Consider the following 222,034-nt stretch of genomic DNA (forward strand, 5'->3'; position numbering starts at 1 on the left):
TCGAGGACGAGGATGTGATCGCGGCCTGGGGACCTGAAGTCGGCCTGGCGCTGCTGACCTGGGTCAGTTCCACGTCCTCGCACCAGTGTGACCTGTCGGCCCTGGTGGCTCACGGGCGCAAGCAAGGCTCGCTGATCGGGGTTGATATCACCCAGGCCGCGGGCCTGATCGATTATGACTGCATGGCCGTAGCTGCGGATTTTTCGATTTCGACAAGCCTGAAATGGATGTGCGGATCACCGGGTGGCGGCATTCTGCAGGTGATGCCGGACGTGATTGCCCGGTGCCAGCCGAGCCTCAGGGGCTGGTTCAGCCAGGACAACATCTTCTCGTGGGACATCAACGCCTTTTCCTACGCTCCCGACATTCGCCGATTTGACAATGGCACCCCTTCGGTGATGGCCTGTGTGGCTTCGGTGCCGGCGCTTGAATGGCATGCGGCGCAGGACTGGAAGGCGCAGCTCGAGAAGAACCGCGCCTTGAGCGAACGGATCATTGCCGCTGCGGACGAGGCCGGGTTTGAGCTGGCTTCACCACGCGATCCGGCGCAGCGCGGCGGAAGCGTCATGGTCCGCTTGGCTGATGCAGACAGTGCGCAGGCCCTGCTGTCGAAGCTGCGGGCTGTTTCGGTGTTTGCCGATGCGCGTGGGCCGATCCTGCGGTTTTCGCCGGGTTTCATGACCTCGCAGGCCGGCCTTGACCGGCTGACTGCTGCCTTGACCGGCGCCTGAGACAACACTCTCCGCTGTAAATCGTCATTCCTGACCGGGAGTACCAGTGCGCCAACGCGTGCTGCAAAGCCTTGCCGTGCGTTCTGCAGGGCGGGGTGTATTTCGTGCTTTTCCCACTGTTTTGGCGCTCAAACTCCCTCCTGACGCGACACACATCCGGTTCGGCAGATTTATTGTGGCATAAAAATTTTATGCTTGAAATATATCGTGCGGGGCGTAGGATCGAAGACAGTCGAAATCAGTTCGGAGGTGCGCAAAATGAGAGTCGTTTGTCTGGGTGGTGGTCCTGCGGGTCTCTATTTCGCGATCTCGATGAAGCTTCGCGATCCTTCGCACGAAGTCGTCGTCATTGAACGCAACAAGCCCGATGACACGTTCGGCTGGGGCGTGGTGCTGTCCGACGAGACGCTTGACAATCTGGCGGAAAACGACGCGGTCAGCGCGGCCTCGATCCGCGAGCATTTTGCCTATTGGGACGACATCGCGGTTCTGTTCAAGGACACCAAGACCGTGTCCACCGGCCACGGATTTTGCGGCATCGGGCGCAAGCAGTTGCTGCTGCTGCTGCAGGCGCGGGCGCGGGAACTCGGCGTCGAACTCCGGTTTGAAACCAATGTGGCAAGTGCCGCCGATTACGCCAAGGAATTTGACCTGGTTGTCGCCTCTGACGGGCTCAATTCGCACACGCGCACCGAGTTCGCCGACAAGTTCCAGCCGGAAATCGACGTGCGCAAATGCGAATTCGTCTGGCTTGGCACGCACCAGAAATTCGACGACGCCTTTACCTTCATCTTCGAGGAAACCGACAAGGGCTGGATCTGGGCGCACGCCTACCAGTTCGATGACGACACCGCGACTTTCATCGTCGAGTGCAACGAAGAGACGTTCCAGGCTTACGGCTTCGGCGAAATGAGCCAGCAGGAAACCATTGCGGTCTGCGAGAAGATCTTTGCCAAGCATCTGGGCGGTCACAGCCTGATGACCAATGCCAACCACATTCGCGGATCGGCCTGGATCCGGTTCCCGCGGGTGCTGTGTGCACGCTGGAGCCACGAGAATATCGTGTTGATGGGCGATGCCGCGGCAACGGCACATTTCTCCATCGGTTCGGGCAGCAAGCTGGCGCTGGAGAGTGCGATTGCGCTTGCCAACTACCTGCATTCGGAGCCGACCATGCAGAAGGCGTTCGAAAAATACGAGGACGAGCGGCGGCTTGAGGTGCTGCGGCTGCAGTCGGCGGCGCGCAACTCGATGGAATGGTTCGAGGAAATCGAGCGTTATTTCCACCTCGATCCGGTGCAGTTCAACTATTCGCTTCTGACCCGTTCGCAGCGGATCAGCCATGAAAACCTGCGGATGCGGGATGCGAAATGGCTGGAGGATGCAGAGCGCTGGTTCCAGACCCAGGCCAAGGTGTCTGCTCAGGCCCCCGTGCGGCGGCCGATGTTTGCGCCCTACAAGCTGCGCGACATGGAGCTGAAGAACCGGGTCGTGGTTTCGCCGATGGCGCAGTACAAGGCTGTGGATGGCTGCCCGACCGACTGGCATCTGGTTCACTATGGTGAACGGGCCAAGGGTGGTGCCGGTCTCGTTTATACCGAGATGACCTGCGTGTCGCCGGAAGGCCGGATCACGCCGGGCTGCCCGGGGCTCTATGCGGCTGAACACGAAGCCGCCTGGAAGCGCATCGCCGATTTCATTCATGCCGAAAGCGAAGCCAAGGTCTGCATGCAGATCGGCCATTCCGGCGCCAAGGGATCGACCCAGCTCGGCTGGGAGACGATGGATGCGCCGCTCAAGGAGGGCAACTGGCCGCTGATGTCAGCCTCCGACGTGGCCTGGTCGTCTGCCAACCAGACACCCAAGGCGATGACGCGCGAGGACATGGACCAGGTCCGTGACCAGTTCGTCGCTGCCGCCGAGATGGCCGAGCGCGCCGGGTTCGACATGATCGAACTTCACATGGCGCATGGCTACCTGCTGTCGTCCTTCATCACGCCGCTGACCAACCGGCGCGACGATGAATACGGTGGCAGCCTTGAAAACCGCATGCGGTATCCGCTTGAAGTCTATCACGCGGTGCGGGAGGCCTGGCCGCAGCACAAGCCAATCTCGGTGCGTATCTCCGCCAATGACTGGGTCGAGGGCGATGGTGTGACGCCGCAGGAGGCGGTCGAGATCGCCCGTATGCTCAAGGAGGCCGGTGTCGATATCTGCGACGTGTCGGCGGGGCAGACCTCGAAGCTTGCCAAGCCGGTTTACGGGCGCATGTTCCAGACACCGTTTGCCGACCGGATCCGCAACGAAGCGCATATGGCAACCATGGCCGTGGGCAACATCTACGAACCGGACCATGTCAATTCGATCCTGATGGCCGGCCGTGCCGATCTGGTTTGTCTTGCCCGTCCGCATCTGGCCAATCCTTACTGGACATTGCACGCGGCCAGTTCGCTCGGTGACCATGACGAGAAATGGCCTGATCCCTACCAGCCGGGCCGCGACCAGATGTGGCGGCTGGCGGAACGGGCCGACACGATGCTCGGTAAGGTCTGAGCATGCAGGAACTGATGGGACATCATGCGATCGTTACCGGCGCCGGATCGGGCGCCGGCGAGGCGATTGCACTGGCGCTGGCGGGCAAGGGCGCCCGCGTTACCGCAATCGGCCGGCGGCTGGCGCCGCTGGAAGCGTTGAGCGCACAGGATGACCGCATCGTCGCGATTTCCGCCGATGTCACGGACGCGGAGGCCATGGCCGGCGCAATTGCGGAAGCGGTCGAGAAGAACGGGGCGCCGACCATTGTCATTGCCAATGCCGGATATTCTGAAAGCGCGCCGTTCCACCGCACCGATGCGGCTTTGTTCCAGGCAACGCTGGATGTCAATTTGACCGGCGTTTTCAATACCTTCCAGGCAGCTTTCGCGAAAATGAACCGGACGCAACCCGGCCGCATGATCGCCATTGCGTCAACCGCCGGATTGAAGGGCTACAGCTATGTCAGCGCCTATTGCGCGGCCAAGCACGGGGTTGTTGGCCTGGTGCGCAGCCTGGCGCAGGAGCTTGCCCGGACCGGAGTGACGGTCAACGCCGTGTGTCCGGGGTTCACAGACACGCCTATGTTGCATCGCTCGATTGACAACATCGTCGAAAAAACCGGACGATCACGCGAGGAAGCGGAAGCATCGCTGCGGGATGTCAATCCGCAGGGCCGGTTCATCCAGCCCGAGGAGATTGCCGAAACGGTGTTGTGGCTTTGCAGTGACGCGGCGGTTTCCGTGACCGGTCAGGCTATTTCGCTATCGGGGGGTGAGACATGAGTGACAAACTGGCAGCACAACCGGGCATGGCCGGTACCAGCATGAATGATGCCGCGGCTTCAAAGGCGAGGTTGCGGCTTTGGCTGAAGCTGCTCAAGGCGACCAAGCATGTCGAGGCCGAGTTGCGCGAGAATTTCCGCACCGGTTTTGACACCACGCTGCCGCGTTTCGATGTCATGGCGGCACTTTACCGGGCAGAGCAGGGCCTGAAGATGAGTGAGCTGTCGAGCGTGCTCAGGGTTTCCAACGGCAACGTGACCGGCATCGTCGACCGGCTGGTGGATGACGGAATCCTGGTGCGGATACCGGTGGACAATGACCGCCGTGCGACAACCGTGCGGCTTACCAATGCGGGCCGCGAACAGTTCGAGGCGATGGCGGCCAGTCATGAGGCGTGGATCGACACTCTGCTCGATGGCATCGATGTCAACGAAGTGCAGCACCTGTCTGACCAACTCGAATGCATCGCCCGCAAGAGCACCAAGGGAGAGGACTGAACCATGTCGACCGACGCACCCGTCAATTTCCGACTGACACTGACCGACGGCATCGCCGAGGTCTCGCTGGACCGGCCGGAGAAGAAGAACCCGCTGACATTTGAAAGCTATGCAGAGTTGCGTGACTGGTTTCGCGGACTGGTCTACCGGGATGACGTCAAGGTTGTGATCTTCGGCTCCAACGGCGGCAATTTCTGCTCGGGCGGTGATGTCTTCGAAATCATCGGTCCGCTTCTCGACAAGGACATGAAGGGCTTGCTCGAATTCACCCGGATGACCGGCGACCTGGTCAAGGCGATTGTCGGTTGCGGCAAGCCGGTGATTGCGGCGGTTGACGGTGTCTGCGCCGGAGCTGGCGCGATCATCGCCATGTGCAGCGATCTGCGGATTGCCACCCCGGAAGCCAAGACCGCGTTCCTGTTCAACCGTGTCGGCCTTGCGGGCTGCGACATGGGCGCTTGCGCCATCCTGCCGCGCATCATCGGGCAGGGCCGGGCGGCTGACCTGCTCTACACCGGACGCTCGATGAGCGCCGACGAAGGCGAACGCTGGGGCTTTTACAATCGCGTTGTTGCTGCCGAAGAGATTGACGCGGAAGCGCGCAAGCTCGCCAAGCGGATTGCCGACGGGCCGACATTCGCCAACATGATGACCAAGACCATGCTGGCGCAGGAATGGAACATGGGCATCGAACAGGCCATCGAGGCCGAGGCGCAGGCGCAGGCGATCTGCATGCAGACCCAGGACTTCCGCCGCGCCTATGAAGCCTTTGCCGCGAAACAGAAACCCGTATTCGAGGGCAACTGATGTCTGACCGCAGCTTCCTTCAGTGGCCGTTTTTCGATGAAACCCACCGTGATCTGGCCGATCGTGTCGATGCCTGGGCCGCGAAAGAACTGGCCGATCTCGACCATTCCAATGTCGACGAGACCTGCAAGGCGCTGGTCAAGGCGCTGGGCGATGCGGGCTGGCTGAAGCTCTCGGCGGTTGATCCGGCAAACGAGGCGTCGAAAATCGATGTTCGCAGCCTGTGCATCATGCGCGAAACCCTGGCGCGGCATGACGGGCTGGCCGACTTTGCCTTTGCCATGCAGGGGCTCGGGACCGGCTGCATTTCGCTGTTTGGCACTTCGGAGCAGAAAACCGAGTGGCTGACTAGGACCCGTGCGGGCGAGGCCCTGTCGGCCTTCGCGCTGTCGGAGCCTGCCTCCGGTTCCGATGTCGCCAACATGGCGATGACCGCGGTCCGCGACGGCGATGACTATGTTCTCAATGGCGAGAAGACCTGGATCTCGAATGGCGGCATTGCCGATGTCTACTGCGTCTTCGCGCGCACCGGTGAGGCGCCCGGCGCCAAGGGATTGTCGGTGTTCATCGTGCCCGCAGACACGCCGGGCCTGGAAATAGCCGAACGGCTGGAAGTTGTCGCACCGCATCCGCTGGCGCGGCTGGCCTTCAAGGACTGCCGCATCCCGGCCTCGGCGATGATCGGCAATCCGGGCGACGGGTTCCGCATCGCCATGTCGGTGCTTGATGTGTTTCGCTCGACCGTTGCTGCCGCGGCATTGGGCTTTGCCCGCCGCGCGCTTGACGAAAGCTTGAGCCGCGTCAGCGAGCGGCAGTTGTTCGGCGCGCCGATGAGCGATCTGCAGATGGTGCAGGGCCACATTGCCGACATGGCGCTCGACGTCGATGCGGCTGCATTGCTGGTCTATCGCGCAGCCTGGCTCAAGGACCAGGGCGCGCCGCGGGTCAGCCGCGAGGCGGCGATGGCGAAACTCTATGCCACCGACCATGCGCAGGACGTGATCGACAAGGCGGTTCAGCTGCATGGCGGCGACGGGGTGCGCAAGGGACACATTGTTGAAAGTCTCTACCGCGAGATCCGGGCGCTGAGGATCTATGAAGGCGCGTCGGACGTGCAGAAGGTCGTGATCGCACGGCAGACATTGGCCAATTCGAAAGGGGTTTAAAGTGCTGGGACCATCGGGACATATCGATACGTTCACACGGGATAATCTGCCGCCGCTCGAGCAATGGCCGGAGCTTCATCTCGAAGGTTTCGAGTACCCCGAGTGGCTCAACTGCGGCTATGAGCTGACCGATGCGATGGTGGCCAAGGGCTTTGGCGACCACACGGCACTGATCGGAAATGGCCGGATCAGGACCTACAAGGAACTGACCGACTGGACCAACCGGATCGCCCATGTTCTGGTTGAGGATTACGGCGTCAAGCCGGGCAACCGGATCCTGATCCGCTCGGCCAACAATCCGGCGATGGTGGCGGTGTGGCTCGCGGCAACCAAGGCGGGGGCGGTGGTGGTCAACACCATGCCTATGCTGCGCGCCGTCGAGCTTGGCAAGATCGCCGACAAGGCGGAGATCTCGCTTGCGCTGTGCGACACGCGGCTGATGGACGAGATGGTTGCCTGTGCCAAGGAAAACAAGTTTCTGAACAAGGTGGTGGGCTTCGATGGCACCGCCAATCATGATGCGGAACTCGACCGGTTGGCGCTGTCGAAACCGGTGCGCTTTGAAACGGTGAAGACAGGCCGTGACGATGTTGCGCTGCTGGGCTTCACCTCCGGCACGACGGGCATGCCGAAGGCGACGATGCATTTTCATCGCGACATGCTGATCATTGCCGACGGCTATGCCAGGGAAGTGCTCGGCGTGACGCCGGAGGACGTGTTCATCGGCTCGCCGCCGCTGGCCTTCACCTTCGGGCTCGGTGGTCTGGCGGTGTTCCCGCTGCGCTTTGGTGCGGCGGCAGCGCTGCTTGAGCAGGCGACGCCGGCCAACATGGTCGAAATCATCCAGAACCACAAGGCGACGGTTTGCTTTACTGCGCCAACCGCCTATCGCGCCATGCTGGCGGCGATGGAGGAGGGGGCGGACCTGTCTTCGCTGCGCGCTGCGGTGTCGGCCGGGGAAACGCTTCCGGGCCCGGTCTACGACCAGTGGATGGCCAAGACCGGCAAGCCGATGCTTGACGGTATCGGCGCCACCGAGATGCTCCACATCTTCATCTCCAACCGGTTCGAGAATTCGAAGGCTGCCTGCACCGGACTGCCGGTGACTGGCTATGAGGCGCGGATCGTCGATGAAAACATGAATGATGTGCCGCGTGGCGAAGTCGGACGGCTGGCTGTGCGCGGCCCGACCGGATGCCGCTACCTTGCCGATGCCGAGCAGCAGCAGAAATATGTCCGCAATGGCTGGAACCTGACCGGAGATTCCTTCACCCAGGATGCGGATGGGTTCTTCCACTTCGCGGCCCGTTCGGACGACATGATCATTTCCGCCGGCTACAACATAGCCGGACCGGAGGTCGAGGCGGCGCTTCTTGCGCATTCCGATGTTGCCGAATGCGCTGTCGTCGGCGTGCCCGATGAAGCGCGCGGGCAGATCGTCCAGGCGCATGTTGTGCTCAACGCCGGTGTTGCCGCAGACGAGATGACCACCAAGCGGTTGCAGGATCACGTCAAGGCGGTGATCGCGCCTTACAAGTATCCACGGTCGATCATCTTCTGTGACACGTTGCCCAAAACCCAGACCGGCAAGATCCAGCGTTTCAGGCTCCGCCCCGGCGACGACGCCTGAGCCAGGCCTTCCCAAGACTTAAACGAGGAATTTCATCATGATAGAACCAGTCAATCCACCGGATTGGGAGAAGCCGAAGGGCTACGCAAACGGCATGCTGGTCGACGGTACACGGCTTTACACCGGCGGCCAGATCGGCTGGAACAAGGATCAGGTGTTCGAGCACCTCGATTTCGTTGGTCAGCTCGAGCAGACGCTCGCCAACATTGTCTCCATCGTGCACGCGGCCGGTGGCGAGGTCAGCGACATCGTGCGGCTGACCTGGTTCATCACCGACAAGAAGGAATACATGGCCCGCCAGAAGGAAGTCGGCGCAGCCTACCGCAAGGTCATGGGCCGGCATTTCCCGTCTATGTCGGTGATCGTGGTCGCCGGCCTGATCGAGGATGAAGCAATGGTCGAGATCGAAGCGACGGCGGAAATCGGCAAGTCGGCGAAGGGCGCGTGAGATCATGAGCAGCTTCCAGACACGGCGACATTTGTTCGAGATGCCGGAAGGGATCACCTATCTCGACGGCAACTCGCTCGGGCCGATGCCCAAAACCGCCGTCGAACGGGCCAGGACGACGATGGCTGACCAGTGGGGCCCGATGCTGATCACCGGCTGGAACAAGGCCAGGTGGATGGAGCTTCCGGGACGTCTGGGAGACCGGATCGGCCGGCTGATCGGCGCACCCGCCGGTAGCACCGTTGTCGGCGACACGCTGTCGATCAAGGTTTACCAGGCCGTGGCTTCGGCGGTGGAGATGCGGCCCGGCCGCAAGATCGTGCTGTCGGACAACGGCAATTTCCCGTCTGACCTGTATATGGCCGACGGGTTGCTCAAGAGCCTGGGGCAGGGCCACGAGCTCAAGGTCGTCGATCCCGAAGCGGTCTCTGCCAACATCACCGAAGATGTGGCTGCGGTGATGCTGACCCACGTCGACTACCGCACCGGCCGGGTGCATGACATGAAGGCGATCACCGAGAAGGCGCACGCCGCGGGCGCCATCATGATCTGGGATCTGGCGCACTCCGCGGGCGCACTCCCGGTGGACCTGACCGGCTGCAATGCCGATATCGCCGTCGGCTGCACCTACAAATATCTCAATGGCGGTCCCGGCGCGCCGGGCTTCATCCATGTCCGTCCCGACCTGATCGACCAGGTCCGGCCGGCACTGTCGGGCTGGCTCGGGCATCAGGCGCCGTTTGCCTTCGATCTCGATTACCGTCCGGGCGAGGGCATCAGCCGGATGCGGGTCGGCACGCCGCCGGTGATCCAGATGGCCGTTCTCGACGCCGCGCTCGATGCCTTCGACGGTGTTGACATGGCCGATCTCCGCGCGCGCTCGATCGAACTCTCCGAGCAGTTCATTGCCGAGGTCGAAGCCGGCTGCAAGGCGGTGGAACTGGCCAGCCCGCGTGATCCGCATTCCCGGGGATCGCAGGTCTCATTCCGCTTTCACGAAGGCTATGCGGCGATGCAGGCGCTGATCGCTCGTGGCATCATCGGCGACTTCCGTGCGCCTGATATCATGCGTTTCGGTTTCTGCCCGCTCTACAACACGCGCGAAGAGGTCAGCCACGCTGCAGCGGCTGTCTGCGAAATCGTGGCGACCGGCGAGTGGGACCGGCCCGAATTCAAAGAACGGAAAGCTGTCACATGAGCGAGCCCCGGGACTACGATCCTTCCGCCGAAGGCGCGGAGATGAATTTCGACGGGCGTATGTCCTATGGCGACTATCTGTGTCTCGACCAGGTTCTGTCGGCGCAGAAGCCGCGGACCGATGCACACGACGAAATGCTGTTCATCATTCAGCACCAGACATCCGAATTGTGGATGCGGCTTGCGATCCATGAGATCATTGCAGCCCGTGCCGCAATCCGGGCGGACGAGTTGCAGCCGGCGATGAAGACGCTGGCGCGTGTGTCGCGTATTTTCGAACAGCTGAATTCTGCCTGGGACGTGCTCAGGACGATGACGCCGAGCGATTACACACATTTCCGCCGCAAGCTGGGACAATCCTCGGGGTTTCAGTCCTATCAGTACCGGATGATCGAATTTGCGCTCGGCAACCGCAATCACGCGATGATACGTCCGCATGCGCATGTTCCAGACGTGCTTGCGAAACTTGAAGCCGAGCTGAGCGAGCCGAGCCTCTACGACGAGGCCATCCGTCTGGCGGCACGGCGCGGGATTGCCATGCCCGAAGAGGTTCTCTCGCGTGATGTGCGCCACACCCACACGCTTCATGATGGCGTGACCGATGGCTGGAAAGTGATCTATGAAGCGCCCGAAACACACTGGGCGCTTTACGAGGTCGCCGAAAAACTGGTGGATCTGGAGGACTATTTCCGGCGCTGGCGGTTCAACCATGTCACCACGGTCGAGCGGGTGATCGGGCTCAAGCGCGGCACCGGCGGAACCGGCGGAACCAGCTATCTCCGGCGCATGCTCGACGTCGAGCTGTTTCCGGAATTGTGGCGGGTAAGGACCGAGCTATAGATCGGTGGGGCAGTTGTTTTAGCCTTGAAATATCCATGTGGTTCGATAGTCTTTGAAACCTGTTGAAATGCGTGGGTTTTTGCCATTTCCGGTGGGTGGCCCGTATATGAAGACAGTGAGTTTTTGATTGGGGGAAACAGGTTGGATACGCGCGCAGAAATCAGGTTGCCTACTCGTGAACTCAGGGAAGACCTGCCGTTCTACACCAAGACGCTGAAAATGCGCCTCGACATGATCTACCCGGCGGACGATCCGGAAGTTGCAGTACTTTCTGGACATGGTCTGAGGATCCGCATCCAGAAGGACGCGCCGGAAGCGCCTGGAACGTTGCGCATCCTGACAGATGATCCCGATGGCTTTGCCGACGGCAAGCGTGAACTGGTTGCACCGAATGGCACCCGCATCGAGATCGACGAACTCAACCCTCCGATGGTCCTGCCTCAGACCGAACATGCCTTCGTGGTGCGCCGTCTTGCCGACCAGGCACCGTGGGTTATCGGCCGGGCGGGCATGGAGTATCGCGACCTGATCCCGACCCGCCTCGGCGGTGCAATGATTGCCTCGCATATCCGTGTGCCCGACGGTCCGGTGCCTGATATGGTGCATTTCCACAAGGTCGGTTTTCAGCTGATTTTCTGCATCAGTGGCTGGGTTGACGTTCTGTACGAAGATCAGGGCGGAACCCGCCGGCTGACAGCCGGTGACTGCTTCATCCAGCCTCCGCAGATCCGCCACAAGGTGCTGCATGCGGCCGAGGGGATCGAGGTCATCGAGATCGGTGTTCCGGCCGAGCATGTCACCGAAATCGATCACGCGATGGAATTGCCGACACCGCACGAACGGCCTGACCGGGAATGGGATGGCCAGCGTTTCGTCCACAGCCTGGCCAAGGACGGCGTTTTCAAGCCTTTCAGGATTCCGGGCTTTGAAGCCCGTGACACGACGATCAACGAAAACACCAAGGGCGTGGCATCAGTGATGGTGGCGCGGCCGACGGGCGCGCATTCCCCGGTCTGGACCCGGCACGAAGGCGACATCCTGTTCAATTTTGTCATGTCGGGAAGCATGATGCTGGAAGGCGAGGGCAAGGAACCCTACCGCCTTGAAAAAGGCGACGCTTTTGTCATTCCACCACGGATGGCAACACGCTACAGTGAGCCGAGCAACGATCTCGAACTGCTGGAAGTCTCGCTTCCGGGTTCGTTCGAAACAAAGGTTGTCGAAGAAATCTGAGCGGTTTTCATCAACGCCCGTGAGGCGCTCAATAACGCAGGGCACACAAATTAAATGGGAGCAGTACAATGAAAAAAACAACATATGCATTGGCGATCGCGGCGTTGCTCGCGTCCAGCGCGTCTACCCTTGCCGCCGATACCAAGGTCGGCCTGCTGATGGACATCACCGGTCCGATCGCAAGCTTCATTCCGCCGCTGCAGAATGCCGCCAACCTGGCAGTCCAGCATGTCAATGAAGGCGGCGGATTGCTCGACGGTCAGGCCGTGCCGGTCTTTGGCGACACCACCGGATCATCGCAGGGCGCGGTTGACGCCGCCGGCAAGCTGATCAACGTCGAGAACGTGCCGATCATCATGGGCGCGCTGATGTCGGGAACCACGATCGCTTCGGCAGAGGCTGCGGCCATTCCTGCCGGTGTGGTGCAGATTTCGCCGACCGCGACCTCGCCAGCGATGACCGACATCAAGGACAATGACCTGCTTTACCGCATCGTGCCGTCGGACAACTTCCAGGGCAAGGTTCTGGCCAAGATGGTGATGGATGAAGGCCTGACCAAGGTTGCCGTGACCTTCGTCAACAATGACTATGGCGTCGGCATCGGCGGCACCTTCATCGAGGCCTACAAGGCGCTCGGTGGTGAAGTCGTGGCCGAAGTCAAGCATGAGGAAAAGAAGAACTCCTACCGCTCGGAGCTTGCGACACTGTCGAAGGCCGGCGGAGATGCGCTCGTGGTCGTTGCCTATGCGGGCGACTCCGGCGGCAAGATCGTCAAGCAGGCAATCGAAGGTGGCCTGTTCACCAAGTTCATCGGCACCGACGGCCTGCGTGACGAAGCGCTGATCGCCGACATTGGTGCCGAAGCGCTGGCGAGTTCGTTCTTCTCGGCGCCAACCTCGCCGGCAGACAACCCCAACCAGTCCAAGCTGCATGAGCTCTACACGGCAGTCTATAATGAGCCTGCCGACAAGCCATTCGTCGACCAGACCTATGATGCAACCTTCCTGGCGCTGCTGGCCATCGAGCAGGCAGGTTCGGCTGACCGCACCAAGATGGCCGAAGCGCTGCGGGCTGTCGCATCGGCTCCCGGTGAAAAAGTCGGCCCCGGTGAATGGGCCAAGGCCAAGGCGCTGATCGCTGAAGGCAAGGACATCGATTACGATGGTGCCGGCGGCAACTACGATTTCGATGAAAACGGCGATGTTGCCGGCTTCATCGGCAAGTTCGTCGTTGACGGCACGGTCTACAAGCAGATTGCCATCGTTGACTGATGCGGTCTGACCGGACCTGAAACCAATGCCCTCCCTGCACCTCGCGGGGAGGGAAACAACAAGGCGCGAGCCATCCTTCCGGCCCGTCCGGCGGGAAAGGCCTCGCCGGCAGCGTGAACCTGCCGCGAATGGGGAACCCATGATATCAGTTGAGCATGTGAAGGTGAGTTACGGCGGCCCGAATGTCGTCGATGACGTCAGCTTCGACATCCCGGCCGGGCGGATCACCGGTCTCATCGGGCCCAATGGCGCGGGCAAGACCACGATGTTCAACGCGATTGCCGGTCACGTACCGCTTGCGGGTGGACGGATCCTGCTCGAGGGCAAGGACATCACCAGCCTCAAGCCGCATCAGCGGGCGGCGCGCGGGCTGGCGCGAACCTTCCAGATTCCGCACGAGTTTTCGCAGCTCACCGTGATCGAGAATTTCATGGCGGCGGCTGCCACGCCGATCGGCGAGAATGTGTTCAACGTCATCTTCCGCCGCGGCCGCTTCGCCCAGGAAGAGGAAGCGACCTACCGCGCGGCACGCGACATGGTGGCCTTTCTCGAGATCGATCAGGTCAAGGACGAGAAGGCCGGCAACCTGTCAGGCGGCCAGAAGAAACTGCTGGAACTCGGCCGGGCGCTGATGCGCAAGCCCAAGATCATTCTGCTCGACGAGATCGGCGCCGGCATCAACCGCACGCTGCTGGCCAAGATTTCCGACAAGATCCTGCTTTTGAACAAGGAGCAGGGGCTGACCTTCTGCCTGATCGAGCACGATCTCGATTACGTCTCCAAGCTTTGCGACGAGGTTATCGTGATGGCGCAGGGCACGCTGCTGACCCGCGGTTCGGTGGACGATGTGCGCCAAGACGCGCGCGTCATCGAAGCCTATTTCGGCGGCGGAAAATATGAGGCTCAGACATGAACGCTTTGCTGTCCGTCAAGGGGCTGACCGCCGGTTATGGCGGAGTGCCGATCATCGAGGGGGTAAATCTCGATGTTGCCGAGCATGAAATCTCGGTGATCATTGGACCGAATGGTGCCGGCAAGTCGACATTGCTCAAGACCATCTTTGCCCTGACTGCGCGCTCGGAAGGCGAAATCGGATTTGCCGGGAAGGACATCACCGGTCTCAAGACGGCTGAGCTGGTGCCGCTGGGCATCTCGATGGTGCCGCAGAGCCGCAACGTGTTTCCGACGCTCAACGTCGACGAAAACCTCGATGTCGGCACCTATGCCGCGCCGCCCAAAGACAAGGAAAAGGTGCGCGAGAATGTGCTGTCGCTGTTTCCCGATCTCAGGGACAAGCTCGGTCAGGCCGCCGGAGAACTGTCGGGCGGGCAGCGGCAGATGGTGGCGATGGGGCGGGCGCTGATGAGCGAGCCGAAACTGCTGCTTTTGGACGAGCCGACGGCGGGCTTGTCGCCGGCCTATCTCGAGATCATCTTCGATCTGCTGCTCGATATCCGCAAGCGCGGTGTAACCATCCTGATGGTCGAGCAGAACGCCAAGCAGGCGTTGCGGATCGCCGACAATGCCCATGTGCTGGTCAGCGGCAAGAATTTCATATCGGGAACGGGGGAGGCGCTGCTCAATGACGACGCGGTGCGCCGGTCTTTCCTCGGAGGTGCAGCAGCGTGATCGATTTCATCAACCTCTATCTGGTTCCGGGACTGACCATCGGCAGCGTCTATGCGCTGGGCGCGGTGGGCATCTCGATGATCTTCGGCATCCTCAGGTTCGCGCATTTCGCCCATGGCGACCTGATGACCATCGGCGGTTACGGCGTTTTGACGGCAGTCTGGTTCATTCCGGTTCATCCGTTGCTGCTGTTGCCCTTCGGCATCGCGCTGGCGATCGTCTCTGCGCTGGCGGTGGACCAGTTCTTCTACAAGCCATTGCGTAAACTTCCGACCATCTACACGGTGATCGCCTCGTTTGGGGTGGCGCTGATCTTCCGGTCGCTGGCGCAATTGTTCTGGAGTTCGGGCAACCAGGTGTTTACCTCGGGCGTGCGGATGCCGGTGGTTCTGTTTGACACATTCCGGATTTCCGAGCTGCACATGCAGGTCATCATCCTCACCCTGATCATTGCCATTGCCCTGCACTTCTTCCTGACACGCTCGAAACTGGGCCGTGCGATGCGGGCGGTTTCGGACGAGCCGGAACTGGCGGCGGTTGCAGGCCTTGATACCGAGCGCGTGGTGCGCTGGACATGGGTGATTGGCGCCTCAATGGCTGCGACCGCGGGTGTTTTCGCCGGCATGGACACCTCGATGCATCCCAATCTTGGCTGGAACCTGCTGCTGGCGATGTTCGCAGCCGCCGTGCTCGGCGGAATCGGCAAGCCGATGGGCGCCATAGCCGGCGGCCTGATCATCGGCATCGCCGAGGAGACCGCGACCTTCACCTGGCTCAGCGACGAACCGCTGATTTCGCCTTCCTACAAGTCCGCAGTCGCCTTCTTCATCATGGTTGCGCTGCTGCTGTTCCGGCCGCAGGGCCTGTTCAAGGGGAGGCTTCTGTAATGGAACTCACCGGCCTGTTTTTCTACCTGGTCAGCGTGCTGATCGCCGGCGGCATCTATGCCGTGCTTTGCCTTGCGCTCAACGTGCAATGGGGCATGGGCGGGCTGTTCAACGCCGGTATCGCCGGCTTCTTTGCCGTTGGTGCCTATGCCTCGGCGATTGCCACCACGGCGGTTTCGTCCAAGCACCTGGGCGGTTTCGAACTGCCGATCCCGTTCGGGCTCGTCGCCGCGATGATCGTGGCCGGGGTGACCGGCTGGGTCGTCGCCAAGATCTGCGTGCGGCTGAAGAGCGATTATCTGGCTATGGCCTCTGTCGGCATCGCCGAGATCCTGCGGCTTGTCATTGTCAATGAATCCTGGCTCACCAATGGCAGCCTCGGCATTGCCGGCGTGCCGCGTCCGTTCGGCAACCTGGTGAAGGGCAGGGAAGCCGATCTTCTCTATCTCGCCATGGTGTGGCTGTGCGTGCTTGCCGTCTATATCCTGTGCCAGCGGCTTTATGTCAGCCCCTGGGGACGGACATTGAGGGCAATCCGCGACAACGAGGATTCTGCGCGCGCTGCGGGCAAGGATGTCGACTGGTTCCGGCTGCAAACCTTCGTTATCGGCTGCGCCATCATGGGGCTGGCCGGTGCCTTGTCGGCGCATTACTTCAAGTTCCTGTCGCCCTCGGCGACCGAGCCGCTGCTGGTGACATTCCTGGTCTGGGTGATGCTGATGGCAGGTGGATCGGGCAACAACAAGGGCGCCATCGTCGGTGCCCTGGTGATCTGGTTCATCTGGTCGGCAACGGAAATCTTCACCAGCCGGCTGCCGCCGGAATGGATCACGCGGTCGTCCTATATCCGGATGCTGCTGGTCGGGCTGCTGCTGCAGTTCGTGCTTCAAAAATTCCGCTCGGGCCTGATCCCGGAGAAATCACCAAAGATCAGATCCGACTGAGCGAAACAGGTTGATCCCGCGAGTTACTCTGCGGGATCGTCCGGCAGGAACGAGACCAGCTTGGCGCGGACGTCGTCGGGCCAGGGCATCGAGGTGTGCTTGTCGAGCCAGCTTGCCGCCAGCACCTGCTTGCCGGACCAGCGATGCTCGTCCCCGCACAGCACCTTGTGCTCGACCGTCATCGACGATTTGCCGACCTTTGTGACAGTGAGCTCGAATGTCAGCTTGTCACCAAAGAAGGACGGCTTTGAGAAGTCGCATGTCAGGTGCACCGTCGGTGTGCCCCAGCGTTCCTTCCAGATGATCTCGTGCCAGGGATAGCCGATCGCCGACCAGAACTCCTCGATCACGCCATTGAGCAGATTAAGATAGGACGGGTAATAGGCGGTGCCGGAAATATCGCAGTCGCCGAAATGCAGCATGCGGTCGGTGGTGTAGCTAGCGGTCATGATGCCCCCAAAACGTAAATCCACCCCGGATTTCGCATTTACGGCGAGGTGAGGCAACTCCCCAAAGGTTCCAGGCGTGTGTTCAAGCTGACCTTCATCGGTATTGAAATGGCGTATGGCCGAAAACGACCGGGTATCGAACCCGGCCGTCATGTGTCGCCCTTGGTATAATCAGAGCGCTGCCAGGATCGATTTCTCGATCTGGTCGGTGGGGCTGTTGACCAGGGTTTTGGCCAGTTCCAGCATGATCTTGTCGGTGACGCTGACATGCAGGCTCGGGCGGGTTTCGCCGAGTGTGTCGGGGTCGAGCACGAGGATCAGATTGTCGAATTTGTGCTGCTGGGCCAGGTCATAAAGGTGATTGGCCAGGATCTTGGCGAATGTGGCTTCCATCGATTCCTTTGCAGAGGTATCGGGTGGCTGCTTGCCGGCCGGACCCTGATCGGCAAGGTCGCCGGGTTCCAGATCCTTGGTGTGCTGCAGCTTGAGTTCTCCGTTCTTGCCGGAGTTGCGGTAAAATTTGGCACCTTCTCCGGTGCCGACAACGATGAGGGTCTTGTGAGGGACTGGTAGGTTGGTCATGCGATCTCCCGCGTTGGGTGAAAAGATTGGCAACCACCACTATGGCGACCAATGCGGCGGGCTGGAGGCAGCCGCAATTGCGGCCGCCCCGAAACCGGTTCAGGCAGCGTTGGCTGCATCGCGATGATGCTCGCCTTCGCGCACTTCCTCGATGATCTTGTTGACGAATGCCTCGAGATCCTTGGGCGAACGGCTGGTGATGATGCCGTTGTCGATGGCAATCTCGCTGTCCTCCCACTTGGCGCCGGCATTTTCCATGTCGGTGCGGATCGAGTGATAGGATGTCGCTTCGCGACCCTTGATCACGCCGGCTTCGATCAACAGCCAAGGGGCATGGCAGATGGCGGCGACGATCTTGTCACTGGTGACGAAGTCGCGGACGAGCTGGACGGCATTGTTCTCGACGCGCAACAGGTCCGGGTTGATCTGGCCGCCCGGAAGCACCAGCGCGATGTAGTCATCGACCTTGACGTCTGAAATCTTCAGATCGGCTTCAACCGTGCTGCCCCAGTCGTCCTTGTCCCAGCCCTTGATCGGCTTGCCGTCAAGCGTGGCGACGTGAACCGTGGCGCCAGCCTTCTTCAGCTGTTCGAGCGGATATTCGAGTTCTGACTGCTCAAAGCCGTGGGTCGACATGATGAGGATCTTGGCGTTTTCCATGTTGGGCATGTTTTGCTCCTTGATCGTGAAACTTACCGGGCCCCAACGCCTGCCCCCGGCGAGAGTTCCGAATTTTTCTCGAGAAACGGGTGCGTCCTGTCACGGAAGTTCACGAGCGTTCACAAAGCCGGTCAAACCGGCACACATAGCAATTTCTGCGTTTGTAATGGCGGAACCAGCGCCCATTTGTGGCGTTCACTTCATAGCCTGGCCGCTTGTCATGCGGCCGGTGGCCATCACAAGAGGGACAGGAAATGTTCAAATCAATCGCCATTGCCGCGCTCGCTGCGGCAAGTTTCGTTTCAATCGCCCAGGCTCAGGACAACGACACGCTGCGTGTCGGCATGTCGGGCGGCTATTTTCCCTTCACCTTTGTTCAGCAGGACAAGCTGCAGGGTTTCGAGGTTGATGTGATGAACGCGGTGGCAGCGGAGACCGGGATGAATGTCGAGTTCGTCACCATGTCATTTTCCGGACTGATCGGCGCGCTGAACTCGGGCCGCATCGATACGGTCGCCAACCAGATCACCATCACGCCGGAGCGCGAGGCGGCCTTTGTCTTCACCCAGCCCTACGTCTATGACGGCGCACAGGTGGTGGTGAAGAAGGGCAATGAAGACGTTATTGGTGGACCTGAAGACCTGAAAGGGCGCACCGTGGCGGTCAATCTCGGCTCGAATTACGAACAGTTGCTGCGCGAGCTGCCTTATGCCGACGAGATCAATATCAAGACCTACGAATCCAATATCGAGCAGGATACCGCGCTTGGCCGGGTGGATGCGTTCGTGATGGACCGGGTGTCTTCGGCGCAGGTGATCCAGAAAAGCCCACTGCCGCTGGCGCTTGCGGGGCAGCCGTTTTCCGAAATCCGCAATGCGTTGCCATTCCGCGATGACGAGACGGGCCGCGCCCAGCGCGACCGGGTCGACGCTGCACTGACAGCGTTGCGCGAAAAGGGAACGCTTGCGGAAATTTCGCAGACGTGGTTCGGAGCCGACATCACGTCGGCCGAATAGCGGCGGCTTCCACCAGGCAAGCGGGGCAGGGGCATCATGCAAGCGCTCAATTTCGATTACATGCTGGGGCTTGTGCCCGTGTTGCTGGGATACGTGCCGCTGACGCTTGGCATGGCTCTGGCATCAATGGCGTTTGCGCTGGTGCTGGCCGCCCTGCTGGCGGTGGAGCGGGTTATCCGCATCCCGGTGCTTGATCAGGCGGTGATGCTGTTCATCAGCTTTTTCCGCGGGACACCGCTGCTGGTGCAATTGTTCCTGTTCTACTACGGCCTGCCTCAGCTGGTGTCGTTTCTCTCCCAGATCAACGGCGTCACCGCGGCGATCATGGGGCTGACGCTGCATTTCTCGGCCTACATGGCGGAAAGCATCCGCGCCGCGATCATCGGCGTCGACCGCAGCCAGTGGGAAGCCTCGATGGCGGTGGGCATGACCCGCGGCCAGATGCTCAGGCGCATCGTGTTGCCACAGGCCTCGCGGGTGGCGGCTCCGACGCTGGTCAACTATTTCATCGACATGATCAAGAGCACCTCGCTGGCCTTCACCCTCGGCGTGACCGAGCTGATGGGCGCCACCCAGAAGGAGGCGGCCGGCAGCTTTCTCTATTTCGAGAGTTTCATCGTGGTGGCGATCTTCTACTGGGTCATTGTCGAAGTGCTCTCCTATGGCCAACGCAGGCTCGAGGGCCGCATGGAAGAGGCATATTCGCGATGACCGGTGTTTTGGGACTGACCAAGCGTTTCGGCGCCAATATGGTGCTCGACGGTATCGATCTCGAGGTGAAGGACGGGGAGCGGGTTGTCATCATCGGCCCTTCGGGCACGGGGAAGTCGACGCTGCTTCGCTCGATCAATTTCCTCGATCATCCGGATGCCGGCACCATCACGGTTGGTGATCTGAGCGTAGATGCGGCACGCGCCAGCCGGAAAGATATTCTTGGCCTGCGCCGCCGGACGGCGTTCGTCTTCCAGAACTATGCGCTGTTTGCCAACAAGACGGCGCGCGAGAACATCACCGAAGCGTTGGTGACGGTGCAGAAACTCTCCCGGGCCGCCGCCGAAGCGCGTGCCGACGAGGTGCTCCGCGAAACCGGGCTGAGCGAGAAGGCGGATGCCTATCCGGCGGCCCTTTCCGGAGGGCAGCAGCAGCGCGTCGGCATCGGCAGGGCAATGGCGCTAGGCGCGGAGCTGATGCTGTTTGACGAGCCAACCTCCGCGCTTGATCCCGAATGGGTCGGCGAGGTGCTTGACCTGATGCGCCGCGTGGCCGAGCAGCGCCAGACCATGCTGATCGTCACGCACGAGATGCAGTTCGCGCGCGAAATCGCCGACCGCATCGTCTTCATGGAAGCCGGGCGGATTGTCGAGCAGGGGCCGCCGGCCCAGATCTTCGATGATCCTCACGATCCGCGCACGCGAGATTTCCTGCGCCGGGTCGGACAGGTCGGCGGGAAAGCCGGAGGACCAGGCAAGAATGGCGGCTGACGCGCCGCAAGAACGAATTGACTCAAGTGGAATGAGGAATTACCACCGGCCTATTCTCAGGGCGGGGTGAAATTCCCCACCGGCGGTTACAGCCCGCGAGCGCCACCTTCGGGTGGGTCAGCAGACACTGGTGGAATTCCAGGGCCGACGGTTAGAGTCCGGATGGTAGAGAATGGGCGTGAGGCAGCAGGTTGCGAGACCTGTTCCAAGCGCTTGTGCGCTCTGGGATCTTGTCATTATTGAAAGGACCCGAGCAATGACAAAATCCCTCAAAATTGCTTTCATCAAGGCTCGCTGGCATGCCGATATCGTCGATCAGGCGCTTGTCGGCTTCAATCAGCGGCTGACTGAACTTGGACTTGATGCCGAGGTCAGGCCGTTCGATGTGCCCGGCGCATTCGAAATGCCGCTGCTGGCGCAAAAGCTGGCCAATACCGGTGAGTATGACGCGGTCGTTGCCGCCGCATTGGTGGTGGACGGTGGTATCTACAGGCATGATTTCGTGGCCCAGGCGGTTGTGACCGGGCTGATGGATGTTCAGCTCAAGACCGAGGTTCCGGTGTTTTCGGTCTCGTTGACGCCACATCATTTCCAGCCGAAGGGCGAGCATGAAGCCTTTTACTTCCAGCACTTTGTGCAGAAGGGCCGCGAAGCGGCGGATGCGGTGGCGCAGGTCGCAAGCCTCGACATCTAATTCGCGTTCCCGTCAGTCCGGTAATTGAACCCCGCCCCGGTCGGTGCGTCCTGGCGGGGTTTTTGCCAGGCTGGGGTGCGGATATGGTGATTTTCATTCTGAAATCTTCTCCCTGTTTATCAGATTGATAGACCCGGCATTTAGACAAGACGGGGTTGGTGGACGAGCTCTTGAAAATCAAGCCGGGCCGGGTCTTCTGCACGTGGCAGGCCGGGGGCGGGGCAAACGAAATTACGGGTCAAGGAACTTACATGGACCACGCTGAATTGATGAAAGCCTTCGGGGCCTTTTTTGCGATCATGAACCCGTTCGTGAATTTGCCGATGTTTCTGGCGCTTACAGCGGGTTTTACGGTGGCCCAACAGCGCAAGCTGGCTGCGAATGTCGCAATATTCTCTGCCGTCATGTGTGCCCTGATCCTATTCGCCGGTCAGCAGATCATCGATTTTTTCGGCATCACTGTCGATCAGTTCCGTATCGCAGGTGGCCTGGTGCTGGCCCATATCGCCTGGTCGATGTTGAACGGCAACAGCATTGCCTCGCATCACGGCACTGATAGCGAGCAGGAGCACATTCAGGACCTGTCCGGCCTTGCCTTCTATCCGATCACGTTTCCGATGATCGTCGGCCCGGGAACCATAGCAACACTGATCATCTATACCGGACACGCCAAGGGATTGGAGGACCTGCTTGCCATCGGCGGGGTGGTCGGCGCCATTCTGGCATTGCTGTTCATCGTGTTTTTCTTTGCGGCCTTTTTCGGCAAGGTCTTGAGCGACTCGATGCGGGTGATCATGTCACGTCTGATGGGCATGATCCTGTTGGCGATTGCTCTTGAGATGATTTTGGCGGGGACCAAGGCAGTGCTACCCGGCCTGGCCTGAGTGCTAAACCGCAGCCTTGAAGCCTGACGGTTTTAAGTTGTTCATGCAGGTGAGCCGGCACAACAAGAAAGCCCCGCACGGGAGGGGTGTCCGTGCGGGGCTTCCAGGCCTGCCTGGGCAGGCAGGCCGGGGGTATCAGTTGCTCCGGAGCGCCTCGATGAGTTCACCCTTGGTCATGCCCGAATGGCCGTCGATCCCGAGTTCCTGGGCGCGTGCGTAGAGCTCGTCCCGGGTCCACTCTTCATAGGGTGGGGCCTTACCGCCCTTGACGGATGGTTTCTGGCTGTCGTTGGCCTGTGCATTGGCAATGCGGGCAGCCTTCTGCTTGGAGGCGCCGTCCTCGCGCAATGCTTCGTAGGTGTCGTCATCCTTGACCGAGGATCCGTGGTTGCTCGTGGCCATGGCTGTGCTTGCTCCGTGTTGCGGTGATCGTGGCGTTCGTCAAAACCGTTCGGACAGCGTTGCAATCGCCGCGTCTATGTCATCGAGCAGCGGGGCCATGTCGTTGCCGAAATCGGCATGGGACCGTGCCTCGATTTCGGCACGCATGGCTTTAAGCGTCTCTAGGCGCTGGTCCATCGATTGCGGTGACATCAGCACGGCGTTGATGTCGTCTGCGGTCAGCGTCTGGGCGATGCCGTCAATGTCGGCGTCGCCGCCGATCTGGACGTCGACGGGGTCAACGATCGAACCGTTTTTCTCTATCGGCATGGAGGTCTCCGTTGCTGTTTCGCTGTCAACGCGCCAAGGGCGGAGCCGGTTCCATCCGAGCTGCGCCGATGACGCGGAAACCGGAGTTTCGCGCCGGGGCGAATTGGGCTATATGCAGGCCAGACCGCCCGGGCGGAGACCCGGCAACCGGAAACCCAGTGATAAAGACCTGATGAGCAGCTACCCGTCACATCGATTTTCAATCGCGCCCATGATGGACTGGACGGACCGGCATTGCCGTTTCCTGCATCGCCAGCTCACGCGCAAGGCGCTGCTCTACACCGAGATGGTGGTGGCCGACGGGATCATCCATGGTGACCGCCAGCGGCTGCTCGGCTATGACGAGTGCGAGCATCCGGTGGCGTTGCAGGTGGGCGGCTCGGAGCCGGACAAGCTCGCCGAGGCGGTGCGGATTGCAGGCGAGTTCGGCTACGACGAAATCAACCTCAATGTCGGTTGTCCTTCAGACCGGGTCCAGTCGGGGGCATTCGGTGCCTGCCTGATGCGCGAGCCGGACCTGGTGGCGCGCTGCGTGGCGGCGATGAAGGCGGTCTCCGATGTTCCGGTGACGGTGAAATGCCGGATCGGAGTCGACGATCAGGATCCCGAGATTGCGCTGTCTGACCTGGCCACCGCGGTGGTGGACGCAGGCGTGGATGCGCTTTGGGTGCATGCCCGCAAGGCCTGGCTCGAAGGGCTTTCGCCCAAGGAGAACCGCGATATCCCGCCGCTCGATTATCAGCGCGTGTATCGCCTCAAGCAGGATTATCCTAATCTTTTCATCGGGATAAACGGCGGCGTTACGGATCTGAATCAAGCGGTTGAGCATCTGAATCATGTCGATGGGGTCATGCTCGGCAGGGCCGCCTATCACAACGCCTCGTTGCTTGCCGGTGTGGATCGCGAGATTTACGGAGTGGACGGAGCCGAGGTCGATTGGGCTGCGATCTGTGCTGCGATGATGACCCATGCCGAAGGGCACCTGGCTTCCGGCGGACGTCTGAACCACGTCACCCGGCACATGGTCGGGCTGTTTCAGGGGGTTCGCGGCGCGCGCCGTTTCCGGCAGATCCTGTCGGCCGAGGCGGTGCGGCCGGGAGCGGGACCGGACGTGATCGCGGCCGCTTTTGAGGCAATCGATCTTGCCGATCTGACCGCGGCGGCCTGACCGTGGCGTGCTGCTGGCGGATAAATCGACAGGACCGGGCATGAACGCAATTCGCTCCTATCCGATCATCGGTGCCGTCATCGCCCAGCTTGTTGCCGGTGTGATCGTGATTGCAATCAGCATGGGACTGGCTGACCGGCTTGAACCGGGCAGCCTGTTCTGGGGCGGGTTGGCGGTTCAGAGCGTGGTGGCCGCATTGGTGACGAAGTTTATGGGGCTGCCTGTCTGGTGGGTCTGGATCAGCTTGTGCTTTCCATCCGCGCTGATACTTGCGCTCAATGCCGGTGATTTGCCGGCATGGCCGTTTGGTGTCGGCTTTGTCGTGCTTTATCTGGTCTTCTCCAACACCGCACGCGAGCGGGTGCCGCTGTATCTGACCAACCGGCCGACGACCGATGCTCTGCTGTCGCTGATGCGGCAACGTGGTGCCGTGCGGTTCACAGATCTCGGTTCAGGCCTCGGCGGTGTAGTCAGGGCGCTGGATGGCGAGGGCAGGCGGGCTGCGGGTGTCGAATCCGCGCCGATGGTCTGGCTCGTGTCTGCTGTCCTTTCGAAACTCCAGGGGCGGGGAAAGATCCTGCGGCAGGATATCTGGTCAACCGACATCTCGGATGAAGATATCGTCTACGTCTTTCTCTCGCCCGAGCCGATGCCCCAGCTTTACGAGAAGGCGCAGCGGGAGATGAAACCCGGCAGCCTGCTGGTCTCCAACAGCTTTGCAGTCCCGGGTGTCGAAGCCTCCGAGATCTGGGAGCTCGCCGACCGGCGCAAGACGCGCCTGTATCTTTATGACATGAACAAGCCGGATTGCGGGCCGGATGATGAGGCTGCAGAGCAAGCTGGCTGAATCCTGAGCAGAACCGGTTCACGGTCTTTTTCGGTTTGGAATTTATTGTTTTATTTTAATGGCTTGATGTCTGTCGCTAACGGATTGAATCCGGACGCTGACACGCCGATTCAATCGTGCGTCATGGCGTTGCGGCGCCGCTGCTGGTCACTCGGGCGGCAGCGGGGTCGGCTTGTTGTCCTGATCGAGCGCCACCATGACAAACAGGGCATTGGTCACCTTGTCCATCTGTGGCGAGAGATAGCGCTGCGCCCAGGCCTCGACCAGAAGCGTCATCGAGGTGCGGCCGACCTTGACGATGTCGGTGTAGATGCACAGCGTATCCCCGATCTTGACCGGCATGGCGAACGACATTTCGTTGACCGCCGCCGTGACCACGCGCCCCTTGGCGCGCTCTGCGGCGCGGATGCCGCAGGCAAGGTCCATCTGGGCCATCACCCATCCACCGAAAATATCTCCGGCAGCGTTGGCATCGGCCGGCATGGCCAGTGTCCGCAAAGTCAATTCACCGGTCGGGCTGATCATGGTCATCTCCTGATTGAGCATCAGGTTTAGCCCGGCGCCGGTCAGTTTTGAAGGGAGCGCAGGCGAGAATATGGGGATGAAGCGGGAATGTCCGGTCTGGCATGGCCGGCTGCATTTGCAACTGGATCGCAGTGACGCAGGATCTGTGCCGCAATATTGCCCCAGACGTTAACGCCAGGGATCAGGCTTCCTTTACTGTTGTGTGGGATTGTCATGGTTAGTTTTGCGTATCCTCGGAGAAATCCATGTTGTCTCGTGTATCCAGATGCCGCCACCACCGGCTGTCAAAGGCAGGGCTGGCGCTGTCCACCGTGCTGTTTGCCGGGGGGTGCACAGGTGATATGGCGCCTCCGGGGGATTTGCTGGCGATCGAACCGGCAGCGCCGGTGATCCTGAGCGAACCTGTTGCGCCGATGAGGATGGCCAGTGCGCCGGTTGCGCCGACCATGTTCGCCGATGCGTCCGATGCACGCATTCCCAACAGCCCGGATGCTCCGTTGCAAAACGTGCTCGCCTATCCTGTCTCGGCAGGGGTGGACGTGAACCAGACGACTTCCGCCTTGCCGGAAGGCAGGCTCGACCAGCCGATCGTGACCGGCATCGGCACCGACAATCCGCAACTGGCCAGCACGTCCGGTTACACCGTGGACAGCGGATCGGGTGGCATGGTGACCGGCTCAGAGGACCAGCTTCGGGGCAATCGCAGCGCTGACAACCCGGTTCAGGTTGCGGGGCTGATGCCACGGGTCACCAACCCGATGAGCGCACCGCAGTGGGCGGGCGGCATGCCGGCGGCGGAGAAAGCCTGCCGCAACCGTCTCAAGCGGCTTGGCGTGACCTATCGCGATCTGCCAGCGATCAGCAGCGGCAAGGGGTGCTCGATCCCGTATCCGATCGAAGTCACCGAACTTTCCGGCGGGATCAGGATCAAGCCTGCCGCCAAGCTCAATTGCCAGATCACCAATGCGTTCGCACAATGGGTGAAGAACGAACTCGCGCCCGCGGCCCGGCTTCGCTATCTCTCCGGCGTGAGCGAGATCCGTCAGCTTTCCTCCTATTCCTGCCGGACGATGAATTCCAAACGCGGCGCGCCGATGTCCGAGCATGCACGCGGCAATGCGATCGATGTCGGCAAGATCACGCTCGACAACGGGCAGGCAATCTCGGTGAGAAAGCCGGGTTTCTTTTCCTTCCGTGAGAAAAGCCTGCTCAAGACCGTCCGCAGCGACAGCTGCAAATATTTCACCACCGTACTCGGCCCCGGAAGCGACATTCATCACAAGGATCACTTCCATTTTGATCTGAGAACCCGCAAGACCGGCTACCGGCACTGCGATTGAGCAAAAAGGAAGGCTGGACAATGCCAGCCTTCAGCCCGTTGCAGGGGATGGGCGTCGACCCGGAACGGAAGGACTCATGACGCGACCGGTATGCAAGCGGGGATCCGGCCCATGGAGTCAGACGGCCTGATGTTGAGCCCCCGACCGTGACTGGATGATGCCTTAAGAATGTCTCTGTTTGATGACAGCGGGCTTCTAAGCTAAAGGCTGCAGGCGACATGTTCCGGCAAACGGCGGAACGCCGGACAAGGAATGCTTGAATGCCGCCAATGGGTGAGTTGATCTGGTTTGCGGCAGCCCTTGCCGGAGCCGGGGCTGTGGCCGGGTTCCTTGCGGGCCTTTTCGGCATTGGCGGCGGGGCAATCCTGGTGCCGGTTTTCTATCAGCTTTTCGGACTTCTTCACATCGACGATGCGGTGCGCATGCATCTCTCTGTCGGCACGTCGCTGGCCATCATCGTTCCGACATCGATACGGTCGTTTCTGGCGCACCGGAAAAGGGGAGCGGTCGATATGCAGCTGTTGCGCAGCTGGATCATACCGGTGCCGCTCGGGGTTCTCTCCGCGTCGGTGATCGCGGCTTCAGTGTCGAGTGCAGGCTTGCGCGCGATCTTCGCGCTGATCGCCATTCTGGTTGGCCTGCGGATGCTGTTGAACCGGCAGCACTGGCGGCTGGGCAGCGTGGTGCCGTCCAATCCGGTCAGGGCCATCGTCGGCTGGTCGATCGGGCTGTTGTCCGGATTGATGGGAATTGGCGGAGGCGTGCTCAACAACACCTTCATGACGTTGTACGGACGTCCGGTGCATCAGGCGGTGGCGACCTCCGCGGGCATTGGTGTGCTGATCGCCATCCCGGGGCTGTTTGGATATATATGGGCCGGGTGGGGGGCAAACGGACTGCCGCCGTTTTCGACCGGTTACATCAACTGGCTGGTGGTGGCGCTGATCATTCCGATTACGCTTGTGGTTGCGCCGCTGGGCGTGCGCTTTGCCCATGCGCTTGAAAAGCGCCAGCTGGAAACAGGCTTCGGCTGTTTCATGCTGCTGGTTGCTGCGCGATTTTTCTACAGCCTGACCTGACGCTCAACCCGAAGAGGAGCGGCTATCGCCGGGTCTTGCCGGTGCCGGTATGCGGCACCGGGTTTTGATCAGGAGCTTGCGCGCAGTTGCGCCAGTGTCGCCACGGTTTCAAAATTGATCGATGTGCTGCCGTTCATAAGCGTGAGCAGAGGGTCCTCGGCGCCATTGTCGATGTCATAGAGAGCCAGGAAGCGTTGAACCAGGGTTTCAACCTTTTCCGGATCCAGCAAATCATCAATGTCGAGGAACCGGTCCAGCATCTCTTTTTGCTTGTCGATGTCGCTGGCGGCCGTTTCTTCCGAAATCGAGAATGCGATGCGGACAAATTGCGCCAAGGCGTCATCTGCGAGAATGTCATAGGCACTGGTCAGAGTTGGCGCCATGCGCTCGAAATAGAGTGCCAGACGCGCGCCCAGGCTTTCTTCCCCGGCTTCCTCTTCGATTGCCTGGTTCAGGTAAAGACGCTGGGTTTCAACAAGTCCACGTTCGTTCTGTACGCTCTGGCTGTTGTTGGGGCGGATGAAGCCATCGGCGTCAAAATTGAACGATCCGGCGATCTTCTGGAACCCGATGTCGGTTTGCTGATTGGCAAAGCTGTCGGGATCATCGAGGTCGGAAAGCAGCACGGCCCTGAGTGTCTCGTTGCTCACGTCGACCGGTCTGAGACCTTCCGCAACGAGCAGCACGTTTTTCAGGCGCACATCGGCCAGGAGCTGGTCGACGGTCTCAAGGTTCTGAAGTTGGGTGCGGTAATATGCAACCTCATCTTCGGCTGCCGCCTTGGAGGATTCGCTCGAATCGAGCCTTGTCACCGCGGTGTAGTAGGCCTTGCCGATCCGTGTGATCTCATTTTCGGACTGCGCGTAGCGCGGTGCACCAATGCTGCCATCGGCGGCAAAGTTGAACGCCTTTGCCAGCTGCACAAAGCGGTCGTCACCCATCGTGTTCACGTAGCTTTTGGGATCATAGGGATCGCTGGTGAACACCTGTTTCAGTTTGTAGGTGGAGACTTCGTCCGGCGATATGTTGAAGGCCTTCAGCGCGAATTCGCGGATGGTCACGGCAGCCGGCTGGGCCGACAGGAAGTCGTCGAGGTTGCTGGTAAGCCCGATATAGAGCTTGTATTTGGCGATTGCCGCAGCATCGGCCTCATCATCGGCGTCGTTGTACTTGTCGATGTAATTGGCCATCGTCATGAACAGCTGGTCGCTGTCCTGAATGTCCTTGCCAGGCGTGATGGTGCCGTCGCTTTCAAAATTGAACGCCTTGGCCAGTGCGATGATCTCGTCGCTCTTGGTGTAGATCTCTCCGTTCAGATCGGAAGTGTCCTGCTCCAGCGCCCATTTGACATCGGCGCGGCTGGTGGTCAGCGGCACGCCATAGGCCGTCAGCATCATGATGGAGAGCCGGGAGTTGTCGAGAAGCTCGTCAATCGTGGTGATGCTGGAAATCGTGTTTTCGTAATACTCCTTGTTGAGCAACGCTCCGGTGGAGGTCAGCCTTGGCTGAGAAAGCACGTAAGATTCGGTGACCAGCTTCATCTGCGCCGCATTCATCGGCTCGACACCCGCGTCCAGCGTTCCATCTGCCTTGAAATTGAACGATGCGGCCAGATTGAAGAAATTGTCGGCCTTGGCGATGGACTTCGAATACTGGGTGATCAGGTAGTTTATCTTCTCTTTTTCAGCGGCGGTTTTCGACGGATCGGCCAACTGCGTGTTGAGATCGGCAACCAGTACAGTCCAGTCATCGACCTTCGGCGCGATAACGGAATTGATGTAGCTGCCCGCATCGGCGATGTCGCTGGTGAGCACGCTCCTGATGGTGTCGTAGTCAAACGTATCGGGATCGATGCCAAAGGTGGTGAAGACGTAATCGCGGGCACGTATGTCCTTGAACAGGTCATCGACATTGGTGAATGTCGGAACCACGGCGGTGAAATAATTGGTGTCCGCCCTCAACTGGCTGTCATTGTCCTGGATCGTCTGTTCATAGGTGCCGATCAGGCTGTCCATCTGGGTGGGGGTCTGGACAATCTCGGAAGTGACGGTTTTGCCAAAGTCATAGGCCGCCGCCAGCGTCTTGTACCTGGTGTCGGTCAGAAGGTTTGCGAAACTGCTGGTGTCGGTCAGGTCGCTTTCGAGAACCTTGCGGATAAAGGCCTTCGCATAGGTCATTTCTTCCAGCCCGTAGGCTTTCATCGCGTAGGCATACACCCGGTCATTGTCGAGAAACTCGTCGATGCTGGTGATCGATCCGATCGTCTCGCGGTAATATTGCAGTTCCCGGCTGATCACCGCATCCGCCGCCTTTCGGCTCAGCGTCTGGTTGATGTCTTTCGTGTAGAAAGTATAGGACTGATAGCTTGAAATCATGGTGCGACCTGTGACCGGGAAAGCAAACGAAACGACCGTTGAACTGACGGATATCCGGCTTTTGAAGACGGACTTTCGCCGACAGTGTCACAGCTCGCTTGCCTGAGGCTTTCCACTGGTAGGAACATTGCCACAGTGCTGCAGGCGGGCGTCGATTTCGAGGCTATACTAGTCGCGCAGGATGACTTCGTCCCGCCGCATCTCGAATGCGGTTAAGGAAGAGATAAAATTCATCCCCAGAAGGCTCTGGTCTAGGCGCCCCGGCTCGGCCACCATGGCGCGCAATCCATGGCGAACGACCGAGCCCACGGTCACCGTGTCGAGACGGACGGGCGCGGCGCGGGCCTGTCCGTTGGCGGTGTTGATAATCAGCGTATAACTCAGTTCGGCATCGGTAAAACCGATATGCAGGGCATCGTCATGCGACAACGCAATCGATGTGGCGCCGGTGTCGATGAGAAAATCGACCGGTTGGCCGTTGACCTCGCCAGCGGCCTGGAAATGCCCGTTTAGGGATTTGCGGATCAGGACAGCCTGGCCATTTTCGTCAGATACCGTGACCGGCCGGCCGGGCGCCAGTCCGCCGGCAACGCGCAGCACCATCTCCTTGGCCTGGTCCTGGTAAAGCCAGCCGGTGGCCAGACCGAGAATCATCACCACCCAGATCAGCAGGTTGCGGACCATTTCCCCGATATTGCGATGGGCGCCGACCACGCCTGCACCGACGACTGCTCCAATCAGCCCCAGATAGACCAGGCTGGCGAGATCGGCATTGGGCAGGCCGAAGCTGAAGCCGGTTTCATGGTTGAAGATCAGGACGGCGAGAGCGACGCCAATCAGCGCGAGAATGAAAACCATGCCTGTCAGCTGTCCTGACGTTCGCGCGCCATGCGCTGCCGCCTGGTTTCGCGGCGGGGTTTGCGTTCGACCGTTTCCAGCCGCGCCGGAAGATCGGCCATCAACTGGCGCCTGATTTCGGGCGAATAATCCATCCAGCCGGCAATTTCGTCGCGCGTGCGCCCGCAGCCGAAACAATATCCGGTCTTCATGTCTATCGAGCATACCAGGATGCAGGGCGATTCTATGCTCATGGGCGGTTTCGCTCGGTTTCGGACACTGTGGTCATTTTATATCGGTTTATATCGGTCGTTCACAGCAAAAGGGCAAGGGTGGCAAGGCAGACTGTCTCGCAGATCTGCTGGGTGGCGCCGATGGTGTCGCCGGTGTGGCCGCCGAGTTTCGAGCGCACCAGGGACGTCCAGCTGCCTGCCGCCGCTGCGAGCAGCGCCAGGCCGAGAAGCGCAGTCACCAGCCCCGACGCGAGTGTCACAAGAAGGACGAAGAGGGCTGCGCCGGAGATGAGGGCGAGGGTGCGCGCCCTGTCTTCCGGGGCGCCGACCGAGGCTGCGACGCCATCCTGCCGGGCCTGGGTTAGAACGGTCCAGTGCCAGACCATGGCAGTTCGGGAGGCCGAGCCAACGGCAAGACAGATCAGAAAGGCGCTCCAGCCGCCGATAACCGAAATGATGATGGTCAGGGCGGTGACGCGAAGCGCGAAGCTTATCACCAACGCCAGCACGCCATAGGTTCCGATGCGGCTGTCCTTCATGATTTCGAGCATCTGCTCGCGTCCGCCGCGTGCGCCCAAGGCATCGGCGCTGTCGGCCAGCCCGTCCTCGTGCAGCGCGCCGGTCACGCCTATCAGGAGCGAGAGCGCGAGGATCGCGGTCAGTGCGGCGTTGGCTTCGAATGCAGACAGGATCAGGATAGCCAAACCGGGGCAAAGCGCGATGATCAGGCCCGTGGCAGGAAACATGCCCGCAGCCCGGCTCAGGGAGCCGTCATGCCCGGAAAAATGGCGCGCCGGCATTGGCAGGCGGCTGAGAAATCCTGTGGATCGGGCGAGGTCGTCGATGTAATCGCTGAACTGCATATCGGTCTCCGGCCTGCGGCATTGTTCGGATCAAGATCCGCCGATGTCGCGAACGTTATTGTCCTTGGGCGATTTGACAATTACACCGGGCCACGTCGCGCGTCATGCGCAGAAGAGTCTTGGAGATAAAAATGAGTGCCAGCGGTTTGCCTTTTGATGATTTTCGCGAGCTCCTGCGCAATCTGCCGGGTCCGGACACCGCCGCACTTGCACAGGCGCGCGAACGTGATTCGCAATTGACCAAACCCGCAGGCGCTTTGGGCAGGCTTGAAGAGATCGCGTTCTGGCTGGCCGCCTGGAGCGGGCGCTCGCCGCAGATCACGCGGCCGCTTGTGGCGATTTTCGCCGGCAATCACGGAGTGACGGCGCAGGGTGTGACGCCATACCCGTCCTCGGTGACCGCGCAGATGGTGGAGAATTTTGCCGCCGGTGGGGCTGCCATCAACCAGATCTGCGTTGCCAATGATCTGGGTCTGAAGATCTTCGACCTGGCGCTGGAAGTGCCGACGGGTGATATTTCCACCGAGGCGGCGATGGACGAGCGCACCTGTGCGGCGACCATGGCGTTCGGCATGGAGGCAATCGCCGGCGGCACCGACCTGTTGTGCATCGGTGAGATGGGTATCGGCAATACCACGATTGCGGCTGCGATTTTCTATGGGCTTTACGGTGGCTCGGCGGTCGACTGGGTGGGCCCGGGCACCGGATCGGAAGGCGAAGTGCTGGCGCGCAAGATTGCCGCGGTCGAGACTGCCGTGGCGCTGCACAAGACCCATCTTGACGATCCGCTCGAATTGCTGCGGCGTCTGGGTGGACGCGAGATTGCCGCCATGGCCGGCGCAATCCTTGCCGCGCGGATGGAGCGGATCCCGGTGCTGATCGATGGTTACGTGGCAACCGCAGCTGCGGCCGTGCTGCATGCGGCAGATCCTTCCGCGCTTGATCATTGCCTGATCGGCCACGTCTCGGCGGAGCCGGGCCACATGGCGGCGATCGAAAAGCTCGGCAAGACACCTTTGCTGGCGCTTGGCATGCGGCTGGGCGAGGGGACCGGGGCTGCGCTCGCTGCCGGCATCGTCAAGGCCGCCGCGCAGTGTCATTCCGGCATGGCGACCTTTGCCCAGGCGGGTGTTGCCGGCAAGGAATAAGGCCCGGTCAGGTCAAACAAGGACAGCGCGGGGTCAGGCGAACGCGCGCTTTTTCTTCCTGGCCGCTGCGCCGGAAACGCCTTCGACCGGGGCCATGCTTTCGAGCACGCGGTTGCGTGGCAGGATGGCGATGCCTTCGGTGCCTTCGCGCAGTTTCGATTTGAGAACGAACTCGCCGCCATGCTTGGCCAGAATGGCCTGGACTATCGGCAAGCCAAGGCCTGTGCCCTGTTCGGCGCTCTTGATGGCGACCGAACCCTGACCGAAGGCTGACAGCACCACGGGGATTTCCTCCTCGGCGATGCCGGGGCCATTGTCCTTGATCGCCAGGTACTGTCCGCCGCCGGCGGTCCAGCCGAGCTTGATGCGGATTTCGCCGCCGGACGGGGTGAACTTGACTGCATTGGACAGCAGGTTGAGGACCACCTGACGCATCGCCTTCTCGTCGGCCCAGACCATGGGCAGGTTTTCCTCGAAAGCCTCGATGATGCGGATGTTCTTGCTGCGCGCCTTGAGTTGCACCAGTGCGATGCAATCCTCGGCGATATCGGCGAGCGACAGGGCGTTCTCGTTGAGCTCATAGCGCCCCGCCTCGATGCGGGAGAGATCGAGGATCTCGTTGATCAGGTTGAGCAGATGCTGGCCGGAGCGGTGGATGTCGCCGACATATTCCTTGTAGCTGGCATTTTCGATCGGGCCGAGCACCTCGCCGGACATGACTTCGGAAAAGCCGAGGATGGCGTTGAGCGGGGTTCTTAACTCATGGCTCATCGAGGCAAGGAACCTGGACTTGGCCAGGTTGGACTCCTCGGCGCGGCGGCGCGCCTCGTCAGACACCGAATTGGCGACCTCGAGTTCGGCGATCAGATCGTCTTTTTCGGTCTGATAGCTGAGCATCTTCAGATTGGTGGTGTAGAGCCGCCGTGACATGAAGGCAAAGAACAGGGCGGCGGCACAGATCATGGCGAACGCGGAAAAGTCCGCCACGTCGCGGCTGATGGCGGCGCGGGCCGCGAGCGCCAGAATGGCCGGAATGGCAGCGAAGTAGAAGGCATAGCGCAAGGAGAACGTCGTCATCGCCGTGGCGGCGAGGGCGATCAGCAGGACGGCCGACTTGTAGAAAATGAAGGTGTCGCCCTGACAGGTGGTGCAATGCTGGTAGGCAAACAGCGCCCAGGTCAGGCCAATCAGGGCATAGGCGGCGAGAAAACGCTTGCGCCAGCGGCCGAAGTTTTCCTCGGTGCACTGTCCACGCGAGGCGCGGCGGGCAACCAGTATCTGGCCTGCATAGACCACCAGTGTCATCAGCGCCCATGCGAGCAGCCACAGCGCATCATCGAACCACAGCCCGCCAATCGCGGTCAGGAGAACCAGGACCGCCGGCGCGGCTGCGCCCTGCAGAACCGCATTGATGTGCAAGCGGAGCATTTCATTGTCGAAAACCGGCGAAATCTCCCGCCCATGCTGCAATTGTTCGCGGGTGGCGCGCACGGCTTTCATGACCGCCGCGTTCTTGTGGGTGCGCGAACGATCGACAATATTCTTGTCGGTCATGGTTTGGGGCGTCGACACAGTGCTTCCGATTTCTCCGGTTCGGAATGAAAATCTAGCCGCCAATGTTTAAGAAGCTGTTTGCATTTTGAATTGCAGCCGGATCAATCGTCTTGAATCCAATGGGTGAATAGGATCATCTGGGCCAATGAGATTCCCGAAAAGGCGAGCGAGATCACGGCGCACCCGCTGGCGCAAATTTGTCGATATCTGTGTCGCCATCATGGTTTTTGCCGGCGCAGCTGTGGTTGCCGCCCGTATGGACCGTTTTGCTGCAACCGATATTTCCGGTCAGGTGCGGGTTGTGGACGGCGACAGCCTTGCCATGGGAAAGCGGCGTTTGCGGCTCAAGGGGATCGACGCGCCGGAACTCAAGCAGCGCTGCCGCAAGGATGGCTATGATTATGGTTGCGGAATCGAGGCCGCATCGCACTTGAGAGGCCTGATCGGCGGCACACCGGTCGATTGCAAGGGGGAAGGCATTGACCGGTATGGCCGCGACCTGGTGCGCTGTACGGCAGGCGGTGTCGATCTCAACGCGGCGATGGTGCGGTCGGGCCACGCCATTGCCTTCGGCGATTACAAATGGGCCGAGACCGAAGCCAGGATGGAGCGGGCCGGGCTCTGGGCCGGTGATTTCGAGACGCCAAAGCAATGGCGCACCGTGCACGGCGGCATGGACGAGGACCTGCATGCGGGATTATCCTCGCTGACAGCTTTCCTGCGGCGGCTGTTTGGTGTCTGATCGTTTTTTTGTTGGGGAGAGGAAATCGCATGAAACTTTATGATGGCGGACGCGCGCCGAATCCGCGCCGGGTTACCGTGTTCCTGGCCGAGAAGGGCATCGAGGTGGAAAAGGTGCCGGTGGACATGGGACAGCTGGGTCACAAGTCCGAGCAAGTCACCCGGCTCAATCCGCTGCAGCGGCTGCCTGTGCTGGAACTTGATGACGGCACGGCGATCTCGGAATCGGTGGCCATCTGCCGCTATTTCGAGGAACTGCACCCCGAACCGCCGCTGATGGGGACGGACGCCAGGGACAAGGCAATCGTGGAAATGTGGAGTCGCCGGATGGAGCTGATCTTTCTCAGCGCGGTCGCCAATGCCTTCCGGCACACCCATCCGGCGATGAAGGAATGGGAAGTGCCTCAGCTGGTCGAATGGGGCGAGATCAACCGGCCCAAGGCGCTCGGTTTTCTCGAGATGCTGGACAAGGAGCTGACGGACCGCGAGTTCATCGCCGGCGACCGCTATACCATTGCCGATATCACCGGCATGATCGGGATCGACTTCATGAAACCGGCGAAGATCGAACGTCCGGAGCATCTCAAGAATGTCATGCGCTGGTACCAGGCGGTCTCCTCGCGGCCGAGTGCGAAGGTGTGACGGTCAGATGAGCCAGACCGCCGGTGATACTCGGGATAATGATACGGCGCTGGCGCAGCTGCTGACCGATATCGCGGCCTGCCGGATTTGCCGGGATACGCCCGCCGGCGGCCCGGCCAACGCCCTGCCGCATGAGCCGCGCCCGGTCTGTGTGGCCTCGTCGAAAGCGTCGATCCTGATTGCCGGGCAGGCGCCGGGGATGCGGGTCCACCTCAGCGGCAAACCGTTCACCGATCCATCGGGAGACCGGTTGCGCGATTGGCTCGGGGTTGACGAGGCGCAGTTCTATGATCCCGACAACTTCGCCATTGTGCCGATGGGGTTCTGTTTTCCCGGCCATGACGCCAAGGGCGGGGACCTGCCGCCGCGGCGGGAATGCGCGCCGGCCTGGCGGAGCAGGGTGCTGGAGCAGATGCCGCAGCTGAAGCTCATCCTGGTGATCGGGCAATATGCGCATGCCTGGCACCTGGGGAAACTCAGGCAGAAGACTCTCACAGAAACTGTCCGTAACTGGAAATCCATTCTTGCCAGCAGCGAGACCGATTGTCCGGTGATGCCGTTGCCGCATCCGTCCTGGCGCAACAGCGGCTGGATCCGCAAGAATCCCTGGTTCGAAGCCGAGCTGCTGCCGGAACTCAAGCGGATCGTGAAACAGGAAATCTCCCGATAGTGGGAAATCACAAACTATCAATGTGACGTTTTGTGGTAAAATTTTCTTTGTGAAGGGGCCTGAGACGCGATATCAGGGAGTTCAATCCTGTTTCCGGAGATTTTCATGGATCGCCTCGACCGCAAGATACTACGCCTGCTGCAGGAAGACGCCACGCTGGCAGTGGCCGAAATCGCCAAGAAGGTGGGGCTTTCGACAACGCCGTGCTGGCGCCGTATCCAGAAGCTGGAGGAAGACGGCGTGATCAAGCGCCGCGTGGCGCTGCTCGATCCCGCTGCGGTCAATGCCAAGGTGACCGTGTTCGTCTCGATCCGGACCAATTCCCACTCGAATGAATGGCTCAAGCGGTTCTCCGAAGTGATCACCGATTTTCCGGAGGTGGTGGAATTCTACCGGATGAGCGGCGACGTCGATTATCTCCTGCGCGTGGTGGTGCCTGATATCGCCGCCTATGACGCGTTCTACAAACGGCTGATCGCCAAGATCGAAATCCGCGACGTGTCCTCATCCTTTGCCATGGAGCAGATCAAGTACACCACGCAATTGCCGCTGGATTACATCCAGCTGGCCAAGGAAAAATCGGAATCAAGCTGATCTGCTGCCATCCAGTCCCGGTTTTTCGCGGGTGATTGAAGCGTGACAGTCATCGCAGAGGCGATACGCCGCGGTGAAATCACTCACTTGCATCGCGGTTTTCGGTGTATAGTGAAATTTCGATATGTCGAGGGAATAGTCCCTTACCGGAGGATTGTGATGAAAACGCTTCTTGCTGCAACCATGGCCGTATTCCTGCTGCCCAGCGCCGCCCATGCCGCTGGCGACGATGTCAAGACCGTGGAAAGTGATGCGGCCTTTGCCGATGTCACCTCGGGCATTGAGAACGCCATCGTCAATCGCGGCTTCAAGGTGGATTACCACGGCTTCATCGGCGAGATGCTCAAGCGCACCGCCACCGATGTCGATGCCAACAAGATGCTCTACAAGGACGCGGAATTCTTCACGTTCTGCTCGGCCGTGGTGTCGCGCAAGGTGATGGAAGCCGATATCGGCGATATCGCCTATTGCCCCTATGTGGTGTTCGCCTATGAGCCGGCCGAAACACCGGGCAAGGTCACTGTCGGGTTCAGGAAGCTGCCGGCCGGAGGCGAGCGTGATGCGGTGAACGCACTGCTTTCCGACATCATCGAGGATGCCGCCGAAGGGATGTAATCCTCCGGTTCTAGCGCTGTTTTGATGCCAGTCGCTGGCGGATCTTGTCGTTGGTCAGTTCCCTGACAGCGTCGTTGCCGATCCAGCGCGTGGTCCTGTCTTGCGAGGCTGCGAGTTTTTCGGCCAGACCAAGTGCAGGCGCATGGCAGGTCAGGCTGCGCTTGCCGATCTGCCTAAGCGCCCAGTTGACTGCCTTTTTGACGAAATTGCGCGGATCGTCGGCGTAGCATTCGATCAGTGGGAGCAGGGCGATGAAATCGGTATCGTCACGCTTTTTCAGGTGCACCGCGGCCCAGGCGATCATGGCGAAAGCGGTGCGGCGGACGAATTCGCGCTCGTCCGCGGCAAATTCCGGCACAAGCTCGTCGAGGTGACCGGCATCGACGAACAGATCGGCGGCATGATCGACGATTTCCCAGCTGTTGAAATCGGCTGCCATCTCGCGTGCCTGTGTCGGGCTTACCCGGCCGGGTTCATCGGTGAACAAGGCCAGCAACCGGGCTTCGCGAAACCCGGTCTGCCAGAGCTCGAGGGCTCGCTCATGGTCGCGGCCCAGAGTTTTGCCAAAAGGCCTTAGAGCCGCGTTGCCGACGCCGAAAGCCTTGTCGGTGTTGATGCCAAAGCGCTGCATGCCGGCAATGTTGTCCGCCGACCCGCTCGCCTCCAGCCATGCCAGGATGTCCGGCACGGTGTAGTCGGCGTTTTCGGGTGGCCGGCGGGGCGCCATGCTATTTTTCCAGGCGCGCCAGCAGCGACGACGTATCCCAGCGATTGCCGCCCATGGCCTGCACGTCGGCGTAGAACTGGTCGACCAGAGCCGTCACCGGCAGGGTGGCGCCGTTTTGCCTGGCCTCGTTGAGCACAATGTCGAGATCCTTGCGCATCCAGTCGACGGCGAAGCCATAGTCGTACTTGCCGGCATTCATGGTCTTGTGGCGGTTTTCCATCTGCCAGGAACCGGCGGCGCCCTTGGAAATCACGTCGATCACCTTTTCGATGTCGAGGCCGGCCTTCTTGCCGAAATGGATGCCTTCGGCGAGGCCCTGGACCACGCCGGCAATGCAGATCTGGTTGATCATCTTGGTCAGCTGGCCGCTGCCGACCGGGCCCATCAGGCCGACCATGCGGGCATAGGCGTCGATGACCGGGCTGGCCTTTTCGAATGTCGACTGGTCGCCGCCGACCATGACGGTCAGGACGCCGTTCTCAGCGCCGGCCTGTCCGCCCGACACCGGCGCGTCGAGAAAGCCGCAACCCTTGTCCGCGCAGGCGTCGCCCAGTTGCCGGGCCACTTCGGCCGAGGCCGTGGTGTTGTCGATCAGGATCGCACCCTTGCTCATGCCGTGCAGGGCGCCGCCAGGAGCCAGCGTGACGGACCGCAAATCATCGTCGTTGCCGACGCAGGTGAAGACGAAATCAGCGCCCTTGGCGGCCTCGGCCGGGGTGTCGCAGGCAGTGCCGCCAAATTCATCGGCCCATTTGCGGGCTTTCTCGGCCGTGCGGTTGTAGACCCTGAGTTCATGACCGCCCTTGGTCTTCAGATGTCCCGCCATGGGGTAACCCATAACGCCGAGTCCGATGAAGGAAACTGTTGCCATTTCGCCTATCCTTTTGTCACAAATACGCTTTACGGCTGACCTGATTGCAAGTTACGTAAAACAAGCCGCCGGCTGCTGGGAGGGACATAGACCAATGATGCGTATCGTCAAAGGGCTTATCAAGCTCATTCTTCTTCTTGTCCCGCTGGTGGTCATGGCCGTGGGCGCGGGAATGTTGTGGGCTTCGCGTTCGCAGGCGCCGTCTGACGGGGAGATGCAGATCGCCGGGTTGAGCGGCGAGGTGACGATCACGCGGGACCAGAACGGGGTGCCGCATGTCAAGGCAGCGACCCGTGCCGATGTTGCCGCAGGTCTTGGTTTTGCCCATGCGCAGGACCGGCTGTGGCAGATGGAAGTCAGCCGCATGGCCGGGCAGGGACGGCTGTCGGAAATGTTCGGCAGCGCCACCGTCAGCACTGATATCTGGCTCAGGACCATGGCCATCCACGAGGCGGCCGAGGCGTCGCTCGCGGTGATGGATGAAGACACGATGGCGATGCTCGAGGGCTATGCCCGTGGGGTCAATGCGTGGCTCGAACGGACGCCGCAGGTGTTTTCGTCGAAGCTGCCGCCCGAATACGTGATCCTTGGCCACAAGCCGGAGCCGTGGAGGCCCGTCGACACGCTGACATCGATCAAGATGATGTCGATCTCTCTGGCGCAAAACCTGCGCGAGGAGGCGCTGCGGCTCGGGTTTCACCGGCTTGGACTGAGCGAGGCCGAAACGCTCGACCTTTTGCCCTATCTCGATGCCGACACGCCTCCGCCAATGCCGGACCTGACAGCGTTGCTCGGTCTTGATCCGGCGCCGATCGGCGAAACCATGATCACGGCCGATGCGTCGGATGTATTCACCGATATTGACGGCGTGCTGGCGACAGGAGCTTCCAACAACTGGGTGATCTCGGGGGAGCGGACCCAGTCCGGGCTGCCGGTTGTCGCCAATGATCCCCACCTGGGGTTGATGGCGCCGTCGGTCTGGTACCTGGCGCATCTGGAGGTCACCGAAGAGTTCGACGAACCGCGGCATCTGATCGGCACGTCGCTGCCAGGCACGCCCTTCGTGCTTCTGGGACGCGGCAACGACATTGCCTGGGGCTTTACCAACACGGCCACGGATGCGCAGGACGTGTTTGTCGAGCGGGTCAATCCGGACAATGCGGACGAGTATCTGACCCCGACGGGCTGGGCGCCTTTCGGCAAGAAAGATGAGGTCATCAAGGTTCGTGGCGGCGAGGATGAGACATTCACCCGCCTGTGGACCCGGCATGGACCGGTTTTCCCGGCCGGTTACAAGCATTTCGACAAGCTGCTGCCGGAGAATACCGTGGCGGCCTTGCAATGGGTGGCGCTGGCGCATGACGACACCACGGCGATGGTCGGTCCGAGACTTTACGACATGCGCACGGTCGAGGATTTCCAGAACGGGTTTGAAGCCTTCCTGACGCCGATGCAGTCGATGGTGGTGGCTGACCGGTCCGGCAATATCGGGTTTGTGGCGGCGGGCAGGGTGCCGCGGCGCGATCCCGCCAACCGGCTGATGGGACGCGCACCGGCACCGGGCTGGAATGCGATCTATGACTGGCGCGGCTATGCGCCCTACAAGGATCTGCCACGGCAGACCAATCCGGAGAGCGGGCTGATTGCCACGGCCAATACCAAGATCGTCGGCCCGGATTACCCGCTTCACCTGACATTCGACTGGGATGAACCTTACCGGCAGAACCGCATCGAGGAACTGATCAACGGCTCGAACGAGAAACATACACCGGCGATGTCGCGGCAGGTGCAGGCCGATGTGTTCTCGCCGGCCTTTGCAAGCCTGAAACCGCGCCTGCTGAAAGCGCTGGAAAGCGCACCGCTGTCGCAGGCCAACCAGGATCTCATGGCACGTCTTGCCTCCTGGGACGAGACCATGACGCGCGACAAGATGGAGCCATTGCTGATCATGGCATGGGTTCGCCAGACCATGATCATGGCGTTCGAAGACGATCTGGGCTTCATGTTCGAGGACTGGTTCAAGGTGCGGGGCAAGGTGCTGGAGCGACTGCTTGACGGCGAGACAGCGCGCAACTGGTGCGATGTCAAATCCACTGCGGATGAGGAAAGCTGCGAGCAGATCGTGGCCGAGGCATTCGAGGCGGCGGTTGCAGATCTCTCCGAACGGTATGGCGAGGATCCGAGCAAATGGCGCTGGGGGGAAGCGCATTACGCCAAGGGCGCGCATCGTCCCTTCGGCGAAGTCAGCCTGCTCAGGCGGTTCTTCAACGTCGAGGTGGAAAGCGGTGGTGGACCGTTCACGCTTGATCGTGGGCGCACCCAGATCCAGGACGAGAAGGATCCCTATGCCAACACCAATGCGTCGAGCTATCGCGGCATTTTCGACATGGCCGATCTTGACCGCGCAACCTACATCCAGACAACCGGGCAGTCGGGCAATGTGTTTTCGGGCCATTACAACGATTTCGCGCCGTTGTGGGCCGATGTGAACTCGATCGAGATTCCTGCAACGGATGTTGTCGATCCGGCCGGGGTGTGGCGGCTCGCGCCCGGATAGGCGGAGCCTTGCTCCGGCTCGACATTGTTCCAGCGGGCCGGGGCCCTTATATACCGCTTGAATACCTGAATCGGCGCCATCGCATGTCATGGCATGCGCCAGTTTACCTCAATAGAACCCGGGATGGATTGCGTGTGGCGGCATGTCCGAAATCCCGTGGGCAGGCAGAAGCGAGATTGTTATGAGCACTATGAACTCAATCCCTTTTCATGACGGACACACAATTCCACAGCTCGGTTTCGGCATCTGGCAGATCCCGCAGGACAAGACTGCTGCGGCGGTGGCAAGCGCAATCAAGACCGGCTACCGGCTGATTGACGGCGCCTTCATCTATGGCAATGAAGCCGGACTCGGCGAGGGCCTGAAGAGCTCTGGCGTGCCGCGCGACGAGATCTTCGTTACCACCAAGGTCTGGAACAATGCACATGGGCGCGACAAGGCGCGGGCCTCGGTCGAGCGCAGCCTCAAGAGCATCGGCGTCGACCAGCTCGATCTGGTGCTGATCCACTGGCCGGTGCCGAGCCAGAACCTCTATGTCGAGACCTGGAAGGCCTTGATCGAAATGCGCAACGAGGGGCTGATGCGCTCGATCGGCGTGTCGAACTTCAATGCCGACCACCTGACGAGGCTCATTGAGGAGACCGGTGAGGCTCCTGCGCTCAACCAGATCGAGATCAATCCACAGCTGCAGCAGCCCGAATTGCGGGCATTCTGCGACGCGCACAAGATCGTCGTCCAGGCGTGGACGCCGCTGGGCAATGGCAAATCGTTTGAAGCCGAGCCTGTCAAGGCCGCGGCTGCGCGCACCGGCAAGAGCCCGGCGCAGATCATCCTGCGCTGGCACATGCAGCTCGGCCATGCGGCGATTGCCCGCTCGGTCAATCCGGCCCGCCAGGCGGAGAACCTCGATGTGTTTGATTTCGCACTCACCGATGATGAGATGAAAGCCATCGCCGGCCTCGACGTGGGCCTGCGCAACGGCCCCGATCCGTCGGTGTTCAAACTGATGTAGATCGATCTGTCTCGTGACAGACAAATCAAGGCCGCCAAGGGGAGACCCCGTTTGGCGGCCTTGATGCATTTTCGCGGGGTTGATGAACACCGGTCATGTGGTGCCGCGATTTTTGCCGCATCGGCCGCTTGCGCCGGATTGTCCCTGTATCAGCCCGGTTGCTAGGCCGCTTGTTTACCGTTCTGCGCTTCGAGGATGAATTCCAGCAGCAAATTGACCAGGCTGCTGCGGCGGCTCGATGCGGGCCAGACGGCATAGATGTTGAGCGTCGGCAGCGACCATTCCGGCAGAACCCGCACCAGACGTCCGGCTGCAAGGTCTTCACCGATTTCGCTTACCGGCAACTTCTGCAAGCCAAGACCGGCCAGAACCGCGGACCGTGCGCCGCTGATCGAATTGACCAGAACCCGCGATTGGTCGGGATGGATAGTGACTTCTTCCGTGCCGCGGGTGAGGACGAACTTGTCCGGCAACATGTCGAGGAGCACAAAATCGCACCGCGCCAGATCCTGCGGAACCGACGGCTTTTCGATGGTCTCGAGATAGGAGGGCGCAGCGACAAGCCAGCGCTCGAAGGTGCCTATCTTGCGGCTTCTCAAGGTGCTCTCGGGCATGGCCCCGAGGCGGATGGCCATATCGTAACCCTCGGCCACCAGATTTATCTGCTCGTCGCTGCCATGCAGCGTGATGGCGACATGCGGGTAGCGGCGTGCAAACTGCCAGATTGCGCTCTCCTGCAGACTGTTTGTCAGGAATGCGGGCGCAGTCAGTTTCAGTGCGCCGGCGGGTTCGGCGCTGATATCGGCGATGGCGTCGAAACCTTCCTCCGCCGCCTCGACCATGCGCCTGGCCGACTGCAGAAGCCTCTGGCCGTCGGATGTCAGCGACAGTGCGCGGGTCGAGCGGTGGAGCAGGGTGACGCCGTGGCGGGTTTCAAGCGCTTTCACATGGTGGCTGACCACGGACGTCGACAGGCGAAGCGCCCGGCCGGCGGCGCTGAAACTGCCCGCTTCGGCAACCTTGGCGAAAATGGCGAGCGCGCGCAGGTCATCAATCATGGATCACAGCTTTCGGTTTGATGAGATAGTTATTCAAATTTACCCCATCAAGTCAAACAATCGGAATACCCCTATCTTGTGGAGAGAAGAAAGGGATACCCGATGACACAATCCATCAGCCGCGTCCAAACGCCAAAGGCGAGCCAGTACCTGCAACAACTCTGCAAGCATTTCGGCCACAAGGTGCCGGTTGAATTCGATCCCCTGAACGGCTCCATCAAGTTGCCATTCGGCAGTTGCACGCTTGAGGCCCGGGGCGAGGAACTGATCCTGAGCGTCGAGGGCGAGGATACCGGCAAGCTGGAGCAGGTAATCGGAAGCCACCTCGAGCGTTTCGCCTTCCGGGAATCGCTCAACGTGACCTGGGACAGTGCCGGCGGGCCGTCGCATCCGGAGACAAGACAATGAACAAGCTGAAAACCCTTCTCAATTCGCCTTATGCCTTCTGGCTGCTGCTGGCCTTGCCGGCTTTCGGCCTGATCAACGGTGCGCTGGCGGGCGGGGACCTGGAGCCGCTGCTTCATCCCACCGGGGAGTTTTCCGCCCGGTTCATGATTATCGCGATGATGCTCACCCCGTTGCGGATGCTGTTTCCGAAATCCGGCGCCGTGCTGTGGCTGATGCGCCGCCGCCGCTACCTTGGCGTGGCCGCCTTCGGCTATGCCGCGCTGCATACGCTCTATTACGTGATTGACCTGGGTACGTTGTCCGCCGTTGTCGCTGATATCACGAAATTCGGCATCTGGACCGGCTGGGTGGCCTTCGTCATTTTCGTGCCCCTGGCGCTGACATCCAACGATGCCTCCGTGCGCAAGCTTCGCCGCTCCTGGAAGACGTTGCAGCGCTTTGTCTATCCGGCGGCGGTCGCAACGCTGCTGCACTGGCTCTTTGTCCAGAACAGTTTTGGCCCGGCGCTGGTCCACTTCGTTCCGCTGGCAGCGCTGGAAGCCTACCGCATCTGGAAGGTCATGAGCGTCAATCGTCTGGCGGCAGCCGCCTCCGAAACCACTTCCTGACCTCATAGAAGGACCGTTACAATGGTTACCATTGCAGTTGCTGCCGCCAGCGGCCATCTGGGCCACGCAATCGTCAAGGCTTTGATCGCCCGTGACGGCACCGATACGGTCATTGCGCTGGCCCGGACGCCGGAAAAGGCGAAGGATCTCGGGGTCGAGGTTCGCCCGGGAGACTATGACGACCGCGCAGGTCTCGAGCGTTCGCTCAGTGGTGTGGATGTCGTGTTGCTGGTCTCGGGCATGAGTGAACCGGGTGAACGCATCGGGCAGCATCGAAATGTCATCGAGGCAGCCAAATCTGCCGGGGTGGGCAAGATTGTCTACACCAGCGTGCAGGGGCCTGCTGACGGCACCAGCTTCTCTCCGGTCGTCAAGAGCAACCGCCAGACCGAGCAGGACGTGCGCGAGAGCGGCCTTGAATGGGTCATCGGCCGCAACGGCATCTATATCGAGCCGGACATCGACTATATCGAAAGCTACAAGGCTGCCGGCGAAATCGCCAATTGTGCCGGTGACGGAAAGTGCGGCTACACCACCCGTGCCGAACTGGCCTATGCCTATGCACAAATGCTTCTCAGCGACGCCCACAACGGCCAGACCTACAATCTGCATGGCGAATGCCTGACACAGGCGCAACTGGCTGACCACCTGAACCAGGCTTTTGGCACGTCGCTGGTGTATCGCGCCATGAGCGTAGAGGACTACCGGCAGGACCGGATTGCCGAACTCGGCGAGTTCATCGGCACGGTTATCACCGGCATATATTCCGGGATCCGGCAAGGGGGCTTCGACACTATCAGCAACTACGCCGAAGCAGCAGGCCGCCCGCATCAGGCATGGAGCGACTACTTTTCCAGGATCAAGACAGGCGCCTCAGCCTGATCACCGTGGACGCTACGCGCAGCAGGCAGGAATGGCGCTCAAGGAAACTGTTGACCGTTGCCTTGAGCGATTGCAGGCTTGTTGCGCATTCCACAAACCAGGACCGGCTTACAGCTTCCTGGCAATGAACAGGTGACCGGCTATCGGCAGGCCCTGTTCGTGGCGGACGACAATGTCGCCGGCCTCCAGCGTTTCGAAGCCTGCAGCCGCAAGCGCTTCGCGTACATAGGATTGCTGGTGGGCAAAGCGCTGGAAACGGCCGACCGTATAGGGACGGCCCTCGAATTCGGTTTCCGGCAGGGTTTCGCTTGAAAAGCAGAACAGCGCGCCGGAGGTGACGTTTTTCGCCGTCGCCTCGAACAGCGGTTCGAGGGCGCCGAGATAGGGCAGCACGTCGGTTGCGGCAACCAGGTCGAACGGGTCGTCGTCATTGTCTTCGAGATAGTCGACCGCGTCGGCCACATAGAGCATGTCATAGAGGCCCTTTTCGTGGGCGATCTCGACCATGTTCTCGGCCAGATCCAAGCCCGTGGCATCATCGACCATATCTTCAAGCGCGCCACCGGTCAGCCCGGTGCCGCAGCCGAGATCGAGCATGCGGTCGAAACCGGTCAGTCCCAGCTCGATCAGCCGCTGCCTGAGCAGAAGCGGCACATGATAGCCCAGATCCTCGACCAGTACCTTGTCAAACACCTCGGCATGCTGGTCGAACAGGGTGGTGACATAGGCTTCGGGCGCGCGGGTGGGCACGTCGCCGCGCTTCATCGAGGCGAGCCTGACTGCTGCGCCGCCGTGGTCGTCGGGATCAAGCGCCAGCACTTCGGCATAGGCCGTGGCTGCGAGATCGAAATCGCCGGATTTTTCCAGCGCGAGGGCCCGGTTGTAGGCTTCCGCCAAAGCATCGTCGTCGGTCTTGGCCATGAGTGGCTCCAAATAAGGTTTCGCGCCCCTTTTATACAAAGGGGCGTTTGCAGCAAGCGGTGAATGGTCCGGTTATCGCTTGAGGTGGCGGGTGAGCCGCTGTTCGAGCTTTTCCCAGATATTGCGCAGCGCCTCGACGATGACAAGGTAGAACACCGCCGCCCAGATATAGGTCTGGAAATCGAAGGTGCGGGAATAGGCGCGGCGGGTTTCGCCCATCAGGTCGAAGACGGTGACGATGGCGACAATCGCCGAGCCCTTGATCATCAGGATGATCTCGTTGCCGTAAGGTCGCAGCGCCACGATCATCGCCTGCGGCAGGATGATGCGGTGGAAGGTCTGGAACCGGGTCAGGCCAAGGGCGGCTGCGCCTTCGTGCTGGCCTCGGGTGACGCTCTCGATGGCACCGCGCAGGATCTCGGCCTGGTAGGCGGCGGTGTTGAGCGTGAAGGCAAACAGCGCACAGTTCCAGGCGTCGCGGAAAAACACCCACAATCCGACTGCCTCGAGCTGGTCGCGGAAACTGCCGAAGCCGTAATAGATCAGAAACAGCTGTGCGATCAGCGGTGTTCCGCGGAAGAAATAGACATAGCCATAGGCAAGCGAGGACAGCACCCGGTTGGATGACATCCGCCCCAGCGCAACCGGAACCGACAGGATTGCGCCCAGGGTGACGGAGATGCCGACAAGGGTCAGCGTTGTTGCCAGGCCCGAGAGGAACTTCGGCCCGTAGGTGGTGACCTTGTCGATGTCCCAGGCGTCGATCAGCCAGGCCACCAGCGCGATGCCGGCCAGCACCCACATGCCCAGCAGGGTTGCGCCGAGGATCCGCATGCGGCTCCAGCGAAACGCCTCGACCGGCGGTGCGGGCCGCGGTTCAATCAGTTCGTCGGCGACGCTCATCGGTTCACTCCGGAGCGGCGCACGCTGGTCTCGATCTTGGAGAACACGACGGAGGAGGCCATCGCCAGGGCCAGGAACAGCAGGCAGGCGAGCCCGTAGAAGAAGAAGGCTTCCTTGGTGACCTTGGCGGCGATGCCGGTCTGGCGCAGCGTGTCGCCAAGCCCGATCACCGAAATCAGCGCGGTATCCTTGATCAGGATCATCCAGAGATTGCCAAGTCCGGGAAGTGCAATGCGGACAAGCTGCGGCAGGATGATGAGCCGCATGGTCTTGCCCGGGCGCAGGCCAAGCGCATAGCCCGCCTCGTACTGGCCCTTGGGAATGGCCTTGAACGCAGAGGAGAGCACTTCCGAGGCGTAGGCAGAGAACACAAGCGCCAGGGCGATGGTGCCTGCGACGAAGGAGTTGATATCGAAGCCGCGCTCGTAACCAAGCGCCAGCGCCGCTTCGCGCACACCGATCTGCAGGCCGAAATAGATCATGAAGATGGTCAGCAGCTCGGGCAGGCCGCGAAAGATGGTGGTGTAGATATTGGCGGAAATCCGCAGCGAGCGGACTTCGGTCTGCTGTGCCAGGGAGAGAAACAGACCGATCAGCAGCCCGATCGGCAAGGTGCAGGCAGCCAGCGTGATGGTGACAAAGAACCCGCGCGCGACCTCGTCGCCCCAGCCGGTGTCGCCGCAAGACAATAGCGAATTTTCCGGCAGCAGATTGAGAAAGCCGACCGGGCCGCAGAACGGATCAAACAGCGAGGCAAACCAGTAGAGCTGCCCTCCCAGCGTTGCTGTCGGTTCCATGCTGTCCCCTGACCCGTGCCGCCTTGTTCGCGGTCTTGGATTGCGGCGGCGGACGATGGCACGTCCGCCGCCTTTTCGTGTTTTCTACCGATACCGGACCGGTTTAGTCGCCATAGACGTCAACGTCAAAATACTTGTCGTTGATGGTCTTGTAGGTTCCGTTCTCACGGATCGCGGCGATGGCGGTGTTGAACATGTCACGCAGCTCGGTTTCGCCCTTGCGGATGGCAATGCCTGCGCCTTCGCCGTTGATCACCGGATCGGGTGTCAGCGTGCCAAGAAGCTTGCAGCAGGTGCCTGCGTCCGACTTGAGCCATTCGGAAAGCACGATGACATCGTCGATCACGGCGTCAATGCGGCCTGAATCGATGTCGAGCTTGTACTCGTCCGGCGTCGGGTAAAGCTTCAGTTCGGCTGAGGGAAGCTTTTCCTCGGCATAGTTGGAATGCGTGGTCGAGGACTGCGCACCGATCATCTTGCCGGCCAGACCGGCGTCACTGGCTTCGGTGATGTCGCTGTCCTTGGGCACGGCGATGGCCGGCGGGGTGTTGTAGTACTTGTTGGTGAAGTCGACCTTTTCCTTGCGTTCTTCGGTGATCGACATGGAAGCGATGATGGCGTCGAACTTGCCGGCGAGCAGGGCGGGAATGATGCCGTCCCAGTCCTGGGTGACAAATTCGCACTCGACCTTCATCTCGTCGCAAAGTGCCTTGGCGATGTCGATATCGAAGCCGACAAGGCTGCCGTCGCTTTCAAGGTTGTTGAAGGGCGGGTAGGCGCCTTCGGTGCCGATGATGACCTTCTTGATGCCGCCGTGGCTGGCTGCCTGGGCAGCGGTGCCCATAGTCAGGGCAAGGGCAACGGCGGAGACTGCCAATGTGAAACGGCTGGAAATACGCATGGGGGTCCTCTCTGTTTGAAGGATGGCGGCTTGTTGATCCGCCGCCTTCCATTGATCGCAGGTGATATTCACCGCGCTGGGCGGAATATTCCCATTGTTTTAGCGGGGATTGCAACAGGAAATGCCAGCTTACCCAAAGTCAATGTGGGTAAGCTTTGCCGGGTCACGGGTTGTTGCCGGCCTGGCCCGGTGGGTGATGCCCTTACGGGGGCTTCAGGAGGACTGTCCGATTTTCGCATCCTCGGCGAGGCTGTTTTCGACCCGGATCACGTAGAGCGTGGCAAAGACACTGAAAATGCAGGAAACCAGCATGACGATGACCAGCGGGTAGGGGCCGGTCTCGACGGAAAGGATCGCGCCTGCCAGTGCCGACAGCGCCGCGCCGCCGCCGATCATCATGGCGCCGCCGAGGCCCGATGCTGACCCCGCCAGATGCGGGCGGACGCTGACGATGCCTGCATTGGCGCTTGGCAGGGTGACGCCATTGCCAAGGCCGACAAACAGCATCGGTCCGAAGAAGGAAAGCGGATGCCACACGCCGGCGAGAAACAGCACCAGCGCCAGCGCCATGCCGGCCGTGGCGATCATGCAGCCGGTCACCATCATGCGGTTGATGCCGATCTGGCTGGCGAAACGGCCGGAAAAGAAGTTCCCGGTCATGTATCCCAGCGCGATGAATATGAAATACAGGCCGAGCTGCGAGGGGGGCAGGCCGAGAATGGTTGTCGCCACAAAAGGGCCGCCGCCAAGGAACGAGAAAAACGAGCCCGAGGCGAACGTCGCGGTCAGTGAATACCCCCAGAAGCGGCGCGAGCGGACAAGTTCCGGATAGGCGCCGAATTGCCTGAGCATGCTCGCAGACCGATTGAGGTTGGTTTCACCCAGGTCGGTCAGTACCAGTGCGAAGGCAACCACGCCGAAGAGGAACAGGGCTCCAAAGACCGACTGCCAGCCAAACAGTTCCTCCATGATACCGCCCAGAACGGGGCCGATCATCGGCGCCAGCGTCATGCCCATGGTGACATAGCCGATCATCGAGGCAGCCTGTTCCGGCCCGACGATGTCACGAACGATGGCGCGCGAAAGCACCATGCCGGAGACGACGCTGGCCTGAAGCATGCGGATTACGAGAAATGTCTCGATGGTCGGTGCGAAAGGCGCCAGTGCGGTGGCTACCAGGAAGATCGCCAGGCTGGCGACCATCACCGGGCGCCGACCGTAACGATCGGACAGCGGCCCGATGATAAGTTGCAGCAAGCCGGTGACGGCCAGATAGCCAGAGACCGCCAGCTGCACGAGGGCGTAATCCGCCTGGTAATAGGTGGCAATCCCCGGCAACGAGGGCAAAATGAGGTTCATGTTCAATGCGCTGAGCCCGGCGATCACCACAAGCGTGGCGATGTTCGGCGGTGTTTTGCGATTGAGGAATACTGTTTTGGTCATTGCTGGTGTTTTTTGTCCTCAAGAGCTGTGATGCATAGGGATTTGATCATGAATGATGTCTGTGCGTCACCCGCCTTCGGTGACGTGAAAGAAGTTGTCGCCTGGTTGCACGCGTGGTGAATAGGATTTACTTTGTGATTCTGAAAAGAGAACTTAAAGACAGTAGATTCCCGGGTATTTATGTTGTTGGTGGGGTTTAGTGTTGGAACTGGGTGAAGCCAAATGTCCGGCGACGGCGAATTTGACCAGTGTCCCTTCTGCAATGCAGCCTGGGGCGATTGCATGCATGTCAAGTTGCTGGCCGAACTGGACAAAGAGGCTGTCTCCCGGTTGAGCCCGGAGCCGTCTGCAAGTACGCCCTCAGGTGTCAATGTCAACACGTCAGGCAAGGACGCTTCACTCTCCGAGAAGGGGAAGGTGATTCCTTTCAAGCCGATCTCCGCTTCCGGGTGAGGCTGGTTCATGGCGAATGACGCGGGGCTGCGCGGGTGGCTGGCTTGGCTTTGCTCCTGATGCGTTCACGATAGAGTGTGTAAAGTCCCGAACCGATGACGATCACACCGCCGGTGATCATGAAGGCATCGGGGTATTCACCAAACACCACCATTCCCAGCAGCAGCGCCCAGATGAAGCTCGTGTAGCGGAACGGGGCGATGAACGAGATTTCGCCCTCGCGCATCGACATGATGATGAACTGGTAGCCGACCAGAACCAGGCAGGCAGCGAGGCTGATAAAGCCGAAATCCACCGCTGTCACCGGGCGCCAGCCCCCCATCGGCCAGACCAGTACGAAGCCGGCAACGGCCACGGCCGCCGCGGTAACGGTTGACAGGAACAGCGACGGAATTGCCGGGTTTATCTTCCGGGTGGCGATATCGCGCACGGCGGCGAAGATGACGGTTCCGACGATCATCAGCGCATAGGGCGAGAAGCCTTCAAGCCCGGGACGGACGATGATCAGGACGCCGGCGAAGCCGGCCAGAATCGCGCCCCAGCGGCGCCAGCCGACCGGCTCGGACAGGAACAGCGCCGCACCCATGGTGACCGCCAGCGGCAGTGCCTGGAGAATTGCCGAGGCATTGGCGAGGGGGATGTGGGACAGGCCGATCAGGAATGTAAGCGTACCGCCAACCTCGCCGATGAGGCGGAGACCAACCCAGGGATCGATCAGGACGCGTAACGGACGAAGCGCCCGCCTGTGCCTGGCCAGCAGAAAGATCAGCAGGGTTGCGACCACGCCGCGCAGGAACATCACCTGGGCGACGTTGAGATCATCTGTCAGCAGCTTGACGATGGAATCGTTGAAGGTGAAGCCTGCCATCGACAGGGACATGAACAACGCGCCGCGGATATTGATAGAAAGAGCCATGATTAATCCGGAACCGGCCGGCATGGAATCGCTGGCACGATGACCAAGGTACCATTGTTGCAGGTGGCAACACAGTCCGAAGGGGTTGTCCGCCCATCACGGAAATTCATCAGTCTGGCACTTCGAACCAACCGCATCGCGACGTGCTTTTGCGTTTGATCAACCGCCGGTGACGCTCATGTGGCGGGCGACTGCCGGCTGCTTGGTGGTCCGGTCGATGATGAAATCGTGGCCCTTGGGCTTGCGGGTGATGGCCTCGTCTATGGCCGCAGACAACAATTCGTTGCCTTCGGAGGCGCGCAGCGGCGAACGCAGGTCGGCGGCGTCGTTCTGGCCGAGGCACATGTAGAGGGTGCCGGTGCAGGTGAGGCGGACGCGGTTGCAGCTTTCGCAGAAATTGTGGGTCATCGGGGTGATGAAGCCAAGCTTGCCGCCGGTCTCCTTGACCGTGACGTAGCGGGCAGGGCCGCCGGTGCGGAACGGAATGTCCTCGAGCGTAAACTGCTTGGCGAGATTGCTCCGAAGCAACGACAGCGGCATGTACTGGTCTGTCCGGTCCTCGTCGATTTCGCCCATCGGCATGGTCTCGATCACCGTCATGTCCATGCCCTGGCCATGGGCCCATTTGAGCATTTCGGGGATTTCGGTGTCGTTGAAGCCCTTGAGCGCCACGGCGTTGATCTTGATTTTCAGGCCGGCGGCTTGCGCTGCGCGGACGCCGTCGAGCACCTTGCTCAATTCGCCCCAGCGGGTGATCTTGCGGAACTTGTCGGGATCGAGCGTATCAATGGAGACGTTGATACGGCGAACACCGCAATCATAAAGCTCGGAGGAGAAGCGGGCGAGCTGCGATCCGTTGGTGGTCAGCGTCAGCTCGTCCATGCGGCCGGCATCGATGTGGCGTCCGACCTGACGGACAAACTCCATGATGTTCTTTCGCACCAGCGGCTCGCCACCGGTGAGGCGGATCTTGCGCACGCCCTTTTCGACAAAAACCGTGCAGATCCGGTCAAGCTCTTCAAGTGTCAGAAGATCTTTCTTGGGAAGGAATGTCATGTTCTCCGCCATGCAATAGGTGCAGCGGAAATCACAACGGTCCGTCACCGACACCCGGAGATAGTTCACAGCCCGGCCGAACGGGTCGATCATGGTCGGAACTGCGGTGTCTTCCATGGCGGATGATCCTTCATTGATTGAGTGCAATGTCGTCAACCACCGAAGGCGCGTCAAGGGGGCGCGTCAATCGGACTTGCGCTATCACGGCTTGTTTTGACGGCTTTGGCTTGTGATGTCGCCGGATCGGTTCTAGATCAACGACAAATGCGTGGAAATTGAGGACTGCGACCGATGAGCGTTCATGAGACGGCATGGCCAAAAGAACTACGGGTTTCTCCCGATCGCCGCACGCTGACTGTCCGTTTTACCGACGACCGGTGCTACTCGATCGAGGCCGAGTTGCTGAGGGTCCGCTCACCTTCGGCGGAAGTGCAGGGGCATTCGCCGGCGCAGCGGGTCACGGTGGGCGGCAAGGCTGACGTGACCATTTCCAGGGTTCTGCCGGTTGGCAATTACGCCGTCCGGCTGGCGTTCGATGATGGCCATGACAGCGGCATCTTCACCTGGAATTTTCTGTCCGAGCTTGGCGAGGCAAAGGAAGAACGCTGGGCCGAATACATCGCCGAACTCGCGGACAAGGGGATGTCGCGAACCGCGTGAAGTGGCGGGCTAGGCCTTCTTGCGCTCGAGGTCGTCCGTTTGTGCCGCTTCGGCTGCATCCGGCTGTGTCAGCTCATGGATTATCCGGGTCATCACCTCGCCAACCAGGTTGCACTCTTCCGTGGTCGCGGTTCCCATGGTGCGGTCGATCAGCTCTGACTGGATGGCGAGTGCCTTCAGCGTGAGACTTGTTCCCTCGGGTGTCAGTTCCAGCCGCAGGACGCGGCGGTCCTGCGGGTCGCCACGCCTGACCAGAAGCCCGCGTTTTTCAAGTTGCGGCAACAGCATCGACAGGTTGGAGCGGCCAACCAGCAGCTTGTCGGCAAGATCCTGCTGGGAGATCCCCGGTGCGCGGAACAGGTTGACGAGAATATCGAGATGCGGCGGCTTGATATCGAGCGGCTGAAGCGCCCGCGCCAGGCTCAAGCCCATCACCTGGCAGGCACGGGCCACGGCAACCCAGTTGTGAAAACGCGGGTTTTCCCAGGGTAGGGCTTGATTTTTGTTCATGGTTGTACAATTCTGTTCATAGTTGAACCAATCTGGAAATCCCACTATGGCATCTCTTGTTGAAAAGGTCACCCGTGCGGTGCTCCGTCTTGTTGCCGCGCAATCGCCGCAAAAGGCCGGAGAACTGGCGTTCTTGCTGTTCACGCGCACCCGCTCGACCAAGCCGCAGAGTGAAAAGGAACGCAAGGCTTTGGCGCGCGCCGCGGCGCGCATGGCGCAGAGCGAAACCGTGCGGCTGGTGATTCCCGGCAGCGTTGTCGCCAGTCACGTTTTTCGCCCGGAGACTGCCGTTGACGGGGGGCAAAGGGTTCTGGTGGTGCATGGCTACCGGTCTCGCAGCGACCACATGATTGCGCTCGCCGACGCGCTGGTTGCCGCAGGCCACACCGCCGTCTGCCTTGATCTTCCCGGGCACGGTGCATCAACCGGCCGCACCTTGCATCTGGGCAAGGCGGTGGAGGCCATTGACGCGGCCTGGCGCCAGCACGGGCCATTCGATAGCTTCATCGGGCATTCCTTTGGCGGTCCGTCGGTGATGGCGGCTGCGGCCGGTTCCATCCTGCATGTGCCGCAGCGGCGGCCGGACCGCATCGTCACCATCGCCGCACCGTCCGACATGGCGCAGGTGTTCCGCTGGGCGGGCAAGCTGCTGGGCTTGGACGCAGCCGCGCAAAATGCGTTCGAACGGCAGGTGCTGCGGTTTGCCGGCAGACCGCTATCCGAATTCCGGGTTGACCGGATGATGCACGATATCAGTATCCGGACCTTGGTGATCCATGCCGAGGACGACAAGGAAGTGGCCTATTCCAATGCCGAGGCAATCGCCCGCACCGGTTCTCATGTCAGGCTGATGAAAGCCAATGGCTTCGGCCATCGCCGCATCGTATCTGCGGAACCGGTCACCCGCGCGGTTGTCGAATTTCTGGGCGAGGGGGCCCGGGCGGGCGGAATCGTAGGCCTGCCTCTTCCAAGTTCGCCCGAACCGAATAAGTTGCCAGCCACCGAAAGCAGGAGACCCCGGAGGCTCGCATGACCATCATTACATCGCTGGCGGAACTCGAAGCGATTTACGGAGAGGCTTCGGAGGCGTCGGTGATCAAGGTGAGCAATTGCCTTACCGAAGGCTACCGCAAGTTGATCGAAGCCTCGCCGATCATGGCGCTGGCAACCTGCGGGCCTGAGGGACTGGACTGTTCTCCGCGTGGCGATCCCGGACAGGTGATGTCGATCAGGGACGAACACACTCTCGTGCTGCCCGACCGGCGCGGCAACAACCGGATCGATTCACTGCGCAACATCGTGCGCGACGGGCGGGTGGCATTGCTGTTCCTGATCCCCGGTTCCAACAGCACGCTCAGGGTCAATGGCAGGGCGGAGATTTCCGTCGATCCGGATCTGCTGCAAAGCCTGGCGATGGAGGGCAAGCTGCCGCGCTCTGCCATCGTGATCACAATCGGCGAGATCTATTTCCAATGCGCCAGGGCGCTGATGCGGGCAAAGGTGTGGGACCAAAATGCCTGGCCCGATGTGGCTGCCCTGCCGACGCCGGGAAGCCTGATGGCTGAACTCAAGCAGGATTTCGACAGCCAGAGCTATGACCGGGAATGGCCCGAGCGGGCGAAAAACAGCATGTGGTGAGCACAAAAAAACCGGCCAGTTGGGCCGGTTTCCTGTATTTGAATCCAGACTGGTCCGGTCAGTTCCGGACAATCACCCGGGTGCCGACATTGACCTTGTCGTAGAGATGCTCGACGTCCTCGTTGGCCATGCGAATGCAACCCGAGGACATTGCCTTGCCGATGGTCCACGGCTGGTTGGTGCCGTGAATGCGGTAGATGGTCGAGCCGATATACATGGCGCGCGCGCCGAGCGGATTGTCCGGGCCGCCCTTCATGTAGGCAGGCAGAACCCGGCCTTCCTGGCGCTTGACCCGGTCGCGCATCACCTGCGGCGGGGTCCAGCCCGGCCACTCGGCCTTGCGGGTGATCTTGTTGCGGCCCTGCCAGGTGAAGCCATCACGGCCAACGCCGATGCCGTAGGCCATCGCCTTGCCCTTGCCGACGACGTGGTAGAGCCGGCGATCCGAGGTGTCGATGATGATGGTGCCTTCAGGATGGTTTTCCTTGAACCTGATCACCTTGCGCTTGATCGGTGATTTGTTCGAGCGGTGGTACTTGTTGTAATTCTTCGATGGCGGGAACAGCAGCTGCAGCAGGGTCTTCGATTCCGAGGACGTCTGGCCGGCCGGCTGGGCCTGTACCGAAGCAGGCGCCATCAGGCAGAGTGCGAGAAAGGCAAAGGAGATAAGGCGTTTCATGTCAGGATCCGGGTCTGGCGTTGAAGTATGGGGAGACGCATTGGTTCTGTCAGGCCTGCGCCAATCCGTAGATCAGTCCGTGACCCTTGTTGATTATGGGTAACTGGTTCGCCTTGGCCTGTCCAGCTTCCGGCGTGATTTGCAAGATCGCGTGATGCTGCAGAAGGTGCATCAAGCCGAACTGGATGCAGGTGTGCCACGGCAATTTCAGGTCTTGTAGATCGCCCAGTTCTTTTCGAATTCCTGGTTCAGTTCGGGCTTGTAAAGCTGCGATCTGTTGCGACCGCTATGCTTGGCTGTATAGAGCGCCACGTCGGCTTTGTTGTAGAGTTCCTCGGCACTGTCGGCGTCGCTGGCCATGCAAACTCCCAGTGACAGGGTGATCGGCCCGTAATTGACGCCGGTCTTCTGGTTTCTCAGCGGCGTTGCTTCCACGGACTTGCGCAGGCGTTCTGCAATTTCCATGGTGATTTCGAGGCTGGTTCCCTGAAGCACCACCGCGAATTCCTCACCGCCCGTACGCGAGATGAAGACGTCCTTGCGCAGCGTGCTTTTCATCACCGCCGCGACAACGCCAAGCACCCGGTCGCCGACCGGATGGCCGTAGGTGTCGTTGAATTTCTTGAAATGATCGATATCCGCCACGATCAGCGCATAATACATGGAATTGCGCTGTTCATTGTAGATATTGGCCAGAACCTCGTCGAATGCCCGGCGGTTGGCCAGGCGGGTCAACGGATCGGTGTTGGCGATGCGCTTGTACTCGTCGAGTTCGAGCTTGACCTGCTCCATCTCCCGGGCGCGTTCGACCATGTGCTCGACCACGACCTTGCCTTTTTCCATGCTATCGCCCGTGGCATTGGTCAGGACGCCGATCACATTGTTGAGAATTTCGGCGCTGGCCATGCTCTTGGTCGAGATCCGGTTGTAGGCTTCGCCGAGCAGCTTGGAGTAGCTTTCCATCGACGACTGTTCCTGCTTGAGCAGTCGAAGCATGCCGTCAAGCTCAACGGAAATCTTGTCGTGAGCGCCTTCCACCACGCCTGGGCGGTAGTGGTGGGGGAAAACCTTCTTTCCCAACGCATCCAGGTCGTCCTGCGCCGGATTGCGGCCGAGCGCCTCGAACTGTTTCGTCAATGTCGGATTGGATGAGTTGAGTGCCTCGTAAACCAGTTCATAGTTTCGCGGCAGACCAGAAATGCCACGACGGCGCATGGTGGCGAGCACCAGTGTGGCCGTGTCCATGGAATGGACCTTGTTCGCAGGCGTTACGGTCATTTTTCGTCCCCAGAGTGGCTTTCATAGCTCTAACCACCGTTATTCTTACGGGTGAAATCTTGGGGAAATGTTAATGGCAACGAGGTCTGTGACCCCGTTGCCCGATCGTGTTTGTAAAACGTCCGGCGAAAGGTTCCGGATTTTAGCCTAAATTCAATTCCTTGAAGAAGTCATTGCCCTTGTCGTCGATGACGATGAAGGCCGGAAAATTCTCGACTTCGATCCGCCAGATGGCTTCCATGCCAAGTTCGGGATACTCGACAACCTCGACTTTCCGGATGCAATCCTGGGCCAGCCGCGCGGCCGGGCCGCCGATCGAACCAAGGTAGAAGCCGCCGTGACGGGCGCAGGCTTCGCGCACCGAGCGGGAACGGTTGCCCTTGGCGAGCATGACCATCGATCCGCCAAAAGACTGGAACTGATCGACATAGGAATCCATGCGTCCGGCCGTGGTCGGTCCGAACGAGCCAGATGCATAGCCTTCGGGCGTCTTGGCGGGGCCGGCGTAATAGACCGGGTGGTTCTTGAGGTAGTCCGGCATCGGTTCGCCTGCTTCCAGCCTGGCGCGGATTTTCGAGTGTGCCAGGTCGCGGGCGACGATGATCGAGCCGGTCAATGACAATTGCGTCTTGATCGGATGTTTGGACAGCTCGGCCAGGATCTCGCTCATCGGCCGGTTGAGGTCGATCTTGACCACGTGTTCGGAGAGCTTTTCCTCGTCGATTTCGGGCAGGTACTTCGACGGATCGGTTTCCAGCTGCTCGAGGAAGATGCCGTCCCTGGTGATCTTGCCCTTGGCCTGGCGGTCGGCCGAGCAGGAGACACCGAGGCCGATCGGCAGCGAGGCACCATGGCGTGGCAGGCGGATGACACGGACGTCGTGGCAGAAATACTTGCCGCCAAACTGCGCGCCGACGCCCATCTGCTGGGTCAGCTTGTGAACTTCGGCTTCCATTTCCAGATCGCGGAAGGCGTGACCGGACTCCGAGCCCTCGGTCGGCAGTTCGTCGAGATACTTGGTCGAGGCGAGCTTGACGGTCTTGAGGTTCATTTCCGCCGAGGTGCCGCCGATGACAATGGCCAGATGATAGGGCGGGCAGGCGGCGGTGCCGAGCGTCAGGATCTTCTCGCGCAGGAACTCGATCATCCTGTCATGGGTCAGCAGTGACGGCGTGCCCTGATAGAGAAAGGTCTTGTTGGCCGATCCGCCACCCTTGGCGACGAACAGGAAGTCGTAGCTGTCTTCGCCTTCCTCGTAGATGTCGATCTGGGCGGGGAGGTTGGTCTTGGTGTTCTTCTCCTCGAACATCGACAGCGGTGCGAGCTGCGAATAGCGCAGGTTGCGGCGCTCATAGGCATCCATGACGCCGCCCGCCAGGGCTTCGTAATCGCCACCCTCGGTCCAGACCTTGCGGCCTTTCTTGGCCATGATGATCGCGGTGCCGGTGTCCTGGCACATCGGCAGCACGCCGCCGGCAGCAATATTGGCATTCTTGAGAAGGTCGAAGGCGACGAAGCGGTCGTTCTCGGTGGCTTCCGGATCATCGAGGATGGCCGCCAGCTGCTTGAGGTGGCCAGGCCGGAGCAGATGGTTGATGTCGCCGAATGCCGCTTCTGCGAGAAGACGCAATCCGTCGGTGTCCACAGTCAGGATTTCCTGGCCGCGGAATTCCTCGACGCTGACATGCTTGTCGGTGAGTTTCTTCCAGGGAGTTGTGTCTGGTCCAAGGGGGAAGAGATCGTTTGCCACGAGATACCTTTCCGGTCGCCTGTTGGTCGCCTAGCTTGAGGCCCGGTCTTAGGATGAAGGCCGGGGAATTGCAATTGCGCCGAGGGGGAGCAGCAAGGGGTTCTTGCAAGAATCCAGATATCATGATTTATCGAAATGAAAGAATCGTCTTGGCTGCGCAAAACCCTGATGCCATGACCTTGGCGCTTGCGCCCCGCCGCCGGCAACCGTGTCCAGGAGTATGACATGTCGAAATTTGAACGCTATCTGACACTCTGGGTCGCCTTGTGCATCGTTGCGGGCATTGCTCTTGGATACGTCTTTCCGTCCTTCTTCCAGGCCGTCGGGTCCGCCGAGATCGCCAATGTGAACCTGCCTGTCGCGGTGCTGATCTGGCTGATGATCATCCCGATGCTGGTCAAGATCGACTTCGCTTCGCTGGGGCAGGTCAGCAAGCACTGGCGCGGCATCTCGGTCACGCTCATCGTCAACTGGGCGATCAAGCCCTTTACCATGGCGGTGATGGCCTGGTTCTTCATCGGCTGGCTTTTCCTCCCGTATCTGCCCGGAGACCAGATCAACAGCTATATTGCCGGCCTGATCCTGCTTGGGGCTGCGCCGTGCACGGCGATGGTGTTCGTCTGGAGCAACCTGACCAAGGGTGATCCGCTGTTCACGCTGAGCCAGGTCACGGTCAACGACCTGGTGATGGTTGTCGCCTTCGCCCCGATCGTTGCGCTGCTGCTGGGCATTTCGGCAATCACGGTGCCGTGGCAGACGCTGCTTCTGTCGGTGTCGTTGTACATCGTGGTGCCTGTAATCATCGCCCAGATCCTGCGCAACCGGCTTCTGGCGTCGGGGGGAGAGGTTGCGTTGCAGCGGTTGCTGTCGAAATTGCAGCCGCTGTCCATTCTGGCGCTGCTGGCAACGCTGGTCGTGCTGTTTGCGTTTCAGGGGCAGGCGATCCTGGCCCAGCCGCTGATCATCGTCCTGCTGTCGGTGCCGATCATCATTCAGACCTACCTGATCTTCGGGATCGGCTACATCGCAAACCGCGTGGTCGGGGAAGCCCACGTGATCGCCGGACCGTCGGCGCTGATCGGGGCCAGCAATTTCTTCGAACTGGCGGTCGCCGTGGCCATCAGCCTGTTCGGGTTTGAGTCCGGTGCGGCTCTTGCCACCGTGGTCGGTGTGCTGATCGAAGTCCCGGTGATGCTGTCACTGGTGTTTATCGTCAACCGGTCGAAGGGCTGGTACGAACTCGCGCCGGCGCTGCTGCGGCGCAGTGCGGCAAAGACGCCGGATTGACTTTTTCGTGATCTTTCCCGGCTGCTGAAACCGGTTTTTCCGCAGCCATAAGATGCGCTGAGCCGCGGATTGCAGGCGTTTGCGCGGCAGTGCGGGTCTTCCGGCCAACCGCGAACGGGTAACAAATCCGCCGATTGAAAACGCCAGCCATTCTTTCCATTGGTCTCGTGATTTGGTAGGGTTGCCGCGACTTTGACAATTTCGTCTGAACGCGCAGGGCCCTCGGGCTTTGCATAACTATCTGGGTTGGGCATGAGCATCAAAATGCGTGCAGGCGTGGCGTTGGTCGCCATAGCAGTTACTTTTACCGGTGTGATCTCGGCACCGCCGCCTGTTCAAGCGCAAGGTCTGCTCGACGCGCTTTTCAAAAGCCCGGCCCAGCGCAAGCGCGAGAGGCAGGCACGCGAACAGGCAAGACAGCAAGTCGAAGCGCCAAAGCCGGTCGTAAAGGTCCGCGGGCCGAGATATCACAAGTACAAACCCGATACCCTGGTCAAGGTTGATTTCGGCAAGATCGCCGATCCGGTGGTCACCGGCGGCATCAACGACATGGGACTTTCGCCGCTTGGCATCGATCCCTTTGCGGAAGGCCGTCCTGCGCTGGCGGACCTGTCGGTCAAGGCGCTGCCGGAAGCTGCCGAGGCGGTTGTCGAGTATTATTCCAGCCATCCCGGTTACATCTGGGTCGCAGGAACCGCGATCACGGATCGTGCGCGGGCGGTGGTCGACGTGCTCAACGCGGCCGACGAGGTTGGCCTGTCTGCGGATGACTACAAGGTCGATGTGCCCGCCGATGCATTCGATGTCACCCAGGGCACCGAACGGCAGAAGGAGCTGATGGCCTTCGAGATGAAGCTGTCGGTCGCTGTCGCCAACTACATGCTTGACGCCTCGCGCGGCCGGGTCGATCCCAACCGGATCTCCGGCTACCACGATTTCAAGCGCAAGAGCCCGGATCTGGCGAGGCAGCTCGAAGCCCTGTCCAAGGCCGCCGACCCGGCCGAGGCGCTGCTTGCGCAAAACCCGCAAGGCGCACATTTCGAGGCGCTGAAGGCTGAACTCAAACGCCTGCAGGATCTTGACGAGAGCGAGCGCATCGAAATCGCGGCGGATCTGCTGCTCAAGCCGGGGCAGGCCAATCCAGAACTCGCCAATGTGATAGCCGCGATCGAAATGAAGGGCAGCGATGCGCTCAAGACCGACAATGCGCTGCTGTTTGCAAGCTATGCCGGCAAGCCCGAATATGACGAAGAACTGGTCGCGCTGGTCAAGGCTTTCCAGAAGGAAGCCGGCCTCAAGCCAGACGGCGTCGTCGGACCGGCAACCCGGCGGGCGCTGGTCGGCATTACCAATGCCGACAAGATCGAGAAGGTGCGGCTGGCCATGGAGCGGGCGCGCTGGCTTCCGGGCGTTCTGGCTTCCCGGCGGGTGTTCATCAACCAGCCGGCCTACACCGCGACCTATTACGAGGGCGGCAAGTCGGACCTGTCGATGCGCGTGGTCGTCGGCAAGAGGTCCAACCAGACCAATTTCTTCGATGATGAAATCGAACTGGTCGAGTTCAATCCCTATTGGGGCGTGCCGCAGTCGATCATCATCAACGAGATGCTGCCGAAGCTGCGGGCTGACCCGTCCTATCTCGACCGGCTCGGCTACGAGGTGACGGCCGGCGGCCGCGCGGTGTCCTCGAGCTCTGTCAACTGGAACGCGGTCGGCAAGGGCAGCGGCATCGGCGTGCGCCAGCCACCCAGCAACGGCAATGCGCTGGGCGAATTGAAGATCCTGTTCCCCAACCGCCATGCCATCTACATGCACGACACTCCGTCGAAATCGCTGTTCAAGCGCGACACGAGGGCCTTGAGCCACGGCTGTGTCCGGCTGCAGGATCCGCGCGCCATGGCCGCCAAGGTGCTGGGCACATCGGTCGCCGATATCGGCAGCCACATTGCCGGCGGCCAGAACAAGCAGGTGCAGCTGTCGACGAAAATCCCCGTCCACGTGGCCTATTTCACCGCATGGCCGGATGACAATGGCACGGTCGAGTATTTCGCCGACGTCTATAATCGCGACAGCTATCTGCGCAAGGCAATCGACGCCACCGAAGCCGCGCGGACGTCCTGATCTTTGAACACCGTGAGCCCGGCGGGCTTGCGGTGTCTTGCTGCCTGCATACATCCTTGCTGACCGGTCCGGCCCGGAACATCACTGCGCCCTGGCTGTCGCCTTGGAGCCGGGCAGGGGTGTGCCGGTTTGACCTCTGTCACAGTGCGGGAGGATGTTTCCTGCTATGGGGAGATGAGGGCGCGGTTGACGGCCACAATTGACGGGCGCAGTTGACCGGCGTTGGACAAACTTCGGAGCAAAGAGCAGATGAAGATCGGAATTGTTGGAACCGGAATGGTCGGCAGTACCGCCGGCTATGCCATGGCGCTGTTGGGTGTGGGCACCGAAATCGTGCTGGTTGACGCCAATCCGGCCCTGGCCCGCGCCCAGGCGCAGGACATCGCCCATGCCACGCCATTTGCCACCACGGTGGCCATCCGCGCCGGAGAGTATCCCGACCTCGACGGGGCGGCGGTGGTGATCATTGCCGCTGGCGTTGGCCAGAAGCCCGGCGAAAGCCGGCTGGCGCTGCTGGAACGCAATGTCGAGGTGTTCCGCTCCGTCATCGGCGGCATCATGAAAGCAGCCCCGGATGCGATCCTGCTGATTGCCACCAATCCGCTCGACGTGATGACCTATGTTGCCCAGCGCATTTCCGGCCTGCCGCCCGAACGGGTGATCGGCTCGGGCACCATTCTCGACACCGCGCGGCTCAGGAGCCTGCTCGGCGATCATCTGGGTATCGCGCCAAACTCGGTGCACGCCTATGTGCTGGGCGAGCATGGCGACAGCGAAGTGGCCGTCTGGTCGAGCGCCATGGCCGGCAGCGTGCCGATCGTCTCGTTTGCCGAGCAGATCGGTCGGCCGCTGGATGAAGCGGCGCGAACAAGGATTGCCGAACAGGTCAAAGGCGCCGCCTATACGATCATCGAGGGCAAGGGGGCGACCTGGTACGGCATCGGCGCCGGGCTTGCGCGCATTGTCGGTTCGATTGCCGACGACGAGCGCACCGTTCTGTCGGTGTCGATGGTCAACGGAGATATCGAAGGCGTGCAGAGCGTGCCGCTGTCACTGCCGCGCATCATCGGCCGCGAGGGCATCATCGCGACGCTGATGCCCGACCTGGACACGCAAGAGCGGGCGGCCCTGAAACGCAGCGCCGAAGTGATCTCGGATTATACGTCGAAGCTCAGGTTCTGAGGCCGGCCTTCAAACCTCTTTCGTCACCACCTTCTGCAAGATCTCGTCCGCTGCCGCCTTCGTGCACAGTTCTGTGGCAGGCGTCAGCACGGCGGAGCCTGCAGCGGCGACGCCGTGGCGGACGGCGTCTTTGAGGCTTGCGCCGCGGGACAGTTCGAGCGCGATGGCTGCGACCATGCTGTCGCCGGCGCCGATGGCACTGAGCGTTTCGAGCCTTGGCGGCTGGCAGAAGAACCGCTCGTCTTCCGACACGCCGACGGTGCCTGTCGCGCCCATCGACATGACCAGCTGACCGGCGACGCCTGCGCGCACCAGGTCCAGCCCGTAATCGGCGAGCTCGGCGGGGCTGGCGAAGCTGCGGCCGGAGACCTCGGTGGCTTCGGCGCCGTCCATCCGGAGCAGCGCGAATGGCGGCCCGGGATTGCCAGCGGCGGCAGTGAGGGCTGCGCCTGATGTGTCGAGGATCAAGCGCGCGCCGGCATCGGTTGCCATCTGGTTGACTGTCCTGGCGATATCGGCAGGAACGCCGTCCGGCACACTGCCTGACATGACGACTATGCTGCCGCTGGTGATCTCGGGTTTGAGCGCTGCCAGCATGGCGGCAACCTGCTCGGGCGGCCAGACCGGCCCGGGCAACTGGAAGCGGTACTGCCTGTCAGTCGAGGTTTCCAGGACGGCAAAGGATTGCCGGGTGTTGCCTGCGATCTCGAACGGCATAACCGCAATGCCTTCGGCCTGCAGCATCGTATGGAAGGTGTTGCCGGTGTCGCCGCCCAGCGCGACAAAGGCTTTTGACTGGCCGCCGAGCCGCAGGATGGCGCGCGAAACATTGACCCCGCCACCGCCGGGATCAAAGCGGGGTTCATCGCAACGCAGCTTCGGGCCGGGCTCGACCGTGCCGACGGAGGTCGACACGTCGAAGGCCGGATTGAGTGTGATGGTCAGGATGTCGGACATGGCACAGACCATCACACAGGCTGCAGGGGAAATTCAATCTCGCCCAGCGTCGCAGCCGCGATTATCGCCCGGATTTTTCTGCCTCCGCGACGTTTTCCTTGACCGCGACAAAACTGTCGGGCGTCACCGAGATGGTGTCGATGCCAGCCTGGACCAGCAGCTTGGCGAAAGCCGGGTTGTTCGACGGTGCCTGGCCGCACAAGCCGACCTTGGCGCCGGCTGCATGGGCGCGCTCGATCAGGGTCTCGATCATCCAGATCACTGCCGGATCGGCTTCGCTGAACAGGTCCGCCAGTTCGCCCGAATCCCGGTCGACGCCAAGGGTGAGCTGGGTCAGGTCGTTCGAGCCGATGGAGAAGCCGTCGAAGCGTTCTGCGAACTCGGCGGCGCGGATGACGTTGGACGGGATCTCGCCCATGACATAGACCTGCAAGCCGTTTTCGCCTCGGGCCAGACCATTCTCGGCCATCACCGCGAGCACCTTGTCGGCCTCGTCGGGTGAACGGCAGAACGGGATCATGACGATGACATTGTCAAAGCCCATCTGCTCGCGCAGCATCTTGATTGCCTTGCATTCGAGCGCAAAGCCTTCCCGGTAATTGTCGGAATAGTAGCGCGACGCGCCCCGGAAGCCGATCATCGGGTTTTCTTCCTTGGGCTCGAAAGCGCGGCCGCCCAGAAGCTCGGCATATTCATTGGTCTTGAAATCGCTCATCCGCACGATCACCGGCTTGGGGTAGGCGACGGCGGCGATGCGCGACAGGCCGCGGGCCAGGGTCTCGACGAAATAATCGCCCTTGTTGTCATAGCGCCGGGTCAGCTCGGCAATCTCGGCCTTGGCCTCCTCGTCCTTGAGCGTGTCGAAATGCACCAGCGCCATCGGGTGGACCTGAACGGCGGAGTTGACGACGAATTCCATCCGCGCAAGGCCAACGCCATCGGCGGGCAGGCGCCACCAGCGGAAAGCGGCAGACGGATCGGCGAGATTGAGCATGATCCGGGTCTTGGTCTCGGGCACATGGTCAAGCCGCACGTCCTCGACCTCGTATTCGGCGATGCCCTCGTAGACCACGCCGTCTTCGCCACCGGCGCAGGAGATGGTCACTTCCTGCTGGTCGTGCAGGACATGGGTGGCATTGCCGGTGCCAACGATGGCTGGCAGGCCCAGTTCACGGCTGACGATGGCCGCATGCGAGGTGCGTCCGCCGTGGTCGGTGACGATGGCCGCGGCGCGCTTCATGATCGGCACCCAGTCGGGGTCAGTGGTCGAGGTGACCAGAATGGAACCGTCGACAAACTTGTCGATGTCCTTGACGTTCTCGATCAGGCAGACACGTCCGGCCTTGACGGCGGCGCCGACGCTGAGGCCTGTAATCAGGGTCTTGCCGGTTTTCTTCAGCGTGTAGGTTTTCAGCGCGGTGACATCGGCGCGTGACTGCACGGTTTCAGGCCGCGCCTGAACGATATAGAGCTTGCCGGTCTCGCCATCCTTGGCCCATTCCATGTCCATCGGCTGGCCGTAGTGCTTCTCGATGGTGGCTGCCTGGCGGGCGAGATTGAGGATTTCCTCGTCGGAGAGCACGTAGGCGCCGCGTTCTGCCTTCGAGGTCGGCACGTTCCGGGTTTCGCCGCCTTCCGCGCCGGCGTAGATCATCTTGATTTCCTTGGCGCCGCAGGTCTTTTCGACAATCGGCTTGAGGCCGGGCTTGTCGAGCAGCGGCTTGAACACCTCGTATTCGTCAGGCGTCACCGCGCCCTGGACGACGTTTTCGCCCAGCCCCCAGGCGGCGTTGATCAGCACCACCTTGTCGAAACCGGATTCGGTGTCGATGGAGAACATCACGCCGGAGCCGCCGATGTCGGAACGGACCATCAGCTGCACGCCGATCGACAGCGCCACCTGGTTGTGGTCGAAGCCCTGGATCTTGCGGTAGGTGATCGCCCGGTCGGTAAACAGCGAGGCGTAACAGCGGCGGCAGGTTGACAGCAGCGCTGCCTCGCCACGGACATTGAGATAGGTCTCCTGCTGGCCGGCAAAGCTGGCGTCGGGCAGGTCTTCGGCGGTGGCGCTGGAGCGGACGGCAACGGAAAGCTCCTTGTTTCCGGTGCGTTCGGAGAGTTCGCGGTAGGCCGACAGGATGGCCTCGCGGATATCGTCGGGCCAGTCGCCGGCGGCAATCGCTGCGCGGACGGCCTTGCCGGTTTCGGCGAGCGTGCGCTTGCCGCTGTCGAGCATCTCCATCGCCTCGGCGATCACTTCATTGAGGTTGTTTGCCTTGATGAAGGCGCGGAAGGCGTCCGAAGTGGTGGCGAAGCCGGGCGGCACGTCGATGCCCTTGCTTCCGAGTTGCTGCACCATCTCGCCCAGTGACGAGTTCTTGCCGCCGACCAGCGCGACATCGCCGCGCGAGAGATCTTCAAACCAGATAACGTTCTTGTTGGCTTTCGACATGAGGCGCTCCCGAAGGCTGTTGAGACAAATCAAAACGAAGTCTCACTTTAAGGCGTGGAGCGGCGCTCGCCTTGATGTGCGTCAACACGGGGGGCAATGGATGGACGGGCGTATCCGTAGCCGGGAGCCCCGGGAGAGGGCTTCCGGCCTGATCGTCAGGCACTGATTGGCGTGAGTGTGGTTATGGCCGGTCGAGGATGAAGTCCGGCACAATGCCGCAGGCCTTGATCGGGGCTTCCGGATCGGTGCCGTCAAAAAAGCCGTAGCCCTGGATCAGCGCCGTGCGGAATCCGGCAGCCGCGCCACCGAGAATATCGGTGTGCAACGTGTCGCCGACCATCACCACGCGGTGATCCGGGGTGCCGGGCCTGATGCGTTCACGGGCCAGGTCAAAGATTGCCGGGAACGGCTTGCCGTAAAACACAGGCTCGATGCCCGCAGCTGTTGCCAGCCGGTGGGCGTAATGGCCCGGTTCGCGTGACAGGCCGGCCTCGACCGGGGCGACCAGGTCGGGATTGCCGACCAGAACGTCGCGCGGGCGATCCCTGAGTGCCTGTTCGAGCAAGGCCTGGCGGGTTTCACTCCAGGCCGAGGCGCCGAACATCAGGAAGCCTTCGGCCTCTTCATAGGCGCTGGCATCATCCTCGAGGAAGATGGCGCCTTCGGGAAGTTCTTCGCGTCCGAATTTCGGGGCTGCGACCATGCCCCATTTGCGGTGTGCGTGGTTGTCCAGGCCCTTGAGCAGCGCCATGCGGCTCGACACCACGTCCTCGGCCCCGAAGCTGTAGCCAAGCCGGTGATAGCGCTGGTGCAGAACGGAGGAGGGGTAGCCGGCAGCATTGGTGACGACGATCACCTGCTTGCCGCGCTGGCGCAAGCCCGCGACGCGGTCAACGACGCCGGGAATGGCGCTTTCGCCGATGTTGAGCACGCCGAAGGCATCCAGCAGGAACACGTCGAATTCATCGGCGATGGCATCGAGATCGCTGGCGCGGGTGAACTGTGCCGGTCCGCGCCCGTCAGGCAGGCGATGGCGGACAGATTCATACTCGGTAAAGGCGACGGAGGTGTCGGCGCCCTTCAGGATGGCAGATCCGGTGCTCACATGATTGCTCCGCGCACCTTGGCCGACACCCATTCACCAACGATCACGGCAAACAGGATGACGATCAGGATCAGCGTCACCTGCGGCCAGGCCAGCGTGTTGAGCGAGGACTGCAGCTGCAGCCCGATGCCACCGGCGCCGACAAGGCCGAGCACGGTGGATTCCCGGATATTGATGTCCCAGCGGAAGACGCTGATGCCGGCGAAGGCGGGCATGATCTGTGGGACGATGCCATAGACCATCACCTGCCAGCGGCTGGCGCCGGTGGCAGTGATCGCCTCGACCTGTTTCTCGTCGATCTCCTCGATCGCCTCGTAAAGCAGCTTGGCGCAGAAGCCGATCGAGCGGAAGGCAATCGCCATCAGGCCGGCAAAGACGCCGGGGCCGATGATGGCGACCAGCAGCAAGGCCCAGATCAGCGAGTTGATCGAACGGGTGGCAACGATGATGAACAGCGCCACCGGCCTGATGAACAGGGTGCTTGGCGTGGTGTTGCGCGCTGCCAGGAAGGCAATCGGCACAGCCATGAACAGGGCCAGCACGGTGCCGAGCGTGGCCATGTTGAGCGTGTCCCAGAGCGGACCCCAGAGCTTGTCCATGTAGGACCAGCGCGGCGGCATGGCGCGGCCGCCGATGTCGGCGGCAATGCGGGGCGCATCCCAGACGAAGAACCAGGTGGTGGCCTCGGAAATGCGCTGCCAGCACCACATGAAGATGGCGACGGCTGCGAGATAGGCTGCCCAGCGGGTGATCGTCTGGTTGCGATTGCGCAGCTGCCAGACCTTGGCGCCTTTTGCGTCAGTTGATACCGGCATTACTGTACCTTTGCCCTGATGATGCCGGAGAGATATTCCAGCCCCATGACGGTGACGATGATGATCAGCAGGATGGCTGCCGCGGTGTCGAATTCGTAGCGGTCAAACGCGGTGTTCAGCGTCGCGCCGATACCGCCGGCACCGACCAGCCCAAGCACCGCGGATTCGCGGAAATTGATGTCGAGACGGTACATCGACAGCCCGATCAACCGCGGCATCACCTGCGGCTGGACGCCGTAGTTGATCCATTGCAGCCAGGAGGATCCGGTGGCACGGATGGCTTCCGCCTGCACCTTGTTCATCTCCTCGATGTCTTCGGCTAGCAGCTTCGACATGAAGCCGATGGTGGCAAACGACAGGGTCAGGAAGCCGGCCAGCGGGCCGAAGCCGAAGATCGCCACCAGCAGGATGGCGACGATGATCTCGTTGAGGGCACGCGAGAGGGCGACGATGCCGCGGCAGACGAGATAGACCGGCAGAGGGGCTATGTTGCGCGCCGCACCGAGGCCGATCGGGATCGATATGGCGATGCCGACCACGGTCGAGGTGATGGTGATGATGATACTTTCGAGGACGCCGTCCCAGATGTCGCCGCCACGGGAGACGAAATCGGGATTGAAGAACGAGATGACGAAGGCCCAGCCCCGGCTCAGGCCTTCAGCAACGCGTGACCAGTTGACGTCGATCGAACCGACGGCCAGCACGACATAGACCAGAGCGCCGATGAACAGGCCCCAGCGCAACACCGGATTCGTGATCAGATGCGGTTTTCGCCAGTTCTGGCCAAGCCGCTCGTCAAGCGTGACCGTGGTCATAGCGCCGGCTCCACGGCGTCGGCCTCTTCATCGTCCACATCGCGTATGGTGGCGTGCCAGTCTTCTTCACCGTAGATCGTGGTCAGAACTTCGTCGCTCATTTCGGTCGGCTTGCCGTCAAAGGCCAGTTCACCTGCCTTCAGGCCGACGATACGCTCGACGAACATCTGTGCCAGTGCCACATCGTGAATGTTGATGACGGCGGCGAGATCCCGCTCGGCGCAGAGTTCGCAGATCAGGCGCATGATCTGGCGCGAGGTTTTCGGGTCGAGCGAGGCGGTGGGCTCATCGACCAGCAGCAGCCTGGGGTTCTGGATCAGAGCGCGGGCGATGCCAACGCGCTGGCGCTGGCCGCCGGAAAGTTCGTCGGCGCGCTTGTCAGCCATTGCCAGCAGGCCAACGCGGTCGAGCAGACGGAAGGCCTCGTCAATATCGGACTGCGGGTATTTGCGCAGGAACGAGCGCCAGAAGCCGACATAGCCGAGCCGTCCGGAGAGCACGTTCTCCATCACCGTGAGCCGCTCGACCAGCGCGTATTCCTGAAAGATCATGCCCATCTGGCGGCGCATCTTGCGCAGGCCGCCGGAACTCAGTGCCGTCACATCCGTGCCATCAAGGATCACCGAGCCCGATGTCGGTTCGACCAGGCGGTTGATGCAGCGGATGAGTGTCGATTTGCCGGCGCCGGAAGGGCCGATCAGGGCCAGAACCTGTCCCTTGGGAATGGTCAGGGTGACGTCCTGAAGCGCCTTGTCGCCGGTGCGATAGGTCTTGGTCAGTTTCTTGAGTTCAAGCATGGGATCCCGCAATCGGCAAGGGAGGCGCCGCGTCAGGCGCGGCGCAACTTTATGGAAGCGAAACGCCGCGCCCGTTGAGGGGCGCGGCGGAACCGGAGAGGATCAGCCGCAGGTGTACTTCACACCGTTGGCAGTATCGATCTTGCGGACCACGTCCCAGAAATCCTTGTAGTTCATTTCCAGGAACTGGCCTTCATTGGATTTCTCGAATTCCTTCTGCAGCGAAGAGCCTTCCCAAGGGAAGGTGAAGAAGGCTTCCTTGATCTTTTCCTGCAGCTCAGGCTTGAGGTTGTAGACGACGCCGAAGCCGGTGGTCGGGAAGGTCTGCGACTTGTAGATGGTCTTGACCTGATCGGCGGTGATCACTTCGCGTTCGATCATGCGGCTCATCACCGAGTTGGCGATGGCTGCTGCCGGGTAATCCTTGTTGGCCACGCCGAGGATCGAGTTGTCGTGCTTGCCGGAGAAGGCAGGCTCGAAATCGCGGCCGGATTCCATGCCGTATTCAGCCTTGAGCAACGCGGACGGCGCCTTGAAGCCCGAGTTCGAAGTCTCGGCGGTAAACGCCAGGGTCTTGCCCTTGATGTCTTCAACCTTCTCGATGCCGGAACCGGGATAGGTGATGATTTCCATCTCGTAGCCGAAACCGCCGTCAAGCGAGGCCATGATGGTGAACGGGTGGAAGCCGGCGCAGTTGACGGCAAGCGGGTTTGAGCCGGTGTTGAAGCCGGCGATGTGCAGGCGGCCCGAGCGCATGGCTTCGATCTGGGCGGCGTTGGACTGAACCGGGAAGAACACGGACTTCTTGCCGGTGACCTTTTCCAGATGGGTCAGGAAGTCGGACCATGCTTCCTTGTAGACCGCAGGATCTTCAACCGGGGTGTAGGCGAAGATCAGCGTATCGGGATCAATCAGCTCGGCTTCATCTGTCGGCGTGTCGGCCACCAGGTCGCCGTCAACGTCGCAATAGCGTTCGTCCAGCGTGCCGCGTTCGCAGTCTGCTGCGGATGCGGCCAGAGGGGCCGCCATCGTCATCGCCAAGCCGGCGATGGTGCTCAAAAGCATTGATTTCAAAGTCATGGTATTCCTCCCGATATTAAGTTCGTTTTCCCGTCGCGACTATTCTGTGTGCAGGGGCAAATAGCAAGCCTCAATGACTGCCCATCTGTTTGGATTAACAGGCGGGGAGGGATGGAACAGGTTGGCGTGAGCGGTTCGGAAGTTTCGGTTTCATGCCGGAAAACTGAAAATTGCGAAAGGAAAACGGTACCATAACGAAATGGCGCGGTTTGCCGCCGCGCCATCCGATTCCTGTGGAAAGACGTCCTGCGACGTCAGACCGTGCCGCCGAGCGAACTTTCCAGCGCCACCATTTCCTGGCCGCCTGCCATCAGGTCCTGCAACTCGTCAGGCGTGATCTGGCCGCGCTGGGCTGTTCCCAGCGTCTTGCCGCGATTGAGCACGGTGAAGCGGTCACCGACGGCCAGCGCATGGCGGACATTGTGGGTGATGAAGACCACGGCAATGCCGTCCTTGCGCACCTTGTCGATGGTTGCCAGCACGTTGGCGGTCTGGCGGACACCGAGCGCCGAGGTCGGCTCGTCGAGGATGAGCACCTTGGCGCCGAAATGCACCGCCCGGGCAATCGCCACGGTCTGCCGCTCGCCGCCGGAAAGCGTGCCCACGGCCTGGTCCGGCCCGCGCAGCGAAATGCCCATCTTCTTCATTTCTTCCATGGTCACGCGATTGGCGTGGGCATGGTCGAACAGCTTGATCGGACCGAACTTCTTTTCTGGCTCGTTGCCCATGAAGAAGTTGCGGCTCACCGACATCAGCGGGATCATGGCCAGATCCTGGTAGACGGTGGCAATGCCCGCGGTGATGGCGTCGCGCGGATCCTCGAAATGCATCGGTCTGCCTTCGAACAGGATCTCGCCGCTTGTCGGTTTGTGGACGCCGGACATGGTCTTGATGAAGGTGGACTTGCCGGCGCCGTTGTCGCCGAGCAGGCAGTGGCATTCGCCGGGGTAGATCTCCAGCGACACGCCGTTGAGCGCGATCACCGAGCCGAAATGCTTCTCGATGTTCTTCATTTCAATCAGGGGAGCGTGTTCGGTCTGCATCTTATCTCTCCCCCGTGATCATGCGTCGGATATAGGTGTTGAGCACCACGGCAAACAGCAGGATGACGCCGAGGAACACGCGGAACAGCGAGCTCTCGACATTGGCGAAGAACAGGCCTTGCTGGACGACGCCGAAGATCAGGGCGCCAAGCGCCGCGCCAATCACCGAGCCGTAGCCGCCGGTCAGCAGCGCGCCGCCGATGACCACCGCGATAATGGCCTCGAATTCCTTGAGCAGGCCGCGGTCCGCGCCGGCCGAGCCGAACTCCATGACCTGGCAGGTGGCAAACACGCAGGCGCAGAAGGCGGTGAACATGAACATCAGGATCTTGACCCGGTTGACCGGCACGCCGACATAGCGGGCGGCTTGGGCATCGCCGCCCGAGGCGAAGATCCAGTTGCCGAATTTGGTGCGGGTCAGGACAAAGTGGCCGAACGCCACCAGCACCAGCGCCCAGACGATCAGCATCGGAATGCCGTCGACCACCGGCTGTCCGGCACGATTTCCCCGTTCGAACACGGAAATGATGCCGGCGTCGCCGAGCCAGGTGAACAGGCCCTTCAGGATCTTGCCGCCAAACACGGCTGCCAGCCAGTCGCCTTCGGCTGCCTTGTCGATGCCGCCGATGATGGTTTTGCGTTCGATCAGCTGCGGCAGGTAGATGGTGAAGCCGCGCAGGATGAACAGGAAAGCCAGTGTGACGATGAAGCTCGGCAGTCCTGTGCGGACGACGATGAAGCCGTTGAGCGCGCCGATGGCCAGGCACAGCGCAAAGGTGATCAGGATTGCCTGCCATACCGGCCAGCCCAGCGTGATGGTGAAAATGGCGATCATCATGCCGGCAAAGCCGATCATCGAGCCAACCGAGAGATCGAATTCACCGGCGATCATCAGCAGGCAGGCGCCCACGGCGATGATCATGAATTGTGCCGAGACGACGGACCAGTTGAGAACGCCCTGGGAACTGAACATTCCACTGTCGCCGGCAAAGATTGCGAATAGCACGAACACGATAACCGCACCGCAGATGCCGCCAAGCTCGGGGCGGATCAGGGCTTTGCGCAAGGCCGATGTTTGCTTGATGCGTTCGTCGCTTGCAGGTGCGTCAGCCATATCGGACATGATGCCTCACAGACGTTGAAAATTCGGGAAAAAAGGGCAGCAACACCGATGTGCCACTGCCCAGTCAGGAGGAAACCTAGCGGTATTCGCCCGCGTATTTCTCAACCATTTCAAGACCGTCGGCGGTAACGAAGCCGGGGCCGGAGTTGATGTTGTTGCCCGGCAGGACGCCGTAGCGATGGTAGTTGGTCATCACCACCACCGGCAGATAGGCCTGCAGGAACGGCTGCTGGTCGATGCCCCAGTTGATGATGCCTGCCTTGATGCCCTCGACAATGTTGGCGCCCAGATCGAAGGTGCCGAAATAGATGTCGCCGGCCAGGCCGTTTTCCTGCAGCGCAAGCAGTGTCGGGTCGGCGCTGGTCGGGCCGAGCGTGAGCACGGCATCGGTGTCGGGGTTGGAATTGAGGTAGGCCAGCACGCGATTCTTGATTTCGGCCGGATCCTGTCCGGAATCGATCATCTGGTTGCCCAGTTCGACACCCAGGCCATCGGCGAAGCCCTGGCAGCGTTCGGTCGAGGCCGGCGAGGAGATGTAGTGGTTGACGCACAGGAACGAGCCGACGCCATCGCCCTTGGCGCGCAGGCCGGCGGCGTAGCCCGCATCATATTCGGGCTGGCCGACATACATCAGCGCGCCGACTTCGCGGGCCTGGTCCGGGGTGCCGGAATTCATGATGATGACGTCAATGCCGGAATCGACCGCGGCCCTGATCGGGCCGGACAGCACGTCGTAATCGGCGAGGGTGGTGATGATGCCGTTGGGGCCGGAGGCCGCTGCCTGCTCGATGATGCGGGCCATGTCGGCCAGGTCACCGGTGGGCGGATTGCGGTATTCGACTTCGACATCCATTTGCTTGCCGGCAAGCGCGATGCCGTTCTTGATGGTGTTCCACCAGCTGTCGCTGTCGGGTGCATGGCTGACGAGCACGTAGCGTTCGCCCTCGGCGGATGCGGTGGTGGCGCTCAGCACGGGTGCCGCGAACACCGCAACAGCCAATGCGAGCTTCTTTGTCAATGACATCATGATCTCCTCCCAGAGTTTTGTCGAATGCATGGAAAGGCCGGCCTCCCGCCGTCTCTCGATGTTCAGGAAACCACGAATCGCCGAATTTTGCAACCGGTTGCAAAACTGAATCCGAAATTCTTGCTTTCATTCGATTTTCTGGGCAGTAATGGGGCTGTATTGAGCCGGATGGACAGGAGACGCTGATCAATGCCGCCAACGCTGAAGGATGTCGCCGAACGGGCAGGGGTATCGCGCGCGGCCGTGTCCCGCACCTTCACCGATGGGGCATCGGTGTCTCCGAAAATGCGCCGGAAGGTGGAAAAGGCCGCCACTGAACTCGGTTACAGTCCCAATGCCCTTGCCTCGAGCCTGACCACCGGGCGGACCAAGCTGATCGGCCTGGTGTCGAACAACTTTCACAATCCGATCTTCCTCGAGGTGTTCGACCTGTTCACCCGCGGGCTGCAGGAGCGCGGGCTGCGGCCGCTGTTGGTCAATCTGTCCGATGAAACCGATCCGGCCAACTCGATCCGCATGCTCAGGCAATATTCGGTCGATGGCGTGGTGGTGGCGTCCTCGACGCTGCCGCCGGGATTTGCCAAGGCGTTCCGTGATGCCGGTGTGCCGGTGGTGCACAGTTTCGGCCGCTACGCCAGCTCCCCGGAAGTGCATGTGGTCGGCATCGACAACGCCGAATGCGGCCGGATGGCGGCGCGCGAACTGGTGCGGCGCGGCTATCGCGACGTGGCATTCCTGGGCGGGCCCGAATCCGCCACCTCGACCCAGGACCGGTTTCGCGGCTTCATGGAAGAGCTTACACATCACCCGGAGATTTCGGTGCGGCACTCCTTTGCCGAAGCCTATTCGTTCAATGCGGGACGGGCGGAGATGCTGGCCCGGCTCAGGGACAAGCCGGCCGAGGCCTATTTCTGCGGCGATGACGTCTTGTCGATCGGCGCGCTCAGCGCCGTTGCCGACAGCGGCCTCAACGTGCCAGGCGATGTCGGCATCATCGGGCTCAACGACATGGAGATGGCGGGTTGGGAGAACATCAATCTCACCACCATCCGCCAGCCTATCAGCCAGATCATCGATTCCTCGATCGAGCTGATCGTCTCGATGCTGGAAAACCCCGACCGCTATCCCGAAGCCCGGCTGTTTCCGTGCAAGGTGGTGGAGCGGGGGACGCTGAGACCGGTGGCCTGAGCGCCAGTCCGGACCGGTCGAAAATCACAGCATCAGCGCCTTGTCGACCAGCTCCTGCTTGCCCGGGTATTTCGAGGTGTCGACGCCGTTTTCTTCCAGGGCCGCGCGCAGTTCATCCTCGCCCAGCGCCTCGATCGCCTCGGCGGTCATCTTGAGGAAATTGATCTTGCGCCTGACCGGCGGATTGAGCTCGCCGAACACGCTGGTGTTCTCGAAGGCGAATTCGCGCGCATATTTGCCCATGAAATGGTCGAGGAAGGTGTTGAGTGCGGGCCTTACCCTCGGGTCACTGGTCATGTGGTTTTCACAGGCGCCGAGCGTTTCGACCATCAGCCTGGTCCAGCGCGCCGCGCCGCGCTCGTTCATCAGCTGGATGGCGTTGTGGGTGTGGTGAAAGCTCAGCCGGAAATCCGCGCCGTGATAGGCAGGGCCGCCGCCCATCACGTCGATCCACATCGAGGCCTGGGTGTTGATGTGGTGGTTGACCCCGCCGATGCGGGCAAAGACGGAGGTGAACCAGTCCTCGTCGGCAAACACGCGGGTGTAGAAATCCTCGACAATGCGGACGATCCGCTCCGGCCCGAGCACGGAAAACAGCTGCCAGAACTGGATCGGCCTCGAGAGGTCATTGGGGGCGTCGAGCGAGATGATCTGCGCCATGCGGTGCGCATCCGCGGGCAGCAGGTTCCGGGTGATGGCCGATGTGATGTAGTCCCGCTGGATTTTCTCGGACATGTAGCCATGCCGTGTCGGGAAATTCGGATAGGTGGTTCGGCTCACGCTTTGCGCCCTTGTGTTGCTTGATACCCGTATCTCATTCCCGGTCTATCTGGGGGAGCGGTTTGGTCAATGCAAATTCGAAGTGACAGTCTGTAACGGCCGGGGCAGGGAGCGGTTTGTGTTTTTTCCCGTGTACTTGCGGCGGCTGGAGGGAGTAAACCATGGGGACCGATTTCAGCGCGCAGGCGGAAGACGAGCATGGCAAAGCATCACCACCACCATCATCACATGGACCCCGATGCGGGCGACGCGCGTGTCCTGTGGGCGGTGATCGTCAATCTCGGCCTGACCGTGGCGCAGATCATTGGCGGCATCATCTCGGGCAGCCTGGCAATGATCGCCGACGCCATCCACAATCTGTCGGATGCGATGTCTCTGATCATCGCCTTCTCCGCCCGCAAGATTGCGCGGCGTCCGGCTGACGCAAGCATGACCTTCGGTTATGGACGGGCGGAAGTGGTGGCGGCGCTGATCAACTACACGACGCTGATCGTGATCGGGTTCTATCTGATCTACGAGGCGGTGATGCGCTTCATCGAACCCTCGGGCGTCGATGGCTGGCTGGTGGTGATCATCGCCGGCATCGCGCTTGCGGTCGATGTGGTGACCGCGGCCCTGACCTATTCGCTGTCAAAGGAAAGCGTCAATATCCGCGCGGCCTTCCTGCACAATGTCGCCGATGCGATGGGCTCGGTTGCGGTGATCTTCGCGGGAACCCTGATCATCCTTTACGACTGGCAGATCATCGATCCGCTGGTGACGCTTCTGATCGCCGGCTACATCCTGTGGATGTCGTTTGGCGAGATCGGCGGCGTCATCCGCATCCTGATGCTGGGCAGCCCGTCAGGGATGATCGCGGGGGAGGTGCTGAAGACCGTTGAAGCTGTCGATGGCGTCTCGGGTGTGCATCACCTGCACCTGTGGCAGATGCAGGAGCACGAGGCGGCGCTGGACGCGCATCTGGTCATCGACGCCGGCCGCTGGGGCGACGCCGACGCGATCAAGCAGGCGGTCAAAGACCGGCTCAAACAGGATTTCGGTGTCGGCCATACGACGCTGGAACTGGAATGCTCGAAGCATGCCTGCGTGGGGGCGGTTGCGATCGGGTGAGGGGGGGATGGTGGCGGTGAATGGTGCTTTCGGCCCATTGCTGCCGTTGGGCCGAGACTTGTGAAATGGCGCGCTCGCGCCCAGAGCAGTCGTTGCAGACGCTTTAAAGCTGATGTTCAACTGTCTCCGCACAATAACAAGACAACGCGCCTTAAAGCTTTGACGTCAGGAAGGTGCGAATGGTCTCGGGGGCTCGTTGCAGTATCCTGGCCAGCGTAGGATCGACCACTTCAAATTCTCCAGCACGCGCTGCCCGATAATAGCCCAGCATCACAGCGATGGAACCTTCTGGCACCCCTGCAGCGCGGGCCTTCGCTTCCATTATTTCTTCACGCACGATACTCCGCAAGATTGGCTTGCCCAGAATGTCTCCGGCAAGCTTCGCAAGGGCGGCAAGGTCCAAAGCCTCACCCCCGGTCAGGGGCGGTGTCGGGCCGTCGATCACTTCGGTGCCGGCCAGCAAGGCTGCGTCGGCGGCGGCAAGATCATCGTGGGTCGCCCAGGCGACCTTGCCGTCTTCCGGTCCCTCCAGCCTACCAGCGTCAAAACCGCGCGCGTTCAGCATCAACGCACTCTCGGCGTAAAAACCGTGGCGCATAGAAGTCCAGGCTAGCCCCGATTCTGCCAACATCTTCTCCGTAGCAGCGTGGTCTCTACCAGGCGGGAAATGTGAGGCCTCTGCGCTCGACACCTGGCTGGTGTAGAAAATGCGCTCCACGCCGACTTCACCCGCAACACGTATGGCGGTGGCATGTTGTTCCAGGGGATTGCCGCCCGTGGCGGCCGCATTCGATGAGATCATCAGAAGATTCCTGGCACCGGCCCAGGCATGGCGCAGGCTTTCGGCATCATTATAATCCCCTTGACGCACGCGCACCCCGCGTGCCGAAATGTCGGCTACTTTTGACGGGTCGCGTACGCTGACGCCGATGCTTGCGGCCGGGACATGCAGCAAAAGGTTTTCAACGATCTTGCGACCGAGTTTGCCGGACGCACCTGTAACGATGAACATGGGGTTGTCTCCTGAATTTGCTTAGCGCCAAGCGCTGGGATCAGGGGCAATCTAATTGTTATCGAATTCTTTGATAATCGATTGAAATTCGAATAGCCTGTTCTCCATGAAGAACAATGTATCTCCGAATGATCTCATGGTGTTTCTCACCGTCCTGAATGAAGGCGGTTTCCGGGCCGCAGCGAAACGGCTGGGCGTTGCGCCCTCCAAAATCAGCACGACGGTCTCGCGGGTCGAGACACAGCTCGGCTTGCCGCTTCTCCTGCGCACGACCCGAAGCGTCCGGGCCACAGAACAGGGTCGTGCGCTGGCAGCCCGCATTCAGCCGCTGTTGGCGGAAGTGGATGCAGCCTGCCTTGAAACGGCAAGTTCGACGGACCGTGTGCAGGGACATTTGAAACTCAACGTACCAGGTGCTGTCATGCCGGACATCCTGCCGCCCCTTCTCGTGGAATTTCAACGCAGACATCCGCAAGTGGAAGTCGAAATCGTGGTGGAGAACAATCTTGTCGACATCATCGCTGCCGAATGTGACGCGGGCATCCGGTATGGCACGTCCATCGAGAAAGACATGATTTCCATTCCAGTCGGTCCACGCGTCCAGGAGATCGCGCTTGCTGCGTCGCCCGCTTACATGAAGGAGTATGGCCATCCTGAGAACGCTGCTGAACTGACAGAGCATTATGCGATCCGCTACAGATTATCCGGGGGACCTCTCTTACCCTGGATTTTGCGAAACGGGGACGAAACGGTCCAGGTCAGCCCCATGACGCGACTGGTTCTAAGTGTGAATGCCTTGAACACCGGCTTGAGCTACGCGCGCGCTGGACTGGGCATCATTGCCACCTTCCGCAACTGGCTCGAAGACGATTTTGGCGCCGGAATTCTGGTCCCTGTCCTGCCTGACTGGTGGGCTGAACAAGAAGGCCCGAGGCTCTACTATCCAAGCCGCTTCACGTCGACGCCGTTACGCGCATTCATCGATGTCTGCCGGAGCCCAACTACAACTGGGTGAAGGTTTGTCTGCGTCTGCTTATGGTATTCCCCGTCATTCGCCCGATGCAGTGAACTTCCGCTTTCCGCCCAACTCAGCCATCATCGTCGCAGCGGGAAATCAGTAGCCATCCACCCAAAACATCTCCGCCCGCACGGCTATCGGGTCTGCGCGACAAGGTTCTCCCATTTACCCCGCCGCATCCCGCCACAATGCCGCAATGCGGGCTTCGAGCACGTCCGGGGCGTCCCTGAGCAGGTTGCTGACGGTCTTGCGGACCTCATCGTGCAGGCGGGTCGAACGTGTAATCATGCAGACGCGCAAGACCGCGATTTCGGCTTCGTCGCCGATGGTGTCCGGGTCGGTGGCGATCAGGGTCTTGAGCGCGTCGAGATCGTGCGCATCGCCCAGCGCCTCGCCGGCGAGGTCGGCGATTCCGGCGCGCAGGGCCATTTCGCCGGGCCAGGCACGGCTCAGCAATTGCACATGCATGCGGTGATACTTGATGCGCTTGCGCAGGTCGTGCCAGTCGGCCGCATTGCCGCTCTCGACAGCCGTCTCCAGCGCCGAAACCGCCTTGCCGTAGTTTCTTGCGGTGGCCTTGGCCAGCACAGCGACGGCCTTTTGCCGGCTACGGGGCAGGCGCAGATCGCCAAGCGCTTCGATCCCGTCCTGGCAGGTGGCGATGGCCACGGTGATCCTGGCTTCGAGATCGGTCTCTTCCGTGGCGATGCAGTCGCGGCGTGCTGCCAGACGGGCGCGGATGGCTGAGAGCGCCGGCCGGTTTTCGCCCGCAGCGCCGGAGGCGAGCAGATGGTCGAGCGCCTCGACCAGCGCCGTGGCGTCGCGCACCGCCGACAGCGTGGCGGCGACGTCGCGCAGCCGGGCATTCTCCCGGGCTGAAAATTCCGGAGCCGCACCGCGGATCAGCCGCAGCAGGCCTCGCAGCCGCTTGAAGCGCTTGCGGGCGTCGTGGATGGCCTGATAGGGACCGTCCGGCTGGCGGCGCAGAATGTCGATCGCGCTCCGGTACTGGATTTCTGCGATGCGAACGACTTCACGCTCCAGCGGCTTGCCGGGCCTGATGCGGTAGCTCATGGTTGGAAATCCGCGGGCAGGCCGTTGATGGCCAGCATGGCGTTCGACCAGGCCGCTTCACCGGTGACTTCGCGCCCGAGCCAGGCGGGCAGGGCCGGGGCGTCGCTTTCCGAGCCCATCTCGACCTCGGCGGTGACGAGGCCTGCAAGCCGGGCCTCATAGACGTCGACTTCCCAGGCGAAGCCCTCGACATTGACGATATGGCGGGTTTTCTCGACCAGCCGCCCGCGGCTGGCGTCAGCCATTTCGCGCGCATCGGCCAGCGGGACGGGATACTCGAATTCGTGCCGGGTCATCTCCGACACGCCGACCTTGACCGCCAGCCAGGCGCTTGTGCCGTCATAGATGCGCACCCGCAGCGAGGTGTCGCCATCGATGGCGACATAGGCCTGGACGATGGATCTCGATGTCTCGACAGCGTCGCGCCAGCTGTCGTTCTCGACGAGGAATTTGCGTTCGATTTCAAGGGCCATGGCCCATCTTTGACCGGATGGACCGGTTTTGCAATCGGCGTCAGGGGGCGGGGCCATAGTCGCCCCGACGCAGTGACGTTACCTGCAGCGATAGAGCCGCACCGGTTTGGCGCTGCCGCGTGCGATCACGCCCTTTGCCTCGAGATCGAGCTGGACGGCCTTGAGCCACCAGCCGGCCTTTGCTCCGCCGGGGAAGAGTTCGGGCGAGAGATGTTCCAGCAGCGCGGCTTTCGCTTCGGCCACGGTGACACCCGGGCCTGTCTCCGGCAGAACCGGGAGCAGCGCCTCGCGCATGGCCATGTATCTGGCGCGATTGACCCGCTGAACGTGGTGCGGCGAGGTAATGCTTTGGATTTCGATCCGGTCATCGGCGTCAGACATTGAGCTCTCCCTCGACGGAAAATTTCGGGTTTCGGAACCGCATCCTGATCCATGCGCCAAGGAGCAGGGCGTAAAACCGCAAGGAATGCCGCTTCAGGTTCGGCACATCATCGGGCAGGACGGAGGGGTCCTCGAGATCGCCGGTCATGGTGCGCATTTCAACCGGCGGCCGCGCTCTCTCCGGCCAGAGCCCGGTGTAGAAACTCAGCCAATGGCCGCCGGTGAACTCCAGGAACACCGGCGTGTTGCAGCAGCTGGCGACGACGCGCCGCGTTGGAGCACCGGGCGACAGGCGGAACTGGCGCAAAGATTGTGCGCCGGAGACTATCTCGACGCGGTCCTTGCGCTGTATCACCAGCGCGGTCGCGCCCTTGTCGTCGACGATCAGAGGGGAGCCTGGAAGGGTTTGGAGAATTTGTGCGGCTGCGCGGCAGCTGGTGCACAGGCATTCAACGCTGGCGACCGGCGGGCCTGCAAGGCGCATTTTCACCTGGCCACAGGCGCAGGCCAGTGTCTGGCTATCGGTCATCATGTCCTCCGGTTTTCCTATTAACTAGACTGGACAGTCCAGTTTGATTTGTCAACAGGAAGTGCTAGGTTCGGCTCTCGAAACGGCAAGGGCAGGGACATGGTGAACGGTGCTTCGACACGCGTCCGGCGCAGCCGGGAGAAAATACTCGCGGCTGCCGAACAGGTGTTTCTGCATGCGGGATTTCTCGGCGCAAACATGGATTCGATTGCGGAAAAAGCAGCTGTCTCCAAGCAGACAGTCTACGCGCATTTCCAGTCGAAGGAGGTGCTTTTTCTGGAAGTGATCGAGGCGATGACCGGCGGTGCGGCACGAACAATCGGCGAAAATGTCGAAGACCGGCTCGATGATCGCCCGGTGCGGGACTATCTCACGGCGGTGGCAATTGACCAATTGAGCGTCGTCATGACACCACGACTCATGCAGTTGCGCCGCATGGTCATCGGCGAAACCGGGCGGTTTCCGGAGCTTGGACGCTCGCTCTACGAAAACGGGCCGCTGGTCTCGATCCGGCGGGTTGCCCGGGCGCTCGCCCATTACATGGCGCTCGGCCAGATCCGCGATTGCGATCCGTTTGGCGCTGCCACCCAGTTCAACTGGATGGTGATGGGGGCTCCGACCAACGCCGCCATGCTGCTGGGCGACAGCGCGATCCCCTCCCGGTCGGAGCTTCACGCCCACGCGCATGAGGCGGTGCGGATCTTCCTGTCCGCCTACGCCATGCCGGCCGATGCCGGTGCCGGGCCTGTTGTCCCGCCAGCGGCTACCTGAACATCGGCGGCCGTGCGTCGATCCAGCTGCCGTCGGCCTTGCCCGATTCCGCCACCGCGAAGACCGCGGCCATCGAGCGCAGGCCGTCCTCGGCGCGGGGGTAGAGATTGGCGGCGGGGTCGATGGCGCGGCCGTCCTTTTCGGCGCGGATGGCCTCGGCCAGGTCGTGATAGATGTTGGCAAACGCCAGTGGCATGCCCTCGGCGTGGCCGATGGTGACGCGGGAGGTGCGGTCGGCTTCGGGGGAGAGGCCTGCCTCGCCGCGCTCGATTGTCTGCAAGCGTTCACCGAGCGGCATCCAGTAGAGCTGGTTGGGCTGCTCCTGGGCCCATCTGAGCCCACCTTTTTCGCCAAACACCTGCAGCGTCAGCCCGTGCTGGCGGCCGATGGCGATGGACGAGGTCCAGAGCCGCCCGACGGTGCCGCCTGACAAACGGAAATTGACCATGGCGTCGTCTTCGAGTTCGCGGCTTGCGATGCAGGAGACGGTGTCGGCGGAGAGTCTTGTCACTTCCTGGCCGGTGACGAAGCTCGCCATGTGCAGCGCGTGGATGCCGCAATCGGCGAACTGTGCCGAGACCCCGGCCTGGGCCGGATCATAGCGCCAGCGCACACGGGGATTGTCGGCATCTGCCGCATCGGCATGGTGGCCATGGGCGAACTCGGCCTTGACCAGCCGGATCTGGCCGAGATCGCCGCGCGCCACCATTGCCTTCATGTGGCGCACCAGCGAATAGCCGGAATAGCCGTAATTGACGGCGCAGATTTTCCCGGTCGCGCGCGCGGTGCGGACAATGTCCTCGCCTTGCTCGACGGTCATGGTCATCGGCTTTTCACAAAGCACGTGAAAACCGGCATCGAGATAGGCCTTGGTGATCTCGTAGTGGGTGGCGTTGGGGGTGGCCACCGTGACCAGATCGACACGATCGGGGCGGTTGCGTTCGCCCTCAAGCATCTCGCGCCAGTCGCCATAGGCGCGGTCCGCTGCCAAACCCAGCCGCTGACCATAGTCACGGCCCGCATCGGGGCGGTGGTCGAGTGCGCCGGCGGTGAATTCGAATTCGCCGTCAAGGCCGGCGCCCAAGCGGTGGGCCGGTCCGATCTGGCTGCCTTCGCCGCCACCGATCATTCCCCATTTGAGTTTTGTCATGTCGTGATTCCCGCTTAAAAACCGATGGATTGCAGATAGGCGCGGTTGGCCCTGGCGTCGCCCACCGGATCGGGGTCGAGCAGCGGATCGCAATCCTGCTCCACCGTGCACCAGCCTTCAAAGCCGTTGTCGATGAGGATCTGCCGCACGGCCGGAAAGTCGACGTCGCCATCGCCGAGATTGCAGAAAATGCCCTGGCCGCAGGCATCGTAGAAGCCGGTGCGGCTGGCAATCGCTGCCGCCTTCACCTTCGGGTCGATGTCCTTGAAATGCATATAGGAAATCCGGTTGATATGGCGCTTCATGAAGGCCACGGGATCGAACCCGGCATAGGAATGGTGGCCGGTGTCGAAGCAGATCTTGAGAATTTTCTCGTCGACCTCGTCAAGCAGCCGTTCGAGTTCGGGTTCGAAATCGATGAAGCCCGCGGCATGGGCGTGCATGCCGACGGTGAGGCCGTATTCCTCGGCACCGAGTTTGGCCACGGTGGCGATGCGGTCACGGAACGCCGTCCATTCGGCCTTGTCCATCTGTTCGGCCTCGCTGGCGCGTCCGGCGGTGGGGGCGCGGCGCGGCGAGATCGAATCGATCAGCACAAGGTGCTGTGCGCCGTGGGCCACCAGTGCCTTGCAGGTACGCACCGCGCCATCCATCACGTCGTCCCACTGGTTGGCATCGTGGAAGGCGCGAAACACCACGCCGCCGATCAGTTCCAGTCCGTTTTGATCAAGCGCCTCGGCGAGGATTGCCGGGTCTTCCGGCATGAAGCCAACCGGGCCGAGCTCGATGCCGGTGTAGCCGGCTTCCGCGCATTGTTTCAGCACCGTCTGCCAGGCCGGGTTGCGCGGGTCGTTTGCGAATTCCACACCCCAGGAGCAGGGCGCATTGCCGATTTGAATTGTCATGGTTTGCTGCTTTCACGCCTGCTTTGTGTTGTCGATGGATTGCCAGGTTTTGCTGCGTGACGAGGCAAATGCCGCCGCCACGACTTCATTGACCGCGAGCCCGTCGCGGAAGCTTGGCCAGACCGGTTCGCCGGTTTCGATGGCGCGAAGGAAATCCCGCGCCTCGATGATGATCTGGTCCTGGTAACCGGTGCCGTGGCCGGGGCCCTGGCAGAACGGCAGATAATCTGGATGGGACGGGCCGGTGAGGATCTTGGTAAAACCGCGCGTGGCTTCCGGCTCGTCCATCTTGTAGAGCCACAGCGCGTTCTGGTCTTCCTGGTCAAACCGGATCGCGCCTTTCGTGCCGGTGATTTCGTAGGCGTAGCCCATCTTGCGGCCTGTCGCGATGCGGCTGAAATGCATCTGTCCCATGGCGCCATTGGCAAAGCGGCACATCATCTGGCCCTGGTCGTCATTGCTGACGGTTCCGCCGGGGCGGGTGGCGTGAACGGTCTCGATCTCGGCAATCAGCGATGTGACCGGGCCGACGAGAGCCAGCGCCGCGTTGATCATGTGCGGGGCGAGGTCGCCCATGGTGCCGTTGGCGTCACCCGTGGTGCGCCAGCTGGCAGGCGTTTGCGGGTCGGCGAGGAAATCCTCGGTGTGTTCGCCGCGAAACCAGGTGATCTCGCCGATGGCACCTTCGGCGATCAATTGCCGGGCGAACTGGCTGGCAGGCGTGCGGATATAGTTGAAGCCGACCATGTTGGCGGCAGTGCCTTTCTCCGCCGCTTCGACCATGGCGCGGCTGTCTTCCAGCGTTGCGCCCATCGGTTTTTCACACAGCACCGGCTTGCCGAGCGCGAAGGCGGCTTCGGCAATGGCGCGATGGGTGGCTTGCGGCGAGGCGATGATAATGGCCTCGACCTTGGGGTCGGCGACCAGTTCCTGCCAGTCGCGCGCCGCACGGTGGAAGCCGTAGGCGGCGCGGTAGCGCTCGGCGGATTGCGGTGAACCGGCGGAGACCATTTCAAGGCGTGGCCGCAGGGCAGTGTCAAACACCGCGCCGACAGCCGCCATCGCCACCGCATGGGCCTTTCCCATATAGCCGCCGCCAACAATGCCAACGCCAATTTCACGCATAATCGGGTCCATATTGAAATTCAGTTTGCAACCGGTTGCAAATTTTGTATCTTCGGAATCCAAGTTTCGCAAGCGGCATTTTGGGAACCGGAAACAATCCGGAGAATCTGCCACTGATATCGGGAGGTTACAGCGCTCATGAGTGACGAGACCGTTCGGCTGACGACAGCGCAGGCGATTATCAAGTATCTCGCCAACCAGTTTATCGAGATCGATGGCGAGGAAATGCGGCTGTGCGGCGGCGGCTTCGGCATCTTTGGTCACGGCAACGTCACCTGCCTGGGTGAAGCGCTGTATGGCCATCGCGATGTGCTGCCGCTCTATCGCGGCCAGAACGAGCAGAGCATGGGCTTTGCCGCTGCGGCCTATTCGAAACAGTGGCTCCGCCAGCGCTTCATGTTCTGCACCGCGTCGGCCGGGCCGGGGACAGCGAACCTGCTGACGTCTGCGGCGCTTGCACATGCCAACCGCTTGCCGATGCTGATGCTGTGCGGCGACATCTTCATCACCCGTCTGCCCGACCCGGTGCTGCAGCAGCTGGAGCATTACGGCAATCCGACACTCGGGGTGAATGATGCCTTCAAGGCGGTGAGCCGGTTCTGGGACAGGATCACCCATCCGGCGCAGATCATCCAGTCGCTGCCTGCGGCAATCGCCACAATGCTTGACCCGGCCGATTGCGGCCCCGCGTTCCTGGGCTTGCCGCAGGATGTGCAGGGCTGGGCCTATGATTATCCGGTGGAGCTGTTTGCCAGGAAGGTGCACCGCATCCGACGGCAGGCGCCCGATGCGGATGAAATTGCCGACGCTGCGATGCTGATCAAGTCCGCCAGGCGGCCGGTGATCATCGCCGGGGGCGGCGTGCAGTATTCGCGCGCCACGGCGGAACTGACAGCCTTTGCCGAGGCGCACCGGATCCCGGTGATCGAGACCATCGCCGGGCGGGCCAATCTGCTCGATACGCATCCGCTCAACATCGGCCCGGTCGGTGTCACCGGCTCGGACAGCGCCAATGCGGTTGCCGAAAAGGCGGATGTGATTCTGGCGGTCGGCACACGGATGCAGGATTTTACCACCGGGTCCTGGACCGCGTTTGACAAATCCGCCCGCATCGTCTCGCTCAACGCCGCCCGGCATGATGCCGGCAAGCACCTGTCGCTGCCGGTGGTGGGCGACGCGAAACTCGGGATTGCGGCTCTGGGTGCGGCGCTTGGTGGCTACAGCGCGGCTTCGAACTGGACCGGGTTTGCGCAAGAGCAGCGCAAGGCCTGGAATGCCTACGTCGAGGGCAACGTCGCGCCGGGCAACCGGCCCAATTCCTATGCGCAGGCGATCGGCGTGGTCAACGCGCTGTGCGATCCGCGTGACCGGGTGGTCACCGCCGCCGGCGGGCTCCCGGCGGAAGTGACTGCCAACTGGCGCACACTGTCGCTCGGCACGGTCGATGTCGAGTTCGGCTTCTCCTGCATGGGCTACGAGATCGCAGGCGGCTGGGGCGCGCGGATTGCGCAGTCCGAGCGCGAACCGGACAAGGACACCATCGTGTTCGTCGGCGACGGCGCATACCTGTTGATGAATTCCGACATCTATTCCTCGGTGCTGTCGGGCAAGAAGCTGATCATTCTGGTGCTCGACAATGGCGGTTTCGCCGTCATCAACAAGCTGCAGAACAACACCGGCAACGAGAGCTTCAACAATCTGATCGCCGATTGCCCGACGGTGGCTGAGCCCTTCGCGGTGGATTTCGAGGCCCATGCGGCGTCGATGGGGGCGATTGCCGAGACCGTGTCCAATCCTGCCGAACTGGGTGAAGCGTTCAAGCGTGCCAAGGCGAGCGCAAAGACCCATGTCATCGTCATGAAGGTCGATGCCTATGACGGCTGGACCACGGAAGGCCATGCCTGGTGGGAAGTGGGCACGCCGCACGTGACCACAAATCCCAAGGTGAAGGCCGCGCATGAAGAGCAGGAAGCCACCCGCGTCAAACAGCGCAAGGGTGTCTAAGATGAACTGCACCGTCTTGCCCACATGCGCAGTCCGGACTTCCGGGAGCCCGAGATGAGCGTTCTTGATGGCATCAAGGCGCGCAACTTCCTGGTCATCGGCCGCGTCGGAATGGACCTGTCGCCCGATCCTGCCGGGACCCGCACCCGGGATGCGAGTTCGATGATGGTGGCGATGGGCGGTTCAAGCGCCAACATTGCCGCCGGCCTCGTCAAGCTGGGCTGCAAGGCGGCGCTGGTAACCAAGGTTTCGGATGACGCGGTTGGCTGGTATTGCCTGAACCAGCTTGATCACTACGGCGTCGACCGCACCCATGTGCATGCGATCAGCGGTGAATGCCGCACCTCGCTTGCCGTCTACGAAACCCGGGTGGAGGAGCATCAGAGCGTCATCTACCGAAACAATGCCGCCGATTTCCAGATGGACATCGCCGATGTCGAGGCGGTCGATTACAGGAGCTACGGCGCGCTGATCACAGCCGGCACCGTGTTTGCCGCCGAGCCCTCGCGCTCGGCCACGTTCCGGGCTTTCGAGCTGGCGCGCGCCGCGGGCCTGCCGATCATCTTCGATGTCGATTACCGGCCCTATTCCTGGCCGTCTGCGCAAGTGGCCGAAGAGGTCTTGTCGCGTGCCGGCGCCATGGCCGACGTGATTGTCGGAAATGACGAGGAATTTGGCTTCATGGCCGGCGGTATCGACAAGGGACTGGCCAAGGCACGCGAGCTCGCCAATTCCAGCGCCGGCATCGTCATCTACAAGATGGGGCCGGATGGAGCCGTGGCGTTCGCAAATGGTCGCGAACTGCGCACCGGGATCTACCCGGTCAAGGCGCTCAAGCCCACCGGCGCGGGTGACAGTTTCATGGCTGGCCTGCTGGCATCGCTTTCGGAAGGCCGGGAGCTAGAGGACGCGGTGCTGCGCGGCTCGGCCTGTGCCTCCATCGTCGTCTCCCGGCCCGGCTGTGCGCCTGCCATGCCGACACCTGACGAACTCGAGGCCTTCCTCACCACCCATCCCGGCCCGACGCCTGTCTGAGCCCCTATTGTCTGAAAGGACCAGAACCATGCATATCGCGCCCTACAACAATGAGAACAAGCCGATCGTCGATGTCGACAACGCCTGTGTTCCGCTCAATTACTTCAACATCGTCAAGCTGAAAAAGGGCGAGGCGTTCGAGTACCAGGTGCCCGGCTACGAAACCTGTATCGTGCCTGCCACCGGCACAGTCGATGTCAATGTCGAGGGCGTTTCCTATGCCAAGCTCGGCAATCGCGGCGTCGATGTCTGGGACGGCGAGCCGGAGGGGGTTTATGTTCCGGTCGGCGCCAAGGTGACGATTGTCTGCGTTTCGGACCAGACCGAGACCTTCATTGCTGGCGCGAAATACGACAAGGTGCTTGAGCCGTTCGATGTGCGCGCCGACGGGCTCGACCTCGTGCAGTACGGCTCGGACGACACCAAGACCCACCGCAAGATCAAGCATATTCTTGGCCAAAAGCATCACGGCAAGGTCGGGCGTCTGCTGGTGAGCGAGCTGTTCACGGTCGGGCAGGGCGGCTGGTCGGGGTTCCCGAGCCACAAGCACGACACCGACCGTCTGCCCGACGAGACCCGTCACGACGAGACCTACAATTTCCGCTTCCGGCCGAATTACGGCTCCGGCGTGCAGATGCTGCAGCGTGAGGACAACAAGCCGGGCAACGCCTATCACATCGTTGACGGCTCGACGATCTGCCTCGACAAGGGCTACCACCCGTGCTGCGTGCTGCCTGGCTACGAGATGTATTATTTCACCATTCTCGGCGGTCTCAGCCAGCGCTCGCTGGTGCAATATTTCCAACCCACCCATGCCTACCAGATCGAGACCATCCCGGGCATCAAGGATATGGTGGCAAAGTTCAAATGAGCATCGCCACGCTTGCCGAAGTCTTGCAGCCTGCCCTGAAGGGTGGATATGCGGTTGCCGGTCTTGTCACACTCGGCTGGGAGGACATGCGCGCCTATGTGGCCGCCGCCGAAGCAGAGGGCGCACCGGTGATCCTGCAGGCCGGGCCTTCCTGCCGGGCGCACACACCGTTGCCGGTGCTGGGCAAGATGTTTCGCCACCTTGCGGAAAATGCCGGCGTGCCGGTCGTCGCTCATCTTGACCACGGCTATACGTATGACGAGTGCAAAGAAGCGCTCGACAGCGGTTTCACCTCGCTGATGTTCGACGGCTCGCGCAAGGAGCTTTCGCAGAACATCGAGGAGACTGCGGCGATCGCCGAGATGGCGCACAAGGCGGGCATCTCGTGCGAGGGCGAGATCGGCTTTGTCGGCTATTCCGGTGGCGAGAATTCGGCCGGGACCGATCCCGAGGAAGCCGCAAAATTCGCCCGCGAGACCGGCGTTGATGCCATGGCGATCTCGGTCGGCAATGTGCATCTGCAAGAGGACAAGCAAGGCGGGCTCGACGAGCCTCGGATTCGCGCCATCGAAGCGCTGACGACTGTGCCGCTGGTCATCCATGGCGGTTCCGGCGTTCCGTTGGCGCAGCGCACGGCGCTTGCCACCGGGTCGAGTATCTGCAAGTTCAATATCGGCACCGAGCTCAGGATGGCCTTTGGCGCCGCCCTGCGCGAGGCGGTCAACCGCGATCCGGACCGGTTTGACCGGGTGACGATCCTGAAGGAAACCCACGATCCGGTGATGGCTGCCGCCCGCACCATCATCCGCGCCTTCGGCGCACCAGCAAGGAAAGCCTGAGGCATGCTCAATATCGGTATTCTGGGTTGCGGCCGCATTGGCCAGGTTCACGCCGGCAGCCTGCAGCACATCGCAACCGCGCGCGTCGCCGCTGTCGCTGACGCCTTCCCCGATGCGGCCAATGCGCTTGCCTCGAAAACCGGCGCGACGGTGATGACAGCCGGGGAGATGATCACGAGCCCTGGTATCGACGCGGTGGTGATCGGCACACCGACCGACACGCATTTCGACCTGATTCAGTCGAGCGCCAAGGCTGGCAAGGCGATCTTCTGCGAAAAGCCCGTCGACATGTCGGCTGACCGGATTCGCGAGTGCATCAAAACCGTTGAGGCCGCGGGCGTACCGTTCCTCACCGGCTTCAACCGCCGCTTCGATCCTGGCTTCGCCGGCCTCCAGGCCCGCATTGCCGCAGGCGAGATCGGCGATGTCGAACTGGTCACCATCCTGTCGCGCGACCCGTCACCGCCGCCGGTCGCCTATATCAAAAGTTCAGGCGGGCTGTTCCGTGACATGATGATCCATGATTTCGACATGGCGCGGTTTCTGCTGGGCGAGGACATCGTCCGCGTCTTTGCCACCGGTTCGGCGCTGGTCGATCCGGCCATCGGCGAGGCCGGCGATGTCGATACCGCCGTGGCGGTGCTGACCACGGCGTCGGGCCGGATCTGCCAGATTTCCAATTCGCGCCGCGCCACCTATGGCTACGACCAGCGCGCCGAAGTGCATGGATCGCTCGGTCTGCTCAAGGCCAACAATGTGCCCGAGAACAATGTCGAGATCGCCACCGGTGCGGGGGTTTGCGCGGCTCCGGCGCAGCATTTCTTCCTCGAGCGCTATGCCGGGGCCTACCGCGCCGAAATGATGCATTTCATCGAGTGCCTGACAGCGGGGACCGTGCCATCACCGGGCATTCGCGACGGCCTTGCCGCGCAGCTGATCGCCGATGCGGCAGCAACGTCGCTGGAAACCGGTATCCCTGTCGATCTGGGCTGAGCAGCCGCAGGTCGCCATTCGAGCCTTGCGGCGGCGTATAACTCAGGTTCATGGCCCTCGAACCCGGGTTTGAAAACCGCCAAATCAACCTTTGGCAGATGGTTTGGCCGGGCGGGTTGCGACATTTCTTTCTCACCGGACTGGCGAACACAACGTTGTTTGCCTGCCGGCCAACCGAGAAGGAAATTTTGCCAATGTTCAGAAAAACAACTCTTTCGGCTCTGCTTTCCGGCGTGTTCATCATGTCCACGCCAATGGCCTCCCGCGCCCAGCAGGTTGATGGCGGCTTCGTGTTCAGTGAGACGCTCCAGACATCCATCGATGCATTCCGGTCGAGCCTGGAAAACTTTCGTGCCGAAATCGGTTCGGCAGTTGAAGGGTTGGGGGCTGAAGACCGGCAGGAGGTTCTTGCCGCCCATGCCGCGGAAGCAAGAGCGTTGCAGCAAGCCGCGCGCAGCCTGAACGTCCAGGCTGCTGCCGAGATGGCGGAGGCCGGTTTCGAACCGTCGAAGGGCAGTCCGGTCGGCCTTGGCATTGGCCAGGAAGGCGGCCGCGGCGGACCTGGTGGCCGCGGTGGCGAAGGCCCTGGTGGTGAAGGCCCCGGTGGTGAAGGCCCTGGTGGCCGTTCCTGACGTCTGTATTTGAACGAAACGGCACCAGGTGCCGGAGCTTATGCCCCACACGATGCTTCGGTATCTGGTTCCTGTGCCCCGGAACGCTGTTCCGGGGTATCGAGAAAGGAAGAGAACAATGTTGCGATTTCCGAACCCGGCCCAGATGCAGTTTGCCATGGGCCTGTTCTTCCCGGTCTGCATGGTTGCGCGTGAGTTGATCGCGAACGCGGATGTGCTTCGGCACGCCCTTATCTGAACAGGTTTTACCCAGGTGGCGAAGCCCCACACTTCGGCACCTGGGCCCCTTACACCGGAATGCCGGCCTGGCTTTCCCAGACAGGAAATGAACAATGTTGCGACTTTTGAACCCTGCCTATCTGCAGCTTGCGGTGGTCCTGCTGTTCCCCAGCAGCATGATTGCCAGTCAACTGCTTTCGAACGCCTATTCGCTCTACCAGTACGCACATGATGACGCGCGAACGGTAAATCCTTTGCAGGTATCCGCTTCATGGATGCCACAGGACGTTGTTTTGTCGCATTCCTATCGTGTATGGACGGGCGAGTTGTGACAATGCCTGATCCGGCGCCTGCGATCGGGAAGAGAGAACTGATATGAACCGGTCCTTGCTTTACATGGCCATATTTACGCTGACGCTCGCAGGCCCCTTGCAGGCGCAAACGCTGAGCCCCGGGTTCTCGGAGCTGCTCGAGGAGCAGGGGTTCGTCGTGTTGTCCAAACGCTATACCTGGCTCGGACGGATCGTCGTCAATGTTTCCAATGGTCTGTATGAGCGCGAGATTCTGATTTCCCGCGGATCGAACCAGATCCTGCAGGACAACTGGACAAGGGTCGAGCCTGGCCCGGCGGAAACGGGCGGCGGGGCCTCTCGAAAAATCCTGAGAGATCCGAGACGTGGCGGTGCCGATCGTGGCCGTCCCGGCGGGCTGGCTGGGCCTGGTGGCCCGGCCGGACCAGCCGGGCCAGGCGGGCCTGCAGGCGGACCGAGCGGGCCTGGCGGACCTGGTGGCTAGTCCTGATCATGGAGAATTTGCCGCCACCTTTCGTCAGCAGTCACGCCCGGGCCGAATGAGAATGAAGCATTGAAACAATCCAACCTCTTCCTCTGGTTCTTCGTCGCAATTCAGGTCTTGTGCGCGGGAGCATTCGTGGTGAGCCTGGCGATGTCAATTCTCGGCCTGCAGCGAACCGGCGCGAGTTGGCAGTTGCGGGAAGCGCTCGAGATATCGGCAAGCCTCGGGCTGGTGATCGGATCGGTCCTGGGCATGCGGTCGGTCGTGCAGGCGCGCCGCAGCCAGATGCATGCCGAGGAGGCCCTGCGCTCGGCATCGGGCGCCTTCGCCATGGTGGTGAATGAAAAATTCGAGCGATGGGCGCTGACAAGGGCCGAGCTCGATGTCGCCTGGCTGGTGATCAAGGGGTTTTCGATCCGGGAGATCGCCGAGCTGCGCGGAACGTCTGAGGGAACCATCAAGTCCCAATGCAATGCCATATACCGAAAGGTTGGTGTCAGCGGCCGCGCGCAGCTGCTGTCGCTGATCGTCGAGGACCTGTTGCTCGATTGAATGGCTGCATCCGGCAATTTTGCCATCTGCCGAAGCCGTGCCCCTTCAAATGAAACCGCCCCCGGCAGGTTTGACTGCCGGAGGCGGGAAAGTGCTGAAACACTTTTGAACTGAATTGTCGGTCTGCCGGTTGGCCCCGATCAGGCGGCTTTTGCCGTCTTGGGAGCCTGGCCGGAAACGTTCTTGGTGATGGTATCAAGCGCCCACTGCTTGATCTGGGCCTCGAGTTCCTCGTTGCGCTTGCGCAGCGAGTCGACCTCGATATCCATCTTTTCGCGCTCGGCCTGCTGGTAGGCGTCGAGCTGTTCCTGCAGTTCCTTGTTGTGCGCCTTGAGAGTTTCGATGTCCTGGCTGCTCATTGCATCCAGGTTGTTCTGCAAGGTGAGGATCTGGGAGGTGATCTTCGATTTGAATTCGTTCAGCGCGGCGACCTGGGCCGAAAGTTCATCAAGGTCGGCGCCGGATTTGGGCGACATGAACATCGCGGCGATGGACATGAGCGCGAACAGCGGCACCAGAACGATGGCGGAGCCTGCGAGTGTGTGGATCAGGCCCATGTGTCCGACATCGAACATGGCAGCGAAAAACAACGCGCCAAGCGTGATGGCGGCGACGCCGAGAACTTTCGAAATCAAACCCATCGTGTCGCCTTTGTTGCTCTGAGTATTGGTCTTGTCTGATTTCTGGGCAGCCACGGTGAACTCCTAACGCGATAACACACAGATTGTTGATGTAGACCAGCGCAGGGATGGGGCGCGCCCCGGCAAGGGCAGGCGGTGACATGCAAGCGCGGTCTGAACCGGTATTCCAACATGCCTGGATCTGATGTGATCGAACTGGCGGGCGAGAGTGCATCATGCTTCCCCTGAGAGGGGTCTCGCACCAGCAAGCTAGCAGCATGGGTTTAAAGAAATGTGAAAACCGGCAGATAGTTAATTGTTATGAAAACCGGCTAACCGCGCCGCGCGATTGGGAGGTCACGCGGCGCATTCCGGGTCACATGCGGTCCATGTCGTCGCGGTTCTGGGATTTGCGTTGCTCGGACTCCGGCGTTTCAAAGCAGGCTTCGACTTCCATGCGTGCCATCTTGATCAGGTAGGACAGGAACTTCGTGTCCGCGCGCGATTGAGCCTTGCCGGTCTGGCGCGTGAGTTCATGCGCGCCCGCCAGAAGGGCCTGGATTTTCAACAGCGTGACTGTCTGATCAATGCTTGCCGGCTTGTCGCTCATGTAACAGCCTCGATTGCAGGGTGTTGCGATGGCTTGATGAATGGCAATTGCGTGCCGTTGCGGACCAGCAAGGGGCGGTCGATGGAGGCGTGGGCGCGGCCCTTTTTCAGTGCTGTTTCGGTGACCTCGACATAGGCGACCAGGCACCAGTCGCCCGAAAGGATGCGTGGCAGGCCGGCGGGAATGACCTTCCACCCCAGGTCAAGCCAGCGCTTGATCAGGAACTGCTGCAGCACGCCGCCGGTGTGGGTGATCCCTTCATCAAGGCAGTATTCCATCACCGCGCAGAACATCTGTCCGAGAATTCCGGTGGCGCCGACGCCGCGGTATTCGGGAAGAACATAGGTGCGGGTCCAGTCGGCCCATTCGGGACTGCACGGAAGACCGATGTTGTCGCACATGTGCGGGAACCTTTCGGACACAAGGTTCGGAATGGTCGTCGGCATCAGCCGGGCCGAGGTGACCACGCGGCCCTCCAGCATCCCGAGCAGATAGGTGGCCTGGGCTGTATCGAAAGGGTCGAGTTCCAGGCCGTCGTCGCTGATCGGGACCCAGCGATTGGCCACGGCGTAATAATCGTGGCGGCGCCTGAGAAATTCCTCAAACTCGCTTTCATAGAGATGTCTGTTCTGGGCGTTGACAACATGAGCTTCGATCATCTTTCTCCCCCTTCGGTTGCAGAGAAAAAAGACTAAGCGTCTGGGTTAGTGAAAGTCGCCTAGCGATTCCGCCAGTTGACCAAGGGTGATCTCACCTTGTTGAAGTGCGCGTACGACAGCGTGTGTCGTGTTGGTAGCGTTGAGCTTGGTGCGGATCTGGGCGGTGTGATAGCGCACCGTTTTCTCGCTGATGCCGAGGATGACCGAGACATCCCAGCAGGACTTGCCGGCCGAGGTCCACAGCAGCACCTCGCGCTCGCGGGTGCTCAGTTTGCCGCGCGCCGGCCGCTTTTGCTGGCGCCGTTCAATGGCGGAGGAGGTGTAGATCGCCATCAGGTTGAGAGCGCCACGCTCCTTCTGGCTCAGTATCAGCCTTTTCGGGGCGGCGAAGGAGATCGCCGAAAGCCATTCATCGCGCGAGAAAACCGGCACGATATAGCCATCGACCAGGCCGTGCTCGGCGGCTTCGCCGGCAATCCGTGCGGCGCCGTCACGCGAGGTAAAGCCCGGCTGCACGTCGTGCCAGACAAAGGGCGACATGGTGGAATACACCTGCTGGCAGACGGCATCTTTCTTGGCGTAGTCGAGCTCGACGTAACGGTTCCACCATTCTTGCGGAAACCGGTTGGTCTTGACCAGCGGGTCGATGGAATTGTTGCCGACCGGAAGGCCGGTGTAGATCATGTGTTCGATGCCGAAATCGCCGACAACCTGCAAAAGGTCATCAAGAAGGTGATCAATCGAAATGTGATTGTCGACCCGCTCGATGAACTCGAAAACCGTTTTTTCCTGCGCGCCCATTGAAAAATCCGAAGTCAAATAGCCTTGTGAATGACCTGAATCAGTCATTCGATGCATACAAGGTAACCCTAAAATTGTATGGCGCAAACACCTAAGCTCAACAATACAGAACAAGTAGTCATCGGACGCATCGGAAAATCGTGGATTCCAACCGGCGCCAGCGTTAAAAAATCTCTTTGCAATACTGCTGATATGTTTCCGTGTTGCGGCGTAAGGTCGCTGTTTTCCGGAAAATACATCCCGTATTGCTTGAATTTGTGGTTTTGTGTGGCTCTGGGCGTTGGTGTGCGCCGCCCGGCGTGCCCGGTTGGCTGCCTCTGTTGCCGCTTTTCGAAACTCTTCATCCGGCTTCTATGGGTAGGTGCGCTCGGCGATGGGCGTTGTCTCGATCAGCTTCTCGATCGCGGCAACAAGAACGCGTTCGGCCGGGTTCATGCTGCGGCGCGGGTTGGTGACAAAATGAATGTCGGCGACGGGCAGGCCGGAATAGGGCGGCAACGGCCACAGCAGGCCCGCATCGACATCGCGACTGGCGACATGGACCGGCAGCGCGCCCACTCCGATTCCGGCGACGATCATGCGGCGCACCTCCGGCAGGTTTGCGGAGATGCCCTTGACGACCGGATTGAGCAGCGCGCGTTCGCGCAGTTGCGCCAGCAGGAACAACGGGCCAGATTCGACCTCGGTCTGAAACGAGACCGAATTCTCGCCCTTGAGTTCGGCCAGCTTGATCTGGGTTTTGCCAAACAGCCGGTGACGCGGGCCGCAGTAAAGCGCAAACCGTTCCCGGTACAATGGCCTGGCCGAAAGCATCGGGTCGGGATCACGCATCAGGCAGATGCCCATCGTGGCCCTGTTCTGGCGCAGCCTGTTGAGCACTTCCGAGCTTTCGGCAATCGAGATCGAATAGGTCACATCGGGGTTTTCGGAATTGAAATCGTGCAGCACGCTGTCGAGGTGTTCGGAGACGACATGGCTGGTCATGACGATGTTGATGTGGCCGCTGATGTGGTGCTTGGCCTTGTTCAGGAGCCCGGGGATCTGTGAGACCACGCCGAACATGGTGTTGCACTCCTGGTAGAGCAGCTCGCCGGATTCGGTTAATGCGAAATTGCCCGGGCGGCGATCCACCAGGGATACGCCGACAGTCGTTTCCAGGCGCTTGAGCGCACTGGAGATCGTGGGTTGCGTCACTCCCAGATAATCCGCCGCACGGGTCAGGCCTTTCTGGTCGACCACGATCATGAATGTCCTGAGCAGGTTCCAGTCGAGGTTCCAGGGAAATCGTTGTTCGTAGGGCTGCATCATAAATCCAATCTATAGTCTGGATTGATATTATTTGTTTGATCCATAGTAAACCGCCATGCGAGAAAATTGGCCAGGGCTGATGCAGCACACGCGGTTTTCGGGGTGCGCGGTACCGCAGTCCGGCCATCCAATGAACCAAAAGGGGAGCGATATGAACGCTTTTGCCAGAATCATAGGGACCGTCGTTGCCGCCGGGACCATTGCCTTCATGTCTGCAGGCAGCGTTGCCGCGGACGAGCTTGAGACAATCAAGGAAAAGGGTGTCATGCGCATCGCCATGAGCGGTGCATATCCTCCGTTCAACTTCGTCAACGAGCAGAACGAAGTGGTCGGCTTCGACGCGGCGATCGGTGCGGAGATCGCCAAGCGCATGGGGCTCGAAGCCGAGATCGTCACCACGGCCTGGGACGGCATCATCGGCGGACTTCTCGCCAACAAGTACGATGCCATCGTCGGCTCGATGTCGATCACCGAGGAGCGCGCCAAGGTCGTCGATTTCGTTGGTCCTTACTACACGACCAAGCGGGCGATCTTCACCAAGGCCGGATCTCCGATCACCAGCGTCAAGCAGCTGGGCGATGTCACAGTCGGCGTGACGCTGGGCGAGACCCACGAGCAGTGGGCGCGCGAGCAGGGCTACACGGTCAAGACCTACAAGGGACTGCCGGAACTGCTGCTTGAGCTGGAAAATGGCCGTGTTGACGCCATCATCGCCGATTCCGTCGCCGTCATCCTGGCCGCCAAGGAAAGCGGCCGCGATCTGGTTGCGATCAATGATCTGGAAACCGAAGCGGTCGGTGCCGGCATTGCCATCCGCCAGGGCAACCCGGAACTCAAGGCCGAGATGCAGAAGGCGCTCGATGCGCTGCAGGCGGACGGCACGTATGTTGAAATCGCCAACAAGTGGGTCGGCGGCGACATTCGCTGAACCTGATCACACCCTGTGCCCGGACATGACCGGGCGCAGGGCCAGCCTGTGCCGTTAGCAGCTTGCGAGGAAACGTTGCGATGAAGACCAGTTACGGTCAGCTTACAGTCGAAGAAGTTCGCGATGCGGACAAGGACCGGGTGGTCATCCTCTCGGTCTCGGCGACAGAGGATCACGGCAATCACATGCCGCTCGACACCGACACGGTGCTGGGCATGGCGGTGGCGGAAGGGGCTGCGAAGCTGGCGCCGGAAGACATTCTGGTGATGCCACCGATCCCCTACGGCTTCAACGAACACCACAAGGATTTTCCGGGCGTCATCTGGATCGAGCCGGAAACGCTGATTTCCTTCATCACCGATGTGACCAAATCGCTGGCCCATCACGGCTTCCGCCGCATCCTGCTGCTCAACTCGCATGGCTCCAACCACCCGATCCTGGACCTGGCGGCGCGCAAGACCGTCATTCAATCCGAGGTTCTGTGCGTGTCGGCGTCCTACTGGAACCTGTGTTCGAAAGAGATCAACGCCATCCGCAAATCGGAACTCGGCGGGATCGCGCATGCCGGCGAGTTCGAGGCGGCGATGTACCTGTACCTGCATCCAGATCTCGTTGACCTCTCCAAGGCAACAAAGCAGATCGCCCACAATCCGGGCAGCAAGTTCTTCAATCTCGATCTGGCCGGCGGCGGCGGTTCGGCCATGCTGATGCGCTGGTGGTCCTCGGTCTCGGCTGACGGCACCATGGGCGATCCGACCGTGGCGACGGCTGAAAACGGCAAGCTGTTTCTGGACGCTGCCATCAACGCCACGGTCGAGCTGGTCAAGGAAATCCGGGCCTTGCCGCTGCTTGAGCGCAAAGATCATCACTGAAACGGGAAGGGGACGTTTTGGACACTGGCCTGATCATTCGCGTTTTCCCGTTTTTCATTGAAGCGGCCTGGGTCACCATCCAGTTGTCGGTTCTTTCCGGCTTGCTCGGCTTGAGCTGCGGTGCGCTGGGGGCTGCGGCGCGGCTGTCACGCTCGCCGGTGCTGCGCTTCATCGGCGCCACCTATGTCAGCCTCATCCGCGGCACCCCGGCGCTGATCCAGATCTTCATTCTCTACTTTGGCGGCCCGCAGGTCGGCATCCAGCTCGATGCGTTCGAGGCCGGTGTGCTGGCGCTTGGCTTCAATATCGGCGCCTACATGACCGAAACCATGCGCGGCGCCATCATCTCCGTCGACCGGGGGCAGAACGAGGCGGCGCGCACCCTGGGGCTGAGCCGGTTCGAGACCTTCCGCTCGGTGATCCTGCCGCAGGCGATGCGGCTGATGATCCGGCCGCTCGGCGTCAACATCAACGCGCTGATCAAGGGGACCGCACTGGTCGCCGCGATCTCGGTGGTGGAGCTGACCTACACCGCGCAGCGCTACATCGGTTCAACCTACAAGCCGTTCGAGATGTTCTTTCTCGCCGGGTCCATCTACATGGTGATCATCTATGTCACTGGCCTGGGCGTTTCCTGGCTCGACAGGCGGGCGGCGCTCAAATGACCGGAATTTTCCCGATCACCGGAGGCCGTCATGGGGCTTGATTTTTCGGTTGTTCCAGCCTTTGCCGGAGCGCTTTTCATGGGCGCGCTGTGGACCATTGCGATCACGCTGTCGGCGGCGGTGCTGAGCTTTTTCGGCGGCATCGTCTTTGCGGTCATCGCGCTTTATGCGCCGCTGGTGATCCGCACCCCGTTCCGGCTGTTTGCCTGGCTGTTCATGGGAACGCCGCTGCTTTTGCAGCTGTTCCTGATCTATTTCGGACTGATCCAGATCGGCATCGACCTTCCGGCCTTTGTCGCCGGTGTCATCGGGCTGGGGCTGCATTTCGCGGTCTACAATTCCGACATCATCCAGGCCGGTATCCTGGCGGTCGACAAGGGACAATACGAAGGGGCGCGCACTCTCGGGCTGAGCCAGATGCAGACCTTGCGCAAGGTGGTCGTGCCGCAGGCCGTGCGCTCGGTGGTGCCGCCGATCGGCAACAACATGATTGCGCTCCTGAAGGATTCGGCCCTGGTCTCGGTGATCGGCGTGGCCGAACTGACGCTGTCTTCGCAGATGGCGATCTCCAGGACCTTCCGGCCGTTCGAATTCTATGTCGCGGCGGCCGCCTGCTACTACGTCATCAACCTTGGCCTGGAGGCCGGATTGCGCCGCATCGAGCGCCGCATCGAGCTCGCCCGTTAAGGCCGGCAGGGAGACAGAAATGACCGACAGACCGATCATCGACATCCGGCACGCCGCCAAGAGCTACGGCTCGCTGGAAGTGCTCAAGGATATCAGCCTGCAGGTGCAGACCGGCCAGATCGTTGCGATCATCGGCCCCAGCGGCTCGGGCAAGTCGACGCTGTTGCGCGCCATAAACGATCTCGATCCGCTGACCTCGGGCGAGGTCTGGCTCGAGGACACCCAGGTCAACAAGGCGCTGCCGCCGCGCCAGTACGAGACCCACATCAACAGCGTGCGCCAGAACATCGGCATGGTGTTCCAGCACTTCAACCTGTTCCCGCACCTGACGGTGCGCGAGAACATCACGCTGGCGCCGAAAATGCTCAAAGGCATCTCCAGGACTGAAGCCGACAAACTGGCCGAAGAGCAGTTGAACAAGGTGGGGCTTCTCGACCGGATCGACTATTATCCCTCGCAGCTCTCGGGCGGCCAGAAGCAGCGTGTGGCGATTGCCCGCGCGCTGGCGATGAAGCCCAAGGTGATGCTGTTTGATGAAGCCACCTCGGCGCTCGACCCCGAACTGGTCGAGGAGGTCAACCTGGTGATGAAGCAGCTGGCCGAAGAGCACATGACCATGATCATCGTCACCCACGAGATGGGCTTTGCCCAGGATGTCTGTGACCGGGTGCTGTTCATGGATCAGGGCGTCGTCGTCGAGGAAGGCCCGCCGGAGGTGATCTTCAAGAACCCGGCCAATGAACGCACGCAGAACTTCCTCCGCAAACACCTCAAAGGACAGCATTAACGTGAAGACCAGCGGCGCAGATCTGAAATCCAATCTTTTCTACCAGTCCCGCCTGACCCGGCCGATGCTCGACCGGGCCGAGGGCATCTATCTCTACGACACCACGGGAAAACGCTATCTCGATGGCTCGAGCGGGGCGATGGTGTCCAATATCGGCCATTCCAACGCCAATGTGCTGGCGGCCATGAAAGCGCAGATGGACAAAGCCACCTTCGGCTACCGGCTGCATTTCCAGAACGAGGCGGCGGAAAAACTGGCACGCATGACCGCCGAGCGGATGCCGGAAGGTCTTGACCGGGTGTTTTTTGTCTCGGGCGGTTCAGAAGCGGTGGAAAGCACCATCAAGCTGGCGCGGCAATATGCGCTGGCGATCGGGGAGGCAAGCCGCTGGAAGGTGATCTCGCGATTTCCCTCCTATCACGGCGGCACGCTCGGGGCCGTGGCACTGACCGGCTACGATCCGCTGACCAAGCCGTTCGAGCCGATGTTCCGGCAAATGCCGAAGGTGCCGGCGCCGCTGTGCTATCTCGACCGCGATAATCTTTCCGACGAAGACCGCGGCATCAAATATGCCGACATGCTGCGCGACGAGATCATCGCGCAGGGACCTGACACCGTTCTCGCCTTCATCATGGAGCCGGTCGGCGGGGCTTCCACCGGCGCGCTGGTTGCGCCCGACAGCTATTACGGCCGCATTCGCGAAATCTGCGACGAGTTCGGCATCCTGCTGATCTATGACGAGGTGATGACCGGGGCAGGGCGCACGGGCAAGTTTGTCGCTTCCGAGCACTGGGGCGTCATCCCGGATATCGTCGCGCTGTCGAAGGGCTTTGCCGCGGGCTATTCGCCGCTCGGCGCGATGGTGGCGCAGAACCATATCGTCGACAAGGTACTCGACGCCGGCGGTTTCATGCATGGCTTCACCTATGCCGGCAATCCACTCGCCTGTGCTTCCGGTTGCGCGGTGCTGGAAGAAATGGACCGGCTCAAGCTGGTCGACAATGCCAGATGCATGGGCCGTCTGCTGAAGGCGGAACTGACCGGGTTGATGGACCGCTATCCGTTTATCGGCGATGTCCGCGGCAAGGGGCTTTTGCTGGCTTTCGAGCTTGTCTCGGACCGCGAAACCATGACGCCGCTGCCCAAGGGGCTCAACGCCTATAACCGGCTGGTCGATCTGGCCTATGAGCGCGGCCTGATCATCTATTCGCGCCGCACCCGCGGCGGGCTGGAGGGTGATCATTTCCTGGTCTGTCCGCCGCTGATCATCACGCCTGCGCAGATCAATGAAATCATCCTCACCCTGACCGATTGCCTGGATGTGATGGCCGCTGAAATGAACCTGCCGGTGACAAGGTGATGCCGGTGCTGGACAAATCCACCGCCATGGCCGATGCGGTAGCGCAAATTCCCGACGGTGCGCGCATCATGATCGGCGGTTTTGGTGTTCCCGGAACGCCGTTCCTTCTGATCGAGGAACTGGTCCGGCAGGGCCCGAAAAACCTCACCATCATCAAGAACGATGCCAATGAAGCCGACATGGGTGTCGACCGGCTGCTTGCCGCGGGAATGGTCCAGCGCCTGATTACCAGTCACATCGGTCTCAACAGCAATGCCATCCGGATGATGAATGCCGGCGAGCTTGAGGTCGAGTTTGTCGCCCAGGGCATCCTGGCCGAACGCATCCGCACTGCCGGTGCGGGCCTGAAGGGCTTTGTCTCCGACATCGGCATGGGAACATTGCTTGCCGAGGGCAAACAGCGGGTTGAGGTCGACGGTCACACCTACCTGTTCGAACCGGCGATCGAGGCCGATTTTGCGCTGGTGCATGCAGCCCGCGCCGATTTGGGCGGCAACCTTGTCTATGAGGCGACGGCACGCAATTTCAATCCGCTGATGGCGATGGCGGCGGAATGCACCATCGCCGAGGCCGAAACCATTGTGCCGATCGGCAGCATCGAGCCCGATTCCGTGCACACGCCTGCGCCGTTTGTCGATCACCTGGTTGCTCTCGCAGAACTGACGGAGGTGTATGGTGTCGTCGAACGCTAAGGACAGAATGCTGGCCCGCGCGGCCCTCGACATCATGCCGGGCATGACCGTCAATCTCGGGATCGGACTGCCGACGCAGGTGATGAACTTTGTCGCCGCCGATTGCCCGGTCTGCCTGCATTCGGAAAACGGCATAGCCGGGGTTGGCGGGCTGGCCGCAGCCGGGCAGGCCAACCGCAACCTGATCGATGCCGGTGGCGGTTACGTCACCTGTGCGCCGGGCGGCTCGTTCTTCGACAGCGCGGTGTCATTCGCGCTGGTAAGGGGAGGGCGGCTTGACCTGACCCTGCTTGGCGCATTCGAAGTGGCAGCCAATGGTGACCTCGCCAACTGGATCATTCCGGGCAAGTTCGCTGCCGGTGTCGGCGGCGCGATTGAGCTGGCGCAAAAGGCCAAACGGGTCGGGGTACTGACAACACACACCGACAAGCACGGAAACCCGAAGATCCTCGAGCGTTGCACCCTGCCGCTGACAGCGGTGGGCTGCGTCCACCGGATCTACACCGACATGGCGGTTTGCGATGTCAAACCGGACGGGCTGCATCTTGTCGAGATTGCCGAAGGCGTTACGCTTGCCCAGGTGCGGGAGGCTACCGGTGCGGCGCTGATCGTGGCCGACGGACCGATGCCGACATTCTAGGAGCGGACGAGAGCAATGACCCCGGATACCGAGACAGAAATCCTCAAAGCCGTTGATGCAGTGTTCGACCGCGAGATCGAGTTCCTGGCTGAACTCACCTCACATCCGTCCACCCGTGGCAACGAGCAATCGGCGCAGGATTTCATGGCTGGCGAACTCGGTTCACGCGGCTATGAGGTTGACCGCTGGACTATCGATGTCGCTGACATCGCGCATCTGCCGGGGTTCTCGCCGGTGATCGGCAATTACGAGGATGCAGTCAATGTCGTCGGTACGCACCGGACCCAAGGCGGCAATGGCAAGAGCCTGATCCTCAACGGCCACATCGACGTGGTGCCGGAAGGCCCGCTCGACATGTGGGACACACCGCCTTACGCACCGCGCATCGAGGATGGCTGGATGTATGGCCGCGGTGCGGGTGACATGAAGGCCGGGCTTGCCTCCAACCTGTTCGCGCTCGATGCGTTGCGCCACATGGGCTTTGCACCCGCCGGCGATGTGTTCATCCAGTCGGTGGTCGAGGAAGAATGCACCGGCAATGGCGCGCTTGCCTGCCTTCAGCGCGGTTACAGAGCAGATGCGGCGCTGATCCCGGAGCCGTTCGAGGAAAAGCTGGTCACCGCGCAGCTGGGCGTATTGTGGTTCCAGGTGCACCTCAAGGGCATCCCGGTGCATGTCGCCTATGCCGGCAGCGGCTCGAACGCCATCGAGGCGGCGATTCCGCTGATTCAGGCGCTGCACGAGATGGAGCACCGCTGGAATGAACCCGGCCGCCGTCATGGCGCCTATGCCGGGCACAACCACGCGCTCAATCTCAATATCGGGAAAATACAGGGCGGCGACTGGACCAGTTCGGTTCCGGCCTGGTGCGTGTTTGACGTGCGCATGGGGCTGTTTCCGGGCCAGAATATCGACGAGGCCAAACGCGAGATCGAGGCTGTATTGGCAGAGGCCGCGAAATCGCATCCGTTCCTGAGCAAGAATGCGCCGGAAATCGTCTATCACGGCTTTCAGGCCGAGGGATATGCGCTGTCCGAGGACGGATCCGCGGACGCCACACGGGCCATCTCGGCGCTTGAAACCGCGCACCGGACAGTGACCGGTTCGACGCTCGACAAGCTCGCCATCACAGCCACCACCGATGCTCGCTTTTTCGGGCTCTATGCCGGCATTCCGGCGCTGGTCTACGGGCCCAGGGCCGAAGCCATCCACGGCTTCAACGAACGGGTCGAGCTCGAGTCGGTCAGGCGGGTGACGCAAGCCACCGCGCTGTTCATCGCCAGCTGGTGCGGTCTGGAAAAGGTCTGAAACCAGGCACTGCTCCGGTCGCGCGCGCGTCGTGCCTACAGCCGGTTTGGAAACAGGGCTGAACCAAAGTAAAACCCTCCCGGATAAAATCGATTGCAGTTCAATTTATATCAAATAATCTGAATGTGTGAATTCGATATAATAATTGGGAGGAATGACATGAAAAATACGGGACAGATACTTGCCGCGGCAATCGCGTTTGTGCTGCTGGCTTTGCCATCCATCGCAACAGCAGCCGAGCACAAGCTGGTGCTGCAGATCAGCGACAATGATCCGCAAAAGATGAACACGGTGATGAATGTCGCCGCCAATGTTTCGCGGCTCTACTCCGAACGCGGCGAAATGGTCGACATCAAGGTCGTGGCCTTCAATGCCGGGCTGCACATGCTGCGGCCCGATACCTCGCCGGTGGCCAAGCGGATCAGCAATTTTGCCGCCAGCATGCCCAATGTCGCGTTCCAGGCCTGCAACAACACGCGGCAGGCGATGGCGAAGAAATCCGGCAAGGATGTGCCGATCTTCGAATTTGCCGAAGTCGTGCCCGCCGGTGTTGTCTCGATCATCGAGCTGGATGAACAGGGCTACACCGTCGTTCGGCCCTAGGGGCCGGATGATCAAACGAGAGCCGTCCGCCTGATCCATGCCGTGCCCCGCTGGTTGTACGGCGCGGGTCGGGGCGGGCGGCTTTTATCGGCCGCACATCATCCGCGGCCAGATCGCCGCGTCTCCGACAATGCCTGCAGGACCGCGGCCTTGACCTCTTCATCCTGCGCCAGCACGGCCTGGCTGAGCTTGTGCAGGCGCGCGCGGGTGTCGTGCAGCTGGTCGAGCAGATCGAGAACCACCGGCAGCGTTTCTTCTTCGACATCCATGTCGTAGCGCAAGGTGCAGATCAGCCGCACGCGGGCAAACTGGCTTTCCGAGAAGGTTGCCTTGCCTGCCTCTTCCGCGGCCTCGACCAGCGCATCGCGTATCCAGCGGTCCAGATCCTCGCGATGGAGTTCGGGAACCAGCGAGATCACCTCTTCCAGATTTCTCATGACAGCATCTCCTTGCGAGGATTTTGTGCATGCTTGGGTGTCCAGCTTTGAAGAAACGCGGACAGTTCCGGCTCATCGCCTTCGGGCAGCACCACCTTCAGGGTGACATAGAGATGGCCTCTGACCCCGGTTTTGCGATTCTTGATGCCACGGCCCTTGAGCCGCAGCTTGGTGCCGGTATTCGATCCCTTGGGCACAGTCAGGCTGACATGGCCGGTCAGTGTCGGAACCTCGATCTTGGCGCCGAGAACCGCTTCCTTCAGCGTCACCGGAACCTCGAGGTGGATGTTGTCGTCCTTGCGGACAAAATGCGCATCGGGCTCGATGTGCAGCTCGATATAGGCGTCACCGGCCGGGCCGCCGCCGTAACCGGGCATGCCCTGGCCTTTCAGGCGCAAGGTCTGGCGGTCTTCCGCGCCTTCGGGAATCGTCACCTTGAGGGTCTTGCCGTCGGGCAGTTGCAGTGTGTTCACCCCACCCCTGGCTGCATCGAGGAAGGGAACGTGCAAGGTGTAGCTCACATCCTGGCCGGGCACTTTCATGCCGGCCTGGCTGCGGCTTCGCCCGCCACCACCCATGCCGCCACCCATGCCGCCCCCCATGCCGCCGAATGCGCGGGCCAGAAATTCCTCGAGGTCTTCATTGCTGGCAAATCCGTCCTGGCTGGCGTGGAAGCCCGAAGACTGCGGGCCGGCATAGTCGCGATAATATTGCTGCTGATGCTTTTCAGCGCCTGAGGCGTCGATCTCGCCGGCGTCGAAGCGCTTGCGGCGGTCCTTGTCCTTGAGGAACTCATAGGCGCCTGCAATGTCCTTGAACTTGGCTTCGGCCTGCTTGTCGTCAGGATGCAGGTCTGGATGGTATTTCTTGGCAAGCTTCTTGAAGGCAAGCTTGATCTCCTGATCGCTTGCCTCCTTTTTCAGCCCGAGGACCTCGTAGGGGTTCTTCATTCGGTTCGCTCCAGCATTGGCCGTCAATCCTGTCAGTGTGGGACCGGACTGTCCTTCTCGAGAGGTAAGTTGCAAGTCATCGGATTCAAGCACACCGGGTAAGGTGTGCCGCTGTTTCCATGCTTGTTACCACTGAAAAAGGGATTACCACTAAAAAGGGGAGCTTCGCCTTGAGCCTGATCAATTCGATGTCGGGTTCTGCCGTTGTCGGGCAGGTGGCCAACCCGGTGGCTGTGCTTGGCTGGCCGAAACCCGGCGAGTGGATTATCGCCCCATCGCCAGGTTCGTGCCCGGGCCCGCTATTGCTGGCCTTGCAGCGTGGTCGGCTCCGCCGCCGGCCGGGTGAGGCCGGTCTTGCTTTCAAAACGGGAAAGGAAAACCGCAAGAAGGTGGGCCATCAGAAGTGTCATGCCGACGTGCCCGACAAACGACGACTGCGTGTAGGTGCCGAAATCCATCATGAAGCTGCGCCCGATAAAGGGGGCCAGCATGCCTTGGGCAACGAACCAGAGAATCAAACCGGAGATGAAACCGGTGAGCCAGACCCGCGCAGGCATGATCAAGCGTGTTGCATAAACGAAGAGCCCAAATCCCAACGACCCGATCAGGAAGTGAACCGGAAAGGCCACGGTCTTGGATATCTGTATGCCGGTCAGTTTTGAAGTGATTGCAATCACCAGGTTCGAGGGCTGCAAAACAACATCAAACAAGATCGGCGATACAAACCAGGCATACAGTTCGAAGACAATTTCTCCGATCAGGCCGGCAAGGACAATCGACAGAATGATCTGCGTTTTGGGAATCGTTTTCAAGGATGACATCGCGGTCTTTCTTTCGGAGAGGAAGTGTTCAGATCAGGGTCAGTACCGGCGGGCCACGGCAGGTGCAATTAACGATGGATCACAGCTGATCACTTCGCGCGGAGTGAACAGCTTGCAGACCCTGGGTCTGAATGTCTGGAAAGATCGCCAGTGTCCGGATCTGCCCGGTCGTTGACGGGGGCTGCATCTCGGTCATGGAAAATAATGGTGGGCGCGACAGGGATTGAACCTGTGACCCCTGCCGTGTGAAGGCAGTGCTCTCCCGCTGAGCTACGCGCCCGTCGCTGGTTCCGCCAGTGGCGGTCCGAACGGTCTGCGGCGGTATAAGCGGTGCGCGGTGCAGGCGTCAAGCGGCAGATCGGCGGGCAGGGCGGTTTTTGCAGGCCTTGGGCGGATTGCCTCAGCCGGTCTTGCCGCGTGCCGCGATCAGCTGGCGTACCATCTGCGCATCCAGCTCGTCGAAATGCCCGATGATGATGTCGGGATTGAAGCTGGCGACCGGCTTGTCGGAATAGCCGAAGGGCACGGCGATCGCCGGAACGGAAGCATTCTGTGCGGCCAGGATGTCATTGACGCTGTCGCCGATCATCACCGCATTGCCGGGCCGGGCGCTGGCCAGCTCGATGGTGCGGAGAATATGATCGCCATGCGGCTTTCTCACCGTAAATGTATCGCCACCGGTGATGGCGGCAAAACGCTCGGTCAGGCCAAGAGCGTCGAGCAGGCGGCGGGCCAGCGCTTCGGTCTTGTTGGTGCAGACGGCCAGTTTCATGCCGTCCGCCTCAAGCCGGTCGAGCGCGCTGATCAGGCCGGGATAGGGTTCGGACTTGCCCGGCATTTCTGCGGCGTAATGGCTGAGAAAGGCGTCAAAGGCGGCTTCCAGCTGCTCGGGCGAGCCGGGATGGCCGTGATGTGACCAGGCCCGTTCGATCATCACCTTGGCGCCCTGGCCAACCAGCCATGTCATGTCCTCGAAGGTCACCGGGGCGAGGCCGTTGAGATCCAGCACGTGATTGAGGCTCGCCATGAGGTCGGGTGCGGTGTGGATCAGGGTGCCGTCGAGGTCGAAAATAACCAGGGGGGATGTCATTACGGGCTCCGGGACAAAAGGGACGGGCGGCACCGGCTTGAGGTGCGGCGCTGACTTAACAGGGAAGCCGCAATGGCGCAATTGGCGGGCCGTTTTCCCGGGTTCGCCGCGCTCATGGAACGGGCGGCCTTGTCTGGTCTGTCGCGGCTGCGGCAGGCAAAGCCATGGATATGACGTAACGCGCGGGCTTTGCCTTGTCTGGCTTCCATGCTAACAGGCGACCAGCATCAACAACAATGGCAGACTGGCATGGACGCCCGGCAACTCAAGATCGCAGCAGCGAAGGCAGCACTCGAACATGTCGAGGACGGAATGCGGCTCGGTATCGGAACCGGTTCCACAGCGGATGAATTCGTTCGTCTGCTGGCGGAAAAGGTGGCCGAGGGCTTCAATGTCCAGGGTGTTCCGACATCCGAACGCACGGCACGGCTCTGTGTCGAGCTCGGGGTGCCGCTTTATTCTCTCGATGATTTGCCGGAACTCGACCTGACTATTGATGGCGCCGACGAAGTCGACGGCTCGCTCGGGCTGGTCAAGGGCGGCGGCGGTGCGCTGTTGCGCGAAAAGATTGTCGCCGCGGCTTCGGCCAGAATGATCGTGATTGCCGACGAGACCAAGCTGGTGGAAACGCTGGGGCAGTTCCCGCTGCCGATCGAGGTTGCCCCGTTCGGCATGATGGCGACGCGGCTGGCGGTCGAACGGCTGGCGTCCCGGCTTGGCCTGAGCGGCGAGATCGTTCAGCGACCGGACAAGGACGGGCCTTATCTCACCGATGGCGGTCATTTCATCCTTGATGCATCTTTTGGCCGCATTCCGGATGCAGAAGCCCTCGCAAACGGGCTCGTCGCTATCCCCGGCGTTGTCGAGCACGGATTGTTTCTCAATATGGCAGATGCCGCGATCATCGCTTCGCAAAGCGGGGCGCGGACATTGCTCGCGAAGAATTAAACAGGAGTGAAACCGAACATGACTATCCTCACCGGTCTCAAGCGTTTTGGCGCGGGCATGATTGTGATCTCGAGCCTCGCCGTTGCGGGGCATTCGGCCGTTGCGCAGGAGCTGAGCGAAGACCACCTGGCCGCTGCGCGGGCTGCAATCTCGGCCCTTGGTTCTACCGACCAGTTCGACGGCATCATTCCCGGCGCTGCCGAGCAGTTGAAAATCAACCTGATTCGCGCCAATGCCGACCTTCAGGAAGTCATCAGCACAACCGTTGATGACGAGGCGCTGAAGATCGTGCCGCGCCGCGGGGATCTGGAAAAGGAAGCTGCGCAGATCTATGCCAAGGCCTTTACCAAGGAAGAACTCACCGCAATTGCCGAGTTCTATTCCTCCGAGGCGGGCAGGAAGCTGATTGAAACCGGCCCGCTGGTGACGCGCGAACTGATCAAGTCGGCTGATATCTGGTCTTCCGGTGTGACCCGTGATCTTGCCGCCAACGTCAACAAGGCGCTTGAGGAAAAGGTCGGCGAACGTCCGAAACTCTCGGACGGCAACCAGTAACCAGTCCATCGAGCCGCGTTCGGCGGCTCCATGCGGCATCACATTGTCGTGTTGACGCAGTCAATTGAGAGCCCGGGGACCATCCCCGGGCTTTTCTTTTGCGCCCGCTTGGCTAAACAGGCAGCAAGCATCCGGGTATTGTCATGCCCTGTCCCGTCACCCAAAGGCCTCGAGCCTTGCGGCAAAACGCACAAAAGGATTCCCGCACATGAGCAAATTCGATTTCGACCTGTTTGTCATCGGCGGCGGTTCGGGCGGGGTTCGCGCGGCGCGGCTTGCCGCGGGGCTTGGCAAGAAGGTGGCGATTGCCGAGGAATACAGGTTCGGCGGCACCTGCGTCATCCGTGGCTGCGTGCCCAAGAAGCTGTTCGTCTATGCCTCGCAGTTCTCCGAGCATTTCGAGGATGCGCGCGGCTATGGCTGGAGCGTGGGCGAAAGTTCATTCGACTGGCCGACACTGATTGCCAACAAGGACCGGGAAATCGACCGGCTGGAAGGGCTTTACAAGCGCGGATTGGAAAACGCGGGCGCCGAGATCATCACCTCGCGCGCCGAACTGACCGGCCTCCATTCGGTGCTGATCAAGGCCACCGGGCAGGAAGTCACGGCCGAGCGGATCCTGATCGCCGTCGGCGGGCGCGCCAACCCGCATTCCGCGCTGCCCGGCCACGAGTTGTGCATCAGCTCCAACGAAGCCTTCCATCTTGAAGAGCTGCCCAAGGCGATCCTGATTGCCGGCGGCGGTTACATCGCGGTCGAATTCGCCAACATCTTCCATGGTCTTGGTGTCGAAACCACGCTGATCTACCGGGGCAAGGAAATCCTGTCGCGCTTCGATCAGGACATGCGGCGCGGGCTGCATGCGGCGATGGAAGAAAAGGGCATCCGCATTCTCTGCCACGAGGTGTTCGAGAAGATCGAGCGTGGGGCTGACGGCCGTCTGCTGGCGCACACGTCAGCGGGCAAGGCGCTCGTCGCCGACCAGGTGATGCTGGCGCTTGGCCGTGATCCCAACACCGACGGGCTGGGCCTGGACAAGGCTGGCGTGAAGACCGGCCACAAGGGCGAGATCCTGATCGACGAGTATTCGCGCACCAATGTCGAAAGCATCTATGCCGTCGGCGATGTCACCGACCGGGTGCAGCTGACGCCTGTGGCGATCCACGAGGCGATGTGCCTGATCGACACGCTCTACCATGACCGCCCGACCTCGCCGGATCACGACCTGATCGCCACGGCGGTGTTCTCGCAGCCGGAAATCGGCACAGTCGGCCTGTCAGAGGACGACGCGTCGAAGACATATGACGAGCTGGAAATCTACCGGGCCGAATTCCGGCCGATGAAGGCGACGCTGTCGGGGCGGTCGGAAAAGACCATCATGAAGATCGTCGTCAATGCCGCTGATCGCAAGGTGATCGGTGTCCATATTCTTGGCCACGAGGCCGGTGAAATGGCGCAGATCCTGGGCATCGTGCTGAAGGCCGGCTGCACCAAGGATGATTTCGACCGCACCATGGCCGTGCATCCGACCGCGTCGGAAGAGCTGGTGACGATGTACACGCCAAGCTACCGGGTCAAGAACGGCGAGCGGGTCTGAGGCTCAGGAGCGTTTCTCGCCCTTCAGCCAGGCGACCGGTTCGGGCCAGAGCGTGTCGCGGAAGCGCGAGCGGAAAAAATCGAGATGGCCGATCGGTCCGCCGGCCGCCTGCGGGTCAAGCCATCTGGTTTCCACCGGTGCGTTGATATAGTGGCGCATGATCCCGTCACGGGCGGCCGGCGTTCCCCATGGGTCGTCGGTTGCGCCTATGGCGAGAATTGGCGTTCTGACCTCCGCGAACAGGCTTTTGGCGTCAAACCGTGGCTCGGAGAAGAAGTAGTCCGGTCTGCGGCACCATTTGGTCCAGTCGGCAAAGGCGCCGCCGGGCAGGCCGGAGCCCAGTCCCAGTCCGGCGGGGACACGTCCGAGCACAGCGGCCACCGGACTGGCGATCAGGTTCATCGAGGCAAAGGCCTTCCATCCGCCGCCAATATTGCGCCAGTAGCCGGAGATCGTTGCCACCATCAGGTAGCGCTCGAAGTGGTCGGAGACGCCGCTCAATCCCAATGCCTGGCCGCCAAAGGACTGGCCGATTCCGACGACTTGATGGCCCGGAGCGGATTGCTCGAGCCGGGCGAGGGCGGCGGGAAAATCCCGCATCGCCCAGTCACTCATCGAGATATGGCGCGGTTTGAAGCGGTCGCTTTGCGACCCGCCGGTGCCGCGGTAGTCATAGGTCAGCGCCGCGCGAAAACCGTGTTCGGTGACAAGGCTCTCGGCAAATTTCTGGTAGAACCCGCGCTTGACGGCGGTGGCAGCGGAAATCAGCGCCAGCGGCCCGTCACCCGCACCGGCGGTCAGCGTGCCCTCAAGCGGATGGCCGTCGGCTGCATCGAAGGTGATGATCTCGACGGTGGCCGGCTGGGCAGTCGAAGCGGCAGTTTCGGGCGGCATGGCGAATGTCCTCCTGCGATGCGCCGACGTTAGGATAACGCTTACGTTCACGTCAATTACCGTCGTGTGGGCGAGGCTGGGTTTTGCAATCATCATCATTCGCGCGTGGTGCCCAGTGACCATGCCACTTGAGGATTGGCGGCAAACCGTCCATCGTCCGGACATGAACCGCACCGTCTTTTTCGATCATCTCACCGTCACCGATCCGCGCCTATTTGCCGATGGCATGACGGCGGCGCAGCGGGCAGGGCTGTCGGTCAAGCTGGATGTCTGGGCGAAATGGTATGCCGCCGATTATCCGGTCAGCTATCTCGCTGCGGCGCTGGGGCAGGTTTACCGGGAGACCGGCGGACGGATGGAGCCGGTGCTGGAGGCCTTCGCTCCGGACCGCAAGACTTCGGCCGAGCGGTTGCAGAAGGCGTTCGATGCGGGACGTCTGAGCTGGGTGAAATCGGCTTACTGGCTGCCTGACGAGACTGGCCGTAACCCGGTCGGCGGCGGCGATATCCAGCTTACCCACCGGCGCAACTACGTGGGCGCCGAAGAAAAACTCAAGGCCCGGTTTGGTGTCGATATCGGTCTGGCCGAGGATTATGATCTCATTCTCGATCCGGTGGTGTCCGCCCATGTGGCGTTTTCGGGCATGATCGAAGGCTGGTTCCGGCCCTGCAAACTGGAAGATTTCTGCGGCCCTGACGGGCTCGACTACGCCGCCGCGCGCGACATCGTCAATGGCGATGCGGGATTGATCGGCGACGAGATCGCCCGCAATTGCAATATCTTCGAGGCGGCGCTGATCGCTGCTGGCGCGGAAGATGATTTCGGGCCGCCCGAGAGCGATGTTGACTGGCCAGTACTGCGAAAACGAGCGGTGTGGCGGAAAATTGTCTCATGGTTTCAGTTGTTTGCAGGCAAATTCTGATGAAGTGATTCCGCGCGTTGATGCGCTGAATCATGGGCCATGCGCGATGTCTGGTGCCGTCGCTGCACAGACGTGCGCCGGCCTGACCGACTGAATTCGGTGTCGTGCCATGAAGCAGCGGAAGTCGCGTTTGAACCAGAAAGGCAGCTTCGCATGCCGGGCGCATCACCGGTTCATCGATGGACGGTGGATTGATGCTCTGCAGGCCTTCCAGGGACAGTTTTTACTACAAATCGAGGCTGACCATGCCGCGTGCGGTTGCGGAACTTTCGGGAAGGCACGTGTTCTTAATAGTTCGCGCCTATTATGCGTCAACGCTCATATGATGCCACGCTAGGAACAATAATGGCAAAACCAGCCCCGCAGTTCTCGCCGGAACTTGCCAACCACTATTCAAAGCGAATGGTTGTTGCCTTCCGGTATGGGTCGCTGGCATTTGCCGGTATCGGTGCTGCCTGGGCCGTGATCTTTGCCGCAATAGGCTGGTGGAGCGTGGTGGCGCTGGACATGGCCGTCATCGTCAGCGGGCTGACGATCTATGTGCTGATCCGGCGCGGCCATCTCGCTTCCGGCATCTTGGCCACACAAGCCTCCTGGATGGTGATAGTCATCATCATGGGGCTGCTGCTTGATGTCCCCACTGCCGAAGCGCCACGGGTCAGTCATCTCTACCTGCTGGTTGTGGCGGCGCTGGGCTATCTCAATTACCAGCGGGAAAAATCGCGTGCACAACTGGCACTGATCGGCTTGTGCCTGCTGGCTTTCATCGTGCTCGCCAGTGCGCAACTGGATTCCCCCTATGTCGTGGTCATGCCTGACTGGCTGCGCAGTGGCGGCACCTGGGCCAATACCATTCTGGCCACCATCCTGCTTGCCGTTTGCATCCACGCAATGCAGGCCGAGTTCACCCGCAAGGACAAGTTCAGCCGCGATCTAATGGCCGCCTTGTGGAACGAGGAATTCGAACTCGTCTACCAGCCGCAGGTCGATCTGTCGCAAAACACGATCGGCGCCGAAGCACTGCTGCGCTGGAACAGCTCGAAGCGGGGCCCGGTTTCCCCGCTCGATTTCATCCCGCAAGCCGAAGAGCTTGGCCTGATGACCGCGATTGGTGGCTGGGTGCTCGAAACCGGTTGCCGCACATTGGCCGAATGGGGCAAAAAGCCGCAATTCCGGCACCTGAGCCTGTCGGTCAATATCAGCGCCAGCCAGCTCATGGCCGAGGATTTCGAGGCAACCGTGCGCGACACGCTCCTCAAGACCGGCGCGAACCCGCGGCAGCTGATCCTCGAACTGACCGAAAGCGTTCTGGTGACCGACATCGAGTTGGTGATCGACAGGCTCAATGCGCTGCGGGAAATGGGCATTGTCATCGCGCTCGATGATTTCGGCACCGGGTATTCCTCGTTGTCCTATCTGCGCCGCTTGCCGATCGATCAGATCAAGATAGACCGCAGCTTCGTGCAGGACGCGGTTACCAGCCCGGCCAGCGCCACGCTGGTCAAGAATGTCGTGGTGATGAGCCGCGATCTCGGCCACACCGTTCTGGCCGAAGGGGTGGAGACGATGGAGCAGCACCTGTTGCTGGCCCGGTTCGGCTGCGTACAGTTCCAGGGCTACTTCTACGGCAAGCCGATGGCCTTGGCCGATTTCGGTCAGCGCATCGGGGACGAGGCGGAAAACACCGCGCATGCTCCCGGACAGGTTTTGTCACGCAAGTCGTGAAAACAGCCCGAAGATACTGATTTGAAAGCGGCATTCTCTGAAATCAACGGCGGAGACGGGTGAAGGCCGGAACGTGCCGGCCTCTGTTGGTCCAGTCTTGTTGCGTAACCGGATCGGCAGCGCCGGCGCGGGACGACTTCAGTCCTCCATGTGCGCCTAAACTAGCCCTTCAGGTTTTGCCGCACCCAGCTGACAATGCCTCTTGCATCCATGGCGCCGGCCTGGCGGGCTACTTCCTTGCCCTTGTCAAACAGGATGATCAGCGGAATGCCGCGGATCTGGAAGCGGTTGCCGACGGCCTGGTTCTGCTCGGTGTCGAGCTTGGCAAAGCGCACTTGCGGCGACATCTCGGTTGCGGCCTGGGCGAACATCGGCGCCATCATCCGGCACGGCCCGCACCAGGGCGCCCAGAAATCGACCAGCAGCGGCACCTCGTCGCCTTTCAGGTGCTTGTTGAGTTTCGCCTCATCAAGCTCGAACGGCGCGTCAGGGAACAGGGCTGCCTTGCAGGCACCGCAGGTGGGCCTGGCGGTGATCTTGGCCGCCGGAATGCGGTTCTTGGCCTGGCAGGCAGGGCAGACGATATGGATCGGGTCGCTCATGGCTGCCTCATTCAACGCTGGCCGCATCCACCTCGACCACATCCTCGACCGGCTGGCTGATGGTGCTGCCTGCCAGAGAGGGCAGGGTGTGGAGATGAACGCCCTCGGCATTGTGCCCGGCGAGGATGGCGAGCGCGCGTTGCTCATGGTTCTCGTCGGGGGTGCGCACCCAGAGCAGCAGGCCGCCGGCCTGGAGGTGTTTCTCGATCTCTTCGGAATGGTGCTTGCCGATCATGCCGGCCATGACCGAGCCAAGCGAGCCACCGACACCGCCGGCAATCAGCGCGGCGGTCACGGCGGCTGCCAGTGCACCGCCGGAGGCGACGACGGCTGCAGCACCGATCATTGCCGGCACATAGACAAGAACGCCGATGACGGCGCCCATGGCGTCGCCGACGGATTCGGTGGAAACGAAAGCGGTTGTGGGCACTTCGACACGGTCTTCGAGTTCCCGCGCCGGGACATAGGCCTCGCGCAGCTTGTCCTCGATGGCGGTTTCGGACGCCAGAATGCTCAGATCCATGCGGTTGAAGCCCTGGGTCAGGAGATCATCGACGGCTGCCTGCAGGTCCTTGGCGTTGTGGAAGATGCCGACGGCTTCGGTGGTGTTGGAATAGGCTGGCTGTTCGCTCATGGTCTGAACTCCGCTGATCGGTTTGTATGACCCGATCATAGCTTTGCTGTGCGCGGTGGCATTGATATGCATCAAGGCCGGTTCTTTTCAGGTGGCGCTGACTGAGGCTGGCGGTGGCTATTGAAACCATTTGAGCCAACCGAGCTTCCGTTTCGAATAGGGCGGATAGCGCAGCGGTACGTCGAAATGCTCGCTCTTTGTCAGCACCGACCTGGCGTGGCTGAAGGTGTCGAAGGAGGTGCGGCCATGATAGGCGCCCATGCCGCTGGCGCCGACGCCGCCGAAGGGCAGTTCGGGGACCGCCAGGTGCATCACCACATCATTGATGCAGGCACCGCCCGAACTGGTCCGCTCAATCACCTGATCCCGGATTTCGCCTGATTTCGCAAACAGGTACAGCGCCAGCGGCTTGGGGCGGGAGGTGATGAAGCCGATCGCCTCATCGATGCTGCGGTAGGTGACAATCGGCAGCACGGGACCGAATATCTCCTCGCGCATGACGGTAGCTTCGGGGTCCACCCCGGTCAGGACCGTCGGGGCGATGTATTTCACCGACCGGTCGGTCTCGCCGCCAACGGCAATGTCGCCGCCGGAGATCAATTCCCTGACCCGGTCGAAATGCCGCTCGTTGATTAGCCGCGGGTAGTCCGGGCTCAACTTCGGGTCGTCGCCGAAAAAGTCCCGGATCGATGCCTTCAGCCGGTCGACGAAGGCATCAGCAACGGTTTCCTGCACCAGGATGTAGTCGGGCGCGATGCAGGTCTGGCCGGCATTGAGGAACTTGCCCCAGGCCACCCGTCTGGCCGCCAGTGCCAGGTCGCTGTCATCATGGATGATGCAGGGGCTCTTGCCGCCCAGCTCCAGCGTCACCGGCGTGAGATGTTTGGCGGCCGCGGTCATGACGATCTTGCCGATCGCCTCGCTGCCGGTGAAGAAGATGTGGTCGAAACGCTGTTCGAGCAGTGCGGTCGATACCTCCGGACCACCTTCGAAGACCGCGAACGCCTCGGTGTCGAGATAGGCCGGGATCAGCCGCGCCAGCAGTGCGGATGTCCGGGCGGAGACCTCCGAGGGCTTCAACGCCGCGCAATTGCCCGCCGCGATCGCGCCGATCAGCGGCGTCAGCACCAGGTTGACCGGGTAATTCCACGGCGCCATGATCAGCACCACGCCCAGCGGTTCATGGATCACCCGGCTGTGTCCGGGCTGGTTGGACAGCGGCGTGGAGATCCTCTGCGGCCGCATCCAGGTGTTGAGGTGAGACAGCGTGTGGCTGATTTCAGACAGCACCGTGCCGATTTCGGTCATCCGGGCTTCAAAGCCGGACTTGCCGAGGTCGGCGTGCAGCGCGTCGTTGATGGCGCTTTCGTTTTCCTCCACCATGGCCCTGAGCCGCAGCAACTGCCCGCGCCGCCAGGCCTGGGGACGGGTCTTGCCGCTGTCGAAGCTGGCGCGGAGGCTGGCGATGCTGTCTGATGGCTGTGTCATGATGGTTGCCCGGGTTCGATGAAGCCGTAAAATTGGCGCAGGCCTGATATGTAGGAAGACACACGCACGATGTCCAAGAATGAAGCGCCGCAGCACGCCCGGAAACCCGAGGCAGGGGCGCTGCGCAAAGCAGGGCTGTCGAAACCGTTCGTGACCGCCGGTCCGGGCGAACTGGTCGGCTATTTCGGCTACGGCTCGCTGGTCAATCGCGCGACCCTGCGCACCGAAGTGATTGCCGCCGTTCCGGCGCGGCTTGCGGGCTGGCGGCGGACCTGGCGGCCACGGCCGGACATGGGGCCAACGCCGGGTGTGACGCTGCCGGACGGGCTGACACCATCGCTGTTGACGGCGCACCGCGCCACGGGGGCGGCGATCGATGGAATGCTGGTGATCGACAGGGCGGAAAATCTCGGCGCCATCGATGCCCGCGAATTCCGCTACCACCGCCGCGACATCAGCCTGGCCGAACTCGAGTTTCATGGCGGCGGTCTCGATTCTGCCGGCATTCCACTGGAGATCAACCTGCATGTCTACGAGGCGCGGACCGAGCATCCGCAGTCCGCTGGGCCGTCGCCGATCCTGAGATCCTATCTCGATGCGGTGATGCAGGGATTCCATCGCGAGTTCGGGGCCGAAGGGGTGCACCGTTTCGTCACTGAAACCGATGCGTTTCATCACCCGATCCACGAGGACAGGCATGCGCCGCTCTATCCGCGCGCCGTCACCCTGACCGCCGAGGAGACCGAATTGTTCGATCTGGCGCTTGGCCGCCGGGCGCATGGTCCGGGCGGCTGATTCGAATTGCCGGGTTTGCAGCGTGTCAAACTATCGCTATAAGCCCGTTGAAATCGAGCGATCAGCGGGCATGTGGCCCGCAAAACAGCCGGGCATGAGCCCGGCCAACACGGTGAACGACATGGCACAGAACTGGACCCCATCAAGCTGGCGCAACAAACCGATCCAGCAGGTCCCGGATTATCCGGATGCAGAGGCACTGAAAGTGACCGAGGCACGGCTGGCCAAGTTTCCCCCCTTGGTGTTTGCCGGTGAGGCCCGGCGGCTGACCGCGTCGCTTGCCGAGGTCGCCGAAGGCAGGGGCTTTCTGCTTCAGGGTGGCGATTGCGCCGAGAGCTTCGCCGAGCACGAAGCCGACAATATCCGCGATTTCTTCCGCGTCTTCCTGCAGATGGCGGTTGTGCTGACCTTTGGCGCACAGCAGCCGGTGGTCAAGATCGGCCGCATCGCCGGCCAGTTCGCCAAGCCGCGCTCGTCCAACATCGAGAAGAAGGACGGCATCGAGCTTCCGAGCTACCGCGGCGACATCATCAACGGCATCGAGTTCAACGAGGCCTCGCGGGTTCCCGATCCCGAGCGCCAGGTTGCGGCCTACCGGCAGTCGGCGGCAACGCTGAACCTGCTGCGCGCGTTTGCCCAGGGCGGTTACGCCAATCTCGACAACGTGCACCAGTGGATGCTCGGCTTCGTCAAGGACTCACCCCAGGCCGAGCGCTACCGGGCGCTGGCCGACCGGATCTCCGAGACCATGGATTTCATGAAGGCGATCGGGATTACCGCCGACAACCAGTCAAACCTGCGCGAGACCGATTTCTTCACCAGCCACGAGGCGCTGCTGCTTGGTTATGAAGAAGCCATGACCCGCACCGATTCGACCTCGGGTGATTTCTACGCCACCTCCGGCCACATGATCTGGATCGGCGACCGCACCCGCCAGCCCGACCATGCCCATGTCGAATATGCCCGGGGCATCAAGAACCCGATCGGCCTGAAATGCGGCCCGTCGCTGGAGCCGGACGAATTGCTCAACCTGATCGACATCCTCAACCCGGGCAATGAAGCCGGCCGGCTGACGCTGATCGCCCGCTTCGGTCACGACAAGGTGGCCGATCACCTGCCCAAGCTGATCCGCGCCGTCGAGCGCGAGGGCCGCAAGGTGGTGTGGTCGTGCGACCCGATGCATGGCAACACGATCACCATGAACAACTACAAGACGCGTCCGTTCGAGCGGATCCTGTCGGAGGTGGATTCGTTCTTCCAGATCCACCGCGCCGAGGGCACGCATCCCGGCGGCATCCACATCGAGATGACCGGCAAGAACGTCACCGAGTGCACCGGCGGCGCCCGCGCGCTCTCGGGCGAGGACCTGCAGGACCGCTACCACACCCATTGCGACCCGCGTCTCAACGCCGATCAGGCGCTGGAACTCGCCTTCCTCGTCGCCGAACGCATGAAGGGCGGCCGGGATGAGGAAAAGGCGGTTGTGAACGGGTAAGGTACTTGTTGCAACTGACTGACACGATTACGAAAAACGCCGGGGAGAACCCCGGCGTTTTTTTGTTGTGGTTGCTCGCGCGATCCTCACACTCCGCCCTCTTGTTTCGTCATCCTAGGGCCCCGACCCTAGGATCCATTCCGTAATCTTCATCCACACTCCGGGCGCGGGTGGATCACGGAATGGATTCTCGGTTCGGGGGCCGAGGGTGACGACGGAGGAATGTCGCAGATGTCAGTAGAATGGCAGCGCCGATCCGTGCTTCTATCGGCTCCAATCTGAAACCTGCGCCCTCGGAGTCTCCCATGTCAGACGATCAAACCCGCACCGGACACTGCAATTGCGGCGCGGTGTCATTCCGCACCTCTGGCCCGCTTCGCGAGGTGGTCGCCTGCCATTGCTCGCAGTGCCGCCGCCAGTCGGGGCTCTATTTCGCCGCCACCAATGTTCCCGATGAGAACATCGAGATCGAGGGCGAGGCCAACATCACCTGGTATCAGGCTTCCGATGTCGCTAAACGCGGGTTCTGCAAAACCTGCGGCTCAGCGCTGTTCTGGAAGCATCAGGCAGACCAGCACATCTCGGTGCTGGCGGGTGCCTTTGACGAGCCTTCGGGGCTGACTATGACCAAACACATCTTCTGCGCCGACAAGGGCGATTTCTACGAGATCACCGACGGCCTGCCGCAGTATGAAAAAGGCTCTGCCGGGTTGCTGGTGGCGGAGTGAGAGATTCTGGTCTCTCCCCTTGTGGGAGAGAAAACGATTTCAGCGTCTTGGCTTCAGCCAAGTGCTAGAAATCGCAAGTGAGGGGAAAATCCTGTGTTCAAAACAGCCCCCTCTCTTGCAAAATCTATGACTTGGCTCAAGCCAAGGTCATGATTTTGCTTTCTCCCCCACCGAGGAGGAGAGGGCGCGCCCCTCGTCATCGTCGCCCATTTCATCCACACCCTCCCGACTCCATGCCATGATTTTGGCGCTCCCGCTGCCGGATGGACCGCGAACGTTGTGGTCCAGGCGGGAGGAAGTCCTCCGGGGGCTTGCCGTAACGTGCGGCAGGAGAATGGAGGAGGCGGTGCACCGGCGGGTTCCGCTGGCAGCAGGATCTGTCTGAACGGGTTACCCCCGAACGGGATGATCGGCCAAGCCAGCCACCGGATAAATCCTTGCCCCTTGTGCCCGGCCAGCGCCGGCCGGCTGTCAGGGTGAGGGTGGAAACGGGCCTGTGGCGGGCCGCCTTGCGGATGCGGGGAGGGCGTTTGACGTCAAGTTTGACGCTCTGGCGTTCCTGCATTTTCAACGCAAGGCCAAGCCCGTGCCGGACGATGCCACCCGCCGCTGATCGCTGCCCATGTCCAGGCGGCAGGACGCGGCACGCAACTGCCTGTCGGATGCGGACACCATCCGGCGAAGATCGGGCCGCGCGCAAGCTGCGCCACCCCTATTATTCTACATTCCTGACGGCAAAGCCTGCGTGCGGCCCTCCGGATTTCAATTTCATCCCCCCGGTGGAAACGCTCCATGCGGGTTTTCCGGCATGGGCCATGCGGGGCTGGCGAAGTGTTGTCTACGAATAGAGAACGCAGAGTGGTCAAAATGGCGCCTTTTTTGAACGTGGGTAGATGGGCATATTGGGTGCAAGGAGACTGATCATGACCAAGACCGCATTCCCCGCCCTGTTCATCTCGCACGGTTCGCCCGACACCGCGATTGCCGACACCGGAGCCGCTGCCTGGCTCAGGCAGATGGCGGCTGATCTGCCGCGGCCGCGCGCCATCGTGGTTGCCAGCGCCCATTTCGAAATCTCGGGCGGGGTTGCCGTCTCGGCCGATCCGGATCCCGAAACCATCCATGATTTCGGCGGTTTTGCGCCGGAGCTCTATGCCATGCAGTACCCGGCGCCGGGCGAGCCGGAGCTGGCGCGGCGGATTGTAAGTGATCTGCAGGCCGCAGGTTTTGCTGCCCATGCAATGGACAAGCGCGGATTTGACCATGGCGTGTGGGTGCCGCTGATACTTGCCTATCCCGATGCCGACATTCCGGTGGTGTCGGTCTCGGTCGATCCCGGGCAGGGGCCGGAGCATCATTTCAGGCTCGGCCAGGCACTTTCCGGCTTGGGCGGCGAAGGTGTTCTGGTCATTGGCTCCGGCTCGTTCACCCACAATCTGGGCGAGGCCTTCAAGGCGCTCAGGAGCGGCCGGCGCGATATCGATGTGCCCGAATGGGTGCAGGCGTTCAGCGGCTGGATGAATGACCGGATTGCCGGCAATGATGTCGAGGCGCTGCTTGATTATCGGCGTTTGGCGCCCTATGCGGTGAAGAATCATCCGACCGATGAACATCTGCTGCCGCTTTATGTGGCGCTCGGCGCGGCAGGCGACGGCAGCACGGCGCGGATCGTCCATGACAGCGCCGAGTTCGGCGCGCTGGCCATGACCATGTGGCGGTTCGACCCGGCGTTTGCGGCAGCGCCTGCGGCCTGACACAGCAGGGAAAAACCCGCGGCATCAAAAAGTTGCCGCGATGGAGTGGCCAATCGGGATTCGATGATTTTCAAGCGGGGCGAGTTGGGGTAACACCTAGGTCATGACCCAGACAGAAGCACCATCCCCGTCCGATCCGGTCCAGTCCGGCACCATCCGCATCGCGGTGGCACAGCTCAACCCGACTGTCGGCGACATTGCCGGCAATCTTGCCAAGGCGCGGGAAGCGCGTGCTGACGCTGCTCGGCATGGCGCGGATGTGGTGCTGTTTACCGAATTGTTCATTGCCGGCTATCCGCCGGAGGACCTGGTGCTCAAGCCGGCGTTTCTGAAAAGCTGCCAGAAGGCTGTGGACGCGCTGGCCACCGATACGGCCGATGGCGGCCCGGCAGTGATTATCGGCTATCCTCGGAGCGAAGGCGGCAAGCGCTTCAACTCGGCAGCCGTGCTCGATGGCGGCAGGCTGGTGACCAGCCGCGACAAGGTGGACCTGCCCAACTACGGCGAATTCGACGAGAAGCGGGTGTTTGACGCCGGCGAGATGCCGGGGCCTGTGGCACTCCGCGGCGTTCGCTTCGGCATCCCGGTGTGCGAGGATATCTGGGGCGATCTCGGCGTCTGCGAGACACTGGCCGAAAGCGGTGCGGAAATCCTGCTGGTGCCGAACGGTTCGCCCTATTATCGCGGCAAGGTCGATATCCGTCACCAGGTGGTGCTGCGCCAGGTGATCGAAAGCGGGCTGCCGCTGGTCTATGCCAACCAGGTCGGTGGCCAGGACGAGCTGGTGTTCGATGGCGCCAGCTTTGCCATGAATGCCGACAAGAGCCTCGCCTTCCAGATGAGCCAGTTCGAGGAAACCGTTTCGATCGTCACCTTCAAGCGCCAGCCGGACGGGCAGTGGATGTGCGCCAACGGGCCGATGTCGGTGATCCCCGAACGCGAGGAGGCCGATTACCGGGCCTGCATGCTGGGGCTGCGCGATTACGTCAACAAGAACGGTTTCCGCAACGTGGTGCTGGGGCTGTCGGGCGGCATCGATTCGGCGATCTGCGCCGCTCTCGCCGTCGATGCGCTGGGCGAGGAGCGGGTGCGGACCGTGATGCTGCCCTACCGCTACACCTCGGAGAGTTCGTTCACCGACGCCGAGGCCTGCGCCAGGGCGCTTGGCTGCCGCTATGACACCGTGGCGATCGAGGAGCCGGTTCAGGGCTTTCTCTCTGCTCTTGGCGACATGTTCGACGGCACCGACGAGGGCATTACCGAGGAGAACCTGCAAAGCCGGGCGCGCGGCGTGATCCTGATGGCGATCTCCAACAAGTTCGGCTCGATGGTGGTGACCACCGGCAACAAGAGCGAGATGAGCGTCGGTTACGCCACGCTCTATGGTGACATGAACGGCGGCTTCAACCCGATCAAGGACCTGTACAAGATGCAGGTCTATGCACTGTCGCGCTGGCGCAATACCCACGTGCCGCCGGGCGCGCTGGGCCCGTCAGGGGAGGTGATCCCTGTCAACATCATCGACAAGGCGCCGTCAGCGGAACTGAGGCCGGACCAGACCGACCAGGATTCGCTGCCGCCCTATCCGGTGCTCGACGACATTCTCGAATGCCTGATCGAGCAGGAGATGGGTGTCGACGAAATCGTTGCACGCGGCCACGAGGTGAGCATCGTGCACCGGATCGAGCACCTGCTCTATCTCGCCGAATACAAGCGCCGCCAATCGGCACCGGGCGTCAAGATCACCCGCAAGAATTTCGGCCGCGACCGCCGCTACCCGATTACCAACAGATTCAGGGACAGGTGATACCAAGCCGAAGAAGAGCAGTATTCCTGCTTTCCTGCAGATAAAGACCTTGTTTTGTTGACGGTTGTCAGCAAGAAATGTGGGGTGCTGATCTTTATTTTCTAAGGAAATTGCAGGAATGGTTTTCCTTTTATCGCTCGTGTTGTTTTTTCTATTGTGGCTGGGTTTTGCTGCAATTGGCGCCGGGATGGCTCGCCGGCGCCATCGCGATGCCGCGCTGTGGGGTCTGATTTGTTTCTTTCTGCCGCTTCTGGGCATCGCGATCCTGCTGATCGCTGGTGACGCCCATGGTGAAGGCCGGGGCGAAGGCGGAGCTGGTTTTGGACATCGCGACACGAACGGGAACATGTGGATCCGCTGGCAGGCGTTGATTGATGTCGACCCGGACATCCGGGCCGCGGCCAGCCGTGTCCGTGCTTTCGGGCCTCAGTACGAGGAGCAACTGGCTGAGAAATACCTGGCGCTGAACGACAAGTCCGCCCTTCCGGCTCTGGTTGCAAGAACGCTTGAAAGTGCGGGCTATGTCGAGCCGCAGCCACCGGCACAGGTGGAGGCGCGGCCCATGCACGCTCCGCAGCCTCCGCCGCAGCACACAGAGCGGATGCAGCCGCCGCCGATGCCGCCGGAACCCGATCACCGTGCGGCGCGGTTGCGCCACGAGGCGCCTGAAAACCGGCCTGAAAACCGGCCTGTGATACGCCCCGCCAAGACGGCCGCGCCAGTGCACAGAGCCGCAGCCGCAAAGCCTGTCCAGGGCAAGATCCGGAACTCCGTCTATCAGCAGAACCCCGACGGCACCTATACGGTGGTCAAGGGCAAGCATGCCGGGCGGAGCTTCAAGACTTTCGATGAAATGCGGCGGACAATGCGCTGAAGCCATAGCCACAAGGCGCGGATTGGGTTAGGTCGAACCGGCAGCGCGGGTGCAAACAGGTTTGCAGACCCGCCGGAATTAATCCCGGGTGGACCTTTCCTTGACACAGCTCATGCTCTTCCTGCGTGACAATGGCCGCTGGATCGCCGGCGGATTTTTGCTGACGTTCTTCTCGTCCTTCGGACAGACCTATTTCATCTCGTTGTCGGCGGGGGAAATTCGCGCGGAATATGGTTTGAGCCATGGCGGCTTCGGCACGCTCTACATGGTCGCGACGCTGGCGAGTGCTGCGACGCTGCCGCAGATCGGTAAAATCGTCGACAGGATCAGCGTAGCCTCGACGGTGGCTCTTGCCGCCCCGGTGCTGGCGATTGCCTGCGTTCTGATGGCCTGGTCCCGATCACTGGCGCTGCTGGTGCTGTCGGTCTACCTGCTCAGACTGTTCGGGCAGGGCATGTTTACCCATATCGCCATGACCGCGATGGGGCGCTGGTTCGCAGCCCAGCGTGGCCGGGCGATTTCTCTGACCGCCATCGGCGTCAATTTCGGCGAGGCGCTGTTTCCGATCAGCTTTGTCGGGGTGGCGGCGCTGGTTGGCTGGCGCGGTTCCTGGCTGGTTGCAGCCGCAGTGCTGATGCTGGTGGCGCTGCCGCTGATTTACGGCCTGCTCAAGCTTGAACGGACCCCGCAATCGGTCGTTGAGGATCCGGACCGGCCGGCGGTGCGTGACTGGACCCGCGCCGAGGTCATCCGCGATCCGCTGTTCTGGGCATCGCTGTCGGGGGTGCTCGCGCCGTCATTTATCGGCACCACCATTTTCTTTCACCAGGTCTATCTGTCCGACCTGCGTGGCTGGCCGCCGAGCGTGTTCGCGACGTCGTTTGCGATCATGTCGTCGATGACCATCCTCTTCGCGCTGGTTGCCGGGCAGCTGGTCGACCGGTTTTCGGCAACACGGTTGCTGCCGGTCTTCCTGGTGCCGCTGTCGCTGTCCTGCTTCGTGCTGGCGTCGACGGATGCGCCATGGGGCGCCTATGTGTTCATGGCGCTGATGGGGGTGTCCTACGGGTTTTCATCAACCCTGTTCGGCTCGCTGTGGCCGGAACTCTATGGCTCGCGGCACCTTGGCGGGATTCGCTCGTTTATCGTCGCCTTCATGGTGTTTGCCACGGCGATGGGACCGGGCGTGACTGGTGCGCTGATCGACTGGGGTGTTTCCTACAGGGGCCAGATCGCCACGATGGGGCTCTACTGCGTGCTGATCAGCACGGTGCTGATCCAGGTCAGCCGCAAGGCACTGCAACGCCGTGCAGGGACAGCCTGAGACCGTTTGCCGGCCGACTGCAAACGGTCAGCATGGCTGCCTAGCGGATCAGCGATTTCCGGTCTGCCTTGAGATCAAGGTGATCGGACTGATCGGGCAGGAATGCGGGGCCCACCACACGGACGGACTGGTGATCCTGTGTCAGCGGGCGTTCAATGGTCGAGGCTGCGAGCACGGCTGCGACATCTTCCGAGGTCAGGCGCATTTCGGCGTTGAGGACCGATTCGGGATCTTCTCCGGGATCGGGGCGGTTGAACGGCCGCACCCAGGTCGTTACCGCTTCGTCGCCTGTGCTGGTGCCGTTGAGGATTGCCTCGCGGCGCTGCATTTCGTTGTAGAATGCCCGCATGTTGCAGCCGCAGGCCTTGCTCATCGGTGCGCTGGTGTTGCGGTAGGCGAAGGCGTTTGGCATCTCGCTATAGGGTTCGCGGGTGCGGGCGGAGATCATGTCCTCGCTCTCCTGGCCCTGCGCGGCATGAAAATACAGGGCGGTCTTGGTGCCCGGGCACATCATCTGGCAGGTTCTCTCGTCGCGGGCAAAATCGGAAGGTGCTGCGGCAGAAGAGACCGGAAAGAAGAAGCCGTCGCAACTGCGCACGCACAGCGTCCGGTAGTTGCCGCCACGCGATGCCCTGGGTTCGATGACGATGCGGGCGCCGGTCTGCCGGGCCCGCGTCGTGCTGCGGTCGCTGTTGGCGTCATCGCCGAGAACCGCCACAAGCCCCGGACTGCGTTGTGACTTTGCCTTCAGTGCAGCCACCTTGCCCTTGAGGGCTGCCGCCTGGAGGGAGGCGCGGTTGCCGCTGCAATCATTCGCCTTGAGTGCTGCCTGGATGCGCCGCCTGGCCGTCTTGTCGCCGCGGTTGGCGTAGGAATCGCGCTTGCGTTCCAGCGATTTGAGGTTGGCCTGCATCTTGGAATAAGCTGCGGAAAGCTTGGCGCAGGCCTTGGCGTTCTGGCCGCCGACCACGAGAAAACTGCCCGACGAGCATTTGAAGCGGCTCAAATCGCGCACGACCTTGTTGATCTGGATGGACTGTTTCTCCGCCGCATCGGCATAGCGCTGGTACTTGGCCGAGAAGCCTGCGCCGGAAGAGGCATTTTCAAGCTGCGTCCTTAGCCGCTCGCACACCGCGGAGGCTTCAGCAGCGCCGGTCCCGGCCAGGGCCAGCACGAGAACAGCCATGAAACTGCGAAACCGGACGCGACGCATGATCAACTCCAACACACTTGCAAAACATCGTCAGATGTCCAAGCCATAGCCCAGAGACCCTAACATTTTTATACTAGCGCTTGAGGTTGTCCGCTCCAATCACAACTGGGTGTTTACCTTAACCGGGACCGGACCCCGGTTAAGTCCTTGCGTACAAATGCGTGCCGTTCATTCCGCCGACGAGGCTTCCACCACTGCCAGTGTCGCCATGTTGACGACGCCGCGCGATGTCACCGATGGCGAGAGGATATGGGCGGGCAGGGCCGGGCCGAGCAGGATCGGCCCGACATGCAGCGCTTCGGTCATGGTCTTGACCACGCCAAGGGCGATGTTGGCTGCATCGAGATTGGGGAAGACCAGCAGATTGGCTTCGCCGCTCAGAGTGCTGTCGGGCATCACCCGGCGGCGCAGCACGTCGGAAATCGCGGAATCTCCGTGCATTTCGCCATCGACTTCGAGATCCGGAGCAAGCGAGCGGATGATCTTGAGCGCCCGGCGCATCTTGTCGGCGCTGTCGGAATCGCGCGATCCGAAGTTCGAATGCGAGAGCAGGGCGGCCTTCGGCGTGATGCCGAACCGGCGGATTTCCTCGGCCGCCATGATCGTGGTCTCGGCAATTTCCTCGGCGCTTGGATCGAAGGACACATAGGTGTCGGTAAAGAAGGTGGCGCCGCGCTGCGAGATCAGCAGGCTCAGTGCAGAGAAGTCGATGACGCCGTCACGCTTGCCGATGATCTGCGAAACATCGCGCAGATGCCGCGTGTAGCGGCCCTCGAGTCCGCAGATCAGCGCGTCTGCCTCACCGCGGCGCACCGACAAAGCGCCAATCACCGTGGAATTTGTGCGGACGATGGTGCGTGCGGCTTCGGGGATGACGCCCTTGCGGCCGACAATCGAGAAATACTCATCCACATAGTCGCGAAACCGTGGATCCTCTTCCGGATTGGTGACGGCGAAATCGACACCGGGCCTGATCCTGAGGCCAAAGCGTTTCAGGCGGGCTTCGATGATGCTGGGGCGGCCGATCAGGATCGGCTCGGCAATGCCTTCCTCGAGCAGAACCTGGGCTGCGCGAAGCACCCGTTCGTCCTCGCCTTCGGCAAAGATGACGCGCTTCTTGGTGGCCGTCTTTGCCGCGGTGAACAGCGGTTTCATGATCAGGCCGGAGCGGAACACGAAGCGGTTGAGCTGATCGACATAGGCATCCATGTCGGCAATCGGCCGGCGTGCGACGCCCGATTTGGCTGCTGCTTCGGCCACGGCGGGCGCGATGCGGAGGATCAGCCGCTGATCGAACGGAGAGGGAATGAGGTACTCGGGACCGAAAATTGGGGTTTCGCCGGAATAGGCACGGGCGGCGATGTCGGAGGGTTCTTCCTTGGCCAGTGCTGCAATGGCGCGGACCGCGGCCATTTTCATTTCTTCATTGATGGTGCGGGCTCCGCAGTCGAGCGCACCGCGGAAGATGTAGGGGAAGCACAGGACGTTGTTGACCTGGTTGGGGAAGTCCGAGCGTCCGGTGCAGATCATCGCGTCGGGCCGTGCCGCGCGGGCTTCATCGGGCATGATTTCGGGCGAGGGGTTGGCAAGCGCCATGATCAGCGGGCGTTCGGCCATGGTGGCGAGCATTTCCGGCTTGAGCACGCCGGCGGCGGAGAGGCCGAGAAACACGTCGGCGCCGCCAATGGAATCGGTCAGCGTCCGGTTGTCGGATTTCTGGGCGTAGACCGACTTCCACTGGTCCATCATCACCTCGCGACCCTCGTAGACAAGGCCGTCAATGTCATGAACCCAGATGTTCTCGCGCTTGGCGCCGAGCGCCACCAGGAGGTTGAGGCAGGCCAGTGCCGCAGCCCCCGCACCGGAGGTCACGATCTTGGCGTCCTCGATCTGCTTGCCGGCCAGTTCGAGGCCGTTGAGGATGCAGGCGGCGACGATGATGGCGGTGCCGTGCTGGTCATCGTGGAAGACCGGGATGTCCATGATTTCGCGCAGTTGCTGCTCGACCTCAAAACACTCCGGCGACTTGATGTCCTCGAGATTGATGCCGCCGAATGTCGGTCCAAGTGCCGAAATCACGCTGACCATGCGCTCGACATCGGGCGCGTCGATCTCGATGTCGAACACATCGATGCCGGCGAATTTCTTGAACAGGACAGCCTTGCCTTCCATCACCGGCTTGGAAGCCAGCGGGCCGATATTGCCAAGGCCCAGCACGGCGGTGCCGTTGGAGACAACGCCGACCAGATTGGAGCGCGCCGTGTAATCGGCTGCGAGATCGGGATTGTCGCGGATGGCCAGGCAGGGGGCCGCGACGCCGGGCGAATAGGCCAGCGCCAGATCGCGTTGATTCCCCAAAGGCTTGGTCGCCTGGATCTCGAGCTTACCGGGGCGCGGGTATTGATGATAGAACAGGGCGTTCTCATCGAGCTCACCGCTGGTGGGCTTGGGATCGGAGGCGTGCTTGGTGTCTTTGGAGGTCATTTCAGGCTCTTCTCTGGTAACGGCGTCGGGGCGCAGGGATCGCTGCGCATCATGTTCGTGGACAAGGAGATTCAGGCGACGCCAGACCCGCTGGTTTCGGCATTTCCAACGCCGCCTCGATCGACTTTCATGCGGTGTCCCCCTCAACCAACCCTTTTCGAGTGTTCACAATCCTAGGGCGGATCCAGCCCAAATGAAACCTGTTAGATGTCTGGCCGGACAGGTTGCCGGGCACGTGTCAGCCCCACAGATCGGGTGAGGGAGGCGAGACCAGGGAGCCTGAATAGACAAGGCCCGGTGACCGGTCTTTTGCCATCAGCAGCGGGCCGTCGAGGTCGACCCAGTCGGCGTCCTGGGCAAGCAGCACCGCAGGCGCCATGGCGAGCGATGTGCCAACCATGCAGCCAACCATAACGCCAAAGCCCAGTTCGCGGGCGCGGTCGCGCATCAGCAGCGCCTCGGTCAGGCCACCGGTCTTGTCGAGCTTGATGTTGATCGCGTCATAGCGGTCGGACAGGGATTGCAGGTCGGCGAGAGTGTGGACGCTTTCATCGGCGCAAATCGGCACCGGATGCGGAATGTGGGCGAGGATCTCGTCCTTGCCGGCCGGCAGCGGTTGCTCGATCAGGCCGATGTGCAGTTCGGCCGCAAGCAGCAGGTGCTCGCGGATGTTGCTTTCATCCCAGCCTTCATTGGCGTCGAGGATGATCTCTGCGTCGCGCGCAGCACTTGCAACGGCGTGCATGCGGGCGCGGTCATCGGAGGTTCCGACCTTGACCTTGAGCAGTTTCTGCGAGGAGTGGGCACGGGCTTCATCGGCCATCTCGGCGGGCTCGCCGAGCGAAATGGTAACGGCGGTGGGAACCGGGCGCGGCAAGATCCGGCAGGCTGTCGTGGACACGCGGGTGCCGCTCAGCTTGGCCTCGAAATCCCACATGGCGCAGTCAATGGCGTTGCGCGCAGCGCCCGGCTTCATGGCGGTTTGCAGCTCCTGGCGGGTCATGCCGTCCGAAATGGCGCCGGCCATCGATTCGATCAGCTCCAGCACACCTTCGACGGTTTCGCCGTAGCGGGTGTAGGGCACGCATTCGCCACGACCGTTGACGCCGTTTTCGCTGATGGTGCAGGTCACCACATCGGCTGCGGTCTTGGCACCGCGAGAAATATTGAAGGCTCGTTTGAGCGGAAAACTGTCGATCCTGGCGCTAAGGTGTCGGGGCATTGCAACTGGTCCGTAAAAAATGGTCGATAGACATGTAAGACTGACTGTATTCCAGAGGCTGTCCGGTGACAGGTCTGGAACGAGCGGCTATGTGTGAGGCATGTTGACCAAACAGCAAAAAGATACAAGGGGCGATGCCGCGCCGGAGGAGCCGAAAAACCTTCTGCCACGGATCGAGCATCAGGTTTCGGCCGAAGGCGAAAGACTTGTACTTGCAGGCGACTGGCGGCATGCGGCGATATCGGGCGTGTGCGGCAAATTGCTGGAAATCCAGAAGAGCCTTTCAGGCAAACCACTGGAAATCGACCTGAGCGACCTGGGGAATTTTGACACGGCCGGCGCCTGGCTTGTGCGCAAGACCATGCTTGCCGCCCGGAACAGTGGCGCACAAGTGCGGCTGACCGGCGCGTCGGTGCCGGTGGCCGAACTGATCGAGGCAATACCGGACATGGTGGACCTGCCGCCGATGGACCCGGCCCAGCTGCCGCCGCTGTTCGAACGTGTGTTCGCTCCGGCCGGCAAGACACTGTACGAACTCTATGACGACTTCATCGCCTCGCTCTACATCCTCGGATCGGCCGTTCGCGGTGCCCAGCTCAAGCTGAACCGGTCGGCGGGCATCTCGCCTGCGGCAATCGTCACCCATATCGACCGGATGGGCGTTCGCGCGGTGCCGATCATCATGCTGATGAGCTTTCTCATCGGCGCCATCATCGCCCAGCAGGGAGCGTTCCAGCTGCGCTATTTCGGCGCCGAGGTGTTCGTCGTCGATCTCGTCGGCATTCTGCAATTGCGCGAGATCGGCGTGCTTTTGACCGCGATCATGATTGCCGGCCGGTCTGGCAGCGCGATCACCGCAGAGATCGGCTCGATGAAAATGCGCGAGGAGATCGACGCGCTCAAGGTGATGGGGCTCAACCCTGTCGGCGTGCTGGTGTTCCCGCGCCTCGTGGCCTTGACGGTGGCCTTGCCGCTGCTGACGATCGTGGCCAACTTCGCAGCCCTTGCGGGGGCGGCGGCGGTGGCGTGGAGCTATTCGGGAATCACGCCTGACGTGTTTGTCAGCAGGCTGCGCGAAGCCATCGACATGACAACCGTCACCTCGGGCATGATCAAGGCGCCTTTCATGGCGCTGATCATCGGCATCGTTGCCGCGGTCGAAGGCATGAAGGTTGGCGGCAGCGCGGAATCGCTCGGCCAGCGCGTGACAGCTTCGGTGGTCAAGTCGATCTTCGTGGTGATCCTCGTCGACGGTCTGTTCGCCATGTTCTACGCCGCCATCGATTTTTGAGGCCGATTTGATGAAACCCGCCATTCAGACCGACCCGGACAAACGCGAAGTGATCCTGTCGGCGCATGACATCACCGTTGCCTTCGGCAAGAACGTGGTGCTCGAGCATCTCGATCTCGATATCTACCGAGGTGAAATTCTCGGCTTCGTCGGCGGATCGGGCACCGGGAAAACGGTTCTCATGCGCTCGATCCTGCGCCTGATACCCCGCCAGAGCGGCATTATCCGGATTCTTGGAGAGGACTACGACCAGGTCGATGAGGCCAAGAGGGTCGAACTCGACATGCGGCTTGGCGTGCTGTTCCAGCACGGGGCGCTGTTTTCGGCCTTGACCGTGCGCGAGAACATCCAGGTGCCGATGCGGGAGTATCTGGACCTGCCGCAATGGTTGATGGACGAACTGGCGGAACTGAAGGTGGCGATGGTGGGGCTGGCGCCCGAAGCGGTCGACAAATATCCTTCCGAACTGTCGGGCGGGATGATCAAGCGGGCGGCACTGGCGCGGGCGCTGGCGCTCGATCCGGACCTGCTTTTTCTGGATGAACCGACATCGGGGCTTGATCCGATCGGTGCGGCAGAGTTTGATGAACTGATCGCGCAGTTGCGTGATACGCTGGGGCTGACGGTCTACATGGTGACCCATGATCTCGACAGCCTGTTTTCGGTGTGTGACCGTGTTGCTGTGCTGGGTCAGAAGCGGGTGCTTGTGGAAGGGACGATCGAGGACATGCTTTCATTTGACGACCCGTGGGTTCAGTCCTACTTCAAGGGCAAACGGGCGCGGATGATCCCCGACCGGAAGTCGCAGCAAGAGACCAAACCGCAGCAAGGCACAGGCACGCAGCTTCCAGGCGGCCGGGAAAGTGAAACGATCTGATGGAAACGCGGGCCAACTACGCCATCGTCGGCTTCTTCACCCTTGTGGTGATGCTGTCGGCGTTCGGCTTCGTCTACTGGATGGCGCGTTACGGCAATACCGGTGAAACCGTGCCGCTGATCGTGCGCATTCCCGGTTCCGCAAACGGCCTGTCGAACGGTTCCGCGGTGCGGTTCAACGGCATTCCCTATGGCGTGATCCGGAATATCAGCATTGATCCCGACAGCCCGGATTTCGTCATCGCCGAAACCACCATCAGGGCTGATGCGCCGGTCTATACCGACACCCGCGCCGCACTGGAAATCCAGGGACTGACCGGGTCGGCCTATATCGAGTTGCAGGGCGGCTCGCCCTCCAATCCGAATATCCTAACGCGGGCGCGCGAACTCCAGGAAGTCGCCGTCATCGATGCCGATCCGTCGGGCGTGACCAACCTGCTGGCCACCGCGGACGACATTCTCAACCGGGCCAACCGGGTGATCGGCGAAGTCGAGGGCTTCATCAAGGATGCCCGCTCGCCGCTGACCGAGACACTGAAGAACACCGAGGTCTTCACAGCGGCGTTGCGCGACAATGCCGATGGCATTGACGGCTTCCTCAAGAGCGTGGGCGATCTTTCGGAGACAGTGAAATCGCTGTCCGGCCGGATCGACAGCGCACTCGGCTCGGCGGAGAACCTGCTCAACTCCATCGATACCGACAAGATCGACCGGATTCTCGCCAATGTCGACAAGGTGACCGCGGATGTCGCCAGTGCATCCGGCGAAGTCACCAAGACGCTCGAGAGTTTCGGCAAGGCGGCGGAATCGCTGCAGACATTTGCCGCCGATGCAGGCGAATCGCTCGACAAGGTCGACAAGGTCATCTCCGCGATCGATCCGGCCAAGGTCGGCCAGACGATGGACGACATCTCGCTTGCCAGTGCCGATGCGCGCCAGGCGCTTGCCGACGCGCGCGGCGTGGTCGAGACGTTCAGTGCCCGGAAAGAAGACTACGATCTCATCATCACCAATGCGAAAGAGCTGACCGCCAAGTTGAATGCAGCCTCGGGACGGGTCGATGGCGTGCTGGACAAGCTCGACGGCTTCCTCGGCGAAGGCGATGCCTCGACGCTGATTGCCGATGCCCAGGCAACGCTCAAGTCTTTCAAGGACATGGCCGACACGCTCAATTCCCGCGTCGGGCCGATTGCCGACAACCTGCAGCGGTTTTCGGGCTCTGGCCTGCGCAATGTCGAGGCGCTGGTCAACGATGCTCGTCGCTCGATCCAGCGGATCGAACGCTCGATATCGACCATCGAACAGGATCCGCAGCGGCTGATCTTCGGTGGCGAGACCGTCAAGCAATATGACGGGAGAACCCGCCGGTGAGTCTTTCCTTCCGGGACAGGACAGCATAGGTTAGCGAAGTGTTAACAGGCCGGGTGTGGCTGCGGGGAGTTGTGTAGGCGTGAGAGCGGGTCGATGGATTGTTGCAATGGCAATGGCCACAGTTCTGTCGGGCTGCGCGGGCGGGCTTGTCTCCAGTCCGCCGCCTGATACCTACGGGCTTTCCGCCGCACCGGTCATTGCCGGCCAGAAGATCCGCAACCGGCAGATCCTGATCACTGAGCCGAGCGCGCTCAAGGCGCTCGACAGCGAGCAGATTGTCATCCGTCCGACCCCATCGGCGATCCAGTATCTGGCGAAATCGCAATGGTCCGACAGGCTTCCGAACATCGTTCAGGACAAGCTGGTTCAGGCGTTCGAGAATTCCGGACGGATCAGCGGCGTCGGGCGTCCGGGTGACGGACTTGCGATCGACTACAAGATCATCACGGCCATCCGCGCCTTCGAAATCAAGGCCGATGCCGGCGAGCAGGCGGTTGTCGAAATATCGGCGAAGATCCTCAATGACCGCAATGGCGTCGTGGTTGCGACAAAGGTCTTCCGTTCGACCGCACGGGTGACCGGAAGCGGCAATGCGGCCTATGTGCAGTCGCTTGACCGCGCATTCGAGACCGTGGTGCAGGACATTGTCGCCTGGACCCTGTCGCGGATCTGAATTCCCGAGTCGGTCGGATACCGGCCACATGCGAATCTTCACATCCGATTCGGCGTATTGGCGCTCAGCTTTCGTGACGGTTCGATTCCGAGCCGTGCCGTGAACGCGCGGCGACGGGAATGCGCAGATCCCCGGACGTCATCACCACCAGCAAAGCCAGAATGCCGGCGGCTGCGAGCACTGCAGGACCGATCAGCGCCGGATACCCGTAAAGCCAGACGGCGCTCAGCCAGAGCAAGACGACATTGACGACAAACATGACTTTTTCGGTCACGCCACTCCGCCAGGCTGACCAGCCGAGAAAGCCGATGATTGTCATATATGCCACTATTGCCAACGCCATGGGGATTTCTTCCATTTGTGCTTCACCATCGCGCTGACGCACAACTTGGCTTGCGAAAGCGCCTTGTGATGTTGTTTTTGCACACTTCCAGTCGCGGTTCCACGGCGTGCTCGACGTCAAAACGACGCATTGGAGGCAGCGTGCGCAGGGAGATGCGGGAATCTCCAGCCGTTGGGGACTTCAAGCGTCATATATAACGGGCCATCCGGCCGAGACCAGTTCGACGGTGTTGCCGTCGGGGTCGGTGACGAAGACCCCACGCCAGCCGATCCATGGAAACTCTTCGACCTTGTAGGAAATGCCGCTTGCATCGAACCAGTTGCAGGCAGCGCTCTGGTCGGCCTGGCTCAGGCTCAGAGCGACATGGTGCAGCGTTGACGGACCGGCTTCAGGCTGGCCGCGCTCCGGGTTGAGGGCGGGATCGAACAGCGCCAGCACGCTAGTGTGTCCCTCGACGCCGTTGCCGAGGCGGAAGAAGACGATGCGGCCGCGGTCAGCCAGCACCTCAAGCCCGAGGATGTCGCGATAAAATGCCGTCATGGCTTTGTAGTCGACGCAGCGAATGGCGATTTCACCGAGGCCGGAAATGGAAAAACCCCGCTTTCGGGCGGGGTTTTCCGTGTTTGTATTGGTCGTGGACATCGGCGGCCGGGCCCCGTCTCAGTCCTTGCCGAAGCGGCCGCTGGCATGGGCCAGCATGGTGTAGACCTTGCCGGTGTCCGAGGTCAGGTAGGTCTGGGTCATCATGTTGTCGCGGTCATTGCGGGCAACATCCGACAGCAGCTTTTCGAAGTCGGCGATGTAGCGGTCCACCGCTTCGCGGAACTCGGGCTCGCGGCCATACTTGTTCTTGATCTCTTCGAAGGTCTGCTGACCCTTAAGCGTGTAGAGCCGGCGGGTGAAGACATCACGCTCGCCGCGCTGGTAACGGCGCCACAGGTCCACGGAAGCGTCGTGGTCGATGGCGCGGGCGATGTCGACCGAAAGCGAGTTGAGCGATTCGACGACATGGCGCGGATTGCGCTCGGGCGTGCGGGTTGCGACCTGTGCAGGGGCAGGTGCCCGCTCCTCGCGCGATGCGCCGCGGAGAAGATCGCTGACCCAGCCTTCGCTCTTGGCCGGTGCTGCACCTGCGGGCTCAAGGCTGCCGCGCAGCGGGCTGCGCTGTGCCTGCGGCTCGGCACGCGGTGCAGGCTCGCGGCGCGGTACGCGCTGCGGGGCGGGCGCCGGTGCCGGCGCAGGCTGTGCGGCGGCTGCAGCGGCTCGCGGGGCAGGGCGCTGGGCCACAGGTTCGCTGACCTCGGCGCGGTAACCCGACTGACCGACGATCTGCGAGAGCTCCTGCAGAGCCTTGATCTGGTCGGCAACCGCACGACGCATGGCGGCGGCGCTTTCACGGGTTTCCTCGGGAAGGTCAAACGCACCGCGCTTGAGTTCGCCGCGGGTGTCTTCCAGTTCCTTGCGGATGCTGGCCGCGGACTGGCGGATTTCATCGGTGGCACCGGAGAAGCGCGAGATTGCATCCTCGATGGCTTCCTGCACGCTTTCGCGCATCGAGCCGGCTGCAGTGCGGGCGCGGCTTTCGGTGGCGCCGAGCAGCTTGTCGGCTTCCGAAACGGCATCGCTCACGGTCCGGCGCATTGCGTTTGCAGCGGATTCGGCGCGGCTCTCGGTGGTGCCAAGCAACTTTTCGGCGTCCTCGACGGCTTCGCGGATGCTTTCGCGCATCAGGCCTGCTGCGACATGGGCGCGGTCTTCGGTTTCACCCATCAGCTTGCCGGCATTTTCAGCGGCATCGCGCAATCCGCCCTCAAGCCGCATCGCGGAACGCTTGGAGAGATCTTCCGCGCCATCGAATGCCTTGACGATGATCTCTTCGAGCGAGTGCATCGTCGATTCGATCTGCTCGGAACGATTGACCAGTCCAACAGACAGCGCCTGCAGGGCCTCGCGGCGTTCCTCGAGCGTGGTGGCAAGATTGGACTGTGCCGCGCCGAGAAGATCGGAAGCGGACGCCAGGACCTTGGAGTGATCGTCGAAACGACCGGCAATGGCGCCGACCTGGTTGAGGGTCCGGCTGGAGATGTCGGTGAGCCGTTCGACCTTGCCGTCGAGCAGACGGGCCGAGCCGGAGAGCAGTTCGGCTGCCTTCTCGGTCGATGCGGAGATCTCGGCAGAGGTCTGCGACAGCTGGGAATTGGCACCGCCAAGCAGGTTTGCTGCCTTGGAGACGACGGCCGAGATTTCCTCGTTGCTGGCGCCGAGACGCTCGAGAAGCGCGCCAACATTGCCGCTGAGGCTCTGATTGACATTCTGGATGGCAGACAGGGTCTCGCTGGTGCGGTTGGTGATGGCGTTGATCAATGCCGCGTTTTCGGCACGCAGGCGATCGGTGGAGCTCTGGGTGACTTCCGTCAGGCGGCTGGCGAATTCCTCGCCGCTCTCGACATAGCGGTCGACCAGCGGGCGGGCCTGCTCGTCGATGACGCGCGACAGTTCGGCCGAGCGGCTTGCCAGCATGGAGTTGAGTTCGCGTGTTCGCTCGTCAAGCGTCGAGTGGACCGAGGTGGCGCGGACATCCACTGCCTGTTCGGCTTCGGCCAGACGCTGGATGATCGAGCCGGCCTTCTGGTCGAGCGCCTCTCCGAGCGCACCGGTGCGGGCAACGAGGTTTTCGCCGGATGCGGCAAGACGCGCGTCGATGGCATTGGTCTTGTCGTCGAGGGTCGAGACCAGTTCGCTGGCGGTCTGTCCCAGGCGGCTGGAAATTGCACCGGTCTCTGTCTCGAGGCGGCTTGCAAGTGCCGCAGCCTGGGCTGCAAAGCGTGCTTCGGTCGCATCGAGGGTGCCGGAGATGGCGTCGGCCTGCTTGGCGACGGTTTCGCCGACATGCTCGACCAGACCGCTGATGCGGCCGGCTTCGTTGCGCAATTCGGTGGCACCGTTGGAGATGCGGTTTGCGATCTCTTCGGCATGGGCTGCGAGATTGGCCGTGCGCTCGTCGACGTGACTGTCGATCCGTTCGACAAAGTTGCGTGCCTGCTCATCCATACGGCCGGCAAATCCGGTGCTGACCGTCTGCAGGGCTTCGCCCGCCTTGAGTGCTTCGGCGTCGAGTTCGCTCGCGGTCTGGGAGACGGCCTCGCGCAGCTTGGCTGCAAGTCCGGTTGCCTTGCCTTCGATGGTCTTGGACACGGAATCGAGGCCGATGCCGAGCATGTTGTTCATTGTCGTCAGGCGCTCATTGATGTGATCGGTGCCCTTGACGAAGGTGGCATCGACGCGATCGGAGGCCGCATTGGACAGCTCGGTGAAGCGCTGGCCTTCGACATCAAGCGTGGCTGCCAGCCGCTCGGAGGCCTGGGCCAGACTTTCCTGAACCGCGGTGGTGCGTTCGCTCAACAGGCCGTCCATGGCCTGGGCCGACTGGTTGATGGCGGTGCCGAAGGAATTGGCGCGTTCGGCAAGCTTGAGATCAAGCGCCTCGGCGCTTTCGGCAATCGAACCGAACAGGGCGCTGGAGCGTTCGCTGAGGCTGGTGTCGATACGTTCCGCGCCATCGGCCAGCGCCTTTTCGAGCGCTTCGGTGCGGCTCGCCAGGGTGGTGTCGATCTGTTCGGTGACATTGCGGGTCGAGGTTTCGACGCGATCGGCAACGCTGCGGGTCGACGATTCCACGCGATCGGCAACGCTGCTCGTTGACGCCTCGATGCGTTCGGCGCCGCTTGCGAGTGCCATCTCGAGAGCGATCGTGCGGTCGAGAACGGTTGTGTCCATCCGTTCGGTAACGCTCGATGCAGTGGCTTCGATCTGTTCGGCAGTGCTCTTTGAAGATGCCTCAAGCCGTTCGGCGGTGGCGTTGGACGTAGCCTCAAGCCGCTCGGCCATGCTTGCGGCCGTGGTTTCAACACGCTCGGTGGCGCTGGTCGCGGTTGCTTCCAGATGCTCGGCGGCCGTGCTGGTGGATGCCTCGATCCGCTGGGCGAGACCCGCGGTGGTTGCCTCGACGCGCTCTGCGGCGCTCGTCGCTGTGGTCTCGATGCGCTCGGCGCCGGAGCCAAGGGCGGCCTCCAGGGCCTGGCTGCGATCGGACAGCGTTGCACCGATACGTTCAAGGCTGGCCGAGAGAATCCCGTCCATGGCACTGGTGCCGCCGTTGAGCGTTTCGTTGATCTGCGCCAGGCTTTCGGACAGCTTGGTGTCGAGATTGCCGGCACGGCTGTCGAAGGCGGAGGTAAATTCGCCGACGCGTTCGTCGAAGACCGTGGTGATGCGCCCGATGGTGGATTCGAGTTTTTCCTCGAAGAAGCCGGAGCGAAGGTCGAGATCCATGATCGCATCGTCGGCGCTCGACTTGAGCGCCTGGCTGAAGGAGGAACCCTTTTCGTCGAGCGAGGTGTTGAGCGCTGCAAGCGTTTCTTCAAGCCCGGTGGAAATCGCCTGCTGGCCGCTAAACAGGCTGTCGGAGATTTCGCGGGTGCGGGCGATGAGGGTTTCGTTGAGCTGGCGTGCGCGCTCGCCAAGGGCGGCATTGAGTTTTTCGGTGTTGGCGTCGAGGGTCGAGGCGCGGGTTTCGAACTCGGCCAGCAATGCCTTGCCGCGATGGTTGAGCTGGACGTTGAGCATTTCCAGCCGGGTGTCGAATTCGTCGGTCAGCTCGCCGCCGGAGGTCTTGAGCGAACTGATCAGGGCTTCGGTGCGGCCATCAAGCAGCTGCTCCAGCTCGCGGCTGGTCTGCGTGGTGCGCTCCTGCAGGGCGGCGGCACGGATTTCCATGAGCTGGGCAAAGGCCTCGCCGGAGGTCGAGATCCGGGTGGCGATTTCCTCGCTGGCGGTGGTCAGCTCTTCCTTGAGCTGCTCATGCGCACCGGCAATGGAGGCGCGGATGCGTTCGGCGTGGCTGACAATGGAATCGCGCTCGCTGCCGAGTTCCTGAACGAGGCTGCGGACGCGCATCTCGTTGTCGGAATAGCTGCGTTCGAGCGCGTTGACTTCGGAATGGACCAGGGTCTCGAGTTCGGACGCGCGGGCAATGGTGCGTTCGATGCCCTCGTTCATGGCGGAGACTTCGCGGCGGACCGCCTGGCCAACGGTGAGGATGCGGTCACCGGCAACATTTTCCGGTTCTGCGAGACGAAGCGCGACCTCGGCCATCGACCGGGCTGCGGAGCGCATTTCGCGGGCACGCGCCATCATGATGGAGAAGGAGAAGAAGACCAGGATTGGGACAATGATCCCGACCAGAAAGCCGATGGCCGCCGGCATTGCCAGCAGATCGGAGACAGAGCGGATCTGCCAGATTTCCGGCGAATAGAGAAGGTTGGCAAGGCCGAGGCCGCCAACAGTCCAGAGCAGCGACAAGACGGCGGCATTGCGAACCGCACCACGGCTGGAACGGCCCTCGAGCGTGCGCAGCAGCCCGGCCATGTTCTTGCGGCTGTCATCATTGGCGGGTGCCATCGGACCGGCGGGCGTGAACGGCGGTGTCGGCGTTCTTGGTGCGGTGTTTTCGCCAGGGGCGGATTGTTGCGACTGGGCAGACGCCCGTGGCGCCGCGCCCGCGTTCTTGAGTTCGCGGGCGGCGCTGGAAACCTTGTCCTCCAGCTCGTCTAACGAAACATCGTCGAGCACACCGAGACCGTCTTCGCCCAGATCGATCTTCAAGGCGTCTTCAAGCGCTTCGAATGTCTGCTCTTCAATGGTCTTGTCCGCTGGTGTCTTACTCATGCCACTCAAGCCTCATTACTCCAAACAGGGTTCGCGCATGTTCCCCGTCATTTTCGCACTCCCGAAGCGATACAACCGGCCCGGTCGGGACATGCGACGAGATCCGGAAAACAGCTTTCCGGCCCCTTAAACTACCAATTTAGTGGCACACACAGCGCTAATTCACAAATGAAACCGGTGGGATGGCACCTGCATCCACTGGTTTTTAACGATCGGCTGTCTCAAAAAGAGGCATAAACGTCAATGAAACGCCATATTTACGGGGCGTTAACCATTCCAGCAGGTTTCACCGCCCGCCGCGCGCCAGTGTTTACCCGATCTAGACACTGTTTGGCGCATAAATGTCCCAACTGTTGTCTATGTAAAGGAACACCGCAATGGCGGCACTCGGTATCGCGTTCGAAGTTCAGGAAGTCAGCCTCCAGCATCGCCCATCCGGCGGACGCCCCATCGATCTGGTGCATCTGGCGCGGCAGACCGGCGGCGACAAGTCGCTTGAAACCGAGGTTCTGGCGCTGTTTGCGCGCCAGGCGCGGCAGGCCGTGGCCCAAATTGGCGACATGAAGAAACAGGCCCGCTCCGAACTGGCACACAAGATTGCCGGCGCAGCCAAGGGAGTAGGGGCGTCCGATGTTGCCCGCTGTGCCTCGATCGTGGAAGCCGAGCCGGGCAATGCCGCAGCCATCGCGGCCTTCACCAAGGCGGTTGTTGAAGCCGACAACTTCATTGTCGGGCTGATGCGCTGACCGATCAGCCATTTTCGCCCGCGAAATGGCCATTTTGGAAAACCATGCCGCGAATCGCTGTCGCAGGGCGGTTTTCATTCTTGCCTCACACAGTCCAGCGTGTATGAAAGCCTCATATTCCTGAGACTATGCCAGAGGCCGCAATGACCAAAATCACCCTCGTCGCTTTTGACGGCACGCGTTTTGATGTCGACGCCGAGAACGGCTCGACCGTCATGGAAAACGCGATCCGCAATTCCGTTCCAGGCATCGAAGCAGAGTGTGGCGGGGCCTGCGCCTGCGCGACCTGCCATGTCTATGTCGATGAAAAATGGGCCGAGGCGGTTGGCGCGCCCGAGGCGATGGAAGAGGACATGCTGGATTTCGCATTCGATGTGCGTCCGACATCGCGGCTGTCTTGCCAGATCAAGGTTCGTGACGAACTGGATGGCCTGGTCGTGCACGTGCCCGAACGGCAGGCCTGATTTTTCTCCTTTCTGCGGATATTTTCCATGTCTACCCCGATTGAAACCGATGTCGTGATTATTGGTGCCGGGCCGGTTGGCCTGTTCGCCGTGTTTGAACTTGGCCTTTACGATCTCAAGTGCCACCTGATCGACATTCTCGACCGCCCGGGCGGCCAGTGCGCCGAGCTCTATCCGGAAAAGCCGATCTACGACATTCCGGCATGGCCGGAGATTTCCGGTCAGGCGCTCACCGACAAGCTGCTGGAGCAGATCGCTCCGTTTTCGCCGGAATTCCATTTCAACCGGATGGTGACCGGATTCCGCAAGCTGGACAACGGCCGCTTCGAGGTGGAAACCGACGAGGGCGAACTGTTTCATGCCCACGCCGTGGTCATCGCCGCAGGTGGCGGATCGTTCCAGCCCAAGCGGCCGCCGGTTCCGGGCATCGAGGCCTATGAAGGAAAGAGCGTTTTCTATTCCGTGCGCCGCATGGAAGAATTCCGTGACAAGGATCTGCTGATCGTCGGCGGTGGCGATTCGGCGCTCGACTGGACGCTCAACCTGCAGCCGGTTGCCAAGTCGGTGACACTGGTGCATCGCCGGGCCGAATTCCGCGCCGCCCCCGACAGCGTCAAGAAGATGTTCGCCATGCGCGACGAGGGCAAGATCAGGTTCGAGGTCGGCCAGGTGACCGGACTGAAGGGTGAAGACGGCCATCTCGAAGGCGCGACGATCAAGGGGCCCGACGGCGAAGTCGAGGTTGCCTGCAATCGCATGCTGCCGTTCTTCGGCCTGACCATGAAGCTCGGCCCGATTGCCGACTGGGGTCTCAACCAGCACGAAAACCTGATCGCGGTCGATACAGAGAAATTCGAGACCAGCATTCCGGGCGTGTTCGCCATAGGCGACATCAACTGGTACCCGGGCAAGCTCAAGCTGATCCTGTCGGGCTTCCATGAAGCAGCGCTGATGACCCAGGCCGTCAAGCGGCTGGCGCATCCGGGCGAGAAGATGGTGTTCCAGTACACCACGTCGTCGACCAGCCTGCAGAAGAAACTCGGCGTCCAGTAATACGCCGTCCGCAGCATCGCGTTTCCAGATTTTGGGCAAAAAGGGCCCCGCTTTCCCGTCAAGGGAAAGCGGGGCCAATAGGCGCCTAGGTATCAAACCTGACGAGGGAGGACCGCCAGGTGGCTTCCATGCGCCGGGGAACCCGAATCAATTGCTGAAAACTGTCCCTTAAGCACACTCTTATACACTGAGGCTGGTGCGAATATTGGCAGTAATACCCGGTGGAAACTTGGGGTCTTGGCTAGATCGCGAAATAAACAGGGGAATCTCAGGTCCGTATATTGGAACTGTTGCTGAATTGCTTCAATTGATTTGATTTGTGACGAGCCGGGATACGTCTTTGTTCTCGGGCGCGATATTGCAATTGTTTCTTCAACTCCTCCTTCGGGCACTGTCCAGTGACATAGTCGCAGTAATCAAGCTGTTACTGTCCCGTTTCAACCCAATGCTGTGATTACGCGCCAGCCCTGCGGCGCGCGTGATTTGCCTGCCTGCAGACGTGATCGTCGTGACGATAGCGGGGGTTAGCTGCGGTTGTTCTGCTTGGCTGCCTTGAAGCGGAGCATCCGGAGCATGCGGCGTTCGAAGCTGGCCGCCTCGACCCGGTCAAACCGTTCCTGGTCGGCTGCGTGTTCTTCTATGATGGACTTGCTGGTCGCATCGACGCGGGCTTCCATCCGTTTGCAATTGCGCTCGGGATGCAGCGCTTCGAGGGTTCTTTCGAGCTTGCGGGCATATTGCCGTGCGATTTCGGCGTGGCGTTCCTCGTGCCGCTTGATGTCGGATGACAAGGTGTCCCAGACGATTACAGTTTCGCGGTTTGCCCGGTTCCGGTCTTTCCAGCGTGGCAGGGTCAGGTGGGTTTCGAGCGTCACCTTCGCATCGAGCACCCGGCACTTGCCGCCCGAACTCCTGTAATCGACCGATCCGCCCAGCTTGATCTTGGTGGCGCCGGGATGGCGGACGCCGGTCTCGGACACCACGGGGCCGTGTTTTGACAACTCACGCTCGAGATCAGCACCGGTCAGTCCGCGAATGTCGAAATAGGAGTATGTTTTCTTGATCAGTGGTGCGGATGCGCCCGCAACTGCCGATGCGCATAGCAACGTCAGGGCCGTGGCGGTGAGGCGTAGGCGGCGCATGGAAAACTCCCGGTCAGAAACACTGCTGCAGAACTTGCGCCATGGAGCAGGCTCATGCAACAGGAACGGGTAGCCATATTGCCACAGGTCAACAGGTCAACAGGTCAAACCGCCATGCAATTGCCGCCCGACAGTGTCTTTGATCCGAAAACCTTGCGGCTTGGCCGTGACAGGGCGATCGAGCTGGGGCCGTGTGCGCGGCTGATGGGCATTCTCAACGTGACACCGGATTCGTTTTCCGACGGCGGACTGCATGCTGATGCGCGTATTGCCGTCGACGCGGCGCTGGCGATGGTCGGCGAGGGGGCCGACATGGTCGATATCGGTGGTGAATCGACGCGTCCGGGGGCAGAGCCGGTAAGCGCGCTCGAGGAGCAGCGCAGGGTGATGCCGGTGATCGAAGCGCTGAGCGCGCATCCGGAGGTGCTGATCTCGGTTGATACATGGCGGGCGGAAACCGCACGTCTGGCGCTTGCCGCCGGCGCACACCTGGTCAACGATGTCTGGGGACTGCAGCGCGAGCCCGAGATGGCGCGGGTGGTGGCCGACGCCGGTGCGGCGGTTGCGATCATGCATACCGGCCGCGATCGCGAGCGTTTGCCTGATCTGGTCGAAGACCAGTTCTTCTGGTTCGCGGGGTCGCTGGAGATCGCCCGGAAGGCGGGGATTGCAGATGACCGGATTTTGCTCGATCCGGGGTTCGGTTTCGCCAAGGATGCGGGCGACAATCTCGAGCTGATGGTGCGGTTTGGCGAGCTGCATGCCCTGGGGCTGCCGCTGTTGGCGGGCACCTCGCGCAAACGCTTTCTCGGCGGGCTGACCGGGCGCGAGGCCCCGGACCGCGATGTCGGGACCACAGCGACCAGCGTCGCGCTTAGGCTCGCCGGTGCGGCGATGTTCCGGGTACACAATGTGGCTTTCAACAAGGACGGGCTTGCGGTCGCTGACGCGATGGTTCAAAGCAGCCGCAAAAAGGAACCCGGCCATGGCTGACAGTTACACAATCCGCCTTGCCAATTGCGCATTTTTCGCCCGCCACGGCGTCCATGACGAGGAAGAGTTTCTCGGGCAACGCTTTTTTGTCGATGCCGAACTGGAGGTCGATCCGGGCGATGCGCTCGAGACCGACAGCATCGAGGGCACGGTTCATTACGGTATCGCGTTCCAGGTGATCGAGGAGATTGTCACCGGCAAGCGGCGCTACCTGATCGAGGCCCTGGCAATGGATATCGCCAAGGCGCTGACCGCGCGGTTTTCACAGATTCGTCTGGCCCGCATCACGGTGCGCAAGCCGAGTGCCGCGGTGCCGGGCATTCTCGATCATGTCGAAGTGACGGTCGAACATCGTGCCTGAGGCAAGCAAGGTCATTGCCGCGATCGGACTGGGCGGCAATATCGGCAATCCGCGCCGCACCATGGCCCGGGCGCTGAAGCTGCTTGATGCGCGCGACGACATCACCATCCGCACCGTGTCGCGGCTCTACCGGACGCCGCCCTGGGGCAAGACCGACCAGGAGTGGTTTCACAATGCCTGCGCACTGGTGGAGACCACACTGGATCCGCATGAATTGCTCAAGGTGTGCCTGGATATCGAATTGCAGCTCGACCGGGTCCGTACCGACCGCTGGGGGCCAAGAACGATCGATCTCGACGTGCTCCTGCACGGCGACTTCCTCTCCGACCACGCAGACCTGACGGTGCCACATCCGCGGATGACCGAACGCGCCTTCGTCATGGTGCCGCTGGCTGACATCGCGCCGCAGGCGGTGGTCAACCTGCAAAGCATCGCCGACTGGTCGAGCGAAGTGGATTCGGAAGGCATTGAAGCGTTGAGCCGCTCAGGTGACTGGTGGCACGACGAGGACTAGGGCCGGTTCGGTTCAGCGCAGGGCGCCGGAAGCAACCTTGCGGGCGCCGCGCTTGAGCGTCATGCCGATCACCGGGACCATTTCCCTGCCGACCTTGACGGAAATGGTGACGTTCATGGTTTCGTCGTCGTGCAGACGGGCGATCATGGCGCCGTCGAGGGTCTTGCGGTTGATCGCCATGACCGCACGGTCACGGGTGATGCGGCCGGAAACGATGTCGAGGCCTTCGCCGGCGGAGCCATCAAGAAAACGCCCGGTATAGGTCTTGCCCTTGCGGGTGATCAGGGCCGACATTTTCTGGTTGAAGACGCCGACGCGGCAATGACCGTCGAGCGAAATGCCCGCAGCGGCACCTTCAACGGCGTCACCGCTGAGATTGCAGACGAATTTGGTGCCCTTGTACTTGCCGGCAACGATTTCGCCGGGACCTTTCCATGAGCCTGCAACAGATTCGAAGAAGACCGTGTCCTTGTCGCGTGCCAGCGACGGCGAGGCCGATGCGAGGGCAATTGCCGCAAGACATAGCGGGAAGATGCGAAACTTGGAGAACATGGTCACACCTGTTGCGGCTGGAAAGGAAGTCCGAAAATGAACGAGAATGGTTAATGGACCGTAATCGACATCGACATATCCACAAATTCCGGACGATTCATAGGCCGTCTTCAGGTTTTGCCGGTTTGGCGCCCTTGCTGGCGAAATTCGCAATATCGGACATGAAATCGCCGATACCGGGCCGCTTGAGAGCCTTGAATGGCATTGGACGGCACAGGTCCATGGCGGAAATGCCGATTCGCGCGGTCATCAGGCCGTTGATGACGCCCTCGCCAAGCCGTGCGGACAGCTTGGCCGCAACGCCATGGCCGACCACCTGCTGGATCAGGCTGTCGCCCGCGGCAATGGCGCCGGTGACCGCCAGATGGGCAATCACATCGCGAAACAGGCGGATCATGCCGATGGTGCCGGGCCGGCCGCCGTAAAGCTCGGCCAGTGCGCGGATCAGGCGGACGGCCTCAAAGCCGACATAGGCGAGATCGACGAATGCACGCGGGCTGACCGCGGTGACCACGGAGACGCGTTTGGCCGCGTTGACGGTGAGTTGCCGCGCCTGCTGGTCGAGCGGGTTCATCAGTTCGCGCTCGGCGAAGGCGAGGTAATGCGGGCCGTCGATGATTTCGTCATCGAGTGCCGCGAGGTTCTTGCGGCCGCGGGCGGTCAGCGGATTGACGCCGACGAGACCCGAGACCTCGGCTGCAAGCGCACGGGCTTCCCTGGCTGTCGCGGAATTGGCTTTCGCGGTTATGGCCTCGCGCAAATGTGCAACCTTGGCCAGGCGACGGATGCCGATGATTTCCCTGATCACCAGGGCCAGCAGGGCGAGTGCTGCAATGGCGGCTGCGGCGGTGGCGGCCCAACCGAGCCAGGCAATACGCTCGAACAGGCTGCGGATCAGCGTGTCGGTCCAGATGCCCAGTGTCAGGGCGAGGAGAAAGCCGAGGCTCGCGGCCAAGATCTTGCCGGCGCCCAGACGGCGCGGCCGCGGTGTTGCCGGCGGTGGCGTGAGCGCATCGAGATCGCCGGGTTGCGACAGGAACGGATCGTCCTGCTCCATCGTCATTTCAACGGTGACAGGGATGGCTGCAGGTTTGCGCGTCTTGCCGGCGGCGCGGGTGCCCGACGCGCCAGGCGACGGCCTGGCTGCAGGCTCGTCAACGCTGAAAGAGCGGGGCTTGCGAGGTTGGGATGAGGCGTCGCGATCAGTCATGCCAGGCGGTCTCCGAGAAGATAATCCATGGCCCGGTCAAGGCGGATATGAGGCAACGAGAGCTTGATGCCGCCATCGCTTTCCTCGATCAACGGGGGGCGAAAACGGACGATGTTGATCTCCGGCAGGAGCGGCTTGGAGGGTGAATCAACGGCCTTGAAAAATGAATCCGGATTCTTCGGCAAGTCCCCGGGAAATATGGCGGTTTTACGGTTTCCGTCGAACAGTTCGCCGGCGATGCGCTCGCCTTCAAGCGGAGTGCCGACGATCACCGGAAGCTCTTCGCCGTCCTGTTTGACGGTGGCTTCGCGGGTTGCCCGCACTGCTGCCAGCGCCAGTACCTCGATGTCCGCGCCGGAGGAGCCGATATTGCTCGAGGCGCGCTCGACGATGCGGCGGGCGATGGCCTCGAGCCGGTCATGGCTTTCATGGTGCAGGTGATCGGCCTTGGTGGCGGCGATCAGCACCTTGTCGATGCGGCGCGAAACCAGGCTGGTCAGCAGGCTGCCGCTTCCGGGGCGGAAACAGGAGAGCACATCGGACAGCGCACGCTCGAGATCGACAACCGCCTCGCGGCCGGCATTCATCGCCTGCATCGCATCGATCAATACGATCTGGCGGTCGAGCCGGGCGACATGCTCGCGGAAGAAGGGTTTGACCACCACCGACTTGTAGCTTTCGAACCGCCGCTCCATCATCGCCATCAACGAGCCTTTGGGTGCAGGTGTATCGGGCAGGTTGGGCAGGGGGGCGAAGGTCAGCGCCGGCGATCCTTCGAGATCGCCGGGCATCAGGAAGCGGCCGGGGGGCAGGGTGGAGAGCGCTCGTTCGTCCTTCTTGCAGGCGCGGAGATAGTCGGTGAACAGCCGCGCCAGCTCCCGTGCATCGCTTTCATCTGCCGGTTTGAGCGGATCGATGGAGCCGGCCTTCTCGAGCCAGGGGGCTGCGAGATCGGCGCGGACCGGGGATCTCGCCAGCGAGGCGGCATTGAGCGAGAAGGCGGCGAAGTCCTGACCCAACAATGGCAGGTCGAGCAGCCATTCGCCGGGATAATCGACGATATCGAGGCAGAGTTTGCCGCCGGAGAAAAACCGGTTCCAGCCGCTGGCGGATTCATACTCGATGACCAGGCGCAGCTCGGAAATGGCGCGGGTCGAGTCCGGCCAGATGCGTTCGCTGATCATGCGGGCGGCATGGTCCTCGTACTGAAATCGGGGGACGGCATCATCGGGTTGTGGTTCGAGAAAGGCGCGGGCGAGGCGGCCGGAGTGGGCGGCCTGAAACATCGGCAAACGGCCGCCATGCAGCAGATTGTGCACCAGGGCGGTGATGAACACGGTCTTGCCGGCCCTCGACAGCCCGGTGACGCCGAGCCGCAAGGTCGGCTGGATCAGGTTGCTGGCGCGATCGGTGAGCGTGTCAAAGGCGATCAAGGCCTCGTCGGCGAAAGTGGTGATGGACGATGACACGTTGGGAACTGCTCCGAATTGCTTCAAGAGATATAGGAATTTGGTGGATCGATTAAAAGCATGGCCGCAAAATGCGGTTCCCGGCGCCGGGCACGGGCGAAAAACTCAGGCGTCCACCGGGGACAGGAGGCCGACGAACCTTGCGCCGCCCCTGACCGCGCTGCCGCCACGCTTGTCGCAATCGAGGATCATCAGGCCTGCTGTGGGAAAGCCGTGGCCGAGCGCGGATTCAAACACCGCCGGATCGTTTTGCAGCAAGGCCTGGGCGGTGTCCTCGATCATCGGATTGTGACCGATGAGCATGATCGACTGGATAGACTGATCATGCGCCGATCCGATCAGATCGAGATAGGCGTCATGACCGGAGGCATAGAGCGCGTCGCTGTAGTCGACCTGCAGTCCGCCGCCGGTGCGGGCCTTTTGCAGGATGTCGAGGGTTTCGGCGCAGCGGCGCGCATTGGAGCAATAGACCCGGTCGGGATCAAAGCCGTTGACCGACATGGTTGCGGCGAGGCGTGCGGCTTCTTCGCGGCCACGCTCATCCAGCGGCCTGTCGAAATCACGGACGCCGGGCAGGGCCCAGGCGGCATGCGCATGGCGGACCAGAAAAATGCGCAAAGGTGTATGCGGTGCAGGGCTCATTGGTTGAATGTAGCCATTTGCGCGATTGCTTCAATTCACCAAAAGGACAAAGTGCACCGCAAAATGAATTTGCCTGCGCAACCAGCGCGGCCCCCGGGGGCTTTGCCGTGGCATGGAATCTGAAAAGCGCGAAGGGCAAGGCAGCCTGCAACCGCCGGGGAATCCCAGTATATGTCAGATTTCTAAAACTATTTCACGCTTCGGTGAAATTACAGTGCTGCGCAATTTTACTGCTTGTACCGGTGCCCCCGTCTGGCTATACACCCCCCGAAATGGCTTAACTGGGAGAATCGTCATGAGTGAAGACTTCGATTTTTCCTCTTATGTGCCCTCGGATGACGAGGATTTCATGAATGCCAAGCAGAAGGCCTATTTCCGGGCCAAGCTGATCCAATGGCGGAATGACATTCTCAAGGAGGCTCGCGAGACGCTTGACCATCTCGCGGAGGAAAGCGCCAACCACCCTGATGTGGCCGATCGCGCGTCGTCTGAAACGGACCGTGCCATCGAATTGCGCGCCCGTGACCGTCAGCGCAAGCTGATCGGCAAGATCGATGCGGCCCTGGCGCGCATCGACGATGGCACCTACGGATACTGCGAGGAAACGGGGGAGCCGATCAGCCTGAAGCGGCTTGATGCCCGGCCGATCGCCACATTGTCGATCGAGGCCCAGGAACGCCACGAACGGCGCGAGAAGGTCTATCGAGACGAATAGGCTTGGGATGACAATTCCGAGATAGCAAAAAAGCCGGCCTTGGGGCCGGCTTTTTTGATTGTCGGGTCGGTTGCTCGACAAGGCTTCCGGGCTGCCGTCACGGCTTGCGCGAAAGGTCTCCGAGCAGCCGCTCCATTTCGGCTTCAAGCGAATCCCTCGATGGCTGCGTTTCGGGCTGAACCTCGGGGGCTTCCAGCATCCCGGCTTCGTCCGGATCAAGCTGGTGCTCGGTGTACCGGGCGGCGATAAAGCTGTCGGCCGGCGCACTGGCTGTCAGGTCCTCCGACAATTCCGCTGCCAGCACGGTTTCAAATTCCGATGGAGCCCCGTCCGCCGGTCTGTTTGCCGTCGCGGCAGGGCGCGGCGCTTCTGCCGCCGATCCGGTTTGCTCCGCAGGGGCCGCCGTCAGTTCGTCAAAGGCGTTCTCGTCAAAGCTTGGCTCTTCAAAAACCCTCGTCCTGGCGTTTTCGAGCACATCGGCGGCCTCTGCCTGCATCGGGTCAGTCGCGGCCGTGGCGGCGGCAGGGCTGGCGGATGGCGCCGGCGACTGCGGTTGTGCCTGTCTCGACGGAGCGGCAGGCGGGACGGCCATCAGCTCATCAAGCTCGCTTTCGTCAAAACCCGGCTCCTCGAACACCCGCGTTCTGGCGCTGTCGAGCAGATCTGCGGCTTCGGCGCGAATGGCGCCAGCGGCGGCACCGGCTGTTGCGATGGTCGCGGCCGGGCTGGGAGCGGAGACAGGCGGTTGTGGCCGGGACGGTGGCTGCAAGGCCGGTTCGGGCTGCCGGAAAGTGGGCTCCGTCGGGGCGGCGGCAGGTTGCACCGGCGCCGTGCTGCGATGTGGCTGGGGAGCGGCAGGACGAGCGGCGACGGTGGCCGGCTGGGACGCCCTTTGCTGCTGCGATGCGGCCACCTGGTCCGGACGGGCGATGCGGCTCTCGATGACAATGTCGGTCGGTCCGCCGATCATGACCAGATGCTCGACATCATCGCGGCGGATCAGCACCAGCCGGCGGCGGGTATCGACGGCTGTCGCATCGAGCACGGCAAGGCGCGGCTGGCGGTTCTTGCCGCCGCGGATGAAGGTCGATGCCGAACGGTTGCGGATGATCCAGAAGACCCCGACAAGGGCCATCAGTGCGATGGCGACGATGATGATGGCCGTCAACAGCGTTGCACCCTGGCCGCCCTGTAGAATGTCCGGCATCTGGTGTCCTCCGTTGCAGTCGATATTTGCCGATGAAATCAGCGGTGTTGTCCCGGACCTGATCGTGTCCGGATTGCATTTGACGTTTTTCCACGGGCTTCACAACCCGGGTAAGGTGGTTTTCCAGTATCGTATGAAATGTGGCAGGGATATGCCACATGGCGGTCGGGCAAAGGCGCTTTCCCCGGCAAACTGCCCGGCCAAACCGGATGGAGCCGTGTTTGGGCTTTCCATCAGCGGCGGAATGTGATTCAAACCGGACGGATCCGTGGCGGGGCGAAAGAGCGATACATGACTGAGACGACACCTGCGACAGGGAACCCGGCAGCGCTTGTAGACCGCAGCGCGAAACCACGTTCTGTGTCGAGACTGGTTTTCCTCGCGCTTGTTATGATTGGCGCGTCGATCGTGTTCTTTCTGTTCAAGGACAGGCTTAACAACGAGCTGATGCTTGGCATTCTCGGCGTCCTCGCCGTGGTTGGCATATTCTTCCTTGTCTCCACGGTGATCGGCTTTGTCGACATCATGCCGAAGACAACGGCCGATCCGCTGGCCCGTGCATTCGTCGATACCCATCCCGAAGGCACGCTGGTCACCGACGACAAGGGCCGGGTGATTTACGCCAATCATGCCTACGGGCAGCTCACCGGTTCGACCAGTGCCAGCGACGTGCAATCCATCGAAGCCATCCTGTCGCGGCATCGCGAATCCGCCGAGGCCGTCTACCGGTTGACCAATGCGATGCGCGAGGGCAAGGACGGGCAGGAAGAATTCCGCATGACCCAGCCGCTGGGGGCGGCGCAGGAGAGCGCGGGCGCCGGCCACTGGTACCGCCTGCGCGGACGGCCGATAACGTCGGGGGAAAAGGACGTCACGCTGATGGCCTGGCAATTGTCCGACATCAGCCATGAGCGCACCGAACAGGAGATGGTGTTCAAGGAACTGCAGAACGCCATCAATTATCTCGATCACGCGCCGGTCGGGTTTTTCTCGGCGGGCCGTGACGGCGAGATCGTCTATCTCAACGCGACGCTGGCCGATTGGCTGGGGATTGACCTGACCTCGTTCCAGCCGGGCAAGGTGATGTTGCGCGATCTGGTGGCCGGTGCAGGCATGGCGCTGGTGGAATCGGTGCAGGCCGAGCCGGGGCTTAACCGCACGGCGCAGCTTGACCTCGACCTGCTCAAGTCCAACGGCCAGAGCCTGCCGGTGCGGCTGGTGCACCGGGTTTCGGCCACCCGCGACGGCTCTCCCGGCGAAAGCCGGACCATCGTGATCAGCCGCGAAGAGGGCGGCTCGGGCGTCCACGACGCGGCGAGCGCCGAAATGCGCTTCACGCGGTTCTTCAACAACACGCCGATGGCGATCGCCTCGGTGGACGGCGACGGCAAGATTTTGCGCACCAACGGGCCGTTCCTGCAGATGTTCAACGGCCTTGTGACGCGCGACGACATGGAACGCGGATCGTTGTTCGAGACAGTGCTGCGCGAAGAGGACCGCAAGGCATTCCAGGATGCGTTGCGGCAGGCGGCGGACAAGCAGGGCGACATCTCGCCCATCGACAGCCGCCGGGCCGACAATGAGGAGCGGCATTTCCGCTTTTACGTCAATGCCGTGATCGAGCACTCGGAAGAGGCGCCGGAAGAGACCGCGATCATCTATGCGGTGGAGACCACCGAGCAGAAGGCGCTGGAAGCGCAGATGGCGCAGACCCAGAAAATGAACGCGGTGGGCACGCTCGCCGGCGGCATCGCGCATGATTTCAACAATGTGCTCACAGCCATCCTGTTGTCGGCCGACCATCTTCTGATGTCGCTCAGGCCGGCGGATTCGAGCTTTGCCGATCTCATCGAGATCAAGCGCAATGCCAACCGCGCCGCGGTGCTGGTGCGTCAGCTCTTGGCGTTTTCGCGCAAGCAGACGATGCGGCCGACGGTCTTGTCGATGACCGACGTGATCGGCGATCTTCGCATGCTGGTCGACCGGCTGATCGGCACCAATGTCAAGCTGGAGCTGGAATTCGGCCGCGATCTGTGGCCGGTGAAAACCGACCTGGGCCAGTTCGAGCAGGTGCTGATCAACCTGGCGGTCAACGCGCGCGACGCCATGCCCGAAGGTGGCACGATCACGGTCCGCACCCGAAACGTCGAGGCCGACGAGGTTGCGCAGTTGAATTATCGCGGCATGGAAGTCGGCGAATACGTGCTCATCGAGGTCGCCGACCAAGGCACCGGGATTGCGCCCGACGTGCTGGAGCAGATCTTCGAACCGTTCTTCACCACCAAGGACGTGGGCAAGGGCACCGGGCTCGGCCTGTCGATGGTCTACGGCATCGTCAAGCAGTCGGGCGGCTACATCTACCCCGAATCCGAAGTGGGCCAAGGCACCACGTTCCGCATCTTCCTGCCGCGCCATCTCGAGGACGAGGCGGAGAAGGCCGCAGCCGCAGCGGAAGCCGAGGCTGCGGCCGGCCGTGCGTCTGCCGAGGGCGCGCCTGCCAAGCCGGCATCAGACGGCCCCGAAGACCTGACTGGCGGCTCGGCGGTGGTGCTGCTGGTCGAGGACGAGGAAGCGGTGCGGCGCGGCGGCAAGCGCATGCTCGAAGCGCGCGGCTACGAGGTGCACGAGGCGGGCACCGGCGTGGAAGCGCTGGAAGTTCTGGCCGAACTCGATGGTAAGGTCGACATCGTGGTCTCCGACGTGGTGATGCCCGAAATGGATGGCCCGACGCTGCTCACCGAGCTGCGCAAGGACTACCCGGACATGAAGTTCATCTTCGTTTCCGGCTATGCCGAGGATGCGTTTGCGAAAAACCTGCCCGCAGATGCCAAGTTCGGCTTCCTGGCCAAGCCATTCTCGCTCAAGCAACTGGCGACCTCTGTGCGGGAAATGCTGGACGCGTGAGGCGAGCCGGGCGGCGGATGCTGCAGGCGGACGTGCAAAGGTCTAGCCCGCGCTAAGGCGCGGTCAACCACATCCGCATCTTCCCGTGTGTGCAGGGTTGCGTGGCGGCCCGTTGGATGCTCGTCTCTGGGTTGCAACGGGCGGGGATCGCGATGAGTCGAACATTCAGGCGGGAGGAGCGAGCCGTCCGAAAGGCTGGTCGCATGACGCTGATTTCGCGTGCTTTTGGTCTCGCTTTCGCGGCCTGTCTTCTGGCTGGCTGCGGCAATTCAAATACCTGGCATCAGAAGTTGACAGTGACGGTTGAAACGCCGAAGGGGATTAAGTCCGCTTCCAGCGTTGTCTCCGTGACCATGCATGACACCACGGGCAATGAATGGATGATTTTGCCCGAGGCGCGCGGCGCGCGTTATGAGCTGACCGGCGAGGCGGTGGTGCTGGAAGTGGCCCCCGGACGCTACCTCTTCGCGCTGCTCAAGGGACTGCCCTGTGCCACGAACGTGTTTTTTTTCGATGAGCCGCCGGTCGAGACCGCGCAGAGGCTTGCGGATATGCGGGCAAGCCGCGAACTAAGCCCCAAGCAATACCCCCTGCTGGTCACCTTCGCCGACAACGATAACCCGGCCAGCGTTGCCCGCGTCGATCCCACTGATCTCGCCGCCAGCTTCGGCCCCGGCTACGCGCTCACATCGATCAAGATGGCGATCACCGACGAAACCGTGACCAAGGGCAGGGTGGAGGCGGTGTTGGGGTGGTTGGGTGAATACTACGACAAGCATTTGGACGGAAATCGACTTGCAACGGTTAATGCTGAGAACCGTTTTGCAAATTCATTGGCTTCTGGCGCTTTTGACACGGAGAAAAACTAATGACGACGTCACCTGAACTCTTCATGGCAATTCTCTCGATGGATTCTTACAACCGCGGTTATGATGTCGGCCTCAAGTTTCCGTCATGATGCGTCCCCGCCTTCGTCATCCCAGAGCCCCGACCAAGACAAGCAAAGCGACGTCGTTGCGGCTGGGATCCATTCCGTTATCTCTCCAAACGAAACCATGAGCCGATAGATTACGGAATGGATCCTCGGCTCGGGGGCCGAGGATGACGAAAGCGGGAGGCCGAGGATGACGAAAGATGGCTGGATACGGCGCTGACCGGCCTGGCCAGCGCCACTGCTATACAGGGTTAATTCCCCGGTGACGAAATCTTCATCATGCTGCCGCATTTTCCACTAGACTTCGCATTTCCAGATTTGCCAAGAGGGGCCATCATGAAATCCAAACTCCTGATCGCGGCGCTTGCCGCCGTCTTCGTTGCCGGCTGCACGACCGATCCGTATACCGGGCAGCAGAAAGTCTCGAACCTGGCCGGCGGCGCAGCGCTTGGCGCTCTCGGCGGCGCGGCACTGGGCACGCTGGCAGGTGGCGACGACCGCCGCAACGCGCTGATCGGCGCGGGCATCGGTGCGCTCGCCGGTGGCGCCATCGGCGGCTACATGGACCAGCAGGAAGCGCAATTGCGCGCGCAGCTGCAGGGCACCGGCGTATCGGTGACCCGCGTGGGCGACAAGATTGTGCTCAACATGCCGTCCAACATCACTTTCGACAGCGACCAGTCGGCGGTCAAGCCACAGTTCTACGAGACGCTGAATTCGGTGGCGCTGGTGCTGAAGAAATTCAACCGCTCGCTGGTCGACGTGACCGGGCACACCGATTCGACCGGTTCGGACAGCCACAACCTGACGCTCTCGCAGCAGCGGGCGCAGTCGGTGTCGAGCTACCTGATCTCGCAGGGCAACGACCCGCGCCGGTTCTTTACCCAGGGCTTTGGCGAAAGCCAGCCGATTGCCGACAACAGTACCGATGCCGGCCGCGCAGCCAACCGCCGCGTGGAAATCCAGATTTCGCCGCTGAGCTGATCAGCGGCAACAGACACGTCTGAGGCGACACCGGACCCGGCTGCGAAAGTGGCCGGGTCTTTTTGTATGGTGTGGTCAGACCGTATCCCGATGGGCATGCTCTGACCTGTTGCTGACCTTGGCCGTTACTTGCCTTCAAACCCTGCTGCGGTGCGCAGCGCGGCGTTGATGCGGTCCTGCCAGCCGGGGCCGTCTTCCTGGAAATGTTCGAGCACGGCGCGATCGAGCCTGAGTGACACCAGTTCCTTGCCCTCGGGCACGGTTGCCGGTTTGGGAGCGGCTTCAACCGGCCTGGTGGTCGCGGACTTGAAGGCGGCTTCGGCGCGGTCGAAGGCGCTGCCTGTGCGTCTGGTCGGTTTCATCACACTATCCTCTGGTTTTGACGGCAGGCGAAGGCCTGCAATCAGTTGGTTCCGGCCGCCAGTTCGCTGGCGATGCGGGCTGCGAGGCGGGCATTGTTGAGCACCAGCGCGATGTTGGTCTTCAGGCTGGCGCCATTTGTCAGGGTCAGGATCTCGCCGAGCAGGAACGGCGTGACCGCCTTGCCCTCGATGCCCTGTGCCCTGGCGGTGGCCAGCGCCGCGGCAATGTGGCGGTTCATTTCGCTGGCCGGGATTTCGTCTTCAACCGGTACCGGGTTGGCGATCAGCATGCCGCCATGGCTGCCGAGCGCCCGGCGGGTGGCCTCGAAGCGGGCGATGGCCCCGGCATCATCAAGCCGCAAAGGGGCCTTGAGGCCGGAATCGCGCGACCAGAAGGCGGGCATCGCATCCTGGCCGTAGGCCACCACCGGCACGCCGCGGGTTTCAAGCGCTTCCAGCGTCTTGGGAATGTCGAGGATGGCCTTGGCGCCGGCGGAGACAACGATGACGGGGGTGCGGGCCAGTTCCTCGAGATCGGCGGAAATATCAAAGCTCAATTCCGCGCCCTGATGCACACCGCCGATGCCGCCGGTGGCAAAGACTCCGATGCCTGCGAGTTCGGCTGCCATCATGGTGGCGGCAACGGTGGTGGCGCCGGTGCGGCCTTCAGCCAGGGCAAAGGCGAAATCGGCGCGCGAAAGCTTCATCACGTCGCTGGCCTGGGCCAGCTTGGTAATGGTCGCTTCGTCGAGACCGGCATGCAGCTGGCCGTCGATGACTGCGATGGTGGCGGGAACCGCGCCTTCGGAACGGATCACGGCCTCGACCTCGAGTGCCATGTCGCGATTGCCCGGCCAGGGCATGCCATGGGTGATGATGGTGGATTCGAGCGCCACCACGGGGCGGCCTTCGGCCAGCGCCTCGGTCACTTCCGGTGTGGTTTGAATGGTGACGGGTCCGGTCATGCGAGGGGCTCCTGAGATCGGAATTGGATGTGTGCCGGCTTTGGCATGGCTTCAAGTGTTCCGGCAAGCAGATCCTGCGACAAATCCGGGCGAACCGGACCGCGAACGGATGCAGTCAGCCGCGCCAGCGCGATGCCGCGGACGAGATTGTCCCGGATGGAGCCGCCTGCAAGCAATCCGTCGATATAGCCCGAGGCCAGCGCATCTCCGGCTCCGGTGACATCCTGCAGGTGATCAAGCGCGGGCGGCTGGAGGATGATCTCTCCAGCCCCTTGCGGACCCGGGGCAAAGGCGGCGACCGGCGCGGCGCCGGCGCTGACAAGGCCGCCCTTGAGCCCCTTGCCTGACAGCAGTGCCGGCCATTGATCCGCGGTTTGCGCCGGCTCGCCGGTCAATGCGGCGGCCTCGGCGATATTCATGGCGAGGCAGGTGATCCTGGCGAGACTCTGCTTCCAGCGGACGACCTTGGCGGGCGAGACAGCGATGACGGCAAGCGGCAGGCCAATGTGGCTTGCTGCTTCGGCAAGAGCCGAAAGCGCGCTTTCGGGCAGATTGGAATCGGCGAGCAGCAGATCGGCTTCGGTGAGGCGTTTGCGCAGTCTGGAGGACAGCAGCCGCCGTGCCGGTACCAGATCGTAGAGCGCCATGTCGGCCAGCGCGGTGACAAGGTTGCCGTCCGGCTCAAGAATCGCCGTATAGCTCGGCGTGGCGCGATCGAGAAAGGTGAGGGGGCAATCCTCGATGCCTGCGTCAGTTGCCGCGCGGGCGACCAGACCGGCCGCGGCATCGCCGCCGCGGGGGGCGACAAGCGTCACCTCATGGCCAAGCCGGGCGAGGTTGCGCGCGGCATTGAAGGCGCCTCCGCCGGCCTCGGTTTCCCAATGGCCGGGATTGGAGGCGCCGGGCCTGTGCGGGCCGGCCAGCCAGCCCTTGCGGTCGATATGGGCGCCGCCGATTGCGAGAATGCGGGCCATGGCTAGTGCTCCGAAACGATTGAGCGGAGACGAATCGCCTGGGGCCCGAATGGGCCGCCGCAGGATGGCGGAACCCTGTTTGCTGGTTTATCCACTACCGGAAAACAAAAATGGAACATGGGCTGGGTTTCCGTTTAATAACAATGCCTTGGTTGGGGCTTGTGCATGCGGAACAAATAGAGTACAAATTAAACAAACGAGCACTCGTTGCTTGCGATGGCACGATAACCTAAAGGTGGACCGAATGGCACAGAACTCTTTGCGGCTTGTAGAGGAAAAATCCGTGGACAAAAGCAAGGCGCTCGACGCCGCACTTTCCCAGATCGAACGTTCGTTCGGCAAGGGCTCCATCATGAAGCTCGGCGCCAATGAAGGCGTTGTCGAGATCGAAACGGTTCCCACCGGGTCGCTGGGGCTCGATATCGCTCTGGGCATTGGCGGCTTGCCGCGCGGCCGCGTGATCGAGATTTTCGGGCCGGAAAGCTCGGGCAAGACCACGCTGGCGCTGCAGACCATCGCCGAAGCGCAGAAGAAGGGCGGCATTTGCGGCTTTATCGATGCCGAACATGCGCTCGACCCGGTCTATGCCCGCAAGCTTGGTGTCGATCTCGAGAGCCTGCTGATTTCGCAGCCTGACAATGGCGAGCAGGCGCTGGAAATCACCGACACGCTGGTCCGCTCGGGCGCCATCGACGTGCTGGTGGTTGATTCGGTGGCGGCGCTGACGCCGCGCGCTGAAATCGAGGGCGAGATGGGCGACAGCCTTCCCGGCCTGCAGGCGCGGCTGATGAGCCAGGCGCTGCGCAAGTTGACCGCCTCGATCTCGCGCTCGAACTGCATGGTGATCTTCATCAACCAGATCCGCATGAAGATCGGCGTGATGTTCGGTTCGCCCGAAACCACCACCGGCGGCAATGCGCTGAAGTTCTACGCCTCGGTGCGTCTCGACATCCGCCGCATCGGCTCGGTCAAGGACCGCGACGAGGTGGTGGGCAACCAGACCCGGGTCAAGGTGGTCAAGAACAAGATGGCGCCGCCGTTCAAACAGGTCGAATTCGACATCATGTATGGCGAAGGCGTTTCCAAGGTCGGCGAATTGATCGATCTGGGCGTCAAGGCCGGGATTGTCGAGAAATCCGGTGCCTGGTTCTCCTACAACAGCCAGCGGCTGGGGCAGGGACGGGAAAATTCCAAGCAGTTCCTGCGCGACAATCCGGAACTGGCTGACGAGATTGAATTGTCGCTGCGCCAGAACGCTGGCCTGATTGCCGAGAAGTTCCTGGAAGAAGACCGCAGCGCCGGCGAGGATGATGACAGCGGCACGGGTGCCGCCGAAATGTAGATCATTTCGCGTTTGTCGCGATGGTTTCGAGCCGGCCGCCGGTCCTTTTGGGGGCCGGCGGCCGGTTTTCCTTTGCAGGGGCTGTGGCTGGCGTCTGGACAGGCATCCGGGCGAACGATAAAAGCGGCGGTCCGCAAGTCGCGATGCGGATCGCGGAACCGTGGTTCGATGCGGTTTTCGGCGGACTGCCTGCCTATCAGACAAAGGGTTGATCATGAGTGGCGTGAATGAAATCCGGTCGGCGTTTCTCGACTATTTCAAGAAGAACGGGCATGAAGTGGTGGCCTCGAGCCCGCTGGTGCCGCGCAATGACCCGACACTGATGTTCACCAATGCGGGCATGGTGCAGTTCAAAAACGTGTTTACCGGTCTTGAACAGCGGCCTTACTCGACGGCTGCGAGCTCGCAGAAATGCGTGCGCGCCGGCGGCAAGCACAACGACCTCGACAATGTCGGCTATACCGCGCGCCACCACACGTTCTTCGAGATGCTGGGCAACTTTTCCTTTGGCGACTATTTCAAGGAGCGCGCCATCGAGCTTGCCTGGAACCTGCTGACCCAGGATTTCGCCATCAACAAGGAGCGGCTTCTGGTCACGGTCTACCACACAGATGACGATGCCTATGATTTGTGGCGCAAGATCGCCGGCATTCCGGAAAGCCGGATCATCCGGATCCCGACCAATGACAATTTCTGGGCCATGGGCGACACCGGACCGTGCGGGCCGTGCTCGGAGATATTCTACGACCATGGCGACCATATCTGGGGCGGACCTCCCGGTTCTGCGGACGAGGATGGCGACCGCTTCATCGAGATCTGGAACCTGGTGTTCATGCAGTTCGAGCAGCTCACCGCCGACGAGCGGGTCGACCTGCCGCGGCCGTCGATCGACACCGGCATGGGGCTCGAGCGCATTGCTGCGCTGTTGCAGGGCCAGCACGACAATTACGACATCGACCTGTTCCGCCGGCTGATCTCGGCCTCTGAGGACGCCACCGGCGTGCCCGCAGAGGGCAAGAACCGCGCCAGCCACCGGGTGATCGCCGACCATCTGCGTTCGGCCTCCTTCCTGATCGCCGACGGTGTGCTGCCATCGAATGAAGGCCGCGGCTATGTGCTCAGACGCATCATGCGCCGCGCCATGCGGCATGCGCAGCTCCTGGGCGCACGCGATCCGCTGATGTACCGGTTGCTGCCGACGCTGGTTGCCGAGATGGGCCGCGCCTATCCGGAACTGCAGCGCGCCGAAGCGCTTATCTCGGAAACACTGAAGCTCGAGGAAACCCGGTTCCGCAAGACGCTGGAGCGCGGGTTGAGCCTGCTCGACGAGGCCAGCGCCGACCTTGGCGAAGGCGACCGTCTCGACGGCGAGACCGCCTTCAAGCTCTACGATACCTATGGCTTCCCGCTCGACCTGACCCAGGATGCGCTCAGGCAGCGTGGCGTCGATGTCGACACCGAGGGCTTTAGCGAAGCGATGGAACGGCAGAAGGCGGAAGCGCGCAAGCACTGGTCCGGTTCGGGCGATGCGGCGACGGAAACCATCTGGTACGAAATCAAGGACAAGGTCGGCGCCACCGACTTCCTCGGCTATGATACCGAGGTGGCCGAAGGGGTGATCCAGGCGCTGGTGCGCGACGGCAAGCAGGTGGATGCGGCCGAGGCCGGCGACCTGGTCGATGTGGTGGTCAACCAGACACCGTTCTATGGCGAATCCGGTGGCCAGATGGGCGACCAGGGTACGATTTCGGGTGAAGGCTATTCGCTCGAGGTCAGCGATACGCAGAAGCGCGGCGAGGGCCTGTTCGTGCACCGGGCCAAGGTGGTTTCGGGCAAGGTGACGCGCGGCGCGGTGGCGCAGATGAACGTCGACCATGCCCGGCGCGCGAAAATCCGCGCCAATCACTCGGCCACCCACCTCCTGCACGAGGCGCTGCGCGAGGTGCTTGGTACCCATGTGGCACAGAAGGGATCGCTGGTTGCGCCCGAGCGGCTGCGGTTCGACGTCTCGCATCCCAAGCCGATGACGGCCGAGGAACTGAGCGAAGTCGAGGCCATGGCCAACGAGATCATCCTTCAGAACAGCCCGGTGACAACCCGGCTGATGGCTGTCGATGACGCGATTGCCGAGGGCGCCATGGCGCTGTTCGGCGAGAAATATGGCGACGAGGTCCGTGTGGTGTCGATGGGTACCGGCGTGCGCGGGGTCAAGGCCAACCGTCCCTATTCGGTGGAACTGTGCGGCGGCACCCATGTGGGCGCCACCGGCGAGATCGGCCTGGTGCGGGTGCTGTCCGACAGTGCTGTGAGCGCCGGTGTGCGCCGTATCGAAGCGCTGACCGGGGAAGCTGCGCGCCAGCACCTGACCGACCAGGACGAGAAGCTCAAGCAGGTCGCTTCGCTGCTCAAGGTGCAGCCCACCGATGTGCCATCGCGGGTCGAAGCGCTGATGGACGAGCGCAAGAAACTCGAACGCGAACTTGCCGAAGCGCGCAAGAAACTGGCGCTTGGCGGCGGCGGTGGCGCGGGCGGCGATGAAAGCCGCGACATCGGCGGTGTCAAATTCCTGGGCAAGGTGGTCACCGGTGTGCTGCCGAAGGATCTCAAGGGGCTGGTGGATGCGGCCAAGGCGTCGCTCGGCTCCGGCGTGGCTGCCTTTGTGGCGGTCAGCGAAGATGGCAAGGCTAGCGTCGTGGTTGGCGTCACCGAAGACCTGACATCGCGGTTGTCGGCGGTTGACCTGGTGCGTGCCGCGTCCGAAGCCATCGGTGGCAAGGGTGGCGGCGGACGGCCGGACATGGCCCAGGCCGGCGGCCCGGACGGGGCCAAGGCAAACGCTGCAATTGACGCCGTGGCTGCGGCCATCGGCTGACGACCGGGGCGGAATGCGCGCCTTGCGGAAGAGAAATCCGAGATTGCGCCCGGGCCTTGTCCGGGCGTTTTTCGTTTGACCGGCCTGCCGGGCTCAGCCTGACCGGATAGATCAATCCGAGCCGGTCTGTCTGTTCAATGGATGTGGTCTGGAGCGGAGGGCTGGTTAGGACGCCTCGGCCGTCGCCGGGCTTGCGGCCTTGCGCGGTGCGGCTGCATTCGCGGGCTGTATGGCTTTGGGCGGTATGGCGCGGACATTCGAGTTCGCCAGGGTCTGGAACCCGGTCTTGTCGACGACAACATGCCAGTGACCGGCCCTGGGGATGGTCAGGCGAGCCGGGGATTTCTCGGTGCGTCCCCCGATATACCGGCAGTTCTTGGATTCGGCATAAAGGGCGAAATTGTCGTTATCCATGAGGCGGATGTTGTTGATGCAGGAGAGAACGACTTCGACAACCGTTCCCGCGGGCTGCTGGCCCAGATCATAACGTTTGTAGTTCGGGGACATGTTTGCTGTCACTGTGCCAATCCATAACCGTTTTCTCCGGCGCAGCATTGCCGCATATATTTAAAACTTCATTTATCCCGCGACATTTTGCGAAGGTTGCTTTGAATTAGATACTTCTAATAATGTAGGTGAGCGGATTGCCAAAAATATACTTTGGAGCTGCCCGCGTCCTCGCTGGCGGATTCAGGCGGATTGCAGAAGCGGCCGTGCGCGGTGCCACCAGGCCATCAGCCCGGGGGCATGGCCGGGCAGATGCTCCGCTGCCTCGCTGTCTAGAATGCAGTCCATGCATGCCGCCAGGTAGGCGTCGGCAAGCGTGGGGACATCGCCGCAAAGCCAGGGGGGCTGCGCCACGCTCTCGAGCACGGACAGAATCGTCCGGCCCTTGTCGGGCAATTCCGGGTCCGGCTCGCGGCCTTCCGATTTCGGCACATGAAGTCCCCAGACAAGGATGGGATAGACCTGTGTGTCGACGATCGAAATGATCCGGTTCATGCGGGCGCGATCAACCGGATCTTCAGGCTGCAGCGGCGGGCCATCAAACCGGTCATCGATGTAGCGGGTGATGGCGAGGGTTTCGTAAAGTGTCAGATCGCCATGACGCAGGATCGGGATCTTGCCGAAGGGGTGACCGGCCTGCCGGGCTTTCGCCGGCCCGTCTTCGGCGAAGACATCCAGCGTTTCAAACATGAAAGGCACATGCTTGATGTCGAGCGCAATCTGGCAGATGCGGGTATAGACGCTGTAGCCGGCGCCGATGAGGGTGACCTGGGGCGTGGTTAGCGTGGCGGTCATGGTGTGTCCCCTCGTGTCTTTCGTGTCCGGGCCTGCGCTGTCCTGACGGCTAGTCTCAATCGCCAGCCGAGGAAGGCCGCCAGCGCCAGCATGGCCAGCGCCATCGACAGGTTTCCGAGGATTTCGGAGAGGGTCTCGATGTTGGAGCCGAAGCTGTAGCCAAGCGCGATGTAGATCGAGACCCACACGAGTTCGCCGGACACACCCCAGATGGTGAAGCGTGGCCAGGAGAGGCCGGTGATGCCGCTGGCGATGTTGATGGCCGGGCCAAGCGGGGTGAACAGCCAGCGGGTGAGGAAAACGCCGCTTCCGCCCCATCTTTCCAGCTTTGGCTCGGCGGCACGGGCTTTGCTGGCCAATCCGCCGAGAAATCCCGATCGTCCCTCGGCGGACTGGATGACGAAACGTCCGGCAAGAAAACCCGCCTGGTCGCCAAGCGTGGCGCCGCTAACCGCCCAGATGAAGGCCGATACCAGTTCCGTATCGCCATTGGCGGCCAAGGCACCCAGCGTCAGCAGCGCCAGCGAGGTGGGAATCGGCACACCGGCCTGACCAATCGCGAGGAGCAGGGCTGCAGCCGGAAGGCCGTAAATGGTGAGAAATTCGAGCAGTTGCCCGGTCATGGCTCGGGCGAAGCCTGCGGGGCAGCATCCGGGGGCATAAGGTTGGGGGCGGGAAGCCTGCCTTCGGGCTGACCATGGGCTGCGCGGTCTGCCCTGATTGCTTCGAGAATCCGTGCGGTCATCTCGTCGAGCGGTCTGCCGTCCTCGCGGGCGATTTTTACCAGCGGACGGCGGTCCGGACCGGTCTGTGGCAGGCCGATGGCCGTGTGCACGATCTCCGGGTCAACCCGGTAGGAGTGGGCGACATAGCGCACCGTCATCCAGCCTTCGATCGGTTCGTCCTGATGCTGCTGCCAGTAGACAAAAAAAACGCCGGCGCGGATGATGAACACCAGCGCCAGCGTCAATGTGAGTATGAAAGACAGGGTCAGCCACCGGTTTTGCCGCCACAGCTTCTTGAGTGTGACGGCAGGTCCGGCGGCCATTGCTCAGCCCATGGCCTTCTGCAGGTTCTCGTCGATCTTGTCGAGGAAGCCGGTGGTCGACAGCCAAGGCTGGTCGGGGCCGATCAGCAGCGCCAGATCCTTGGTCATGAAGCCCGATTCGACGGTCTGGATGCAGACCTTCTCCAGCGTTTCAGCAAACTTGGCCAGTTCGGCATTGTCATCGAGCTTGGCGCGGTGGGCCAGGCCACGGGTCCAGGCGAAGATCGAGGCGATCGAGTTGGTCGATGTTTCCTCACCCTTCTGGTGCTGGCGGTAGTGGCGGGTGACGGTGCCGTGAGCGGCTTCTGCTTCGACGGTCTTGCCGTCCGGGGTCATCAGAACAGAGGTCATCAGGCCGAGCGAGCCAAAGCCCTGGGCGACGATGTCGGACTGGACGTCGCCGTCGTAGTTCTTGCAGGCCCAGACGTAGCCGCCGGACCATTTCAGTGCGGACGCGACCATGTCGTCGATCAGGCGGTGTTCGTACCAGATCTTGGCTTCTTCGTATTTTTCCTTGAACTCGGCGTCGAAGACTTCCTGGAACAGATCCTTGAAGCGGCCGTCGTAGGCCTTGAGGATGGTGTTCTTGGTCGACAGGTAGCACGGCACGCCGCGCATCAGCGCATAGTTCAGCGAAGCGCGAGCGAAATCGCGGATCGAATCATCAAGGTTGTACATGGCCATGGCAACGCCGGCAGACGGCGCGTCGTAGACTTCATGCTCGATGGTCTCGCCATCGTCGCCGACGAACTTGATCGACAGCTTGCCCTTGCCGGGGAACTTGAAGTCGGTGGCGCGGTACTGGTCGCCGAAGGCGTGACGGCCGACGATGATCGGTTTGGTCCAGCCGGGAACCAGGCGCGGCACGTTCTTCATGATGATCGGCTCGCGGAAGATCACGCCGCCCAAGATGTTGCGGATGGTGCCGTTGGGCGAACGCCACATCTTCTTCAGGCCGAATTCCTCGACGCGGGCTTCGTCCGGGGTGATGGTGGCGCACTTGATGCCGACGCCGTGCTTCTTGATGGCGTTGGCGGCGTCGATGGTGACCTGGTCATTGGTCTCGTCGCGGTGTTCGACCGAAAGGTCATAATAATCGATGTTCAGATCGAGATAGGGCAGGATCAGCTTTTCCTTGATGAACTGCCAGATGATGCGTGTCATCTCATCGCCGTCGAGATCGACGACCGGGTTTGCAACCTTGATCTTTGCCATGCTTGTTTGACCTTCCGAGGGGGTTATCAGGGGATGGCCGAAAGCCACCCGTTCAGTTGGCGCATCTCTTAACAAAACAGTTGCGGGCGCACAACATGCCCGAAGCGCCTAGCTGCAGGTTGGCCGTGAAGAATGCTGAGCCTTGTGCCGGAGCCGGGCGATGGCGATTACTGTGCCTGCAGCCGGGATTCGCGATGCGGACGGTTCGAAGGCTCGCGGCGGCGGCTTTCACGGGCGAGAATGTCGGTTGCGTTGACATCGCGCAATGCGATTCTTGTGTCGGCGGGCAGGTCGCCTGAAAGCTGCAAAGCCAGATACCGGCCGCAGCAGACCCGCAGGAACGAGGCGAAATTGTCGAGGTCATGGCCTTCATCGAGGCTTTCGCGATAGAGCCGCTGCAACAGCTGGCTGACGGTCAACCGGTCGCGGGCGCCGATATCCTCGAGCACTGACCAGAAAAACGCTTCGAGCCTGACGCTGGTCGCCATGCCTTCCATGCGCAGCGAACGGGTTTCATTCTCCCATAACGCCGGATCGGCGCCGACAAACAACTGGCACATGGTTTTCCCTCCCGGTAAGCGGGTCTCCTGCAGCTGGAGGCCCGGTGGACGGGACCGGCTTGCGCCGGCCCCGGTCCCGATTATTCCGCCGCGACCTGTGCTTGCGGTGCTGCGGCATGGGTGATGCGCGTTCCCAGCACTGCGAGGAACTGACTGATCCAGGCCGGATGGGCCGGCCAGGCCGGTGCGCTGACCAGATTACCATCGGTCACCGCGGCATCAATGGCAATATCGGCGTAGACGCCGCCGGCCAGTTCGACGTCGGGCTGGCAGGCGGGATAGGCCGAGCAGGTGCGGCCTTCAAGCACGCGGGCCGCGGCGAGCAATTGCGCGCCATGGCAGACCGCGGCAACCGGTTTGCCTGCATCGAAGAAGTGGCGAACCATCTCGATGACCCTGGCGTTGAGGCGCAGATATTCCGGCCCGCGGCCGCCAGGGATCACGAGCGCATCATAGCTGTCCGCCTTGATGTCGGCGAAACTGGCATTGAGCGCAAAATTGTGACCGCGCTTTTCGGTGTAGGTCTGGTCGCCTTCGAAATCATGGACCGAGGTGGCGATGGTGTCGCCGGCCTTCTTGTCCGGGCAGACGGCATGGACCGTGTGACCGACCGCCAGAAGCGCCTGGAACGGCACCATGGTTTCGTAATCCTCGCAGAAATCTCCGCAGATCATCAGAATCTTCTGTCCACTCATCTTGAACCTCCCGTTGAATGATGGATGCCCCAAAATGCCATGTTCGCGGGGAGGGCAGGTATTAGCGGGTTACTACACAAAGGCAGGTGCACGGCATTGACATGGTGTAGATACACGATACCATCTGTCGATGACCTATGATTTCTCCGATTGCCTGCTGCTCAACACGGTAATGGCCGCGCGGGCGATGACCCGCCGCTACGATGCGCAGTTGCAGCGCTTTGGCGTGTCGGTGGTGCAGTTCTCTGTGCTGATGGTGTTGCGGCAGGGGCGCGAAGAGCCTGTGAGCCATATGGCCCAGCGCATTGCCATGGATCGGACAACGCTGATTCGCAATCTTGAGCTGCTGACGCGCAAGGGTCTGGTGTCCTCGGCACCTGCGGTGAAGGGCAATGGCCGCATCTTCAAACTGACCGCGGAGGGCAAGAGCCTGGCTGAAGAACTGGTGCCGCATTGGCAGGCGGCGCAGACCGAGGTGCGCGAGCTGCTCGATCCGCCGCAGTCCGAACATTTGTTGTCAGCGCTGAGGGCGTTGACGGCTGGTTGAAGCCTTCCCCGAAGGCCTCATTTTCAACTTCAATAGTGTAAATACACTGGTGTAATAGCAACGGAAGGCAATTGATATGATTTCGGATCCGATAGTCGTGACGGGAATGGGTGTGGTCAGCCCGCTTGGTGTGGGCGTGGAGACGGTCTGGGCGCGGCTGCTTGCGGGGCAGACCGGGGTGGTTGCCAATACCCGCTTCGACGTCAGCGCCTATGGCAGCACCATTGCCGGCCTGGTTCCGGCCAAGACTGAGGATCCGGAAGGGTTTGACCCGCGGGACTGGATTGACGCCAAGGACATCAAGAAGATGGACTGGTTCATCCAGTATGGCATCGCCGCGACGACGCAGGCGCTGGCCCAGTCGGGCTGGAAGCCCGAAACCGAGGCGGATCGCGATGCGACAGCCACCATCATTGGCACCGGCGTTGGCGGGTCGCCGCTGATGGCGAAAACCGTTGAGATCATTGCCCAAAAGGGCCCAAATCGACTGTCGCCATTTACCGTACCGGCATTCTTGGCCAATCTCGCTGCAGGCTGGATCTCGATCCGTGAAGGTTTTACCGGCCCCATCGGGGCGCCGGTGACGGCCTGTGCTGCTTCGGCGCAGGCGATCGGTGACGGCATGCGGCTGATCCAGACCGGCGAGGCGGAAGTGGTGGTCTGTGGTGGAGCTGAAGGTTCGGTCGATCCGATCTCGATCGGGGGATTTGCGGCGGCGCGGGCACTGTGCACGGCTTACAATGATGATCCGGCGCGGGCGTCGCGGCCGTTTGACCAGTCTCGGGCCGGTTTCGTGCTGTCGGAAGGTGCGGCGGTGCTGGTGATAGAGCGGTTGAGCCACGCCACAGCGCGCGGGGCCAGGCCACTGGCGATCCTGTCGGGATATGGCACATCGGCGGACGCCTATCACCTGACTGCCGGGCACCCCGAGGGCATTGGCGCGCAGAAAGCGATGCGCGGGGCGTTGAAAATGGCGGGCCTCGCGCCAGCGGATATTGACTATGTCAACGCTCATTCCACGTCGACCGGCGTTGGGGATGCGGCAGAGATCGCCGCCATCAGCCATGTCTTTGCGGGCAGGGGGCAAGACCTGTCTGTCTCGGCAACCAAATCCTCTATCGGCCATCTGCTGGGCGCTGCCGGTGCCATCGAGGCTGTGTTTTCGGTCCTTGCCCTGCGTGACGGCATCATGCCGGCGACGCTCAATCTCGATCAGCCTGACGCGGCGGCGACCCGGTTTGATCTGGTGCCGAACACGCCGCGCAAAAAGGCGCTCAAGCATGTGCTCTCCAATGCCTTCGGCTTTGGCGGCGTCAATGCTTCGCTGGTGTTGAGCGCGGTGGAGTAGCGGCAAGCCTTGATTGTGGCTTGATGCGGACGTAGTGCTGTCGGCCAGACAGAAACGGAGCCTGCCTTGGCTGATTTGAGCACTTCACTTGAGACGGAACGATTGCAGTCGCGCCGGGGAGCGATCTAGTGGCGGGCACTGACCGAAACCGCGAGATCATCACCGGCGGACCGGCGATCATACTGGTCGAGCCGCAACTGGGCGAGAATATCGGCATGGTGGCGCGGGCCATGGCCAATTTCGGGTTGTCCAACCTGCGCATCGTCAATCCGCGCGATGGCTGGCCCAATGACAAGGCCATCAGCGCTGCGGCCAAGGCCGATCATGTGATCGAGGGCGTGGTGGTGTATGACACGCTTGAAGCAGCCCTTGCGGATCTCAACTTCGTCTATGCCACCACGGCCAGGCCGCGCGACGGGCACAAGCCGGTACGCGGGCCGGTGGCGGCGGGCGAGATCTTGCGTGGCCGTGAAAACGCTGGTGAACGCACTGGCATCCTGTTCGGGCGCGAACGCATCGGCCTGCGCAACTGGGAAGTTGGCCTCGCCGACGAGATCGTCACATTCCCGGTCAACCCGGCCTATGCCTCGCTCAACATCGCTCAGGCCGTGCTTCTGATGTCCTATGAATGGATGAAATCGGGGCTGTCGCACCCACATGAGACGGCTTTTGCCAAGGCCGAGGTGGAGCCGGCGGAGAAGGCCGACTTGCATGGGCTGTTTGCCCAGATCGAGGAGGGGCTGGAGGTGCGGGGCTATTTCCGCTCCGAGACCAAGCGGATGAAGGCGGTCGACAATTTGCGTGCGGTGCTGACCCGTCCCGGTTTCTCCACCGATGAAATCAACGTACTGCGCGGTCTTTTCGCCTCATTTGACAAGTTTAGTCGCTCCGGCCAGCGCAAGCCGGTTGATGCGGGAGACGATAAATGAGCGATCAGCCGGTTCTGGTGTTTGACAGCGGCATTGGCGGGCTCAGCGTGCTGCGCGAGGCGCGGGTGATCATGCCGGGACGGCGGTTCGTCTATGTCGCCGATGATGCCGGCTTTCCCTACGGGGCCTGGGAAGAGACTGCGCTCAGCGACCGGATCGTCGAACTGTTCGGCGGACTGATCGAGACGCACAATCCGGCACTGGCGCTGATTGCCTGCAATACCGCTTCGACCATCGTCATGCCGGCGCTCAGAACGGCCTTTCCGGACCTGCCGTTTGTCGGCACGGTGCCTGCGATCAAGCCTGCGGCAGAACGGACCCGCTCGGGGCTGGTTTCTGTGCTGGCAACGCCGGGCACGGTCAGGCGGCAATATACAAGAGACCTGATCCGCGATTATGCCGACAAGGTGCATGTGCGGCTGGTGGGAAGCGAAAATCTCGCCAGCCTGGCCGAGACCTACATGCGCAAGGGCTTTGTCGACGAGGCGGCGGTGAAGGCCGAGATCGATCCCTGCTTCGTCAGCCAGGACGGGCGGCAGACCGACATCGTGGTGCTGGCCTGCACGCATTTTCCGTTTCTGGTCAACCGCATGCGCAAGCTGGCGCCCTGGCCGGTGGACTGGATCGATCCGGCGGAAGCGATTGCGCGCCGCGCGCTGGCGATTGTCGAGACGCTGCCGGGTGGTGAAGCGCTGCCTGACGCTAAGGATACGGTCGTGTTCACCTCGGGCAATCCGGAGTACAGCGCGCAGCGGCTGATGCACGGGTTTGGGTTGCAGGCCGGCTGACGGCGCTGGCCAGGTTGGAAATCCTGTGTATTTCCGAGATGACGGGCAGCAGAGCCGGGAATTTCTGCTAGGGAATGCGGTGGCTGATTGTTGGCCGAATCGTTGAAGTGCCGCGTCGAGTTTACGGAGTAAAGCCAAAGTGCAGGTCGGAATTGACATGGGAAGCTTGACGGGCGGACAGCCTGCCAAGCTTGACATCGAAGAGCTGCTGGCGACCCGTCTTCTGGTGCAGGGAAATTCCGGGTCCGGCAAGTCGCACCTGCTCAGACGTCTGTTGGAGCAGTCGGCGCAATGGGTGCAGCAGGTGATCATCGATCCCGAGGGGGATTTTGTCACGCTGTCGGACAAGTACGGCCACCTGGTGGTCGAGGGCGAGCGCAGCGAAGGCGAGCTTGCAGGTATCGCCAGCCGGATCAGGCGGCACAGGGTGTCGTGCGTGCTTTCGCTCGAAGGGCTCGATGTCGAGCAGCAGATGCGGGCGGCGGCGGTGTTTCTCAACGCCATGTTCGATGCCGAGCACGAGTTCTGGTATCCGGTGCTGGTGGTGGTGGACGAGGCGCAGATGTTTGCGCCCGCGGTTGGCGGCGATGTCTCTGAAGACGCGCGAAAAATGTCGCTGGGCGCGATGACCAACCTGATGTGCCGTGGCCGCAAGCGCGGACTGGCTGGCGTGATCGCCACGCAGCGGCTGGCGAAACTGGCCAAGAACGTCGCCGCGGAAGCGTCCAACTTCCTGATGGGCCGGACATTCCTCGATATCGACATGGCCCGCGCCGCCGACCTGCTGGGCATGGACCGGCGGCAGGCGGAGATGTTCCGCGATCTGCAGCGCGGCAATTTCGTCGGTCTCGGCCCGGCCCTGTCGCGGCGGCCGATCCCGATCGCCATCGGGGCGGTGGAAACACAGGCGCGGTCTTCGAGCCCCAAGCTGATGCCGATGCCGGAAACGGTTGCGGATGTGGAAGACCTGATCTTCACCCCGGATCCGGAAGAATTGACCCGGCCGCTGGCCCGGCGCGCGCGTCCGGCGCCCCGGCCGACCACTGATATTTTGGCGGAACTGTCGCGCGCCACGCCGCTGCAGGATCAGCCGATGGCCCGGTCCGGTGGCGAAACGTCGTCTTCCGGCCTGTCGCCGGAAGAGCGCGAGGAGCGCATTGCGGCAGTGCTTGGCGAAATTCTCTCGGACCCGGAATCGGGCTATCGCACCGATGCGGCGCTGTATCAGGATTTCCTGGTGCGGCTCAGAATGCGGCGGGTGACGGGATCGCCGATGTCGCTGTCCGATTTCCGCCGCCGCGTTGCCATCGCCCGTTCCGGCGTCGACGCGGAGACTGCTGCAGGCGAGGCCTGGGCGACGGCGCTGACGTTATCGGCGCAGGTGTCGGAGGATCTTCAGGGCGTGTTCCTGATGCTCGCCAATGCCGCGATCAAGGGCGAGCCGTGCCCGTCGGATGCCCGCATCGCGCGGGCCTACGGCACCCATTCGGCCCGCCGCGCGCGGCGCTTGCTCGGCTATTTCGAAGAGCAGGAACTGATCATCGTGCATGCGGATCTCTCGGGAAAACGCATCGTCGGCATACCCGAATTGCAGGCCGAAACCGCACCGGGTGCCGCGGATGCGCCGGATGAAGATGCCGGGAGCGCAGAAGCGGCGGAGTGATCAGGCACTTATTGACCCAACAGGCGGAAGAGTTGCGATATCCTCGAGGCCCGATTGCCTGCCAGCAATCTCTGCGTCGCTCTTTCCAAACCTTCGCCAGCTCGACAAACGTCTCCGCCGGATTCTCCGTGTCATGAACTGTGCTCCGACCCGCTGGCGAGGGCAGGAGTGGCCGCCGATGCCGCCGCGGGTCAGCGTCAGGCGCTCACGAAAGCGTGAAGGTGGTTTGCCGGGGCCTGGCCACGGCAGCCTTGGGATCGCCCCAAAACGCGCTATACTTGGGCAGGAGCCGTGATCAGGCCGCTTTTTTGCGGCCAAAACCCATCGCCCGACAGGACCAGCGCAAATGACCAAAGCTCTCACGAACCGCCGTACCTTCCTTGCCGCGACCGGCGCTCTCGTTGCGACGGGGGCGGCTGGGATCATCCTGCCTGCGCGCGCGCAAGACGTTGCGCCGACCCCCTCGATGCGCGGCGGGGCCAACAATTATCTCCCCGGTGCGCCGATTGTCGAGCGGATCGGCGGTGGCGGGTTCTGGATGACGGGTACGGTGCGTCGCGCCGGCGATGGTGCGCCGCTGGCGGGCCAGCGCATTCAGATCTGGGCCCACACAACCGAAGGCGATGAACGTGATCCGTGGAGCCACGGCGCCACGCTGACTGACGCCAATGGCGAGTTCCGGCTCGAAATGCCGCAGATCGTGCCTGCTTTCGGTCAACCTCATGGCCACCTTGCCTATGATGATGACGCGTTCAAGACTGTCTTCCTTCGTCCCGTCATGGCGAGCGCAAGCGAAACCAGTCTCTCCGCGGACTTCGTGCTCGAGCCGGCCTGAATACCATGGAGCGCGCAGGGGCAGCCAGGCCACGCCGGATGCTGGTCTGGGGGATGCTGGTGATTGCTGTCGGCGTGCCGATCGCTGCCGCAGCGGCGAGCCCGCTGCTGGCGTGGCGCGATCCTGTCTATATCGCGGGAGGGTTCGCCGGCGTTGCCGCGATGGCGCTGTTGTTGTTTCAGCCGCTGCTGGCGGGCGGTGTCTTGCCTGGCCTTGCTGGTCGGCGCGGCCGGCTGGTGCATCGCTGGCTTGGCGCCGCGCTGGTGCTGGCGGTGGTGATACATGTTGGCGCCCTTTGGGTGACAAGTCCGCCGGACGTGATCGACGCGTTGCTTTTTGCGTCTCCGACACCATTCTCCGCCTGGGGTGTGATCGCCATGTGGGCTCTCTTCGCATCAGCGCTTCTTGCCGGACTGCGCCAGCGCTTGCGGCTGCCGCACTGGCGGCTGGTTCACAGGAGCCTTGCGGCGGTGATCGTGGCGGGAAGTGTCGTCCATGCGATGCTGATCGAGGGAACGATGGAGTTCGTTTCAAAGACCGTGCTGTGCGCGCTGGTCGTTGCCGCAACCGTGATGGCGATCTCCAGGCTGCGGGTCTGCACGAAGCAACCGCGATGAATCGGCAGTGTGGCTTCCGACGGTGCCGACGAGATCTTCTGCCGGAGCAGTGTCCATTCATGGAAATCTGTGCCGACCTGAAACACGGACGTGGTGCAGGCATAACTCTCCCGCACCCGGTTGAGCCTTGCTCAGGCCCGCTCTTCCCAGACCTTTACCAATTCGACAATGGTCTCCGCCGACTTTTCCATGTCCTGGACGCTGATCCATTCCAGTGGCGAGTGGTAGGAGTGGCCACCGGTGTAGATGTTGGGGCAGGGCAGGCCCATGAAGGACAGGCGCGAGCCGTCGGTGCCACCACGGATGGAATTGGTGACCGGCTCGAGGCCGACGCGGCGAACGGCTTCGGTGAGGTTGGCCATGATTTCGGGATGCTGGTCGAGCACCTGCTTCATGTTGCGGTACTGCTCGGTGACGGTGAAGCGCATGGTCGAGCCGGGATAGGCCTGTATCACTTGTTCGGCGATTGACTTGAGCAGGGCTTCCTTGTCCGTAAGGCCCTCGTTGGTGAAATCGCGGATGATGAACTTGAGGTTGGCCGCGTCCATCGAGCCGTTGATGTCGGTGGGGTGGATGAAGCCCTGGCGGCCGTCGGTGGTTTCGGGAGCGAGTTCCTTCGGCAGGCAGGCAACAATGTCGCAGGCGATCTTGATGGCGTTTTCCATCACGCCCTTCGATGTGCCCGGGTGCTGGGCAACACCCGAAATCTCGATCTCGACGCCATCGGCGGAGAAGGTCTCGTCGTCGATCTCGCCAACGCGGCCGCCATCCATTGTGTAGGCGAAGGCGGCGCCAAGCTTGGCGATGTCGACCTTGTCGGCACCACGGCCGATTTCCTCGTCGGTGGTGAAGAGGATCCTGACGGTGCCGTGCCTTATCTCGGGGTTGGCGATCATCGTTGCGACGGCGGTCATGATTTCGGCAATCCCGGCCTTGTCGTCCGCGCCCAGCAGGGTGGTGCCGTCGGTGGTGACGATGTCATTGCCGATCTGGTGCTCGAGGTCGGGATGCTCGCTGACCCGGATGATGCGGCTCGCGTCGCCGGTCAACTGGATGTCTCCGCCCTGGTAGTTGCGCACGATACTGGGCTTGACGTCGGTGCCGGTGAAATCGGGCGCGGTGTCCATGTGCGAACAGAAGCAGATGACAGGCACATCCTTCTCCGTATTGGCGGGCAGGGTGGCGTAGATGTTGCCGTGCTCGTCCATGTGGGCGTCATCCAGTCCCAGCGCCAGCAGTTCGGCAACCAGCACACGGCCGAGGTCCTTCTGCTTTTCTGTCGAGGGCTGCGCCTGCGATTCCGGGTCCGACTGGGTGTCGATGACAACGTAACGCAGCAGGCGGTCTAAAACAGTGTCGGTCATTGGAAGGGCATCCGATTCCAGTTTGGCAGTGCCTTGCTATAACGTCCCGGCCAGGCTTCTGAAAGCGTTTGCCGCAGTGTTGCTTAAGACAGTTTCACCGCCAGCGTTGACACCCTCACCACGATGCTCTAGAGACCCGGCCAACGCGAGGGTTCATGCCCTCGTGTTTTCTTACGTGTCCCGTGGACGGTTTATCACAATGCGTGCGTGAACCGTTCTGTCAGGTCTCATAAACAGGGGCCAGAGGAGGGCGCGTTTCCTTAATCCGGTTTGGCGACAGGCCGGATCAACCTTTTGAGAGGAAATGCGATGAGCAAGCGCGAATCGGCAAAATACAAACTTGACCGCCGTATGGGCGAAAACATCTGGGGTCGTCCGAAGTCCCCGGTCAACCGCCGCGAATACGGCCCCGGCCAGCACGGCCAGCGCCGCAAGAGCAAGCTGTCCGACTTCGGCGTGCAGCTGCGCGCCAAGCAGAAGTTGAAGGGCTACTACGGCGATATCTCGGAAAAGCAGTTCCGCAAGATCTACGACGAAGCCAACCGGATGAAGGGCGATACGCCTGAAAACCTGATCGGCCTGCTGGAGCAGCGTCTGGACGCCATCGTCTACCGCGCCAAGTTCGTTGCCACGATCTTTGCTGCACGTCAGTTCGTCAACCATGGCCACGTCACCGTCAACGGCAAGCGCGTCAACATCGGTTCGTACCGTTGCAAGCCGGGCGATGTGATCGCGGTCAAGGAAAAGTCCAAGCAGCTCGCTTTCGTTATCGAAGCTTCGCAGCTGGCTGAACGCGACGTTCCTGAATATATCGAAGTCGACCACCACAAGATGAGCGCGACCTTCGTTCGCGTTCCTGCCCTGGCGGATGTTCCTTACGCTGTCGTGATGGAACCGAACCTGGTCGTCGAATTCTATTCGCGCTGATCCGTTTCTTTCGGATTGCGTCAGATCAAGGCCGCCCTTCGGGGCGGCTTTTTTGTGTCCGCGATTATCGTCCCTATAGTGTGCCGGGAGGCAGAATATGACCGATCTGCAGCAAGTGCTTGACGAGATCGCCCTGGATGCGGCGATGGCTGCCGACCGGGGCGGGGTGGCGCAGTATATTCCCGAACTGGCCAAGGTCGACCCGAGGCAGTTCGGTATCGCGGTGGCTCTGCCTGACGGGCAGGTGGTGTGCGCCGGCGATGCGGAAACCGCGTTCTCGATCCAGAGCGTGTCGAAAGTGTTCACCCTGTCGATGGCGCTGGGCAAATACGGGGATTCGCTGTGGAGCCGCGTCGGGCGCGAGCCTTCCGGGGATCCGTTCAATTCGATCGTCCAGCTCGAGCAGGAAAAGGGGCGTCCGCGCAATCCGTTCATCAATGCCGGTGCGATCGCGATTGCCGACCTGGTTCTCTCGGGGCATCAGCCGCGCGAGGCCATCGGCGAGATCGTGCGGTTCATCCGCCATCTGGCAGACGACGATTCGATCCGGATTGACGAGCGCGTGGCGCGCTCGGAGACCGAACATGGCGACCGCAATGCCTCGCTGGCGCATTTCATGCGCTCCTTCGGCCGTTTCGAGCATCAGGTCGATCATGTCCTCGGTGTCTATTTTCACCAATGCGCCATTGCCATGACGTGCCATCAGCTGGCGCGTGCCGGGCTGTTCCTTGCGAGCCAGGGACAGAATCCGCTGACCGGTACCCAGGTGGTTCCGCCGCAGCGGGCGCGGCGGATCAACGCGATTATGCTGATGTGCGGCCATTATGACGGGTCGGGCGAGTTCGCCTACCGGGTCGGCCTGCCGGGCAAGAGCGGCGTTGGCGGAGGTATCCTGGCAATTGCGCCGGGCAAGGCCTCGATTGCGGTGTGGTCACCGGGGCTTGATACGGTCGGCAATTCCAAACTCGGCACCGCGGCGCTCGAACAATTGGCCAAGCGGATGGAATGGTCGGTGTTCGGGGCTTGACGGAACCTGTCAAAGCCATCATCCCGGTGACATGAGCGAGATAGTTGAAACTCCTGGCGTGCTTGACGCCGAAAACGATAGCGTGCCGGGGATGGACATCGAGACCGGTCCCGAAGGCATCACCGGGGCAGGGCCGTCGCTCTATGCCAATGCACCGTCGAGCGTGTCGTTCAACAAGCTGCGCAAGCGGCTGATCCGCAATGTGCGGCAGGCGGTCGAGGATTTCGCGATGGTTGCGGCCGCAGCGGAAGACCCCGGCAAGCGGCCGCGCTGGCTGGTGGCGCTGTCGGGGGGCAAGGATTCCTACGGGCTTCTGGCGCTGCTGATGGATCTGCAGTGGCGCGGCATGCTGCCGGTCGACCTGATCGCCTGCAATCTCGACCAGGGCCAGCCGAATTTTCCCAAGCATATTCTGCCCGACTATCTCACTGCGCACGGGGTGCCGCACCGGATAGAATACCGCGATACCTACTCGGTGGTGACGTCGAAGGTGCCGGAAGGTGCGACCTATTGCGCACTGTGTTCGCGGCTGCGGCGGGGCAATCTCTACCGGATCGCGCGGGAAGAGGGCTGCGAGGCGCTGGTGCTCGGCCATCATCGCGATGATATTCTCGAGACCTTCTTTCTCAATTTCTTCCATGGCGGACGGTTGGAAGCCATGCCGCCGAAACTGCTGAACGATGATGGCGACGTGATGGTGCTGCGGCCGATGGCCTATTGCGCCGAGGAAGATCTGGCGCGCTTCGCCGAGGCGCTGAAGTTTCCGATCATTCCGTGCGATCTGTGCGGGTCGCAGGACGGTTTGCAACGCAACGCGATGAAGCTGATGATCGGCGACATCGAACGGCGGATGCCGGGCCGCAAGGATTCGATGATCCGGGCCTTGTCCAATACACGGCCGTCACATTTGCTTGATAGGTCTCTGTTTGATTTCGCATCGCTTACGGTTGCCCCAGGAAAGGCCAAGACATGACTGCACTGAGTTCGACGGATATGGATTGGCTGGCGGCGCTGCTGCTGGATGTGGGAACTGCAGAGATCATGCCGCGGTTCCGCAACCTGGGCGATGGCGACGTGCAGCAGAAGACATCAGCTGCCGATTTGGTCACCGAAGCGGACGTTGCTGCCGAACGGGTGATCACCGATGCGCTGCTCGAGCGGTTTCCCGATTCGATGGTGATCGGCGAGGAAGCGGTGGCTGAAAACCCGGCCCTGCTCGAGGGCTGGAGCCAATCGGACAAGCTGGCCTTCGTGGTCGACCCGATCGACGGGACCTTCAATTTTGCCTCCGGCGTTGCCTCCTTCGGCGTCATGCTGGCCGTGGTGCAGGGTGGCGAGACAATCGCCGGGATCATCCATGATCCGGTTGGCAAGGACTGGATCATGGCCGAGAAGGGCAGCGGGGCAATCCTGCGCCGGCTCGACGGGCGCGAGAACGGCCTGAAGGTTGCAGAACCCGTCGGGGCGATCAGCAGGATGATCGGCTCGGCTTCCTGGCAATACATGCCCGAGCCGGAGCGGAGCCGGATTGCGGCCAACCAGGCGCTCTGCCTGGGCAGCGTGGCCTACCGCTGCGCGGCACAGGAATACCGGCTGCTTTGCGGCGGCCATATTCACTTTGCGCTCTACAACAAGCTGATGCCATGGGATCACCTGGCGGGCAGTCTGCTGACGACCGAAGCGGGTGGTTATGTCCGGCGGTTTGATGGCAGCGCCTACCGGCCCGAGCACCTTGATGGCGGCGTGCTGGCGGCAACCGACATCGACAGCTGGAACATGATCCGGGAAGCCTTGTGGCGGACCTGAGCCTGCCTGATATCCCTAAGCCTGATCCGGCATGCCGACGCCGAACAGACGGCCTTTCTCGGCAATGAAAACCATCAGCAGCGCCAGGGCCGAGACGATGGCGTAGCCAGCGGCCAGCGGGAAAACCGTGCCGTCATAGGCCTGACCGATCAGTGCGCCGACGATTCCGCCGATCACTGTCTGGGCAAAGCCCAGCGTCGAGGAGGCCGTGCCCGCGATCGCGCCAAGCGGCTCCATGGCGATGGAGTTGAAATTGGAGCCGACAAAGCCGAACAACGGCATCATCATCATGGAAATGCCGAAAAACACCCAGAACGGAATCGGGCCAAAGGCGCTCAGACCGGCGAGCAGCAGGGCGAAGCCGAAATAGGCGATCAAGGCACCGTGAGACAGCCTGCGCTGGCCGAAACGGCCGACAAGCTGGGAATTGACGAAGGATGATCCGGCCATGATGACAGCGACAGCTGCAAAGGCGATGGGGAAGTAGGCGCCAAGCTGGTAGATCCCGACATAGATCGGTTGTGCGACGTTGAGGAAGCCGAACAGCGAGCCGAAGAAGAAGCTGGTGGCGAGGGTGTAGAACAGCGATATCCGGTTCGACAGCACGATGGCGAAGGCCTGACCGATGCTTTTTGCGGTGAGCGGGCGGCGCTTGTCGACATCAAGGGTTTCGGGCAGGCGAAGCAGCGCCCAGGCGCCAACCACAAGCGACACCGCTGCCATGAACAGGAAGATGAGGTGCCACTCGCCGAAAAGCACGATCACCTGTCCGATCATCGGGGCGAAGACCGGCACGACCATGAACACCATCATCACCAGCGACATGGTTGCGGCCATGCCGCGGCCGGAATGGGTGTCACGGACAACGGATATGGCAATGACGCGGGTTGCGGCCGCACCGATGCCCTGCAGGAAGCGTGCGACCAGCAGCAATTCGAAGCTCGGCGCGAAAGCGCCGCCAATCGCGCACAGGGCGTAAAGTCCGACCCCGATGAACAATGGTGCGCGGCGGCCGAAGCGGTCGGACACCGGGCCAAAGAACAGCTGCGCCAGACCAAAACCGATGACATAGGACAGCAGGATATGCTGGATCCGGGTGGCGTCGGTAATGCCGTAGCTGCTTGATATGTTTGGAAACGCCGGCAGCATGATGTCGATGGCCACCGCATTGAGCGCCATCAGCGAGGCGATGATGGCGATGAACTGCGGACGGCCGATGCCGCCGATGGTCGCAGGTGGGCTGACGGTGGTCGGGGAGTTTCCTTGCATTGGATTGACTGTCCTATCAGGGCCAGATGGCGTGAAGGCGCCCGGCTCATTGCGAAGCTGTCTCTGCAATGTGGCGCCGTGTGACGCCGCATTTGCCTGGACTTGACGGGTCCGGAGATCAGAAGGCATGCCGTTCCGGCTGGTGCCGGTTTCGTTCATAGACCCGGTTTTGCAATCGGGCAAGCCTCGGAATTATGAGGCATTTTCTCGCCGCAAGGCGTTTTTGAAGCGGTTGAACATCGCAGGATCCGCCGGTTTTGATGAAACAGGGCGCGAAAACCCGAGATGGCCGGTGGTTCCCGGTCGCGGCCTTCCCGGCGGCGGGCAACCGGTCTACATTCGCCCGGCATTTTTCGGATCGCATATTGAAGCGATTGAGGGGGAGATATCTGATGCAAAAGGTTAGGCCTGTGCGCCTTGCCCTGATCGGACTGGGCATGGCGACCAAACCGCATCTTGAAGCGCTGTTGGATCCGGCCTGTGGCGCCGAGGTCGCGGGAATATTCAACCGCAGCCGCGGCAAGGCAGAGATCGTGGCGGAGACCTGCGGTTATCGTATTTTCGACAGTCTTGAGGAGATCGCGAACGATCCTGAGGTGGAGGGGGTGATTCTGGCAACCCCGCCGGATCAGCGCGACGAAATCGTCGCGATGATGGCGCGGGCCGGCAAGCACATCCTGATGGAAAAGCCGGTCGAACGCACGTCTTCAAAGGCTGAGGCGCTGGTGGAGACCTGCGAGCGGCACGCGGTGCATCTGGGCATCGTGTTGCAGCACAGGTTTCGGGCCGGATCGCGGCGTTTGCGAAGCCTGGTCAAGGACGGTGCCCTGGGTGACATCGCGCTGGTGCGTGTCGAGGTGCCCTGGTGGCGCGGCCAGGACTATTATGACCAGCCGGGGCGCGGTACCTATGCGCGGGATGGCGGCGGGGTTCTGATCAGCCAGGCGATCCACGTGCTTGACCTGATGCTCAGCCTGACCGGTCCCGCCCAATGGGTGCAGGCGTTGTGCGCCACGACCAGCCTGCACAGCATGGAATCGGAGGATTTCGCCACCGCCGGCGTCCGTTTTGCGTCCGGAGCCGTCGGCTCGATCATGGCAACGACGGCTTCATATCCGGGATCGGCCGAATCGATTACGCTTGGTGGCTCGCTGGGCACGGCCGTGCTCAGGGCCGGGCAACTGGAGGTGATCTGGCGCGATGGCCGTCGGGAGGAAACCGGCGAACCTACTGCAACCGGCGGCGGTGCCGACCCGATGGCGTTTCCCTGTGACTGGCACAAGGCGGTGATTGCGGATTTCGCCATGGCGGTCCGCGAGAACCGTCCACCGACCGTTACCGGACGCGAGGCGCTCAAGGTGCATGCATTGATCGACGCGATCACAGGTTCATCGAAACAGGGCGTGGCAATGCAGGTGAGTTGAGGGCGGACCTGGCCGGTGTTGCGGGCGATGCCGGATCAATCAGGTCAGGCAGCGGGCTTGGGTGCGTGGCCTTCTGGTGGCTACCGGTTGCTGTCGTCGCGAGCGGCACGGACCGGATCGATGACCCGCCAGCCGAAACTCAGGAAAGGTTGAGCGGCGCGGGCAAGCTCGAGCAGGTCGTCCAGCAGCGCGGTGCCTTCGAGCCGGTCGGCGGAGAACGGGCGTGACAGGGTCAGATGGCGCAGCCGGAGCAGATCGACAACCGCGGGCTCGGTGACATGCTCGAAACCGCGAGGCGTGCGCTTGAGGCTATTGTCGTGATCGAAGACAAAGCCCAGATCGGTGAGTGGCTTGAGGGCTGCGTCGAACTGGTCCTTGCGCGCGACGATGGCCTCGCGGAAGGCGCGGAGTTCGTCGGATTCCATCGAATAGAAGCCGACGGAGAGAAAGCTCTCGTCCGGCGAGACGTGGAAATAGAGCAGTCCCTGGTCCTTCTTTGTGCCCGAACGGGTGATCACCGCGCTGACATGGGTGTTGTAGGGATGCTTCTCCTTGGTGAAGCGGACGTCGCGGTTGATGCGGAAGGTCGAGGTCTTGCGGTTGCAGGTGAGCGGGATGTTCATCTCCGCCAGGCGGATGGCGAGATCGTCGATCAGCCGTCCGCGCGGCTCGTTGAGATGGGTCTCGAAGAGGTCCTTGTTCTCATGAAACCATTCACGGTTCTGGTGAAAGCCCAGCGCCTTCAAGAAGGGCAGGGCCTTTTCGCCAAATCCGGAATAGGCGGCTTCGCTCATCGCGCGGCGTCCGTCGCCTTGTCGGTGTAGCCGGGCAACGCCCCGTCGATCACGTAACGCAGGATCGAGACCACCTGGTCAGGCGTCTTGGCGACGGCCAGGGCTGCGGCGTCGACTTCCTTGAGCGCGTGGGCGTGTTCGTCCTGGTGCAGGATGACCAGGGGCTTGCCCAGAGCGGCTGCGAAACCCGCGTCAAAGGCGGCGTTCCACTGCTTGTACTTCTCGCCGAAGCGGACAACGACGATGTCGGCCTTCTGCAGCAAGGTGCGGGTACGGATGGCGTTGATCTGCGCGCCCTTGTGATCGTGCCAGAACTTGTCCGGTTCAGCGCCGAGAATGGCGACGCCGACATCGTCGGAGGCTTCGTGATGGGTGACGGGACCGGAAAAGGCCACCGGCAGACCCGCTGCCTTGGCACCGGCCTCGATCTGATCGCGCCAGTCGGTGTGAATTTCGCCCGAGAGATAGATGTTCCAGGTCATGAGCATGTCTCCAGTCGCATTTCAGGTAATCGGATCAGGTAATCGGGCTGCCAGCGGGATACCCGGCTGCCGTCAAACGAAAAGAGGCGGAAAATCCGCCTCTTGCCGTGTCGTCATGTCGTCGGTTTCAGGCGGCTTTGACCGGCACTCCGGCGTCGGTCATGTGCTGCTGCAACTCGCTCGACTGGAACATCTCGCGGATGATGTCACAACCGCCGATGAACTCACCCTTGACGTAGAGCTGCGGGATGGTCGGCCAGTTGGAATATTCCTTGATGCCGTTGCGCAGGGCGTCGTCGGCCAGAACGTTGACGCCCTTGTAGGGAACGCCGAGGTAATCCAGAATCTGGACGACCTGACCGGAAAAACCGCATTGCGGGAATTGCGGCGTGCCCTTCATGAACAGCACCACGTCGTTGTTTTTCACTTCATTGTCGATGAAATCATTGATGCCGGACATCGTTGGATCCTTTCAAAGCGTGTGGCCACGATATTTCTTGTTCCTCAGATAACGCGGGCAGCATGACAAGACAAGAAGGCGCGCTCTATAAGTGATCAGATGAGGATACATCGCGCCGTTTATTTTGTCCTGGGCCTGATGGCGGTGGCCGGGCTTTGGGGTGCATGGGGCATGCTGTCCGGGTTGCCGGAAGCGAAAACGCCGCATGGGCGGGAACGGGACGGGAGCAGGAGAGTGGCAAAGATACCCGATATCTGTGAGGAGACGGTGTTCGAGGGGGCACGGGCCATCCTCTGCGTCGCCGATCCGTCTGTCTACGAGATCCGGCTTGTCTACCGCAGGCCCGATGGCGAGGTGTATGGTCGGGTGTCGAAGGCGGTGGCGGAACTTGCGGCAGGCGGGAAAATGCCGCTTCTGGCAATGAACGCGGGGATGTATCATGCCGACATGTCGCCGGTCGGGCTTTACGTCGAGAACGGCGAGGAGGCCGCGCCTCTCAACGAAGATGACGGGTTCGGCAATTTCTTCCTCAAGCCGAACGGGGTGTTTTTTGTCCGCAAGGACGGCAGTGCCGGGGTGATGGAAACCCAAGCCTATCGCGCGGCGGAGCTGGCGCCGGATTTCGCCACCCAGTCCGGGCCTATGCTGGTGATCGATGGCGCGATCCATCCGCGGTTCCTGCCCGATGGAACATCGAAATATATCCGCAACGGTGTCGGCGTGCGGGATGACGGCAGCGTGGTGCTGGCGATCACACGCGATCCGGTGAGCCTGGGTTCGTTCGCGCGGTTGTTCAGGGATCTGGCTGAGTGTCCCGACGCGCTGTTTTTCGACGGCGCGGTCTCGAGCCTGGCCTGGGGGACGCAGATGGAAATCGATGCGGGCGAACCGGCCGGGCCGGTGATAGCGGTGTTTGACAAGCCTGGAACCTGACAGCCCGTGGACAGGTGCTATGATGAACGCTTGCGCGCCGTCGATTTGCGTCTGGTGGCGCGGCTCTTGGAGCGGCGTTTCCTGGTGCGCTTCGCCGCGGGCTTCTTGCCGGTCAGGGCTTCGAGCAGCACTTTCTCGATTGTCGAGGTCGTCGAGCGTTTGCGCCGGGCCGATTTGCGGCGGGTGGTGCGGCGGCGTTTGCGGGTGACAGTGCCCTTGGCCATGCCATCGACCACGCCGTCGATGATCTCGCCGATCAGGCCGTCGAGAAACCCTGCCACGGGCGGTGCCCCAGTCCGGGCCTAGTCCGGCACGCTTGTCTGCAGGGCGAGCGCGTGCAGAACGCCGCCCATGTTGCCCTGGAGCGCGTTGTAGACCATCTGGTGCTGCTGCACCCGGCTCTTGCCACGGAAGCTCTCGGAGACAACTTCTGCCGCATAGTGATCGCCATCGCCGGCCAGGTCGCGGATTGTGACCTCGGCGTCGGGTATCGCGGTCTTGATGAGTTTCTCGATATCGCCTGCGTTCATTGGCATGGGGAAAGGCTCCTGATTGGGCTATTCTGCGGCAAGGGCTTCGGGGGCGTCCATGAATGCAGGGAACCACGATTCATGGGTGGCACGCAATGCGGATACGGGGACCGACATCAGGCCCTCGATCCGAAGGTTGCTGCCGGACATTGTGCCGAGGTGACGGAAGGGAACGCCGGCACCCTCGGCGCTGGCCATGACGTAGCCTGACAGGTCTGCCGGGACGGTGACGACATAGCGCGCCTGGTCCTCGCCAAACAGCAGCGCGTGCGCCGGGCCGTGGCAGGCGGACAGGTCCAGCTCCATGCCGAGATCGGAAGCCATGGCCATTTCGGCCAGGGTGGCTGCAAGGCCACCGGAGGAAATGTCGTGGCAGGAGGTGACCTGGCTGTTGCGGATGGCGGAGCGGACGAAATCGCCATTGCGGCGTTCTTCCATCAGGTCAACGGGGGGCGGTGCGCCTTCGCTGCGGCCAAGGCAATCGCGCATCCAGGCCGACTGGCCCAGATGGCTGCCATCTCCGCCGATCAGGATGACGGCGTCCCCGGCGTGAGCGCCGCCGATGCGGGCCATGTGGTTCCAGTCGTCGATCAGGCCGACACCGCCGATGGTGGGGGTGGGCAGGATGGCCTCGCCATTGGTCTCGTTGTAGAGCGAGACATTGCCGGACACGATGGGGAAATCGAGCGCGGTGCAGGCTTCGCCGATGCCCTGGATGGCCATCACCAGCTGACCCATGATCTCGGGCCGCTCGGGATTGCCGAAATTGAGGTTGTCGGTCGACGCCAGCGGTTCGGCACCGGTGGCGGTGAGGTTGCGCCAGCATTCGGCAACCGCCTGCTTGCCGCCCTCGTACGGGTTGGCCTCGACATAACGCGGGGTGACGTCGGAGGAGAAGGCCAGCGCCTTGGTGTCGTGGCCCTCGACGCGGACAACACCGGCGTCACCGCCCGGGATCTGCAGCGAATTGCCCTGGATCAGCGTGTCGTACTGCTCCCAGACCCAGCGCTTGGAGGCATTGTTGGGTGTGCCGAGAAGGTCGAGAAGCGCCTGGCCGTAGTCCTCCGGCTCTTCGACTTCAGCGATGTCGAGCGGCGACAGGCCGCCGATCTCGCGCCATTCGCGGTCATATTCAGGGGCTTCGTCGCCCAGTTCCTTGATCGGCAGGTTGGCGACTTCCTCGCCCTGATGCAGGATGCGAAACCTCAGATCATCGGTGGTGTGGCCGACAATGGCGAAGTCGAGGCCCCATTTGACGAAGATCGCCTTGGCTTCGGCTTCCTTCTTGGGCTCGAGCACCATGAGCATCCGCTCCTGGCTTTCCGACAGCATCATCTCGTAGGCGCTCATGTTGACTTCGCGCACCGGCACCTTGTCGAGATCGAGCTCGATGCCGAGGTCGCCCTTGGCGCCCATCTCGACAGCCGAGCAGGTCAGCCCTGCAGCGCCCATGTCCTGGATGGCGATGACCGCGCCGGTCTGCATCAGCTCGAGGCAGGCCTCGAGCAGGCATTTTTCGGTGAACGGGTCGCCGACCTGGACGGTTGGGCGCTTTTCCTCGATCGATTCGTCGAACTCGGCCGATGCCATGGTGGCACCGCCGACGCCGTCGCGGCCGGTCTTGGCGCCGAGATAGACCACCGGCAGGCCGACGCCCTTGGCCTCGGAGAGGAAGATGGCATCGGTCTTGGCGATGCCGGCGGCAAAGGCGTTGACGAGGCAATTGCCGTTGTAGCGGGCGTCGAACTCGACCTCGCCGCCAACCGTGGGCACGCCGAAGGAATTGCCGTAGCCGCCAACACCGGCAACGACGCCGGAGACCAGGTGGCGGGTCTTGGGATGATCCGGTTCACCGAAGCGCAGCGCGTTCATGGCCGCGATCGGCCGTGCACCCATGGTGAAGACATCGCGCAGGATGCCGCCGACACCGGTGGCCGCACCCTGGTAGGGCTCGATGTAGGAGGGGTGGTTGTGGCTTTCCATCTTGAAGACCACGCAGTCGCCATCGCCGATGTCGACCACGCCGGCGTTCTCGCCCGGCCCCTGAAGCACCCGTGGGCCTTCGGTCGGCAACGTGCGCAACCATTTCTTCGAGGATTTGTAGGAGCAGTGCTCGTTCCACATGGCCGAGAAGATTCCAAGCTCGGTGAAGCTTGGCTCACGCCCGATGAGATCGAGAATGCGCTGGTATTCCTCGGGCTTGAGCCCGTGAGCAGCGATGAGATCTTCGGTGATGGGAACGGTATTGGGAATGCTCATGGCGGTGGTCGCCCTTCTTGTCCTGCTCGTGCTGCAGCCTATAGCGCAATGGCGGGCCGGTTGGCACCTGGAAATTGGGATTTGAGCCGAAAGAAAACGCTATCCTGTGGACACGGGCGGTCGTGGAGTGGCGTTTTCGTGCTCATCAGCAGCCGCTGCCGCCTGATGCCCAGCGCGTGATGTCGGAGTTGATCCGGCCCGCCAGCGGCGAGCTGGAGAGGGGGCCGTAGAACTGCGCATTGTCGGCAGAGGCAACGATGACCGCCTGGGGCAGAGACTGCGGCTTGCCGCGCGGAATGATCAATAGCCGCGGTGTGCTGGTGGTGTCGAGCTCGGGGACGATTCCGTACTCGGCGAATTGCTTGTCCTTGAGCCAGCAGGCATGGGCCTGGGCATTGACCTTCTGCAGCGTCGAGACAGCGGCTGAATTGCTGCTGATGCCTGTGGCCGGTCCCGATGCCGGGGAGCAGGCCGAGACAGCGAGCCCGGAGACCAGAACAAGCACGGACGTGATCGGTTTCATCATGGTCTCCAGCGCCGAAGAGGGCGCAGTCATGGTTGGTGAACCCATAGCACGATTCCCGGTTACGCCAGGTGCAGATCCAGCGAGCTGGAAGTGTCCGGGCCGGAAATTGCGTGCAGGCGGAACAGCTGCAATGTCAGGCAATACATGGCCGGCGAGGGGCGGCCTCAGGCGTCGACAAGTCCCAGCGCCGATTCGAACAGGGCGCGGCCGTCCGAACCACCATGGGCTGCCTCGATGAGGTTTTCCGGGTGCGGCATCAGGCCCAGCACATTGCCTGCCTTGTTGACGATGCCGGCGATGTTGTTGAGCGAGCCGTTGGGATTGGTGTCGGCGGTGTAGCGGAAGGCGACCTGGTTGTTCGCCTCGATCTCGGCCAGCGTATCAGGGTCGGTGAAATAGTTGCCGTCATGGTGCGCCACCGGGCAGCGGATGACCTGGCCCTGGCTGTAGCCCTGCGTGAACACGGTGTTCGCGTTGGCGACTTCGAGCCTGACTTCGCGGCAGACGAATTTGAGCGAGGCGTTGCGCATCAGCGCGCCGGGCAGAAGCCCGCTTTCGAGCAGGATCTGGAAGCCGTTGCAGACGCCGATGACCCTTGTGCCCTTTTCCGCCTTCTCGCGCACCGCCTGCATCACCGGCATGCGCGCAGCGATGGCGCCGCAGCGCAGGTAGTCGCCATAGGAAAAGCCGCCCGGAATGACGATCAGGTCGACGTCGTCATCGATCGATGTCTCTGTCTGCCAGATGGTTTGCGGGGCCTGACCCGAAATCTTGGTAAGCGCTGCGACCATGTCGCGATCGCGATTGAGGCCCGGGAGCAGGATGACGGCGGCTTTCATGGCTCAGATCACCTCTACCGAATAGTCCTCGATCACCGTGTTGGCGAGCAGCTTTTCGGCCATGGCCTTGAGCTCGGCCTCGGCCTTGGCGCGGTCCGAGGTTTCAAGAACCACATCGAACACCTTGCCCTGACGGATGGAACCGACGCCGGAGAAGCCGAGACCGCCGAGCGCATGCTCGATGGCCTTGCCCTGCGGGTCGAGGACGCCGTTCTTGAGCGTGACGGTGACGCGTGCCTTGATCATTGGGGCATCTCCTGACGCTTACTTGACCAGAACCGGTCCGGAAGGACGGTTCATCTCGTTTTCATTCATGATGCCAAGCCGGCGTGCGACTTCCTGGTAGGCCTCGACGAGATTGCCGAGATCACGGCGGAAGACGTCCTTGTCGAACTTCTGGTTGGTATTGATGTCCCAGAGCCGGCAGGAATCGGGCGAGATCTCGTCGGCGACGACAATGCGCATCATGTCGCCTTCAAACAGCCGGCCGCATTCGATCTTGAAATCGACCAGCTGGATGCCGACGCCGAGGAACAGGCCGGAGAGGAAGTCGTTGACGCGGATGGCGAGCGCCATGATGTCGTCGATTTCCTGCGGGCTGGCCCAGCCGAAGGCGGTGACATGCTCTTCGGAGACCATCGGGTCGTCGAGCGCATCGGCCTTGTAGTAGAATTCGATGATCGAGCGGGGCAGCACGGTGCCTTCCTCGATGCCAAGGCGCTTGGACAGCGAGCCGGCCGCGACATTGCGGACAACCACTTCAAGCGGAATGATCTCGACTTCCTTGATCAGCTGCTCGCGCATGTTGATGCGCTTGATGAAGTGGGTCGGGATGCCGATCCGGTTGAGATGCGAGAATATGTACTCGGAAATGCGGTTGTTGAGCACGCCCTTGCCGTCAACCACATCATGTTTCTTTTTGTTGAACGCCGTGGCGTCGTCCTTGAAGAACTGGATCAGTGTGCCGGGTTCAGGGCCTTCATACAAAATCTTGGCCTTGCCTTCGTAGATACGGCGGCGACGGGTCATGGAGCATCTCTGTCAATTGGAGCCGGCTGAAGCCGCGGCAACTCGGCTTAGGGTCGATTTTGAGCCGTGCTTTAGCGGATTGTACAGGCTTTCACAACGCTGTTGTCAGCAATGTCCCCTGAATTGCGTGGCATTGGGCGGGTTTGCATTGCACTTTCGGCGGTCTTTTGTTTTATGGGGCGAACCCCCATATAGGGATTATCGATTCACCGCCGGGAGCCAGCTCATGAGCAATATGAAAGACCGCGAAAACGCATTTGAAAACAAGTTTGCCCATGACGAGGAGCTTAAATTCAAAGCAGAAGCGCGCCGCAACAAACTTTTGGGCCTCTGGGCCGCCGAATTGCTTGGAAAAACCGGCGAAGACGCCGAAGCCTATGCCAAGAGCGTCGTCATGGCCGATTTCGAAGAAGTCGGTGATGAAGACGTGTTCCGCAAGATCCGGGCCGATTTCGATGCCGGTGGCGTCGATCAGTCCGATCACCAGCTGCGCCGCAAGATGGATGAATTGCTGGCAATTGCCGTCGAGCAGATCCAGGCAAGCTGATACGCAGCAATTCTGTTTTCATGAAACCGCCTCCGGCTTGCCGGGGGCGGTTTTTTGTTGGAATGAGGATGCGGGACGCCATTTGGCGGAAAAGCGATGATTCGGAAGGAGCCAGCCATGCAATTGCGAGACAAGCTTGATCAGGACAAGATGCTGATCACCGCATGGTCGACATCACCTTCGGAGGAAATGGCCGGGGCGCTGGCCCGCTGTCCGTTCGATACAGTCACCGTCGACATGCAGCATGGCGCCCATACCGAATCGACCGCGTTCGCCTCGGCGAAAGCCATATTTGCGGCGGGCAAACCCGCGATCATGCGGATTCCGGTGGGACGCAATGATCTCGCCAGCCGGGCGCTGGACATGGGCTTTGAGGCGGTGATCGCGCCGATGATCAATTCTGTTGCCGATGCCGAAGCCTTTGCGAATGCAATGAAGTATCCGCCGGTGGGCGAGCGTTCATGGGGACCGATGAAGGCCCTGCAACTGCATACATCCTATTCGCCGGAAAGCTATTTCCGCTCGGCCAACCAGAAGACAATGGCGCTGGCGATGATCGAAACACGCGCCGCGTTCGCCGCGCTTGACGGGATTCTTGCCACGAAGGGAATCGACGGGGTCTTTGTCGGACCATCGGACCTGTCGATTTCCTGGTCTGGCGGTGCCGGCGTTGATCCGAAGAATGAAGAGCTTCAGGAGGTCATTGCCCAGATCGGCAGCCGTGCGAAACAGGCGGGCAAGTTTGCCGCGATCTTTGCCGTCGATCCGGCCGATGTGCCGCGGTTTGGCAAGATGGGCTACCGGCTGGCGGCACTGAACACGGATCCCGGCATCATCCAGGCCGGCGCTTCGGTGATGCTGGACAAGGCACGGGGCTGACGCCGATCCCCCGTTGCTATGGCTTCAGCCGGGCGAGGAAATGGGCAAACACCATGATGCCTTCGGGCCAGGGGCCATGGCCTGACTGGGCGTTGATGTGACCGGCTTCACCGGCATCGACCAGCATGGCGCCCCAGGCATTTGCCATGTCTCCGGCATGCTCGAACGAACCGAACGGATCGTTGCGGCTGGCGACCACGATTGACGGAAATGGCAGCGGATCTTCCTTGTAGGGGCCGAAAGTCATCAGATGTTTTGGCCGGATCTGCGGGTTGGCCACATCGGGCGGGGCAACCAGGAATGCGCCGGCGATCTTTTTGTTGCATTCGGGCAGGGCTTGCAACGCGGTTGCCACGCCCAGCGAATGGGCAATCACGACCACCGGCTTTTCAGCCTCGTTGACGGTTTGAGCAAACCGCGCGGTCCAGTCTTCGCGAACCGGTTTTGACCAGGCGTCCTGCTCGACACGGCGCGCGGTCGACAGCCGCGCCTGCCAGCGCGTTTGCCAGTGATCGGGTCCGGAATTGGTGTAACCGGGTACGATGAGGATATCTGCTTCGGCAACTTTCATGCCGCCGAGTTGGGCAAGCCGCAGCCAAATGTCAACCGGTGGCGTTGATTGCGCTAGCGTGACGGCGGTTCAAATTGATTCCCGGACCGTTGCTGCTGCATGGTTAGAGGAGCTTCGGTGGGCATGAACCGGCTCCGATGTGGGGCGAAGCTATAGGTCGGCTGCCGGGTAGGTGCTGATCTGGGGCGAAGGGGTGATCACAAACGGCGCGCCGCCATTCTTCACATGGCCCTGGCTGACCACCAGCAGGATGCCAAGCGAGATGATCACGGTCGCTGCGGCGATCCAGAGGCTGATGCCGCTGTCGTGGTGTTGGGGTTGTCTGGAGCCGGTATCGCGGCGCCGGGTGGTGCCGTTGCCGGCAAGGGGCGGGTGGTCCTGCATGGGATCCTCCAATGATCGGATGATCGCCAGATTGAGCGGCAACCACGGCAACATGGGGGCAACAGCAGGGCAGCATGGTGACACGCAATCACTTCGCATGACTGCGTGTCATTAATGTCTCAGTTCAGCCGCCTCGGGTGAGGGGTCAGCTGTCCTTGAACACGCGTGCGAAAATCGTGTCGACGTGCTTGGTGTGATAGCCGATATCGAAACGGTCCCTGATTTCGGTCTCGGAGAGGTATTTGCGCACATCCTCGTCGGCGAGAAGCTCGGTGAGGAAATCGACTTCCGAATCGCCCGATGTCTGGTAGCTGTTCCAGACCTTCATGGCGTTGCGCTGGACCAGGCGGTAGGCGTCCTCGCGCGAGGATCCGGCCTGGGTCAGTGCCAGCAGAATGCGCTGCGAGTGCACCAAGCCGCCGAGACGATCCATGTTGCCGACCATGCGTTCGGGATAGACCATCAGCTTGTCGATGACGTTGGTCAGCCGGGCAAGTGCGAAGTCGAGTGTGACGGTGGTGTCCGGGCCGATCATGCGCTCGACCGAGGAGTGCGAGATATCGCGCTCGTGCCACAGGGCGACGTTCTCCATCGCCGGGGTGACCGCCATGCGCACCAGCCGCGACAGGCCTGTGAGGTTTTCGGTCAGCACCGGATTGCGCTTGTGCGGCATGGCCGACGAGCCCTTCTGGCCCTTGGAGAAATACTCTTCGGCTTCCAGAACCTCGGTGCGCTGCAGATGACGGATTTCGGTGGCGACGCGCTCGATCGATGAGGCGATGACGCCGAGCGTGGCGAAATACATCGCGTGACGATCGCGCGGGATGACCTGGGTCGAGACCGGCTCTGCAACCAGGCCCATGGCCTTGGCGACATGCTCTTCAACGCGCGGGTCGATGTTGGCGAAGGTGCCGACGGCGCCGGAAATGGCGCAGGTGGCAATTTCCTCACGGGCATTGACCAGCCGGGTGCGGCAGCGGTCGAACTCGGCATAGGCTTCGGCCATCTTCAGGCCGAAAGTGACAGGTTCTGCGTGAATGCCGTGCGAACGGCCGATGCAGACGGTGTCCTTGTGCTCATAGGCGCGGCGCTTGATGGCGGCGAGAAGCGCGTCCATGTCGGCGAGCAACAGGTCGGTGGCCTTGACCAGCTGCACATTGAAACAGGTGTCGAGAACATCCGACGAGGTCATGCCCTGATGCACGAAACGGGCGTCGGGGCCGACGATCTCGGCCAGGTGGGTGAGGAAGGCGATGACATCGTGCTTGGTTTCGCGCTCGATCTCGTCGATGCGATCGATGTCGAAGGTGGCGGCGCCACCCTTTTTCCAGATGGTCTTGGCGGCTTCCTTGGGGATGACGCCGAGGTCAGCCAGCGCGTCGCAGGCGTGGGCCTCGATCTCGAACCAGATGCGGAACTTGGATTCCGGCGACCAGACAGCGACCATTTCCGGACGGGAGTAACGAGGTATCATGGCGAGATCCGTGGCTATGTTGCGTTGCGGCGGGTCTAGACCATTTCCTCGTGGAATCAAACTTCGGATCGGCGGAATCTAGACGTTAATACCGGATTTGCGCTGTTTGGACGGCGAATGCCTGCTGGCAAGCAGCCAGGATGCGCCGAAAAGAAACACCACGCCGAGCGGCAGATAAAGCCGCAATCCCTGGACCGCGAACTGGTAAAGCGCGGCGGCGGTGGTGAACATGAACTGGTACAGCCACAACCGGGTGAACGGGTCGCCGTGCCATTGCGCATAGAAACTGCGGTAGATGACGGCGAAGATCAATGACGTGACGCCGATGGTGAAGACCGTCAGGCAAATGAAGGCGGCCGCAAAGGCGGCTTCGCGTCCGCGCCGGAAGGCAATGAAACGGAATGCGGCCAGGCTCATCGGCCAGGCTATGGCTGCGCCGGCAAATGCCAGTGCTGTCAGGCTCCAGTAATGGCTGGTCAGGGCTGCGATGGACAACCAGAGCCAGGCCTGGGCGGAGATCGCCATGGCGGCGCCCCAGCCGATCGAGCCATAGACAATATCGCGCCAGCCGAGCCGGGTTGCCTGAAGCCGGTCGCGCAGGTTGGAATTGTCGTTTGCCGGTCTGGGCGCCGGTCCTTTGTGCCGTTTGACTGGAGTGTTCATTCAAAGCGTCGTGTGACCGCGATCCAGCGGCCATGTTCGCCTTCAAAACCGAAGGATTGGTACAGCACCAGGAAAGCATGGGTCCAGATGCCGTCGGCATGATGGGTGACCACGCCGCCGAGCCGGTAGCTTCTCGGGCAATGGCGGCTTTTCGGCAGCGCGTTATCCTCATGCAGCAGAACCGACGCCGGCTCGCCCTCGATTTCGGTCATCTCCAGCCGGAAACTGAGCGAAGTTTCCGTGGCCGAATTGCAGGGTGAGGAGGACGGCAGTGGCTTTTCCGTCAGGCGCGCGGTGTAGGGCCGGAAGTATTCGGGCACCACCGACAAGGGCAGATAGCGCAGCGTGTGGGCATCGCTGTCGAGTTCGGACAGGGGATTGAAGGCCGCGATCACGCCGGGATTGGCCAGGAAGCTGTATTTCTCTTCGAGGCCGGCGGATTGTGCGGCGGCGGCGGCACGTGCGTCGGCCACGGTTTTGCTCTCGTCGTCGATGATGACGCGGACTGTCGAACCCGGCAGGAACCGGTCGGTGGCGGTGTCGATGAAAAAACGGCTGGCGAAAGGAAAGCCGGAACCATCCTGGACGCCGAATTCCTCGAACGCGAAAACCGCGCCATCGGCGGAAAAGCCGATCGGGCGAACTTCGGAAAACTCGGCGGCATTGGCCGGTGTGCCAGCCAGGATCAGCGCCAGCAAGGCGAAAACGGCGCAGTGAAGGCGAGACATGGCGGGTCCCTTTGGTTGTCAGCTCGACCGGGGATGTCGGCCAGACCGGGTAGCATTGCCGGCGTATGGGAGCAATGTCTGGCAGGTCAATCGTGATGGGTTGACCAGGCAGGCATCAGGTCGCGCTCATCGGATGTGGCTTCATAGACGGCGCGGGCGATGGCCCGACTCATGGTCGAGGCAGCGGCTGCGCACAGGTCAATGAATTCGTCGGGCGATGGTTTGCGGCCCGAAGCTCCAGTGGCGAGCGCAAATACCAGGTCTCCGTCAAACGGTGTGTGGCTGGGCCAGATTGCCCTTGCGAAGCCGGCATGAGCCGCGATTGCAAGCCGTTTTGCCTCGGCCTTGCTGAGGCTGGCATCGGTGGCAATGACGGCGATTGTGGTGTTGGAGACGCCACGGGTCATGTCGCGGAACTTGATTTGCAGGCCGGTGGCGTCAGCGGGAAGGGGAGACGGCATGCCCAGCCCGCCGAATTCGTCGCCGATCTCGAAAGGGGCTGCCCAGAAATGTCGTGTGCTGCCTATGGTGGCGGTTCCCATCGGGTTGGCGGCAACGAGCGCGCCGACCGTCAGCCCGTCACCGACCAGTGCCGAGGCCGAGCCAAGCCCGCCCTTGAAGGTCGCGGTGAGCGCGCCGGTTCCCGCGCCTGCGGTTCCAAGTGCAAAATCCGCGGCTGCGGCGGCTGCTGCCTGATAGCCCAGCTCGCGATAGGGCGGATAACGCCCCCAGTCCTTGTCGCCGCCATTGATCAGGTCAAACAGGATGGCTGACGGTATGATCGGTATGCGGTGAGGGCCGACCTCGAACCCCTTGCCTTGCTCACGCAGGCAGGCCTGAGCGCCGCTGGCGGCATCAAGGCCAAAGGCGGAGCCACCGGACAGGACAAGCCCGTTGACGGTCTCCACGGTGTTGTGGGGCTCAAGAAGATCAGTCTCGCGGGTGCCGGGCGCGCCGCCGAGGACCTGGACGGCTGCGGTGGCTGGCGGATCGCAGACAATCGCCGTGACGCCGGAATTTATCTTGTGATCACTGGCGTTGCCGACCAGCAGTCCGGCGACATCGGTGATCAGGTTGCGTTTTCCGGTTTTCATCCCAATCTCCGTCATTGGCTTTCTGCTGTGATACGGGCCGCTTCTTCGATGCTGAGCCGTGTGAATTCACCATCGCGCAGGATGGCGAGGACAAAGCCCGGCTCCCGGCGTTCCCCGTTCTCGTCGAAGGTCACGGAGCCGAGCGCGGTGGAAAAGGTGGTTGAGCGCAAGGCCTCTTCGAGGCCGGTGTCGCTGTAATTCATCCGGGTGGCGATGGTGCCGAGAATCTCGGCCGCCGCATAGGCCGGTATCCTCAGCCCTTCGGCAATCAGGCCGCGGCTTTCGAACGCGATGCGGGCGGCTTCGGCTTCAGGCCCGGGCGTGGCACCGGCGGCGAGAACGGCGATGGTGCCGTCGGGGAGCGGGATGTCGCCCTGCGGCGCATGCAGCAGATCTCCGCCCATGAACTTGAGCGCAACGCCCTGACGCTCGGCTTCCATGGCGATGACGGCCATGTCGGAGCGCTCACCGCCGACAAAAACGTGTGTAACGCCAGCGGATTTGAGCCTGCGCACCAGACTGGGCTGGGTGGCCTGGCCGGGGCGGTAATTGTCAACGAAATTCGGCTTCATGCCCCGGTTTTCGATGTCGATTCGGATGGCCTCGACCAGCTCGCGCCCGGATATGGCGCCATCCTCGATCAGGGCGAAGGACTTGTCGGCCCAAAGCCGCAGGATTGCATCAGCCGCGATTTCCGCTTCCGTGCCGGCGCGCGGGGCAAGACGGAAAAACTTCCATCCGAGTCGTGCGGCTTCCTCGCCGATGATGTCGGCGCGCACGGTCAGGGTGATGACCGGGATGTTCTCGTTCGACAACAAGGGCAGTGCTGCGGCTAGGCTTTCGGAGCACAGGAAACCCACGACAATGTTGACGCCGGCTTCGATCATTGCCGCGGCGGCATCTGTGCCTGCCTGTTCGGAGCAATTGTCGTCGCCTTCGACAATGTCCTCGAACACATTGGGGTTGGCAGCCTCCCAGGTCTGGAATGCCTCGCGGACATGATCGCCCAGCGGCTTGAACTGGCCTTCCTGCGGGATCACCAGGCCGACATGAAGCGATTCCGCCCGCGCCGGAGTGGTGGCGAGGCAAAGACCCAGAACAAGCGGCAGGACGGAAAACGCAGCGCGAATAATCATGCGCGGTATTTAGCCCGGTGGACCGGGCTAATCAAAGCAAAATCCATCGCTTGCGCTTCAGCTGGCGGCGTTGGGGGAGAAAAAGTCGCGGGCGGCGGGTTTCAAATTCCCGTTCGCACTTTATGTATGGTCAGCAAGACTATCATTCCCGGGGAAACCCCGAACCGAGGCGCAGGCGTGTTGAAACGGCAGACGATTGATTCCAAAGACTATCGCGACGCAATGGCGCGCTATGCCGGGCATGTGCAGATTGCCACCACCATGCATGAGGGCGTGCGGCGTGGCGTCACCGTGACGGCTGCCTGCTCGGTGTCCGACAACCCCGGCACGTTGCTGGTCTGCCTCAACCATTCCAATCCGCACAACGAGATATTCACCCAATCGGGTGCCTTTGCGCTCAACACGCTGATGGCCGGGCACGAGCATCTGGCGGTGGCGTTTTCCGGTCTGGATCATCTTACCGTCGACGAGCGGTTTGCAGAGGCTGAATGGGATGCCATCACCACCGGCGCGCCAACGCTGGTGGGTGCAGCCGCCGTGTTTGACTGCCGTCTTACCGATGCCAAGGTGGTGGCGACCCATACGGTGCTGTTTGGCGAGGTGACGGGATTGCGCATCGGGCCCGCGGGACCGGCGCTTTTGTATCTGGACCGCGGATACCATTCTGTTTAGCCTTGTGCCGGGCGGGATCTTGCCAGCCTCAATCCGGAGCCGAAATGTCGATTACCAAGCCGTTGCCTACTTCCATTGACGAAACACTGGCTCTGCTCTCGAGCCAGGATTACGTGGCCAACAAGGCGCTTGCGACGGTGCTGTTTTTGAGCTTGCGGATGAAACGGCCGCTGTTTCTCGAAGGCGAGGCCGGTGTCGGCAAGACGGAAATCGCCAAGGTGCTGTCAAAGGCGCTCGACCGGCCGCTGATCCGGCTGCAGTGCTATGAGGGGCTCGATGTCTCCTCGGCGGTCTACGAATGGAACTATCCGGCGCAGATGCTTGAAATCCGGCTGGCGGAAGCCACCGGCGAGGATGACCGCACGGCGATCGAACGGTCGATATTCTCGGAAAGACATCTCATCCGCCGGCCGGTACTGCAGGCGCTGGAAGGCACAGGCGGACGTGCGCCGGTGTTCCTGATCGACGAGCTTGACCGGACAGACGAGGCATTCGAGGCGTTTTTGCTGGAAATCCTCTCCGATTACCAGGTGACAATTCCCGAGCTGGGCACGATCAGGGCGCAGGAACCGCCGATCGTGATCATCACCACCAACCGCACCCGCGAGATCCATGACGCGCTGAAGCGGCGTTGCCTGTATCACTGGGTGGATTATCCGGCTGCCGATGTGGAACTCGAGATCGTCCGTCTGAAAGTGCCCGGCTGCCATGACGAGCTGTCGCGGCAGGTGGTGGCCTATGTGCAGAAACTCAGGCAGATGGACCTGTTCAAGAGCCCCGGTGTTGCCGAAACCATCGACTGGGCCACGGCGCTGACTGAGCTCGACCGGCTCGCACTCGATCCGGAGACCGTCTCTGACACGATCGGCACGCTGCTGAAATACCAGGATGACATTGCCCGGATCGAAGGCAGCGCAGGTCGGGAGCTGCTGACCGAGGTAAAGGCCGAGCTGGCTCAGGCGCTCTGATGGCGGAAGCCGCGAATGCGATCGAGTACAAGGGTGGAGAAGGCCGCATTCCTGACAATGTGGTCTATTTTGCCAGGGTTTTGCGCAAGGCCGGGATGAAGGTCGGGCCGGCCGCGGTGCGCGATGCGGTGGAGGCGGTGCAGATCGCCGGCATCGGAAGCCGCGAGGAATTCTACTGGGTGCTGCATTCGGTGTTCGTCAAGCGGCGCGAGGATCACGAAGTCTTCGACCAGGCGTTCAAGCTATTCTGGCGGACACGCGATCTGGTCGAGAAGATGATCGCCATGTTCTCGCCGGTGGCGATGGAGAACAAGCAGCGCGAAAAGCTCAAGGCCGGCGAGACCCGGGTCAGCCAGGCGCTGTTCGAGGGGCATGAAAAACAGCGGCCGCCCGAAGACAAGCCGATGATCGACATCGACGCCCGGGAGACGATTTCGGGCAACGAGGTGCTGCGCCAGCAGGATTTTGCCCAGATGACGGCGTTCGAGCTGAGCGAGGCCAAGAACGCCATCGCAAAACTGACCCTGCCATTCGACCAGGTCGAGACCCGGCGCTACAAACCATCCGCTTCGGCGCGGAAGATCGATCCGCGGGCGACCATGCGCGCGGCAATGCGGACGGGTGGAGACCTGATCCTGCCGCGGTTCCGCAAGCGCCGGAAGGTGCATCCGCCGCTGGTCATCATTGCCGACATCTCCGGATCGATGAGCCAGTACACGCGGATATTCCTGCATTTCATGCATGTCCTGAGTGAACGGCGGCGGGGCGTTCATACCTTCCTGTTCGGCACGCGGCTGACCAATATCACCCGCCAGATGCGCAACAAGGATCCGGATGAGGCGGTGGATCAATGCACCGGCGCGGTCAAGGACTGGTCCGGCGGAACCCGGATCGGCGAGGCACTGCGACTGTTCAACCGGCAATGGTCACGCAGGGTTCTGGGGCAGGGTGCGGTGGTGATCCTGATCACCGACGGGCTGGAGCGCGATTCCATCGACGAGCTGGATACGGAGATGGACCGGCTGCAGCGGTCCTGCCGGCGGCTGATCTGGCTCAATCCGCTGCTGCGCTTCGACGGATTCGAGGCACGTGCACGCGGCGTGCGCACCATGCTTGCCCATGTCGACGAATTCCGCCCGGTGCACAATATCGAGGCGATGGCCGATCTGGTGTCGGCGCTTGGTGAAAAGGACGCGGCGAAAGCCGATCCGCGTCGCTACATGTAATCTGACTTGTAATCGTCTGGCGGCAATGGCCATATTCGATTGACAGGTGATGGAGGCTGGAATGACATCTCAAACCTTGGCGAAGAATTCCGAAGATCAGCTCGATCCGCTGATGGTTGCCGAACGCTGGATGCTGGACGGGCGCGATGTGGCGGTGGCGACGGTGGTCGAGACCTGGGGCTCGGCGCCCAGACCGGTTGGCAGCCATCTGGTGATCGATGCCGAGGGAAATTTCAGCGGTTCGGTCTCGGGTGGATGCGTTGAGGGGGCCGTGATTTCGGAAGCCGCCGACGTGATCGCCAGCGGAGAGCCGAAAATGCTCGAATTCGGGGTGGCTGACGAAACCGCCTGGCGCGTCGGCTTGTCCTGCGGCGGCAAGATCCAGGTCTATCTGGAGCGCGTTGGCTGATGGATCCGCATCTTTTAAGGAAACTCAACGAAGCGCGGCGCGACCGGAAGGCCGCGATCATGCTTACCGACTTCGCAGATGGCCGCAACCGGCTGGTGATGAAGGACGATCCTGTCGCCGGAGAGCTGGGGCAGGCCGTCGAGAAGGCTTTCCGGACCGGCAAATCGGGCGCGGTGGAAGCCGATGGCCAGCGTTTCTTCCTCAATGTTCATGTGCCGTCACCCAGGATGGTGATCATCGGCGCTGTGCACATCTCGCAAGCGCTGGCGCCAATGGCGACGATGGCGGGGTTCGATGTCACGGTGATCGATCCGCGCACGGCGTTTGCAACGCCCGAGCGGTTTGAAACCGTGGACCTGATCGCCGACTGGCCGGAGGATGCGCTCAAAGACCGGCCGATTGATCCGTTCACGGCGTTGGTGGCGGTCACGCATGATCCGAAGATCGATGACTGGCCGCTTGTTTCTGCCCTGAAGGCAGATGCCTTCTATGTCGGAGCGCTGGGTTCGCGCAAAACCCATGCGCGGCGGGTGGAGCGGCTGACGGAGGCCGGGCTCGACGCTGCCGGGATCGGGCGGATCGCTGCGCCCATCGGGCTCGATATCGGGGCGCAAAGCCCGGAGGAAATCGCAGTGGCGATCCTGGCGCAGGTGATTTCCGCGCTGCGCAAACCGGCAGTTGAGCAACCGGTGAAAGACTGAGGCATGCAATTCGGTCCGGTTGAACTGTCTGAAGCCGAGGGAGCAGTGCTGGCGCATTCGCTCTCGCTTGCCGCCGTACGGCTGAAAAAAGGCCATGTGCTGACCGCCGATGATCTGAGGCTGATCGGGCAGGGTGGTGCCGACACGGTGATCGTCGCCCGGTTGGACGAAAACGATGTCGGCGAGAACGCAGCCGCTGAAGCGCTGGCGCAGGCTTTCACCGGCGCCAATATCCGTGCGGCAAATGCCTCGACGGGGCGGGTTAATCTGCATGCCACGCGGGCCGGGCTGTTTGTCGCCGAACGGCGCCTGGTCGATGATTTCAACGCGATTGATCCGTCGATCACATTTGCCTGCCTTGCTGATCACAGCACGGTTCAGGCCGATGAAATGGTGGCGACGATCAAGATCATCCCGCTGGCGGTGCCGGGGACCTCGCTCGATCGGGCAAAAGCCGCGATTTCCGCGACGGGACTTGCGCATGTGCTGCCGTTCCGTCCGGTCCGTGCCGGCCTGATTTCCACCACCTTGCCGACGCTCAAGGCTTCGGTGATGGACAAGACAAGGCGGCTGCTTGAAGCGCGGCTGGCCCTGAGTGGATCAAGCCTCGCCGAGGAAAGCCGGGTCGCCCATGATGCCGATGCGGTTGCTGCCCAGATTGTCCGCATGGCGGGGATGCACGAGATGATCATCGTCTTCGGCGCCTCCGCGGTGACTGATCCCGGGGATGTCATCCCGGCGGCGATCCGCAAGGCCGGCGGGACCGTGGAGCGGGTCGGCATGCCGGTTGATCCGGGCAATCTCCTGGTGCTGGGTTCACTCGGCGGCATTCCGGTCATCGGCGCACCCGGATGCGCCCGCAGTCCGAAGGAGAACGGGTTCGACTGGGTGCTGGCACGCATTCTGGCAGGCGAGACGCCGACATCGGCGGATATTGCGGGGATGGGCGTGGGCGGGTTGCTCAAGGAAATTGCGACGAGGCCGCAACCGCGGCAACCGGTCCCCGCGGTCAAGGAGAGCAAAACCGGCGCATCGGTCGGCGTGGTTTTGCTTGCCGCAGGCCGGTCGAGCCGGATGGGAGAACAGGCCGGGCACAAGCTTCTGGCTGACTTTGACGGAGAACCGCTGATCCGCCGGATGGCCGCAACGGCCCTTTCGTCCGCGGCATGCCAGACGGTGGTTGTGACCGGGCATCGCAGCGCCGATATTGCCGCGCGCCTTGACGGCCTGGATGTCAGGCAGGTTCACAATGCGGCTTATGAAACCGGCATGGCGTCGTCGCTGAAAGCCGGACTGTCGGAGCTTACAGGCGAGGTGGAGGGTGCTCTGGTGCTGCTGGGCGACATGCCGGCGCTCACTCCCGCACACCTGGACAGACTGATCGAGGCGTTTTCGCAGCACCGGGGAAAGGCGATCGTGCGTGCCTGTGATGGAGAGCGGCGCGGCAACCCGGTCATCCTGCCGCGAACGGCCTTTGTCGAAGCGATGCAGCTTTCCGGCGATGTTGGCGCCCGTGCGCTGATCGAAAGCGGAAGCTGGCCGGTGGTCGACGTGGAGATCGGGTCTGCTGCGCGGCTTGATGTGGATACGCCCGAAGCCGTGCGGGCGGCCGGTGGCGTGACAGAGCGCGAGGGGCGGGCCGATGGACAATGACGCGATCAGCGAGATGTTCGACAGTCTCGGCGAGGTGACGATCAAACGCATGTTCGGCGGCAAGGGTGTTTATCACCAGGGCGTGATCCTGGCGCTGGAAGTGAGCGGCGATATCCTGCTCAAGGCAGATGCGCAAAGCGCGCCCGAATTTGCCGATGCCGGCGCCAGCCAATGGGTCTACAGCGGCAAGAACAAGCCGGTGGCGATGCCCTACTGGTCGATTCCCGATGCTGCGCTCGATGATCCGGAGGAGCTGTCCAAATGGGTGAAGCTTGCCTGGGATGCCGCACTCCGGAGCAAGAAGTAGCAGCTGTTTGCCAGACTGCAGCAATTGATTCCTGATGCCGCACGCAAGAAAAAGCCGCCGGCAATTGTACCGGCGGCCAAATCTTGAACTTCAATGCGATCAGTAGATCTGGTCAGCTTCCGATCATCATGAAAGCCGGGATCTCGTCGCCGAAGCCGACCGGAGTGGGCTCGCGGTCATCATTGTCACGACCGCCGCGGCGGTTGCGGTTACGATTGCGGTCGTTGTTGGCATTGGCCGGTTCCGGCGTGCGCTGGGGTGCAGTGCTGGCTTCGCGCTCCTGGCGCGGCTGGCGTTCCTTGCGTTCGCGGCGCGGCGCTTCCTTGGCTTCGACAGTCTCGACCGTGGTCTCGGTCTCGACTGGTTCAGCCGCGTCAGCAACGGCTACGGGCTCCGGAGTATCTTCCTTGGCGCGCTTGTCGCCACGTCCGGTCTTGCGGGCCGGTGACTTGCTCTCGCCACGGCGGCCGCGAGCGGGCTTGTCGTCGGCCGGATCGGCGGACTGGATGGCTTCCTGGCCGTCGAGCCATTCGATGTCGCGGTCAATCAGCTTGGTGATGGCATCGACATATTTGGCGTCGCGGCGCGAGACCAGCGTGAAGGCGGCACCGGCGCGACCGGCGCGACCGGTACGGCCGATGCGGTGGACATAGTCCTCGGCATGGATCGGCACGTCGAAATTGAACACATGGCTGACAGCCGGGATATCAAGCCCGCGGGCAGCGACATCGGAGGCCACGAGAAGAGTGATCTCGTTGTCCTTGAAGCCCTGCAGCATGTTGGTGCGGGATCTCTGGTCCATGTCGCCGTGCAGCGCACCGACGGAGAAGCCGTGCTTCTCGAGCGATTTGTAGAGATCGGCGACATCTTTCTTGCGGTTGCAGAAAATGATGGCGTTGGTCAGTTCCGACTGGGACTTGATCAAATCGCGCAGACGCTCGCGCTTTTCGAAATCCTTGCTGCCGCAGGCGACGAGGCGTTGCTCGACCGTGGACGCGGTGGAGGAGGGCGGTGCCACCTCGATGCGGGCCGGGTTCTGCAGGAACTTGTCGGCGAGCTTCTGGATTTCCGGCGGCATGGTGGCCGAGAAGAACAGGGTCTGCCGGGTGAACGGGATGAACTTGACGATGCGCTCGATGTCGGGAATGAAACCCATGTCGAGCATTCTGTCGGCCTCGTCGATCACCAGGAGCTCAACACCGGTCATCAGCAGCTTGCCGCGTTCGGTGTGGTCGAGCAACCGGCCGGGTGTGGCGATCAGCACGTCTGCGCCGCGTTCGAGCTTGCGATCCTGTTCGTCAAAGGAAACGCCGCCGATCAGCAGCACGATGTTGAGACGGTGGTTCTTGCCGTACTTCTCGAAATTCTCGTGCACCTGTGCCGCAAGTTCGCGGGTCGGTTCGAGGATCAGGGTACGCGGCATGCGCGCCCGGGCGCGGCCTCTTTCGAGCATCGTCAGCATCGGCAAAACGAAGGAAGCGGTTTTGCCCGTTCCGGTCTGGGCGATGCCGAGAATATCGCGCCGTTCGAGGGCTGGCGGGATTGCGCCAGCCTGGATCGGTGTTGGCGTCGTGTAGCCCGCGTCAGTTACGGCGGACAGTACTTTTTGGCTTAAGCCAAGATCAGCAAAAGTGGTCAATTGGGAGCGTTTTCCGTTTCGGAGTTTGCGGCAATGCGCGGGAGCGCGCTGTTTATCGCGATCCCATAGCGTTCCGAATAGTCGTTGCAGTGCATTAAGTCAAGGAAAAGCCCGGATAAGTGCTGTCTTGCCGCGTTTTTAGCGACAGTCACGTTTGCAGGATATCAAGTGGCATGAACCAATAAAAGCATCGAACTTTATTTGTCCTGCGAGATGCGGTCTGCCGCCGGGCTTTCGCCGCTTCAGTTGGAGGCGAGCAGCGGCTTGAGTTTCTTGGCTGCCTTGAGAAAGCGCATCGGGTTGACCGCATCACCGTTGCGACGGACTTCATAGTGCAGGTGCGGGCCCGTCGAGCGGCCGGTTGACCCGGATTTGCCGATGCGCTTGCCGTTGTTCACGTGATCGCCCTTGCGGACTTCGACGGCCGAGAGGTGGGCGTAGCGGGTGGTGATGCCGTTGCCGTGATCGATCTCGACCATCTTGCCGTAGCCGCCGTTGCGTCCGGCGTGAACAACGACACCGGCACCGGTGGAGTAGACCGGCGTTCCGCTGGGGGTGCGGAAATCAATGCCGCCATGAAAGGCGAGCCTGCCGAGAAACGGATCACGGCGATTTCCGAAACGCGAGGTGATGTCCCGGCCCGGGGCAGGTATTCCGATCGGCAGCTTGCGGGCATGGCGCCGCACCGCATCCAGCCGTCCGAGCGCCTGGTCCAGGTCGTCGAGAGTGGCTTCGAATGCATTGGGATCGTTGGGCCGCACGAAGGGGCCGCCCACGGCGCTGTCATCGAAGGCAGGCGCTGGCAGTCCGGCCGACTTGATGATCTCGTCGATTTCAGATGCGGTTTCATAGGCATCGATGGCCAGACCCTGCATTTTCTCGATCTGCTCGCGTTCGATCGATTTGAGCGACAGGGTTACGCTGGAAAAGATCCGGTCGGCCCGCTCGCCAACCGATTCCCGCTCCACGGTCCTGGAGACAGGTGCGAATGCGAGCGGATTGAGATGCTTGTCGGACGGATCGGCGACAATGGTCGATTGAGACGCTAGCGCTGCAAGCCGGGCTGTCTTTGCCGGGGCCAATGACAGGGCTGCCTTTTTCTTCGGATTGCCGGTCGGGACCGGAATATGGCTCGGGGACGCGCCGACGCGGTCGAGCAACGGACCAAGTTTGCCGTGGCGATTGCTGAGCGCGTTCTGGCGGGCGATCAGTTCTGCGACCTTTTCTTCCATCAGTTGCTGGTCGAGCAATTGCCGGCTGGTCACCCGGTCGACCTGCGATCTCAGGGCCGCGATCCTGTCTTCATAGGCATGCTGCATGCGCGCCTGCCGCGCCATCGAGGCGCCGATCAGGTCATCGCGCAACACCAGATAGGACGTGGCGCCCAGATAGCCGATTGCCATCACGCCCAGAACCGACATCAGAAGTCCGGCGATCCACGGGCGAATGGTGATATGGCGAATGGTTTCGCCGCTGGCGAATATGATTGTGTGGGAATGTTTTGGCCGTTTGCCAAATACGCGGCTTTCCTGCCTCTGCGACACTCGGTGATCCTCGTCAGAACGGGTTGCCGTTGATTGTTCTGATGGGATTACAACCTGTTAAGGTTAACAAAGGTTTGAATTCACGCGGCCGGAAGGCATTTGATTGGCTTCAGGACATGTTTTGGCTGCTCAGGGCGCGGTAGAAAGTCGGAGTCAGCCCGGCGGCTGCGCGGGCGAGGTCATTGAAGGGCGGCTTGAGGCCGCCGCGGAAATTGGCGCGCACCAGAAGCCTGAAGGTTTCGGCCGGATCCTTGCCCTCGCGTGCGCAGATGAAGCGGAACCACTTGGCGCCGATCGCCACATGCTTCTTCTCGTCCTCATAGATTATGTCGAGGACGGCGGCGGTGTCGTGATCGCCGGCTTCGCGCATCTTGGCGCGCAGGGACGGGGTGACATCAAGCCCGCGGGCTTCAAGAATCAGCGGCACGACGGCCAGTCGCGCGGTCAGGTCGTTGCGGGTGTCGTGGGCGGCCTGCCACAGGCCGTCATGGGCCGGCATGTCGCCGTAGTCCGCATTCAGCACCTGCAGCCGCTGCCGGACCAGGTTGAAATGTTTGGCTTCCTCGAACGCCACCTGCATCCATCCGTCGAAAAAGCTCTGCGGCATGGGGCTTGCTGCGAACCGGGCGACGATGTCGAGCGCAAGATCGACCGCGTTGAGTTCGATATGGGCAATGGCGTGCAGCAGCGCGATTCGTCCGCGGCGCGAGTTGAGCGAACGGCGCTTGACCTGGGTCGGCGGCACCAGTTCCGGCTTCTCCGGGCGACCGGGGCGTACCGGTGCCAGGGTGTCGAGCGGCGAGCGCAGCGAAAGCCGCCGGGCGTGCCAGCGTCCGGCGACTTCCTGGGCGAGGGCGGTCTTCTGCGTCAGATCGGCGGCCCTGATGGCCCGCGCGGCACCGTCGCGCAGGGACAGGATGGGGTTGGTTTGGCTTGTCACGTGTAATCCGGATCCCGGTTTTCAGACATGGTTCGCTTGCAGCCGGGGTTCAAAGGGACCGGACCGCCTCGAGCACTTCCTGGGCGTGACCCTTGACCTTCACCTTGCGCCAGATCCTGGCAATCTTGCCGCTGGCGTCGATGAGGAAGGTTGACCTTTCCACGCCCATGTACTGGCGCCCGTACATGCTTTTCTCTTTCCAGACGCCATAGGCCTGCAGAACGGACTTGTCCTCGTCGGAGGCAAGGATGATGCCGAGACCGTGCTTGGCGATGAACTTGTCATGGGCTTTGACGGGATCGGGCGAGAGGCCGATGACGACCGCGCCTGCCTTGGCAAAATCGTCAGCAAGAGCGGTGAAATCCACAGCCTCGGTGGTGCAGCCACTGGTGTCATCTTTCGGATAGAAATACAGTACCACTTTCTTGTCGGCAAAATCAGCCAGCGACACGTTTCCGCCGCCATCGCGTGGCAAATTCATTTTCGGCGCCTGCGCGCCTTCAACCAATTCGTTCACTATGCAACCCTTTCACCAGTTCAATCGTGTTTTTCGCAGATGACCCTGCCCTCAGGGGATATATAAACGCGTAGCTGACAGTCCAGAAGAATCAGCAATTAAACAGAAAGACAACCGCTCCACGCCCATGCCGGATCAGCCGATAGACAAGGTTCTGTTCAAAAAACGCGACATTACCAGGTTGCACGAATACCCGTCGGCAAATGCGGAAGACACAATCCTGGTGCGCGGGCACCATCCACGGCACTGGAGCGGCACGGCAGTACGCTGGATTGCCGGGGTGATGCTGTTCGTGGTGGTTCTGGCAGGCGGGCTTTTGCTGGCGCTGGAATCCGGTGTGGTCGACGGCTTCATCCGCGACCGCGCGCAAATTGCGCTGGCCCAGGCCGTTGGACCTGACAGCCGGGCCGAACTCAGCTCTGCGGGGATCCGATTGACCCGCCGCGGGCATCTCGCGCTGCTGGCCCAGGGTGTCGAGGTTGAACGGCTTGACGGGCTGTCGCCGGTCAACAGGGCAGACAACATTCTGATTTCGCTCAATCCGCTGGCGCTTCTGGCGGGCAAAATCTCGATCCTGTCGGTTGATATTGGCGGTGTGGAGCTGGCTGCGCCGCAAGGCGACGGCTTCAACCTGACCGATCTTGCCGGTTTCCGGGTCGATGGCACAGATGCGATGATCGAGCAGCTGTTTGGCGCGCTGAACCGGATTGCCGTTCAGGTTGATGCGATCGAGGCCGGTGCCTTCCGGTTTTCGGATATCCGAATTTCCGGTGCCGGCGTGCCGGTCGTGATTACCAATGCGCTGGTGCGCAGGCTTGACAGCAGGCACTATCAGATCGAAGCCGATATCGTGCGCAAGGGGCAGAAAATCGGCATCAAGGGTGCGGCAAGCGCCCGTGCCAGTGAAGCCAAGCTGTCCAAGATAACCGGCGAATTGAACGGTCTGACGATCGATTTCCTGACGGAAGGGCCGCGGGATCGTCAGAACGGGGTGACCGTACCGCTGGGTATTACCTTTACTGCAGCAAGGGCCACGCCGAACAAGAAGGCGGCACTCTCGATCAAGGTGGCCGCTGTCGGCGGAACCATGACGATGGGCGGAGTCGAGGCCGATGTCCGTGATGCGAGCGTCAATCTTGTCTACATGCCGAAGATGCACAAGATCGAGATCACGCCGTCGATCATCCAGATCGGGGAAACAACCATTCCCTTCACGGGAGGGCTGATTGACGCGGACCGGCTTGAAACCGTCAACGGCCAGGGGATTGCCTTTGATTTTGTTGTCGAGAAAGGACTGGCCGCGCCGGGCGATTCCGACGAAGCGCCGATTCCGTTTGTCGGCAAGGCATTCGGCTGGTTCGATGCGGCAAACCGGAAGCTTGTCGCCGAAGAACTGACGGTTGCTTCAGCGCAGGGCGCGATGTTCGGATCGGCATCCTGGCGCTTTGTCGAAGGCATTTCGCCCGAGATCAACCTGGTGGCGCAGGCCGAACGGATGTCGACGGCGGCGGTAAAGCAGCTCTGGCCCTATTGGGTCGGCAAACGGGCGCGGCAATGGGTGCTCGAAAACCTGTACGGCGGAACAGTAACCAATGCCCGCATCCAACTGGCCGCACCGGCAGGGCATTACAAACCCTATGAAGATGTCCGGTTTGATGAATCCCAGTTGCAGATCGACTTTGATATAGAGCGCGCCAGGATGAATGTGGCCGGTGACATTCCGCCGCTGCGCGACACCGTCGGTCACATGCGGCTGCGCGGCAACAACATCGTCTTCAACATCGATTCGGCCACCGGCTTTTTCCCGACCGGACGAACGGTGGACGTCACCGATGCGGTGTTCTCGATTCCCGAATCCGACAAGCGGCCCTTGATGGCCGAACTGTCGATGTCGGTGCACGGCAAGGCTGATGCGGTGGCCGAACTGATCACCTACCACCCGATCGATGCGCTGGACCGGATCGGGCTCGAGCCTTCGGAGCTGAGTGGAGATATCTCCTCGACGGTGACGGCACGGTTCGGGTTGATAAGGGAGCAGGCGCCACCGCCGCCTGACTGGAACGTCAATCTCGATATGACCGGTGTCGATATCGCCAAGCCGGTCGAGGGCCGGATGCTGACCAGTATGGACGGAAACCTCTCGGTGACGCCGGAACGTGCGGTGCTGAAAGCCGATGCGCTGGTGGACGGGGCGAAGATGAACCTCGATATCGTGCAGCCGGTGGGGGACAAGGCAGAAGTCGCGTCGCAACGCCGGCTGTCGGGCACCCTCAGTCCGGAAGACCGGGAGAAGATCGCACCGGGCAGCGGCACCCTGTTTTCCGGTCCTGTCGGCTTCTCGCTGGAGGTCGATCCGGAAACTGAAGGCCGGCAAATCGTCAGTCTGGATCTGACTGCCGCCAAGCTGACCGTTCCCGGTATCGGCTGGACCAAGGGCGAGGGCGTGGCTGCCAGGCTGGATTTCGTGTTGCGGAGTGACGGCGATGCCATCACGCTTTCCGATCTTAAACTGTCGGGAGACGGGTTTGCTGCATCGGGCGAGGTCTCGCTGAAGAAAGGGCAACTGGTCAGTGCGAAATTTGACCGCGTGGCCCTGTCGCCGCGGGACAACTACCAGGCCGTGATCACGCGCAAGGGAAAAGGCTACCAGGTCAAGCTCAGCGGCGCCTCGATGGACATGCGTCCGGTCATCACGTTGGCGAAATCTGCCGAATCGTCCGCTCCCTCCGGCGGCGGCAACGCCGTGCCGGTGGAAGTGTCCGGCAGCATTGATGCAATGCACGGATATTCCGATGAACAGCTTTCCTCGGGCAAGGTGACCTACAAGGGGCAAGGCGACCGCATTGACCTGCTCGACTTCAAGGCGGTGACGAAGAGCGGGCAGGCGGTGGTGATCACCATTGCCGGCGCTGATGGTGGCGAGAGTATCGAGGTGACCAGTGGCGATGCCGGTGCGTTCGCCCGTTTCGCAGGGATTTATTCGCGCATCCGGGGCGGGTTGCTGAACATAAGGCTCAAGCGCCAGGATGGCCCGTTGCGGCGCGGTACCGCCGACATCAGGAATTTCCAGGTCGTGGGCGAACCGCGGCTGGGGTCGCTGGTATCCACGCCGAGCAAGCAGGATGGAAAAAGCCTCAAGGATGCGGTGCGGACCGATATCGACGTGTCGGAGGCACAGTTCGAGGTTGCCAATGCCCGACTGGTTTCCGGCAACGGGGAGCTTCTTGTCAGCGAAGGTATCGTGCGCGGACCGCAGATTGGTGCCTCGTTCCAGGGCAAGGTTCACGATTCGAACGGGCTCATCGATCTGACCGGCACCTTCATGCCTGCCTACGGCGTCAACCGGCTGTTCAGCGAATTGCCGATCATCGGCGCGCTTTTGGGCAATGGCCGCGACCGCGGGCTGATCGGCATCACCTTCCGCCTGACGGGCAAGACCTCGTCTCCGCTGCTCGAGGTCAATCCGCTGTCGGTAATCGCACCCGGCGTGTTCCGTACGATTTTCGAATACAGGCCATAGCTCCATCGCGGCAAAAAAAAAAGACCGCCGGATCCCAAGATCGGCGGTCCTGATTTGCGGGTTGTTGCGGAGCCGCGTTATTGCGGCCGGACCAGCACATGCTTCTTCTTGCCCAGCGACAGCTTGATCACGCCGTCATCATTGAGATAACCGGCGTTGACCATGGTCTTGTCGTCGCTGATCGCCACATCGTTGAGCTTGATGGCGCCGCCCTGCACGTGGCGGCGGGCTTCGCCATTCGAGCCTGCCAGTCCAGCCTGAACGAACAGCGCCAGCAGGCCGATACCGGCTTCGAGATCGGCGGCAGGAACGGTGATGGTGGGCAGATCGGTTGCGGTCTGGCCTTCCTCGAAAGTCTTGCGCGCGGTCTCTGATGCCTGCTCGGCTGCGGCACGGCCATGCAGCATGGCGGTGACTTCGGTCGCCAGAACCTTCTTGGCCTCGTTGATCTCGGCACCGCCCAAGGCTTCGAGCCTGGCGATCTCTTCGAGCGGCATGGTGGTGTAGAGTTTGAGGAAGCGGCCGACGTCGGCATCTTCGCTGTTGCGCCAGTACTGCCAGAACTCGTAGGCGCTGAGCATGTCGGCATTGAGCCAGACCGCGCCATTGGCGGACTTGCCCATCTTGGCGCCCGACGAGGTGGTCAGCAGCGGCGAGGTCAGCGCGTAAAGCTGCGGGCAGTCCATGCGGTGGCCGAGGTCGATGCCGTTGATGATGTTGCCCCACTGGTCCGAGCCGCCCATCTGCAGGCGGCAGCCATAGCGCTTGTTAAGCTCGACGAAATCATAGGCCTGGAGGATCATGTAGTTGAATTCGAGGAACGACAGCGATTGCTCGCGGTCAAGCCGGGTCTTGACGGAATCGAACGCCAGCATCCGGTTGACCGAGAAATGACGGCCGACATCGCGCAGGAATTCGACGTAGTTGATGCCCATCAGCCAGTCGGCATTGTTGGCCATGACCGCATCTTTCGGGCCGTCGCCGAAATCGAGGTAGTTGGAAAACACGGTCTTGATGCCGGCGATGTTCTCGTCGATCAGTTCGGGCGTCAGCAGCTTGCGGGCTTCATCCTTGAATGAGGGGTCGCCGATCATGCCGGTGCCGCCACCCATCAGTGCGATCGGGCGGTGGCCGGTCTTCTGCATCCAGTGCAGCATCATGATCTGGAGCAGGCTGCCGGCATGCAGGCTGGGGGCTGTCGGATCGAAGCCGATATAGGCGGTGACAGTCTCGTTCCGGAACAAATCATCGAGGCCTGTCTCGTCGGAGGCCTGGTGAATGAACCCGCGCTCGGAAAGAGTGCGCAGGAAATCGGACTTGAAGGCTGACATATCACTGTCCTTGCGGTTATCTCGGCTGTTCCGGAAACAAAACGGGCGTCGATTGATGTGTGGCGCCCGGGCGGGCCTTTAGCATTAGCCGCTGGCGCATTCAACCAAAGCCGGTCAAGCCGGATCTGCGGTGCTGACGGATACCACTGCTGCATATAGGTTCTGATGCGTAACGGGGCTGATTCCCGCAAGGCGGAGCGGCTGATGCAACAAGGACGGCGGACGATGACGACTGGCGGGGATTTCAAACGGGCAATCGGGCTGATGAGCGGCACGTCGATGGACGGCATCGACCTGGCCATGCTCGAGACCGACGGCGACCAGATGGTGCGGCGTGGCGCGTCTTCTTTCACGGCCTATGACGCCGGATTTCGCAAGCGTCTGGAAGCAGCGCTGGAGACAGCCAAAGCAATCGGGCAGCGCGATGACCGGCCGGGCGATCTGGCAGACCTTGAGGCCGAGCTTACCAATCTGCATGCGGCGGCTGTCGAAGCCTTCCTGGTGCGCGAGGGACTGGCTGCCAAAGACATTGATGTGATCGGGTTTCACGGCCAGACCGTGCTGCACCGGCCGCACCAGGCGTTGACGGTGCAACTGGGCGATGGCGACGCGCTGGCCAAACGGCTCGGCATCGATGTTGTCTACGACCTGCGGGCGCATGACATGACGCTGGGCGGGCAGGGTGCGCCGCTGGTTCCGGCCTATCACCGGGCACTTGCAGCCGGTTTACCGGCTCAATGGGCAGAGGAAATGCCGGTTGTCTTCGTCAATATAGGGGGTATTTCCAACATTACATATATTGGCCCTGATGGTGAGTTGCGCGCCTTTGACAGCGGTCCGGGCAATACGCTGATCGACCAGTGGGTGAAGCGGCATGCCGGAATTCCCTATGATTCGGGGGGAGCCATTGCATCGGAGGGCCGGGTGCTGTCGGGACTTGCCAACCGCTACCTGTCAAATCCGTTCTTTACCGCCAGGGAGCGGGTGTCGCTTGACCGGAATGATTTCCAGGTGCCCGGCGACAGCGAGGCGGGGCTGGAAGACGGCGCCCGCACGCTTGCCTTCGTCACCGCGGCGGCAATTGCCAAGGCGCAAGCGCATCTACCGGAGAAACCGAAACTGTGGATCCTGACCGGCGGTGGCCGCCACAACCGGATGATCGTCGAGGACCTGACTGTCGCCACCCGGCACACCGCTCAGGTGATCCTGGCAGAGGAAGCCGGGCTCAATGGCGATTCGATGGAGGCCGAGGCATGGGCCTGGCTGGCAGTGCGGTCACTGCGCGGTCTGCCGCTGACCTATCCCGCCACCACCGGCGTCAGGCAGCCGGCCACCGGCGGGGTGCTGGCGCGCGCGCCGGGTAACGATCCAGCCAGACAACCCGATCGCCGTTAAGTGGCGGCAAAAGAAAACGGCCCCGAAAGGCCGTTCCTTTAGCGCTCAACAATCCGGGCAATACTTTCCGGACTTGCAGCAGTGTCGTGATGCGGTCGGCTCAAAGTGCCTTGCGGATACGGCTGAAAGCGTCCTTGAGTTCGGATCCGAGGATCTCGAAGGCATCGCCCAGGTCTTCCTTGCTCTTTTTCAGGTTGGCCTGGCTTTCGAAGTGCTTCCAGCGTTCCTGGAGTTCATCCCACTCGTCCTGCGCCTCTTTCGAACCGAGGTGGACCTTGAGCTTGAGCTCGTCGTAGTTCTGCTTGAGCTCTTCGGCCATTTTCTTGATGTCGGACATGTCTTTTCCTTCTCTAAGGTTTGATTGATGAACTAGGAGCCGAAATCAGCCCTGTCTGCGGGCCGGTTGGCGGAAAGTCGGTGTTGCTTGTGGCCGCTATGTGCAGGCCAACGCAGGTCTGGCAAAATTCACTTCTATCAAGGCGCTGCCTTCCGGCGCCGCAGGCTGCGGATGATCGCGGTGATGATCGGAACCAGGAAACTTGCGCTGTCCCAGCCCTTCAGCCCGTCAATGCCGGCCATGCTTCCGATCGCATTGACTGCCGGGCTGGATTTGAGTTCGTTCTCGAGGGTTGCCGACGTCAGATCGCGCAAGTCACTGGCTGCGGCGAGCTCGGGGCCGGGCCTGGTGTAGGCTGCAATGATCACGAGAACGACTGCCAGCACGATATTGGCGACCGCCAGGATGAAGGGGGTCTTGATCGGGCCCCAGCCGGCGAGCAGCCACTGGTAGGCGGCGATGTTGAGGAAGACAAACGCCATCAGGCCGATCAGGGCGGCGAAGATCAGCAGCGAGAGCTTTCGGGCCTGCGCCTTCAGGCGGATTTCACCGACCAGCAATTCGGAGCGGAGATAAAGGCGAAGCGTGCGGGCGAGTGTATGGATTGACATGGTTTTCAGATCACTTTGCGGTTAGGCGGCCGATGACAATGCCGAGCGCAAGCGCTGCGGAGACCGATGCCACGGGATGATCGGCGACACTCTCCTCGGCATCGTCGAGCATGGTCTGGACAAGGTCACCCAGCTCGCCGAGCAGGTTCTGCACATTTTCGGGCTGGTCGCCGGATTGCTGTGCCGCGGGGTCGGGGGCCGCTTCCTGTGCGGCGGAGTTGCGATGCAATTGCTCGACTTCCGCCCGGAGAGCTGCAATTTCTTCCCTCAGGCTTGGCTGTTTCATACCCGGTCCTCAATTCTGGTTTCGAGGCCGGATTATAGCGCCGGGGCCGGTGACGATATTGATCTATCTCATTTTGCCGGAACGAATTTTGCCGGAAGAACGGCCGGGTATCCGTCCGGCCGGAAACTCCTACCAGCCTGCCACAAGGCAGGGCCGCGGGGATGGTGCTTGGACAATCCTGCGGGCTCGGCTACAAACCGTGCAGCCGGATGAAAATCTGCTGCTGTTTGACAGCTCCATGTTGTGAAGGACCCGTTATGGAACAGCACAAGACATCGGTTCAACGCGCAGGGTTTTATGTCATCCTGGCGCTGACCACGGTCGCTTTCAGCCTGCTGCTTCTGCCTTTCTACTCAGCCGTGCTGTGGGCGGTCACCCTGGCGATCGTGTTTCATCCTGTTCAGCGCTTTCTCGTCGGGCGCCTGAACGGACGCGCGGGGATTGCGGCGCTGTTGAGCATTGCCATGTGCATTTGCCTGGTGATCGTTCCCGTGGTGGTCATTCTTGCTTCCATCGCGCAGGAAGGCACCAGCCTTTATCAGCAAGTCAGCAGCGAGGAATTCGACCTGCGCGGGAAGGTGGGGCAGATCACCAGCGCGGTGCCGAGCTTCATCGAGGAATGGACGCCGATCAAGCTGGGCAATTTTCCCGATCTTCGCGACAAGTTTTCCGATGCGGTGATGAAGGCCAGCCAGACGATGGCGGGGCAGGTGATGAATGTCGGCGAGACGACGCTGAATTTCTTCATCGGTTCCGGCGTGATGCTGTACCTGCTTTTCTATCTGTTCCGCGACGGGGAAATGCTGGTTGTCAAACTCAGGAACGCGATGCCGCTGAGCGAGAGCTATTCCGCGCAGTTTCTGGAAAAGTTCACGTCGGTCATCAATGCGACGGTGCGGGGCAATATCATCATAGCGATCATTCAGGGGACGATCGGCGGACTGACCTTCTGGGCGCTCGGGATCGAGGCGGCTTTGCTCTGGGGCGTGGTGATGACCTTCTTTTCCATGTTGCCCGCGGTGGGCGCCGCATTTGTCTGGGCGCCGGTCGCGCTGTTCCTGCTGTTCAGCGGTGCAGTGCTGAAGGGTGTCATCCTGATTCTCGTCGGGCTTCTGGTCATCGGGCTGATCGACAATCTGCTGCGGCCGCCGCTCGTCGGCAAGGAATCAAAGCTGCCCGATTACGTCGTGCTGATATCGACAGTCGGCGGCATGGCGCTTTTCGGCATCAACGGCTTCATCGTCGGGCCGCTGATTGCAGCGATGTTCATTTCCGCCTGGTCGCTTTTTGCCAGCGAGCCCTGGGAAATCTAGGCCGCAGGCCGGCATTCGGGTGGCAAGCGGGGTCGCGAGCTGTCTTGTGAACCGGAAATCAGATGGAAGGTCCGAATGGTGGGCGATGAGAGACTCGAACTCCCGACATCCTCGGTGTAAACGAGGCGCTCTACCAACTGAGCTAATCGCCCCCAGATCGGTGGCGCATGCTTTAGGGGGTTCGCGCCGGTTCCGCAAGAAAAAATATGTTCCGACAATCATCAATTTGTGAATGAAGCCCGGGACAGCTGAACTTTTGGGGGCGTCTTTCCAACAAGATTGAATTTTGTCGAATTTCCTTCGCAATCGCCGCTTGACACCTCAGTACGAACGCCGTAATTCACCGCTCACGGAACGGCGGTCACCCACTGTTTCGTCTGAAAAATGCGCGGGTGTAGCTCAGTTGGTTAGAGTGCCGGCCTGTCACGCCGGAGGTCGCGGGTTCGAGTCCCGTCACTCGCGCCATTTCTCTTTTAGGGGAATGGACACATTTTTCGAAAAGGCCCGGTTCTACCGGGCTTTTTTCGTTTTGGGCTTCTGCCCGGATGCCTCCATGCAAGATCTTTTCAAATGCCGGAAGGTTTTTCGGCGGCGCAATGCCGAATGCCGCTTGTTGTCGCCGGTGTTCGACGAGTGCTTTCTGCTCCGGCAGAGACAGTCTTCGTTTCGGTGGTCCCTGTCTTTGCAGTGGTCATGCGCGTGAGCGATCGCCCGCTCCCCAAAACTTCACCTCTTGGACACGTGTCGGTGAAATGCGATTCTGACGGCTTCATGCTGACAGATCCGGTGGTTACC

Annotated in this window: 226 protein-coding genes, 3 tRNA genes and 1 riboswitch (1 of these 230 cut by a window edge); of the genes, 121 read left to right on the forward strand and 108 right to left on the reverse strand. The window is 61.7% G+C overall.

Annotated features, from left to right (window positions below; genetic code table 11):
- The 16 genes from WNY80_RS02130 to WNY80_RS02205 all read left to right on the forward strand — a co-directional run.
- Positions 1–731, forward strand: the 3' portion of a protein-coding gene (locus WNY80_RS02130) for an aminotransferase class V-fold PLP-dependent enzyme (protein WP_342885689.1). It extends 424 nt beyond the left edge of the window; only the last 731 of its 1,155 coding nucleotides appear in the window; its start codon lies beyond the left edge, outside the window; the stop codon is at positions 729–731.
- Between the two features lie 258 nt (positions 732–989).
- The gene (locus tag WNY80_RS02135; protein WP_342885690.1) at positions 990–3,284 is read left to right on the forward strand and encodes a bifunctional salicylyl-CoA 5-hydroxylase/oxidoreductase; all 2,295 of its coding nucleotides are present in this window, start codon (positions 990–992) and stop codon (positions 3,282–3,284) included.
- Positions 3,285–3,286: 2 nt separating this feature from the next.
- Positions 3,287–4,048, forward strand: a complete 762-nt coding sequence (locus WNY80_RS02140; RefSeq protein WP_342885691.1) for an SDR family NAD(P)-dependent oxidoreductase — start codon at positions 3,287–3,289, stop codon at positions 4,046–4,048.
- Positions 4,045–4,545 carry a MarR family transcriptional regulator gene (locus tag WNY80_RS02145; RefSeq protein ID WP_342885692.1) on the forward strand — a complete coding sequence of 167 codons (501 nt, stop codon included), beginning with the start codon at positions 4,045–4,047 and terminating at the stop codon, positions 4,543–4,545. The genes WNY80_RS02140 and WNY80_RS02145 overlap by 4 nt, the downstream gene beginning before the upstream one ends.
- A 3-nt stretch (positions 4,546–4,548) precedes the next feature.
- The gene (locus WNY80_RS02150; protein WP_342885693.1) at positions 4,549–5,352 is read left to right on the forward strand and encodes an enoyl-CoA hydratase family protein; all 804 of its coding nucleotides are present in this window, start codon (positions 4,549–4,551) and stop codon (positions 5,350–5,352) included.
- Entirely contained in the window at positions 5,352–6,518 is a 1,167-nt protein-coding gene (locus WNY80_RS02155; RefSeq protein ID WP_342885694.1) for an acyl-CoA dehydrogenase family protein, read from the forward strand. Before WNY80_RS02150 ends, WNY80_RS02155 begins: the two co-directional genes overlap by 1 nt.
- 1 nt (position 6,519) lies before the next feature.
- Complete coding sequence (locus WNY80_RS02160; RefSeq protein ID WP_342885695.1) at positions 6,520–8,148, forward strand: AMP-binding protein; 1,629 nt, start codon at positions 6,520–6,522, stop codon at positions 8,146–8,148.
- Positions 8,149–8,185: 37 nt separating this feature from the next.
- On the forward strand, positions 8,186–8,596 hold the full coding sequence (locus tag WNY80_RS02165; RefSeq protein ID WP_342885696.1) for a RidA family protein: 411 nt from the start codon (positions 8,186–8,188) through the stop codon (positions 8,594–8,596).
- 4 nt (positions 8,597–8,600) lie between these two features.
- Positions 8,601–9,794 carry a kynureninase gene (gene kynU, locus WNY80_RS02170; protein WP_342885697.1) on the forward strand — a complete coding sequence of 398 codons (1,194 nt, stop codon included), beginning with the start codon at positions 8,601–8,603 and terminating at the stop codon, positions 9,792–9,794.
- Entirely contained in the window at positions 9,791–10,633 is an 843-nt protein-coding gene (gene kynA, locus WNY80_RS02175) for a tryptophan 2,3-dioxygenase (RefSeq protein ID WP_342885698.1), read from the forward strand. Before kynU ends, kynA begins: the two co-directional genes overlap by 4 nt.
- A gap of 141 nt (positions 10,634–10,774) precedes the next feature.
- Positions 10,775–11,866 carry a cupin domain-containing protein gene (locus WNY80_RS02180; RefSeq protein WP_342885699.1) on the forward strand — a complete coding sequence of 364 codons (1,092 nt, stop codon included), beginning with the start codon at positions 10,775–10,777 and terminating at the stop codon, positions 11,864–11,866.
- Between the two features lie 68 nt (positions 11,867–11,934).
- Positions 11,935–13,137: an ABC transporter substrate-binding protein gene (locus WNY80_RS02185; RefSeq protein ID WP_342885700.1), complete on the forward strand. Its 1,203-nt coding sequence runs from the start codon at positions 11,935–11,937 to the stop codon at positions 13,135–13,137.
- Between the two features lie 139 nt (positions 13,138–13,276).
- On the forward strand, positions 13,277–14,050 hold the full coding sequence (locus WNY80_RS02190) for an ABC transporter ATP-binding protein (RefSeq protein ID WP_342885701.1): 774 nt from the start codon (positions 13,277–13,279) through the stop codon (positions 14,048–14,050).
- Positions 14,047–14,766, forward strand: coding sequence for an ABC transporter ATP-binding protein (locus tag WNY80_RS02195; protein ID WP_342885702.1), 720 nt, complete (start codon positions 14,047–14,049; stop codon positions 14,764–14,766). The genes WNY80_RS02190 and WNY80_RS02195 overlap by 4 nt, the downstream gene beginning before the upstream one ends.
- Positions 14,763–15,653 carry a branched-chain amino acid ABC transporter permease gene (locus tag WNY80_RS02200; RefSeq protein ID WP_342885703.1) on the forward strand — a complete coding sequence of 297 codons (891 nt, stop codon included), beginning with the start codon at positions 14,763–14,765 and terminating at the stop codon, positions 15,651–15,653. Before WNY80_RS02195 ends, WNY80_RS02200 begins: the two co-directional genes overlap by 4 nt.
- Positions 15,653–16,597, forward strand: coding sequence for a branched-chain amino acid ABC transporter permease (locus tag WNY80_RS02205; protein ID WP_342885704.1), 945 nt, complete (start codon positions 15,653–15,655; stop codon positions 16,595–16,597). The genes WNY80_RS02200 and WNY80_RS02205 overlap by 1 nt, the downstream gene beginning before the upstream one ends.
- Positions 16,598–16,620: 23 nt before the next feature.
- On the opposite strand, the gene WNY80_RS02210 is transcribed toward WNY80_RS02205, so the two are convergent.
- From WNY80_RS02210 to WNY80_RS02220, 3 genes are all read right to left on the reverse strand, one after another.
- Positions 16,621–17,046 (reverse strand): thioesterase family protein, encoded by a 426-nt coding sequence (locus WNY80_RS02210; protein ID WP_342885705.1) that lies wholly within the window; start codon positions 17,044–17,046, stop codon positions 16,621–16,623.
- Positions 17,047–17,217: 171 nt separating this feature from the next.
- The gene (locus WNY80_RS02215; RefSeq protein ID WP_342885706.1) at positions 17,218–17,628 is read right to left on the reverse strand and encodes a host attachment family protein; all 411 of its coding nucleotides are present in this window, start codon (positions 17,626–17,628) and stop codon (positions 17,218–17,220) included.
- Between the two features lie 99 nt (positions 17,629–17,727).
- The gene (locus WNY80_RS02220; protein ID WP_342885707.1) at positions 17,728–18,297 is read right to left on the reverse strand and encodes a type 1 glutamine amidotransferase domain-containing protein; all 570 of its coding nucleotides are present in this window, start codon (positions 18,295–18,297) and stop codon (positions 17,728–17,730) included.
- Between the two features lie 245 nt (positions 18,298–18,542).
- Here WNY80_RS02220 and WNY80_RS02225 point away from each other — a divergent pair, with 245 nt between their 5' ends.
- From WNY80_RS02225 to WNY80_RS02245, 5 genes are all read left to right on the forward strand, one after another.
- Positions 18,543–19,304, forward strand: a complete 762-nt coding sequence (locus WNY80_RS02225; RefSeq protein WP_342885708.1) for an amino acid ABC transporter substrate-binding protein — start codon at positions 18,543–18,545, stop codon at positions 19,302–19,304.
- Between the two features lie 36 nt (positions 19,305–19,340).
- Positions 19,341–20,015, forward strand: a complete 675-nt coding sequence (locus tag WNY80_RS02230; RefSeq protein WP_342885709.1) for an amino acid ABC transporter permease — start codon at positions 19,341–19,343, stop codon at positions 20,013–20,015.
- Entirely contained in the window at positions 20,012–20,785 is a 774-nt protein-coding gene (locus WNY80_RS02235; RefSeq protein ID WP_342885710.1) for an amino acid ABC transporter ATP-binding protein, read from the forward strand. The genes WNY80_RS02230 and WNY80_RS02235 overlap by 4 nt, the downstream gene beginning before the upstream one ends.
- A 48-nt stretch (positions 20,786–20,833) precedes the next feature.
- A riboswitch (FMN riboswitch) is annotated at positions 20,834–20,963 on the forward strand.
- Between the two features lie 78 nt (positions 20,964–21,041).
- Positions 21,042–21,479: a 6,7-dimethyl-8-ribityllumazine synthase gene (locus tag WNY80_RS02240; RefSeq protein ID WP_342885711.1), complete on the forward strand. Its 438-nt coding sequence runs from the start codon at positions 21,042–21,044 to the stop codon at positions 21,477–21,479.
- Between the two features lie 170 nt (positions 21,480–21,649).
- Positions 21,650–22,363: a MarC family protein gene (locus WNY80_RS02245; RefSeq protein ID WP_342885712.1), complete on the forward strand. Its 714-nt coding sequence runs from the start codon at positions 21,650–21,652 to the stop codon at positions 22,361–22,363.
- 135 nt (positions 22,364–22,498) lie between these two features.
- On the opposite strand, the gene WNY80_RS02250 is transcribed toward WNY80_RS02245, so the two are convergent.
- Together WNY80_RS02250 and WNY80_RS02255 are read right to left on the reverse strand one after the other, a co-directional pair.
- Entirely contained in the window at positions 22,499–22,765 is a 267-nt protein-coding gene (locus tag WNY80_RS02250) for a Rho termination factor N-terminal domain-containing protein (protein WP_342885713.1), read from the reverse strand.
- A 39-nt stretch (positions 22,766–22,804) separates the two neighbouring features.
- A complete protein-coding gene (locus WNY80_RS02255) occupies positions 22,805–23,074 on the reverse strand; it encodes a hypothetical protein (RefSeq protein ID WP_342885714.1) in 270 nt (89 codons plus the stop codon).
- Between the two features lie 172 nt (positions 23,075–23,246).
- Here WNY80_RS02255 and dusA point away from each other — a divergent pair, with 172 nt between their 5' ends.
- Both dusA and WNY80_RS02265 read left to right on the forward strand, forming a co-directional pair.
- On the forward strand, positions 23,247–24,242 hold the full coding sequence (gene dusA, locus WNY80_RS02260; RefSeq protein ID WP_342885715.1) for a tRNA dihydrouridine(20/20a) synthase DusA: 996 nt from the start codon (positions 23,247–23,249) through the stop codon (positions 24,240–24,242).
- Positions 24,243–24,282: 40 nt separating this feature from the next.
- Positions 24,283–25,089 carry a hypothetical protein gene (locus WNY80_RS02265; RefSeq protein WP_342885716.1) on the forward strand — a complete coding sequence of 269 codons (807 nt, stop codon included), beginning with the start codon at positions 24,283–24,285 and terminating at the stop codon, positions 25,087–25,089.
- Between the two features lie 147 nt (positions 25,090–25,236).
- Here WNY80_RS02265 and WNY80_RS02270 read toward each other — a convergent pair whose 3' ends face one another.
- The gene (locus WNY80_RS02270; RefSeq protein WP_342886290.1) at positions 25,237–25,620 is read right to left on the reverse strand and encodes an acyl-CoA thioesterase; all 384 of its coding nucleotides are present in this window, start codon (positions 25,618–25,620) and stop codon (positions 25,237–25,239) included.
- A 239-nt stretch (positions 25,621–25,859) separates the two neighbouring features.
- Here WNY80_RS02270 and WNY80_RS02275 point away from each other — a divergent pair, with 239 nt between their 5' ends.
- Positions 25,860–26,954 carry an extensin family protein gene (locus WNY80_RS02275; protein WP_342885717.1) on the forward strand — a complete coding sequence of 365 codons (1,095 nt, stop codon included), beginning with the start codon at positions 25,860–25,862 and terminating at the stop codon, positions 26,952–26,954.
- Positions 26,955–27,214: 260 nt separating this feature from the next.
- Positions 27,215–28,033, forward strand: coding sequence for a sulfite exporter TauE/SafE family protein (locus tag WNY80_RS02280; protein ID WP_342885718.1), 819 nt, complete (start codon positions 27,215–27,217; stop codon positions 28,031–28,033).
- Positions 28,034–28,101: 68 nt separating this feature from the next.
- Here WNY80_RS02280 and WNY80_RS02285 read toward each other — a convergent pair whose 3' ends face one another.
- The 4 genes from WNY80_RS02285 to cobS all read right to left on the reverse strand — a co-directional run bounded on the left by WNY80_RS02285 (position 28,102) and on the right by cobS (position 32,341).
- The gene (locus tag WNY80_RS02285) at positions 28,102–30,408 is read right to left on the reverse strand and encodes a DUF1217 domain-containing protein (protein ID WP_342885719.1); all 2,307 of its coding nucleotides are present in this window, start codon (positions 30,406–30,408) and stop codon (positions 28,102–28,104) included.
- 168 nt (positions 30,409–30,576) lie between these two features.
- Complete coding sequence (locus tag WNY80_RS02290; RefSeq protein WP_342885720.1) at positions 30,577–31,266, reverse strand: TIGR02281 family clan AA aspartic protease; 690 nt, start codon at positions 31,264–31,266, stop codon at positions 30,577–30,579.
- 5 nt (positions 31,267–31,271) lie between these two features.
- Positions 31,272–31,499, reverse strand: coding sequence for a DUF1289 domain-containing protein (locus WNY80_RS02295; RefSeq protein ID WP_342885721.1), 228 nt, complete (start codon positions 31,497–31,499; stop codon positions 31,272–31,274).
- A gap of 59 nt (positions 31,500–31,558) precedes the next feature.
- The gene (gene cobS / locus WNY80_RS02300; protein ID WP_342885722.1) at positions 31,559–32,341 is read right to left on the reverse strand and encodes an adenosylcobinamide-GDP ribazoletransferase; all 783 of its coding nucleotides are present in this window, start codon (positions 32,339–32,341) and stop codon (positions 31,559–31,561) included.
- Between the two features lie 131 nt (positions 32,342–32,472).
- On the opposite strand from cobS, the gene cobT reads away from it, so the two are divergent.
- Entirely contained in the window at positions 32,473–33,489 is a 1,017-nt protein-coding gene (gene cobT / locus WNY80_RS02305) for a nicotinate-nucleotide--dimethylbenzimidazole phosphoribosyltransferase (RefSeq protein ID WP_342885723.1), read from the forward strand.
- Positions 33,490–33,522: 33 nt separating this feature from the next.
- Here cobT and WNY80_RS02310 read toward each other — a convergent pair whose 3' ends face one another.
- Entirely contained in the window at positions 33,523–35,061 is a 1,539-nt protein-coding gene (locus WNY80_RS02310) for a HAMP domain-containing sensor histidine kinase (RefSeq protein WP_342885724.1), read from the reverse strand.
- A 127-nt stretch (positions 35,062–35,188) separates the two neighbouring features.
- Here WNY80_RS02310 and WNY80_RS02315 point away from each other — a divergent pair, with 127 nt between their 5' ends.
- The 5 genes from WNY80_RS02315 to WNY80_RS02335 all read left to right on the forward strand — a co-directional run bounded on the left by WNY80_RS02315 (position 35,189) and on the right by WNY80_RS02335 (position 38,305).
- A complete protein-coding gene (locus WNY80_RS02315) occupies positions 35,189–35,785 on the forward strand; it encodes a thermonuclease family protein (RefSeq protein WP_342885725.1) in 597 nt (198 codons plus the stop codon).
- Positions 35,786–35,814: 29 nt separating this feature from the next.
- Positions 35,815–36,426, forward strand: coding sequence for a glutathione S-transferase (locus tag WNY80_RS02320; RefSeq protein WP_342885726.1), 612 nt, complete (start codon positions 35,815–35,817; stop codon positions 36,424–36,426).
- A gap of 7 nt (positions 36,427–36,433) precedes the next feature.
- Positions 36,434–37,096, forward strand: coding sequence for a uracil-DNA glycosylase family protein (locus WNY80_RS02325; protein WP_342885727.1), 663 nt, complete (start codon positions 36,434–36,436; stop codon positions 37,094–37,096).
- A gap of 105 nt (positions 37,097–37,201) precedes the next feature.
- A complete protein-coding gene (locus WNY80_RS02330; protein WP_342885728.1) occupies positions 37,202–37,690 on the forward strand; it encodes an Lrp/AsnC family transcriptional regulator in 489 nt (162 codons plus the stop codon).
- A 159-nt stretch (positions 37,691–37,849) separates the two neighbouring features.
- On the forward strand, positions 37,850–38,305 hold the full coding sequence (locus WNY80_RS02335) for a DUF302 domain-containing protein (RefSeq protein ID WP_342885729.1): 456 nt from the start codon (positions 37,850–37,852) through the stop codon (positions 38,303–38,305).
- A 10-nt stretch (positions 38,306–38,315) separates the two neighbouring features.
- Here WNY80_RS02335 and WNY80_RS02340 read toward each other — a convergent pair whose 3' ends face one another.
- Together WNY80_RS02340 and WNY80_RS02345 are read right to left on the reverse strand one after the other, a co-directional pair.
- Positions 38,316–39,032: a DNA alkylation repair protein gene (locus WNY80_RS02340; protein WP_342885730.1), complete on the reverse strand. Its 717-nt coding sequence runs from the start codon at positions 39,030–39,032 to the stop codon at positions 38,316–38,318.
- Position 39,033: 1 nt separating this feature from the next.
- Positions 39,034–39,903: an NAD(P)-dependent oxidoreductase gene (locus WNY80_RS02345; RefSeq protein WP_342885731.1), complete on the reverse strand. Its 870-nt coding sequence runs from the start codon at positions 39,901–39,903 to the stop codon at positions 39,034–39,036.
- Between the two features lie 94 nt (positions 39,904–39,997).
- Here WNY80_RS02345 and WNY80_RS02350 point away from each other — a divergent pair, with 94 nt between their 5' ends.
- Both WNY80_RS02350 and WNY80_RS02355 read left to right on the forward strand, forming a co-directional pair.
- Positions 39,998–42,460 (forward strand): penicillin acylase family protein, encoded by a 2,463-nt coding sequence (locus WNY80_RS02350; protein WP_342885732.1) that lies wholly within the window; start codon positions 39,998–40,000, stop codon positions 42,458–42,460.
- A gap of 181 nt (positions 42,461–42,641) precedes the next feature.
- Positions 42,642–43,472 carry an aldo/keto reductase gene (locus WNY80_RS02355; protein WP_342885733.1) on the forward strand — a complete coding sequence of 277 codons (831 nt, stop codon included), beginning with the start codon at positions 42,642–42,644 and terminating at the stop codon, positions 43,470–43,472.
- A 161-nt stretch (positions 43,473–43,633) separates the two neighbouring features.
- Here WNY80_RS02355 and WNY80_RS02360 read toward each other — a convergent pair whose 3' ends face one another.
- Positions 43,634–44,530: a LysR family transcriptional regulator gene (locus WNY80_RS02360; protein ID WP_342885734.1), complete on the reverse strand. Its 897-nt coding sequence runs from the start codon at positions 44,528–44,530 to the stop codon at positions 43,634–43,636.
- 102 nt (positions 44,531–44,632) lie between these two features.
- On the opposite strand from WNY80_RS02360, the gene WNY80_RS02365 reads away from it, so the two are divergent.
- Genes WNY80_RS02365 through WNY80_RS02375 form a run of 3 tightly spaced genes read left to right on the forward strand, consistent with a single transcriptional unit; the run spans position 44,633 to position 46,428 of the window.
- A complete protein-coding gene (locus WNY80_RS02365) occupies positions 44,633–44,938 on the forward strand; it encodes a DUF2218 domain-containing protein (RefSeq protein WP_342885735.1) in 306 nt (101 codons plus the stop codon).
- The gene (locus WNY80_RS02370; RefSeq protein WP_342885736.1) at positions 44,935–45,546 is read left to right on the forward strand and encodes a ferric reductase-like transmembrane domain-containing protein; all 612 of its coding nucleotides are present in this window, start codon (positions 44,935–44,937) and stop codon (positions 45,544–45,546) included. Before WNY80_RS02365 ends, WNY80_RS02370 begins: the two co-directional genes overlap by 4 nt.
- Before the next feature lie 21 nt (positions 45,547–45,567).
- Entirely contained in the window at positions 45,568–46,428 is an 861-nt protein-coding gene (locus WNY80_RS02375) for an SDR family oxidoreductase (protein ID WP_342885737.1), read from the forward strand.
- Between the two features lie 108 nt (positions 46,429–46,536).
- Here WNY80_RS02375 and WNY80_RS02380 read toward each other — a convergent pair whose 3' ends face one another.
- From WNY80_RS02380 to WNY80_RS02400, 5 genes are all read right to left on the reverse strand, one after another.
- Entirely contained in the window at positions 46,537–47,349 is an 813-nt protein-coding gene (locus WNY80_RS02380; protein ID WP_342885738.1) for a methyltransferase domain-containing protein, read from the reverse strand.
- Positions 47,350–47,421: 72 nt separating this feature from the next.
- Positions 47,422–48,252, reverse strand: coding sequence for an ABC transporter permease (locus WNY80_RS02385; protein WP_342885739.1), 831 nt, complete (start codon positions 48,250–48,252; stop codon positions 47,422–47,424).
- Positions 48,249–49,049, reverse strand: coding sequence for an ABC transporter permease (locus WNY80_RS02390; RefSeq protein ID WP_342885740.1), 801 nt, complete (start codon positions 49,047–49,049; stop codon positions 48,249–48,251). Before WNY80_RS02390 ends, WNY80_RS02385 begins: the two co-directional genes overlap by 4 nt.
- A gap of 103 nt (positions 49,050–49,152) precedes the next feature.
- Positions 49,153–49,893 (reverse strand): ABC transporter substrate-binding protein, encoded by a 741-nt coding sequence (locus WNY80_RS02395; protein ID WP_342886291.1) that lies wholly within the window; start codon positions 49,891–49,893, stop codon positions 49,153–49,155.
- Positions 49,894–50,163: 270 nt separating this feature from the next.
- On the reverse strand, positions 50,164–51,393 hold the full coding sequence (locus WNY80_RS02400; RefSeq protein WP_342885741.1) for a multidrug effflux MFS transporter: 1,230 nt from the start codon (positions 51,391–51,393) through the stop codon (positions 50,164–50,166).
- 222 nt (positions 51,394–51,615) lie between these two features.
- On the opposite strand from WNY80_RS02400, the gene WNY80_RS02405 reads away from it, so the two are divergent.
- Complete coding sequence (locus tag WNY80_RS02405) at positions 51,616–51,846, forward strand: hypothetical protein (RefSeq protein ID WP_342885742.1); 231 nt, start codon at positions 51,616–51,618, stop codon at positions 51,844–51,846.
- A 7-nt stretch (positions 51,847–51,853) separates the two neighbouring features.
- Here the strand turns inward: WNY80_RS02405 and WNY80_RS02410 are convergent, their stop codons facing one another.
- The gene (locus tag WNY80_RS02410; RefSeq protein WP_342885743.1) at positions 51,854–52,762 is read right to left on the reverse strand and encodes a DMT family transporter; all 909 of its coding nucleotides are present in this window, start codon (positions 52,760–52,762) and stop codon (positions 51,854–51,856) included.
- 159 nt (positions 52,763–52,921) lie between these two features.
- Entirely contained in the window at positions 52,922–53,935 is a 1,014-nt protein-coding gene (gene moaA / locus WNY80_RS02415) for a GTP 3',8-cyclase MoaA (protein ID WP_342885744.1), read from the reverse strand.
- A 174-nt stretch (positions 53,936–54,109) separates the two neighbouring features.
- Here moaA and WNY80_RS02420 point away from each other — a divergent pair, with 174 nt between their 5' ends.
- A complete protein-coding gene (locus tag WNY80_RS02420) occupies positions 54,110–54,478 on the forward strand; it encodes a DUF971 domain-containing protein (protein WP_342885745.1) in 369 nt (122 codons plus the stop codon).
- Between the two features lie 9 nt (positions 54,479–54,487).
- On the opposite strand, the gene WNY80_RS02425 is transcribed toward WNY80_RS02420, so the two are convergent.
- The gene (locus WNY80_RS02425; RefSeq protein WP_342885746.1) at positions 54,488–54,988 is read right to left on the reverse strand and encodes a MarR family transcriptional regulator; all 501 of its coding nucleotides are present in this window, start codon (positions 54,986–54,988) and stop codon (positions 54,488–54,490) included.
- Positions 54,989–55,034: 46 nt separating this feature from the next.
- On the opposite strand from WNY80_RS02425, the gene WNY80_RS02430 reads away from it, so the two are divergent.
- Both WNY80_RS02430 and WNY80_RS02435 read left to right on the forward strand, forming a co-directional pair.
- Complete coding sequence (locus tag WNY80_RS02430; RefSeq protein ID WP_342885747.1) at positions 55,035–56,021, forward strand: alpha/beta fold hydrolase; 987 nt, start codon at positions 55,035–55,037, stop codon at positions 56,019–56,021.
- A complete protein-coding gene (locus tag WNY80_RS02435; RefSeq protein WP_342885748.1) occupies positions 56,018–56,626 on the forward strand; it encodes a pyridoxamine 5'-phosphate oxidase family protein in 609 nt (202 codons plus the stop codon). Before WNY80_RS02430 ends, WNY80_RS02435 begins: the two co-directional genes overlap by 4 nt.
- 58 nt (positions 56,627–56,684) lie before the next feature.
- On the opposite strand, the gene WNY80_RS02440 is transcribed toward WNY80_RS02435, so the two are convergent.
- The 3 genes from WNY80_RS02440 to WNY80_RS02450 all read right to left on the reverse strand — a co-directional run bounded on the left by WNY80_RS02440 (position 56,685) and on the right by WNY80_RS02450 (position 60,333).
- The gene (locus tag WNY80_RS02440; RefSeq protein ID WP_342885749.1) at positions 56,685–57,305 is read right to left on the reverse strand and encodes a L,D-transpeptidase; all 621 of its coding nucleotides are present in this window, start codon (positions 57,303–57,305) and stop codon (positions 56,685–56,687) included.
- 207 nt (positions 57,306–57,512) lie between these two features.
- Entirely contained in the window at positions 57,513–58,583 is a 1,071-nt protein-coding gene (locus WNY80_RS02445) for a GGDEF domain-containing protein (RefSeq protein WP_342885750.1), read from the reverse strand.
- A gap of 142 nt (positions 58,584–58,725) precedes the next feature.
- Positions 58,726–60,333 carry a fumarate hydratase gene (locus tag WNY80_RS02450; protein WP_342885751.1) on the reverse strand — a complete coding sequence of 536 codons (1,608 nt, stop codon included), beginning with the start codon at positions 60,331–60,333 and terminating at the stop codon, positions 58,726–58,728.
- A gap of 225 nt (positions 60,334–60,558) precedes the next feature.
- Here WNY80_RS02450 and arsB point away from each other — a divergent pair, with 225 nt between their 5' ends.
- The 3 genes from arsB (at position 60,559) to WNY80_RS02465 (ending at position 64,923) form a co-directional block, all read left to right on the forward strand.
- Entirely contained in the window at positions 60,559–61,620 is a 1,062-nt protein-coding gene (gene arsB, locus WNY80_RS02455; RefSeq protein ID WP_342885752.1) for an ACR3 family arsenite efflux transporter, read from the forward strand.
- A gap of 252 nt (positions 61,621–61,872) precedes the next feature.
- Positions 61,873–63,741, forward strand: coding sequence for a L,D-transpeptidase family protein (locus WNY80_RS02460; RefSeq protein ID WP_342885753.1), 1,869 nt, complete (start codon positions 61,873–61,875; stop codon positions 63,739–63,741).
- A 249-nt stretch (positions 63,742–63,990) separates the two neighbouring features.
- Entirely contained in the window at positions 63,991–64,923 is a 933-nt protein-coding gene (locus WNY80_RS02465) for an L-lactate dehydrogenase (protein ID WP_342885754.1), read from the forward strand.
- Positions 64,924–64,932: 9 nt separating this feature from the next.
- Here the strand turns inward: WNY80_RS02465 and WNY80_RS02470 are convergent, their stop codons facing one another.
- From WNY80_RS02470 to WNY80_RS02515, 10 genes are all read right to left on the reverse strand, one after another.
- Complete coding sequence (locus WNY80_RS02470; RefSeq protein WP_342885755.1) at positions 64,933–65,880, reverse strand: hexose kinase; 948 nt, start codon at positions 65,878–65,880, stop codon at positions 64,933–64,935.
- Between the two features lie 61 nt (positions 65,881–65,941).
- Positions 65,942–68,332 carry a phosphoenolpyruvate synthase gene (gene ppsA, locus WNY80_RS02475; protein ID WP_342885756.1) on the reverse strand — a complete coding sequence of 797 codons (2,391 nt, stop codon included), beginning with the start codon at positions 68,330–68,332 and terminating at the stop codon, positions 65,942–65,944.
- A gap of 181 nt (positions 68,333–68,513) precedes the next feature.
- Complete coding sequence (locus tag WNY80_RS02480; protein ID WP_342885757.1) at positions 68,514–69,437, reverse strand: HAD-IIA family hydrolase; 924 nt, start codon at positions 69,435–69,437, stop codon at positions 68,514–68,516.
- A complete protein-coding gene (phnE, locus tag WNY80_RS02485; protein WP_342885758.1) occupies positions 69,434–70,252 on the reverse strand; it encodes a phosphonate ABC transporter, permease protein PhnE in 819 nt (272 codons plus the stop codon). The genes WNY80_RS02480 and phnE (WNY80_RS02485) overlap by 4 nt, the downstream gene beginning before the upstream one ends.
- Positions 70,252–71,067, reverse strand: a complete 816-nt coding sequence (gene phnE / locus WNY80_RS02490) for a phosphonate ABC transporter, permease protein PhnE (protein WP_342885759.1) — start codon at positions 71,065–71,067, stop codon at positions 70,252–70,254. The genes phnE (WNY80_RS02485) and phnE (WNY80_RS02490) overlap by 1 nt, the downstream gene beginning before the upstream one ends.
- The gene (gene phnC / locus WNY80_RS02495; protein WP_342885760.1) at positions 71,064–71,864 is read right to left on the reverse strand and encodes a phosphonate ABC transporter ATP-binding protein; all 801 of its coding nucleotides are present in this window, start codon (positions 71,862–71,864) and stop codon (positions 71,064–71,066) included. The genes phnE (WNY80_RS02490) and phnC overlap by 4 nt, the downstream gene beginning before the upstream one ends.
- 102 nt (positions 71,865–71,966) lie before the next feature.
- Positions 71,967–72,944: a phosphate/phosphite/phosphonate ABC transporter substrate-binding protein gene (gene phnD / locus WNY80_RS02500; RefSeq protein ID WP_342885761.1), complete on the reverse strand. Its 978-nt coding sequence runs from the start codon at positions 72,942–72,944 to the stop codon at positions 71,967–71,969.
- 254 nt (positions 72,945–73,198) lie between these two features.
- Positions 73,199–73,957, reverse strand: a complete 759-nt coding sequence (locus WNY80_RS02505; RefSeq protein WP_342886292.1) for an ATP-binding cassette domain-containing protein — start codon at positions 73,955–73,957, stop codon at positions 73,199–73,201.
- A gap of 31 nt (positions 73,958–73,988) precedes the next feature.
- Positions 73,989–75,110, reverse strand: a complete 1,122-nt coding sequence (locus WNY80_RS02510) for an ABC transporter permease (protein ID WP_342885762.1) — start codon at positions 75,108–75,110, stop codon at positions 73,989–73,991.
- Positions 75,111–75,186: 76 nt separating this feature from the next.
- On the reverse strand, positions 75,187–76,134 hold the full coding sequence (locus WNY80_RS02515) for a sugar ABC transporter substrate-binding protein (RefSeq protein WP_342886293.1): 948 nt from the start codon (positions 76,132–76,134) through the stop codon (positions 75,187–75,189).
- Between the two features lie 192 nt (positions 76,135–76,326).
- Between WNY80_RS02515 and WNY80_RS02520 the strand changes: the two genes are divergently transcribed.
- The gene (locus WNY80_RS02520) at positions 76,327–77,325 is read left to right on the forward strand and encodes a LacI family DNA-binding transcriptional regulator (RefSeq protein ID WP_342885763.1); all 999 of its coding nucleotides are present in this window, start codon (positions 76,327–76,329) and stop codon (positions 77,323–77,325) included.
- Positions 77,326–77,349: 24 nt separating this feature from the next.
- On the opposite strand, the gene WNY80_RS02525 is transcribed toward WNY80_RS02520, so the two are convergent.
- Positions 77,350–78,105 (reverse strand): hypothetical protein, encoded by a 756-nt coding sequence (locus tag WNY80_RS02525; protein ID WP_342885764.1) that lies wholly within the window; start codon positions 78,103–78,105, stop codon positions 77,350–77,352.
- A 198-nt stretch (positions 78,106–78,303) separates the two neighbouring features.
- Between WNY80_RS02525 and WNY80_RS02530 the strand changes: the two genes are divergently transcribed.
- Positions 78,304–79,215, forward strand: coding sequence for a cation diffusion facilitator family transporter (locus WNY80_RS02530; protein WP_342885765.1), 912 nt, complete (start codon positions 78,304–78,306; stop codon positions 79,213–79,215).
- A gap of 151 nt (positions 79,216–79,366) precedes the next feature.
- Here WNY80_RS02530 and WNY80_RS02535 read toward each other — a convergent pair whose 3' ends face one another.
- Entirely contained in the window at positions 79,367–80,227 is an 861-nt protein-coding gene (locus WNY80_RS02535) for an NAD(P)H-binding protein (RefSeq protein WP_342885766.1), read from the reverse strand.
- Between the two features lie 106 nt (positions 80,228–80,333).
- Between WNY80_RS02535 and WNY80_RS02540 the strand changes: the two genes are divergently transcribed.
- Positions 80,334–81,242, forward strand: coding sequence for a LysR substrate-binding domain-containing protein (locus WNY80_RS02540; RefSeq protein ID WP_342885767.1), 909 nt, complete (start codon positions 80,334–80,336; stop codon positions 81,240–81,242).
- Positions 81,243–81,410: 168 nt separating this feature from the next.
- On the opposite strand, the gene WNY80_RS02545 is transcribed toward WNY80_RS02540, so the two are convergent.
- The 4 genes from WNY80_RS02545 to WNY80_RS02560 form a co-directional block, all read right to left on the reverse strand.
- Entirely contained in the window at positions 81,411–82,319 is a 909-nt protein-coding gene (locus WNY80_RS02545; RefSeq protein WP_342885768.1) for a CHAD domain-containing protein, read from the reverse strand.
- The gene (locus WNY80_RS02550) at positions 82,316–82,792 is read right to left on the reverse strand and encodes a CYTH domain-containing protein (protein WP_342885769.1); all 477 of its coding nucleotides are present in this window, start codon (positions 82,790–82,792) and stop codon (positions 82,316–82,318) included. The genes WNY80_RS02545 and WNY80_RS02550 overlap by 4 nt, the downstream gene beginning before the upstream one ends.
- Before the next feature lie 78 nt (positions 82,793–82,870).
- A complete protein-coding gene (locus WNY80_RS02555) occupies positions 82,871–83,173 on the reverse strand; it encodes a hypothetical protein (protein ID WP_342885770.1) in 303 nt (100 codons plus the stop codon).
- Complete coding sequence (locus WNY80_RS02560) at positions 83,166–83,705, reverse strand: DUF6151 family protein (RefSeq protein WP_342885771.1); 540 nt, start codon at positions 83,703–83,705, stop codon at positions 83,166–83,168. Before WNY80_RS02560 ends, WNY80_RS02555 begins: the two co-directional genes overlap by 8 nt.
- Positions 83,706–83,801: 96 nt before the next feature.
- Here WNY80_RS02560 and WNY80_RS02565 point away from each other — a divergent pair, with 96 nt between their 5' ends.
- Positions 83,802–84,473, forward strand: coding sequence for a TetR/AcrR family transcriptional regulator (locus WNY80_RS02565; RefSeq protein WP_342885772.1), 672 nt, complete (start codon positions 83,802–83,804; stop codon positions 84,471–84,473).
- On the opposite strand, the gene WNY80_RS02570 is transcribed toward WNY80_RS02565, so the two are convergent.
- From WNY80_RS02570 to WNY80_RS02580, 3 genes are read right to left on the reverse strand one after another with little or no spacing between them, the layout of a single operon-like run.
- The gene (locus tag WNY80_RS02570; RefSeq protein ID WP_342885773.1) at positions 84,466–85,623 is read right to left on the reverse strand and encodes a Gfo/Idh/MocA family oxidoreductase; all 1,158 of its coding nucleotides are present in this window, start codon (positions 85,621–85,623) and stop codon (positions 84,466–84,468) included. The two genes, WNY80_RS02565 and WNY80_RS02570, sit on opposite strands and share 8 nt — an antisense overlap.
- A 14-nt stretch (positions 85,624–85,637) precedes the next feature.
- Entirely contained in the window at positions 85,638–86,528 is an 891-nt protein-coding gene (locus WNY80_RS02575) for a TIM barrel protein (protein WP_342885774.1), read from the reverse strand.
- A 12-nt stretch (positions 86,529–86,540) separates the two neighbouring features.
- Entirely contained in the window at positions 86,541–87,653 is a 1,113-nt protein-coding gene (locus tag WNY80_RS02580) for a Gfo/Idh/MocA family oxidoreductase (RefSeq protein WP_342885775.1), read from the reverse strand.
- Positions 87,654–87,791: 138 nt separating this feature from the next.
- Between WNY80_RS02580 and iolD the strand changes: the two genes are divergently transcribed.
- The 9 genes from iolD to WNY80_RS02625 all read left to right on the forward strand — a co-directional run bounded on the left by iolD (position 87,792) and on the right by WNY80_RS02625 (position 95,593).
- On the forward strand, positions 87,792–89,657 hold the full coding sequence (iolD, locus tag WNY80_RS02585; protein ID WP_342885776.1) for a 3D-(3,5/4)-trihydroxycyclohexane-1,2-dione acylhydrolase (decyclizing): 1,866 nt from the start codon (positions 87,792–87,794) through the stop codon (positions 89,655–89,657).
- Between the two features lie 54 nt (positions 89,658–89,711).
- On the forward strand, positions 89,712–90,692 hold the full coding sequence (gene iolC, locus WNY80_RS02590) for a 5-dehydro-2-deoxygluconokinase (protein WP_342885777.1): 981 nt from the start codon (positions 89,712–89,714) through the stop codon (positions 90,690–90,692).
- Positions 90,693–90,720: 28 nt separating this feature from the next.
- The gene (locus tag WNY80_RS02595; protein ID WP_342885778.1) at positions 90,721–91,563 is read left to right on the forward strand and encodes a 5-deoxy-glucuronate isomerase; all 843 of its coding nucleotides are present in this window, start codon (positions 90,721–90,723) and stop codon (positions 91,561–91,563) included.
- Positions 91,560–92,402 (forward strand): class II fructose-bisphosphate aldolase, encoded by an 843-nt coding sequence (locus WNY80_RS02600; protein WP_342885779.1) that lies wholly within the window; start codon positions 91,560–91,562, stop codon positions 92,400–92,402. Before WNY80_RS02595 ends, WNY80_RS02600 begins: the two co-directional genes overlap by 4 nt.
- 3 nt (positions 92,403–92,405) lie before the next feature.
- The gene (gene iolG, locus WNY80_RS02605) at positions 92,406–93,395 is read left to right on the forward strand and encodes an inositol 2-dehydrogenase (protein ID WP_342885780.1); all 990 of its coding nucleotides are present in this window, start codon (positions 92,406–92,408) and stop codon (positions 93,393–93,395) included.
- A gap of 194 nt (positions 93,396–93,589) precedes the next feature.
- Entirely contained in the window at positions 93,590–94,027 is a 438-nt protein-coding gene (locus tag WNY80_RS02610; protein ID WP_342885781.1) for a hypothetical protein, read from the forward strand.
- A 332-nt stretch (positions 94,028–94,359) separates the two neighbouring features.
- Positions 94,360–94,578 (forward strand): hypothetical protein, encoded by a 219-nt coding sequence (locus WNY80_RS02615; RefSeq protein WP_342885782.1) that lies wholly within the window; start codon positions 94,360–94,362, stop codon positions 94,576–94,578.
- Positions 94,579–94,621: 43 nt separating this feature from the next.
- Complete coding sequence (locus tag WNY80_RS02620; RefSeq protein WP_342885783.1) at positions 94,622–95,041, forward strand: hypothetical protein; 420 nt, start codon at positions 94,622–94,624, stop codon at positions 95,039–95,041.
- A gap of 69 nt (positions 95,042–95,110) precedes the next feature.
- Positions 95,111–95,593 carry a helix-turn-helix transcriptional regulator gene (locus WNY80_RS02625; protein ID WP_342885784.1) on the forward strand — a complete coding sequence of 161 codons (483 nt, stop codon included), beginning with the start codon at positions 95,111–95,113 and terminating at the stop codon, positions 95,591–95,593.
- Positions 95,594–95,733: 140 nt separating this feature from the next.
- Here WNY80_RS02625 and WNY80_RS02630 read toward each other — a convergent pair whose 3' ends face one another.
- The 5 genes from WNY80_RS02630 to WNY80_RS02650 form a co-directional block, all read right to left on the reverse strand.
- Positions 95,734–96,288, reverse strand: coding sequence for a hypothetical protein (locus WNY80_RS02630; RefSeq protein ID WP_342885785.1), 555 nt, complete (start codon positions 96,286–96,288; stop codon positions 95,734–95,736).
- A 301-nt stretch (positions 96,289–96,589) separates the two neighbouring features.
- A complete protein-coding gene (locus tag WNY80_RS02635; protein ID WP_342885786.1) occupies positions 96,590–96,823 on the reverse strand; it encodes a hypothetical protein in 234 nt (77 codons plus the stop codon).
- Positions 96,820–97,482: an acyl-homoserine-lactone synthase gene (locus tag WNY80_RS02640; RefSeq protein ID WP_342885787.1), complete on the reverse strand. Its 663-nt coding sequence runs from the start codon at positions 97,480–97,482 to the stop codon at positions 96,820–96,822. The genes WNY80_RS02635 and WNY80_RS02640 overlap by 4 nt, the downstream gene beginning before the upstream one ends.
- Before the next feature lie 45 nt (positions 97,483–97,527).
- On the reverse strand, positions 97,528–98,283 hold the full coding sequence (locus WNY80_RS02645) for a LuxR family transcriptional regulator (protein ID WP_342885788.1): 756 nt from the start codon (positions 98,281–98,283) through the stop codon (positions 97,528–97,530).
- Positions 98,284–98,634: 351 nt separating this feature from the next.
- Positions 98,635–99,588: a LysR family transcriptional regulator gene (locus WNY80_RS02650; protein WP_342885789.1), complete on the reverse strand. Its 954-nt coding sequence runs from the start codon at positions 99,586–99,588 to the stop codon at positions 98,635–98,637.
- A gap of 154 nt (positions 99,589–99,742) precedes the next feature.
- Between WNY80_RS02650 and WNY80_RS02655 the strand changes: the two genes are divergently transcribed.
- From WNY80_RS02655 to WNY80_RS02700, 10 genes are all read left to right on the forward strand, one after another.
- The gene (locus WNY80_RS02655) at positions 99,743–100,519 is read left to right on the forward strand and encodes a transporter substrate-binding domain-containing protein (protein WP_342885790.1); all 777 of its coding nucleotides are present in this window, start codon (positions 99,743–99,745) and stop codon (positions 100,517–100,519) included.
- Positions 100,520–100,599: 80 nt separating this feature from the next.
- Positions 100,600–101,391 carry a creatininase family protein gene (locus tag WNY80_RS02660; protein ID WP_342885791.1) on the forward strand — a complete coding sequence of 264 codons (792 nt, stop codon included), beginning with the start codon at positions 100,600–100,602 and terminating at the stop codon, positions 101,389–101,391.
- Positions 101,392–101,408: 17 nt separating this feature from the next.
- Complete coding sequence (locus WNY80_RS02665; protein WP_342885792.1) at positions 101,409–102,056, forward strand: amino acid ABC transporter permease; 648 nt, start codon at positions 101,409–101,411, stop codon at positions 102,054–102,056.
- Between the two features lie 30 nt (positions 102,057–102,086).
- Positions 102,087–102,743, forward strand: coding sequence for an amino acid ABC transporter permease (locus WNY80_RS02670; protein WP_342885793.1), 657 nt, complete (start codon positions 102,087–102,089; stop codon positions 102,741–102,743).
- A gap of 19 nt (positions 102,744–102,762) precedes the next feature.
- Positions 102,763–103,530, forward strand: coding sequence for an amino acid ABC transporter ATP-binding protein (locus tag WNY80_RS02675; protein ID WP_342885794.1), 768 nt, complete (start codon positions 102,763–102,765; stop codon positions 103,528–103,530).
- A 64-nt stretch (positions 103,531–103,594) separates the two neighbouring features.
- Positions 103,595–104,890, forward strand: coding sequence for an aspartate aminotransferase family protein (locus WNY80_RS02680; RefSeq protein ID WP_342886294.1), 1,296 nt, complete (start codon positions 103,595–103,597; stop codon positions 104,888–104,890).
- Complete coding sequence (locus tag WNY80_RS02685) at positions 104,890–105,582, forward strand: CoA transferase subunit A (protein WP_342885795.1); 693 nt, start codon at positions 104,890–104,892, stop codon at positions 105,580–105,582. The genes WNY80_RS02680 and WNY80_RS02685 overlap by 1 nt, the downstream gene beginning before the upstream one ends.
- Positions 105,566–106,222 (forward strand): 3-oxoacid CoA-transferase subunit B, encoded by a 657-nt coding sequence (locus WNY80_RS02690; protein WP_342885796.1) that lies wholly within the window; start codon positions 105,566–105,568, stop codon positions 106,220–106,222. Before WNY80_RS02685 ends, WNY80_RS02690 begins: the two co-directional genes overlap by 17 nt.
- A 15-nt stretch (positions 106,223–106,237) precedes the next feature.
- The gene (locus WNY80_RS02695) at positions 106,238–107,530 is read left to right on the forward strand and encodes an ArgE/DapE family deacylase (protein WP_342885797.1); all 1,293 of its coding nucleotides are present in this window, start codon (positions 106,238–106,240) and stop codon (positions 107,528–107,530) included.
- 159 nt (positions 107,531–107,689) lie between these two features.
- Positions 107,690–108,133: a hypothetical protein gene (locus WNY80_RS02700; protein WP_342885798.1), complete on the forward strand. Its 444-nt coding sequence runs from the start codon at positions 107,690–107,692 to the stop codon at positions 108,131–108,133.
- A gap of 98 nt (positions 108,134–108,231) precedes the next feature.
- Here WNY80_RS02700 and WNY80_RS02705 read toward each other — a convergent pair whose 3' ends face one another.
- The 5 genes from WNY80_RS02705 to WNY80_RS02725 form a co-directional block, all read right to left on the reverse strand.
- Complete coding sequence (locus tag WNY80_RS02705; protein WP_342885799.1) at positions 108,232–108,570, reverse strand: hypothetical protein; 339 nt, start codon at positions 108,568–108,570, stop codon at positions 108,232–108,234.
- Positions 108,567–109,520 carry a DnaJ C-terminal domain-containing protein gene (locus WNY80_RS02710; protein ID WP_342885800.1) on the reverse strand — a complete coding sequence of 318 codons (954 nt, stop codon included), beginning with the start codon at positions 109,518–109,520 and terminating at the stop codon, positions 108,567–108,569. The genes WNY80_RS02705 and WNY80_RS02710 overlap by 4 nt, the downstream gene beginning before the upstream one ends.
- Positions 109,521–109,819: 299 nt before the next feature.
- Positions 109,820–110,341: a hypothetical protein gene (locus WNY80_RS02715; RefSeq protein ID WP_342885801.1), complete on the reverse strand. Its 522-nt coding sequence runs from the start codon at positions 110,339–110,341 to the stop codon at positions 109,820–109,822.
- A gap of 205 nt (positions 110,342–110,546) precedes the next feature.
- Positions 110,547–110,621, reverse strand: a tRNA-Val gene (locus WNY80_RS02720).
- Positions 110,622–110,741: 120 nt separating this feature from the next.
- On the reverse strand, positions 110,742–111,431 hold the full coding sequence (locus WNY80_RS02725; RefSeq protein WP_342885802.1) for an HAD family hydrolase: 690 nt from the start codon (positions 111,429–111,431) through the stop codon (positions 110,742–110,744).
- 249 nt (positions 111,432–111,680) lie between these two features.
- Here WNY80_RS02725 and rpiA point away from each other — a divergent pair, with 249 nt between their 5' ends.
- From rpiA to gor, 3 genes are all read left to right on the forward strand, one after another.
- The gene (gene rpiA / locus WNY80_RS02730) at positions 111,681–112,379 is read left to right on the forward strand and encodes a ribose-5-phosphate isomerase RpiA (RefSeq protein WP_342885803.1); all 699 of its coding nucleotides are present in this window, start codon (positions 111,681–111,683) and stop codon (positions 112,377–112,379) included.
- Between the two features lie 18 nt (positions 112,380–112,397).
- Positions 112,398–112,934, forward strand: a complete 537-nt coding sequence (locus WNY80_RS02735; protein ID WP_342885804.1) for a DUF2059 domain-containing protein — start codon at positions 112,398–112,400, stop codon at positions 112,932–112,934.
- 208 nt (positions 112,935–113,142) lie between these two features.
- A complete protein-coding gene (gor, locus tag WNY80_RS02740) occupies positions 113,143–114,531 on the forward strand; it encodes a glutathione-disulfide reductase (protein ID WP_342885805.1) in 1,389 nt (462 codons plus the stop codon).
- A gap of 3 nt (positions 114,532–114,534) precedes the next feature.
- Here the strand turns inward: gor and WNY80_RS02745 are convergent, their stop codons facing one another.
- Complete coding sequence (locus WNY80_RS02745) at positions 114,535–115,425, reverse strand: alpha/beta fold hydrolase (protein ID WP_342885806.1); 891 nt, start codon at positions 115,423–115,425, stop codon at positions 114,535–114,537.
- A 121-nt stretch (positions 115,426–115,546) separates the two neighbouring features.
- Here WNY80_RS02745 and WNY80_RS02750 point away from each other — a divergent pair, with 121 nt between their 5' ends.
- Both WNY80_RS02750 and WNY80_RS02755 read left to right on the forward strand, forming a co-directional pair.
- Positions 115,547–116,347: a hypothetical protein gene (locus WNY80_RS02750; protein ID WP_342885807.1), complete on the forward strand. Its 801-nt coding sequence runs from the start codon at positions 115,547–115,549 to the stop codon at positions 116,345–116,347.
- Positions 116,348–116,692: 345 nt separating this feature from the next.
- Positions 116,693–118,072, forward strand: a complete 1,380-nt coding sequence (locus tag WNY80_RS02755) for an EAL domain-containing protein (RefSeq protein WP_342885808.1) — start codon at positions 116,693–116,695, stop codon at positions 118,070–118,072.
- A gap of 161 nt (positions 118,073–118,233) precedes the next feature.
- Here the strand turns inward: WNY80_RS02755 and trxC are convergent, their stop codons facing one another.
- From trxC to WNY80_RS02770, 3 genes are all read right to left on the reverse strand, one after another.
- Positions 118,234–118,674, reverse strand: coding sequence for a thioredoxin TrxC (gene trxC / locus WNY80_RS02760; protein WP_342885809.1), 441 nt, complete (start codon positions 118,672–118,674; stop codon positions 118,234–118,236).
- Positions 118,675–118,681: 7 nt separating this feature from the next.
- On the reverse strand, positions 118,682–119,308 hold the full coding sequence (locus WNY80_RS02765) for a hypothetical protein (RefSeq protein WP_342885810.1): 627 nt from the start codon (positions 119,306–119,308) through the stop codon (positions 118,682–118,684).
- Between the two features lie 117 nt (positions 119,309–119,425).
- Entirely contained in the window at positions 119,426–120,796 is a 1,371-nt protein-coding gene (locus WNY80_RS02770) for an aldehyde dehydrogenase family protein (RefSeq protein ID WP_342885811.1), read from the reverse strand.
- Between the two features lie 69 nt (positions 120,797–120,865).
- Here WNY80_RS02770 and WNY80_RS02775 point away from each other — a divergent pair, with 69 nt between their 5' ends.
- From WNY80_RS02775 to WNY80_RS02805, 7 genes are all read left to right on the forward strand, one after another.
- On the forward strand, positions 120,866–121,591 hold the full coding sequence (locus tag WNY80_RS02775) for a gamma-glutamylcyclotransferase family protein (RefSeq protein ID WP_342885812.1): 726 nt from the start codon (positions 120,866–120,868) through the stop codon (positions 121,589–121,591).
- A 121-nt stretch (positions 121,592–121,712) separates the two neighbouring features.
- Complete coding sequence (locus WNY80_RS02780; protein WP_342885813.1) at positions 121,713–123,086, forward strand: 3-deoxy-7-phosphoheptulonate synthase class II; 1,374 nt, start codon at positions 121,713–121,715, stop codon at positions 123,084–123,086.
- 305 nt (positions 123,087–123,391) lie between these two features.
- Positions 123,392–123,814, forward strand: coding sequence for a GFA family protein (locus tag WNY80_RS02785; RefSeq protein WP_342885814.1), 423 nt, complete (start codon positions 123,392–123,394; stop codon positions 123,812–123,814).
- A gap of 923 nt (positions 123,815–124,737) precedes the next feature.
- Entirely contained in the window at positions 124,738–125,568 is an 831-nt protein-coding gene (locus WNY80_RS02790; RefSeq protein ID WP_342885815.1) for a class III extradiol ring-cleavage dioxygenase, read from the forward strand.
- A gap of 103 nt (positions 125,569–125,671) precedes the next feature.
- Positions 125,672–127,375, forward strand: coding sequence for an NAD+ synthase (locus WNY80_RS02795; protein ID WP_342885816.1), 1,704 nt, complete (start codon positions 125,672–125,674; stop codon positions 127,373–127,375).
- A gap of 187 nt (positions 127,376–127,562) precedes the next feature.
- Positions 127,563–128,249 (forward strand): PLD nuclease N-terminal domain-containing protein, encoded by a 687-nt coding sequence (locus tag WNY80_RS02800; protein WP_342885817.1) that lies wholly within the window; start codon positions 127,563–127,565, stop codon positions 128,247–128,249.
- Between the two features lie 112 nt (positions 128,250–128,361).
- Positions 128,362–129,573 carry an MFS transporter gene (locus tag WNY80_RS02805; protein WP_342886295.1) on the forward strand — a complete coding sequence of 404 codons (1,212 nt, stop codon included), beginning with the start codon at positions 128,362–128,364 and terminating at the stop codon, positions 129,571–129,573.
- Positions 129,574–129,613: 40 nt separating this feature from the next.
- Here WNY80_RS02805 and WNY80_RS02810 read toward each other — a convergent pair whose 3' ends face one another.
- From WNY80_RS02810 to dgcA, 3 genes are all read right to left on the reverse strand, one after another.
- Positions 129,614–130,786 carry a DUF2865 domain-containing protein gene (locus WNY80_RS02810; protein ID WP_342885818.1) on the reverse strand — a complete coding sequence of 391 codons (1,173 nt, stop codon included), beginning with the start codon at positions 130,784–130,786 and terminating at the stop codon, positions 129,614–129,616.
- Positions 130,787–130,954: 168 nt separating this feature from the next.
- A complete protein-coding gene (locus tag WNY80_RS02815; protein ID WP_342885819.1) occupies positions 130,955–133,270 on the reverse strand; it encodes an NADP-dependent malic enzyme in 2,316 nt (771 codons plus the stop codon).
- 238 nt (positions 133,271–133,508) lie between these two features.
- Complete coding sequence (gene dgcA / locus WNY80_RS02820; protein ID WP_342885820.1) at positions 133,509–134,492, reverse strand: N-acetyl-D-Glu racemase DgcA; 984 nt, start codon at positions 134,490–134,492, stop codon at positions 133,509–133,511.
- Positions 134,493–134,592: 100 nt separating this feature from the next.
- On the opposite strand from dgcA, the gene WNY80_RS02825 reads away from it, so the two are divergent.
- The 4 genes from WNY80_RS02825 (at position 134,593) to WNY80_RS02840 (ending at position 138,703) form a co-directional block, all read left to right on the forward strand.
- Entirely contained in the window at positions 134,593–135,783 is a 1,191-nt protein-coding gene (locus WNY80_RS02825) for an MlaE family lipid ABC transporter permease subunit (protein ID WP_342885821.1), read from the forward strand.
- 10 nt (positions 135,784–135,793) lie between these two features.
- Positions 135,794–136,660 (forward strand): ABC transporter ATP-binding protein, encoded by an 867-nt coding sequence (locus WNY80_RS02830; protein WP_342885822.1) that lies wholly within the window; start codon positions 135,794–135,796, stop codon positions 136,658–136,660.
- On the forward strand, positions 136,660–138,030 hold the full coding sequence (locus WNY80_RS02835; RefSeq protein ID WP_342885823.1) for an MlaD family protein: 1,371 nt from the start codon (positions 136,660–136,662) through the stop codon (positions 138,028–138,030). The genes WNY80_RS02830 and WNY80_RS02835 overlap by 1 nt, the downstream gene beginning before the upstream one ends.
- Positions 138,031–138,136: 106 nt before the next feature.
- Entirely contained in the window at positions 138,137–138,703 is a 567-nt protein-coding gene (locus tag WNY80_RS02840; RefSeq protein ID WP_342885824.1) for an ABC-type transport auxiliary lipoprotein family protein, read from the forward strand.
- A gap of 64 nt (positions 138,704–138,767) precedes the next feature.
- Here WNY80_RS02840 and WNY80_RS02845 read toward each other — a convergent pair whose 3' ends face one another.
- The 3 genes from WNY80_RS02845 to WNY80_RS02855 form a co-directional block, all read right to left on the reverse strand.
- Entirely contained in the window at positions 138,768–139,046 is a 279-nt protein-coding gene (locus tag WNY80_RS02845; RefSeq protein ID WP_342885825.1) for a hypothetical protein, read from the reverse strand.
- A gap of 180 nt (positions 139,047–139,226) precedes the next feature.
- Complete coding sequence (locus tag WNY80_RS02850; RefSeq protein WP_342885826.1) at positions 139,227–139,688, reverse strand: VOC family protein; 462 nt, start codon at positions 139,686–139,688, stop codon at positions 139,227–139,229.
- Between the two features lie 18 nt (positions 139,689–139,706).
- The gene (locus WNY80_RS02855) at positions 139,707–144,773 is read right to left on the reverse strand and encodes a hypothetical protein (RefSeq protein ID WP_342885827.1); all 5,067 of its coding nucleotides are present in this window, start codon (positions 144,771–144,773) and stop codon (positions 139,707–139,709) included.
- Between the two features lie 377 nt (positions 144,774–145,150).
- Between WNY80_RS02855 and WNY80_RS02860 the strand changes: the two genes are divergently transcribed.
- From WNY80_RS02860 to WNY80_RS02870, 3 genes are all read left to right on the forward strand, one after another.
- Complete coding sequence (locus WNY80_RS02860) at positions 145,151–145,519, forward strand: Hpt domain-containing protein (protein WP_342885828.1); 369 nt, start codon at positions 145,151–145,153, stop codon at positions 145,517–145,519.
- 143 nt (positions 145,520–145,662) lie between these two features.
- Positions 145,663–145,983 (forward strand): 2Fe-2S iron-sulfur cluster-binding protein, encoded by a 321-nt coding sequence (locus tag WNY80_RS02865; protein WP_342885829.1) that lies wholly within the window; start codon positions 145,663–145,665, stop codon positions 145,981–145,983.
- 27 nt (positions 145,984–146,010) lie between these two features.
- Entirely contained in the window at positions 146,011–147,036 is a 1,026-nt protein-coding gene (locus WNY80_RS02870; RefSeq protein ID WP_342885830.1) for an NAD(P)/FAD-dependent oxidoreductase, read from the forward strand.
- A gap of 524 nt (positions 147,037–147,560) precedes the next feature.
- Here the strand turns inward: WNY80_RS02870 and WNY80_RS02875 are convergent.
- On the reverse strand, positions 147,561–148,178 hold the full coding sequence (locus WNY80_RS02875; RefSeq protein ID WP_342885831.1) for a DUF922 domain-containing protein: 618 nt from the start codon (positions 148,176–148,178) through the stop codon (positions 147,561–147,563).
- A 114-nt stretch (positions 148,179–148,292) separates the two neighbouring features.
- Between WNY80_RS02875 and folP the strand changes: the two genes are divergently transcribed.
- Genes folP through folK form a run of 3 tightly spaced genes read left to right on the forward strand, consistent with a single transcriptional unit; the run spans position 148,293 to position 150,046 of the window.
- Entirely contained in the window at positions 148,293–149,171 is an 879-nt protein-coding gene (gene folP, locus WNY80_RS02880) for a dihydropteroate synthase (RefSeq protein ID WP_342885832.1), read from the forward strand.
- A complete protein-coding gene (gene folB, locus WNY80_RS02885; RefSeq protein ID WP_342885833.1) occupies positions 149,164–149,532 on the forward strand; it encodes a dihydroneopterin aldolase in 369 nt (122 codons plus the stop codon). Before folP ends, folB begins: the two co-directional genes overlap by 8 nt.
- On the forward strand, positions 149,525–150,046 hold the full coding sequence (gene folK / locus WNY80_RS02890; protein WP_342885834.1) for a 2-amino-4-hydroxy-6-hydroxymethyldihydropteridine diphosphokinase: 522 nt from the start codon (positions 149,525–149,527) through the stop codon (positions 150,044–150,046). The genes folB and folK overlap by 8 nt, the downstream gene beginning before the upstream one ends.
- Positions 150,047–150,058: 12 nt before the next feature.
- Here folK and WNY80_RS02895 read toward each other — a convergent pair whose 3' ends face one another.
- The 4 genes from WNY80_RS02895 to WNY80_RS02910 form a co-directional block, all read right to left on the reverse strand.
- Positions 150,059–150,598 carry a hypothetical protein gene (locus WNY80_RS02895; RefSeq protein ID WP_342885835.1) on the reverse strand — a complete coding sequence of 180 codons (540 nt, stop codon included), beginning with the start codon at positions 150,596–150,598 and terminating at the stop codon, positions 150,059–150,061.
- 97 nt (positions 150,599–150,695) lie between these two features.
- Positions 150,696–151,808 (reverse strand): TIGR01620 family protein, encoded by a 1,113-nt coding sequence (locus WNY80_RS02900; protein WP_342885836.1) that lies wholly within the window; start codon positions 151,806–151,808, stop codon positions 150,696–150,698.
- A complete protein-coding gene (locus WNY80_RS02905; protein ID WP_342885837.1) occupies positions 151,805–153,277 on the reverse strand; it encodes a YcjX family protein in 1,473 nt (490 codons plus the stop codon). The genes WNY80_RS02900 and WNY80_RS02905 overlap by 4 nt, the downstream gene beginning before the upstream one ends.
- A 105-nt stretch (positions 153,278–153,382) precedes the next feature.
- Complete coding sequence (locus tag WNY80_RS02910) at positions 153,383–153,919, reverse strand: histidine phosphatase family protein (RefSeq protein ID WP_342885838.1); 537 nt, start codon at positions 153,917–153,919, stop codon at positions 153,383–153,385.
- Between the two features lie 295 nt (positions 153,920–154,214).
- On the opposite strand from WNY80_RS02910, the gene dksA reads away from it, so the two are divergent.
- Positions 154,215–154,634 carry an RNA polymerase-binding protein DksA gene (gene dksA, locus WNY80_RS02915; protein ID WP_342885839.1) on the forward strand — a complete coding sequence of 140 codons (420 nt, stop codon included), beginning with the start codon at positions 154,215–154,217 and terminating at the stop codon, positions 154,632–154,634.
- Between the two features lie 97 nt (positions 154,635–154,731).
- Here the strand turns inward: dksA and WNY80_RS02920 are convergent, their stop codons facing one another.
- Positions 154,732–155,841, reverse strand: coding sequence for a flagellar biosynthetic protein FliO (locus WNY80_RS02920; protein ID WP_342885840.1), 1,110 nt, complete (start codon positions 155,839–155,841; stop codon positions 154,732–154,734).
- A gap of 291 nt (positions 155,842–156,132) precedes the next feature.
- Between WNY80_RS02920 and WNY80_RS02925 the strand changes: the two genes are divergently transcribed.
- The 3 genes from WNY80_RS02925 to WNY80_RS02935 all read left to right on the forward strand — a co-directional run bounded on the left by WNY80_RS02925 (position 156,133) and on the right by WNY80_RS02935 (position 160,663).
- Positions 156,133–158,745, forward strand: a complete 2,613-nt coding sequence (locus tag WNY80_RS02925) for an ATP-binding protein (RefSeq protein ID WP_342885841.1) — start codon at positions 156,133–156,135, stop codon at positions 158,743–158,745.
- A gap of 203 nt (positions 158,746–158,948) precedes the next feature.
- A complete protein-coding gene (locus WNY80_RS02930; RefSeq protein ID WP_342885842.1) occupies positions 158,949–159,614 on the forward strand; it encodes a hypothetical protein in 666 nt (221 codons plus the stop codon).
- A 401-nt stretch (positions 159,615–160,015) separates the two neighbouring features.
- Positions 160,016–160,663, forward strand: coding sequence for an OmpA family protein (locus WNY80_RS02935; RefSeq protein WP_342885843.1), 648 nt, complete (start codon positions 160,016–160,018; stop codon positions 160,661–160,663).
- A 125-nt stretch (positions 160,664–160,788) separates the two neighbouring features.
- Here the strand turns inward: WNY80_RS02935 and WNY80_RS02940 are convergent, their stop codons facing one another.
- The 3 genes from WNY80_RS02940 to WNY80_RS02950 are packed head-to-tail and all read right to left on the reverse strand — an operon-like array spanning position 160,789 to position 162,964.
- Positions 160,789–161,025: a BrnA antitoxin family protein gene (locus tag WNY80_RS02940; RefSeq protein WP_342885844.1), complete on the reverse strand. Its 237-nt coding sequence runs from the start codon at positions 161,023–161,025 to the stop codon at positions 160,789–160,791.
- A gap of 41 nt (positions 161,026–161,066) precedes the next feature.
- On the reverse strand, positions 161,067–161,990 hold the full coding sequence (locus WNY80_RS02945; protein ID WP_342885845.1) for a pseudouridine-5'-phosphate glycosidase: 924 nt from the start codon (positions 161,988–161,990) through the stop codon (positions 161,067–161,069).
- Positions 161,987–162,964, reverse strand: a complete 978-nt coding sequence (locus tag WNY80_RS02950; RefSeq protein WP_342885846.1) for a carbohydrate kinase family protein — start codon at positions 162,962–162,964, stop codon at positions 161,987–161,989. Before WNY80_RS02950 ends, WNY80_RS02945 begins: the two co-directional genes overlap by 4 nt.
- A 244-nt stretch (positions 162,965–163,208) precedes the next feature.
- On the opposite strand from WNY80_RS02950, the gene recA reads away from it, so the two are divergent.
- Together recA and alaS are read left to right on the forward strand one after the other, a co-directional pair.
- A complete protein-coding gene (recA, locus tag WNY80_RS02955) occupies positions 163,209–164,306 on the forward strand; it encodes a recombinase RecA (protein ID WP_342885847.1) in 1,098 nt (365 codons plus the stop codon).
- A 214-nt stretch (positions 164,307–164,520) separates the two neighbouring features.
- Positions 164,521–167,178, forward strand: coding sequence for an alanine--tRNA ligase (gene alaS, locus WNY80_RS02960; protein ID WP_342885848.1), 2,658 nt, complete (start codon positions 164,521–164,523; stop codon positions 167,176–167,178).
- Between the two features lie 165 nt (positions 167,179–167,343).
- Here the strand turns inward: alaS and WNY80_RS02965 are convergent, their stop codons facing one another.
- From WNY80_RS02965 to WNY80_RS02995, 7 genes are all read right to left on the reverse strand, one after another.
- Positions 167,344–167,685, reverse strand: a complete 342-nt coding sequence (locus WNY80_RS02965; RefSeq protein WP_342885849.1) for a DUF1883 domain-containing protein — start codon at positions 167,683–167,685, stop codon at positions 167,344–167,346.
- A 183-nt stretch (positions 167,686–167,868) separates the two neighbouring features.
- Positions 167,869–168,480, reverse strand: coding sequence for a glutathione S-transferase family protein (locus WNY80_RS02970; RefSeq protein ID WP_342885850.1), 612 nt, complete (start codon positions 168,478–168,480; stop codon positions 167,869–167,871).
- Positions 168,477–169,103: a VTT domain-containing protein gene (locus WNY80_RS02975; protein WP_342885851.1), complete on the reverse strand. Its 627-nt coding sequence runs from the start codon at positions 169,101–169,103 to the stop codon at positions 168,477–168,479. Before WNY80_RS02975 ends, WNY80_RS02970 begins: the two co-directional genes overlap by 4 nt.
- Complete coding sequence (locus tag WNY80_RS02980) at positions 169,100–169,528, reverse strand: hypothetical protein (RefSeq protein WP_342885852.1); 429 nt, start codon at positions 169,526–169,528, stop codon at positions 169,100–169,102. The genes WNY80_RS02975 and WNY80_RS02980 overlap by 4 nt, the downstream gene beginning before the upstream one ends.
- Positions 169,529–169,531: 3 nt before the next feature.
- The gene (locus tag WNY80_RS02985) at positions 169,532–170,743 is read right to left on the reverse strand and encodes an NADP-dependent isocitrate dehydrogenase (protein WP_342885853.1); all 1,212 of its coding nucleotides are present in this window, start codon (positions 170,741–170,743) and stop codon (positions 169,532–169,534) included.
- A gap of 167 nt (positions 170,744–170,910) precedes the next feature.
- A complete protein-coding gene (locus WNY80_RS02990) occupies positions 170,911–171,303 on the reverse strand; it encodes a ribbon-helix-helix domain-containing protein (protein ID WP_342885854.1) in 393 nt (130 codons plus the stop codon).
- Positions 171,304–171,383: 80 nt separating this feature from the next.
- The gene (locus tag WNY80_RS02995; RefSeq protein WP_342885855.1) at positions 171,384–171,998 is read right to left on the reverse strand and encodes a DJ-1/PfpI family protein; all 615 of its coding nucleotides are present in this window, start codon (positions 171,996–171,998) and stop codon (positions 171,384–171,386) included.
- A gap of 130 nt (positions 171,999–172,128) precedes the next feature.
- Between WNY80_RS02995 and WNY80_RS03000 the strand changes: the two genes are divergently transcribed.
- The 7 genes from WNY80_RS03000 to WNY80_RS03030 all read left to right on the forward strand — a co-directional run bounded on the left by WNY80_RS03000 (position 172,129) and on the right by WNY80_RS03030 (position 178,725).
- Entirely contained in the window at positions 172,129–172,545 is a 417-nt protein-coding gene (locus WNY80_RS03000) for a MarR family winged helix-turn-helix transcriptional regulator (protein WP_342885856.1), read from the forward strand.
- A 76-nt stretch (positions 172,546–172,621) separates the two neighbouring features.
- Positions 172,622–173,893: a beta-ketoacyl-ACP synthase II gene (fabF, locus tag WNY80_RS03005; protein ID WP_342885857.1), complete on the forward strand. Its 1,272-nt coding sequence runs from the start codon at positions 172,622–172,624 to the stop codon at positions 173,891–173,893.
- A 128-nt stretch (positions 173,894–174,021) separates the two neighbouring features.
- Complete coding sequence (locus WNY80_RS03010) at positions 174,022–174,822, forward strand: RNA methyltransferase (protein ID WP_342885858.1); 801 nt, start codon at positions 174,022–174,024, stop codon at positions 174,820–174,822.
- Positions 174,819–175,610, forward strand: a complete 792-nt coding sequence (gene murI / locus WNY80_RS03015; protein ID WP_342885859.1) for a glutamate racemase — start codon at positions 174,819–174,821, stop codon at positions 175,608–175,610. Before WNY80_RS03010 ends, murI begins: the two co-directional genes overlap by 4 nt.
- A 139-nt stretch (positions 175,611–175,749) precedes the next feature.
- On the forward strand, positions 175,750–177,273 hold the full coding sequence (locus tag WNY80_RS03020; RefSeq protein WP_342885860.1) for an ATP-binding protein: 1,524 nt from the start codon (positions 175,750–175,752) through the stop codon (positions 177,271–177,273).
- A 346-nt stretch (positions 177,274–177,619) separates the two neighbouring features.
- The gene (locus WNY80_RS03025) at positions 177,620–178,108 is read left to right on the forward strand and encodes a twin-arginine translocation signal domain-containing protein (RefSeq protein ID WP_342885861.1); all 489 of its coding nucleotides are present in this window, start codon (positions 177,620–177,622) and stop codon (positions 178,106–178,108) included.
- A 5-nt stretch (positions 178,109–178,113) separates the two neighbouring features.
- Positions 178,114–178,725 carry a ferric reductase-like transmembrane domain-containing protein gene (locus tag WNY80_RS03030; RefSeq protein ID WP_342885862.1) on the forward strand — a complete coding sequence of 204 codons (612 nt, stop codon included), beginning with the start codon at positions 178,114–178,116 and terminating at the stop codon, positions 178,723–178,725.
- Between the two features lie 131 nt (positions 178,726–178,856).
- Here the strand turns inward: WNY80_RS03030 and pepT are convergent, their stop codons facing one another.
- Positions 178,857–180,089, reverse strand: coding sequence for a peptidase T (gene pepT, locus WNY80_RS03035; protein ID WP_342885863.1), 1,233 nt, complete (start codon positions 180,087–180,089; stop codon positions 178,857–178,859).
- A 309-nt stretch (positions 180,090–180,398) separates the two neighbouring features.
- Between pepT and rpsD the strand changes: the two genes are divergently transcribed.
- From rpsD to WNY80_RS03055, 4 genes are all read left to right on the forward strand, one after another.
- Positions 180,399–181,016, forward strand: coding sequence for a 30S ribosomal protein S4 (rpsD, locus tag WNY80_RS03040; protein ID WP_342885864.1), 618 nt, complete (start codon positions 180,399–180,401; stop codon positions 181,014–181,016).
- Positions 181,017–181,113: 97 nt separating this feature from the next.
- A complete protein-coding gene (locus WNY80_RS03045; protein WP_342885865.1) occupies positions 181,114–182,043 on the forward strand; it encodes a glutaminase in 930 nt (309 codons plus the stop codon).
- 91 nt (positions 182,044–182,134) lie between these two features.
- Positions 182,135–183,016: a tRNA 2-thiocytidine(32) synthetase TtcA gene (gene ttcA, locus WNY80_RS03050; RefSeq protein ID WP_342886296.1), complete on the forward strand. Its 882-nt coding sequence runs from the start codon at positions 182,135–182,137 to the stop codon at positions 183,014–183,016.
- Positions 183,013–183,849 carry an inositol monophosphatase family protein gene (locus tag WNY80_RS03055; protein ID WP_342885866.1) on the forward strand — a complete coding sequence of 279 codons (837 nt, stop codon included), beginning with the start codon at positions 183,013–183,015 and terminating at the stop codon, positions 183,847–183,849. The genes ttcA and WNY80_RS03055 overlap by 4 nt, the downstream gene beginning before the upstream one ends.
- A gap of 15 nt (positions 183,850–183,864) precedes the next feature.
- Here WNY80_RS03055 and WNY80_RS03060 read toward each other — a convergent pair whose 3' ends face one another.
- Positions 183,865–185,118, reverse strand: coding sequence for a multidrug effflux MFS transporter (locus WNY80_RS03060; RefSeq protein WP_342885867.1), 1,254 nt, complete (start codon positions 185,116–185,118; stop codon positions 183,865–183,867).
- A 392-nt stretch (positions 185,119–185,510) separates the two neighbouring features.
- On the opposite strand from WNY80_RS03060, the gene WNY80_RS03065 reads away from it, so the two are divergent.
- Positions 185,511–186,542, forward strand: coding sequence for a Gfo/Idh/MocA family oxidoreductase (locus WNY80_RS03065; RefSeq protein WP_342885868.1), 1,032 nt, complete (start codon positions 185,511–185,513; stop codon positions 186,540–186,542).
- A gap of 80 nt (positions 186,543–186,622) precedes the next feature.
- On the opposite strand, the gene WNY80_RS03070 is transcribed toward WNY80_RS03065, so the two are convergent.
- The 3 genes from WNY80_RS03070 to grxD all read right to left on the reverse strand — a co-directional run bounded on the left by WNY80_RS03070 (position 186,623) and on the right by grxD (position 188,278).
- On the reverse strand, positions 186,623–187,336 hold the full coding sequence (locus WNY80_RS03070; RefSeq protein ID WP_342885869.1) for a TIGR02453 family protein: 714 nt from the start codon (positions 187,334–187,336) through the stop codon (positions 186,623–186,625).
- On the reverse strand, positions 187,333–187,824 hold the full coding sequence (locus WNY80_RS03075; RefSeq protein ID WP_342885870.1) for a YtoQ family protein: 492 nt from the start codon (positions 187,822–187,824) through the stop codon (positions 187,333–187,335). Before WNY80_RS03075 ends, WNY80_RS03070 begins: the two co-directional genes overlap by 4 nt.
- A gap of 121 nt (positions 187,825–187,945) precedes the next feature.
- The gene (gene grxD, locus WNY80_RS03080; protein WP_152008463.1) at positions 187,946–188,278 is read right to left on the reverse strand and encodes a Grx4 family monothiol glutaredoxin; all 333 of its coding nucleotides are present in this window, start codon (positions 188,276–188,278) and stop codon (positions 187,946–187,948) included.
- A 234-nt stretch (positions 188,279–188,512) separates the two neighbouring features.
- Here grxD and WNY80_RS03085 point away from each other — a divergent pair, with 234 nt between their 5' ends.
- Positions 188,513–189,211 (forward strand): phosphodiester glycosidase family protein, encoded by a 699-nt coding sequence (locus WNY80_RS03085; protein ID WP_342885871.1) that lies wholly within the window; start codon positions 188,513–188,515, stop codon positions 189,209–189,211.
- Positions 189,212–189,228: 17 nt separating this feature from the next.
- On the opposite strand, the gene WNY80_RS03090 is transcribed toward WNY80_RS03085, so the two are convergent.
- The 7 genes from WNY80_RS03090 to purC all read right to left on the reverse strand — a co-directional run bounded on the left by WNY80_RS03090 (position 189,229) and on the right by purC (position 194,394).
- On the reverse strand, positions 189,229–189,492 hold the full coding sequence (locus tag WNY80_RS03090; RefSeq protein WP_342885872.1) for a hypothetical protein: 264 nt from the start codon (positions 189,490–189,492) through the stop codon (positions 189,229–189,231).
- Positions 189,493–189,513: 21 nt separating this feature from the next.
- The gene (locus tag WNY80_RS03095) at positions 189,514–189,747 is read right to left on the reverse strand and encodes a BolA family transcriptional regulator (RefSeq protein ID WP_342885873.1); all 234 of its coding nucleotides are present in this window, start codon (positions 189,745–189,747) and stop codon (positions 189,514–189,516) included.
- Positions 189,748–189,768: 21 nt separating this feature from the next.
- Positions 189,769–192,000, reverse strand: coding sequence for a phosphoribosylformylglycinamidine synthase subunit PurL (gene purL / locus WNY80_RS03100; RefSeq protein ID WP_342885874.1), 2,232 nt, complete (start codon positions 191,998–192,000; stop codon positions 189,769–189,771).
- Between the two features lie 145 nt (positions 192,001–192,145).
- A complete protein-coding gene (locus WNY80_RS03105; RefSeq protein WP_342885875.1) occupies positions 192,146–192,571 on the reverse strand; it encodes a hypothetical protein in 426 nt (141 codons plus the stop codon).
- Between the two features lie 119 nt (positions 192,572–192,690).
- Entirely contained in the window at positions 192,691–193,365 is a 675-nt protein-coding gene (gene purQ / locus WNY80_RS03110; protein ID WP_342885876.1) for a phosphoribosylformylglycinamidine synthase subunit PurQ, read from the reverse strand.
- Between the two features lie 3 nt (positions 193,366–193,368).
- Positions 193,369–193,611 (reverse strand): phosphoribosylformylglycinamidine synthase subunit PurS, encoded by a 243-nt coding sequence (gene purS / locus WNY80_RS03115; protein WP_342885877.1) that lies wholly within the window; start codon positions 193,609–193,611, stop codon positions 193,369–193,371.
- Between the two features lie 18 nt (positions 193,612–193,629).
- Positions 193,630–194,394, reverse strand: a complete 765-nt coding sequence (gene purC / locus WNY80_RS03120) for a phosphoribosylaminoimidazolesuccinocarboxamide synthase (protein ID WP_342885878.1) — start codon at positions 194,392–194,394, stop codon at positions 193,630–193,632.
- Between the two features lie 226 nt (positions 194,395–194,620).
- Here purC and WNY80_RS03125 point away from each other — a divergent pair, with 226 nt between their 5' ends.
- Both WNY80_RS03125 and WNY80_RS03130 read left to right on the forward strand, forming a co-directional pair.
- Positions 194,621–194,941 (forward strand): DUF1476 domain-containing protein, encoded by a 321-nt coding sequence (locus WNY80_RS03125; protein ID WP_342885879.1) that lies wholly within the window; start codon positions 194,621–194,623, stop codon positions 194,939–194,941.
- Positions 194,942–195,058: 117 nt separating this feature from the next.
- On the forward strand, positions 195,059–195,820 hold the full coding sequence (locus WNY80_RS03130) for an aldolase/citrate lyase family protein (RefSeq protein ID WP_342885880.1): 762 nt from the start codon (positions 195,059–195,061) through the stop codon (positions 195,818–195,820).
- Between the two features lie 16 nt (positions 195,821–195,836).
- On the opposite strand, the gene WNY80_RS03135 is transcribed toward WNY80_RS03130, so the two are convergent.
- The 7 genes from WNY80_RS03135 to WNY80_RS03165 all read right to left on the reverse strand — a co-directional run bounded on the left by WNY80_RS03135 (position 195,837) and on the right by WNY80_RS03165 (position 201,870).
- Complete coding sequence (locus tag WNY80_RS03135; protein ID WP_342885881.1) at positions 195,837–196,391, reverse strand: alpha/beta hydrolase; 555 nt, start codon at positions 196,389–196,391, stop codon at positions 195,837–195,839.
- 150 nt (positions 196,392–196,541) lie between these two features.
- Complete coding sequence (locus tag WNY80_RS03140) at positions 196,542–196,775, reverse strand: hypothetical protein (RefSeq protein ID WP_342885882.1); 234 nt, start codon at positions 196,773–196,775, stop codon at positions 196,542–196,544.
- A gap of 145 nt (positions 196,776–196,920) precedes the next feature.
- Positions 196,921–198,249 (reverse strand): adenylosuccinate lyase, encoded by a 1,329-nt coding sequence (purB, locus tag WNY80_RS03145; protein WP_342885883.1) that lies wholly within the window; start codon positions 198,247–198,249, stop codon positions 196,921–196,923.
- Between the two features lie 78 nt (positions 198,250–198,327).
- Complete coding sequence (locus WNY80_RS03150) at positions 198,328–198,912, reverse strand: hypothetical protein (protein ID WP_342885884.1); 585 nt, start codon at positions 198,910–198,912, stop codon at positions 198,328–198,330.
- Positions 198,909–199,640, reverse strand: coding sequence for a DUF2259 domain-containing protein (locus WNY80_RS03155; RefSeq protein ID WP_342885885.1), 732 nt, complete (start codon positions 199,638–199,640; stop codon positions 198,909–198,911). The genes WNY80_RS03150 and WNY80_RS03155 overlap by 4 nt, the downstream gene beginning before the upstream one ends.
- Before the next feature lie 86 nt (positions 199,641–199,726).
- Positions 199,727–200,734, reverse strand: coding sequence for a P1 family peptidase (locus tag WNY80_RS03160; protein WP_342885886.1), 1,008 nt, complete (start codon positions 200,732–200,734; stop codon positions 199,727–199,729).
- 11 nt (positions 200,735–200,745) lie between these two features.
- Complete coding sequence (locus WNY80_RS03165) at positions 200,746–201,870, reverse strand: ABC transporter substrate-binding protein (RefSeq protein WP_342885887.1); 1,125 nt, start codon at positions 201,868–201,870, stop codon at positions 200,746–200,748.
- Between the two features lie 177 nt (positions 201,871–202,047).
- Here WNY80_RS03165 and WNY80_RS03170 point away from each other — a divergent pair, with 177 nt between their 5' ends.
- The 7 genes from WNY80_RS03170 (at position 202,048) to WNY80_RS03200 (ending at position 207,806) form a co-directional block, all read left to right on the forward strand.
- Complete coding sequence (locus WNY80_RS03170) at positions 202,048–202,542, forward strand: flavin reductase (RefSeq protein ID WP_342885888.1); 495 nt, start codon at positions 202,048–202,050, stop codon at positions 202,540–202,542.
- Between the two features lie 44 nt (positions 202,543–202,586).
- On the forward strand, positions 202,587–203,510 hold the full coding sequence (locus WNY80_RS03175; RefSeq protein ID WP_342885889.1) for a MoxR family ATPase: 924 nt from the start codon (positions 202,587–202,589) through the stop codon (positions 203,508–203,510).
- Positions 203,510–204,736, forward strand: coding sequence for a VWA domain-containing protein (locus WNY80_RS03180; RefSeq protein WP_342885890.1), 1,227 nt, complete (start codon positions 203,510–203,512; stop codon positions 204,734–204,736). The genes WNY80_RS03175 and WNY80_RS03180 overlap by 1 nt, the downstream gene beginning before the upstream one ends.
- Positions 204,737–204,797: 61 nt before the next feature.
- On the forward strand, positions 204,798–205,145 hold the full coding sequence (locus WNY80_RS03185) for an XdhC family protein (RefSeq protein WP_342885891.1): 348 nt from the start codon (positions 204,798–204,800) through the stop codon (positions 205,143–205,145).
- A complete protein-coding gene (locus tag WNY80_RS03190) occupies positions 205,145–205,846 on the forward strand; it encodes an XdhC family protein (RefSeq protein ID WP_342885892.1) in 702 nt (233 codons plus the stop codon). The genes WNY80_RS03185 and WNY80_RS03190 overlap by 1 nt, the downstream gene beginning before the upstream one ends.
- A 3-nt stretch (positions 205,847–205,849) precedes the next feature.
- Entirely contained in the window at positions 205,850–207,499 is a 1,650-nt protein-coding gene (locus WNY80_RS03195; protein ID WP_342885893.1) for a molybdopterin-binding/glycosyltransferase family 2 protein, read from the forward strand.
- Positions 207,489–207,806 (forward strand): TfoX/Sxy family protein, encoded by a 318-nt coding sequence (locus WNY80_RS03200; RefSeq protein ID WP_342885894.1) that lies wholly within the window; start codon positions 207,489–207,491, stop codon positions 207,804–207,806. The genes WNY80_RS03195 and WNY80_RS03200 overlap by 11 nt, the downstream gene beginning before the upstream one ends.
- A 112-nt stretch (positions 207,807–207,918) precedes the next feature.
- Here the strand turns inward: WNY80_RS03200 and WNY80_RS03205 are convergent, their stop codons facing one another.
- From WNY80_RS03205 to WNY80_RS03220, 4 genes are all read right to left on the reverse strand, one after another.
- Complete coding sequence (locus tag WNY80_RS03205; RefSeq protein ID WP_342885895.1) at positions 207,919–209,445, reverse strand: DEAD/DEAH box helicase; 1,527 nt, start codon at positions 209,443–209,445, stop codon at positions 207,919–207,921.
- A gap of 242 nt (positions 209,446–209,687) precedes the next feature.
- The gene (locus WNY80_RS03210; RefSeq protein WP_342885896.1) at positions 209,688–210,989 is read right to left on the reverse strand and encodes a M23 family metallopeptidase; all 1,302 of its coding nucleotides are present in this window, start codon (positions 210,987–210,989) and stop codon (positions 209,688–209,690) included.
- A 109-nt stretch (positions 210,990–211,098) separates the two neighbouring features.
- Positions 211,099–211,929 carry a ferritin-like domain-containing protein gene (locus WNY80_RS03215; protein ID WP_342885897.1) on the reverse strand — a complete coding sequence of 277 codons (831 nt, stop codon included), beginning with the start codon at positions 211,927–211,929 and terminating at the stop codon, positions 211,099–211,101.
- Between the two features lie 49 nt (positions 211,930–211,978).
- Positions 211,979–212,410 carry a peroxiredoxin gene (locus WNY80_RS03220; RefSeq protein ID WP_342885898.1) on the reverse strand — a complete coding sequence of 144 codons (432 nt, stop codon included), beginning with the start codon at positions 212,408–212,410 and terminating at the stop codon, positions 211,979–211,981.
- Positions 212,411–212,573: 163 nt separating this feature from the next.
- On the opposite strand from WNY80_RS03220, the gene WNY80_RS03225 reads away from it, so the two are divergent.
- Positions 212,574–215,966: a DUF3971 domain-containing protein gene (locus WNY80_RS03225; protein ID WP_342885899.1), complete on the forward strand. Its 3,393-nt coding sequence runs from the start codon at positions 212,574–212,576 to the stop codon at positions 215,964–215,966.
- Positions 215,967–216,043: 77 nt separating this feature from the next.
- Here WNY80_RS03225 and tyrS read toward each other — a convergent pair whose 3' ends face one another.
- Complete coding sequence (gene tyrS / locus WNY80_RS03230) at positions 216,044–217,297, reverse strand: tyrosine--tRNA ligase (protein ID WP_342885900.1); 1,254 nt, start codon at positions 217,295–217,297, stop codon at positions 216,044–216,046.
- Between the two features lie 225 nt (positions 217,298–217,522).
- Between tyrS and WNY80_RS03235 the strand changes: the two genes are divergently transcribed.
- A complete protein-coding gene (locus WNY80_RS03235) occupies positions 217,523–218,692 on the forward strand; it encodes an anhydro-N-acetylmuramic acid kinase (RefSeq protein ID WP_342885901.1) in 1,170 nt (389 codons plus the stop codon).
- Positions 218,693–218,792: 100 nt separating this feature from the next.
- Here the strand turns inward: WNY80_RS03235 and WNY80_RS03240 are convergent, their stop codons facing one another.
- From WNY80_RS03240 to WNY80_RS03250, 3 genes are all read right to left on the reverse strand, one after another.
- Positions 218,793–219,029, reverse strand: coding sequence for a hypothetical protein (locus WNY80_RS03240; RefSeq protein WP_342885902.1), 237 nt, complete (start codon positions 219,027–219,029; stop codon positions 218,793–218,795).
- Positions 219,030–219,166: 137 nt separating this feature from the next.
- A complete protein-coding gene (locus tag WNY80_RS03245) occupies positions 219,167–219,640 on the reverse strand; it encodes a hypothetical protein (RefSeq protein WP_342885903.1) in 474 nt (157 codons plus the stop codon).
- A 10-nt stretch (positions 219,641–219,650) separates the two neighbouring features.
- The gene (locus WNY80_RS03250; RefSeq protein ID WP_342885904.1) at positions 219,651–219,926 is read right to left on the reverse strand and encodes a hypothetical protein; all 276 of its coding nucleotides are present in this window, start codon (positions 219,924–219,926) and stop codon (positions 219,651–219,653) included.
- A 58-nt stretch (positions 219,927–219,984) separates the two neighbouring features.
- Between WNY80_RS03250 and WNY80_RS03255 the strand changes: the two genes are divergently transcribed.
- Both WNY80_RS03255 and WNY80_RS03260 read left to right on the forward strand, forming a co-directional pair.
- A complete protein-coding gene (locus WNY80_RS03255) occupies positions 219,985–220,173 on the forward strand; it encodes a hypothetical protein (RefSeq protein WP_342885905.1) in 189 nt (62 codons plus the stop codon).
- Positions 220,174–220,183: 10 nt separating this feature from the next.
- A complete protein-coding gene (locus tag WNY80_RS03260) occupies positions 220,184–221,239 on the forward strand; it encodes an AI-2E family transporter (protein WP_342885906.1) in 1,056 nt (351 codons plus the stop codon).
- A 76-nt stretch (positions 221,240–221,315) separates the two neighbouring features.
- Here the strand turns inward: WNY80_RS03260 and WNY80_RS03265 are convergent.
- Positions 221,316–221,391 (reverse strand) — tRNA-Val (locus tag WNY80_RS03265).
- A 236-nt stretch (positions 221,392–221,627) separates the two neighbouring features.
- Here WNY80_RS03265 and WNY80_RS03270 point away from each other — a divergent pair.
- A tRNA-Asp gene (locus WNY80_RS03270) sits at positions 221,628–221,704 on the forward strand.
- The last annotated feature ends 330 nt before the right edge of the window (positions 221,705–222,034 follow it).

The sequence above is a fragment of the Hoeflea sp. AS16 genome, from assembly GCF_038900095.1.
Classification (GTDB): domain Bacteria; phylum Pseudomonadota; class Alphaproteobacteria; order Rhizobiales; family Rhizobiaceae; genus Hoeflea.

Excerpts from the sequence above, each read along its gene's own strand:
- WNY80_RS02135 (WP_342885690.1), top strand. The coding sequence starts at position 990 with ATGAGAGTCGTTTGTCTGGGTGGTGGTCCTGCGGGTCTCTATTTCGCG.
- WNY80_RS02140 (WP_342885691.1), top strand. The coding sequence starts at position 3,287 with ATGCAGGAACTGATGGGACATCATGCGATCGTTACCGGCGCCGGATCG.
- WNY80_RS02145 (WP_342885692.1), top strand. The coding sequence starts at position 4,045 with ATGAGTGACAAACTGGCAGCACAACCGGGCATGGCCGGTACCAGCATG.
- WNY80_RS02150 (WP_342885693.1), top strand. The coding sequence starts at position 4,549 with ATGTCGACCGACGCACCCGTCAATTTCCGACTGACACTGACCGACGGC.
- WNY80_RS02155 (WP_342885694.1), top strand. The coding sequence starts at position 5,352 with ATGTCTGACCGCAGCTTCCTTCAGTGGCCGTTTTTCGATGAAACCCAC.
- WNY80_RS02165 (WP_342885696.1), top strand. The coding sequence starts at position 8,186 with ATGATAGAACCAGTCAATCCACCGGATTGGGAGAAGCCGAAGGGCTAC.
- kynU (WP_342885697.1), top strand. The coding sequence starts at position 8,601 with ATGAGCAGCTTCCAGACACGGCGACATTTGTTCGAGATGCCGGAAGGG.
- kynA (WP_342885698.1), top strand. The coding sequence starts at position 9,791 with ATGAGCGAGCCCCGGGACTACGATCCTTCCGCCGAAGGCGCGGAGATG.
- WNY80_RS02185 (WP_342885700.1), top strand. The coding sequence starts at position 11,935 with ATGAAAAAAACAACATATGCATTGGCGATCGCGGCGTTGCTCGCGTCC.
- WNY80_RS02190 (WP_342885701.1), top strand. The coding sequence starts at position 13,277 with ATGATATCAGTTGAGCATGTGAAGGTGAGTTACGGCGGCCCGAATGTC.
- WNY80_RS02195 (WP_342885702.1), top strand. The coding sequence starts at position 14,047 with ATGAACGCTTTGCTGTCCGTCAAGGGGCTGACCGCCGGTTATGGCGGA.
- WNY80_RS02205 (WP_342885704.1), top strand. The coding sequence starts at position 15,653 with ATGGAACTCACCGGCCTGTTTTTCTACCTGGTCAGCGTGCTGATCGCC.
- WNY80_RS02210 (WP_342885705.1), bottom strand. The coding sequence starts at position 17,046 with ATGACCGCTAGCTACACCACCGACCGCATGCTGCATTTCGGCGACTGC.
- WNY80_RS02215 (WP_342885706.1), bottom strand. The coding sequence starts at position 17,628 with ATGACCAACCTACCAGTCCCTCACAAGACCCTCATCGTTGTCGGCACC.
- WNY80_RS02220 (WP_342885707.1), bottom strand. The coding sequence starts at position 18,297 with ATGCCCAACATGGAAAACGCCAAGATCCTCATCATGTCGACCCACGGC.
- WNY80_RS02225 (WP_342885708.1), top strand. The coding sequence starts at position 18,543 with ATGTTCAAATCAATCGCCATTGCCGCGCTCGCTGCGGCAAGTTTCGTT.
- WNY80_RS02230 (WP_342885709.1), top strand. The coding sequence starts at position 19,341 with ATGCAAGCGCTCAATTTCGATTACATGCTGGGGCTTGTGCCCGTGTTG.
- WNY80_RS02235 (WP_342885710.1), top strand. The coding sequence starts at position 20,012 with ATGACCGGTGTTTTGGGACTGACCAAGCGTTTCGGCGCCAATATGGTG.
- WNY80_RS02240 (WP_342885711.1), top strand. The coding sequence starts at position 21,042 with ATGACAAAATCCCTCAAAATTGCTTTCATCAAGGCTCGCTGGCATGCC.
- WNY80_RS02250 (WP_342885713.1), bottom strand. The coding sequence starts at position 22,765 with ATGGCCACGAGCAACCACGGATCCTCGGTCAAGGATGACGACACCTAC.
- WNY80_RS02255 (WP_342885714.1), bottom strand. The coding sequence starts at position 23,074 with ATGCCGATAGAGAAAAACGGTTCGATCGTTGACCCCGTCGACGTCCAG.
- dusA (WP_342885715.1), top strand. The coding sequence starts at position 23,247 with ATGAGCAGCTACCCGTCACATCGATTTTCAATCGCGCCCATGATGGAC.
- WNY80_RS02265 (WP_342885716.1), top strand. The coding sequence starts at position 24,283 with ATGAACGCAATTCGCTCCTATCCGATCATCGGTGCCGTCATCGCCCAG.
- WNY80_RS02270 (WP_342886290.1), bottom strand. The coding sequence starts at position 25,620 with ATGACCATGATCAGCCCGACCGGTGAATTGACTTTGCGGACACTGGCC.
- WNY80_RS02275 (WP_342885717.1), top strand. The coding sequence starts at position 25,860 with ATGTTGTCTCGTGTATCCAGATGCCGCCACCACCGGCTGTCAAAGGCA.
- WNY80_RS02280 (WP_342885718.1), top strand. The coding sequence starts at position 27,215 with ATGCCGCCAATGGGTGAGTTGATCTGGTTTGCGGCAGCCCTTGCCGGA.
- WNY80_RS02285 (WP_342885719.1), bottom strand. The coding sequence starts at position 30,408 with ATGATTTCAAGCTATCAGTCCTATACTTTCTACACGAAAGACATCAAC.
- WNY80_RS02290 (WP_342885720.1), bottom strand. The coding sequence starts at position 31,266 with ATGGTTTTCATTCTCGCGCTGATTGGCGTCGCTCTCGCCGTCCTGATC.
- WNY80_RS02295 (WP_342885721.1), bottom strand. The coding sequence starts at position 31,499 with ATGAGCATAGAATCGCCCTGCATCCTGGTATGCTCGATAGACATGAAG.
- cobS (WP_342885722.1), bottom strand. The coding sequence starts at position 32,341 with ATGCAGTTCAGCGATTACATCGACGACCTCGCCCGATCCACAGGATTT.
- cobT (WP_342885723.1), top strand. The coding sequence starts at position 32,473 with ATGAGTGCCAGCGGTTTGCCTTTTGATGATTTTCGCGAGCTCCTGCGC.
- WNY80_RS02315 (WP_342885725.1), top strand. The coding sequence starts at position 35,189 with ATGAGATTCCCGAAAAGGCGAGCGAGATCACGGCGCACCCGCTGGCGC.
- WNY80_RS02320 (WP_342885726.1), top strand. The coding sequence starts at position 35,815 with ATGAAACTTTATGATGGCGGACGCGCGCCGAATCCGCGCCGGGTTACC.
- WNY80_RS02325 (WP_342885727.1), top strand. The coding sequence starts at position 36,434 with ATGAGCCAGACCGCCGGTGATACTCGGGATAATGATACGGCGCTGGCG.
- WNY80_RS02330 (WP_342885728.1), top strand. The coding sequence starts at position 37,202 with ATGGATCGCCTCGACCGCAAGATACTACGCCTGCTGCAGGAAGACGCC.
- WNY80_RS02335 (WP_342885729.1), top strand. The coding sequence starts at position 37,850 with ATGAAAACGCTTCTTGCTGCAACCATGGCCGTATTCCTGCTGCCCAGC.
- WNY80_RS02340 (WP_342885730.1), bottom strand. The coding sequence starts at position 39,032 with ATGGCGCCCCGCCGGCCACCCGAAAACGCCGACTACACCGTGCCGGAC.
- WNY80_RS02345 (WP_342885731.1), bottom strand. The coding sequence starts at position 39,903 with ATGGCAACAGTTTCCTTCATCGGACTCGGCGTTATGGGTTACCCCATG.
- WNY80_RS02350 (WP_342885732.1), top strand. The coding sequence starts at position 39,998 with ATGATGCGTATCGTCAAAGGGCTTATCAAGCTCATTCTTCTTCTTGTC.
- WNY80_RS02355 (WP_342885733.1), top strand. The coding sequence starts at position 42,642 with ATGAGCACTATGAACTCAATCCCTTTTCATGACGGACACACAATTCCA.
- WNY80_RS02360 (WP_342885734.1), bottom strand. The coding sequence starts at position 44,530 with ATGATTGATGACCTGCGCGCGCTCGCCATTTTCGCCAAGGTTGCCGAA.
- WNY80_RS02365 (WP_342885735.1), top strand. The coding sequence starts at position 44,633 with ATGACACAATCCATCAGCCGCGTCCAAACGCCAAAGGCGAGCCAGTAC.
- WNY80_RS02370 (WP_342885736.1), top strand. The coding sequence starts at position 44,935 with ATGAACAAGCTGAAAACCCTTCTCAATTCGCCTTATGCCTTCTGGCTG.
- WNY80_RS02375 (WP_342885737.1), top strand. The coding sequence starts at position 45,568 with ATGGTTACCATTGCAGTTGCTGCCGCCAGCGGCCATCTGGGCCACGCA.
- WNY80_RS02380 (WP_342885738.1), bottom strand. The coding sequence starts at position 47,349 with ATGGCCAAGACCGACGACGATGCTTTGGCGGAAGCCTACAACCGGGCC.
- WNY80_RS02385 (WP_342885739.1), bottom strand. The coding sequence starts at position 48,252 with ATGAGCGTCGCCGACGAACTGATTGAACCGCGGCCCGCACCGCCGGTC.
- WNY80_RS02390 (WP_342885740.1), bottom strand. The coding sequence starts at position 49,049 with ATGGAACCGACAGCAACGCTGGGAGGGCAGCTCTACTGGTTTGCCTCG.
- WNY80_RS02395 (WP_342886291.1), bottom strand. The coding sequence starts at position 49,893 with ATGGGCACCGCTGCCCAGGCAGCCAGCCACGGCGGCATCAAGAAGGTC.
- WNY80_RS02400 (WP_342885741.1), bottom strand. The coding sequence starts at position 51,393 with ATGACCAAAACAGTATTCCTCAATCGCAAAACACCGCCGAACATCGCC.
- WNY80_RS02405 (WP_342885742.1), top strand. The coding sequence starts at position 51,616 with ATGTCCGGCGACGGCGAATTTGACCAGTGTCCCTTCTGCAATGCAGCC.
- WNY80_RS02410 (WP_342885743.1), bottom strand. The coding sequence starts at position 52,762 with ATGGCTCTTTCTATCAATATCCGCGGCGCGTTGTTCATGTCCCTGTCG.
- moaA (WP_342885744.1), bottom strand. The coding sequence starts at position 53,935 with ATGGAAGACACCGCAGTTCCGACCATGATCGACCCGTTCGGCCGGGCT.
- WNY80_RS02420 (WP_342885745.1), top strand. The coding sequence starts at position 54,110 with ATGAGCGTTCATGAGACGGCATGGCCAAAAGAACTACGGGTTTCTCCC.
- WNY80_RS02425 (WP_342885746.1), bottom strand. The coding sequence starts at position 54,988 with ATGAACAAAAATCAAGCCCTACCCTGGGAAAACCCGCGTTTTCACAAC.
- WNY80_RS02430 (WP_342885747.1), top strand. The coding sequence starts at position 55,035 with ATGGCATCTCTTGTTGAAAAGGTCACCCGTGCGGTGCTCCGTCTTGTT.
- WNY80_RS02435 (WP_342885748.1), top strand. The coding sequence starts at position 56,018 with ATGACCATCATTACATCGCTGGCGGAACTCGAAGCGATTTACGGAGAG.
- WNY80_RS02440 (WP_342885749.1), bottom strand. The coding sequence starts at position 57,305 with ATGAAACGCCTTATCTCCTTTGCCTTTCTCGCACTCTGCCTGATGGCG.
- WNY80_RS02445 (WP_342885750.1), bottom strand. The coding sequence starts at position 58,583 with ATGACCGTAACGCCTGCGAACAAGGTCCATTCCATGGACACGGCCACA.
- arsB (WP_342885752.1), top strand. The coding sequence starts at position 60,559 with ATGTCGAAATTTGAACGCTATCTGACACTCTGGGTCGCCTTGTGCATC.
- WNY80_RS02460 (WP_342885753.1), top strand. The coding sequence starts at position 61,873 with ATGAGCATCAAAATGCGTGCAGGCGTGGCGTTGGTCGCCATAGCAGTT.
- WNY80_RS02465 (WP_342885754.1), top strand. The coding sequence starts at position 63,991 with ATGAAGATCGGAATTGTTGGAACCGGAATGGTCGGCAGTACCGCCGGC.
- WNY80_RS02470 (WP_342885755.1), bottom strand. The coding sequence starts at position 65,880 with ATGTCCGACATCCTGACCATCACACTCAATCCGGCCTTCGACGTGTCG.
- ppsA (WP_342885756.1), bottom strand. The coding sequence starts at position 68,332 with ATGTCGAAAGCCAACAAGAACGTTATCTGGTTTGAAGATCTCTCGCGC.
- phnE (WP_342885758.1), bottom strand. The coding sequence starts at position 70,252 with ATGCCGGTATCAACTGACGCAAAAGGCGCCAAGGTCTGGCAGCTGCGC.
- phnE (WP_342885759.1), bottom strand. The coding sequence starts at position 71,067 with ATGACCACGGTCACGCTTGACGAGCGGCTTGGCCAGAACTGGCGAAAA.
- phnC (WP_342885760.1), bottom strand. The coding sequence starts at position 71,864 with ATGCTTGAACTCAAGAAACTGACCAAGACCTATCGCACCGGCGACAAG.
- phnD (WP_342885761.1), bottom strand. The coding sequence starts at position 72,944 with ATGACTTTGAAATCAATGCTTTTGAGCACCATCGCCGGCTTGGCGATG.
- WNY80_RS02505 (WP_342886292.1), bottom strand. The coding sequence starts at position 73,957 with ATGAAGAACATCGAGAAGCATTTCGGCTCGGTGATCGCGCTCAACGGC.
- WNY80_RS02510 (WP_342885762.1), bottom strand. The coding sequence starts at position 75,110 with ATGTCCGATATGGCTGACGCACCTGCAAGCGACGAACGCATCAAGCAA.
- WNY80_RS02515 (WP_342886293.1), bottom strand. The coding sequence starts at position 76,134 with ATGTCATTGACAAAGAAGCTCGCATTGGCTGTTGCGGTGTTCGCGGCA.
- WNY80_RS02520 (WP_342885763.1), top strand. The coding sequence starts at position 76,327 with ATGCCGCCAACGCTGAAGGATGTCGCCGAACGGGCAGGGGTATCGCGC.
- WNY80_RS02530 (WP_342885765.1), top strand. The coding sequence starts at position 78,304 with ATGGCAAAGCATCACCACCACCATCATCACATGGACCCCGATGCGGGC.
- WNY80_RS02535 (WP_342885766.1), bottom strand. The coding sequence starts at position 80,227 with ATGTTCATCGTTACAGGTGCGTCCGGCAAACTCGGTCGCAAGATCGTT.
- WNY80_RS02540 (WP_342885767.1), top strand. The coding sequence starts at position 80,334 with ATGAAGAACAATGTATCTCCGAATGATCTCATGGTGTTTCTCACCGTC.
- WNY80_RS02545 (WP_342885768.1), bottom strand. The coding sequence starts at position 82,319 with ATGAGCTACCGCATCAGGCCCGGCAAGCCGCTGGAGCGTGAAGTCGTT.
- WNY80_RS02550 (WP_342885769.1), bottom strand. The coding sequence starts at position 82,792 with ATGGCCCTTGAAATCGAACGCAAATTCCTCGTCGAGAACGACAGCTGG.
- WNY80_RS02555 (WP_342885770.1), bottom strand. The coding sequence starts at position 83,173 with ATGTCTGACGCCGATGACCGGATCGAAATCCAAAGCATTACCTCGCCG.
- WNY80_RS02560 (WP_342885771.1), bottom strand. The coding sequence starts at position 83,705 with ATGATGACCGATAGCCAGACACTGGCCTGCGCCTGTGGCCAGGTGAAA.
- WNY80_RS02565 (WP_342885772.1), top strand. The coding sequence starts at position 83,802 with ATGGTGAACGGTGCTTCGACACGCGTCCGGCGCAGCCGGGAGAAAATA.
- WNY80_RS02570 (WP_342885773.1), bottom strand. The coding sequence starts at position 85,623 with ATGACAAAACTCAAATGGGGAATGATCGGTGGCGGCGAAGGCAGCCAG.
- WNY80_RS02575 (WP_342885774.1), bottom strand. The coding sequence starts at position 86,528 with ATGACAATTCAAATCGGCAATGCGCCCTGCTCCTGGGGTGTGGAATTC.
- WNY80_RS02580 (WP_342885775.1), bottom strand. The coding sequence starts at position 87,653 with ATGCGTGAAATTGGCGTTGGCATTGTTGGCGGCGGCTATATGGGAAAG.
- iolD (WP_342885776.1), top strand. The coding sequence starts at position 87,792 with ATGAGTGACGAGACCGTTCGGCTGACGACAGCGCAGGCGATTATCAAG.
- iolC (WP_342885777.1), top strand. The coding sequence starts at position 89,712 with ATGAGCGTTCTTGATGGCATCAAGGCGCGCAACTTCCTGGTCATCGGC.
- WNY80_RS02595 (WP_342885778.1), top strand. The coding sequence starts at position 90,721 with ATGCATATCGCGCCCTACAACAATGAGAACAAGCCGATCGTCGATGTC.
- WNY80_RS02600 (WP_342885779.1), top strand. The coding sequence starts at position 91,560 with ATGAGCATCGCCACGCTTGCCGAAGTCTTGCAGCCTGCCCTGAAGGGT.
- iolG (WP_342885780.1), top strand. The coding sequence starts at position 92,406 with ATGCTCAATATCGGTATTCTGGGTTGCGGCCGCATTGGCCAGGTTCAC.
- WNY80_RS02610 (WP_342885781.1), top strand. The coding sequence starts at position 93,590 with ATGTTCAGAAAAACAACTCTTTCGGCTCTGCTTTCCGGCGTGTTCATC.
- WNY80_RS02615 (WP_342885782.1), top strand. The coding sequence starts at position 94,360 with ATGTTGCGACTTTTGAACCCTGCCTATCTGCAGCTTGCGGTGGTCCTG.
- WNY80_RS02620 (WP_342885783.1), top strand. The coding sequence starts at position 94,622 with ATGAACCGGTCCTTGCTTTACATGGCCATATTTACGCTGACGCTCGCA.
- WNY80_RS02635 (WP_342885786.1), bottom strand. The coding sequence starts at position 96,823 with ATGAGCGACAAGCCGGCAAGCATTGATCAGACAGTCACGCTGTTGAAA.
- WNY80_RS02640 (WP_342885787.1), bottom strand. The coding sequence starts at position 97,482 with ATGATCGAAGCTCATGTTGTCAACGCCCAGAACAGACATCTCTATGAA.
- WNY80_RS02645 (WP_342885788.1), bottom strand. The coding sequence starts at position 98,283 with ATGGGCGCGCAGGAAAAAACGGTTTTCGAGTTCATCGAGCGGGTCGAC.
- WNY80_RS02650 (WP_342885789.1), bottom strand. The coding sequence starts at position 99,588 with ATGCAGCCCTACGAACAACGATTTCCCTGGAACCTCGACTGGAACCTG.
- WNY80_RS02655 (WP_342885790.1), top strand. The coding sequence starts at position 99,743 with ATGAACGCTTTTGCCAGAATCATAGGGACCGTCGTTGCCGCCGGGACC.
- WNY80_RS02660 (WP_342885791.1), top strand. The coding sequence starts at position 100,600 with ATGAAGACCAGTTACGGTCAGCTTACAGTCGAAGAAGTTCGCGATGCG.
- WNY80_RS02670 (WP_342885793.1), top strand. The coding sequence starts at position 102,087 with ATGGGGCTTGATTTTTCGGTTGTTCCAGCCTTTGCCGGAGCGCTTTTC.
- WNY80_RS02675 (WP_342885794.1), top strand. The coding sequence starts at position 102,763 with ATGACCGACAGACCGATCATCGACATCCGGCACGCCGCCAAGAGCTAC.
- WNY80_RS02680 (WP_342886294.1), top strand. The coding sequence starts at position 103,595 with ATGCTCGACCGGGCCGAGGGCATCTATCTCTACGACACCACGGGAAAA.
- WNY80_RS02685 (WP_342885795.1), top strand. The coding sequence starts at position 104,890 with ATGCCGGTGCTGGACAAATCCACCGCCATGGCCGATGCGGTAGCGCAA.
- WNY80_RS02695 (WP_342885797.1), top strand. The coding sequence starts at position 106,238 with ATGACCCCGGATACCGAGACAGAAATCCTCAAAGCCGTTGATGCAGTG.
- WNY80_RS02700 (WP_342885798.1), top strand. The coding sequence starts at position 107,690 with ATGAAAAATACGGGACAGATACTTGCCGCGGCAATCGCGTTTGTGCTG.
- WNY80_RS02705 (WP_342885799.1), bottom strand. The coding sequence starts at position 108,570 with ATGAGAAATCTGGAAGAGGTGATCTCGCTGGTTCCCGAACTCCATCGC.
- WNY80_RS02710 (WP_342885800.1), bottom strand. The coding sequence starts at position 109,520 with ATGAAGAACCCCTACGAGGTCCTCGGGCTGAAAAAGGAGGCAAGCGAT.
- WNY80_RS02715 (WP_342885801.1), bottom strand. The coding sequence starts at position 110,341 with ATGTCATCCTTGAAAACGATTCCCAAAACGCAGATCATTCTGTCGATT.
- WNY80_RS02725 (WP_342885802.1), bottom strand. The coding sequence starts at position 111,431 with ATGACATCCCCCCTGGTTATTTTCGACCTCGACGGCACCCTGATCCAC.
- rpiA (WP_342885803.1), top strand. The coding sequence starts at position 111,681 with ATGGACGCCCGGCAACTCAAGATCGCAGCAGCGAAGGCAGCACTCGAA.
- WNY80_RS02735 (WP_342885804.1), top strand. The coding sequence starts at position 112,398 with ATGACTATCCTCACCGGTCTCAAGCGTTTTGGCGCGGGCATGATTGTG.
- gor (WP_342885805.1), top strand. The coding sequence starts at position 113,143 with ATGAGCAAATTCGATTTCGACCTGTTTGTCATCGGCGGCGGTTCGGGC.
- WNY80_RS02745 (WP_342885806.1), bottom strand. The coding sequence starts at position 115,425 with ATGCCGCCCGAAACTGCCGCTTCGACTGCCCAGCCGGCCACCGTCGAG.
- WNY80_RS02750 (WP_342885807.1), top strand. The coding sequence starts at position 115,547 with ATGCCACTTGAGGATTGGCGGCAAACCGTCCATCGTCCGGACATGAAC.
- WNY80_RS02755 (WP_342885808.1), top strand. The coding sequence starts at position 116,693 with ATGGCAAAACCAGCCCCGCAGTTCTCGCCGGAACTTGCCAACCACTAT.
- trxC (WP_342885809.1), bottom strand. The coding sequence starts at position 118,674 with ATGAGCGACCCGATCCATATCGTCTGCCCTGCCTGCCAGGCCAAGAAC.
- WNY80_RS02765 (WP_342885810.1), bottom strand. The coding sequence starts at position 119,308 with ATGAGCGAACAGCCAGCCTATTCCAACACCACCGAAGCCGTCGGCATC.
- WNY80_RS02770 (WP_342885811.1), bottom strand. The coding sequence starts at position 120,796 with ATGACACAGCCATCAGACAGCATCGCCAGCCTCCGCGCCAGCTTCGAC.
- WNY80_RS02775 (WP_342885812.1), top strand. The coding sequence starts at position 120,866 with ATGTCCAAGAATGAAGCGCCGCAGCACGCCCGGAAACCCGAGGCAGGG.
- WNY80_RS02780 (WP_342885813.1), top strand. The coding sequence starts at position 121,713 with ATGGCACAGAACTGGACCCCATCAAGCTGGCGCAACAAACCGATCCAG.
- WNY80_RS02785 (WP_342885814.1), top strand. The coding sequence starts at position 123,392 with ATGTCAGACGATCAAACCCGCACCGGACACTGCAATTGCGGCGCGGTG.
- WNY80_RS02790 (WP_342885815.1), top strand. The coding sequence starts at position 124,738 with ATGACCAAGACCGCATTCCCCGCCCTGTTCATCTCGCACGGTTCGCCC.
- WNY80_RS02795 (WP_342885816.1), top strand. The coding sequence starts at position 125,672 with ATGACCCAGACAGAAGCACCATCCCCGTCCGATCCGGTCCAGTCCGGC.
- WNY80_RS02800 (WP_342885817.1), top strand. The coding sequence starts at position 127,563 with ATGGCTCGCCGGCGCCATCGCGATGCCGCGCTGTGGGGTCTGATTTGT.
- WNY80_RS02805 (WP_342886295.1), top strand. The coding sequence starts at position 128,362 with ATGCTCTTCCTGCGTGACAATGGCCGCTGGATCGCCGGCGGATTTTTG.
- WNY80_RS02810 (WP_342885818.1), bottom strand. The coding sequence starts at position 130,786 with ATGCGTCGCGTCCGGTTTCGCAGTTTCATGGCTGTTCTCGTGCTGGCC.
- WNY80_RS02815 (WP_342885819.1), bottom strand. The coding sequence starts at position 133,270 with ATGACCTCCAAAGACACCAAGCACGCCTCCGATCCCAAGCCCACCAGC.
- dgcA (WP_342885820.1), bottom strand. The coding sequence starts at position 134,492 with ATGCCCCGACACCTTAGCGCCAGGATCGACAGTTTTCCGCTCAAACGA.
- WNY80_RS02825 (WP_342885821.1), top strand. The coding sequence starts at position 134,593 with ATGTTGACCAAACAGCAAAAAGATACAAGGGGCGATGCCGCGCCGGAG.
- WNY80_RS02830 (WP_342885822.1), top strand. The coding sequence starts at position 135,794 with ATGAAACCCGCCATTCAGACCGACCCGGACAAACGCGAAGTGATCCTG.
- WNY80_RS02835 (WP_342885823.1), top strand. The coding sequence starts at position 136,660 with ATGGAAACGCGGGCCAACTACGCCATCGTCGGCTTCTTCACCCTTGTG.
- WNY80_RS02840 (WP_342885824.1), top strand. The coding sequence starts at position 138,137 with ATGGCAATGGCCACAGTTCTGTCGGGCTGCGCGGGCGGGCTTGTCTCC.
- WNY80_RS02845 (WP_342885825.1), bottom strand. The coding sequence starts at position 139,046 with ATGGCGTTGGCAATAGTGGCATATATGACAATCATCGGCTTTCTCGGC.
- WNY80_RS02850 (WP_342885826.1), bottom strand. The coding sequence starts at position 139,688 with ATGTCCACGACCAATACAAACACGGAAAACCCCGCCCGAAAGCGGGGT.
- WNY80_RS02855 (WP_342885827.1), bottom strand. The coding sequence starts at position 144,773 with ATGAGTAAGACACCAGCGGACAAGACCATTGAAGAGCAGACATTCGAA.
- WNY80_RS02860 (WP_342885828.1), top strand. The coding sequence starts at position 145,151 with ATGGCGGCACTCGGTATCGCGTTCGAAGTTCAGGAAGTCAGCCTCCAG.
- WNY80_RS02865 (WP_342885829.1), top strand. The coding sequence starts at position 145,663 with ATGACCAAAATCACCCTCGTCGCTTTTGACGGCACGCGTTTTGATGTC.
- WNY80_RS02870 (WP_342885830.1), top strand. The coding sequence starts at position 146,011 with ATGTCTACCCCGATTGAAACCGATGTCGTGATTATTGGTGCCGGGCCG.
- WNY80_RS02875 (WP_342885831.1), bottom strand. The coding sequence starts at position 148,178 with ATGCGCCGCCTACGCCTCACCGCCACGGCCCTGACGTTGCTATGCGCA.
- folP (WP_342885832.1), top strand. The coding sequence starts at position 148,293 with ATGCAATTGCCGCCCGACAGTGTCTTTGATCCGAAAACCTTGCGGCTT.
- folB (WP_342885833.1), top strand. The coding sequence starts at position 149,164 with ATGGCTGACAGTTACACAATCCGCCTTGCCAATTGCGCATTTTTCGCC.
- WNY80_RS02895 (WP_342885835.1), bottom strand. The coding sequence starts at position 150,598 with ATGTTCTCCAAGTTTCGCATCTTCCCGCTATGTCTTGCGGCAATTGCC.
- WNY80_RS02900 (WP_342885836.1), bottom strand. The coding sequence starts at position 151,808 with ATGACTGATCGCGACGCCTCATCCCAACCTCGCAAGCCCCGCTCTTTC.
- WNY80_RS02910 (WP_342885838.1), bottom strand. The coding sequence starts at position 153,919 with ATGAGCCCTGCACCGCATACACCTTTGCGCATTTTTCTGGTCCGCCAT.
- dksA (WP_342885839.1), top strand. The coding sequence starts at position 154,215 with ATGAGTGAAGACTTCGATTTTTCCTCTTATGTGCCCTCGGATGACGAG.
- WNY80_RS02920 (WP_342885840.1), bottom strand. The coding sequence starts at position 155,841 with ATGCCGGACATTCTACAGGGCGGCCAGGGTGCAACGCTGTTGACGGCC.
- WNY80_RS02925 (WP_342885841.1), top strand. The coding sequence starts at position 156,133 with ATGACTGAGACGACACCTGCGACAGGGAACCCGGCAGCGCTTGTAGAC.
- WNY80_RS02930 (WP_342885842.1), top strand. The coding sequence starts at position 158,949 with ATGACGCTGATTTCGCGTGCTTTTGGTCTCGCTTTCGCGGCCTGTCTT.
- WNY80_RS02935 (WP_342885843.1), top strand. The coding sequence starts at position 160,016 with ATGAAATCCAAACTCCTGATCGCGGCGCTTGCCGCCGTCTTCGTTGCC.
- WNY80_RS02940 (WP_342885844.1), bottom strand. The coding sequence starts at position 161,025 with ATGAAACCGACCAGACGCACAGGCAGCGCCTTCGACCGCGCCGAAGCC.
- WNY80_RS02945 (WP_342885845.1), bottom strand. The coding sequence starts at position 161,990 with ATGACCGGACCCGTCACCATTCAAACCACACCGGAAGTGACCGAGGCG.
- WNY80_RS02950 (WP_342885846.1), bottom strand. The coding sequence starts at position 162,964 with ATGGCCCGCATTCTCGCAATCGGCGGCGCCCATATCGACCGCAAGGGC.
- recA (WP_342885847.1), top strand. The coding sequence starts at position 163,209 with ATGGCACAGAACTCTTTGCGGCTTGTAGAGGAAAAATCCGTGGACAAA.
- alaS (WP_342885848.1), top strand. The coding sequence starts at position 164,521 with ATGAGTGGCGTGAATGAAATCCGGTCGGCGTTTCTCGACTATTTCAAG.
- WNY80_RS02965 (WP_342885849.1), bottom strand. The coding sequence starts at position 167,685 with ATGTCCCCGAACTACAAACGTTATGATCTGGGCCAGCAGCCCGCGGGA.
- WNY80_RS02970 (WP_342885850.1), bottom strand. The coding sequence starts at position 168,480 with ATGACCGCCACGCTAACCACGCCCCAGGTCACCCTCATCGGCGCCGGC.
- WNY80_RS02975 (WP_342885851.1), bottom strand. The coding sequence starts at position 169,103 with ATGACCGGGCAACTGCTCGAATTTCTCACCATTTACGGCCTTCCGGCT.
- WNY80_RS02980 (WP_342885852.1), bottom strand. The coding sequence starts at position 169,528 with ATGGCCGCCGGACCTGCCGTCACACTCAAGAAGCTGTGGCGGCAAAAC.
- WNY80_RS02985 (WP_342885853.1), bottom strand. The coding sequence starts at position 170,743 with ATGGCAAAGATCAAGGTTGCAAACCCGGTCGTCGATCTCGACGGCGAT.
- WNY80_RS02990 (WP_342885854.1), bottom strand. The coding sequence starts at position 171,303 with ATGTGCCAGTTGTTTGTCGGCGCCGATCCGGCGTTATGGGAGAATGAA.
- WNY80_RS02995 (WP_342885855.1), bottom strand. The coding sequence starts at position 171,998 with ATGAGTGGACAGAAGATTCTGATGATCTGCGGAGATTTCTGCGAGGAT.
- WNY80_RS03000 (WP_342885856.1), top strand. The coding sequence starts at position 172,129 with ATGACCTATGATTTCTCCGATTGCCTGCTGCTCAACACGGTAATGGCC.
- fabF (WP_342885857.1), top strand. The coding sequence starts at position 172,622 with ATGATTTCGGATCCGATAGTCGTGACGGGAATGGGTGTGGTCAGCCCG.
- murI (WP_342885859.1), top strand. The coding sequence starts at position 174,819 with ATGAGCGATCAGCCGGTTCTGGTGTTTGACAGCGGCATTGGCGGGCTC.
- WNY80_RS03025 (WP_342885861.1), top strand. The coding sequence starts at position 177,620 with ATGACCAAAGCTCTCACGAACCGCCGTACCTTCCTTGCCGCGACCGGC.
- WNY80_RS03030 (WP_342885862.1), top strand. The coding sequence starts at position 178,114 with ATGGAGCGCGCAGGGGCAGCCAGGCCACGCCGGATGCTGGTCTGGGGG.
- pepT (WP_342885863.1), bottom strand. The coding sequence starts at position 180,089 with ATGACCGACACTGTTTTAGACCGCCTGCTGCGTTACGTTGTCATCGAC.
- rpsD (WP_342885864.1), top strand. The coding sequence starts at position 180,399 with ATGAGCAAGCGCGAATCGGCAAAATACAAACTTGACCGCCGTATGGGC.
- WNY80_RS03045 (WP_342885865.1), top strand. The coding sequence starts at position 181,114 with ATGACCGATCTGCAGCAAGTGCTTGACGAGATCGCCCTGGATGCGGCG.
- ttcA (WP_342886296.1), top strand. The coding sequence starts at position 182,135 with ATGGACATCGAGACCGGTCCCGAAGGCATCACCGGGGCAGGGCCGTCG.
- WNY80_RS03055 (WP_342885866.1), top strand. The coding sequence starts at position 183,013 with ATGACTGCACTGAGTTCGACGGATATGGATTGGCTGGCGGCGCTGCTG.
- WNY80_RS03060 (WP_342885867.1), bottom strand. The coding sequence starts at position 185,118 with ATGCAAGGAAACTCCCCGACCACCGTCAGCCCACCTGCGACCATCGGC.
- WNY80_RS03065 (WP_342885868.1), top strand. The coding sequence starts at position 185,511 with ATGCAAAAGGTTAGGCCTGTGCGCCTTGCCCTGATCGGACTGGGCATG.
- WNY80_RS03070 (WP_342885869.1), bottom strand. The coding sequence starts at position 187,336 with ATGAGCGAAGCCGCCTATTCCGGATTTGGCGAAAAGGCCCTGCCCTTC.
- WNY80_RS03075 (WP_342885870.1), bottom strand. The coding sequence starts at position 187,824 with ATGCTCATGACCTGGAACATCTATCTCTCGGGCGAAATTCACACCGAC.
- grxD (WP_152008463.1), bottom strand. The coding sequence starts at position 188,278 with ATGTCCGGCATCAATGATTTCATCGACAATGAAGTGAAAAACAACGAC.
- WNY80_RS03095 (WP_342885873.1), bottom strand. The coding sequence starts at position 189,747 with ATGCCAATGAACGCAGGCGATATCGAGAAACTCATCAAGACCGCGATA.
- purL (WP_342885874.1), bottom strand. The coding sequence starts at position 192,000 with ATGAGCATTCCCAATACCGTTCCCATCACCGAAGATCTCATCGCTGCT.
- WNY80_RS03105 (WP_342885875.1), bottom strand. The coding sequence starts at position 192,571 with ATGGGTTCACCAACCATGACTGCGCCCTCTTCGGCGCTGGAGACCATG.
- purQ (WP_342885876.1), bottom strand. The coding sequence starts at position 193,365 with ATGAAAGCCGCCGTCATCCTGCTCCCGGGCCTCAATCGCGATCGCGAC.
- purS (WP_342885877.1), bottom strand. The coding sequence starts at position 193,611 with ATGATCAAGGCACGCGTCACCGTCACGCTCAAGAACGGCGTCCTCGAC.
- purC (WP_342885878.1), bottom strand. The coding sequence starts at position 194,394 with ATGACCCGTCGCCGCCGTATCTACGAAGGCAAGGCCAAGATTTTGTAT.
- WNY80_RS03125 (WP_342885879.1), top strand. The coding sequence starts at position 194,621 with ATGAGCAATATGAAAGACCGCGAAAACGCATTTGAAAACAAGTTTGCC.
- WNY80_RS03130 (WP_342885880.1), top strand. The coding sequence starts at position 195,059 with ATGCAATTGCGAGACAAGCTTGATCAGGACAAGATGCTGATCACCGCA.
- WNY80_RS03135 (WP_342885881.1), bottom strand. The coding sequence starts at position 196,391 with ATGAAAGTTGCCGAAGCAGATATCCTCATCGTACCCGGTTACACCAAT.
- WNY80_RS03140 (WP_342885882.1), bottom strand. The coding sequence starts at position 196,775 with ATGCAGGACCACCCGCCCCTTGCCGGCAACGGCACCACCCGGCGCCGC.
- purB (WP_342885883.1), bottom strand. The coding sequence starts at position 198,249 with ATGATACCTCGTTACTCCCGTCCGGAAATGGTCGCTGTCTGGTCGCCG.
- WNY80_RS03150 (WP_342885884.1), bottom strand. The coding sequence starts at position 198,912 with ATGAACACTCCAGTCAAACGGCACAAAGGACCGGCGCCCAGACCGGCA.
- WNY80_RS03155 (WP_342885885.1), bottom strand. The coding sequence starts at position 199,640 with ATGTCTCGCCTTCACTGCGCCGTTTTCGCCTTGCTGGCGCTGATCCTG.
- WNY80_RS03160 (WP_342885886.1), bottom strand. The coding sequence starts at position 200,734 with ATGAAAACCGGAAAACGCAACCTGATCACCGATGTCGCCGGACTGCTG.
- WNY80_RS03165 (WP_342885887.1), bottom strand. The coding sequence starts at position 201,870 with ATGATTATTCGCGCTGCGTTTTCCGTCCTGCCGCTTGTTCTGGGTCTT.
- WNY80_RS03175 (WP_342885889.1), top strand. The coding sequence starts at position 202,587 with ATGTCGATTACCAAGCCGTTGCCTACTTCCATTGACGAAACACTGGCT.
- WNY80_RS03180 (WP_342885890.1), top strand. The coding sequence starts at position 203,510 with ATGGCGGAAGCCGCGAATGCGATCGAGTACAAGGGTGGAGAAGGCCGC.
- WNY80_RS03185 (WP_342885891.1), top strand. The coding sequence starts at position 204,798 with ATGACATCTCAAACCTTGGCGAAGAATTCCGAAGATCAGCTCGATCCG.
- WNY80_RS03190 (WP_342885892.1), top strand. The coding sequence starts at position 205,145 with ATGGATCCGCATCTTTTAAGGAAACTCAACGAAGCGCGGCGCGACCGG.
- WNY80_RS03195 (WP_342885893.1), top strand. The coding sequence starts at position 205,850 with ATGCAATTCGGTCCGGTTGAACTGTCTGAAGCCGAGGGAGCAGTGCTG.
- WNY80_RS03200 (WP_342885894.1), top strand. The coding sequence starts at position 207,489 with ATGGACAATGACGCGATCAGCGAGATGTTCGACAGTCTCGGCGAGGTG.
- WNY80_RS03220 (WP_342885898.1), bottom strand. The coding sequence starts at position 212,410 with ATGAATTTGCCACGCGATGGCGGCGGAAACGTGTCGCTGGCTGATTTT.
- WNY80_RS03225 (WP_342885899.1), top strand. The coding sequence starts at position 212,574 with ATGCCGGATCAGCCGATAGACAAGGTTCTGTTCAAAAAACGCGACATT.
- tyrS (WP_342885900.1), bottom strand. The coding sequence starts at position 217,297 with ATGTCAGCCTTCAAGTCCGATTTCCTGCGCACTCTTTCCGAGCGCGGG.
- WNY80_RS03235 (WP_342885901.1), top strand. The coding sequence starts at position 217,523 with ATGACGACTGGCGGGGATTTCAAACGGGCAATCGGGCTGATGAGCGGC.
- WNY80_RS03240 (WP_342885902.1), bottom strand. The coding sequence starts at position 219,029 with ATGTCCGACATCAAGAAAATGGCCGAAGAGCTCAAGCAGAACTACGAC.
- WNY80_RS03245 (WP_342885903.1), bottom strand. The coding sequence starts at position 219,640 with ATGTCAATCCATACACTCGCCCGCACGCTTCGCCTTTATCTCCGCTCC.
- WNY80_RS03250 (WP_342885904.1), bottom strand. The coding sequence starts at position 219,926 with ATGAAACAGCCAAGCCTGAGGGAAGAAATTGCAGCTCTCCGGGCGGAA.
- WNY80_RS03260 (WP_342885906.1), top strand. The coding sequence starts at position 220,184 with ATGGAACAGCACAAGACATCGGTTCAACGCGCAGGGTTTTATGTCATC.